200 protein-coding genes and 2 pseudogenes (2 of these 202 only partly in view) are annotated in these 230,686 nt (G+C 63.5%); 79 read left to right on the top strand and 123 right to left on the bottom strand.

All coding sequences use genetic code 11. The features are described from left to right. The 7 genes from ACP2YP_RS12765 to ACP2YP_RS12735 all read right to left on the bottom strand — a co-directional run. On the bottom strand, positions 1-792 hold the start of the coding sequence (locus ACP2YP_RS12765) for an ATP-binding protein (RefSeq protein WP_426424518.1). 1,788 nt of this gene lie to the left of the window's left edge; 792 of the gene's 2,580 nt are visible here — the first part of the coding sequence; it begins with the start codon at positions 790-792; the stop codon falls past the left edge of the window. Between the two features lie 54 nt (positions 793-846). After that, on the bottom strand, positions 847-1,830 hold the full coding sequence (locus ACP2YP_RS12760; protein ID WP_426424517.1) for an ABC transporter substrate-binding protein: 984 nt from the start codon (positions 1,828-1,830) through the stop codon (positions 847-849). A gap of 125 nt (positions 1,831-1,955) precedes the next feature. Then, complete coding sequence (locus tag ACP2YP_RS12755; protein WP_426424516.1) at positions 1,956-5,051, bottom strand: MexW/MexI family multidrug efflux RND transporter permease subunit; 3,096 nt, start codon at positions 5,049-5,051, stop codon at positions 1,956-1,958. A 79-nt stretch (positions 5,052-5,130) separates the two neighbouring features. After that, positions 5,131-6,321: an efflux RND transporter periplasmic adaptor subunit gene (locus ACP2YP_RS12750; RefSeq protein WP_426424515.1), complete on the bottom strand. Its 1,191-nt coding sequence runs from the start codon at positions 6,319-6,321 to the stop codon at positions 5,131-5,133. A gap of 1 nt (position 6,322) precedes the next feature. Continuing rightward, positions 6,323-7,024: a TetR/AcrR family transcriptional regulator gene (locus ACP2YP_RS12745; RefSeq protein ID WP_426426128.1), complete on the bottom strand. Its 702-nt coding sequence runs from the start codon at positions 7,022-7,024 to the stop codon at positions 6,323-6,325. Positions 7,025-7,168: 144 nt separating this feature from the next. Then, on the bottom strand, positions 7,169-7,759 hold the full coding sequence (locus ACP2YP_RS12740; protein WP_426424514.1) for a thiamine pyrophosphate-dependent enzyme: 591 nt from the start codon (positions 7,757-7,759) through the stop codon (positions 7,169-7,171). Continuing rightward, positions 7,756-8,298: a phosphonopyruvate decarboxylase gene (locus ACP2YP_RS12735; protein ID WP_426424513.1), complete on the bottom strand. Its 543-nt coding sequence runs from the start codon at positions 8,296-8,298 to the stop codon at positions 7,756-7,758. The genes ACP2YP_RS12740 and ACP2YP_RS12735 overlap by 4 nt, the downstream gene beginning before the upstream one ends. A gap of 106 nt (positions 8,299-8,404) precedes the next feature. On the opposite strand from ACP2YP_RS12735, the gene ACP2YP_RS12730 reads away from it, so the two are divergent. The 4 genes from ACP2YP_RS12730 (at position 8,405) to ACP2YP_RS12715 (ending at position 13,760) form a co-directional block, all read left to right on the top strand. Next, positions 8,405-9,625: a cytochrome P450 gene (locus ACP2YP_RS12730; protein ID WP_426424512.1), complete on the top strand. Its 1,221-nt coding sequence runs from the start codon at positions 8,405-8,407 to the stop codon at positions 9,623-9,625. 6 nt (positions 9,626-9,631) lie between these two features. Beyond that, positions 9,632-10,309, top strand: a complete 678-nt coding sequence (locus ACP2YP_RS12725; RefSeq protein WP_426424511.1) for an ion channel — start codon at positions 9,632-9,634, stop codon at positions 10,307-10,309. A gap of 300 nt (positions 10,310-10,609) precedes the next feature. Further along, on the top strand, positions 10,610-11,824 hold the full coding sequence (rocD, locus tag ACP2YP_RS12720) for an ornithine--oxo-acid transaminase (protein WP_426424509.1): 1,215 nt from the start codon (positions 10,610-10,612) through the stop codon (positions 11,822-11,824). A gap of 484 nt (positions 11,825-12,308) precedes the next feature. Then, positions 12,309-13,760, top strand: coding sequence for a Spy/CpxP family protein refolding chaperone (locus ACP2YP_RS12715; protein ID WP_426424508.1), 1,452 nt, complete (start codon positions 12,309-12,311; stop codon positions 13,758-13,760). A gap of 157 nt (positions 13,761-13,917) precedes the next feature. Here ACP2YP_RS12715 and ACP2YP_RS12710 read toward each other — a convergent pair whose 3' ends face one another. From ACP2YP_RS12710 to ACP2YP_RS12665, 10 genes are all read right to left on the bottom strand, one after another. Continuing rightward, complete coding sequence (locus tag ACP2YP_RS12710; RefSeq protein WP_027528848.1) at positions 13,918-14,151, bottom strand: hypothetical protein; 234 nt, start codon at positions 14,149-14,151, stop codon at positions 13,918-13,920. Positions 14,152-14,311: 160 nt separating this feature from the next. Beyond that, the gene (locus tag ACP2YP_RS12705) at positions 14,312-15,175 is read right to left on the bottom strand and encodes a sugar phosphate isomerase/epimerase family protein (RefSeq protein ID WP_426424507.1); all 864 of its coding nucleotides are present in this window, start codon (positions 15,173-15,175) and stop codon (positions 14,312-14,314) included. Then, positions 15,175-16,380: a dihydrodipicolinate synthase family protein gene (locus ACP2YP_RS12700; protein WP_426424506.1), complete on the bottom strand. Its 1,206-nt coding sequence runs from the start codon at positions 16,378-16,380 to the stop codon at positions 15,175-15,177. Before ACP2YP_RS12700 ends, ACP2YP_RS12705 begins: the two co-directional genes overlap by 1 nt. Positions 16,381-16,390: 10 nt before the next feature. Next, positions 16,391-17,542, bottom strand: coding sequence for a Gfo/Idh/MocA family protein (locus tag ACP2YP_RS12695; RefSeq protein WP_426424505.1), 1,152 nt, complete (start codon positions 17,540-17,542; stop codon positions 16,391-16,393). After that, positions 17,539-18,936, bottom strand: coding sequence for a hypothetical protein (locus tag ACP2YP_RS12690; protein WP_426424503.1), 1,398 nt, complete (start codon positions 18,934-18,936; stop codon positions 17,539-17,541). The genes ACP2YP_RS12695 and ACP2YP_RS12690 overlap by 4 nt, the downstream gene beginning before the upstream one ends. A gap of 202 nt (positions 18,937-19,138) precedes the next feature. Beyond that, a complete protein-coding gene (locus tag ACP2YP_RS12685; RefSeq protein WP_426424501.1) occupies positions 19,139-19,987 on the bottom strand; it encodes an ABC transporter ATP-binding protein in 849 nt (282 codons plus the stop codon). After that, the gene (locus ACP2YP_RS12680; protein ID WP_426424500.1) at positions 19,984-20,976 is read right to left on the bottom strand and encodes an ABC transporter substrate-binding protein; all 993 of its coding nucleotides are present in this window, start codon (positions 20,974-20,976) and stop codon (positions 19,984-19,986) included. Before ACP2YP_RS12680 ends, ACP2YP_RS12685 begins: the two co-directional genes overlap by 4 nt. A 52-nt stretch (positions 20,977-21,028) precedes the next feature. Continuing rightward, entirely contained in the window at positions 21,029-21,838 is an 810-nt protein-coding gene (locus tag ACP2YP_RS12675) for an ABC transporter permease (protein ID WP_426424499.1), read from the bottom strand. A 290-nt stretch (positions 21,839-22,128) separates the two neighbouring features. Next, entirely contained in the window at positions 22,129-22,788 is a 660-nt protein-coding gene (locus ACP2YP_RS12670; protein WP_426424498.1) for a TetR family transcriptional regulator, read from the bottom strand. Between the two features lie 204 nt (positions 22,789-22,992). Continuing rightward, complete coding sequence (locus ACP2YP_RS12665; protein ID WP_426424497.1) at positions 22,993-23,841, bottom strand: VOC family protein; 849 nt, start codon at positions 23,839-23,841, stop codon at positions 22,993-22,995. 208 nt (positions 23,842-24,049) lie between these two features. Here ACP2YP_RS12665 and ACP2YP_RS12660 point away from each other — a divergent pair, with 208 nt between their 5' ends. Both ACP2YP_RS12660 and rbsK read left to right on the top strand, forming a co-directional pair. Next, positions 24,050-24,943, top strand: a complete 894-nt coding sequence (locus ACP2YP_RS12660; protein WP_426424496.1) for a sugar kinase — start codon at positions 24,050-24,052, stop codon at positions 24,941-24,943. Positions 24,944-24,961: 18 nt separating this feature from the next. Beyond that, positions 24,962-25,879 carry a ribokinase gene (rbsK, locus tag ACP2YP_RS12655; protein ID WP_426424495.1) on the top strand — a complete coding sequence of 306 codons (918 nt, stop codon included), beginning with the start codon at positions 24,962-24,964 and terminating at the stop codon, positions 25,877-25,879. Here the strand turns inward: rbsK and ACP2YP_RS12650 are convergent, their stop codons facing one another. Further along, entirely contained in the window at positions 25,880-27,112 is a 1,233-nt protein-coding gene (locus ACP2YP_RS12650; RefSeq protein WP_426424494.1) for an NAD(P)/FAD-dependent oxidoreductase, read from the bottom strand. Between the two features lie 228 nt (positions 27,113-27,340). Here ACP2YP_RS12650 and ACP2YP_RS12645 point away from each other — a divergent pair, with 228 nt between their 5' ends. Further along, a complete protein-coding gene (locus ACP2YP_RS12645) occupies positions 27,341-28,135 on the top strand; it encodes an enoyl-CoA hydratase/isomerase family protein (protein ID WP_426424493.1) in 795 nt (264 codons plus the stop codon). Positions 28,136-28,139: 4 nt separating this feature from the next. On the opposite strand, the gene ACP2YP_RS12640 is transcribed toward ACP2YP_RS12645, so the two are convergent. From ACP2YP_RS12640 to ACP2YP_RS12625, 4 genes are all read right to left on the bottom strand, one after another. Then, positions 28,140-29,480 carry a TRAP transporter large permease gene (locus ACP2YP_RS12640; RefSeq protein ID WP_426424491.1) on the bottom strand — a complete coding sequence of 447 codons (1,341 nt, stop codon included), beginning with the start codon at positions 29,478-29,480 and terminating at the stop codon, positions 28,140-28,142. Next, on the bottom strand, positions 29,477-30,055 hold the full coding sequence (locus ACP2YP_RS12635; protein WP_426424490.1) for a TRAP transporter small permease: 579 nt from the start codon (positions 30,053-30,055) through the stop codon (positions 29,477-29,479). The genes ACP2YP_RS12640 and ACP2YP_RS12635 overlap by 4 nt, the downstream gene beginning before the upstream one ends. 219 nt (positions 30,056-30,274) lie before the next feature. Beyond that, entirely contained in the window at positions 30,275-31,282 is a 1,008-nt protein-coding gene (locus tag ACP2YP_RS12630; RefSeq protein ID WP_426424489.1) for a TRAP transporter substrate-binding protein, read from the bottom strand. A gap of 62 nt (positions 31,283-31,344) precedes the next feature. Continuing rightward, the gene (locus tag ACP2YP_RS12625) at positions 31,345-33,063 is read right to left on the bottom strand and encodes an IlvD/Edd family dehydratase (protein ID WP_426424488.1); all 1,719 of its coding nucleotides are present in this window, start codon (positions 33,061-33,063) and stop codon (positions 31,345-31,347) included. A 178-nt stretch (positions 33,064-33,241) separates the two neighbouring features. Between ACP2YP_RS12625 and ACP2YP_RS12620 the strand changes: the two genes are divergently transcribed. The 3 genes from ACP2YP_RS12620 (at position 33,242) to ACP2YP_RS12610 (ending at position 34,687) form a co-directional block, all read left to right on the top strand. Continuing rightward, entirely contained in the window at positions 33,242-33,928 is a 687-nt protein-coding gene (locus ACP2YP_RS12620; protein ID WP_426424487.1) for a GntR family transcriptional regulator, read from the top strand. Between the two features lie 334 nt (positions 33,929-34,262). Next, a complete protein-coding gene (locus tag ACP2YP_RS12615; protein ID WP_426424486.1) occupies positions 34,263-34,472 on the top strand; it encodes a hypothetical protein in 210 nt (69 codons plus the stop codon). Between the two features lie 65 nt (positions 34,473-34,537). Beyond that, on the top strand, positions 34,538-34,687 hold the full coding sequence (locus ACP2YP_RS12610) for a hypothetical protein (RefSeq protein ID WP_426424485.1): 150 nt from the start codon (positions 34,538-34,540) through the stop codon (positions 34,685-34,687). A gap of 217 nt (positions 34,688-34,904) precedes the next feature. Here the strand turns inward: ACP2YP_RS12610 and ACP2YP_RS12605 are convergent, their stop codons facing one another. Together ACP2YP_RS12605 and ACP2YP_RS12600 are read right to left on the bottom strand one after the other, a co-directional pair. Beyond that, positions 34,905-35,357 (bottom strand): DoxX family protein, encoded by a 453-nt coding sequence (locus ACP2YP_RS12605; protein ID WP_426424484.1) that lies wholly within the window; start codon positions 35,355-35,357, stop codon positions 34,905-34,907. Positions 35,358-35,530: 173 nt separating this feature from the next. Further along, positions 35,531-36,355 (bottom strand): NAD-dependent epimerase/dehydratase family protein, encoded by an 825-nt coding sequence (locus ACP2YP_RS12600; RefSeq protein ID WP_426424483.1) that lies wholly within the window; start codon positions 36,353-36,355, stop codon positions 35,531-35,533. 91 nt (positions 36,356-36,446) lie between these two features. On the opposite strand from ACP2YP_RS12600, the gene ACP2YP_RS12595 reads away from it, so the two are divergent. After that, the gene (locus ACP2YP_RS12595; protein ID WP_426424482.1) at positions 36,447-37,415 is read left to right on the top strand and encodes an SMP-30/gluconolactonase/LRE family protein; all 969 of its coding nucleotides are present in this window, start codon (positions 36,447-36,449) and stop codon (positions 37,413-37,415) included. Positions 37,416-37,614: 199 nt separating this feature from the next. Here the strand turns inward: ACP2YP_RS12595 and ACP2YP_RS12590 are convergent, their stop codons facing one another. Then, entirely contained in the window at positions 37,615-39,045 is a 1,431-nt protein-coding gene (locus tag ACP2YP_RS12590) for an aldehyde dehydrogenase family protein (protein WP_426424481.1), read from the bottom strand. 300 nt (positions 39,046-39,345) lie between these two features. Further along, a complete protein-coding gene (locus ACP2YP_RS12585; RefSeq protein WP_426424480.1) occupies positions 39,346-41,709 on the bottom strand; it encodes a transketolase in 2,364 nt (787 codons plus the stop codon). A gap of 136 nt (positions 41,710-41,845) precedes the next feature. Here ACP2YP_RS12585 and ACP2YP_RS12580 point away from each other — a divergent pair, with 136 nt between their 5' ends. The 3 genes from ACP2YP_RS12580 (at position 41,846) to ACP2YP_RS12570 (ending at position 44,810) form a co-directional block, all read left to right on the top strand. Next, on the top strand, positions 41,846-42,307 hold the full coding sequence (locus ACP2YP_RS12580) for an Lrp/AsnC family transcriptional regulator (RefSeq protein ID WP_301267550.1): 462 nt from the start codon (positions 41,846-41,848) through the stop codon (positions 42,305-42,307). 107 nt (positions 42,308-42,414) lie between these two features. Further along, a complete protein-coding gene (gene ppk2, locus ACP2YP_RS12575; protein ID WP_426424479.1) occupies positions 42,415-43,335 on the top strand; it encodes a polyphosphate kinase 2 in 921 nt (306 codons plus the stop codon). A 47-nt stretch (positions 43,336-43,382) separates the two neighbouring features. Next, the gene (locus ACP2YP_RS12570; RefSeq protein WP_426424478.1) at positions 43,383-44,810 is read left to right on the top strand and encodes a TAXI family TRAP transporter solute-binding subunit; all 1,428 of its coding nucleotides are present in this window, start codon (positions 43,383-43,385) and stop codon (positions 44,808-44,810) included. On the opposite strand, the gene ACP2YP_RS12565 is transcribed toward ACP2YP_RS12570, so the two are convergent. The 9 genes from ACP2YP_RS12565 to ACP2YP_RS12525 all read right to left on the bottom strand — a co-directional run bounded on the left by ACP2YP_RS12565 (position 44,788) and on the right by ACP2YP_RS12525 (position 56,880). Next, entirely contained in the window at positions 44,788-45,867 is a 1,080-nt protein-coding gene (locus ACP2YP_RS12565) for a zinc-binding dehydrogenase (protein ID WP_426424476.1), read from the bottom strand. The two genes, ACP2YP_RS12570 and ACP2YP_RS12565, sit on opposite strands and share 23 nt — an antisense overlap. Positions 45,868-45,927: 60 nt before the next feature. Then, positions 45,928-46,869 (bottom strand): DMT family transporter, encoded by a 942-nt coding sequence (locus ACP2YP_RS12560; protein WP_426426127.1) that lies wholly within the window; start codon positions 46,867-46,869, stop codon positions 45,928-45,930. A 189-nt stretch (positions 46,870-47,058) separates the two neighbouring features. Then, on the bottom strand, positions 47,059-47,898 hold the full coding sequence (locus ACP2YP_RS12555) for an aldo/keto reductase (protein WP_426424475.1): 840 nt from the start codon (positions 47,896-47,898) through the stop codon (positions 47,059-47,061). A 46-nt stretch (positions 47,899-47,944) separates the two neighbouring features. Continuing rightward, positions 47,945-48,847, bottom strand: coding sequence for an SMP-30/gluconolactonase/LRE family protein (locus tag ACP2YP_RS12550; RefSeq protein ID WP_426426126.1), 903 nt, complete (start codon positions 48,845-48,847; stop codon positions 47,945-47,947). Between the two features lie 101 nt (positions 48,848-48,948). Beyond that, positions 48,949-50,790 (bottom strand): heavy metal translocating P-type ATPase, encoded by a 1,842-nt coding sequence (locus ACP2YP_RS12545; RefSeq protein WP_426424474.1) that lies wholly within the window; start codon positions 50,788-50,790, stop codon positions 48,949-48,951. Between the two features lie 196 nt (positions 50,791-50,986). Next, entirely contained in the window at positions 50,987-53,692 is a 2,706-nt protein-coding gene (locus tag ACP2YP_RS12540) for a molybdopterin-dependent oxidoreductase (RefSeq protein ID WP_426424473.1), read from the bottom strand. A gap of 15 nt (positions 53,693-53,707) precedes the next feature. Further along, on the bottom strand, positions 53,708-54,925 hold the full coding sequence (locus tag ACP2YP_RS12535; protein ID WP_426424471.1) for an NAD(P)/FAD-dependent oxidoreductase: 1,218 nt from the start codon (positions 54,923-54,925) through the stop codon (positions 53,708-53,710). A gap of 10 nt (positions 54,926-54,935) precedes the next feature. After that, positions 54,936-55,364: a globin family protein gene (locus tag ACP2YP_RS12530; RefSeq protein ID WP_426424469.1), complete on the bottom strand. Its 429-nt coding sequence runs from the start codon at positions 55,362-55,364 to the stop codon at positions 54,936-54,938. A 121-nt stretch (positions 55,365-55,485) separates the two neighbouring features. Beyond that, complete coding sequence (locus ACP2YP_RS12525) at positions 55,486-56,880, bottom strand: MFS transporter (protein ID WP_426424468.1); 1,395 nt, start codon at positions 56,878-56,880, stop codon at positions 55,486-55,488. A gap of 712 nt (positions 56,881-57,592) precedes the next feature. Between ACP2YP_RS12525 and ACP2YP_RS12520 the strand changes: the two genes are divergently transcribed. Beyond that, a complete protein-coding gene (locus tag ACP2YP_RS12520; RefSeq protein ID WP_426424467.1) occupies positions 57,593-58,432 on the top strand; it encodes a formate/nitrite transporter family protein in 840 nt (279 codons plus the stop codon). Between the two features lie 67 nt (positions 58,433-58,499). Next, positions 58,500-60,233: a protein kinase domain-containing protein gene (locus ACP2YP_RS12515; RefSeq protein ID WP_426424466.1), complete on the top strand. Its 1,734-nt coding sequence runs from the start codon at positions 58,500-58,502 to the stop codon at positions 60,231-60,233. A 14-nt stretch (positions 60,234-60,247) separates the two neighbouring features. Here the strand turns inward: ACP2YP_RS12515 and ACP2YP_RS12510 are convergent, their stop codons facing one another. Then, a complete protein-coding gene (locus tag ACP2YP_RS12510) occupies positions 60,248-61,165 on the bottom strand; it encodes a dioxygenase (protein ID WP_426424464.1) in 918 nt (305 codons plus the stop codon). A gap of 172 nt (positions 61,166-61,337) precedes the next feature. On the opposite strand from ACP2YP_RS12510, the gene ACP2YP_RS12505 reads away from it, so the two are divergent. Next, positions 61,338-62,612: a serine hydrolase domain-containing protein gene (locus ACP2YP_RS12505; RefSeq protein WP_426424463.1), complete on the top strand. Its 1,275-nt coding sequence runs from the start codon at positions 61,338-61,340 to the stop codon at positions 62,610-62,612. Between the two features lie 156 nt (positions 62,613-62,768). Here ACP2YP_RS12505 and ACP2YP_RS12500 read toward each other — a convergent pair whose 3' ends face one another. Further along, positions 62,769-63,002: a hypothetical protein gene (locus ACP2YP_RS12500; protein WP_426424462.1), complete on the bottom strand. Its 234-nt coding sequence runs from the start codon at positions 63,000-63,002 to the stop codon at positions 62,769-62,771. A gap of 417 nt (positions 63,003-63,419) precedes the next feature. On the opposite strand from ACP2YP_RS12500, the gene ACP2YP_RS12495 reads away from it, so the two are divergent. After that, positions 63,420-64,877, top strand: coding sequence for a sensor histidine kinase (locus tag ACP2YP_RS12495; RefSeq protein WP_426426125.1), 1,458 nt, complete (start codon positions 63,420-63,422; stop codon positions 64,875-64,877). 177 nt (positions 64,878-65,054) lie between these two features. Further along, the gene (locus tag ACP2YP_RS12490; protein WP_426424461.1) at positions 65,055-65,318 is read left to right on the top strand and encodes a hypothetical protein; all 264 of its coding nucleotides are present in this window, start codon (positions 65,055-65,057) and stop codon (positions 65,316-65,318) included. A 103-nt stretch (positions 65,319-65,421) separates the two neighbouring features. Here ACP2YP_RS12490 and ACP2YP_RS12485 read toward each other — a convergent pair whose 3' ends face one another. Then, complete coding sequence (locus tag ACP2YP_RS12485; protein ID WP_426424460.1) at positions 65,422-66,153, bottom strand: cytochrome c biogenesis CcdA family protein; 732 nt, start codon at positions 66,151-66,153, stop codon at positions 65,422-65,424. Positions 66,154-66,361: 208 nt separating this feature from the next. Continuing rightward, complete coding sequence (locus ACP2YP_RS12480; protein WP_426424458.1) at positions 66,362-66,628, bottom strand: hypothetical protein; 267 nt, start codon at positions 66,626-66,628, stop codon at positions 66,362-66,364. Between the two features lie 498 nt (positions 66,629-67,126). Between ACP2YP_RS12480 and ACP2YP_RS12475 the strand changes: the two genes are divergently transcribed. From ACP2YP_RS12475 to ACP2YP_RS12455, 5 genes are all read left to right on the top strand, one after another. Continuing rightward, on the top strand, positions 67,127-68,176 hold the full coding sequence (locus tag ACP2YP_RS12475) for a LysR family transcriptional regulator (protein ID WP_426424457.1): 1,050 nt from the start codon (positions 67,127-67,129) through the stop codon (positions 68,174-68,176). A gap of 29 nt (positions 68,177-68,205) precedes the next feature. After that, positions 68,206-68,577 carry a helix-turn-helix domain-containing protein gene (locus ACP2YP_RS12470; RefSeq protein ID WP_028179980.1) on the top strand — a complete coding sequence of 124 codons (372 nt, stop codon included), beginning with the start codon at positions 68,206-68,208 and terminating at the stop codon, positions 68,575-68,577. A 414-nt stretch (positions 68,578-68,991) separates the two neighbouring features. Further along, positions 68,992-70,338, top strand: coding sequence for a L,D-transpeptidase family protein (locus ACP2YP_RS12465; protein WP_426424456.1), 1,347 nt, complete (start codon positions 68,992-68,994; stop codon positions 70,336-70,338). A gap of 108 nt (positions 70,339-70,446) precedes the next feature. Continuing rightward, on the top strand, positions 70,447-71,262 hold the full coding sequence (locus ACP2YP_RS12460) for an enoyl-CoA hydratase (protein ID WP_426424454.1): 816 nt from the start codon (positions 70,447-70,449) through the stop codon (positions 71,260-71,262). Between the two features lie 134 nt (positions 71,263-71,396). Next, entirely contained in the window at positions 71,397-71,684 is a 288-nt protein-coding gene (locus ACP2YP_RS12455) for a hypothetical protein (protein ID WP_426424453.1), read from the top strand. 155 nt (positions 71,685-71,839) lie between these two features. Here the strand turns inward: ACP2YP_RS12455 and ACP2YP_RS12450 are convergent, their stop codons facing one another. From ACP2YP_RS12450 to ACP2YP_RS12415, 8 genes are all read right to left on the bottom strand, one after another. Next, positions 71,840-72,919, bottom strand: coding sequence for an isocitrate/isopropylmalate dehydrogenase family protein (locus ACP2YP_RS12450; protein WP_426424452.1), 1,080 nt, complete (start codon positions 72,917-72,919; stop codon positions 71,840-71,842). Between the two features lie 135 nt (positions 72,920-73,054). Next, entirely contained in the window at positions 73,055-74,122 is a 1,068-nt protein-coding gene (locus ACP2YP_RS12445; RefSeq protein ID WP_426424451.1) for an alcohol dehydrogenase, read from the bottom strand. Positions 74,123-74,197: 75 nt separating this feature from the next. Next, positions 74,198-75,169 carry an ABC transporter ATP-binding protein gene (locus ACP2YP_RS12440; protein ID WP_426424450.1) on the bottom strand — a complete coding sequence of 324 codons (972 nt, stop codon included), beginning with the start codon at positions 75,167-75,169 and terminating at the stop codon, positions 74,198-74,200. Next, complete coding sequence (locus ACP2YP_RS12435; protein WP_426424449.1) at positions 75,166-76,158, bottom strand: ABC transporter ATP-binding protein; 993 nt, start codon at positions 76,156-76,158, stop codon at positions 75,166-75,168. Before ACP2YP_RS12435 ends, ACP2YP_RS12440 begins: the two co-directional genes overlap by 4 nt. Continuing rightward, positions 76,155-77,024, bottom strand: a complete 870-nt coding sequence (locus tag ACP2YP_RS12430; RefSeq protein ID WP_426424448.1) for an ABC transporter permease — start codon at positions 77,022-77,024, stop codon at positions 76,155-76,157. The genes ACP2YP_RS12435 and ACP2YP_RS12430 overlap by 4 nt, the downstream gene beginning before the upstream one ends. Next, positions 77,011-77,961, bottom strand: coding sequence for an ABC transporter permease (locus ACP2YP_RS12425; protein ID WP_426424447.1), 951 nt, complete (start codon positions 77,959-77,961; stop codon positions 77,011-77,013). Before ACP2YP_RS12425 ends, ACP2YP_RS12430 begins: the two co-directional genes overlap by 14 nt. A gap of 7 nt (positions 77,962-77,968) precedes the next feature. Continuing rightward, the gene (locus tag ACP2YP_RS12420; RefSeq protein ID WP_426424446.1) at positions 77,969-79,513 is read right to left on the bottom strand and encodes an ABC transporter substrate-binding protein; all 1,545 of its coding nucleotides are present in this window, start codon (positions 79,511-79,513) and stop codon (positions 77,969-77,971) included. A gap of 130 nt (positions 79,514-79,643) precedes the next feature. Continuing rightward, on the bottom strand, positions 79,644-80,840 hold the full coding sequence (locus ACP2YP_RS12415) for a CaiB/BaiF CoA transferase family protein (RefSeq protein WP_426424445.1): 1,197 nt from the start codon (positions 80,838-80,840) through the stop codon (positions 79,644-79,646). Between the two features lie 184 nt (positions 80,841-81,024). On the opposite strand from ACP2YP_RS12415, the gene glgA reads away from it, so the two are divergent. Further along, positions 81,025-82,440 (top strand): glycogen synthase GlgA, encoded by a 1,416-nt coding sequence (gene glgA, locus ACP2YP_RS12410; RefSeq protein WP_426424444.1) that lies wholly within the window; start codon positions 81,025-81,027, stop codon positions 82,438-82,440. A gap of 6 nt (positions 82,441-82,446) precedes the next feature. On the opposite strand, the gene ACP2YP_RS12405 is transcribed toward glgA, so the two are convergent. Both ACP2YP_RS12405 and ACP2YP_RS12400 read right to left on the bottom strand, forming a co-directional pair. Further along, positions 82,447-83,394 (bottom strand): oxygenase MpaB family protein, encoded by a 948-nt coding sequence (locus tag ACP2YP_RS12405; protein ID WP_426424443.1) that lies wholly within the window; start codon positions 83,392-83,394, stop codon positions 82,447-82,449. A gap of 84 nt (positions 83,395-83,478) precedes the next feature. Then, entirely contained in the window at positions 83,479-84,627 is a 1,149-nt protein-coding gene (locus ACP2YP_RS12400) for a patatin-like phospholipase family protein (RefSeq protein WP_426424442.1), read from the bottom strand. 201 nt (positions 84,628-84,828) lie between these two features. Here ACP2YP_RS12400 and ACP2YP_RS12395 point away from each other — a divergent pair, with 201 nt between their 5' ends. Further along, the gene (locus ACP2YP_RS12395; protein WP_426424441.1) at positions 84,829-85,716 is read left to right on the top strand and encodes a LysR family transcriptional regulator; all 888 of its coding nucleotides are present in this window, start codon (positions 84,829-84,831) and stop codon (positions 85,714-85,716) included. Between the two features lie 16 nt (positions 85,717-85,732). On the opposite strand, the gene ACP2YP_RS12390 is transcribed toward ACP2YP_RS12395, so the two are convergent. Beyond that, positions 85,733-86,449, bottom strand: coding sequence for a peroxiredoxin-like family protein (locus ACP2YP_RS12390; protein ID WP_426424439.1), 717 nt, complete (start codon positions 86,447-86,449; stop codon positions 85,733-85,735). 259 nt (positions 86,450-86,708) lie between these two features. On the opposite strand from ACP2YP_RS12390, the gene ACP2YP_RS12385 reads away from it, so the two are divergent. Together ACP2YP_RS12385 and ACP2YP_RS12380 are read left to right on the top strand one after the other, a co-directional pair. After that, entirely contained in the window at positions 86,709-87,191 is a 483-nt protein-coding gene (locus ACP2YP_RS12385; protein WP_426424438.1) for a cupin domain-containing protein, read from the top strand. 99 nt (positions 87,192-87,290) lie between these two features. Beyond that, positions 87,291-88,493, top strand: a complete 1,203-nt coding sequence (locus ACP2YP_RS12380; RefSeq protein ID WP_426424437.1) for an MFS transporter — start codon at positions 87,291-87,293, stop codon at positions 88,491-88,493. On the opposite strand, the gene ccoS is transcribed toward ACP2YP_RS12380, so the two are convergent. From ccoS to ACP2YP_RS12330, 10 genes are all read right to left on the bottom strand, one after another. Further along, positions 88,490-88,660 carry a cbb3-type cytochrome oxidase assembly protein CcoS gene (gene ccoS, locus ACP2YP_RS12375; protein WP_426424435.1) on the bottom strand — a complete coding sequence of 57 codons (171 nt, stop codon included), beginning with the start codon at positions 88,658-88,660 and terminating at the stop codon, positions 88,490-88,492. The two genes, ACP2YP_RS12380 and ccoS, sit on opposite strands and share 4 nt — an antisense overlap. Further along, positions 88,660-90,849, bottom strand: coding sequence for a cation-translocating P-type ATPase (locus tag ACP2YP_RS12370; RefSeq protein ID WP_426424433.1), 2,190 nt, complete (start codon positions 90,847-90,849; stop codon positions 88,660-88,662). The genes ccoS and ACP2YP_RS12370 overlap by 1 nt, the downstream gene beginning before the upstream one ends. A gap of 9 nt (positions 90,850-90,858) precedes the next feature. Then, positions 90,859-91,344, bottom strand: a complete 486-nt coding sequence (locus tag ACP2YP_RS12365; RefSeq protein ID WP_426424432.1) for a FixH family protein — start codon at positions 91,342-91,344, stop codon at positions 90,859-90,861. A 15-nt stretch (positions 91,345-91,359) separates the two neighbouring features. Continuing rightward, a complete protein-coding gene (gene ccoG, locus ACP2YP_RS12360; RefSeq protein ID WP_426424431.1) occupies positions 91,360-92,826 on the bottom strand; it encodes a cytochrome c oxidase accessory protein CcoG in 1,467 nt (488 codons plus the stop codon). 113 nt (positions 92,827-92,939) lie between these two features. After that, positions 92,940-93,818, bottom strand: coding sequence for a cytochrome-c oxidase, cbb3-type subunit III (ccoP, locus tag ACP2YP_RS12355; protein ID WP_426424430.1), 879 nt, complete (start codon positions 93,816-93,818; stop codon positions 92,940-92,942). Positions 93,819-93,824: 6 nt separating this feature from the next. Then, positions 93,825-93,989, bottom strand: coding sequence for a cbb3-type cytochrome oxidase subunit 3 (locus tag ACP2YP_RS12350; RefSeq protein ID WP_426424429.1), 165 nt, complete (start codon positions 93,987-93,989; stop codon positions 93,825-93,827). Positions 93,990-94,002: 13 nt separating this feature from the next. Further along, entirely contained in the window at positions 94,003-94,737 is a 735-nt protein-coding gene (gene ccoO, locus ACP2YP_RS12345) for a cytochrome-c oxidase, cbb3-type subunit II (protein ID WP_426424427.1), read from the bottom strand. A gap of 10 nt (positions 94,738-94,747) precedes the next feature. Beyond that, positions 94,748-96,397 carry a cytochrome-c oxidase, cbb3-type subunit I gene (ccoN, locus tag ACP2YP_RS12340; protein WP_426424425.1) on the bottom strand — a complete coding sequence of 550 codons (1,650 nt, stop codon included), beginning with the start codon at positions 96,395-96,397 and terminating at the stop codon, positions 94,748-94,750. A gap of 212 nt (positions 96,398-96,609) precedes the next feature. After that, positions 96,610-97,035 (bottom strand): CBS domain-containing protein, encoded by a 426-nt coding sequence (locus ACP2YP_RS12335; RefSeq protein ID WP_426424423.1) that lies wholly within the window; start codon positions 97,033-97,035, stop codon positions 96,610-96,612. Positions 97,036-97,069: 34 nt separating this feature from the next. Further along, entirely contained in the window at positions 97,070-97,903 is an 834-nt protein-coding gene (locus tag ACP2YP_RS12330) for a universal stress protein (protein WP_426424421.1), read from the bottom strand. 196 nt (positions 97,904-98,099) lie between these two features. Between ACP2YP_RS12330 and fixL the strand changes: the two genes are divergently transcribed. The 4 genes from fixL (at position 98,100) to ACP2YP_RS12310 (ending at position 101,506) form a co-directional block, all read left to right on the top strand. Then, positions 98,100-99,617 carry a sensor protein FixL gene (fixL, locus tag ACP2YP_RS12325; protein ID WP_426424420.1) on the top strand — a complete coding sequence of 506 codons (1,518 nt, stop codon included), beginning with the start codon at positions 98,100-98,102 and terminating at the stop codon, positions 99,615-99,617. A gap of 3 nt (positions 99,618-99,620) precedes the next feature. Continuing rightward, positions 99,621-100,238 carry a response regulator FixJ gene (fixJ, locus tag ACP2YP_RS12320; RefSeq protein WP_426424418.1) on the top strand — a complete coding sequence of 206 codons (618 nt, stop codon included), beginning with the start codon at positions 99,621-99,623 and terminating at the stop codon, positions 100,236-100,238. Between the two features lie 43 nt (positions 100,239-100,281). Continuing rightward, positions 100,282-100,704 (top strand): response regulator, encoded by a 423-nt coding sequence (locus ACP2YP_RS12315; RefSeq protein WP_426424416.1) that lies wholly within the window; start codon positions 100,282-100,284, stop codon positions 100,702-100,704. A gap of 103 nt (positions 100,705-100,807) precedes the next feature. Beyond that, on the top strand, positions 100,808-101,506 hold the full coding sequence (locus tag ACP2YP_RS12310; protein ID WP_426424414.1) for a helix-turn-helix domain-containing protein: 699 nt from the start codon (positions 100,808-100,810) through the stop codon (positions 101,504-101,506). A 41-nt stretch (positions 101,507-101,547) separates the two neighbouring features. Here ACP2YP_RS12310 and ACP2YP_RS12305 read toward each other — a convergent pair whose 3' ends face one another. From ACP2YP_RS12305 to ACP2YP_RS12290, 4 genes are read right to left on the bottom strand one after another with little or no spacing between them, the layout of a single operon-like run. After that, positions 101,548-102,858: an MFS transporter gene (locus ACP2YP_RS12305; protein WP_426424413.1), complete on the bottom strand. Its 1,311-nt coding sequence runs from the start codon at positions 102,856-102,858 to the stop codon at positions 101,548-101,550. 23 nt (positions 102,859-102,881) lie between these two features. Continuing rightward, on the bottom strand, positions 102,882-103,403 hold the full coding sequence (locus ACP2YP_RS12300; RefSeq protein ID WP_426424411.1) for a PRC-barrel domain-containing protein: 522 nt from the start codon (positions 103,401-103,403) through the stop codon (positions 102,882-102,884). 22 nt (positions 103,404-103,425) lie between these two features. Continuing rightward, positions 103,426-105,630, bottom strand: a complete 2,205-nt coding sequence (locus ACP2YP_RS12295; RefSeq protein ID WP_426424409.1) for a glycogen debranching N-terminal domain-containing protein — start codon at positions 105,628-105,630, stop codon at positions 103,426-103,428. Between the two features lie 59 nt (positions 105,631-105,689). Continuing rightward, positions 105,690-107,453 (bottom strand): ABC transporter ATP-binding protein, encoded by a 1,764-nt coding sequence (locus ACP2YP_RS12290; protein ID WP_426424407.1) that lies wholly within the window; start codon positions 107,451-107,453, stop codon positions 105,690-105,692. Positions 107,454-107,730: 277 nt separating this feature from the next. Between ACP2YP_RS12290 and ACP2YP_RS12285 the strand changes: the two genes are divergently transcribed. Further along, positions 107,731-108,801 carry a glycosyltransferase family 4 protein gene (locus ACP2YP_RS12285; protein ID WP_426424406.1) on the top strand — a complete coding sequence of 357 codons (1,071 nt, stop codon included), beginning with the start codon at positions 107,731-107,733 and terminating at the stop codon, positions 108,799-108,801. Between the two features lie 177 nt (positions 108,802-108,978). On the opposite strand, the gene ACP2YP_RS12280 is transcribed toward ACP2YP_RS12285, so the two are convergent. The 5 genes and pseudogenes from ACP2YP_RS12280 to ACP2YP_RS12260 all read right to left on the bottom strand — a co-directional run bounded on the left by ACP2YP_RS12280 (position 108,979) and on the right by ACP2YP_RS12260 (position 115,131). Beyond that, a complete protein-coding gene (locus ACP2YP_RS12280) occupies positions 108,979-110,907 on the bottom strand; it encodes an alkyl/aryl-sulfatase (RefSeq protein ID WP_426424404.1) in 1,929 nt (642 codons plus the stop codon). 94 nt (positions 110,908-111,001) lie between these two features. Beyond that, positions 111,002-112,285: a TRAP transporter large permease gene (locus tag ACP2YP_RS12275; RefSeq protein WP_426426124.1), complete on the bottom strand. Its 1,284-nt coding sequence runs from the start codon at positions 112,283-112,285 to the stop codon at positions 111,002-111,004. A 291-nt stretch (positions 112,286-112,576) separates the two neighbouring features. Continuing rightward, positions 112,577-112,795, bottom strand: a pseudogene (locus tag ACP2YP_RS12270) (TRAP transporter small permease); the annotation flags it as partial. Between the two features lie 335 nt (positions 112,796-113,130). After that, the gene (locus tag ACP2YP_RS12265; RefSeq protein WP_426424402.1) at positions 113,131-114,144 is read right to left on the bottom strand and encodes a DctP family TRAP transporter solute-binding subunit; all 1,014 of its coding nucleotides are present in this window, start codon (positions 114,142-114,144) and stop codon (positions 113,131-113,133) included. Between the two features lie 216 nt (positions 114,145-114,360). Beyond that, complete coding sequence (locus ACP2YP_RS12260; protein WP_426424401.1) at positions 114,361-115,131, bottom strand: methyltransferase domain-containing protein; 771 nt, start codon at positions 115,129-115,131, stop codon at positions 114,361-114,363. A gap of 142 nt (positions 115,132-115,273) precedes the next feature. On the opposite strand from ACP2YP_RS12260, the gene ACP2YP_RS12255 reads away from it, so the two are divergent. The 4 genes from ACP2YP_RS12255 to ACP2YP_RS12240 all read left to right on the top strand — a co-directional run bounded on the left by ACP2YP_RS12255 (position 115,274) and on the right by ACP2YP_RS12240 (position 118,658). After that, on the top strand, positions 115,274-116,017 hold the full coding sequence (locus tag ACP2YP_RS12255) for an SDR family NAD(P)-dependent oxidoreductase (RefSeq protein WP_426426123.1): 744 nt from the start codon (positions 115,274-115,276) through the stop codon (positions 116,015-116,017). 19 nt (positions 116,018-116,036) lie between these two features. Further along, positions 116,037-116,453 (top strand): NAD(+)--rifampin ADP-ribosyltransferase, encoded by a 417-nt coding sequence (gene arr / locus ACP2YP_RS12250; protein ID WP_426424400.1) that lies wholly within the window; start codon positions 116,037-116,039, stop codon positions 116,451-116,453. Between the two features lie 367 nt (positions 116,454-116,820). After that, complete coding sequence (locus ACP2YP_RS12245; RefSeq protein ID WP_426424398.1) at positions 116,821-117,822, top strand: ornithine cyclodeaminase family protein; 1,002 nt, start codon at positions 116,821-116,823, stop codon at positions 117,820-117,822. Next, a complete protein-coding gene (locus ACP2YP_RS12240; RefSeq protein WP_426424397.1) occupies positions 117,819-118,658 on the top strand; it encodes a phosphate/phosphite/phosphonate ABC transporter substrate-binding protein in 840 nt (279 codons plus the stop codon). Before ACP2YP_RS12245 ends, ACP2YP_RS12240 begins: the two co-directional genes overlap by 4 nt. A 13-nt stretch (positions 118,659-118,671) precedes the next feature. On the opposite strand, the gene ACP2YP_RS12235 is transcribed toward ACP2YP_RS12240, so the two are convergent. The 4 genes from ACP2YP_RS12235 to ACP2YP_RS12220 all read right to left on the bottom strand — a co-directional run bounded on the left by ACP2YP_RS12235 (position 118,672) and on the right by ACP2YP_RS12220 (position 122,909). Further along, the gene (locus ACP2YP_RS12235) at positions 118,672-119,712 is read right to left on the bottom strand and encodes an ABC transporter substrate-binding protein (protein WP_426424396.1); all 1,041 of its coding nucleotides are present in this window, start codon (positions 119,710-119,712) and stop codon (positions 118,672-118,674) included. A gap of 17 nt (positions 119,713-119,729) precedes the next feature. After that, on the bottom strand, positions 119,730-120,581 hold the full coding sequence (locus ACP2YP_RS12230; protein ID WP_426424395.1) for an ABC transporter permease: 852 nt from the start codon (positions 120,579-120,581) through the stop codon (positions 119,730-119,732). Continuing rightward, positions 120,578-121,369, bottom strand: a complete 792-nt coding sequence (locus ACP2YP_RS12225) for an ABC transporter ATP-binding protein (RefSeq protein ID WP_426426122.1) — start codon at positions 121,367-121,369, stop codon at positions 120,578-120,580. The genes ACP2YP_RS12230 and ACP2YP_RS12225 overlap by 4 nt, the downstream gene beginning before the upstream one ends. Positions 121,370-121,847: 478 nt before the next feature. Next, complete coding sequence (locus ACP2YP_RS12220) at positions 121,848-122,909, bottom strand: isocitrate/isopropylmalate dehydrogenase family protein (protein WP_426424393.1); 1,062 nt, start codon at positions 122,907-122,909, stop codon at positions 121,848-121,850. A gap of 170 nt (positions 122,910-123,079) precedes the next feature. Here ACP2YP_RS12220 and ACP2YP_RS12215 point away from each other — a divergent pair, with 170 nt between their 5' ends. Beyond that, positions 123,080-124,468 carry an MFS transporter gene (locus ACP2YP_RS12215; RefSeq protein WP_426424392.1) on the top strand — a complete coding sequence of 463 codons (1,389 nt, stop codon included), beginning with the start codon at positions 123,080-123,082 and terminating at the stop codon, positions 124,466-124,468. Between the two features lie 5 nt (positions 124,469-124,473). Here ACP2YP_RS12215 and ACP2YP_RS12210 read toward each other — a convergent pair whose 3' ends face one another. Continuing rightward, a complete protein-coding gene (locus tag ACP2YP_RS12210; protein ID WP_426424390.1) occupies positions 124,474-126,096 on the bottom strand; it encodes a B12-binding domain-containing radical SAM protein in 1,623 nt (540 codons plus the stop codon). A 334-nt stretch (positions 126,097-126,430) separates the two neighbouring features. On the opposite strand from ACP2YP_RS12210, the gene ACP2YP_RS12205 reads away from it, so the two are divergent. The 12 genes from ACP2YP_RS12205 (at position 126,431) to ACP2YP_RS12150 (ending at position 138,632) form a co-directional block, all read left to right on the top strand. Continuing rightward, on the top strand, positions 126,431-126,880 hold the full coding sequence (locus tag ACP2YP_RS12205) for a (2Fe-2S)-binding protein (RefSeq protein WP_426424389.1): 450 nt from the start codon (positions 126,431-126,433) through the stop codon (positions 126,878-126,880). Positions 126,881-126,891: 11 nt separating this feature from the next. Then, positions 126,892-129,078, top strand: coding sequence for a molybdopterin cofactor-binding domain-containing protein (locus ACP2YP_RS12200; RefSeq protein ID WP_426424388.1), 2,187 nt, complete (start codon positions 126,892-126,894; stop codon positions 129,076-129,078). A gap of 46 nt (positions 129,079-129,124) precedes the next feature. Then, positions 129,125-130,408 (top strand): FCSD flavin-binding domain-containing protein, encoded by a 1,284-nt coding sequence (locus tag ACP2YP_RS12195; RefSeq protein WP_426424386.1) that lies wholly within the window; start codon positions 129,125-129,127, stop codon positions 130,406-130,408. 201 nt (positions 130,409-130,609) lie between these two features. Continuing rightward, complete coding sequence (gene soxX, locus ACP2YP_RS12190) at positions 130,610-131,044, top strand: sulfur oxidation c-type cytochrome SoxX (protein WP_426426121.1); 435 nt, start codon at positions 130,610-130,612, stop codon at positions 131,042-131,044. 8 nt (positions 131,045-131,052) lie between these two features. Further along, complete coding sequence (locus ACP2YP_RS12185; protein ID WP_426424385.1) at positions 131,053-131,511, top strand: SoxY-related AACIE arm protein; 459 nt, start codon at positions 131,053-131,055, stop codon at positions 131,509-131,511. After that, entirely contained in the window at positions 131,511-131,828 is a 318-nt protein-coding gene (soxZ, locus tag ACP2YP_RS12180; RefSeq protein ID WP_426424383.1) for a thiosulfate oxidation carrier complex protein SoxZ, read from the top strand. Before ACP2YP_RS12185 ends, soxZ begins: the two co-directional genes overlap by 1 nt. Then, complete coding sequence (gene soxA / locus ACP2YP_RS12175) at positions 131,825-132,604, top strand: sulfur oxidation c-type cytochrome SoxA (protein WP_426424382.1); 780 nt, start codon at positions 131,825-131,827, stop codon at positions 132,602-132,604. Before soxZ ends, soxA begins: the two co-directional genes overlap by 4 nt. 78 nt (positions 132,605-132,682) lie before the next feature. Then, positions 132,683-134,008 carry an ABC transporter substrate-binding protein gene (locus ACP2YP_RS12170; RefSeq protein ID WP_426424380.1) on the top strand — a complete coding sequence of 442 codons (1,326 nt, stop codon included), beginning with the start codon at positions 132,683-132,685 and terminating at the stop codon, positions 134,006-134,008. Further along, a complete protein-coding gene (locus ACP2YP_RS12165; protein WP_426424379.1) occupies positions 134,005-134,943 on the top strand; it encodes a carbohydrate ABC transporter permease in 939 nt (312 codons plus the stop codon). The genes ACP2YP_RS12170 and ACP2YP_RS12165 overlap by 4 nt, the downstream gene beginning before the upstream one ends. Continuing rightward, complete coding sequence (locus ACP2YP_RS12160; protein WP_426424378.1) at positions 134,940-135,764, top strand: carbohydrate ABC transporter permease; 825 nt, start codon at positions 134,940-134,942, stop codon at positions 135,762-135,764. The genes ACP2YP_RS12165 and ACP2YP_RS12160 overlap by 4 nt, the downstream gene beginning before the upstream one ends. A gap of 607 nt (positions 135,765-136,371) precedes the next feature. Beyond that, positions 136,372-137,469 carry an acyltransferase family protein gene (locus ACP2YP_RS12155; RefSeq protein WP_426424377.1) on the top strand — a complete coding sequence of 366 codons (1,098 nt, stop codon included), beginning with the start codon at positions 136,372-136,374 and terminating at the stop codon, positions 137,467-137,469. A 41-nt stretch (positions 137,470-137,510) separates the two neighbouring features. After that, the gene (locus ACP2YP_RS12150; RefSeq protein WP_426424375.1) at positions 137,511-138,632 is read left to right on the top strand and encodes an SGNH/GDSL hydrolase family protein; all 1,122 of its coding nucleotides are present in this window, start codon (positions 137,511-137,513) and stop codon (positions 138,630-138,632) included. Positions 138,633-138,732: 100 nt separating this feature from the next. On the opposite strand, the gene ACP2YP_RS12145 is transcribed toward ACP2YP_RS12150, so the two are convergent. From ACP2YP_RS12145 to ACP2YP_RS12115, 7 genes are all read right to left on the bottom strand, one after another. Continuing rightward, positions 138,733-140,400: a regulator gene (locus tag ACP2YP_RS12145; RefSeq protein ID WP_426424374.1), complete on the bottom strand. Its 1,668-nt coding sequence runs from the start codon at positions 140,398-140,400 to the stop codon at positions 138,733-138,735. Positions 140,401-140,410: 10 nt separating this feature from the next. Further along, complete coding sequence (locus ACP2YP_RS12140; protein ID WP_426424373.1) at positions 140,411-141,109, bottom strand: cysteine hydrolase family protein; 699 nt, start codon at positions 141,107-141,109, stop codon at positions 140,411-140,413. A gap of 199 nt (positions 141,110-141,308) precedes the next feature. Continuing rightward, entirely contained in the window at positions 141,309-142,280 is a 972-nt protein-coding gene (locus ACP2YP_RS12135; protein WP_426424372.1) for a hypothetical protein, read from the bottom strand. 158 nt (positions 142,281-142,438) lie between these two features. Continuing rightward, positions 142,439-144,175, bottom strand: coding sequence for an FAD-dependent oxidoreductase (locus tag ACP2YP_RS12130; RefSeq protein ID WP_426424371.1), 1,737 nt, complete (start codon positions 144,173-144,175; stop codon positions 142,439-142,441). 59 nt (positions 144,176-144,234) lie between these two features. Then, positions 144,235-145,254, bottom strand: a complete 1,020-nt coding sequence (locus tag ACP2YP_RS12125) for a S1C family serine protease (RefSeq protein ID WP_426424370.1) — start codon at positions 145,252-145,254, stop codon at positions 144,235-144,237. A gap of 92 nt (positions 145,255-145,346) precedes the next feature. Then, positions 145,347-145,796, bottom strand: coding sequence for a hypothetical protein (locus ACP2YP_RS12120; protein ID WP_426424368.1), 450 nt, complete (start codon positions 145,794-145,796; stop codon positions 145,347-145,349). A 195-nt stretch (positions 145,797-145,991) separates the two neighbouring features. Next, positions 145,992-147,590, bottom strand: coding sequence for a GMC family oxidoreductase (locus ACP2YP_RS12115; RefSeq protein ID WP_426424366.1), 1,599 nt, complete (start codon positions 147,588-147,590; stop codon positions 145,992-145,994). A 203-nt stretch (positions 147,591-147,793) separates the two neighbouring features. On the opposite strand from ACP2YP_RS12115, the gene ACP2YP_RS12110 reads away from it, so the two are divergent. Continuing rightward, positions 147,794-148,582: a thermonuclease family protein gene (locus ACP2YP_RS12110; protein WP_426424364.1), complete on the top strand. Its 789-nt coding sequence runs from the start codon at positions 147,794-147,796 to the stop codon at positions 148,580-148,582. A 217-nt stretch (positions 148,583-148,799) separates the two neighbouring features. Here the strand turns inward: ACP2YP_RS12110 and cyoD are convergent, their stop codons facing one another. The 4 genes from cyoD to ACP2YP_RS12090 are packed head-to-tail and all read right to left on the bottom strand — an operon-like array spanning position 148,800 to position 152,650. Beyond that, positions 148,800-149,189: a cytochrome o ubiquinol oxidase subunit IV gene (gene cyoD / locus ACP2YP_RS12105; RefSeq protein WP_426424363.1), complete on the bottom strand. Its 390-nt coding sequence runs from the start codon at positions 149,187-149,189 to the stop codon at positions 148,800-148,802. Continuing rightward, a complete protein-coding gene (locus ACP2YP_RS12100; RefSeq protein WP_426424361.1) occupies positions 149,186-149,827 on the bottom strand; it encodes a cytochrome (ubi)quinol oxidase subunit III in 642 nt (213 codons plus the stop codon). The genes cyoD and ACP2YP_RS12100 overlap by 4 nt, the downstream gene beginning before the upstream one ends. After that, entirely contained in the window at positions 149,827-151,827 is a 2,001-nt protein-coding gene (gene cyoB / locus ACP2YP_RS12095) for a cytochrome o ubiquinol oxidase subunit I (RefSeq protein ID WP_426424359.1), read from the bottom strand. The genes ACP2YP_RS12100 and cyoB overlap by 1 nt, the downstream gene beginning before the upstream one ends. Beyond that, positions 151,817-152,650, bottom strand: coding sequence for a cytochrome ubiquinol oxidase subunit II (locus ACP2YP_RS12090; RefSeq protein WP_426424357.1), 834 nt, complete (start codon positions 152,648-152,650; stop codon positions 151,817-151,819). Before ACP2YP_RS12090 ends, cyoB begins: the two co-directional genes overlap by 11 nt. A 284-nt stretch (positions 152,651-152,934) precedes the next feature. On the opposite strand from ACP2YP_RS12090, the gene ACP2YP_RS12085 reads away from it, so the two are divergent. Beyond that, positions 152,935-153,735, top strand: a complete 801-nt coding sequence (locus ACP2YP_RS12085) for an SDR family NAD(P)-dependent oxidoreductase (protein ID WP_426424356.1) — start codon at positions 152,935-152,937, stop codon at positions 153,733-153,735. A gap of 246 nt (positions 153,736-153,981) precedes the next feature. On the opposite strand, the gene ACP2YP_RS12080 is transcribed toward ACP2YP_RS12085, so the two are convergent. Further along, entirely contained in the window at positions 153,982-155,289 is a 1,308-nt protein-coding gene (locus tag ACP2YP_RS12080) for a PQQ-dependent sugar dehydrogenase (RefSeq protein WP_426426120.1), read from the bottom strand. Between the two features lie 203 nt (positions 155,290-155,492). On the opposite strand from ACP2YP_RS12080, the gene ACP2YP_RS12075 reads away from it, so the two are divergent. The 4 genes from ACP2YP_RS12075 (at position 155,493) to ACP2YP_RS12060 (ending at position 159,211) form a co-directional block, all read left to right on the top strand. Beyond that, positions 155,493-156,686 (top strand): urate hydroxylase PuuD, encoded by a 1,194-nt coding sequence (locus ACP2YP_RS12075; RefSeq protein ID WP_426424355.1) that lies wholly within the window; start codon positions 155,493-155,495, stop codon positions 156,684-156,686. Between the two features lie 146 nt (positions 156,687-156,832). Further along, positions 156,833-157,690: a VOC family protein gene (locus tag ACP2YP_RS12070; RefSeq protein WP_426424354.1), complete on the top strand. Its 858-nt coding sequence runs from the start codon at positions 156,833-156,835 to the stop codon at positions 157,688-157,690. Between the two features lie 79 nt (positions 157,691-157,769). Beyond that, complete coding sequence (locus tag ACP2YP_RS12065) at positions 157,770-158,045, top strand: hypothetical protein (protein WP_426424353.1); 276 nt, start codon at positions 157,770-157,772, stop codon at positions 158,043-158,045. A 209-nt stretch (positions 158,046-158,254) separates the two neighbouring features. Continuing rightward, a complete protein-coding gene (locus tag ACP2YP_RS12060) occupies positions 158,255-159,211 on the top strand; it encodes a lytic transglycosylase domain-containing protein (RefSeq protein WP_426424352.1) in 957 nt (318 codons plus the stop codon). Between the two features lies 1 nt (position 159,212). Here ACP2YP_RS12060 and ACP2YP_RS12055 read toward each other — a convergent pair whose 3' ends face one another. Genes ACP2YP_RS12055 through ACP2YP_RS12045 form a run of 3 tightly spaced genes read right to left on the bottom strand, consistent with a single transcriptional unit; the run spans position 159,213 to position 162,168 of the window. Next, a complete protein-coding gene (locus ACP2YP_RS12055; RefSeq protein ID WP_426424350.1) occupies positions 159,213-159,596 on the bottom strand; it encodes a cupin domain-containing protein in 384 nt (127 codons plus the stop codon). Positions 159,597-159,619: 23 nt separating this feature from the next. Next, positions 159,620-160,324, bottom strand: a complete 705-nt coding sequence (locus ACP2YP_RS12050) for an SDR family oxidoreductase (protein ID WP_426424349.1) — start codon at positions 160,322-160,324, stop codon at positions 159,620-159,622. A 44-nt stretch (positions 160,325-160,368) separates the two neighbouring features. Beyond that, positions 160,369-162,168, bottom strand: coding sequence for a thiamine pyrophosphate-binding protein (locus ACP2YP_RS12045; protein WP_426424348.1), 1,800 nt, complete (start codon positions 162,166-162,168; stop codon positions 160,369-160,371). 229 nt (positions 162,169-162,397) lie between these two features. Between ACP2YP_RS12045 and ACP2YP_RS12040 the strand changes: the two genes are divergently transcribed. The 12 genes and pseudogenes from ACP2YP_RS12040 (at position 162,398) to ACP2YP_RS11985 (ending at position 175,387) form a co-directional block, all read left to right on the top strand. Next, positions 162,398-163,309 carry an IclR family transcriptional regulator gene (locus ACP2YP_RS12040; protein WP_426424347.1) on the top strand — a complete coding sequence of 304 codons (912 nt, stop codon included), beginning with the start codon at positions 162,398-162,400 and terminating at the stop codon, positions 163,307-163,309. 142 nt (positions 163,310-163,451) lie between these two features. After that, a complete protein-coding gene (locus ACP2YP_RS12035) occupies positions 163,452-164,696 on the top strand; it encodes an ABC transporter substrate-binding protein (RefSeq protein WP_426424346.1) in 1,245 nt (414 codons plus the stop codon). Between the two features lie 28 nt (positions 164,697-164,724). Then, positions 164,725-165,600: a branched-chain amino acid ABC transporter permease gene (locus ACP2YP_RS12030; RefSeq protein WP_426424344.1), complete on the top strand. Its 876-nt coding sequence runs from the start codon at positions 164,725-164,727 to the stop codon at positions 165,598-165,600. Next, positions 165,597-168,137: an ATP-binding cassette domain-containing protein gene (locus ACP2YP_RS12025; RefSeq protein WP_426424343.1), complete on the top strand. Its 2,541-nt coding sequence runs from the start codon at positions 165,597-165,599 to the stop codon at positions 168,135-168,137. Before ACP2YP_RS12030 ends, ACP2YP_RS12025 begins: the two co-directional genes overlap by 4 nt. 420 nt (positions 168,138-168,557) lie before the next feature. Continuing rightward, positions 168,558-169,160 (top strand): hypothetical protein, encoded by a 603-nt coding sequence (locus ACP2YP_RS12020; protein ID WP_426424342.1) that lies wholly within the window; start codon positions 168,558-168,560, stop codon positions 169,158-169,160. Continuing rightward, positions 169,157-169,258: pseudogene (locus tag ACP2YP_RS12015) on the top strand (HGGxSTG domain-containing protein); the annotation flags it as partial. The gene ACP2YP_RS12020 and the pseudogene ACP2YP_RS12015, both read left to right, overlap by 4 nt. A gap of 12 nt (positions 169,259-169,270) precedes the next feature. Further along, a complete protein-coding gene (locus tag ACP2YP_RS12010) occupies positions 169,271-169,519 on the top strand; it encodes a hypothetical protein (RefSeq protein ID WP_426426488.1) in 249 nt (82 codons plus the stop codon). Between the two features lie 9 nt (positions 169,520-169,528). Then, positions 169,529-169,885: a response regulator gene (locus ACP2YP_RS12005; protein ID WP_426424341.1), complete on the top strand. Its 357-nt coding sequence runs from the start codon at positions 169,529-169,531 to the stop codon at positions 169,883-169,885. Between the two features lie 353 nt (positions 169,886-170,238). Further along, the gene (locus ACP2YP_RS12000) at positions 170,239-171,486 is read left to right on the top strand and encodes an MFS transporter (RefSeq protein WP_426424340.1); all 1,248 of its coding nucleotides are present in this window, start codon (positions 170,239-170,241) and stop codon (positions 171,484-171,486) included. Positions 171,487-171,520: 34 nt separating this feature from the next. Next, on the top strand, positions 171,521-172,726 hold the full coding sequence (locus tag ACP2YP_RS11995) for a M20/M25/M40 family metallo-hydrolase (RefSeq protein WP_426424339.1): 1,206 nt from the start codon (positions 171,521-171,523) through the stop codon (positions 172,724-172,726). Positions 172,727-173,011: 285 nt separating this feature from the next. After that, on the top strand, positions 173,012-174,160 hold the full coding sequence (locus tag ACP2YP_RS11990) for an amidohydrolase (protein WP_426426118.1): 1,149 nt from the start codon (positions 173,012-173,014) through the stop codon (positions 174,158-174,160). A 69-nt stretch (positions 174,161-174,229) separates the two neighbouring features. Further along, positions 174,230-175,387 carry a caspase family protein gene (locus tag ACP2YP_RS11985; protein WP_426424338.1) on the top strand — a complete coding sequence of 386 codons (1,158 nt, stop codon included), beginning with the start codon at positions 174,230-174,232 and terminating at the stop codon, positions 175,385-175,387. Positions 175,388-175,559: 172 nt separating this feature from the next. On the opposite strand, the gene ACP2YP_RS11980 is transcribed toward ACP2YP_RS11985, so the two are convergent. Further along, on the bottom strand, positions 175,560-178,667 hold the full coding sequence (locus ACP2YP_RS11980) for a DEAD/DEAH box helicase (protein WP_426424336.1): 3,108 nt from the start codon (positions 178,665-178,667) through the stop codon (positions 175,560-175,562). Here ACP2YP_RS11980 and ACP2YP_RS11975 point away from each other — a divergent pair. After that, the gene (locus tag ACP2YP_RS11975; RefSeq protein WP_426424334.1) at positions 178,666-178,836 is read left to right on the top strand and encodes a hypothetical protein; all 171 of its coding nucleotides are present in this window, start codon (positions 178,666-178,668) and stop codon (positions 178,834-178,836) included. The two genes, ACP2YP_RS11980 and ACP2YP_RS11975, sit on opposite strands and share 2 nt — an antisense overlap. A 233-nt stretch (positions 178,837-179,069) precedes the next feature. On the opposite strand, the gene ACP2YP_RS11970 is transcribed toward ACP2YP_RS11975, so the two are convergent. Beyond that, positions 179,070-180,257, bottom strand: a complete 1,188-nt coding sequence (locus tag ACP2YP_RS11970) for a CaiB/BaiF CoA transferase family protein (protein ID WP_426424332.1) — start codon at positions 180,255-180,257, stop codon at positions 179,070-179,072. Between the two features lie 187 nt (positions 180,258-180,444). On the opposite strand from ACP2YP_RS11970, the gene ACP2YP_RS11965 reads away from it, so the two are divergent. Then, a complete protein-coding gene (locus tag ACP2YP_RS11965) occupies positions 180,445-181,329 on the top strand; it encodes a VOC family protein (RefSeq protein WP_426424331.1) in 885 nt (294 codons plus the stop codon). A gap of 19 nt (positions 181,330-181,348) precedes the next feature. Here ACP2YP_RS11965 and ACP2YP_RS11960 read toward each other — a convergent pair whose 3' ends face one another. The 3 genes from ACP2YP_RS11960 to ACP2YP_RS11950 all read right to left on the bottom strand — a co-directional run bounded on the left by ACP2YP_RS11960 (position 181,349) and on the right by ACP2YP_RS11950 (position 184,961). Then, on the bottom strand, positions 181,349-182,410 hold the full coding sequence (locus ACP2YP_RS11960) for an ABC transporter permease (RefSeq protein WP_426424329.1): 1,062 nt from the start codon (positions 182,408-182,410) through the stop codon (positions 181,349-181,351). Next, on the bottom strand, positions 182,407-183,933 hold the full coding sequence (locus tag ACP2YP_RS11955) for a sugar ABC transporter ATP-binding protein (protein ID WP_426424328.1): 1,527 nt from the start codon (positions 183,931-183,933) through the stop codon (positions 182,407-182,409). Before ACP2YP_RS11955 ends, ACP2YP_RS11960 begins: the two co-directional genes overlap by 4 nt. 62 nt (positions 183,934-183,995) lie before the next feature. Beyond that, positions 183,996-184,961, bottom strand: coding sequence for a sugar-binding protein (locus tag ACP2YP_RS11950; protein ID WP_426424326.1), 966 nt, complete (start codon positions 184,959-184,961; stop codon positions 183,996-183,998). Between the two features lie 258 nt (positions 184,962-185,219). Here ACP2YP_RS11950 and ACP2YP_RS11945 point away from each other — a divergent pair, with 258 nt between their 5' ends. After that, positions 185,220-186,488 (top strand): ROK family protein, encoded by a 1,269-nt coding sequence (locus tag ACP2YP_RS11945; RefSeq protein WP_426424325.1) that lies wholly within the window; start codon positions 185,220-185,222, stop codon positions 186,486-186,488. Between the two features lie 103 nt (positions 186,489-186,591). Further along, on the top strand, positions 186,592-187,692 hold the full coding sequence (gene dinB, locus ACP2YP_RS11940) for a DNA polymerase IV (protein ID WP_426424324.1): 1,101 nt from the start codon (positions 186,592-186,594) through the stop codon (positions 187,690-187,692). Between the two features lie 36 nt (positions 187,693-187,728). Here the strand turns inward: dinB and ACP2YP_RS11935 are convergent, their stop codons facing one another. Continuing rightward, positions 187,729-189,888 carry an exonuclease domain-containing protein gene (locus ACP2YP_RS11935; protein ID WP_426424323.1) on the bottom strand — a complete coding sequence of 720 codons (2,160 nt, stop codon included), beginning with the start codon at positions 189,886-189,888 and terminating at the stop codon, positions 187,729-187,731. A gap of 259 nt (positions 189,889-190,147) precedes the next feature. Beyond that, on the bottom strand, positions 190,148-191,434 hold the full coding sequence (locus tag ACP2YP_RS11930; protein ID WP_426424322.1) for a winged helix-turn-helix domain-containing protein: 1,287 nt from the start codon (positions 191,432-191,434) through the stop codon (positions 190,148-190,150). Positions 191,435-191,929: 495 nt separating this feature from the next. On the opposite strand from ACP2YP_RS11930, the gene ACP2YP_RS11925 reads away from it, so the two are divergent. Genes ACP2YP_RS11925 through ACP2YP_RS11915 form a run of 3 tightly spaced genes read left to right on the top strand, consistent with a single transcriptional unit; the run spans position 191,930 to position 193,246 of the window. Beyond that, positions 191,930-192,508: a GNAT family N-acetyltransferase gene (locus ACP2YP_RS11925; protein WP_426424320.1), complete on the top strand. Its 579-nt coding sequence runs from the start codon at positions 191,930-191,932 to the stop codon at positions 192,506-192,508. Positions 192,509-192,543: 35 nt separating this feature from the next. Further along, the gene (locus ACP2YP_RS11920) at positions 192,544-192,762 is read left to right on the top strand and encodes a hypothetical protein (RefSeq protein WP_426424319.1); all 219 of its coding nucleotides are present in this window, start codon (positions 192,544-192,546) and stop codon (positions 192,760-192,762) included. Positions 192,763-192,778: 16 nt separating this feature from the next. Continuing rightward, complete coding sequence (locus tag ACP2YP_RS11915; protein ID WP_426424318.1) at positions 192,779-193,246, top strand: hypothetical protein; 468 nt, start codon at positions 192,779-192,781, stop codon at positions 193,244-193,246. A 78-nt stretch (positions 193,247-193,324) separates the two neighbouring features. On the opposite strand, the gene ACP2YP_RS11910 is transcribed toward ACP2YP_RS11915, so the two are convergent. From ACP2YP_RS11910 to ACP2YP_RS11885, 6 genes are all read right to left on the bottom strand, one after another. Further along, positions 193,325-194,503: an MFS transporter gene (locus tag ACP2YP_RS11910; RefSeq protein ID WP_426424317.1), complete on the bottom strand. Its 1,179-nt coding sequence runs from the start codon at positions 194,501-194,503 to the stop codon at positions 193,325-193,327. Between the two features lie 93 nt (positions 194,504-194,596). Further along, positions 194,597-195,313 (bottom strand): LrgB family protein, encoded by a 717-nt coding sequence (locus ACP2YP_RS11905; protein WP_426424315.1) that lies wholly within the window; start codon positions 195,311-195,313, stop codon positions 194,597-194,599. Between the two features lie 33 nt (positions 195,314-195,346). Then, positions 195,347-195,796 carry a CidA/LrgA family protein gene (locus ACP2YP_RS11900; protein ID WP_426424314.1) on the bottom strand — a complete coding sequence of 150 codons (450 nt, stop codon included), beginning with the start codon at positions 195,794-195,796 and terminating at the stop codon, positions 195,347-195,349. Beyond that, positions 195,793-196,047: a hypothetical protein gene (locus ACP2YP_RS11895; RefSeq protein ID WP_426424312.1), complete on the bottom strand. Its 255-nt coding sequence runs from the start codon at positions 196,045-196,047 to the stop codon at positions 195,793-195,795. Before ACP2YP_RS11895 ends, ACP2YP_RS11900 begins: the two co-directional genes overlap by 4 nt. A 235-nt stretch (positions 196,048-196,282) precedes the next feature. After that, entirely contained in the window at positions 196,283-197,080 is a 798-nt protein-coding gene (locus ACP2YP_RS11890; protein ID WP_426424311.1) for an HlyD family efflux transporter periplasmic adaptor subunit, read from the bottom strand. Positions 197,081-197,232: 152 nt separating this feature from the next. After that, the gene (locus ACP2YP_RS11885; protein WP_426424310.1) at positions 197,233-207,210 is read right to left on the bottom strand and encodes an Ig-like domain-containing protein; all 9,978 of its coding nucleotides are present in this window, start codon (positions 207,208-207,210) and stop codon (positions 197,233-197,235) included. 348 nt (positions 207,211-207,558) lie between these two features. Here ACP2YP_RS11885 and ACP2YP_RS11880 point away from each other — a divergent pair, with 348 nt between their 5' ends. Continuing rightward, the gene (locus tag ACP2YP_RS11880) at positions 207,559-208,692 is read left to right on the top strand and encodes a helix-turn-helix transcriptional regulator (RefSeq protein WP_426424309.1); all 1,134 of its coding nucleotides are present in this window, start codon (positions 207,559-207,561) and stop codon (positions 208,690-208,692) included. A gap of 611 nt (positions 208,693-209,303) precedes the next feature. Here the strand turns inward: ACP2YP_RS11880 and ACP2YP_RS11875 are convergent. The 5 genes from ACP2YP_RS11875 to ACP2YP_RS11855 all read right to left on the bottom strand — a co-directional run bounded on the left by ACP2YP_RS11875 (position 209,304) and on the right by ACP2YP_RS11855 (position 215,624). Then, a complete protein-coding gene (locus ACP2YP_RS11875) occupies positions 209,304-209,552 on the bottom strand; it encodes a hypothetical protein (protein ID WP_426424308.1) in 249 nt (82 codons plus the stop codon). 39 nt (positions 209,553-209,591) lie between these two features. Beyond that, on the bottom strand, positions 209,592-210,152 hold the full coding sequence (locus tag ACP2YP_RS11870; RefSeq protein ID WP_426426116.1) for a carboxymuconolactone decarboxylase family protein: 561 nt from the start codon (positions 210,150-210,152) through the stop codon (positions 209,592-209,594). Positions 210,153-210,714: 562 nt separating this feature from the next. Then, entirely contained in the window at positions 210,715-211,152 is a 438-nt protein-coding gene (locus ACP2YP_RS11865; RefSeq protein WP_426424307.1) for a MarR family winged helix-turn-helix transcriptional regulator, read from the bottom strand. A gap of 77 nt (positions 211,153-211,229) precedes the next feature. Continuing rightward, the gene (locus ACP2YP_RS11860; RefSeq protein ID WP_426426115.1) at positions 211,230-214,382 is read right to left on the bottom strand and encodes an efflux RND transporter permease subunit; all 3,153 of its coding nucleotides are present in this window, start codon (positions 214,380-214,382) and stop codon (positions 211,230-211,232) included. 6 nt (positions 214,383-214,388) lie between these two features. Beyond that, positions 214,389-215,624: an efflux RND transporter periplasmic adaptor subunit gene (locus ACP2YP_RS11855; RefSeq protein WP_426426114.1), complete on the bottom strand. Its 1,236-nt coding sequence runs from the start codon at positions 215,622-215,624 to the stop codon at positions 214,389-214,391. Positions 215,625-215,762: 138 nt separating this feature from the next. Here ACP2YP_RS11855 and ACP2YP_RS11850 point away from each other — a divergent pair, with 138 nt between their 5' ends. After that, positions 215,763-216,695, top strand: coding sequence for a LysR family transcriptional regulator (locus ACP2YP_RS11850; protein ID WP_426424306.1), 933 nt, complete (start codon positions 215,763-215,765; stop codon positions 216,693-216,695). A gap of 30 nt (positions 216,696-216,725) precedes the next feature. On the opposite strand, the gene ACP2YP_RS11845 is transcribed toward ACP2YP_RS11850, so the two are convergent. From ACP2YP_RS11845 to ACP2YP_RS11800, 10 genes are all read right to left on the bottom strand, one after another. Then, positions 216,726-216,875, bottom strand: coding sequence for a hypothetical protein (locus ACP2YP_RS11845; protein ID WP_426424305.1), 150 nt, complete (start codon positions 216,873-216,875; stop codon positions 216,726-216,728). Between the two features lie 601 nt (positions 216,876-217,476). Continuing rightward, on the bottom strand, positions 217,477-218,571 hold the full coding sequence (locus ACP2YP_RS11840) for a Gfo/Idh/MocA family protein (protein WP_426424304.1): 1,095 nt from the start codon (positions 218,569-218,571) through the stop codon (positions 217,477-217,479). A gap of 3 nt (positions 218,572-218,574) precedes the next feature. Further along, positions 218,575-218,724, bottom strand: a complete 150-nt coding sequence (locus ACP2YP_RS11835; protein WP_426424302.1) for a hypothetical protein — start codon at positions 218,722-218,724, stop codon at positions 218,575-218,577. 333 nt (positions 218,725-219,057) lie between these two features. Beyond that, positions 219,058-219,246, bottom strand: coding sequence for an SDR family oxidoreductase (locus ACP2YP_RS11830; RefSeq protein ID WP_426424300.1), 189 nt, complete (start codon positions 219,244-219,246; stop codon positions 219,058-219,060). Beyond that, complete coding sequence (locus tag ACP2YP_RS11825) at positions 219,243-219,371, bottom strand: ATP-binding cassette domain-containing protein (RefSeq protein WP_426426113.1); 129 nt, start codon at positions 219,369-219,371, stop codon at positions 219,243-219,245. The genes ACP2YP_RS11830 and ACP2YP_RS11825 overlap by 4 nt, the downstream gene beginning before the upstream one ends. Before the next feature lie 546 nt (positions 219,372-219,917). Then, positions 219,918-220,622, bottom strand: a complete 705-nt coding sequence (locus ACP2YP_RS11820; RefSeq protein ID WP_426424299.1) for an ABC transporter ATP-binding protein — start codon at positions 220,620-220,622, stop codon at positions 219,918-219,920. Continuing rightward, a complete protein-coding gene (locus tag ACP2YP_RS11815; RefSeq protein WP_426424298.1) occupies positions 220,615-221,367 on the bottom strand; it encodes an ABC transporter ATP-binding protein in 753 nt (250 codons plus the stop codon). The genes ACP2YP_RS11820 and ACP2YP_RS11815 overlap by 8 nt, the downstream gene beginning before the upstream one ends. Positions 221,368-221,378: 11 nt before the next feature. Next, a complete protein-coding gene (locus tag ACP2YP_RS11810; protein ID WP_426424297.1) occupies positions 221,379-222,359 on the bottom strand; it encodes a branched-chain amino acid ABC transporter permease in 981 nt (326 codons plus the stop codon). Further along, entirely contained in the window at positions 222,356-223,225 is an 870-nt protein-coding gene (locus ACP2YP_RS11805) for a branched-chain amino acid ABC transporter permease (protein ID WP_426424296.1), read from the bottom strand. The genes ACP2YP_RS11810 and ACP2YP_RS11805 overlap by 4 nt, the downstream gene beginning before the upstream one ends. Before the next feature lie 16 nt (positions 223,226-223,241). Further along, positions 223,242-224,498, bottom strand: coding sequence for an ABC transporter substrate-binding protein (locus ACP2YP_RS11800; protein ID WP_426424295.1), 1,257 nt, complete (start codon positions 224,496-224,498; stop codon positions 223,242-223,244). Between the two features lie 237 nt (positions 224,499-224,735). On the opposite strand from ACP2YP_RS11800, the gene ACP2YP_RS11795 reads away from it, so the two are divergent. Together ACP2YP_RS11795 and ACP2YP_RS11790 are read left to right on the top strand one after the other, a co-directional pair. After that, on the top strand, positions 224,736-225,401 hold the full coding sequence (locus tag ACP2YP_RS11795; protein ID WP_426424294.1) for a GntR family transcriptional regulator: 666 nt from the start codon (positions 224,736-224,738) through the stop codon (positions 225,399-225,401). 97 nt (positions 225,402-225,498) lie between these two features. Further along, a complete protein-coding gene (locus ACP2YP_RS11790) occupies positions 225,499-225,825 on the top strand; it encodes an SMODS domain-containing nucleotidyltransferase (protein WP_426424293.1) in 327 nt (108 codons plus the stop codon). A 214-nt stretch (positions 225,826-226,039) separates the two neighbouring features. On the opposite strand, the gene ACP2YP_RS11785 is transcribed toward ACP2YP_RS11790, so the two are convergent. The 6 genes from ACP2YP_RS11785 to ACP2YP_RS11760 all read right to left on the bottom strand — a co-directional run. Then, positions 226,040-226,321 carry a hypothetical protein gene (locus ACP2YP_RS11785; protein ID WP_426424292.1) on the bottom strand — a complete coding sequence of 94 codons (282 nt, stop codon included), beginning with the start codon at positions 226,319-226,321 and terminating at the stop codon, positions 226,040-226,042. Between the two features lie 330 nt (positions 226,322-226,651). Then, positions 226,652-227,101 carry a tetratricopeptide repeat protein gene (locus ACP2YP_RS11780; RefSeq protein ID WP_426424290.1) on the bottom strand — a complete coding sequence of 150 codons (450 nt, stop codon included), beginning with the start codon at positions 227,099-227,101 and terminating at the stop codon, positions 226,652-226,654. A gap of 165 nt (positions 227,102-227,266) precedes the next feature. Then, entirely contained in the window at positions 227,267-227,665 is a 399-nt protein-coding gene (locus ACP2YP_RS11775) for a hypothetical protein (protein ID WP_426424289.1), read from the bottom strand. 12 nt (positions 227,666-227,677) lie between these two features. Beyond that, a complete protein-coding gene (locus ACP2YP_RS11770) occupies positions 227,678-229,342 on the bottom strand; it encodes a type II and III secretion system protein family protein (protein ID WP_426426112.1) in 1,665 nt (554 codons plus the stop codon). A 399-nt stretch (positions 229,343-229,741) separates the two neighbouring features. Beyond that, complete coding sequence (locus ACP2YP_RS11765; protein WP_426424288.1) at positions 229,742-230,155, bottom strand: TadE/TadG family type IV pilus assembly protein; 414 nt, start codon at positions 230,153-230,155, stop codon at positions 229,742-229,744. Then, positions 230,155-230,686, bottom strand: partial view of a pilus assembly protein TadG-related protein gene (locus ACP2YP_RS11760; protein ID WP_426424287.1) — the 3' portion only. It continues 851 nt past the right edge of the window; only the last 532 of its 1,383 coding nucleotides appear in the window; its start codon lies off the right edge, out of view; it ends in the stop codon at positions 230,155-230,157. The genes ACP2YP_RS11765 and ACP2YP_RS11760 overlap by 1 nt, the downstream gene beginning before the upstream one ends.

Raw genomic sequence — 230,686 nt, 5'->3', positions numbered from 1 at the left:
CATCGTGCCGCCGCCGGCTTGCGCGGCGCGCACCTGCGCCAATCCCGACAGGTCGGTATTGCGCAAGACCAGGCTGATATCGGGATGCGCGATCAGGCGCCCCTCCGGGCCGACCACATAGGCGTGTCCGTGCTCGCCGACCTTGATCTGGGACACGACGTCCCAGATCAGCTTGAGATTGACCTCTGCAATGCTGACGCCCGCGTCCTTGCGGGCGCCGGCCTGCGCCAACGTCATGTAGGGCTCGGAATCCCTGCGGAAATAGACCGGTCCGAAATAGACCTTGTGCGCGACCGCCTGGGTAAACTTGGGATCGTCCGACAGGTCGATGCCGCTGTCGATCGCGTCCATCGCCAGCCGCGAGACCCGCAAGCGTTCCTTACCCGTCGAATCGACCTGGGCGAGCTCGGTGATGGCAGGAACCTGACGCAGCAGCCGCAGCGCGTCGAACCGGCGCGGCTCGATCGAGCCCGCCGACCACGGCAGTTGCGTGGTCCAGCCGAGCTGGCTCTCGATCTCCCTAACGAACTGGCCGATCTTGGCGGCTGCCGCCTCGGCCTGCTCGTGCTGGACACGGATCAGCGAGGCCTTGTGCTCCCGATAGTAGAAGAAGACCTCGAACAGGCCATTGGCCAGCAGGGCGACGGCGACCACGGCCACGAACAGCGCGACATATTTGGTGAACAGCCGCGTCCTGATCCCCCGGCCCGCCTCGCCGGACACGACGCCGCCCCCGGCCGCGCGCGATAGCGGCCTGGTTTGTGGGGTGTCGGGATGGACGGAAATGCTCATTCCCCTAAGCCTAGCAAGAAGGCCGGACCTTGTCTCTCGCTGCAGCGCACAAGGTTACTCGATGACCTCGTCGGCAAGTGCCAGCATGGTCGGGGGAATTTCAAGTCCGGTCGCTTTCGCCGTCTTGAGATTGAGCACCAGGGGGTAGCGGGTCGGCAACTCGAACGGCAGGTCGCCGGGATTGGCCCCGTTGAAAATGCGGGCGACCAGCGCGGCCGCTCGCTCGAAGGATTCCGAGGAATCCGCGCCATAGGACATCAGGCCACCGTCGCGGGCGAATTCGTCGAATTCGTAGATCGCCGGCAGCTTTCGGACAGCGGCGAACTCGAACACGCGCTCGCGATTGAGAATGGTCAGCGCGTCCGCCACCATCAGGATGCCATCGGGCAAATCGTTGTTCATCGCCGAAAAGGCTTCGTCGAAATCGTCGGGCTCGCGCACGCCGAGCGCCTGCACGGTTAGTCCAAGCGCCTGGGCCGCCTTTGCGGACGCCTGATAGCGCATGGTCATGCCGAGGTCGTCCTTGTTCCAGAGCATCGCGACCTTGGTCAGTTTCGGCGATACCTCCTTGAGCAGCGACAGCCGCTTGGCGCTGAGGGTCGCTGCGACGTCCGAAATGCCGGTGATCTGGCCGCCTGGATGCGCAAGGCTCTCGATCAGCCTGGTTTCGACGGGATCACCGACGCCGCTGGCCGCGACAGTGGCAATGCCGGCCGCTTTGGCGGCCATGGCCGTCGGGTAGCCAATGATCACGATGACGTCGACGTTCTTGGCCTTTAGCTCCGCGATCAGCGCGGGCAGCATCGCGACGTCGCCAAGCGCCCCACGCGCTTCGAAGGACAGGTTGCGGCCGAGCTTGAAACCGCGCTCTTCGAGAACCTTGATCAGGATCTTGCCGCCCCGGCTCTCCGCCGTAACCGGCGCGATCGGCGTCACCGTACCCAGGCGATAGATGCGGCCTGGCGTATCGGCCGACGCCATGCCCGGGCGCGCCAATGCTGCCCCGCCAAGCACCGCCAGAAATTCGCGCCTCTTCATCCGACAACCCGCCTCAAGCGCACAATCACGCCGCTGCAGCGATCATATTACGAGATATCGCGTGACAAAAAAAAGCGGCAACAGCGAGATGGCCGTTGCCGCTTCGCACGCAAATCGAGCTTAGGTCAGGTCGGCCGTAGCGCCTTGGCGCCAAGGTCGAGATCGTTGACCTCCTTATTCCGTTCGGAGTCGGCCGCCGCGCGATGATCGGTCGCGAGCACCACGTAGACCGCGGGCAGCACGAACAGCGTGAACAGCGTGCCGATCGACATGCCGGCCACTACCACGAGGCCGATCGAGAAACGGCTGGCCGCGCCTGCGCCGGTCGCGGTCAGCAGCGGGATCAGACCGGTCACCATCGCAGCCGTCGTCATCAGAATCGGCCGCAGGCGGATGCGTGCCGACATCTCGATGGCCGAGCGGCGGTCGAGCCGCTCGTTAATCTGAAGCTCGTTGGCGAACTCCACCATCAGGATGCCGTGCTTGGTGATCAGGCCAACCAGGGTGAGCAGACCGACCTGGGTGTAGATATTCATGGTCGCCACACCGAAGAACAGCGGGATCAGCGCGCCGACGATCGCCATCGGCACCGAGATCATGATCACCAGCGGATCACGCAAGCTCTCGAACTGCGCCGCAAGCACCAGAAAGATGATGATCAGCGCGAAACCGAAGGTGATCGCGAGCTGATTGCCTTCCTGAACGTACTGCCGGCTATCGGCCAGATAGTCGTGGCTGAAGCCCTGCGGCAGCTTCTTGGCCTCACCTTCGAGGAAGTCCACAGCTGCACCGACGGTCACGCCAGGCATCGGTACCGCCGAGAACGTCGCCGAATTGAGCTGATTATAATGCGTCAGCGAATTCGGATCGGTCCTGGTCTGGATCGACACCACCGTCGACAACGGGAGCTGTTGGCCGGTGTTGGTCGACACGTAGTAGCTGCCGAGCGCTTCCGGCGAGAGCCGTTGGCTGCGCGGTACCTGCGGGATCACCTGGTAGGAGCGGCCTTCGAGATTGAAGCGGTTGATGTAATTGCCGCCCAGCAGTACCGCGAGCGCACTGCCGAGATTCTGCATGTTGACGCCGAGATCCTGGGCCTTGCTGCGATCGATCTTCACCGTCACCGTGGGCTGGTTATAGTTGAGATCACTGTCGGAGACGATGAACATGCCGCTCTTGCGCGCGGCGTCCTTCAACTTCTCCATCTGCTCATAGACAGCCTGGAAGCCTGCGGTCGAATTGATCACCATCTGCACCGGCAGGCCGCCCGGCCCACCGGGCAGCGGCGGCAGGTTGAAGGCGAAGGCCTGCACGCCCTCGATCTTGGAGAGCTCGGCCTGAACCAGCGGCTTCAGCGCGATCGACGAGCGCTTCCGTTCGTCCCACGGCTTCAGCAGCATACCGGCGATACCGCCCTGCGGCCCGTTGATGCCATTCAGCACGAAACGAAGATCGGTCTCGGGGAATTTCTGGAACTCCTTGTCGAGCTTCTCGCCGTAGAAATCGACATAGTCGATGTTGGCGTATTTCGGCGCCTTGGTCACCGCGAACACGATGCCCTGATCTTCCTCGGGCGCCAGCTCTTTCGAGGTGTGCATGTAAAGGAAGCCAACAAGCCCGAGGATCGTGATTGCGAACAGGCCGGTGATGGCCTTGTAGTCGAGCGAACGGTCGAGCCTGCGACCGTACCAGCGCGTTATTGCGCCGAACACCCTGTTCACCAGCTTTGCAAACCGGCCCTCCTCCGTGTTCTTCAGCAACACCGAGCACATCATCGGCGACAGCGTCAGCGCGATGACACCGGACACGATCACGGAGCCCGCGAGCGTGAAGGCGAATTCGCGAAACAGCGAGCCCGTCAATCCGCCGAGGAAGCCGATCGGCGCATACACGGCGGCGAGCGTGATGGTCATCGAGACGACCGGACCGACGATTTCGCGCGCGCCTTGCAGCGACGCTTGCACCGGGGTCTTGCCCTCCTCCAGATGGCGGTGGATGTTCTCCACCACCACGATGGCGTCGTCGACCACAAGGCCGATCGCGAGCACCATGGCCAGCAGCGTTAGCAGGTTGAAGCTGAAGCCCAGCATCAGCATCAGCGTGCAGACGCCGATCATCGACAGCGGAATCGTGACTACCGGAATGATGACGGAGCGGAACGACGCCAGGAACAGGAAGATCACCACGATGACGATGATGATGGCTTCGCCCAGCGTCTTCTCGACCTCGTCGATCGAGGATTGGATGAACTTGGTCGAATCATAGGCGACCTTCATCTTCATCGACGGCGGCAGATTACGCTCGAGCTCCGGGAACAGCGCGCGCACGCCCTTCACCAGCGTCAGCGGGTTGCCCTGCGGCGTCGCGTTCACGCCGATGAAGATCGCGTGCTCGCCGTTGAAGGCGACGCTCGCATCCGTGCTCTGCGCGGCAAGCTCGACGGACGCAATGTCCTCCATGCGCACGAAGCCGCCGTCCTTGGCCTTGACGATCATCTTCTTGAACTGCTCGACGTTACCGAGGTCGGTATTCGTCGAGATGTTCGAGACGATCAGATAGCCCTTGGTCTGGCCCGCGGCGGACTGGAAGTTGTTGGCGGCGATTGCCGAGGCGACGTCCGCCGGCGACACATTGCGGCCAGCCATCTTCACCGGATCGAGCCACAGCCGCATCGCAAAGTTCTGGGCGCCGAGGATGTCGGCGGACGCGACGCCATCGACGGTCGACAGCACCGGCTGCACCACGCGCGTCAGGTAGTCGGAGATCGCCGAGCCTGACAGCTCGTCAGACGAGAAGCCGAGATACATCACCGCCGTGGTCTGGCCGGTGGTCTTGGTGACGATCGGGTCGTTTGATTCCTTCGGGATCAAATATTTGACCGAGTTCGTCTTGGCCAGCACCTCGGTCAACGCCTGGTTCGGATCGAAATTCAGCTTGATGTAGACCTGGATCGTCGAGGTGCCGAGCACCGAGGACGACGTCATGTAGTCGACGCCCTCGGCGGAGGCGACCGCCTGCTCGATCGGCGTGGTGATAAAGCCCTGGATCAGGTCTGCGGACGCGCCGGGATAGACGGTCGTGATATTGATGACCGTGTTCGACAATTTTGGATATTGCCGGATCGGCAGCGTCGTCGCCGCGCGCAGGCCGATCAGCAGGATCAGCAGGCTGACGACGATCGACAGGACCGGGCGTTTGATGAAAATGTCGGTAAAGGCCATCGCGGCGATCTCGATTCGATCTCGATTTCTTGGGCTTATGAAGCATGATCCGGCCTCGCCGGATCATGCGAGCGCATTGTCAGTAGCGTGGCGGTTGCGCCGGGATGGCCGGAGCCGGATCCGTTGAAATCGACACAGCCGAGCCCGATTGCAGCTTGAGCTGGCCGACGGCGACAACCTTGTCGCCCGGCTTCAAGCCTTTGACGATTTCAGCGCGACCATCGACCCGGTTGCCGGTCTGCACGAACGTGCGCACCGCGCTCAGGCTGGTCTTGCCGTCCTCTCCCTTTTTCTCGGTGATCACGAACACGGAGTCGCCGTACAGCGTGTAGTCGACCGCTGTCTCGGGCACGGTGACCACCGCCGGCTTGTTCGGCAGCACCACGGTGGTGGTCACGAACATGCCTGGCTTCAGGATCTTCTCCGGATTGGCGACCGTCGCCTGCACCCGGATGTTGCGGGTGTCGGTCGCGATCTGCGGCTCGATCGTGGTGATCTTTGCGTCGAAGGTCCGGCCCGGATAGGCATCGACCTTCAGCCGGACCGGCTGGCCAACCTTGAGATTGCCCGAGTCCTTTTCGGTCACCGTGAAGTTCGCCCACAGCTCCGACAGATCGGTCAGCGAGACGATCGCGGTGCCTGCCGTGAGATACTGTCCGACCTCGACCTTGCGGACGCCGAGATCGCCCGAGAACGGAGCACGCACCAGCTTCTGCGAGATCAGCGCTTCGGTCTTGGCGATGCCGGCCAACGCCTGGTCATAGGCGGCTTGGGCCGAATCGACGGTCGCTTGCGGACCGAACTGGCGCGAAGCCAGTTGCTTGGCGCGATCGAGCGAAAGCTGCGCCACGGTCGCCTGCGCCTTGTAGTTGGCAAGATCGCCCTGATCCGGCGCGTCGAACAGCTGCACCAGCGGCATGTCGGCCTCGACATGCGCGCCCGGCTCGAACTTGATCTCGGTGACGCGGCCGTTGACGTCGGCGCTGACGTCGACCTGGTGTACGGCAACGAGGCTGCCGACCGCGGTCAGCAGGTTCGGCACCACCTCGGACTTCGCCTCGGCTGCGCTGACCAAGGTCGGCGGCGGCTTGTTGTTGGCGAAGAACTGCTTGATCATCTGGCCGCGGAAATAATTGAACCAGACGAGACCACCGACGAGCGCGCCCAACAGCACGCCGACGATGATGAACCAGAGCACCGGCCGGACCGGACGCTTGGGAGCCTTGTCGATCGGTTCGCCCGAAATCTTGTGTTCGGTTACGATGTTCATGTCATGCGCTTTCTGCAATCGCCGTCTTGCCCGCATTCGCGGCCTGATCGCGGCCCAAATGCGAGGCAATTGCGGCGTCGTTAAGTCCGATGCCTCTCAGGAGAAACTCACAGAGCTGCCGCTCCAGATCGTTCGCCCTGCCATAAGCGAGACAGGGCACGGACGGCAGCCTGGTCAGCGCAGCGGTCATCACCGTGTGATGCGCAAACCAGAACAGGTTGAGCGGTTCGATGCCGCACGGCCGCGCATCGCCGGCGGCGACCGCCCGTGTCAGCGAGGCGACGAAGATCGCTCCGATCAGCGTCTCGATCTTGGCATATAGCAAACGAGCGAACTCACCGTCATCCAGATGACTGGTGGCCATCAGTCGCAGGCGCTGCGCCTCCTCCTGGTCGGGGCCATCGGCGATCTCGAGGAAATGCTGGACCATGCCGCGGATCAGTTCGACCAGGGTGGCTGTCGACGGCTCCCGCTCGAGCAGCTCCATCAAGGCCGGGTCCGCCTCGCACTCGTCGCTGAGGATTTCCGCGTAGAGCGCCGCCTTGGACGGGAAATGCTTGAACAGCAGCGCCTCGGAAATGGCAGCGGCGGCCGCCACGCTCTTGGTCGTGGTGCCGGTATAACCGTGCCGGGCAAAGCAGCGTTTTGCGGCTCCGAGGATCAACTGACGCCTCAGGTCGCTCGTCATACGCAATGAGCTCATGCTAGTGAGTAAGCACTCACCCACGCCAAAGTCAAGCCAAATGGTGCGACGCAACCTAGATGGGTGACGACTCGTTGAGAATTGGCCACACATTCCCGACCACCGAGGGCCGGCGGCCGGTCAGGGCCTCGGGAACCGGCGTTGTCAGATCGGCTGGAAGCCGAGGTCGCCGCGGATCCGGTTGACGATGTAGGTCCCATCCCGGCTCGGCAATATCCGCTCAACGCTGGCGCTGTCGATCTTCACATTGGCAAAGCGCGGCCCGGCCGAGAGGTCGTGGACGGCTTTGGCGAAGGCCTCGACCTCGGCCATGGTCGAGATCGCCCGGCTGTCGGCGATGCCGCAGGCCCTGGCGACGCCGACGAGATCGGCGGCGGCGGAGGTGTGGCTGGTCTGGCCGCCGGTCTCGCCATAGGCCTCATTGTCCAGCACTGCGATCGAGAGGTTGGACGGCTTCTGCAGGCCGATGGTGGCGAGGCTGCCCATGCCCATGAGCATCTCGCCGTCGCCGGTGATCACCAGCACGGGCAGTTTTGGCTGCGCCAGCGCCAGGCCCAGTCCGATCATCGCAGCGCCGCCCATGCCGCCCCAGAGATAGAAGTTGCGGGCGTGGTCGCCGGCAGCGGTGATGTCGTTGGTCGAGGCACCGAGGCCACCGATCGCAACCACGTCCCTGCGGTTGGCAAGCAGCGCGGAGACCACTTGCCGGCGGTCGAGGAGATTGGCCTTGCTCATTTGGTGAAAACCTTGGCGCCGATCAGGCGCTGCGACAGCAGGACGGCGGTGGGCGTCAGCGCGTTGTAGGCTTGCGCCGCGGCCGCCTCCAACACGGCCGGCACCTCGGCTGCGTTCGAGGCGCGCAGCACCTTGACGCCGGACAGTTCGAACACGCCCTGCGTGGTCGAGCCCATCGGCACCTGCCACGGATTGAACTCGCCCCACTCGCCGCGCATGGTCACGAGGGTGAGGAACGGAAAGCGCAGGACCGGGATCAGCGACAGCATGTTGATGCAATTGCCGACGCCGCTCGACTGCATCAGCAAGACGCCGCGCTGGCCGCCGGTCCAGGCGCCAGCGAGCAGTGCCACGCCTTCCTCTTCCGTCGTCAGCGGAATGCCGCGCATCGTGGACGAGCCGAGCACGCGCTGGATCAGCTTCGAATGGCCGGCATCGGGCACGTAAGGCACCTGCCGCACGTCGAAGCGCTGCAAGGTCGCGAAAATATCGTCCGGCCAGTTCGGGGCCGTGTCGGAAGCGTCAGCGCGGGCGTGCATTTTCCTGTCCGGTCGGCTAGCAAGTCACGGCGAGACTGTAGACGGTGATCAGCACGGCTCGAAAGAGCGAAAACGGCATATCGGTCTCAACCGGTGAGTATGGCGCATGAACGCAGATGCGAAAGAATTGGCGGCCAATTTCAATCTGGCGAAGCTGACGAGCGAATTCTACGACGATCCCTACCCGACTTATCGTGCACTGCGGGAGAACGAACCGGTCAAACGCCTGCCGAGCGGCACCGTGTTCCTGACCCGCTACGACGACCTGGTCGCCACCTACAAGAACACAAAATCGTTCAGCTCGGACAAGAAGCGCGAGTTCGCACCGAAATATGGCGACACCCCGCTCTACGAGCACCACACCACCAGCCTCGTCTTCAACGACCCGCCGGCGCATACCCGCGTGCGGCGCCTGATCATGGGCGCGCTGTCGCCGCGCGCGATTGCGGGGATGGAGCCTGACATCGTCAAGCTGGTCGACGGCCTGCTCGACGCCATCGCCACCAAGGGCGATTGCGAGCTGATCGAGGATTTCGCCGCCTCGATCCCGATCGAGGTGATCGGCAATCTGCTCGACGTCCCCCATGACGAGCGCGCGCCGTTGCGCGACTGGTCGCTGGCGATCCTTGGCGCACTCGAGCCTGTCGTGTCGCTTGATGTCGCCGCGCGCGGCAACAAAGCGGTGACGGATTTCCTTGCCTATCTCGAGACCCTGGTCGCGCGCCGACGTCAAAAGCCCGGCACTCCCGAACGCGACGTGCTGACGCGCCTGATCCAGGGTGAAGACAACGGTGAGCGGCTGACCGAGAAGGAGCTGCTGCACAATTGCATCTTCCTGCTCAATGCCGGACACGAAACCACGACCAATCTGATCGGCAACGGTCTCGTCGCGCTGCATCGGAATCTGGACCAGAAGCAGCGGCTGATCGACAATCCAGATCTCATCAAGACCGGCGTCGAGGAGATCCTGCGCTACGAAAGCTCGAACCAGCTCGGCAACCGCATGACGACCGAACGGGTCGAGCTTGGCGGCGTCATGCTCGAAGCCGGCACGTCGGTGACGGTGTGCATCGGTGCGGCCAACCGCGACCCCGCGCAGTTTCCTAACCCTGAAAGCTTCGACGTCGCGCGCACCCCGAACCGGCACCTTGCGTTCGCCACCGGTGCGCATCAATGCGCCGGCATGGCGCTGGCGCGGCTTGAAGGCGCAATTGCGATCTCGCGTTTCCTGGCGCGCTTCCCGGGCTATGCCGTGAGCGGCCAGCCCGTGCGCGGCGGACGCGTCCGGTTCCGCGGCTTCCTGAGCGTGCCCTGTTCGATCGGCTGAGGCGTCATGAACATCGATCAATTGCGCCAACGCTGGGCCGATCCGGCCCTGACGGTGCTGACAGTGCTGCTGGTGATCATGATGTTCGTGATTTCGCCATTGCAGGCCCTGGGCCTCTTTGCCTTTCAGGTAACCGAACTGTTTCTCGCGCTGCTGCTGATCTGCGGCATCTTCGTGATTTCCGGTAGCCCGGTCGCGGTCGTCGCCATGCTGATCGCACTCGGCATGATCACGGTCGGCGCGATCCTGCGGATCGGATCGCCATCGATCCTCGACCTCAATCTGTTTGCCGGTTCGTGGTTCATCGTGGGAGCGACGATGGCATGGGCGGTGGCGCGCCAGACCTTTGCGCCGGGGCGCGTAACCTATCATCGTGTGATCGGTGCCGTGCTGCTGTATCTGACGGTCGCCGTGATCTTCGCGGCACTCTACACCTTCATCGGCTCGCTGGATCAGGACGCCTTCGTCAGCATGAAGGTGGAAGACAGTCCCCGGCTCGCAAGCGAGGTCATCTATTTCAGCTTCGCGACGATGACCACGACCGGATACGGCGACGTCGCCCCGCTGCATCCGGTTGCGCGCAGCCTGTGCAACATGGAAGCCATCTTTGGCCAGCTCTATCCGGCGACATTGCTGGCGCGCCTGGTCACGCTCGAGATCGAGCATCGCAGGCAGGACTCCTGAAATCGCGTCCGCCGACCCAAAAGTCGAAAACAACCCCATGCACAGTAGCCGGGGGCTCGGCGGGGATGCCCCCTGTGGATCCGCAGAACCGTTTTTGACAGGTCGACGCAAATCAGCGGCATCGCGCGCCTCGCAAGGTGGTCCTGACCGCGCCCATCGTAAGGCGTTGGAGCCTCCAGCTCCACCCGGGCGAATATCGCCAAGACGAAGACTTCCGAGCGGGCAGGCTGATACCCAAATCAATCTGAGCGCGGCCGGCGCAGCCGGTCGACGCCGGCGCGCAGCAATGGAGTGACGAAGATGGGCTCGTCGGTCATTGATTTCCTCGCAACGGAAAGGCGCCTTGGCACCCACAATTACGAGCCGATCGGGGTCGTCCTGTCGCGCGGCGAAGGTGTCTGGGTCTGGGATAGCGACGGCAACCGTTATCTCGATTGCCTCTCGGCCTATTCGGCGGTCAGCCAGGGCCACTGCCACCCCAAGATCCTGGCGGCGATGGTGGAGCAGGCCCACCGGCTGACGCTCACCTCGCGCGCCTTCCACAACGACCAGCTCGCCCCCTTCTACGAAGAGATCGCGGCGCTGACCGGCTCCCACAAGGTGCTGCCGATGAACAGCGGCGCCGAGGCGGTCGAAAGCGCGATCAAGTCGGTGCGCAAATGGGGCTATGAGGTGAAAGGCGTGCCGGATGGCCAGGCCGAGATCATCGTCTGCGCCGACAATTTCCACGGACGCACGCTGGGCGTCGTCGGCTTTTCTACCGACCCAGAGACCCGCAAGCACTTTGGGCCGTTCGCGCCGGGCTTCAAGATCATCCCGTTCGGCGATGCCGCTGCCCTGGAGGCGGCGATCACGCAACACACCGTCGCCTTTCTGGTCGAGCCGATCCAGGGCGAGGCCGGTGTCATCATTCCCCCGGCCGGCTATTTCACGAAGGTGCGCGAGCTCTGCACGGCCAACAACGTGATGCTGGTGCTCGACGAGATCCAGACCGGGCTCGGCCGCACCGGCAAGCTGCTGGCCGAACAGCATGAGGGAATCGAGGCGGACGTGACGCTGCTCGGCAAGGCCCTGTCCGGCGGTTTCTATCCCGTGTCGGCCGTGCTCTCGAACAACGAAGTGCTCGGCACACTGAAGCCCGGGCAGCATGGCTCAACCTTCGGTGGCAATCCGCTTGCCTGCGCGGTGGCGCGCGCTGCCATGCGCGTGCTGGTCGAGGAAGGCATGATCGAAAACGCGGCCAGGCAGGGTGCGCGCTTTCTGGAAGGCCTGAAAGACATCCGCGCCAACACGATCCGCGACGTGCGCGGGCGCGGCTTGATGCTGGCGGTCGAGCTGCATCCTGAAGCCGGCCGCGCACGGCGCTACTGCGAGGCGCTCCAGGCCAAGGGCATCCTGGCCAAGGATACCCATGAGCACACGATCCGCATCGCCCCGCCGCTGGTGATCACCAGCGACCAGGTCGACTGGGCGCTCGAGCGGTTCGCCACGACCCTGACGCAGGATTTCTCCTGAGGCTGGCTGCGGCGGAAGATCGCAATGTCGGCCGTGGCCGTCGAACGATTCCGCCACTTGCGCGTTGAACATCGTGGGCGATTACGAGCTGGGAGCTACAATCATGCTTCCGCGTGGCGTTTGCTTGACGGCTGTTTTAGCCGGTGTCTCGATGCTAGCGACGAGCCTCGTCGCGTTCGCCCAAGGACCCGGCCAGGGACACGGAAGGGGCGGACCACCCGGTCCAGCCGCAGCGCCGGCCGCCCGGCCAGCAGCACCACCGGCCATGGCCCGTCCGGCGGCACCGCCAGCCATGGCACGTCCCGCTGCACCGGCATTCCATCCCCCGGCCATGCCGCAGCGACCGGCCATGGCGCCGCACATCGCCTCTCCGCCACCGCGTCCGGCCCCACACTTCGCGGCGCCGCCACCGCGAACTGCCCCGCACGTCGCAGCGCCGCGGCCTGAATTCCATCGGGCGCCAACGGCGCCGCAGCGTCCGGCCATGGCATCGCGGCCGCCGCCACATATCGCCGCCCCCTCGCGCCAGAGCGCACCGCCGGCCGTGCTGTCGCGACGGGATCAGATCGAAGCGCGCGCGCAACAGCGCCAGCAGCAAGTCCAGCAGCGCCAGCAGATGGTGCAGCAGCGGCAGCGCGAGATGCTGTCGCGCCAGACGACAGAGCGCCAGACCCGCATCGATCGCTTGCAGCAGCGCGTGCAGCAACTCCAGTCGCAGAAACCGGAAGGCGCCCGGGCGTTGCGCCAGCAGCAACGGACGTTGCAGACGCAGAACCGCTTGCTCCAGCGTGAGCAGCATGCGCAGCAAAGCGATCTGGCGCGCCAGCAGCGGCTTGGACTACAGGCTCCGGCCGGGCGCACGCCAGCTACTGCGGCGGCTGCGCAGGCCGCCGAGCGCGGGCGATTTGCCGAGCGCTTCCGCGAGCAGGCCCCTGCGCAAGTCCAAGCGGCGCTCACCGCCCGCCAGAGCGGCTGGGCGCCCCGGCAGGCCTGGCGACACCGCCATCCCGCGGTGTTCGTGGCGTGGCTAGGGCCCGTGTTCTGGCCCTACGCCTATTCCGACATCTTCGACTACACGTTCTGGTCCTATGCTTACGAGCCCGGTTATTGGGCGTACGCGTATGACGACTTCGTCGACACCGTGTTCTGGGGGAGTGACAGCCCCTATTCGGCCTATGCCAGCATCAACCCGTATGACTATCCGCAGGCCGGCGGCGGCTCCCGCGTGCGCCAGCGCGCCAGCGTGAGCCCGCAAACGCTACAGCAATTGTGCAGCACACCGGACAAGGGCGTCACCGCCTGGCCGCTTGCCGATATCGCGCAAGCGGTGCGGCCGACGCCGGAGCAACGCGCGCTGCTCGACGAGTTGAAGGCATCGGCAGCCAGGGCTGCCGATGTGTTCAAGGACTCCTGCGCGGAGACCTATGCACTCACCCCGCCTGGCCGCTTGCGGGCCATGGCGAACCGCATCAACGCGACGCTGGAAGCGGTCAAGATCGTGCGACCGGCACTGGAGAATTTCTACAACTCGCTCAGCGACGAGCAGCAGGCCCGCTTCAACGCGCTCGGCCCCAATGTCGGCGACCGCTCGCAGCAGCAGCAAGCCGGCGCCGAAAGCTGCGGCGATCCGAAATCCGGCCTGACCCAGTTGCCGATCCAAAGGATCGAGGCTGTGCTCCACCCCGCCGGCAAGCAGAAGGAGGCGCTCGACCGCCTCAGCGAAGCAACGGCCAAGGGCGTTGAAGGCCTCCAGGCGGCTTGCCCGAACGATGTACCGCTGACGCCGGTCGGACGGCTGGAGGCGATGCAGCACCGGCTCGAGGCCATGCTGACGGCCGCCAAGCTGGTCGAGCCCGCGCTGGACGAGTTCTATGCCACGCTGAGCAGCGAACAGAAGGCACGGTTCAATACGCTGCAGCAGGTCGCAGGCCCGTAGGGGCTGCGCCGCCTTCTGTCGTTGCAATTTGCGCCGCAGCCGAACGATGCGGGGTGCGCAATCGTCCTGCTTCACGGCTCGACGACATCATCTATATCCCCGCGGCTCTCTGTGAGAGTGCAGCGGCACGGAACGCAACGACAGCTTCGTTCTGACCTCACGCGGAAATCGTCTTCCGCTCAGCATCATTGGTGTTCGTGATCGGTTGAGGCTGCTCTATCTCATTCGAGCCAGCGGCGTTGCATTGTTGGAAGTGAGAAGACAACTCAAGATCGGCCAGATGATCCCAGTATTCTGCTTCTGCGAGCAGCTTCCATTTGTTCATGCTGTTGTAGGCGGCCTGTTGGCGGCACAGCGAACCCATCGCGCGCAAGCGTTGCACTTTTTCCACTGCGAACCTCCCTTCGCGCCTGTTTGCTTACAAGCGCATTCGTGCTGTCGCAGCTTCGCAGATCGGATTGAAGACTGATAGCCCGGAGTTTGACGGTGACTAGATGATAGCGCAATCGTCTGACTTTTCACCGGATAGTCGGGCCCGACGCGTGCCTGAATTATACCACCGTCTTATGCCGCGTAATGCAGGTCTGCAGCACCTCGTCCATGGGCTTGCTCCACCAGTCGTTGGAGAAAATCTCGATCTCCGAATAGCCGGCAAAGCCCTGCGCCTCGACGGCGGCGCGTGCGGATTTGATGTCGATGACGCCGTCGCCCATCATGCCGCGGTCGTTGAGAATGTCCCTGGTCGGCACCAGCCAGTCGCAGACGTGGAAGGCCAGCAACCGATCCTTGCCGGCGCGCGCGATCTGCCCCATCAGCTCCGGATCCCACCAGATGTGATAGACGTCGAGCGCGACGCCAAGCCTGCCGGTACGATCAGGGTCGAGCCGATCGCAGATGTCGAGCGCCTGCTTCGTCGTGTTGACGCAGGCTCGGTCAGCCGCATAGGCCGGATGCAAAGGCTCGATCGCCAGCGGCAGGTTTGCCTGTTTGGTGTAATCAAGCATGTCGGCAAGCGCTTCCTCGACCTGGCCCCGCGCAGCGACGATATCCTTCGACGCCTCGCTGCCAGGCCGCGAATATTGCGGCAAGCCGCCAACGACGAGCACGATGCAAGGCGCGCCCAGCGCCTTGGCTTCGTCGACGCAGCGGCGATTGTCGTCACGCACTTCGCCCCGGCGCGATGCGTCCGAGGTGAACATGCCACCACGGCAATAGCCCGAGAGCTCAAGCCCCGCATCGCGCACGGCGCGCACCGCGCGATCGAGACCGACGGAAGCGACCTGGTCACGCCAGGGATCGATGGCACGGATGCCATGCTTCGCGCAGGCATCGATGATCTGAACGAGGTCACCCTGCTTGCGGACGGTCGCCGTGTTCAGCGACAGCCAGCGATGGTCGGACGAAAAATCGCGCATCAAGATTCGATCCCGTGCGAGGCCAGCACGGTCTTCATCCGCCGCGTCGCAAGTTCCGGATTGGCGAGCAGGCCGGCCTGATCGGCCCGCCGGAACAGCTCGGCCAGATGCAGCATCGAGCGCGCGCTCTCCTGGCCGCCAACCATGGTGAAATGATCCTGGTGGCCGTTGAGATACGCCATGAAGACGACGCCGGTCTTGTAGAAGCGTGTCGGCGCCTTGAAGATGTGTCGCGACAGCGGCACCGTCGGCCCGAGCACGTCGTGGAAACCGGCTTCATCACCGGCGGCGAGCCGCGACAGCGCATAGGAGGCCGCCGGCGCGATCGCGTCAAAAATGCCGAGCAGCGCGTGCGAAAAGCCTTGCTCGTCGCCGGCGATCAGCTCCGCATAATTAAAATCGTCGCCGGTATACATCTTGATGCGCTTGTCGAGACGACGACGCATGTCGATCTCGCGCTGCTTATCGAGTAGCGAGACCTTGACGCCATCGACCGTCGCGGCATTGCCGTTGATGATGGCGACCGCAATGTCCATCGCCTTGTCGAGATCCCTGGTGCCCCAATATCCGGTCAGAGCCGGATCGAACATGTCGCCGAGCCAGTGGATGATCACGGGCTGCGCTACCCCCGACAGCACACGATCGTAGACCTTGGCATAGTCGTCGGCATTGCGGCCGAGTTTTGCCAGCGCGCGCGACGCCATCAAAATGATGCGGCCGCCGACCTTCTCGACCGCCGAGATCTGTTCCTCGTAGGCGCGGATGACATCGTCGATGGTCTTGGCATCCTCGACCGCAAGATGATCCGTGCCGGCGCCGGAGAACACCAGCGCGTTGCGGCGCTTCGCGGCCCCGACCGAACGCGTGATCAGCTCCAGCGAGGTCGGCCAGTCCAGCCCCATGCCACGCTGCGCGGTGTCCATGGCTTCAGCGACGCCGAGGCCGAGATCCCAGACGTGCTCGCGGAAAGCGATGGTCTTGTCCCAGTCGACGGCCACCGAAAGCCAGGGATCGTTGTCGGCGAAGGGATCGACGACCGTATGCACGGCCGAGAAGGCGATGCGGTTCAGCGGTCCCTCGAGCTTTGCGGGGAAGGTGCGCGAGGCCGCGAGCCGATACGTCTCGATCGAGCGACCGGCCTTCGGCAGCTTGAGCGACAATGACGACATTGAAGGAGCAGGCTTGGGCTGGACGGGCTTGTTCATGCGTCCCTCCTCAGGCCTTGATCGGGGCGACGTCGATCCAGCGCCGCTCCTTCCAGCTCTTCAGCGCACATTCGGCGAGCTGCACGCCCTTAACGCCTTCGAGCAGCGTGAACTTGTAGGGCCCATCCTCGTAGACGTGGCGGATGAACATCTCCCACTGCTCCTTGAAACCATTATCGTAGGTGACGTTGTCGGGCAGCTTCTGCCAGTCGCCGTAGAAATCGTGCAGCCGCTTCTCGTCCGGGTTCCAGACAGGACGCGGCGTCGCCTGCCGCGCCTGGATCATGCAGTCGGTGAGGCCGGCGACCGCCGAGCCGTGGGTGCCATCGACCTGGAAGGTGACGAGGTCGTCACGATAGACACGCGTGACCCAGGACATGTTGATGTGGGCGATGACGCCGCCCTCGAGCTGGAAGGTCGCGTAGGCGGAATCATCCGCGGTCGCCTTGTACTTGTTGCCCTGCTCGTCGAAACGCTCGGGGATATCGGTGTTGCCGACGCACACGACGCTCTGGACGTTGCCGAAGAGGTTGTCGAGCACGTAGCGCCAGTGGCAGACCATGTCCAGAATGATGCCGCCGCCGTCCTCGTCGCGGTAATTCCAGGACGGCCGCTGCGCCTCCTGCCAGCCGCCCTCGAACACCCAATAGCCGAACTCGCCGCGCACCGAGAGGATACGACCGAAAAAGCCGGAGTCGCGCAGGAAGGCGATCTTCTTCAGGCCGGGCAGGAACAGCTTGTCCTGCACCGTGCCGTGCTTGACGCCCCTGGAATTGGCGAGCTTGACGACTTCGAGCGCCTCCTCAAAATTCGTCGCGATCGGCTTCTCGCAATAGACGTGCTTGCCGGCATTGATGGCCTGGGTCAGCAGGCCGGGCCGCGCCTGCGTGGTCGCGGCGTCGAAGAACATGGTGTCGTTCTTGTCGGCCAACGCCGCATCGAGATCGGTGGTCCAGCGCGCGATGTTGAAGCGTTTTGCGAGCGCCTCGACCTTCTCGGCGCTGCGGCCGACCAGAATCGGATCCGGCATCACGCGGTCGCCGTTCTTCAAGCGGACGCCGCCCTGCTCGCGGATCGCGACGATCGAGCGGACCAGATGCTGGTTGAGCCCCATGCGGCCGGTGACGCCGTTCATGATGAGGCCGAGGCGTTGGGTGGTCATGCCAGATGCTCCTGAAGTGATTTTGGCTGTTCGAGCGGACGGAGCGCCGACCAGTCCGGATGGACCGCGGTCGCAAAGCCCGTTGCGTGAAGCGATCCAGTCAGGAGATCGCCGTCGTGAATGTTGAGCCGGATGCCCTGCCCTGTATCGGCATAGAGATCGGGATGCGCGGCCGCGAAGGCCTGCGCTTCAGCGGCCGGCGTCTCGCCAAAGCCGTCGACATAGTGATGGCCGTTGCGCTCGGCGTGGGTCACACCGATGAAGGCGCCGAGCGCGAGGTCCTGCTGCACGGCGAGGCCGGCCTGGCAGGTGAGGTCCTCGCCGGTGACGAAGAACTTTTCGCCCCCCGCGCTCCATTTCGCCGCGCGCGTCGCATTGACGATGGATTTATAGAGCCCCTTGCAGGATTTCGAGGAGATACCGCGATAGCCGAGCGCCCGCGCTGCGGGGAAGGCATCGTAGGAATCGTCGGCTTCGTCGATGATGAAGCCGCGTGCGGCCAGCGAGCCGAGCGGTGATTGCCGGGTGATGTCGCGCGGCATCGGTTGCTCGATATAGAGCAAGCGCGAAGCGATCGACCGCAGCGCCGGATCGCGATCGAGCCGGTCGATCAGCGCCTGCAGCACCGCAAGGTCGGCGTATTGCTCGTTCGCATCGAGCGTCACCTTGTAGCCGCGCCCCAGCGCGTCGAGCTCCATGCCAATGCGCGCCAGCCGCGTTGCGTCGGCTTGCGGGTCGCCCGACAGCTTTAGCTTGAAGTAATTCGCACCGGCGTTCTCGCGTGCATCGGCAACGCCGCCCTCGCCCTCGACGTTATCGTCGAGGCCGACGGTGTGCCTGATGGCAACACGGGGCAGCGGCTTGCGGCCGGCGAGAAACGTCGTGAGGTCCGTTTCCTTCAGGTCTGGCGAAAGCCGTGCATCGATCCCGGCGATGTTGCCGGCCATGCCGTCGAAGAAGCTGGTCTCGGCTGCGCGCAGCAATGCGTCGAGGATCGCCTTGTCGATTTCCGCCGGGCCATAGGCCGCGGCAAGCGCCGGGATATTCTTCTTTGCACACGTCGCGACCTGCGCGCCGATACAGGAGGCATGCAGATCGAACGCCGTCAAGAATCCGGTCCGTGCGAGATAAAGGCCGCGCGCGATGTGTAGCGAGTGGCGCAAGCCGTCGACCGTCTGCGCCGGCGACAACTCCGGCCGCTTGTCGAACCATTTCGGCACCAGCAGCTCGGCACTGGCGCCGACCGCGGTCCCCTTGCCCTCGACCTCGATCTCGACCCACACGAACAGCTGCGGTGTCGCGTTGATGGTAACAGCGCCAAAGCGGAACGGCCGCGCGAAATGCACGGGACGTTCGAAGAAGGCGATATCTCGCAGCTTTAGGCGCGGCGCCATGGTGCTAGTTGGCTCCCGAGATTTGGCTCAGGCGGCGGTGCACCTCTCCCGCTTGCGGGAGAGGTCGGCGCGAAGCGCCGGGTGAGGGTTTTCTCCTCTTGGGGGTTGTCGCGAGTGGAGACACCCTCTCCCCATCCCTCCCCCGCGGGCGGGGGAGGGAGCGCACTGTGCTTGTGGTCGCGACAGCCAATCCCATCAATCCCTAGTCCAGCGAACCTTGCGAGAAGAAATGCTTGCGGATGCGTTGCACGAGCTCGGTGAAAACAGGATCGGCCATCACGTCGAGCGAGCGCGGGCGCGGCAGCGGCACGTCGTAGATCGCGGCGACCGCGCCGGGCCGCTCGGTCATCACCAGCACGCGGTCGGCGAGGAACACGGCTTCCGGAATCGAATGCGTGATCAGGAGCACCGTCTTCCTGGTCTCGCGCTGGATCCGCATCAGCTCGACATTCATGCGCTCGCGCGTCAGCGCATCGAGTGCGCCGAACGGCTCGTCCATCAGCATGATCCTGGGATCATGGACCAGCGCACGGCAGATCGAGGCGCGCTGCTGCATGCCGCCGGAAAGCTGCCAGGGCAGCTTCTTCTCGAACCCTTCCAGTCCGACCAGTTTCAGCAGCGCTTTGGCGCGCGCGAGGTATTCGGCCCGCGGCAGCCGTTTCATGTCGATCGGCAGCATCACGTTGGACAAAATGTTGCGCCAGGGCAGAAGCAACGCGTTCTGGAAGACGATGCCGACATTGCCATGCGGCTTCGTCACCTTCTCGCCCTCGACCAACACCTCGCCAGTGGTCGGCGGCAGCAATCCCGAGATCAGCTTGAGCAGCGTGGACTTGCCGCAGCCGCTTGGGCCGACCACGACGAAGAACTCGCCGTCGTTGATATGGAAGTCGAGCGGCCGCAGCGACGGCACGTCGCCGTCGCGCGTCCGATAGGTCTTCGACACGCCGGACAGCTTGATGCCAGACGTATCACCTGCAGCCCGGTCGCTCACCAGTCTCAGATGCGCGGCCGGTTGCACAGCTTCACTCACGATCGTCGCAGGTTTCACGAGCCACTCTTCGGCAAATAATCGTTGGTGTAGAAGGCCTTCGGGTTCGCCTTGGCCTTGGCGTCGAGCCCGCCATATTCGACCATCAGGTTGACCGAATCCGTCATGTTCTGGTCGGTGACCTGGAATGGCCGCTTGCTCTTGGTCTCGGCGGTCCGGTAGAGCGGAATGGTCAGCTCAAAGCCCTGCGTCAGCGTGTCGATCTTGCCGCCCTTGGGATTGGCATCGAGGATCGACTGCGCTGCCGCCTTCGGCTCCTTCTCCGCGGCTTCGACCGCCTTGGTCGTCGCCGACATGAAGCGGCGGACGAGATCGGCATTGGCCTTCACATAGTCGGAGTTGGCGATGATGCCGGAGGAAACCATGTTGATGCCGTAGTCGGCGAACTTGATCGGGTAGACGTCCTTGCCGGTGGCGTCCTTGATCTTCATCGACTGGTCCATGACGTAGCCGAGCAGGAGATCAGCCTGGCCGTTGATGACGGCGTTGAGCTTGGTCTGGCCATCGCCGGCGACGGTGGTGAAGTCGCTCTCCTTCAGGCCGGTCTTTTTCAGAAAGAGCGGCCAGATCTGGGTCATGGAATCGGCCGGCGTGATCGCCACCGTCTTGCCCTTGATGTCCTCGGGCTTCCTAATGTTCTTGTCGACAAAGCCCATGGCGGACATCGGGCTGGTCTGGAGCAGCACGCCGGTTGCCACCACAGGCGCGCCCTTGATCGCGGCACGCATCATGGTGGGAACGTCGACATAGCCGAAGTCGGCGGTCTTGGCGGCAACGGCCTGGGTCGTCGCAGCCGAACCGCGGCCTTCCTGGATCTCGAGATCGATGCCTTCGGCGGCATAAATGCCCTTGGCCTTGCCGTAATAGAACGGCGCGTGCTCGCCATAGACGTACCAGTTGAGCATCAGCACGACCTTGTCGGCCGCCTGCGCCGGTGCAACCGCAAACGCCATCAGCGCCACAGATGCAGCCCCAATCCACCGCTTCATCGTCACTCTCCCTTGTCGTTGTTGTTTCGGCCGTTGGTGGCCGTTGCTTAAGTTAAGAAGCGAAAATCACGTCTTCGCGCTGGCTGACATGCCAGGGAATGACCAGCTTCTCGATCCGGTCGACGATCCAGAACAGGATGACGCCGAGCAGTGCGAGGATGACGAGGGCTGCGAACATCGTCGGCAGGTCGAAGGTGCCGATCGAGCGCTGCATCACATAGCCGATGCCGGAGTTGGAGCCGACGAACTCGCCGACGACGGCGCCGACCACGGCGAGCGTCACCGATACTTTGAGACCGGAGAAGATTGCGGGCAGAGCATGCGGCAGATTCACCGCGAGAAAAACCCGGAACCGGCCGCCCTGCATGGCACGGGCGAGATCGACCATATCAGGATCGACCGACTTGAAACCCTGCACCGCCGAGACCACGACAGGAAAAAAGCCGAGCAGGAACGCCGAGATCACTTTCGGGACAATGCCGAAGCCGAACCAGACCACGAACAAAGGCGCGATCGCGATCTTCGGCACCGATTGGGAGAACACCAAGAGCGGATAGACGTAGCTCTCCACCGTCTTCGAGCCCGCGATCAGCATCGCGACAGGAATGCCGAACAGCGCCGACAGCAGGAAGCCGCAGACGGTCGCATAGGTCGTCGGCCAGCATTGGCGCAGCAGTTCCGGCCAGTCGGAGCGGAGCACCGCGACGACATCGGCCGGCGACGGGATCTGGTAGGCGGGAATTCTGAACAGCCGGATCGCGAGATCCCAGGCCACGACGATGAAAACCAGGAACAGAAACGGCCTGATCCAGGCCGCATTCAGCATCTTGGACACCGCACTTTGCGGCTTCAGCTCAGCCACGCCTCACTCCCGGCATTCTTTTTCATTCGGGGGAGAAATTAACCCGTTGGATAAATACTGTCCAGCGGTTTCCCCTGTGACGTTTTGTGCCGGTTCCGGGGACGTTTGGATGACAGGGCTGGACCGGGGACTTCGTGTCCCGGACGCGCTGCAGCGCCCTTGCGCTGCTGCGCAGAGCCGGGACCCAGGGGCCACGCGCCGCGCAGTGGCATGGGCCCCGGCTCTGCAGCGCATCACTTGCGCGCTGCGCTGCGTCCGGGGCACGAGACCATTGCTTTGACGCCCACGCGCTAAACCGTCTGCGCCACCGCAGCGCGCGACTTCGGCGCCTTCGCGATCTCGAACAGTGCGGCTGACTGCCCCGTCAGCGCGGCCAGCACGAGGCTGATCATGTGCGCAAGCCGCTGGTCCTTGGCATCCTTGGCGAGCAGATCGCGGCCGAAGATCACGCTCAGCGTCGCGGAGTTCGAGAGATAGAAAAAGCAGAGGCCCGCGATCGAGATGTAGAGCTGCACCGGATCGACCGCGACCTGGAAATCGCCGCTCTCGACGCCGCGCCGCACCACGGTGCGGATCATCTCGACGAAGGGCGAGTGCATCGACTTGACCTTGGTCGAACGCTTGAGGTGCTTTGCGCGCGCAAGGTTCTCGGTCTGGAGCAGCGACAGGAATTCCGGATTGCGCAGGAAGTAACCCCAGGTGAATTCGATCAGCCGCTTGATGGCCTCGGGCGGATCGAGATGCTCGAGATCGAGCCCCCGCTCCTCGCTGCGGATCTTGTCATAGGCGCCTTCGAGCACCGCAAGATAGAGGTCGTCCTTGTTGCCGACGTGGTAGTACAGCATGCGCTTGTTGGCGCCGGCGTTGGCCGCGATGCGGTCGACGCGCGCACCGGCGAGCCCGTGAGCGGAAAACTCCTGCTTGGCGGCTTCGAGAATGCGCAGCCGCATCCCCTCGGGATCGCGTTGCCATTTCAGAGTTCGCTTTGCCGCTGCTTTCGCCAAACCGGTGCTCGCTGGTGCTGTCAGGATGTCATGTAACACGTGGGCGCCGTCATTGCGAGGAGCCCTTGCGACGAAGCAATCCAGACTGTCACCGCGGAGGGATTCTGGATTGCTTCGCTACGCTCGCAATGACGAGGAGAGAGCGTCGCCTCACTCAGCCGGCTTCGGCGAGCGCTCCAACAGCACCGTCTGGATCCCGCAGGTGCCGTTGCGCACCGTCATGATCCGCGTGCCCGGCTTGCGGCCGTTGCGCACCTCGGTGACGTCGAGGCCGCTAGCGAGCAGGCGGGCGCGGGTGGCGTCGATGTCGGCGACGCGCCAGCTCAGGCCCCAGAGACGGTCATGTAGGGGATCGCCGCCCGCGACGGGGCGGCGCACCACTTCGACGATGAGATCGCCGCAGCGGAAGAACATCAGCTGGCCCCAGTCGTGGTGGGAGCGGTCGAGCGCGAGATCGAGCCCGAGCCGCGCGCCGTAGAGCGCGGCGGCGCGATCGGAATCCTCGGTGGTGATCACCACATGATCGAGCCCGTCGATCGGCGCAATGTCGGTCGCAACCGATTTAGGGCGTTCCTCGGCCAACTCGAGGAAGAACATGCGCACGCCGCGCGTCAGCTCGGTCGCGGCCCGCGTGCGCTTCCAGTGCAGCGCCGCACCGCTCACATCGTCGCTGCTCTCGACCTCGGCGACGGGATCCGGCTTCAACGCCACCCGGTCCAGCCGCCGGTGCATCTTGCCCATGTCTGCGACACGAAAGCACAGGCTGGCGAGCACGCCATCCTGGTCGCCGAGCAGCGCACGCATGCGGTCCGCCGTCGCCGTGAAGCCGCTCGGCGCCATCAATTCGATGGTCATGTTGTCGAGGGTGAACAGCACGCGTTCGGCGCCCTCGCCGGAATTCTGCCAGGCCGGCGCGCGCCCCAACAGCGTCTGATAGGCCGTCTTGGCCGCACCGATATCCTTGACCAGAGCGACGACGTGATCGAGGCCGGTGATCATGTTTCCCCCATTTGATCGACCTGGAACCTTGGGGCCGAAAAACGGCATTTGTCCGGGCTTGGCATTGGCCCGACATGGTCGTATTCCGGCCCCATGCCGACCTCAAGCGGCTCGAGGCGGTTTTGCGAATAAATTCAGCGTCCCGGGCACGGAACCGGTGTTAAAGTAAGCCGCCGGCCGGGACCACCACGCGCATCACGGACAAGCAATGCAGGCTCTCTTTATCGGACAGACCTATATCGACGTCGTCTTCATCACCGACCACATGCCGACCGGCGACGAAAAGCACGTGGCAACGGACTACGCGGTCTCCTTCGGCGGCAACGCGGTCACGGCGGCGTTCTGCTGCGCCAAGCTCGGCATCGTGCCCGACCTGATCGCCACCGCGGCCAATGACTGGCTGGGCCGCATGTTCCAGGACATGTGCGCGAAATACGCAATCTCATTGCATGGGCGGAAGGTGAACCAGTCCTCGCTGTCCTTCATCATGCCGAAGGACGGCAAGCGCGCGATCGTCCGCTGCCGCGACGACGAGCACATCCATCCCTTTCCGATGCTCAATCTCGGCGGCTGCCGCGCGCTGCATATCGACGGCCATCAGCCCGATGCGGCGATTCATTACGCAAAGGTCTGCCGCGAGGCCGGCATCCTGACCTCGCTCGACGGCGGTGGCCTGCGCACCAACACGCATGAGCTGCTGGAGTTCATCGACGTCGCGATCGTCGCCGAGCGGCTGTGCGAGCAAATGGACCTGACGCCGGAAAAGATGCTCGACTACCTCAAGGGCCGCGGCTGCAAGATCGGCGGCATCACCATGGGTGAGAAGGGCCTGCTCTGGTACAACGAAACGGGTGCGGTCGAGACCATGCCGGCGATGCCGATCCCGCGCGAGCGCGTGATCGACACCAACGGCGCCGGCGACGTCTTCCACGGCGCCTATATCTATTCCTACCTCGCCCATCCCGGCAAAAGCTGGCGCGAGCATTTTGACTTTGCCCGTGCTGCCTCGACCTTCAAGATCCAGCGCCTCGGCAACGAGGCCGGCCTGCCGACCCTTGTCGACATCGCCAAAGTCAGGCACGAGTTCGAGGTCAAGGTCTAGACTTCGAAAGGGTTGTTCATGGGGCGCGTATTCGTCGCCGGCAGCATCAACATGGATGTGGTGGCGACCGCCGATCGCCACCCCAGGGTCGGCGAGACCGTCGCGGGCAAGCAGGTGCTGTATTTTCCGGGCGGCAAGGGTGCGAACCAGGCGGTCGCGGCGTCCAGGCTTGGTGCGAGGACGATGCTGATCGGGCGGCTGGGCACGGATTCGTTCGGGGCTGAGCTGAGGACGTTCCTCGCGGCTCAGGGCATTGATCCCGGCTCGATCAAGGAGACGCCCGAGACGCACACCGGCACCGCGATCATCACGGTCGCGGCCTCCGACAACACCATCGTCGTCATTCCCGGCAGCAATGCGCTGGTCGGCCCTGATGACGTCGCGGATGCGCCGCTGGCGAAGGGCGATGTCGCCGTCAGCCAGTTCGAAATCCCGCTGCCGACCATTGCCGCGTTCTTCCAGCGCGCGCACGCGGCGGGTGCCACCACATTGCTGAATCCTGCTCCAGCGCAAAAGATGTCGCCCGAGCTGCTCGCGCTGGTCGATATCCTGGTGCTGAACGAGACCGAGCTCGGTTTCCTTGCAGGCACCGAGCTCACCGACGACGACGAGGCCGCAAAGATCATCGCCGTCGCGCGAAAACTTCAGGCCCGCCAGGACCAGACCATTTGCGTCACGCTCGGCAAGCGCGGCGTGCTCGCGCTCGCTGCCAGCGAAGAGTTCGCAGTGCCCGGCCGCGCGGTGAAGGCGGTCGACACCACGGGCGCCGGCGATTGCTTCGTCGGCGCGCTCGCGTCGCAGCTTGCCGATGGCGTGCCCTTGCGAGCCGCCCTTGCCTTCGCCAACACTGCCGCCTCGATCAGCGTGCAGCGGATGGGCGCGGGGCCGTCGATGCCGACGGCCGCGGAGGTGGCGGTGGTGCTCAGCGCTGGCTGATCACGCCAGCGCGCTCTTCAGGTCAAAACTTTCGTCGGCGGCCTGCTCCGGCGTGATCGAGCGATCCATGGCCTGCAATCTGCGACCGAACATGTGATCGCCGGCGCGGTTGATGGATTCGATGCCGAGCAGTCTGTCGCCGTGGTAGCAGAACGCGGAGAACGCCTTTTTGGCAGGATCGCCGCGCAGCACGACGCGGTCGTAACCTGTGGTGAGACCTGCGATCTGGAGCTTGTCGTCGCCCTGGTCGCTCCAGAACCAGGGATGGCTGTCATAGGGTTTCCTGTCGCCGGTCAGCCGCGCCGCCAGACAGCGGGCGTGGTCGGTGGCGTTCTGCACCGATTCCAGCCGCTGCGAGCCGCCGAAGCGCGGGCTCGCGAACAGCGCACAATCGCCGATGGCCGAGATATTGGGATCGGCCGTCGCAAGATATTCGTCCACGATGATGCCGGCGGCGACCGGCAACCCCGCCTCGGCCGCAAGCTCGATGTTCGGCAGCACGCCGACGCCGACCACGACGAGGTCGGCGGGCAAATGCCGGCCGTCGCTTAAGGAGACGCCGGTGACCTTGCCGGTATCCTTACTGCCTTGGGCTTCGATAGAAGTTGCCTGCACGCCGAGGTGAATGCGGATGCCGGCCTCGCGGTGCCGCGCCTGAAAATACTCCGAGACCTCCGCCGTCACAGCGCGCGCCATGACGCGCGGCGCGAGCTCGAGCACGTCGACCTCGAGCCCCTTGATCCGCGCCGTGGCCGCGAATTCGAGGCCGATGAAGCCGGCGCCGATCACCACGACCCGCGTCTTCGACGGCATGATCTTTCGCAGCGCCTCGCTCTCGTCGAGGATGCGCAGATACTTTACGTCAGGCAGATTGGCGTTGGGTAGGTCGAGCAGCCGGTTGCGCGCGCCGGTCGCCAGCACGAGATGGCCGTAGGGCAGTGTCTCGCCCGAGGCCAGCAATACCTTGCGCGCGGCGCGGTCGATCGACACGGCGCGGCCGGCGATCAGCTCGATTGTCTGGTCCTGGTAAAATTTCTCCGGCCGGAACATCAGGCTCTCCGGCCCGGCCGAGCCCTTGATGTAGGCCTTGGACAGCGGCGGCCGCTGATAGGGCAGATGCGCCTCGTCATTGATCAGGCAGATGCGGTCCGAAAAACCCGCCTGCCGCAAGGATGCCGCGACCTGGTAGCCACCATGGCCGGCGCCGACAATGATCACCGGACCATCCGTCATTGGACAGCCCATTTCCGCAAGACACGAGCGTCACCCATGTCGTCTCCTCTCTCGCTAATATTGGCTTGGCTAGCCTAGGAGGAGCCGGCGCTCGTGTCCGTCCCTAAACGAAGGCAGCCCCATTTGAGCCGATCGTTCCGGCTTTCGCAAGGGCCGTATATGGGGATTGTCACCCCTCGCCTTCTGCGATTTAGTTGCAGCAACGAACCTCATGCCGGGGATTTTCCGATGCCAGCTCCCGTCTCCCAACCCGATGATCCCGCGCTGCTGCGGATCGACGGCCCGATCGCGACCATCACGCTCAACCGCCCTGCCGCGTTCAACTCGATCAACCTTGCGATCGCGCAAAAGCTCGAACAGCTCGCGGCCACTATCGAAGGCGATGACACCATCAGGGTCGTGGTCCTCGAAGGCGAAGGCCGCGCCTTCTCCGCCGGCGGCGATCTGCAGACGATTGGTGCCGCGGCTGAGGCCAACGCGGTGACGCCTGTCGTCGGCGAGCTGCTCAAGCACTATCATGCCTTCATCGAGATCATCCGGCGCATGCCAAAGATCTCGCTGTCCAGTGTGCACGGCTCGGCGGCCGGCGCCGGCATGGGCCTCGCCTTTGTCACCGATCTCTGCATCGCCGCCGAGGATGCCAGGTTCACGCCCGCCTACGCCAAGATCGGCGTGTCGCCGGATGGCGGCTCGACGGTCGGGATCGTCGGCACGGTCGGCTCGCGCCGCGCCATGCAGATCTTCCTCGCCGAGGACAGTTTTACGGCGCAGCAGGCTTGTGAATGGGGCCTCGTCGCCAAGACCGTTCCCGCGACCGAGTTGAAAGCGGCGACGCGACAGCTCGCTGAGCGGCTGGCGCAGAACGCGCCCGCCGCGATCGCCGGCACCAAGTCGCTGGTCTATGCGGCCGCCACCACGCCAGTGAAACAGCAGCTCGATGCCGAGGAGCACAAGATCATCATGGCAATGACCACGGAGGAGTTTCGCGTTGCCGTGAAGAAGTTCACGAGCAAAGCGAAGTAGCCCTTCACTTCGGACAGATGTAGCCCGTCCCCGCCGGCGACTTGAAGCAGCCGACCGATTCCGGCAGCACCTGCTGCGGCAGCCACAGCACCACGCTCGGGAAATAGATCGCAAACGCAATGGTGGCGAAGAACACGACATAGATCGGCAGCGCCGCGCGTAGCGCTTTCGCAAAACTGACGCCAACGAATTTCGACGCCATCAAGAGCACGAGGCCGTAAGGCGGCGTAATCAGGCCGAAGGCGAGCGTCGCGATCAACACCACGCCCATGTGCACGCCGTTGATGTCACCGGCTTCCGTCAGCGTGTTGACCAAAGGCATGAAGATGATGATGGTCGGCACCGGCTCGATGAAATCGCCAACCACGGTGAACAGCAGCACCATCAGCAGCATGATCAGATGCGGATCGTTGCCCGCGATCGAGGTGATCATGTCGGCGATGTAGCTGGCACCGCGCAAGTACGCGAGCATCCAGCCGAAGGCGTTGGCGGCGCCGATGGTGATCAGCGGCAGCGAGAAGATCAGGCCGGCGAGGCAGAAATCATACGGGATCTTCCGGAAATGGCCGCGATTGAGCGCGGGGATCACGACCAGGATGATCCAGACCACGGCGACGACGCCGGCCTCCGTCGGCGTGAACCAGCCAGTCAGGATGCCGCCGAGCAGGATCACCGGGATCATCAGCGGCAGGGCCGCGTCGCCGGCCGCAAACACGATCTGCCGTAGCGGCGCGCGGGGCTTGCGCAGGCCCGAGGGCCCGAAGAAATAGCAATAGATCATCAGCCCGAAGCCGATCATCAGGCCGGGAACCACGCCGGCCATGAACAAGCCGGCGATCGAGACGTTGCCGACCGCGCCATAGACCACCGCGGTGATGCTCGGCGGCACCAATGCCGCGATGGTCGAGGCCGACGCAATGATTGCGGCGATGAAGGCGGGCTCGTAACCCTCGCGCTTCATCGGGCCGCCGAGTGCGCGGCTCATCACGGCGACGTCGGCCGTGGTCGAGCCCGACATCTCCGAGAAAAACATGCTGAAGACGACCACGACCTGCGACAGCCCGCCCCTGATGTGCCCGACCAGCGACACCGAGAGATTTGCTATTCGCACCACCACATTGGCCGAGCTCATGAGCTCGCCGACCAGCAGGAAGAACGGGATCGCCAGCAGCGCCTCGGAATCGACGCCGTCAAAGATTTTCTGGATGATCGCGGCGAGCGACACGTCGGACAGGATCGCGCCGATGAATACTCCGGCCATCAGCGAGAACGGCACGGGCACGCCGAGATAGCCGAACGACAGGAAGCAGATCGACATCAACGCCAGGACGACGGGTGCGCTCACGGCTGCGCCCTCATTTGCGCTTCGGTCACGACCGACGCGGCGTCCTCGTCGGGTGGCTCGGGATGGTCAAAGCCGTTGCGCAAGCCATTGACGAGCTGCTCGATGGTGAACAGGCCGACCAGGACTCCGGAGAGCGGAATAATCGCATAAAGCGAGGCGATCGGCGTGCCCGACGGCAGGCGGAAGCTGCCGAAGCCGCGCAGATAGTTCTGGTAGCCGTACCAGATCAGGCAGAAGGCGACGCCGAGCACGATGAGGCGGATGATGGTCTCGACGATGATCCTGGGCGTGCCATGCATCGCCTCGGAGATCGCGGTGAGATAGAGGTGGTCGTTGCGGCGCGTCGCCACGGCCGTCCCGATGAAGATCGCATAAATGAACAGCGTCGAGGTGACTTCCTGGAGCCACAGCCAGGGATGGCCGATGGTACGGGTGACGATGTCGGCGGTCACCGACAGAGAGAAACCGAAGCACAGCACGCCGCACAGGATCATGAGCGCCAGCTCGAGCCAGTCCAGCCAGCGCCATTTCAGATGGCGCTGGCGTTGGAGAACAAGCTTGTCGGCGATGGCCATTGTTACCCTCGTCGTCCCGGCTTAACGCAGGAGTGGGCTTTGGAACGGTGCTAGTCGATCGTTCACCTCTCCCGTAGGGAGAGGTCGGACCGCATCGCAAGATGCGGTCCGGGTGAGGGGTTACAGTCTCACTAAACGCTGCGGCCCCTCACCCGGATTGCTGCGCAATCCGACCTCTCCCCGATGGGGAGAGGTAAAGCGCGGCACGCCGCGCTTGAGCTAATTAATCGACCGGATCAAGTCCTTGATCTTCTCGGCGTGCGGGCCGAGCTCCCTGGCGAGCTTGTCGAGATAGGGATTGGCGATCGCCGCAAAGCTCTTCTTGTCGACGTTATCGACGACCTTGACGCCCATCTTCTTCAGCTTCTCGGCCGCGGCCCGCTCGAGGTCGAACGCCTTTGCCGGCTCCTTGGTGCTGATCTCGTTCGCCGCGGTCTGCACCCAGCCCTTCTGCTCGGCCGACAGGCTCTGCCAGAGCTTGTCGGAGACGAACACCAGCGCGTTGTTGGCCTCGTGCTCGGTGATGTTCAGCACCGGCGCGACCTCGTAGTGCTTGTTGACGAGGTAGACGTTGATGCTGTTCTCGGCGACGTCGACCACGCCGGTCTGCAAGCTCGTGTAGACGCTGCCAAACGGCATGTGCACGGTCTGGGCGCCGTAGGCCGGGAACATGGTGTCTTCAGTGGCGGTCGCCTGCACGCGGACCTTCAGGCCCTTGATGTCGCCGACATTGTGGATCTCCTTCTTGGAGTACATGTGGCGCACGCCCTGCGAGCCCGTGCCGATGAGGTGCAAACCCTGCGTAGTCTCATCGATCATGGTCTTGAGGGCCTCGAACACGTTGGGGTCGGCCAGCCCCTTGATCACGTGGTTCTCGTCGCGGAACAGGTAGTGCAGCGACATAACGCCGGCCTGCGGCGAGATCGTCGCGGTATTGGCTGAAGAAACGATGGAGAATTCGACGTCGCCGGCTTTGACGAGCTGGAGCACCTGCGGCTCCTGCCCGAGCTGCGCGCCCGGATACTGGTCGATGATCATGGTGCCTCTGCTCAATTCCTTGAGCTTGTCGGCAAAGAGGTCGCCGGCGATCGAGTAGCCGGTGTTACGGGGCTGGTCATAAGCGAAGCGATAATGCTTCACCTCCTGCGCCCCCGCGCCCGTGACGAACAGCATGGCGGCCGCAGCCGCCAATCCATGTAAGAACCTTGGCAAGGATCGTGCAATCATCGTCTCCCCCTGTTTTTATCGCCCGCCGCTTTTAGCGGCCTCGGCGCTCGTTCGAGTGGTTGTCAGCCCTTCTCAGTCCTTGGTCCAGTCCTCTGCATAAAGTCGAAGTCGCAGCCCTCGTCGGCCTGCATGATGGTTTCGTTGAATAGCCAGGCGTAGCCGCGCCGCACTTCATCTGGCGCGGCCGCAGGCCTCAAGGCGGCGCGCCGGCGCTCCAGCTCGGCGGCATCGACCAGCAGCTCGATGCTGCGCTTGGCCACGTCGAGACTGATCTTGTCGCCGTTCTTCACCAGCGCCAGCGGGCCGCCGACGGCGGATTCCGGCGTGATGTGCAGCACGATGGTGCCGAACGCGGTGCCGCTCATGCGCGCGTCCGAAATCCGCACCATGTCCTTGATGCCGTTGCGCGCGAGCTTTTTCGGAATCGGCAGATAGCCAGCCTCGGGCATGCCGGGCGCGCCCTTCGGGCCGGCATTGCGCAGCACCAGCACGTCGTCGGCGGTGACATCGAGATCGGGGTCGTCGACCCGCAAGGTCATGTCCTCGACGGATTCGAACACCACCGCCCGCCCGGTGTGCTGCAACAGTTTTGGGCTCGCAGCCGACTGCTTGATGACAGCGCCACGCGGCGCGAGATTGCCGTGCAGGACGGCGAGGCCGCCTTCCTTCTTGATCGGATTGTCGCGCGACCGGATCGCGTTCTGACCGGGCACGTCCTCGGCATTCGCGACGACATCGCTCAGCGTCTGGCCGCTGATTGTCTTGGCATCGAGATCGACGAGATCGCCGAGCTGCGCCAGCAGTTTCGGCACGCCGCCGGCGTGATGGAAATGCTCCATATAATGCTCGCCGGACGGCTTGAGATCGACCAGCACCGGCACCTCGCGGCCGATCTGGTCGAACACTTCGAGGTTGAGCCGGTGTGGCGAGCGATGCGCCATCGCGGTCAGATGGATCAGGCCGTTGGTCGAGCCGCCGATCGCCTGCAGCACGACTTGCGCATTCCTGAACGAGGCCGGTGTCAGCACTTCGCTCGGCTTCGGGCCCTTGGTCTTGGCCATCCCGGCGGCAACCCGGCCGCTCGCCTCTGCCAGACGGAAACGCTCGGCATGCGGCGCCGGAATGGTCGCACTCATCGGCAGCGACAGGCCCATGGCTTCGATCATGCAGGCCATGGTGGAAGCCGTGCCCATCACCATGCAAGTGCCGACGGACGGCGCGAGACGGCCGTTCACGGCTTCGATCTCGGCATCGTCGATCTCGCCCGCACGATACTTGCCCCACAGCCTGCGGCAGTCGGTGCAGGCGCCCAGCACCTCGCCCTTGTGATGACCGACGACCATCGGCCCGACGGGGATCACCACGGTCGGCAGGTCGGCGCTGATCGCAGCCATGACTTGCGCGGGAAGCGTCTTGTCGCAGCCGCCGATCACGATCACCGAATCCATCGGCTGAGCCCGGATCATCTCCTCAGTGTCCATCGCCATCAGATTGCGCAGATACATCGAGGTCGGATGCGCAAAGCTCTCGGCGATCGAGATGGTCGGAAACACGAACGGCATCGCACCCGACAGCATCACGCCGCGCTTGGCGGCCTCGATGATCTCCGGGACGTTGCCGTGGCAGGGATTGTAGTCGCTGTAGGTGTTGGTGATGCCGACGATCGGGCGCTCCAGCGCGTCGTCGGAATAGCCCATGGCCTTGATGAACGCCTTGCGCAGGAACAGCGAGAAGCCGGCATCGCCATAGCTCGTCAGACCCTTGCGCAAACCACTCGTCATCATGCCACTCCTGCGTTGCCATTGTGGTACAGCCTGCCCCCTGATTGTCAATAACACCGTGAAATATTCGGCCAGATCGGCGTCATGGCACCCCTCCCCAAGACAGATTATTGACAATCTGGACCTTCCCTGCTCCACAGAAGCGGCTGGACCTGGGCGCGGGCCGGGAGGCTGAGGCATGACCGACACTGCAAGCGCTGAACTGGCAACGCTCCGCCGCGACGATCCGGACGACGTCGTCGCGCGGCTGGAGGAGGACATCATCTTCGGCCGCCTCGCACCGGGCGCGCGCCTGACCGAGGACGCGCTGATGTCGCGTTACGGCACGTCGCGGCACTTCGTGCGCCAGGCATTGGTGGATGCGGAGCGCCGCGGCATCGTCCGCCGCGAGAAGAATGTCGGCGCCACCGTGCGATTCTATTCGGCCGAAGAGGTCCGGCAGATCTACGAAGTCAGGGAGATGCTGACGCGGCAGGCCGCGCTGATGATCCCCCTGCCCGCGCCGCGCGGCCTGATCGACGAATTGACCGCGCTGCAACGGCAGTATTGCGCAAAGGCCGACGTGCAGGATCTGCGCGGCATCCACGAGGCCAACGACGCCTTTCACCTCGCGCTGTTCTCCGCCTGCGGCAATCCCTATCTGGTCCGCTCGCTCCAGGACTACATGAACTTGACCCTGCCGATGCGCGCCAAGAACCTCGCCGACCGCGACGGGCTCGCGCAGTCGCGGCGCCAGCACGAGCTGATGATCGAGCTGTTGAAAGGCCGCGACAGCTGGGCGCTGGCCCAGCTGTGTGTGGACCACATGCAGTTCAGCAAATCGGATTATCTGGCGCGGATCGCGGACGAGGCGACGGGACGCTAGGGCGCGCACGCGATCAGCTCGATGACATCTCGGTCCGCGTTGCATCCAACGACGATCGCAGCCAGTGGTAAGTCATTTCGCGCTATAGTTGGATTTTTGATCGCAGGGCGTCTCTCTTAGGTTGTCCGACGAAGTTCTGCTGAAACAAAAGGCTGCTATCGTGGATTTTGGGTCACTAGCCCTGTGCCTTTTTTTACTCCGACAAGCCAGCCAATCGCCTCTGAGCAATTGAATGAGGGCGGCTCGTGAACGAGCTCACATTGTGCAGTCATCAATGGGGCTAAGGTCATCCGGAAATTCGTGGTGGAAATATTTCTATAGCGACAGTCAAACGATGGGGGTGATCATGCCCACCATAGTCGACCTGCTCTACGTCGAATATTGCCGCGCCCGTCTCGCTGAAATGCGGAAACAGCTGCTGATCGCGGGTGAAAATCCTGAAGTCCGCCAAGCGGACTACGATCCTGCTGAGCAGGGTCGTGCCGGCACGGCAGACGCGCAGCACGAATTCGGTCGCGGCGCGACGGATGGAAGAGGCCACTGAACAAGAGCCTCTCTTTTGCGCAGCAGACTCCTCAGATTTCAAGAGAGTGTTTTAAGGAGAGCGTGATGCCCGAGACATTGGAAAGCCTGTTGTGGTGTGCCGCGCTCGCGACGTGGCTGATGCTTTTATTCGGGCTCATAAGCGAGCGCCTGAAGCCGCTTTCAAGATTTATCAGCCGACTGATCGAGGGGGCTTTCAGGCTCAAGGCGAAGTGACGCAGTGACGGCCTTATAGGCGCGGTTGACAGCTGCGAAGCCGGCAGAGCCGCGCGTGGCGTTGATGGCGTCGAGACAAACGGACCAGCCGGGGCCCATCGTGCGGCTGAAATCTCTCGCATATCGGCGAGAGGGCCGACGACGCTCGCACTGACTCCAAGCAAGCTGTCATCGGCTGGATATCAGGCTGCGGGAGAGGCTGAATCAAACAAAGCTGCTATCCTGCCAGCTTCCGATCGAGGGAGAACCGGCCGCCTCCGGTGACAAAGATCAACATAGCGCCTCCCATGATCGATATATTCTTCAAAAAATTATTGTACTGTCCAATCTGCTGCGGACCGGGATATTCCCAGTAGCGATGGGCGATCGCAGTAGCCAGCAATACAAACAAAAAAACCAAAACCGCGCAGTAACGCGTACCAATGCCGAGTATCAAACCAGCCGACATCAGCACCTCCAGTGCGACGGTCGTCGTCGTGAACAGCTCAGGCGCCGGAACGTTCAGCGACCTGAAATAACCCACTGAGCCGCTGAAGTTGGTAATCGCTCCGTACGCGCTTCCAACGAAGATCCATGCAAGCAGGATGCGGCCGATCAGAATCAGGAGGTCGGCATTCGTGGCGGCGAACTCGTCGACCCGAGATGTAACCGAGTGAGAGCGGAATAGCATGGCCTTGCCCCAGCGTTCTTGCTGTCGGAGGGCGGCACGTGAATGTCGATGGTAATACCACGACCGGCGAACCGGATGAAGAGCGATTGCCGGGCCGAGCGCCGTTCGCCTCCCCCCGCGCGGGGCCGCTTGCGGGGAGAGGGAGCGCACCGCCATTGCGGCGATAACTCGACCTACCGCTTATTCCAGTCGATGATCCGGCTCGTGTCGCCATCGAACTCGAGGCTCGCAAACGCCCCGCCCTGATAATGGTCGCCGATCGGATCGGACTTCAGCTTGGCCTGTTCGGCCATCGCGTGTGCCACATGATCCTCGGAGCGGCCGGTGGGGCGATAGCCGAATTCGTAGGCGCGGTGGTTGTCCCACCAGGCGCGCTCGTTCAGCGACACGCCATAAAACACCTCGAAATGAATGTCGGGATGCTCGAGCCCGATCTGGCAGAGCTGCACCAGGTCCTCCGGCTTCAGCCACATCGCGATGCGGCGATGATCGAGCGGCCGCTCGTCGCAATTGCCGATGCGGATGCAGGTGACCTTCAGCCCGTGCTTGTCGGCATAGAGGGCGCCGACGGCTTCACCGAACACCTTGCTGACGCCATAGCGGCCGTCAGGGCGCACGGTGACGTCGGTGCCGATCTTGTGGTGGCGCGGGTAGAAGCCGACGACGTGGTTGGACGAGGCGAACACCACGCGCTTGACGCCCTTGCGGTACGCCGCCTCGAACAGATTGTAGCCGCCGATGATGTTGGCCTGGAGGATGTCGCCCCACGGGCCCTCGACCGAATAGCCGCCGAAATGGATGATGCCGTCGACGCCTTCGCAGATCGCCTCTACTTGCGCGAGGTCGGACAGGTCTGCCGCCTTGAACTGCTCGTTCGAGCCGAGATCGGCGGGCGGGCGGATGTCAGAGAGCAGGAGGTCCGGATAAATCGGCGGCAGCAGTTTCCGCAGGCGCGTTCCGATTCCGCCAGAAGCTCCCGTCATCAAGATGCGCGGCATGTCTTTCCTCGTATTTGGCGACCGATTTGCGGTCGTGGATCACTGATGGTAGCAGACCTGGATAGAGGGAACGCAACAACGAGACCTGCACATGAACGATGCATCGTCCCACACTCGAGGCTGGCAACCGGCGACCTATTACCCCGATCCGGCGATAAAAGCACTGGACCCCCGCTTCGAAAAATACTGGTTGAAACTTTCGGCGGTGGAACGGCTGGCGACCGGCCTGCGCTGGGCCGAGGGGCCGGTCTGGTTTGGCGACGGGCGCTATCTGCTCTGCAGCGACATCCCGAACCAGCGCATCATCAAATGGGAGGAGGAGACCGGCGCGGTGTCGGTTTTCCGAAAACCCTCGAATTTCGCCAACGGCAACACCAGGGATCGTCAGGGCCGCCTGGTCACCTGCGAGCACGGCGGCCGTCGCGTGACCCGCACCGAATATGACGGCGAGATCACGGTGCTGATGGATTCATTTGACGGCAAGCGGCTGAACTCGCCGAACGACATCGTGGTCAAGTCCGACGGCTCGATCTGGTTCACCGATCCCACCTTCGGCCTGCTCGGAAATTACGAGGGCTACAAGGCGGAGCCCGAGATCGAGCCGAACGTCTACCGGCTCGATCCGGTGAGCCGCAAGGCGACCATTGTCGCCGAGGGCGTGCTTGGGCCGAACGGGCTGTGCTTCTCGCCGGACGAGAAGATCCTCTATGTGGTGGAATCGCGCGGCGTGCCGAACCGAAAGATCCTCGCCTATGACGTCTCCGCGGATGGCACCACGATCTCCAACAAGCGCGTCCACATCGATGCAGGTCCGGGCACGCCGGACGGCATGCGCTGCGACATCGACGGCAATCTCTGGTGCGGCTGGGGCATGGGCGATCCCGAGCTCGACGGCGTCGTGGTGTTCGCGCCCGACGGCGTCATGATCGGCCGCATCGCGCTGCCCGAGCGCTGTGCCAATCTCTGCTTCGGCGGCGTCAAGCGCAACCGCCTGTTCATGGCGGCGAGCCAGTCGATCTACGCGCTGTATGTGAACACGCAAGGCGCGGTGGGGGGATAGGCGCTCCGCACCGACGGTCTCGTAGGGTGGGCAAAGCGAAAGCGTGCCCACCACGTCTTGCTCGGCTCGTGATGGTGGGCACGTCGCTTCGCTCCTTTGCCCACCCTACGGCACCTCGCCTGTCGAGACACTTCAGCAAAAAACAAAAAGCGCCGGAGCGGTTTCCCGCTCCGGCGCATGTTTGTTCAGGCGCTAAAACTTACGCCGCGTTGAAGCCGGCGACGGCCTTCACTTCGAGGAAGTCCTCGAGGCCGTACTTGCCCCACTCGCGACCGTTGCCCGACTGCTTGTAGCCGCCGAACGGCGCGGTGCGGTCGTTGGGCACGCCCTGGAGGTTGACGTTGCCGGCGCGGATCTGACGACCGACGCGCTTGGCGTTCTCGACCGTGTCGGCCGTGACGTAACCAGCGAGGCCATACGGCGTGTCGTTGGCAATGTGCACGGCCTCGGCTTCGTCCTTGGCGCCGAGAATGGTCAGCACCGGCCCGAAGATCTCTTCACGGGCGATCGTCATCTCGGGGGTGACGTCGGCGAAGATGGTCGGGCGGACGTAGAAGCCCTTGTTGACGCCTTCGGGCAGGCCGGGGCCGCCGGCGACAAGCGTTGCGCCCTCGTCAATGCCCTTCTTGATCAGCGCCTGGATCTTGTCCCACTGGCCGCGGTTGACGACAGGGCCGATGGTGGTGCCTTCGGCGCGCGGATCGCCCGCCTTGGTCTTGTCGGCGACAGCCTTCGCGATCGCGGCGACTTCCTTCATCTTCGACAGCGGCACGATCATGCGCGAGGGCGCGTTGCAGGACTGCCCGGAGTTGTTGAACATGTGCATCACGCCGCCGGTCACCGCCTTCTGCAGGTCGGCACCTTCGAGGATGACGTTCGGCGACTTGCCGCCGAGCTCCTGGCTGACGCGCTTCACGGTCGGAGCGGCGCGCTTCGCAACGTCGATGCCGGCGCGGGTCGAGCCGGTGAAGGAGATCATGTCGATGTCGGGGTGCTCGCTCATCGCGGCGCCGACCTCGGGGCCCAGGCCGTTGACGAGGTTGAACACGCCCTTCGGCACGCCGGCTTCATGGAGGATTTCCGCGAAGATCAGCGCCGAGGTCGGCGTGAACTCCGACGGCTTCAGGATCATGGTGCAGCCGGCGGCGAGCGCGGGCGCGACCTTGCAGGCGATCTGGTTGAGCGGCCAGTTCCAGGGCGTGATCATGCCGACCACACCGACCGGCTCGCGCAGCACCATGGCGGTGCCGACCGGCTCCTCGAAATGATAATTCTTGAGCACGTCGAGCGTGGTCATGAGATGGCCAAGGCCGGCACCGGCCTGGAGCTTTTCCGCCATCGGTAGCGGCGCGCCCATCTCGTCGGAGACCGCAGCGCCGATCTCCTTGAGACGGCCCTTGTAGACCTCGATGACTTTGCTGAGCAGCGCCACGCGCTCCTCACGGCTGGTCTGGGAGAATGTTGCAAAAGCGCGCTTGGCGGCAGCAACGGCCTTGTCCACGTCGGCCTTGGAGCCCAGCGCAACCTCGTACATCGCCTCTTCCGTCGCCGGATTGACGACCGCGGTGGACTTCTTGACGGCGGGATCGACCCAGGCGCCGTCGATGTAGAATTGCATGCGATTGACCATCGTTAACCTCTTCTTGGGGGCTTGGGGGGCGTTTCGGCAGGCATCCTTGCACGAAAGCGCCGGCAATTGAACCCGCCATATGCGGGGCCAGCGTTGCGGCAGACGCGCGGAATATGGGGCGTGCGTTAGGCTGAGGCAAGCGCCATGGGTCCCGGCTCAGCGTCGCGTCATTTCATGCCGCGCCGCGTCCGGGACACGAGATTGTAGCTAGTCCAAACGGCTCTCGTGCCCCGGACGCAGCGCAGCGCTACTTCAGCGGTGCGCTGCAGAGCCGGGGCCCACGCGCCCTGGTCACCCCCACTACACCGCCATCTTCCGATGCAGCACCGGCGCGCCGGTGGTGAGGCTTTCCGCCGCATCGATGATGGCGTTCGCGTCGATGCCGTAGTGGCGATAGAGGTCGGCGATGGTGCCGGTCTGGCCGAACTGCTCGACGCCGAGCGCCTCGACGCGATGGCCGTGGACACTGCCGAGCCAGCCGAGCGCGGAAGGATGGCCATCGATCACGGTCACGATGCCGCAGTCGCGGGTGAGCGGCGCCAGCAGCTTTTCGATGTGGCTGAGGTGCTGCACGCCGCGCCGGTCGCGCCGCAATTTCCGTGCGGCGGTCCAGCCTGAGTGAAGACGATCGGCTGAGGTGATCGCAAGCAGGCCGATGTCGCGGCGGCTCTCGCCGATGAAGCCGGTCGCCTCGATCGCTTCGGGCGCGACCGCGCCGGTATAGGCGATCACGAGTTCGGCATTGGGGCCCGGCTTGCGCAGCCAGTAGGCGCCCTCGGTAATGCCCTGCTGCAGTTCAGGCGTCATGATCCGCTGCGCCTGCTCGATCGAGCGCGTCGAGAGCCGCAAATAGACCGAGCCGCCCTCGCCCGGATCGCGCTGCATGTGGTCAAAGCCGAAAGCCATGATCACGGCGAGCTCGTCGACGAAGGCCGGCTCGAACGAGGCCAGCCCGTCCTGCGCCATGCCGATCAGCGGCGTCGCGATCGACTGGTGCGCGCCGCCTTCCGGCGCGAGCGTGATGCCTGATGGCGTCGCCGCCACCATGAAGCGCGCATCCTGGTAGCAGGCGTAGTTCAGCGCATCGAGGCCGCGCTCGATGAAGGGATCGTAGAGCGTGCCGACCGGCAAGAGCCGCGCGCCATTGATCTGGTGCGACAGGCCAAGCGCGGAGAGCATGATGAACAGGTTCATCTCGGCGATGCCGAGCTCGAGATGCTGGCCCTTCGGCGAGGCGTCCCAGTTGTAGGTCGAGGGAATTTTCTCGCTGCGGAATAAGTCCGCCTTCTCGGCATTGGCAAACAGGCCGCGCCGGTTCACCCACGGGCCGAGATTGGTCGAGACCGTGACATCGGGCGAGGTCGTGACGATGCGTTGTGCCAGCTCGCTGTCGCCGCGCGCGACCTCGTTCAGCACGAGGCCAAAGCCCTGTTGCGTCGACATCTGCGGCGCCGGCTTGAACGCGAGTTGCTGCGGCACCTCGATCACAGGCGCGGTCAGCCGGCGGCCGTCCTTGTTGAACGGCGCGCGCGCGAGGAACGCGTCGAGCTCGGCGGGAGCTTGCGTCAGGCCCTCATACTTGTCCCATTCGTGGCCGGGCCGGATGTTCTGGCTCTCGCGATATTTCTCCATCTGCGCGACCGTCATCAGGCCGGCGTGGTTGTCCTTGTGGCCCTGGAACGGCAGGCCGACGCCCTTGATGGTGTAGGCGATGAAGCACACCGGGCGATCGTGATCGATGGACTCGAACGCCTCGAGCATGCTCGCCATGTCGTGGCCGCCGAGGTTCGACATCAGCGCCAGCAATTCCTCGTCGCTGCGCTTGTCGATCAGCTTCGTAATCGGCCCCTGGTCGCCGATCTCGTCGTGCAAATGCTTGCGGAAGGCGGCGCCACCCTGGAAGCACAGCGCCGCGTAGAGCGCGTTCGGGCAATTGTCGATCCAGCGCTTCAGCGCCTCGCCGCCGGGTTCGGCAAAGGCCTCGCGCATCAGGCGACCGTATTTCACGATCACCACGTCCCAGCCGAAATTGCGGAACATGGTCTCGAACTTTTCCCAGAGACCTTCGCGCACGACGGCATCGAGCGACTGGCGGTTGTAGTCGACCACCCACCAGGTGTTGCGCAGGCCGTGCTTCCAGCCTTCGGCCAGCGCTTCGAAGATGTTGCCCTCGTCCATCTCGGCGTCGCCGACCAGCGCGATCATCCGCCCTTCGCGGCGATCCTTCATCCAGCCATGCGCCTTGACGTAATCCTGCACCAGCGAGGCGAACAGCGTCTGCGCAACGCCGAGGCCGACCGAGCCGGTCGAGAAATCGACGTCGTCGACATCCTTGGTGCGCGATGGATAGGACTGCGCGCCCTTGAAGCCGCGGAAATTCTCCAGCTTCTCGCGGGTCTGCCGGCCGAACAGATATTGGATGGCGTGGAACACCGGGCTCGCATGCGGCTTCACCGCGACACGGTCCTCAGGACGCAACACGCTAAAATACAGCGCCGACATGATGGTGGCGAGCGAGGCCGAGGAGGCCTGATGTCCCCCGACCTTCAGTCCATCCGTGTTCGACCGTACGTGGTTGGCATGATGGATGGTCCAAGACGACAGCCACAACGCCTTGCGGGCCAGCGCGGTCAATGTGTCGAGACGGGCGGAATCAACGGGCATGGCAAATGCTCCCGGACAACAGGTGAGGCGATGATACGCCTGCGGGCGGCACCAAACTTCTCAATTTTTCGCGCCGTACCTTCAAATATTGGGATATTTTACCAACGATACCCAGCCAAACACAGGTTCCATCCCAATGCCCGAGCTCGACGCCATCGACCGCAAAATCCTCAGCCACCTGCAGACCGACAGCCGGCTGACCATGCAGGAGCTCGCCGACAAGGTCGGATTGTCGGTCTCGCCCTGCCATCGCCGGGTCAAGCTGCTGGAGGAGCGAGGCGTCATCTCGCGCTACATCGCAACCGTGGACCAGAAGGCTCTGGGTTTGCATGTCAGCGTTTTCATCTCGATCAAGCTGGCGCGGCAGAAAGAGGAGGACCTCAACCGTTTTGCCCGCGCCATCTCGAAATGGGACGAGGTGCTGGAATGCTATCTGATGACCGGCAACCGCGACTATCTCTTGCGCGTGGTGGCGGCCGACCTCGCCTCCTACGAGACCTTCCTCAAGACCAAGCTGACCCGGCTCGACGGCATTGCCTCGATCGAGTCCAGCTTTGCGCTCAGCCAGGTCAAATATTCGATCGCGTTGCCGGTCTGACGGGCCCGCCGGGCATTTCGGAACCGGCCAGCCGCCGGTGTCACATGGACGCAATAAACCCCGCCGATGGTCACCGGCGACAGGCACCCTTGGCCCGAGAGAGACCCATGACTGCATCCGACCGCACCTCCCAGACCGCCAGGCGCGAGCGCATCATCCAGGAGATGGCCGACGATCTCGACGAGGAGCTGGAGATGGAGCTGGATGATGCCCGTCTCGACGAACTTCTGGACGAGACTGATGTCCTTAACCCGACGGTCGACCGCAGGCTCTATTTCCGCGAGCTGCTCCGGCTCCAGGGCGAGCTGGTCAAGCTGCAGGACTGGGTGCAGAGCGAGAAGAAGAAGGTCGTCGTGCTGTTCGAGGGCCGCGACTCCGCCGGCAAGGGCGGCGTCATCAAGCGCATTACCCAGCGCCTCAATCCGCGCATCTGCCGCGTTGCAGCCCTCCCGGCGCCGAGCGAGCGCGAGCGCACGCAATGGTATTTCCAGCGCTACGTCTCGCATCTGCCCGCGGGCGGCGAAATGGTGCTGTTCGACCGCAGCTGGTACAATCGCGCCGGCGTCGAGCGCGTGATGGGCTTCTGCACCGACGAGCAGTACCAGGAGTTCTTCCAGACAGTGCCTGAGTTCGAGCGGATGCTGATCCGCTCCGGCATCATTCTGGTCAAGTACTGGTTCTCGATCACCGACGACACGCAGCAGTTCCGCTTCACCATGCGCATCCGGGATCCGCTGAAGCAGTGGAAGCTAAGCCCGATGGACGTCGAGGCGCGCAGCCGCTGGGAGCAATACACCAAGGCCAAGGAGACGATGCTGGAGCACACGCATCTGCCGGACTCGCCGTGGTGGATCGTCGACGCCGTCGACAAGAAGCGCGCGCGCCTCAACTGCATCGCGCATCTGCTCAGCCAGATCCCCTACCAGGAAGTCGGCCGCGCGCCCGTCGTGCTGCCGCCGCGCGTGCGCAACCCCGACTATCACCGCGGTCCGATCCCGCCGGAGATGTACGTGCCTTCGAAGTACTGACAGCACCCGCCGCGTTGGCGCGCCAGCTTGCCGATGAGGACAGCAAGATGCCCGTGCCGAGCGATCTGAGCGTAACGAGGGGCTCCCCCTCCCGCCGCCGCAATCGCCTCGGCCCGTGGCTCGCGGTGGCGAGCCTGCTGTCGCTCCTCACGGTCGCGCTCGCACTTGCCTATTGGCTCTGGCAGCCGGCGACGCTGCGGTTCGCCGTCGGACCGGCCGGCAGCGACGACCAGACACTTGTGCTTGCCATCGCCAAGGCGATCGAGGCGAAAAGCAGCGCGGTGCGGCTGACGCCGATCGAGACCGACGGCACACTGCAAAGCCTCAATCTGCTTGGTGGCGGCAAGACCGATCTCGCGGTCGCGCGCGGCGACCTCGCCATGCCACCCGATGCCAATTCCGTTGCGATCCTGCGCCGGAATTTTGTGGTGCTGTGGGCGCCGACGGGGCGCAAGGGCGTGCCCAAGTCGAAGGTCACGGACATCGCCTCGCTCAGCGGCCGCCGCATCGGCATCGTCGGCCTCGGCGACGCCAACCCCAATCTGCTGCGCGTCATCCTGGCCGAGTCTGGCGTCAATCCGCAGAAGGTGACGACCACCCAGTTCGGCACCGACCGCATCTCGGAGATGACCCAGGACACCACGCTCGACGCCTTCATGTTGGTGGGCGCGCTAGACGACAAGGTTATCGCCGAGACGATTGCCGCCACCACGCGCCTGCGCGGCGAGCCGAAGTTCCTCTCCGTCGACGTCTCCGAGGCCATCGCCGAGCGGCATCCGCTCTACGAATCCGAGGAAATCCCGGCGAGCGCATTTGGTACGACGCCTCAGCGGCCCGACGACAAGATCGAGACCATCGCCGTCAATCATCTGATCGTGGCACCGAGCTCGCTGTCCGACGACACGGTTGGCGCCTTCACCCGCCAGCTGTTCGCGGTCCGGCCGTCGCTGGTCAAGGAGCTGCCCAGCGCCAGCCACATCCAGAAGCCCGACACCGACAAGGACGCGGCACTGCCGGCGCATCCGGGGGCTGCCGCCTATATTGACGGCAACGAACGCAGCTTCATGGACAAGTACAGCGACTACATCTGGGGCGTGGTGCTGCTGCTCTCCGGTCTCGGCTCGGTTGCCGCATGGTTGCGGCACTATTTGCGGCGCGACGAGCGCGGCGAGAACGCGTTGCATCGCGACCGCCTGCTTAACGCGATCTCCAGCGTGCGCGAGGCGACCTCGCTCGACGATCTCGCCGCCATGCAGAGCGCGGCCGACGACATTTTGCGCGAAACGCTCCTCTGTCACGAGGACGGCGCCATCGAAGACGGCGATCTCGCCGCCTTCGGCCTCGTGCTGGCGCAATTCCATCAGGCGATCGTCGATCGCCGGGCTGTGATCGCCCAGATGGGCCACGCCGATGTCACGCAAAAATCCGACGGCGCCGTGCTTCAGCCGTTCCCTATTTCCACGGCTGCACGATGATCTTGGTGTGGGCCTCGGGATTGGCGAGATCGGCGAACGCCTTTGCGACGCCATCGATGCCGACCTCGGCGGTTACCATGGCAGCAGCATCCACCTGCCCTTCCGCGATCAGGCGCAGCGACGCCGAAAACTCCTCCGGCGTGTAACCGAGCACGTACTGGACGTTGAGCTCCTTCATGATGCCGAGCATGGGCTCGCTTTTGTCGCTCTCCATGCAGACGCCGACCACGACGATCTTGGCATCGCGCGGGGCGCCTTCGAACACCTGCTGCAGCAGGCCGGGCACACCGACGCATTCGAAGATGACCGCGGGCTTCAGCGCCGGCAGCATGGCCTGGATCGGCGGCCGCGCCGCCTTCTCCGCCTCCGACATTTGTGCGTGCTCCGCCCAGGTCGCATAGGGCTGCGACACCCTGGGGTCGATAACAATGTCGGCACCGAGCTTTGCGGCGAGCGCCCGACGCGCCGGCGAATAGTCGGCGGCAACGATCGGGTGCAGGCCCTTGATCCTGAGCGCGGCGATCACCGCGAGCCCAACCGGGCCGCAGCCGATTACCAGCGGCACCTCGCCGCCGCTGATGTTGGCCTTTGCAACCGCGTGGACGCCGACCGCGAGCGGTTCGGTCAGCGCGGCATGTTCCGGCGCGAGACCGTTCGGCACTTCCAGCAGCAGCGGCTCGCTGAGCAGCATCTGCTCCGCGTAGCCTCCGACAAAGTCATTGGAATAGCCGATGCCCTTGATACCCTCCGGCGTCAGCAACGCCGGCAGCGAGCACACATGCGTACCCGGCCTAAGCTTGCGCGCGGTGCCGGGGCCATAATCGACGATCTCGCAGCAGAACTCGTGGCCAAAGACGACGTCGCGCGACAGGTCCATCGGCGTTCGCCCGGTCTTCTTCGCCATCTCCACCATTCGTGGCGCGTGCTGGCGTGCGTGCAGGTCGGACCCGCAGATGCCGCAGGCGAGCGTCTTGACCAGCACCTGGCCGGGGCCCGGCTTCGGCTCGGCCATCCGGTCTACGACAATCTCACCGTTCCTGAAAATCGCAGCGCGCATCCGGCTCCTCCCATATCGTTGGAGCCGTTGATAGCACGAAGCGGGATGCTTGGACTTGCGTCAGGGGTTCGGGGAACGCTCTTCCAGCACGAGGAGCTGGGCGCGGCGGATGCGCTCGCGATGGGCGATGTAGAGGCCGCTGGCGACGATGAAGGCCGCGCCCGTGACGGTCCAGATATCAGGCAGCTCGCCGAACAGGAAGAAGCCCAGAATGCTCACCCACAGCAGCTGCGTGTACGAGAACGGCGCCAGCACCGAGGCATCGCCGTAGCGATAGGCAAGCACGATGATCCACTGGCCGATCGTGGAGGCAAGGCCGATCACGATGCCGAGGCCAATCGCGGTCCAGGTCGGCGTGACCCAGAGGAACGGCACCATCACGCTGAGGATCGCAACACCGGTGAGCGCCGAGTACGCCATCGTGGTGAGCACGGCTTCCCGGCCGCTCATCAGGCGCGTCAAAATCAATGCGGCAGCCCAGCAGAACGCCGAGACGATCGGGAAGAAGGCGGCGACGTGGAACGCGCTCGAACCCGGCCGCAGGATGATCATCACGCCCACAAGGCCGATCGCGGTCGCGATCCAGCGGCGCATGCCGACCTTCTCGCTGAGAAAGATGATCGACAGCGCGGTGACGAACAGCGGCGAGACGAAGCCGGTGGCCGAGGCTTCCGCGATGGGGAGGAAGCGCAACCCTGTGATGAAGAACAGCGAGGAGCCGAGCAGCGCGACGCCGCGCATCAATTGCAGCCCGAGACGTTCGGTGCGCATCGCATGCAGCGGCGAGCCCGGCAGCATCACCGGCGTGAACATCAGCGCGAAGGTGACGAAGCGGATCCAGGTGATCTCGATCGACGGCAGGCTGGTCGAGAGATATTTCGCGGTGACGTCGGAGCAGCCGAGAAACACCGTCGACAGCAGCACCAGCGCAATGCCCCTGAAGGGATGATCGACGCGCGCAGGCGCACGGCGCGTCTGCTGCTTCTTCTCCGGCACGGGCATGGAAATACTGTCGAGCCTTGCGGCTGCGGCGGGCGGCGGTGTCACGGCTGGAACTCTGGGAAAACGACGATTCGGGAACGATCGTAAAAAACGACATATGCGCCGCTTTCACAACTTCCGAAAACAGGATGCCGATATGCGCTCAGGTCCGCGCGCGTCAATACTCCATTAATAACGGGCCTTTGTGCACTACAGCATGGGCAGACTGCGCCGCTTCGGACCGCGCGGAAACGCCGCATCCAACGCCGAAATCTCCTCTTTCGTCAGCACGAGATCGCCGGCGGCCGCATTTTCGCCGGCATGTTCGGCGGACGACGCTTTCGGGATCGCGAACACCGTAGTCGCACGGGTGAGAAAGCTCAGCGCGACCTGACGCGGCGTCGCGCAACGCGCTTCCGCAATGCGCGCGAGCACGGCGCCGCCTTGGCTGCGCTCATCGGGAAAATCATCGTGCCCGAACGGCGAATAGGCGACGACGGCAACGCCGTGCCTCTCACACCAGGGAATGACGGCATGCTCGATCGAGCGTTCCTTGAGATGATAGAGCACCTGATTGCAGGCGATCTTGCCTTCGCCGGATACATCGAGGATCTCGTCGAGATCGCCGGCGTCGAAATTGGAGACGCCCCAGGATTTGATCTTGCCGACTTTCACCAGCTCCTCGAATGCAGCGACAGTGTCTTCAAGGTCATACGACCCGCGCCAATGCAGCAGATAGCAATCGAGCCGATCGGTCTTCAGCCGCTTCAGCGAGCGCTCGCAGGCCGTGATGGTGCCGCGGCGCGATGCGTTGCTCGGCAGCACCTTTGAAACCAGGAACACCTCATCACGGCGGCCGGCGATCGCATCGGCAATGACGAGCTCGGCATCGCCATACATCTCGGCGGTGTCGATATGGGTCATGCCGAGATCGAGCCCGCGCTGCAGCGCGGCGATCGCGCGCTTGCGATCGCCATGGTCGAGATACCAGGTGCCCTGCCCGATCACGGAGACGTTGGCGCCGGTCTTGCCAAAGGGATGCGTGTTCATGTTGGTCTCCAGTACCGCTCTTTCGCTCAGGCAACCACCATCAAGCTCAGGAGTTCAATCCGCCGATGTCAGCAACCAGTACGCTGCCGGTCGCTGACTCCGTGATATAGAGCCGATCTCGCTTCGCGCCACCGATGGCGACATTGGTGCAGTTCGGTCCCGCACATGACTTGATCCGCGCGATCAGCTCACTATTCGGCGCGAACACGAAGACGTGGCCGAGCGAGGCGTGGCCGACGAACAGACGTCCTTTCGCATCCATGCTCATGCCGTCGGGACCTGATGTGCCGAACAGCGAGCAGAAGCGGCCAACCTTCGAGACACTGCCGTCCTTCATGAATGGCAGCCGCCACACCGCATTGTCGCGCGTCATCGCGACGAACAGCACGCTCTCGCTGGGGTCGAGCACCAGTCCGTTCGGGCTGATGCCGGTGTCGATGAGGCAATCGAGCCTGCCATTTGACGCCAGCCGATAGACGCGGCCGCTAGCGTCGTGCAGGCCGGTCTGGCCCTGGTCAGTGAAATAGATGTCGCCGTTGGAGGCGAGATGCAGATCGTTGCAACCGCGAAACGATTCCGAATTGCGCGCGGTGAGGATGGGCTTGATGCGGCCGGCCTTGGCATCGAGCTCCATGATGCCGTGCATGCAATCGGCCACCAGAATGCGGCCATCGGCGGCGATCTTCAGCCCGTTCGGCCAACCCTCATACTCGATCACCAGTGACCATTCGCCATCAGGCGCGATGCGGAAGATGCGGCCGAACGGAATGTCGACGATGTAGAGATTGCCATCTTTGTCGAAAGACGGCCCTTCAATAAAACTATCCGTCGGCACGCCCGGCCGGTTGGCATCGGCCCAATCCGTCTGCTCGCCCTTGCGGCGGAAGGTGTCGGGCATGGCGGAAAAGATTTTCGTCTCGATCAGGCGCGGTGGCGTTTCCAGATACATCATTGTTGTTTTGATAGCTGCTCTGTGGGCGGATTCCCAGCCAGCATAAACGGTAATGTTCGAACCGTCGATTGGCACACCGGTCATGCAGCAAGTGCGATCTACGCTTCCCGCAAAACCCTGAGGGCATTGAGAATCACCGCGACGTCAATGACCTCCTGCAGAATCGCACCCTCGATCGGCGTCAGATAACCGAACGCAGCGGCCAGCATGCCGAGCGTGGACAGGCCGATGCCGGTATAGACGCTTTCCAGCGCGATGAAGCGCGTGCGCCGCGCGATCTCAATCGCCGGCACGATACGGTCGAGCGTGTCGACCAGCAGCACCGCGTCGGCCGCCTCCGCCGACGCCGCCGCGCCCTTGGCGCCCATGGCGACGCCGACATCGGCGGCGGCAAGCGCCGGCGCGTCGTTGACGCCGTCGCCGACCATCATCACCGGACCCGCCTTGCGCTCGGAGAGGACGACCATGACCTTCTGGTCCGGAGTGAGATCGGCGCGCACTGCGTCAAGGCCGAGACCGGCGGTGACGGCTTCAGCCACGCTTCGGCGGTCCCCGGTGGCGAGCACGATCCGCTCGACGTCGAGATCGCGCAGTTTCGCAAGCAGCGCCGCGATGCCGGTGCGGAGCTCATCGGCCAGCACAATGCGGCCAGCGAGTTGCCCGTCGACCGAGAGCCACACTGCCACGGCGCCTGGAGGGTCGACACCCTGCGCAGGGCCGAGCTCTTTGCCCGCCGACTCCAGTTGCACGCGGACATAGCTAATGCCGCCGACCGCCGCATGACGCCCCTCGACCGTTCCACGGATGCCCTCGCCCGGCGTTTCGATCATCTCCTGCGGCACCGCCAGCGCGAGGTGCCGGCGCTGCGCTTCGGCGACCAGCGCCTGCGCGATGACATGCTGCGACGCCTGGTCGAGCGAAGCCGCGATGCGGATCACACCGTCATCGGTAAAGCCTCCAGCGGAGTGGACTGCGACCACTTTCGCCTTGCCGTTAGTCAGTGTGCCGGTCTTGTCGACCACTAGCGAGCGGATGCGCGCCATGGTCTCCAGCGCCTTGCCGCCCTTGATGAGGATGCCGTGATGTGCCGCACGCGACAGGCCGGCGACAATGGCGACGGGCACGGCGAGGATGAGCGGACAAGGCGTCGCTACCACCAGCACCGCAACCATGCGGATCGGATCCCGCGTCCACGCCCACGCGCCGCCGGCGATCGCCAACGTCGCGGCCAGGAAAACGATCGCGTAACGATCGGCGAGCCGCGCCATCGGCGCTCTGGCACGCTGCGCCGCCTCGACCAAGCGCACGATACCGGCATAGGTGCTTTGCGCCGCCGGACGGATAGCGACGAGGTCGAAGGCTTCGCCGGCATTGGTCGCGCCGCTCATGACAGCCTCGCCCGCTCTGCACTGCACCGGCAGCGACTCACCCGTCAGCGCGGACAGGTCGAGTACCGCAAGCGCGCTTGCCACTGTCCCGTCGGCCGGCACCACCTCGCCCTGGCGGATCAACAGACGATCGCCGGCGTCGATCAGCTCGACGTCGACTTCCTCGAGTCGGTGGTCGCAATGGCGCATCGCCCGGCGCGGGGCGCGCACGAGCAGCGCCGTCATCTCGCGCCGCGCACGGCCTTCGGCAAAATCCTCAAGATATTGTCCGCCGGCATACATCAGCGCGACGACTGTCGCGGCAAGCTCCTCACCGACCGCGAGCGCCGATGTCATCGAGAGCGCAGCCACGATGTCGAGCCCGACGTCGCCGCGCCTTAGACGCCGTAAGATCTCGATCAACAGCGCAAGCAGCACTGGTAGCGTCGCGATCGTCCAGGCTAGATTGACCCACGCCGGAAAGCCAGACGCGCGCAGTACGAAACCAAGCACGAGCCCCGCGGCGGGAATACCGATCAGGAAGGGCCGAATGGGAACGTCGGATGCGGACACGGAGCACGCCGGGCGGGTTGCGCGAGCGACGAGCATGGCAGGGAGGGCGACGTGGAGAGATGACCTGGATCAAGTGTTTCAGCCATCATCTCCGGTGTCATTCCCCGCGACCCCGCTCGCCAGGCCCAAAAGCGTGCGCGACCGCCGAAGCTTCAGCGTAGGCGCCAAGCCCGGCGGCGACACAGAATATGCGTCACTAGCTCGCTGCGCCCGCGAACTTCGATTCCTTGGCAGGAGTTGTTTCGGCTGTCGCGATCAGGCGCTTCAGCTCGGGGATGCAGGAACCGCAATTGGTGCCGGCCTTCAGCTTGGCACCGATCTCGGCGGCGGTGCGCGCGCCGCTCGCGATGGTGTCGCAGATGGTGCCGCGGCCAACGCCGAAGCAGGCGCAGACGATCGGACCGGTCGTCGCGGCGCCTTCGCTGGACTTGCCGGACAGCAGCGTGCGGCGCTGATCGTCGGTGACGCGATCGGCCGCGAACACGCTCTTCACCACCTCCCAGTCGCCGGCATCGTGCGCGGGGCCGACGAACAGACAGGTCTCGATGCGATCGCCGGTGAACGAGGCCGCGCGATAAACGCCGCCGCCAAAATCGCGATAATCGGCGACGTCTTCGCCGGCAAGGCCATCGAGCCAGGCCGGCCAGCGCGACAGATCCGCGTTGTCGGCGAAGAGATAACCGAAGCCGCCGGCGACAGTCGCGCGCGTCCACAGCAGGTTTTGCGGCAGATCGAGCTGTTTCCGCGAGAGTGCAAAACCGCGGAATACGTATTCATAGGGTGCGATCGCAGCCGGCGTCGCCTTCGACTCCGGCTGGCCGGAGAACGGATCCGTGAACGGCGCGACCAGCGCACCGACGCGGCCGTGCGAGGCATTCATCGCGCTCCAGTGGATCGGCACGAACAACGCACCGCGCTGCTGCCGCTCGCTGACGACCGCCTTCAAAATGCACTGGCCGTAGTCGGTGGTGATGCGGGCATATCCGTCATGGACGATGCCGTATTTGTTGGCATCATCAGGATGGATCTCGACGAACGGCTCGGGTAGATGCGCGCCGAGCCGCTTGCTCAGTCCCGTGCGCGTCATGGTGTGCCACTGGTCGCGGATGCGTCCGGTATTGAGCCGCAGAGGACGCGACGGTCCGGTCTCGCTGCGCAGCGCCGGCACCTCCGGCGCGACGAAGCGGCCCTTGCCGTCATTGGTGAAGAAGCCGCCTTGCGCAAAAAAGCGCTCGCCCGGCACCTCGCCTTCGCGTGCGGGCCATTGCACGGGCTTCAACGCGTCGAAGGCCTCGTCGGACAGTGAGGTCAGCGCACCGATGTCGAAATCCCGGTTGCCATCGTTCTCGAACGCCGACAGCGCGGCATGCTCGCGGAAAATGTCGGCGGCGGATTTGTAATTGAAGCTGTCGCCGAAACCGAGGCGTTTTGCGGTCTCGCTGAGAATCCACCAATCGGGGCGCGCCTCGCCTGGTGCGGGGAGGAACGAACGCTGGCGCGAGATGCGGCGTTCGGAATTGGTCACCGTGCCCGACTTTTCGCCCCAGGCCAGCGCAGGCAGCAGCACGTGCGGGCCGGCCTCGACCGTGTCGTTAGACAGCACGTTCTCGGAGACGACGAACAGCTCGAGCTTCTTCAGCGCCTCGCGCACGAGATCAGCGTCGGGCAACGACACCGCCGGGTTGGTGCCCATCACCCAGAGCGCCTTGACCTCGCCGCGGTTGATCGCCTCGAACAGCTGCACCGCCTTCAGTCCTTCGTGGGTGGCGATGCGCGGCGCCTTCCAGAACCGCCTGACGCGGTCGATGTCGGGCGGCGTGAAGTTCATATGCGCGGCCAGCTGGTTGGCGAGCCCGCCGACCTCGCGGCCCCCCATCGCATTGGGCTGGCCGGTGAGCGAGAACGGCGAAGCGCCGAGCTTGCCGATGCGGCCCGTGGCGAGATGGCAGTTCAGGATCGCATTGACCTTGTCGGTGCCCTGCGCCGACTGGTTCACGCCCTGCGAATAGAGCGTGACGACACGCTCGGTGTCGCGGAACATCTTGAAGAAGGTGGCGACGTCCTGCTCGGAGAGGCCGGTCGCAAGCGCGGTTGCGCTGACGCTGCCGGCGATGTTGCGCGCGCGCGCCAGCGCACCATCAAAGCCCGACGTGTTCTGCGCAATATACTCCTGATCCAGCGCGCCGCTGTCGGCGAGATGGACGAACAGGCCGGAGAACAACGCGGTATCGGTGCCGGGCTTGAGGCCGAGGAACAGATCGACATCGCTCGCGGTATCAGTGCGGCGCGGATCGATCACGATCATACGCGCGCCGCGCTCCTGCCGGTTTCTCAGCATGCGCTGGAACAGCACCGGGTGACACCAGGCCGCGTTCGAGCCGACGAAGACGAGCAGATCGGCCTGGTCGAGATCCTCGTAGCAGCCGGGCACGGTGTCGGCGCCGAAGGCACGGCGGTGGCCGGCGACCGAGGACGACATGCAGAGCCGCGAATTGGTGTCGACGTTGGCCGTGCCGACAAAGCCCTTCATCAGCTTGTTGGCGACGTAATAGTCCTCGGTGAGCAGCTGGCCCGAAAGATAGAACGCGACAGCGTCGGCACCGTCGCGCGCGACGATGTGCTGCATGCGATGCGCAACATGGTCGAGCGCATCGCTCCACGCGACGCGCTCCAGCACACCCTTGCAGCGGATCATCGGATACAGCAGCCGGCTCTCGAGCCCGACGGTCTCGCCGAGCGCAGAGCCTTTCGAGCACAGCCGGCCGAAATTGGCGGGATGATCGGGATCGCCCGCGATCGCAGCGCCACCCGCGCCGTCGGGCGTTGCGAGCACGCCGCAGCCGACGCCGCAATAAGGACAGGTCGTCTTGGTCGTGCGGAGGTTGGGGTCGATCGCCGTCATGTCAAGCCACCTCCTTCACGCCGCCTTGGACGGAAGCGCGAGCGCGCGGCCGAACATCATGTCGGCGCGAATCCCGGCGATCTTCTCGCGGCTACGGATCAGCTCGAGATACCAGAGCGCATCGGCGGTATCGCCGATCAGCACGGCGCCGGTGAGACATCCGTCGGCAATCACGAGCTTCTTGTAGGTGCCGCGCCTGCGGTCGGTGAGCAGGAGGCTCTCGCTGCCCTCCCCGCCCATGAAGTCGCCGGCGGAGAACACGCTGACGCCGGACACTTTCAGGTTGGTCGCGACCACGCTGCCCTGATAGGCGGCAGGACGGCCCCCGAGATGTCGCGCCAAAACGCACGCCTGCTCGTAGGCCGGCTCGACCAGGCCGTAACAAGTGCCGCGATGCTCCGCGCATTCACCGAGCGCGTAGATGTCGGGCGATGCGGTCTGCATCTCGTCGTTGACGACGATGCCGCGGTTGACCGCGATGCCGGCCTCCTTGGCCAGTGCAATGTTGGGCCTGATGCCGGCAGCAAAAATCACGGCGTCGGCCTCGATGCGGCTGCCGTCGGCAAACTCGACGGCTTCGACGTGGCGCTCGCCATGGATGCCGGCGGTCGAGGCATTGAGCATGATGCGGATGCCCTTGCGCTCGACCAGCGTCTTGAGCAGATCGGCGGCCGGCCCATCGAGCTGACGCTCCATCAGCCGGTCCATCAGATGCAGCAGCGTCACCGGCGCGCCGGCTTTCGCCAAGCCGTACGCCGCTTCAAGCCCGAGCAGGCCACCGCCGACCACGACGACGCGCTTCTTCGCAGCCGCCAGCGTCAGCAGCAGGTCGACATCGCGGGTGTCGCGAAAGGTGTGCACGCCTGCAAGGTCGGCGCCAGGCACGTTGAGCCGCAGCGGCGTCGAGCCGACGGCGAGCACGAGCTTGGAGTATTCCATGCTTTCTTCGCCGGCGATCTTGAGCTCGCGGCGGCCGGTGTCGATCTCGGTGACGCGATAGCCGTAGCGCACGGTGACGCCGCGATGACGCCACCAGTCCGCCGGCCGGAGCTCGATCTCGTGCGAGCCGGTCTCGCCGGCCAGCACGGAGGAGAGCAGCACGCGATTGTAAGCGAGCCGCGGCTCTTCGCCGATCACAGCGACCGCGTAGCGGCCGAGCGCGGTCTTGGCGAGCTCGTCGACCAGACGCGCGGCCGCCATACCGTTACCGACGATGACAAGCGGTTCACTCACAAGGCATCTCCTATTCGGCGGCCTGCGCCTGTGGGCCGTAGGCCTCGGAAATCATGTAGCCGGACAGCACGCCGTACGCGTCGGTCCAGGCGGTTGCGAGTTCGGGCGTCCAGGCCTCGCCAAGACCCTTCTCCAGCGTCCACAGCAAGGTCGCACCGACCACGGGATAGTGCTCGGCCTTGGCACCATAGGCGACGTGGCGCTTGGCGAGCGCGGATGCCGCGGGAAGAATTGTCTCGAGATTCGACAGGCCGCTGACGACGGCGGCGAGCATGCCCATCAGCTTCTTGCGCTGCTCGGTCATGTCTTCGGGAAACATCGCGCGCACGGACGGCGCGACCTCGAACAAGCGATCGTAGAACAGCACGGCGGCTGCTTCTGAAATCGGTGCGACCTTGGAAAAGCTCTGCTGCACGAGGGCAATCTGTTGGGGCGTCATGATGTTCTCCTGTCTGTTTCGGTCTGCCTTTGTCCGCGCCGTTGCGGAAAAAGTTCATGGGTCAAACGTCATCAGAGCGACCTCTCCCCCCGTACGGGGAGAGGCGAGATTTGGACCAAGCTCACACGCGCGCTTCGGCGAGGCTCGGCGCGCCTTCAGCCTGCAGGCTGCGACGCAGGTAGAACCACCAGGTCAGTCCGAGGCAGACGGCGTAGAACGCGAGAAAGATCGCGAGCGCGACCTGCGGTCCGCCCGTCATCGCGATCGACTTGCCGAAGCTGCTCGGGATCAGATAGCCGCCGACGGCACCGATCGCGCCGATGAAGCCGACAGCCGCACCGCTCTCGATGCTCGCGGTCTTCATCGCGAGCGCGCGCGCCGCATCGCCCTTGCCACGCACCTTGAACAGGTTCTCCTCGCGGAAGATCGAGGGGATCATGCGGTAGGTCGAGCCGTTGCCGATGCCCGTGGTCAGGAACAGGATCAGGAACATCGACAGGAAGCCGGTGAAGTCCTTCTGTCCGACGAAGTACAGCACGCCGATCGTAGCCGCGGCCATCGCGATGAAATTCCAGAAGGTGATGACGGAGCCGCCGACCTTGTCGGCGAGCCAGCCGCCGAACGGACGCGACAACGAGCCGACCAGCGGACCGAGGAACGCGATCGAGATCGTTACCGTGGGAAACTGGGTCTTGATCAGCAGCGGAAACGCAGCGGAGTAGCCGATGAAGGAGCCGAACGTTCCGATGTAGATGAAGGCCATGATCCAGGTGTGCTTGCGCTTGACGATGGCAAGCTGGTTCTTGATCGACGATTTGGCCGAGGTCAGGTTGTTCATGAAGAACACCGCGCCGAACACCGCGATCGCGATCGGCAGCACCCACATCAGGCCGGCGTTCTGGAGGTAGACGCCGCCGACCGGCGCTGCTTGGAACAGGTTGATGACGGCGAGCGTCATCAGGATCGGCGTCAGGAGCTGCACGCTGGAGACGCCGATATTGCCACCGGCTGCGTTCAGGCCGAGCGCCCAACCCTTCATGCGATCGGGGAAGAAGAAGGAGATGTTGGTCATGCTGGAGGCGAAATTGCCGCCGCCGAGACCGGCGGTCGAGGCGATGAGCAGCATCAGCCAGAACGGCGTGTCGGGCTCACCGACGAAGTAGGCGAGCGCCAGCGTCGGGATGAACAGCACGGCTGCGCTGAAGATGGTCCAGTTGCGGCCGCCGAACGTGGTGACCGCGAACGTATAGGGAAAGCGCATCAGGGCGCCGATCAGGCCCGGCACAGCCACGAGCTGAAACAGCTCATCGGTCGAGTAGTGAAAACCCGCCTGCGGCAGCTTGGTCGCGACGATGCTCCAGATCAGCCAGACGGAGAAGCCGATATGCTCGGCGACGATCGACCAGATCAGGTTACGCCGGGCGACGGCTTTGCCGCCCGCATTCCAGAACGCCTCATCTTCGGGGCGCCAGTCAGAAATCCAAGTCTGATTTCCAGTCGGATTGCCTTCCCTCATCGGAAAAATTCCCTTTCGCTAGGAAGCGGGGACACCGACTGACGCGGGGCGCACAGATGCACGCTCGGGGAAGCCCCCGTTTTCGGCGGTGTCACGATTTGAATGATTGCTCGGTGACGGCGTCGATGGCGTCGAAACTCTTAATTCAAGCTCCGTGCCAAATCCGCTGATGATATAAAGCTAAATAATTACAATAGCTTGGTATTGTTGATGAAAAAATAATCACGCCTACAATTGCATCAAAAACCGGCGCGCCGCTCATTTCTTGAATGCCGATTCGCCCGTTGATTGTGCGTCGCACAAGGCTTGAGCACGCGCCCGTTTTTTCACCATCGGAGGATCTGCCAGAGCCGACAAGACACGGTCGGAGAGGCCTATCTCCTTCCAAACAGGGAAAAATCGGGCCCCAGCCTGCCGTCGCCTGCTTGCCGGCCCGTCTGGCACATCGATTGCTTTTGTCCTGCCTAGTCAACGATGACTGACAGTGAGCCGGAGCGTTAAGCCACCGAAGGCCACTGGGAAGCCTATTCGCTGGTCCGCTAAGGCGCGGTCATCGTGACGCTATCCCTTGCGCATGTCGGTGTCCTTTTCCGCTACGCGTCCCCGTCCGCGGGGCGCGCGCACAGCTCACTGGTCTAACCTCATTGGTCTGACAGAGGCGTCGATCCGGCACGGGCCGGATCGATCGTTCACATGAGCAAAGGAGCTGTTGATGTCGTATCTCGCGCCTTCGGAATTCGTCACCAAGATGGTGGACGCAGGCGAATCCAAGATATTCATGTCCACCCGGGATACGGTGATCCGCGCCTACATGGCCGGCGCCATCCTGGCACTCGCGGCCTGGTTCGCCGTCACGATCAACGTCAACACCGGCCAGCCGATCATCGGTGCGCTGCTGTTTCCGGTCGGCTTCTCCATGCTCTATCTGCTGGGCTTCGACCTTCTGACCGGCGTCTTCGTGCTGGCGCCGCTCGCGCTGATCGACAAGCGGCCGGGCGTGACGCTCGGCGGCGTCTTGCGCAACTGGGGCCTCGTCTTCATCGGCAATTTCGCCGGCGCCCTCACCGTCGCCTTCATGATGGCGTTCGTCACGACCTTCGGCTTCACGCAGGACCCCGACAAGGTCGGCGCGGCGATCGGCAGCATCGGCGAAGGCCGGACGCTGGGCTACGCGGCGCATGGTGCCGCCGGCATGGCGACGCTGTTCATCCGCGGCATGCTCTGCAACTGGATGGTCTCGACCGGCGTCGTGGGCGCCATGATCTCCACGACCGTGCCGGGCAAGGTAATCGCGATGTGGATGCCGATCCTGGTGTTCTTCTACATGGTGTTCGAGCATTCCGTGGTGAACATGTTCCTGTTCCCGTCGGGCCTGATGCTCCACGCCAAATTCTCGATCATGGACTATTTCATCTGGAACGAGATCCCGACCGTGCTGGGTAACCTCGTCGGCGGCCTCGCCTTCACCGGCCTCACGCTCTACACGACGCATGTGCTGACGAAGCCGAAGCGTCAGCCGGCGTCGACCAACTCGACCCGCGCGGCGGCTTAATTGGATTGCACGTCCACAAGGGAGCCTTGCCTGATAAGGTGAGGCTCCCTTTGCATTGGTGGCGAGGATGGGCCGGGGCTTGCGAATTTCGATCGGGCAGCACTCCGACAAGGGGCGCAAGCCGGTCAACCAGGACTTTCACGGCGCCCTCATCCCGGCCGAGCCGTTACTGACCCTGAAGGGGATCGCCGTCGTGCTGGCCGACGGCATCTCCAGCAGCGCCGTGAGCCAGGTCGCAAGCGAGTCGGCGGTCAAGAGCTTCCTGACCGATTATTATTGCACATCAGAATCCTGGACGGTGAAGACGTCGGCGCGACGCGTACTGGAGGCGACGAACTCGTGGCTGCATGCGGAAACGCGGCGCAGCCAATACGCTTATGAGCGCGACAAGGGTTACGTCTGCACCTTCACCGCAATGATCGTCAAATCGACGATGGCCCATATCTTTCACGTCGGCGACTGCCGGATCTTCCGCGTTGCCGGCAAGGCCCTCGAACAGCTCACCGAGGACCATCGCGTCATCGTCTCGTCGGAGCAGACCTATCTCGGCCGCGCGCTCGGCATCAACCCGCAGATCGAGATCGACTACCAGGCGTTCCAGATCGAGCAAGGCGACACCTTCCTGCTCGCCACCGATGGCGCCTACGAGTTCGTCGATCATCGCTTCATCACCAGCACGCTCGATGACCATGCCGGCGATCTCGACGGCGCCGCCAAATCCGTCGTCGAGGAGGCCTATCGGCGCGGCAGCGACGACAACATCACCGTCCAGATCCTGCGCATCGACGAGGTGCCGCAGGCCGGTTCATCCGACATTTTCGGCGGCACCACAGAACTGCCTTTGCCACCGCTGCCGGAGCCGCGGGCACTGTTTGACGGCTACCGGATCGTGCGCGAAGTGCACGCCTCCAGCCGCAGCCACATCTATCTCGCCGTCGACACCGAGACCGAGGAGATGGTCGCCCTGAAGATCCCCTCGATCGATCTCCGCGACGACCCCGCTTATTTGAAGCGTTTCCTGATGGAGGAATGGATCGCGCGGCGGATCGACAGCCCGCACGTGCTGAAACCCCGCACGCGATCCAAACGACGCAACTACCTTTACGTCGCGACCGAGTTCATCGAGGGGCAGACGCTGCGGCAATGGATGCTGGACAATCCTTGCCCCGATCTCGAGACCGTGCGCGGCATCGTGGATCAGATCGCATCGGGCCTGCGCGCCTTCCACCGCATGGAAATGCTGCATCAGGATCTGAGGCCCGACAACATCCTGATCGACAGGACCGGCACCGCGAAGATCATCGACTTCGGCGCGGTCAAGGTCGCCGGAATCGTCGAGGCCGCAGCCCATCCGAACGACGCCGAGATCCTCGGCACGGTGCAATACACCGCGCCGGAATATTTTCTCGGCGAAGGCGGCTCGCCGCGCTCGGACATGTTCTCGCTGGCCGTGATTTGCTACCAGATGCTGACGGGAGATCTGCCTTACGGCGCCCAAATCGCCCGCATCCGGGGACGATCGGACGCGTGGAAGCTGAGATATCGTCCGGCCAGCCACGATGACCGCGCCGTCCCGGTCTGGATCGACGGCGCACTGCGCAAGGCGCTGCATCCCGATCCCAACAAGCGTCACGAGGACCTGTCCGAATTCACCTATGAGCTCAGAAACCCGAACCCGGCCTATCTCAGCACGCGGACCACGCCCCTGATCGAGCGCAATCCGCTTCTGTTCTGGAAACTAACCACGGTGATCCTGGCCTGCGCCGTCGTGGCGCTGCTCGCCCTGCTGCACGCACGCTAGCAGGGCCTGTCCCGTCAGGCCGGCTCCGCCGCCTTTGTCCCCAGCGGCTTCGGCGCCATGCCGCCGCCCGGCTTGAGGTGGAATTCGTAGGTCATCAGATGCCACTGCCCGTTCGCCTTGGCGCCGTCGGGCATCGTCGCATCTTTGCGCGGCTCGACCTTGGCGACGAGGTCGTCCTTGACGCCGAACACCACGTCGGAATCGAGATATTTGTCGCCGTCCATGAAGACGTGGGTGATCAGCGGCTCGTGGCCCTTCGCGTTGACCAGGAAGTGCACATGCGCCGGGCGCATCGGATGGCGCTTGGTCTGTACGATCATCTCGCCGACCGGCCCGTCGGTCGGGATCGGATAGCTGCACGGCAGAATCGTGCGGAAGAAGAAGCGGCCGTCGCTATCCGTAATGAAGCGCGCCCGCGCGGAGGCGCCGACCTCGTCATAGTTCGCCTTCTGGGAATCGTAGAAGCCGTCATCGTCGGCGTGCCAGACGTCGACGGGGACATTGGCAAGTGGCTTGCCCTGGAGATCGGTGACGCGGCTCTGCACGAACATCCGCTCGCCCGTGAGATTGTTCGGCGAGATATCGGTGCCGTGCGCCGTGACCTTGTGCTCGCCGACATAGAACGGGCCGAGCACCGTGGTCTGGGTCGCGCCATCGCGGTCGCGGTGGTTGACGGCATCGACCAGCATGGAGACGCCGAGCACGTCGGAGAGCAGGATGAACTCCTGGCGGGTGTCGGTGCATTTCTGGCCGGTGCGGGTCAGGAAATCGATGGCATATTCCCATTCCTCGAAGGTGAGACCGGTCTTGCTCACGTAATCGTGCAGCGACTTCACCAATTCCTGGAGCAGGAATTTCGCACGCGTATCAGGCGTGCTGTCGAAGCTTTTGACGACGGCTTCGGTGAGTTCGGTCTCGTTGAACTGGGTCATGGTGCGTTTGCCTGCGTTTTCTCGTTCGCCCCATTGGAATCCTCGGGGCTCCCTGGAGGCGTTCCAGACCGAAGCCTACACCAGGCGACCCGCCCGCGTTAAGCGCGACCGGCTTGGAATGGGACCCTCATTTCGGCTATCAACTTGCCGAGAAAACTGCCTGGAGGAACCGATGCTCGCCCCCACCCCCGCCTCGCCCGAATCCGTGGGCATGTCCAAAGCCGCGCTCGACCGCATCGATGCCCATCTGAAGAACCGGTACATCGATGCCGGCCGTTTCCCGGGCACGCACCTCCTCGTCTACCGCCGCGGCAAGATCGCCCACAGCTCGGTGCAGGGCCTTGCCGACGTCGAGCGTAAGGCGCCGGTCAAGGACGACACCATCTACCGCATCTATTCCATGACCAAGCCGCTCACCAGCGTCGCCTTCATGATGCTGGTCGAGGAAGGCCTGGTCGCAATCGACGAGCCCGTCGCCAAATACATTCCGGAATGGAAAAATCTCGGGGTGTTCGTCGCCGGCACCTCGCCGGCCTTCCTGACCCGGCCGCCGACCCGGCCGATGCTGATCGTCGACCTCCTGCGTCACACGTCGGGGCTCACCTACGGCTTCCAGCAGCGCTCCAATGTCGATGCCGCCTATCGCGCCGAGAAGATCGGCGAGGTGGAGAAAGCAGGTACGCTGCAGACCATGATCGAGAGCCTTGCCAAAATCCCGCTCGAGTTCTCTCCGGGCGAGGCCTGGAACTACTCAGTCGCGACCGACGTGCTCGGCTACCTCGTCGGCAAGATCTCCGGGATGCCGTTCGAGCAGTTCCTTAGAGCACGCATTCTCGATCCGCTCGGCATGACCGACACCGACTTCCACGTGCCGGCCTCGAAGGCGCACCGCTTCGCCGCCTGCTACAACGCCGATCCCAGCGGGGGATTCACCTTCCATGCCGGCCAGCGCCGCGAAGGCCTGACGCTCCAGGACGATCCGACCAAGAGCTCGTTCCTGTCGCCGCCCTCCTTCATCTCCGGCGGCGGCGGACTGTGCTCGACGATGGCCGATTATCTCACCTTCTGCCGCGCGCTCCTCAACGGCGGCGAGCTCGGCGGCGTCCGCTTGATCGGGCCGAAGACGCTGGCGCTGATGACCAGCAACCACATTCCGGGCGGACAGGCGCTGCCGGAAATGTCGCGCTCGCTGTTCTCCGAGGCAAGCTACAACGGTATCGGCTTCGGCCTCGGTTTCGCCGTGACCATGCGCCCGGCGGAGACGCTGATCGCCGGCAGCCCCGGCGAATATAATTGGGGCGGCGCGGCCACGACCTCGTTCTGGATCGACCCGGCCGAAGAGCTGATCACGATCTTCATGACGCAGGTGCTGCCGTCGAGCGCCTATCCGCTCCGCCGCGAGCTGCGCAGCATGGTCTACGCCGCGATCACCGAGAGCAATCTCTGAGCTTCCTGACATTTGTTGCGATGGGCTCCGCGAGCAATCGCGGAGCCCATCGCTTCTTCTGCTCAGTGGAAATGGCCGATCAGATAAATGCCGCCGCCGATCACCAGCACGGCCGGCACGGCCCACAAAATCAGAACTGGCATTGTGTCATCCTCCTTAGTTTGACGTGCAGACCTTGACGGTCTTCATGCCGCTCTCGGCCTCGGTGCGCGATTTGTAGATCGTGCCTGAGGGACTGACGACCGTCATGCTGGTATCCGTCGGCTTCTTGTCGACGACTGTGCACTTCTTGGTCTTGACGTCCTGCACGACGTAAAATTCGTCGGCCGCGAACGCCGGCAGGGAAAACGCAGCGACCATCAGTGCTGCGATTGCGATCCTCAGCTTCATGCTCTCCTCCTCCAATTGCCGGGCGTTCTGCGCCCGGTCGATTACGAACGGGAAAAAGCAGCAATTTGTTCCTAACCGCCGGAACGTGATCTGAGGTGAGATGTTGAAGGAGCGATCATCCGCTCGGAGTTGATCCCATGACATCGCATCGACAACCGGATCGCCGGACTCAGCCTGCCGGCCGTGTACGCCATGTGCCTGCTGCTCACCGCAATCAGCATGAGCTGAAGCGCCGGCGGCTGCGCTGCAAAAACCCGCCCTGGCCTGCCCGCCGGATATGAAAATCATAGCGCCGCGCAAATCCTGCCCGTATGGTCTGACAAAATCATAATCCGGCGCCGCAGCGCTGGAACCGGGACGCCCGCGTTGTCAAAGCTCACCTTGCCGGTCCGGCTCGCTCTCCTGGTCACGGGAACGATGTTGCCGTTGATCGTCTTCGCCGTCGGCCTCGCCTATTCCAACTATCGTCAGGACCGCAGCGACGCGACCCGCCGGGTGCTCGAGACGGTGCGAAGCATGCGCCTCGTGCTCGATTCCGAAGTGCAGCGGATGACGGGCGGCCTGCAGGTGCTCGCGCTCAGCGAATCCTTACGCAAAGGCGACTTCGACAGCTTCCGGCGCTCGGCAGCCGGGTTCATCAGCCAGTATGGTGAGGACAGCGTCCTGCTGCTGGCCGACAAGTCCGGGCACCAGCTGTTCTCCACGGTCACGACCGACACGGCGAGCCTGCCGCCGCGCAACAACCACGACATCGTCGAACGGGTCTTCACGACGAAGACGCCGCAATTCTCCGATCTGTTCACCGGGTCGACCAAGAAGCGCCCGATCGTCACGGTCGAAGTCCCCGTGCTGCGCGACGGCGAGGTGGTCTACACGCTCTCCTTCAGCCCGCCGATCGACATCTTCCAGCATCTGGTCGAGCGGCAGCGGCCGGACGAGCAATGGACCGTGTCGCTGCTGGATAGCAAAGGCGTCGTGTTCGCGCGTACCCCCAATCCGAACGAGACTTTCGGCAAGCAGGCCTCACCGTCGCTTTATGATGCGATGTTCCGCTCACCCGAGGCGGTACTGTCGAGCGTCTCGCTCGACGGCGTTGCGCTCGCCTCGGCCTATACGCGCTCGCGGCTGACCGGCTGGACTGTCGCCGCCGGCGTCACCGAGAGCTCGCTGATCGCGCCGCTCTGGCGCAACATCGCGATCACCAGCCTGATCGGCGGCGTGCTGCTGCTGGTCGGCCTGACCTTTGCAGTCAGGATGGCGACCACGATCGCGCGCGGCGATATGCTGCATAATCTCCTGATCGAGGAGCTCAACCACCGCGTCAAGAACACGCTGGCGCTGATGCAGGCGATCGCGGTGCAGACATTTCGCAGCGCCAGCCGCGACGAGCGCGCCAAGTTCGAGGGACGTCTCGGCGCGCTGGCCGAGGCGCACAATCTCCTCAGCCAGGAAAAGTGGGCAGGCTCGGAGCTGAGGGACGTGATCGCGCGCGCGCTCCAGCCGTTCCTGCTCGCAAATCCCGATCGCATCCGGATGGCCGGCCCCGCGGTGCCGCTGTCGCCGCGGCTTGCGGTCGTACTCTCGATGATCGTGCATGAGATCGCGACCAACGCCGCGAAATACGGCGCGCTGTCCAACGAGACCGGCCGGGTGACGCTGGACTGGCAGATCATGGAGGACACGCCAAAGCCACGGCTGCGGCTGATCTGGACCGAGACCGGCGGACCATTGGTGACAGCGCCGGTGCAGCGCGGCTTCGGCTCGCGCCTGATCGAGCGCAGCGCGCGCGACCAGCTCGGCGGCGAGGCAACGGTGGATTTCCTGCCGCGCGGCGTCGTTTGCACGGTCATCTGCGCGCTGGACGAAACCCGGTAACTCGGAAGGCGAGGTTGATGCTGACATGACTGCGCGTCGGCCTCGGGCCGATAGGCGACATGGCAAGTAGCCTCAATTCTCCTTGGTCCCTTCAAACTTTCCTTTATCCTGCGACGGCTAAGAAAAGTGGCCTGCCGTAGCGATTGGTGTCCATGGGAATGGCCTTGGAGAAGCAGAATGACCGCTAACAATCCTGATAATCTGACTGAAGATGAAAGGATCTATCTTGCGGCGACCAACGCCGCGGCAACCCTGGCCGAGCACTGCAACAAACTGCGCGACGGAGATTTTTTTGCAGATCGCGACCCTCTCGGTCAGGTCATCAATTTCCTTATGACCGAGCTTTGGGATCGCTCGTTCAGCCAGTCTGAAATCAGGGCAGCATTCAATGCCGCCCTAGATGATATGAACCGCTATGCGGCGGGACAAGAACGGCGTTAGCTCCGGAGAGCTGAAGCCAGCTTTGGGTCAAACGCCGACGGTGGCGACCGCACAAAGCCACTTCCGCTTAAGCGTTGAAAGCCGCCGCTACGAGCCGCGCGCTCTACCCGATCGTCTGCAACGCAGGAAACGTCTCCAGCAGCCAGATACTCACATTGGAGACCGCGCCGGTGAGGAAGCCGATGCCGGTGATGACCATCAGCACGCCCATGGCGCGCTCGACATTGACGAGGTGGCCCTTCATGCGCGCGAACAGTTTTGAGAACTGCTCGATCATCAGCGCCGCGATCAGGAAGGGAATGCCGAGGCCGGCAGAATAGACCGCGAGCAGGCCCGCCCCCTTCGTCACCGTCGCCTCGGCCGCGGCGATCGAGAGGATCGCGGCGAGGATCGGGCCGATGCACGGCGTCCAGCCGAAGGCGAAGGCGAGCCCCATCACATAGGCGCCCCAGAGCCCGACGGGTTTTGGCGCGGTCAGGCGCCCCTCGCGCATCAACAGGCCGATCCGCGTCAGCCCGAGGAAGTGCAGGCCCATGATGATGATGATGATGCCGGCGAGGATCGACAGTTCCGCCGACCAGGCGCGGATCAGCCCGCCGATCAGCGAGGCGCTGGCGCCGAGCGCCACGAACACCGTGGAGAAACCCAGCACAAACAGCAGCGCCGCCATCATGATCGCGCGCTTGGAGGCCGAGGCCGGCTCATCGCTCTCGACATGCTCGATCGTGGCGCCGGTGAGATAGATCAGATAGGGCGGAACCAGGGGCAGGACGCAAGGCGAGAGGAAGCTGACGAGACCGGCAATCAGCGCCGCCGTAATCGAAACATTTTGCATGATGCAGTCGGAGCCATCCCGGGCCCTCGAGCTAGCGCGCGGAAATGCGCACGCAACCGGAGCCCAACCGGCTCTGGTGTAGCCGATGCCGGAGAATGCGCAACAGAGGCGCGATCAAACCAGGGCTCCTCCCGATGCCGTCTGCGATCACAGATGCGACATCGGGACGCGCACAAATCTCGCCAAAAAGCGAGATTCGGCGGCGCGGCTACTTCACCACGCGGAGCAGCGGACGCCGGGGCTGGTCCTGCGTCTGCTTGGAGGGGGGCAGCGGTTCGCTGGCAGCGCTCCGCAGCAATTCGTCGCACAGCGCCTTGAGATCGGCACTGTCAATTCCTTTGAGCTTCATCCTGACATCGAGGATGACGATCGAGAGCAGCTCAGCCGACTCACGGCTGTTGCTCTCGTTGAGAACCTTGCGGCACTCCTCGAGCGTTTCGAGCACCGACTGCAACTGTTCGTCTGAATGCGACACCGGAGTTCTTTCCGTTAATTCGGGCTGCGAGACGTGCTTACGATCCCCTCGGCCCCCAAAGAGAGCCAAGGATAGCATGAGGAGTCCGTGCCCTCGAAGACGATTTCAAAGTGTTTCTGCGTCGAAACCGCAGTTCCAGACGGCATCGCCAAGCGGCGCAAGTCGGAACGGTGAAAATTCAAACGCTGAAAATTCAAACGCCGAGAATTCAAACGCTTGGGCCCGCGCGATTGATCCATCCCACGAGTGCGCGCGACATATCGCGCGCCACCCTCCGGTCCACATCGACCCGGCAATCCCGCAGCCATGGTAAGGCTCGCAACGGAACGCACGTCTACCCCTCTTCCGGGCAACAACTAGCCCGATTCCCAACCCCAAGCACACTCAAATACCACTTCGGGCGCGGTAAGTATGGCGTTCAAAACTCACCGTTCCCCAACCCGCAGTGGTTGTGGTTTGCGCTAGATTCTGCCAGTTTAGCGCCCCGAAGGGACTTGTATGCACTCCTTGGCGGAAAGGGGCGTTCCACTGGAGGAACGCCTAAAGACAAATATAAGCGGCCTCTCCGATTGGGATGCGGCCCGCATCTTCTTGGAAGTCGTTCGATGCGGCAGCTTCCGCTCGGCGGCAGAACGCTTGTCTCTGTCGATCAACGTTGTCCGCCGCCGGATCGATGATTTCGAGCGCCAGACCGGCACCACCCTGTTCACACGCGATGTCCACGGCACCCATCTCACCGACGAAGGCGCGCTGGTGGTCTCCGCCGTCGAGCGCATGGAGGCGGCGGCCTTCGACGTGCTGCGCACCAGCGATTCGACGGCCAACGCCCTCACCGGCGAGGTCCGCGTCGCCGTCACCGAGGGTCTCGGGACCTTCTGGCTCGCCCCGCGGCTGGTCGAATTCCAGCAGGCCTATCCGAATATCCTGGTCGATCTGCATTGCGCGATGCGCTCGGCCGACGTCTCCCGCCACGAGGCCGACGTCGCCATCCATCTGTCGCGGCCGTCGGCGCTCGACGTCAAGCTGGTGCGGCTCGGCCGCATGCATTTGATGTTCTGGGCCTCCAGGAGTTACGTCGAGAAATATGGCGCGCCGCGTTCGGCAGCGGAATTGATCAAGCATCGCCTGGTGCTGCAATTCGCCGATCAGATCGCCGCCAAGGAAACCTTTGAGAGCTTCTTCCCGGGCGTTCCGGAACGTGACCTCTTGGTCATGAAGACCAACGTCTCAAGCGCCAACTACTGGGCTGTCGCGAATGGAGCCGGAATCGGCGTATTCCCGAGCTATGCCATTGCGCTTGGCGGGAAGTTGATTCCACTGGAGGTCGAGTTGAACCGACCGCTGGATATCTGGTTGTCCTACCATCCTGGTAGCGGCCGGATTCCCCGCGTGCGGCACATGATTGACTGGCTGATCGAAGCTTTCAATCCAGCTCGCTTCCCGTGGTTTAAGGAAGAATTCGTGCACCCGCATGAATTCAAGGACTCGTATATGGGCGAACCCCTGACCCAGCTCTTCGGGGGATTTTCAACCGAAGAACAAAGGTGAGAACAAAAATGAAAGCAGCGGCAAAGAGAATGAAGCAGCGCAGTGCCGGCAAGCCGGACATCGAGCTTGGCAAGCGGATTCGCTTACGGCGCGTCGAGATGAAGATCTCGCAGGCTGAGCTCGGCGAAAAGCTCGGCGTGAGCTTCCAGCAGGTTCAGAAATACGAGAAGGGTGTCAATCGGGTCGGCGCGGCTCGGCTTCAGCAGATCGCCACCGCCCTCGATGTGCCCGTGACTTTCTTCTATGACGGCGACAACAAGGCCCGCGAAGTCGAAAGCCTCCTGTTCCTGGACTCGGCTTTCAGCCTCCGCCTGCTGCGCGCCTACAGCAAGATCAAGGATCAGACGGTGCAGCGTCAGCTCGTCTCACTGATGGAATCGATCGCAGCCAACGAGAGCTGAGCCGGTCGACGGCCTGGCCTTCACGGCCAATGTTCAATCCGCCGCGTCGCGGGGGCGCGGCTGGATTGGGCGAGGCCTGATTGGCAGAGGCCTGATTGGCAGAGGCCTGATTGGCAGAGGCCTGATTGGCAGAGGCCTGATTGGCAGAGTCTTGGCCTGCGCGCCTTACGCGCGCGGCCTTCGATTTTTGGGGTGGCTTGGCCGCTCCTTTTTCGGCATTTTGTCGCCATTCGTCGCGGTTTTCGCGAACCCGTCCCAACCTTGTTGCGACCTAATCGAGAGCCTCCGCGTCGGACGCACGGGGCGTCGTGCTTAATGGGACCGCAACCCTGATGCCCTAGCTTGTCGCCGATTTCGCGAATCGGCGTACGCAGCACAGCGGCCGGGAATTGCCTGATGGGGAAAACCAGACAGATGTCGAAACGCCATGCCGTGATCATTGCCATGGGCCTCCTCGCCAGCGCTTCCGCGCTTGCGCAGACCGAGACCACGGGCCAGGCCGGCCCCAAGCCGGCCGCCGCGTCCGGCACGGTGCCGACGGCCGCCAACCCGGCTCACACCGCCGCCCCCAAAACTGCCGCAGCACCGTCCTCAACCGCCGAGATCCGCTCGGCCGCAGCACTCGCGCTGACGCATGAGCCGGTCTGTGACGAGGGCACCGCACAGCGGATCAAGGACGCGGCGCTGAGCTATTCCGACCTTGCGGTGCGCGGCGGCTGGCCGACGATTCCTGCGGACGCCAAGTTCGCGCTCGGCGTCCAGGGCGCCAATGACGACCTGCTGCGCAAGCGGCTGATTCTCTCCGGCGACCTCGCCGCCGACAAGGCGAGCGGCGCTTTCGACCAGGATCTCGCGGACGGCGTGAAACGCTTCCAGGCCCGCCACGGCCTCGCGCCGACCGGCATGATGACGCCGCGCACGCTCGCGGCTATGAATGTCCCGGTGCAGAAGCGCATCAAACAGCTTGAGGCTTCGCTCGAGCGCCTCGAGAACACGAATTTCAGCTTCGGTCCGCGCTATGTCGTGGTCAACATCCCAGCTGCCTTTGCCGAGGCGGTCGAGAACGACGTCGTGGTGCGGCGCTATCGCGTGATCGTCGGCAAGACCGAAAAGCCCTCGCCGACGCTGACGGCGCAGATCACCGGCGTCGTCCTCAATCCGACCTGGACCGTGCCGTCCTCGATCGCCAAGACGGAAATCTCCGCGCACATGCGCAAGGACCCGACCTATCTGTCGCGCATGCACATGGAGGTGCTCGACGGCCACGACAATCCGATTGATCCGCATTCGGTCGACTGGTCCGGCACGCACGCGCCGAACTTCACCGTACGCCAGCAGAACGGCACCTTCAATGCGCTCGGCGCGGTGAAGATCGACATGCCGAACTCTTATTCGGTCTACATGCACGACACCAACCAGCGCAATTTGTTCAGCGACGACTACCGCTTCGATTCCCACGGCTGCTCCCGCGTCGACAATGTGCGCGATCTCGCCGCCTGGCTGCTCAAGGACCAGCCAAAATGGACGCGCGCCGCGATCGATGCGGACATCGCCACCGGGCAGCATCAGGAGGTCGCCATGGCCAGGAAGGTGCCGGTGGCCTGGATCTATCTCACGGCGTGGATGACCAAGGACCAGACCATCCAGTTCCGCAACGACGTCTATAACCAGGACGAGCAGTTGCTGGAGGCCACCGCCGAAGAAGCCGCGTTCTTCAGCAATGCCGGCAACCATCCGCTGACCGCGCATATGGCGCAGTAGGCATGCAATCGCGGCACGGACGGATGCAGAGTCCCTCGCCTCGCCGCGGTTGACCTGGGCCTTGGCCCGGTCGCACATTGCGCCTCGTCAACGACAAGCGAGCGCGCGATGCCCGATCTCTCCAATGAAACTCCCTACGCCGACGGCAAGATCATCACGCAGGTCACGGACGGCGTCGGTGTGATCACCTTCAACAATCCCGACAAGCGCAACGCGATGTCGCTGGAGATGTGGGAGGGATTTGGCGAAGCGCTGACGAGCCTGCGCGACGACGATACGGTACGCGTCGTGATCATGCGCGGTGCCGGCGGCAAGGCGTTCGTCTCCGGCGCCGACATCAGCCAGTTCGAGAAAACCCGCCACAATGCGGCGGCCTCCGAGGAATACGGCAGGCGCAGCGCCGCCCAGCGCGCCCTGCTCGCCGACTACCCGAAGCCGACGATTGCCTGCATCCAGGGTTTTTGTCTCGGCGGCGGCATGCAGGTCGCGATGCTCGCCGACATCCGGATCGCCGCGCATGACAGCCAGTTCGGCATTCCTGCCGCCAGGCTCGGCATCGCCTATGGCTATGATGGCCTGCGGCACCTGGTGTCGCTGGTCGGCCCGTCCTGGGCGCGGCTACTGATGTACACGGGCATGCGCATCGATTCCGCCGAGGCGCTGCGCATCGGCCTGGTCGAACGCGTGATCCCGGACGACCAGCTCTGGGGTGAGACCATGATGATTGCGGAGACGATCTCGCACAACGCGCCGCTCGCGATCAAAGCCGCCAAGATCACCATCGCAGAGGTGCTGAAGGACGAAAGCACACGCGACATGGGTGCGATCAAGGCGATCGGCACGGCCTGCATGGACAGCGCGGATTTTCGCGAGGGCCGGCAGGCCTTCATGGAGAAGCGCAAGCCGCAGTTTCAGGGGAAGTGACGCTGAGGCGGGTAAGCAGAGGCCCGCGAAGCTGAACCGTCATTCACCAAGATTAAATTCCTCGCAGCACCGCGCTGCGATAGCAACCAACTGATCCGCCGCAAGTTCTCCCGCCACCAACGAGGGAGATAGCAATGAAACTCAAACTTGCTGTTCTTGGTCTGGCTGCCCTGGGCGGCGCGGCGCTGGCGTCGGGACAAGCGCTGGCGGCGATGCCGAACGGCATTCCGCAGGCCAATCAGGTCGCGAGCGGCCCGGCCGCGAATGTCGACCAGGTGCGCATGGTCTGCAATGCCTGGGGCCGCTGCTGGTGGCGTCCGAACTACTACGGCGCGTACGGCTATTATGGCGGGCCGCGACGCTTCTATGGTTACGGCGGACGCCCGTGGGGCTGGGGCCATCGCCACTGGCACCGCTGGTAACGACGAAGGAGCCGCGCGGCCTCTTTTTCTTGTGAGGTGATCTGCAGTTACAACAAGTCGCCGAAGACATCGATCAGGTGAAAGCGCTCGCACATGAGCATCATGTCTTCACTGAATCGTCCGAGCCGGCCGAAACCCTGTGGCGCAGTCCACTCCTACAGCGCCGCAAGCACCGCTTTGGTAATATCGGCCGTGCCATTGCTGCCGCCGAACTCGATCGGCTTGAGGCCGCCGGCATAGACCTGATCGACCGCGCGCTCGATCTGCTCGCCGGCTTCCGCCGCGCTCTCGACGCCGTGCTTGTCGGCGAACCAGTCCAGCATCATCGCCGTCGACAGGATCATGCCGGTGGGATTGGCCTTGCCCTGCCCCATGATATCAGGGGCGGTGCCGTGGCACGGCTGGAACACGGCGTATTTGTCACCGATGTCGGCCGACGGCGCCATGCCGAGGCCGCCGATCAGGCTCGCGGTGATGTCGGACACGATGTCGCCGAACATGTTCTCCATCACCATCACGTCGAAATCCCAGGGACGCTTGACCAGCATCGCCGCGCAGGCGTCGACATAGAGGCGATCGGTTTTCACCTCGGGATGCTGCTTCGCGATCTCGTCGAAAATGCCGCGGAAGAACGCAAACGCCTTGAACACATTCGCCTTGTCGACGCAGGCGAGCGATCCCGGCTTGCCGCGCGCCTTGCGCCGTTCGGCGAGACGAAACGAGAAATCGAACAGCCGCTCGGAGGTCTTGCGCGTGATCACCATGGTCTCGCGCGCGTCGTCGTGGGTGACCACGCCCTTGCCCATCGAGGCGAACAGGCCTTCGGTAGATTCGCGGATCACGACGAGATCGATGCCGCGCTTGTCTGCGCCGACGATCGGGCTCGGCACGCCCGGAATGAGCCGCGCCGGGCGCACGCCGGCGTAGAGATCGAAGATGAAGCGCAGCTCGATCTGCGGCGCGATCTCGGTATTATCGAGGTAACGCACCGACGGCAGGCCGCAGGCCCCGAGCAGGATCGCGTCCGCCTCCTCGCACAATTTGATGGTGGAATCCGGCATCGACTTGCCGGTGGCGAGATAATTGTTGGCGCCGGCGGGCGCCTCGGTGAAGCGGAAGCGCAAGTCCGACTTCGCCTCGATCCTGCGCAGCACCTCGAGCGCGGGCGCCATGACTTCGGGACCGATGCCGTCACCGGCGAGCACGGCGATGTGGAAGGCGTTGTTTGCGGACATGGGGAGTTCCTGCGCAACGGAAGATGTGGCTCGTCATTGCGAGGAGCGAAGCGACGAAGTAATCCAGACCGTCTCCGCGGATGGATTTCTGGATTGCTTCGCTCCGCTCGCAATGACGTAAGAGAGAGCGACGAACTACGGCGTCAGCACCGTGCGCCCCACCACTGCGCCCTGCTGCAACTGCACCAGCGCGTCGTTGGCCTTGTTGAGCGGCGCCTTCGTCACCGGGATCGGCGCGACGTTCTTGGCGCGGACGAGATCGAGCAGCTCCTGCGTCTCGCGCAGGTTTCCGACATAGCTGCCCTGGATCGTCACCGCCTTGATCGGGATCAGCGGCAGCGCCCAGGTCGCGCCGCCGCCGAACAGGCCGACGATGACGAGCTTGCCGCCTTTGGTCAGGCAGTCGAAGCCGAGCTGTGTCGTCGCAGCGTTGCCGACGAGGTCGATCACGGCGCGGATCGGGCCACCGGCTTTCTTCGCCAGCTGCTCCAGCGCATCCGGCGCCTTGGGATCGACGGTGGCGAGCGCGCCGGCCTTCTCGGCGGCCTCGCGCTTCCTGGCGTCGATATCGGCCATGATCGCGCCCTTGCCGCCCATCGCCTTCAGCAGCGACAGCGCCATCAGGCCGAGCCCGCCCGCGCCGAACATCACGATCGGCGTATCAAAATGCTGCTCGACCTTCTTCAGCGCGCTGTAGGTGGTGACACCCGAACAGGCGTAGGGCGCGGCCGACGCGGGATCGAGCCCTCTCAGATTGAGCAGATAGCGCGGATGCGGCACCAGCATGTGGTCGGAATAGCCGCCGTCGCAATAGACGCCGAGCGAGCGCGGCGTCAGGCACATGTTCTCGTCACCAGCGAGGCACGTGGCGCATTTGCCGCAGCCGATCCAGGGATAGACCAGACCGACATCGCCAAGCTTGAGGCCGCCCTGGTCGGTCGGCTTCACGTCGGGTCCGAAGGCCAGGATCTCGCCGACGGTCTCGTGGCCCATGGTCAGCGGCAGATTGATGCCGCGGTCCTTCAACGACAGCGGCTTGCGGCCATGGCCGAGATCGTAGCCGCCTTCCCAGATGTGGAGATCGCTGTGGCAGACGCCGGCAGCCTTGACCCCGATCAGCACCTGCGTGCCTGATGGTTGCGGCGTGGCCTCGTCGAACTCCTGCAGCGGCGCCTTGAAATCAGCAACCTTGAAACTCTTCATCGGCGTCCTCCCGGCACACTCTTCGTCGCACCACCATGCCACGGGCAGCGGGGCGAGACAAACCACCGTCTTGGTTCAGACGAGCGGATGGTGACAAGCCGCGAACTGGCCGGGCGCGACCTCGCGCAACTCCGGCATCTCCGCGCTGCATCGCTGATCCGCCCGCGGGCAGCGGGTGCGGAAGCGGCAACCCGACGGCGGCGCAATCGGCGATGGCGGCTCGCCGGTCGCAACGCTTTCGACGGGACGCACGTCCGGATCTGGCACCGGGATCGCCTGCAACAGCAGGTCCGTGTAGGGATGCGCGGGCTTTGCGAACAATTGCTCCGATGGGGCGACCTCGCAGAGCCGGCCGAGATACATCACCGCGACGCGGTCGCTGACGGCTTTGACCACGGCAAGGTCATGCGCGATGAACAGCAGCGTCAGGCCGAACCGCGCCTTCATCTCCTCCAGCAGATTGAGGATCTGCGCGCGAATGGAGACGTCGAGCGCCGAGACCGGCTCATCGCAGACGATGAACTCGGGGTTGAGCACGAGCGATCGCGCAATGCAGATGCGCTGGCACTGGCCGCCGGAAAACTCGTGCGGCAGGCGCCCCGCCACGAGATCGGGATCGAGCCCGACCGCAGACAGCACCTCGTGAACGCGCTGTTTGCGATCGGCGGCATCCTTGACGCCGGCAATGATCAGCGGCTCGGCGACGATGTCACCGATGCGCCGGCGCGGATTGAGCGAGGCGATCGGGTCCTGGAAGATCAGCTGCACGCGGCGCCGCATCTTGCGCAGCGCCTCGCCTTCCATCGCGGTGAGATCTTTGCCGTCGAACAGCACGCGGCCGCTCTTGGCGCGGCGCAATTGCAGCACCGCTCGGCCCAGCGTCGACTTGCCGCAGCCGGACTCGCCGACCAGCCCCAGCGTCTCGCCGCGCGCGACGTGAAGGCTGACGCCCGAGACGGCGTGAACAGTCTTGTTGCCGAGACCGTACTCGACGACGAGATTGTCGACGCTCAGCAGCGGCTCATGATGCGCGGCCAACTGCATCATGCGCCAATCCCTTCCGTGATCTGGATCGGGTGGAAGCAGGCATAGAGATGCCCCGGCATCTCCGCGCTCTTCAATTCGGGCTTGGCCTCGCGACAACGGCCCGCGACGTAGCGGCAGCGCGGCGCAAAGGAGCAACCTTTGAGCGGTCGGGTCGGATCGGGCGGCCGGCCGGAGATGGCAGGCAGCGGCGTATGCGGCGCGGTGTCCAGCTTCGGGATCGCCGCCAGTAGCGCCTCGGTGTAGGGCATGTGCATGCGCTTGAACAGCGCCTGCGTCGGCGCGCGTTCCACCACCCTGCCCGCATACATCACCGCGACCTCGTCGGCGCGGCCGGCGACCACGCCGAGATCGTGGGTGATGATGATCATCGCCATGTGGCGGCGGCGCTGCTCGCGCGCCAGCAGATCGAGGATCTGCGCCTGGATGGTGACGTCGAGCGCCGTCGTGGGTTCATCCGCGATCAGCAATTTCGGCTCGCAGGACAGCGCGATCGCAATCGCGATGCGCTGGCGCATGCCGCCGGAGCATTGATGTGGATATTGCGCCAGCCGTTGCTCCGGCGCGGGAATGCCGACGGCCGCCAGCAACTCGATGCTGCGCTTCCGCGCGGCGGGCGCGTCGAGCTCGAGATGCTCCTGGATCGTCTCCATCAACTGCGTGCCGATCGTGAGCACCGGATTGAGCGAAGTCATCGGATCCTGGAACACCACCGCGAGCTCGCGCGCGCGCAGCCGTCGCAGGCTTTCAGGCGCGAGCCGGACCAGGTCCTGGCCGTCGAACATGACGCGTCCCGTGAGACTCGCCTTCTTCGGCAGCAGTTGCAGCACCGCGCGCGATAGCATGGTCTTGCCGCAGCCGGATTCGCCGACGATACCGAGCGTGCGGCCCGCCTCCAGCGACAAGTCGACATGGTCCACTGCACGCAGATTGCCGCGCGGGGTCGGCAGCTCGACCGCGACATCCTCGATGGTCAGGAGCGGCAGACTCACAGCGCCCCCTGACGAGGGTCGGTCAGCGCCCGCATGGCGTCGCCGACGAGGTTGAACGCCAGCACGGTCAGGAACAATCCGGCCGCCGGCAGGAAGGCCAGCCGCGGCGCGACGTCGAGGCTGTCGCGTCCCTCGCCGATCATGCTGCCCCAGCTCGCCATCGGCGGCGGCACGCCAAGCCCGAGAAAGGACAGCGCGCCCTCGACCACGATGGTGACGGCGACGCCGAGCAGGAAGAAGGCGAGCAGCGGCAGGATCACGTTCGGCAACAGCTCGCGCAGCAGGATGCGCGCATGACTGGCGCCGAGCGCCTCAGCGGCGATCACGAATTCGCGCCGTGCCAGTGTCAGCGTCGCCGCGCGCGCCACCCGCATGAAGGCGGGAATGCCGAGCACGCCCAGAATCACCGTGAGATTGGGAATGGACTGGCCGAGATAGGCGGTCACCGCGAGCGCAAAGATCAGCGGCGGAAAGGCCAGCAGCACATCCATGCTGCCGACCACCAGCGTTTCGAACCGTCCGCGGAAATAGCCGGCGAGCAGGCCCAGCGCACCGCCGAGTGTCAGGCCGATCATCGGCGCGATCAGCCCCACCGTCAGCGACACGCGCGCGCCAAAGATCAGCCGGGCAAACTCGTCGCGGCCGAGGCCATCGGTGCCGAGCCAATGTTCGCTCGAGAATGCGGCGCGGCGCTCCAGCATGTCCATGTCTACAGGGTTCTGCAGTGGCAAAAGCGGCGCGAGGATCGCAAGCGCCAAGATGACGGCGAGCCAGAGGCTCGCGATCCAGAACAGCAGGCCGAGCTTGCGCTTGCGTCTGACCGGCGCCGACACCTCGTCCTGCATCAAGAGCTCAAGCGTGGCCATGGCGGATCCTCGGATCGAGCACGGCGTAGAGCATGTCGACGATGAAGTTCACGATGACGAAGCCGCAAGCCACCAGCAGCACCACGCCCTGGAGGATGACGAGGTCGCGGGTATAGATCGCACCGACCAGCAACCGGCCAATGCCGGGCAGTGCGAAGATCGATTCCACGATCAGCGTGCCGCCGAGCAGGCGGCCGATATTGATGCCTGTGACCGTCACCAGCGTCAGCGACGACGGTTTCAGCGCATGCACGAACAGGATGCGCGAAGGCTTCAGGCCTTTTGCTTTCGCCAGCGCGATGTAGTCCTCCTGTAAGGTCGCGATCATGTCGGAGCGCAGCACCCGCATGATGCCCGGCCATTCCGCCAGCGCCAGCGTCAGCGCCGGCAGCACGAAGAAGCGCAAATTGGCCAGCGGCGCCTCGGTGAACGGCACATAGCCGGTCGCCGGCAGCCAGTGCAGCTCGACCGCGAAAAGATAGATCAGCAGGATCGCCACCAGAAAGGACGGCATCGACAGCATCGCAAAGGCGCTGCCGGTCATGAAGCGGTCGAACGCGCCGCCGGCGCGCGCGGCGCAGGCGATCGCGAGGGGAACGCCGATCAGGAGCCCGATGAACTCGGCCATCAGCATCAATTCAAGCGAGACCGGAATGCGCTCGCTGACCGCCTGCAGCACGGTCTGCCCGGTGCGGAACGAGCGGCCGAGATCGCCCTGCAGCACATGGCCAAGCCAGCTCAGGTAGCGCCACCAGATCGGCTGATCCAGCCCCATGTCGTGGCGAAGCGCGGCAACCTTCTCCGGCGTCGCCTGATCGCCGAGGATGACATAGGCAAGATCGCCCGGCAGCAGCGAGGCGATCAGGAAGGTCAGCAGCGAGACGGCGAGCAGGACCGGAACAACGTACAAGAAGCGGCGCGCAACGAAGGCGACCATGCGCAGGCTATTCCTTCCAGACGCGGGACACGTCGATCATCCCGCTATACATCTTGGGCAGCCCTTTGATGTTCGCGCTCGATACCGCGAGATACGTGTTCTGGAAGGTCCAGAACCAGATCGCTTCCCCGTTGATCACGTGCGTGGCCGCACAATAATCCTCTATGCGCTTGTCGACCTCTGCGGTCACGCGCGCGCGCTCGAGGAGCTTGTCCAGCTCCGGATTCGAGTAATTTGCCAGCGCGACCGGGCTGCCGGTGTGGAAGTTGGCGAACATCTGCGGATCGGGATCGGCGAGGTCGACGATGCGCCATGGGATGAGCTGGAATTGCCGCATGAAGGCACGTGGCGGAATGGTCGCCTGATCGACCTGCTCGAGCTCCATGCTGGCACCGACATTTTTCCAGAATTGCTGCAACACCTGGCCAATGATACGGCCGCGCGGCGTCGCCGTGACCACCATCTTGAACTCGACCGGCTTGCCATACTCCTTGATCAGGGCCTTGGCCTTTGCAATGTCGAGCGGCAACGCGCCGTCATCCTTGCACTTGACCCACGAGCCGTCGCCGTACGGGTTTGTCGCAGGCTTGGCGAGCCCGTTGGTGATCGCCTGTGACATCTTCTTGCGGTCGATCGCCATCACCAGCGCCTGCCGCACCCGGACGTCGTCGAACGGCGGTGTCTTCGTATTGAAGGCGTAGACCTGAGCGCCCGAGCCCGTGTAGCTGTGCACGGTCAGCTTCGGATCCTTCTGAGCCTTCTGAATGTTGTCAGGATCGTATTCGTCGTCCCAGATGAGGTCGGCTTCGCCCGACTGCAGGCTTGCAAAGCGCGACTGCGCGTCGGGCAGCGGCTTCAGGATGATGCGATCGAGATAGATCTTGTCCTTGTCCCAATAGTCGGGATTCCTCTCCAGGATCATGCGATCGCCGGCGCTCCATGACTTCAGAATATAGGGCCCGGTGCCGACGGGGTTCCGGTTGTAGTCGTCGCCTTTTGTCTTCCAGGCGGTCGGCGAATGCACCGCGGCGTTCTGGTTGGGGTAGGACACCAGCGTCGGATAATTCACGGAGGGATCGTTGAGATTATAGACGACCGTCAGCTCGTCGGGCGCCTGAACGTTATTGACGGCAGCAATGTAGAATGCGCACCGGCACTTGTTGGCGGGATCTTTCTGCCGGTCGAAATTGGCCTTATACGCCTCGGCGTTGAACGGCGTCCCATCGTGGAACTTGACGCCGGGGCGCAGTTTGAACGTCCAGGTCTTGAAGTCGTCCGAATGCGTCCAGGACAGCGCAAGCTTGGGCCGCGCCTCGCCCTTGTCGTCGAGATAGGTCAACGTGTCGAAGATGCCGGCCGCCGGGGTGAGCGCAGCCGCGTCGTACACGCCAACCTTCAGCGGATCGAAGCCGGGAACATCGAGCTCTAGGCCGACGGTGATGCTGCCGCCTGCCTTCTGGGCCTGCACTGGGGTAGCCAGCGGAAGGAGCACAAATGCCGCAACCAGGAAAATCGGCGCGCGCTTGCACGCCGCAGCAGCAATGTTCGTCATGGTTCCTCCCGGGATCCTCGTCCGATGTTTCGGATCGGTGAATGACTTGGAGGCAAGATTGGCGACAAATGCTCGCCACGGCAAGAGGAACACACGGGGTTCGATGCCGCATGCGCGCGGCGTGACGGGCTCAGCCCGTCGCTTCTGTTTTGCCTGACGGAATTGGCGCCTTGTCGCCGAGGCCGATTTCGTCGCGCAGCGCGTCCGTGTGCTCGCCGAGGACAGCGATCGTCTCGCCCGGGGTCGTGTCGGCGCCCGTCATCCGGAACGGCAGATTGAGCACCTGAAACGAGCCGCCTCCGTCTTCCACGGACGAGAGCGCCTGCCGGTGCGCGAGCTGCGGATCGGCCAGGGCCTCTTTGATGGTGCGATAGGCCGAGGCCGGCACGCCGGCTGTGCTTAAATCCACAAGGCATGCATCGGTCGTGTGCGGTTTCGACCAGGCCTCGACGCCGTCCATCATGTCGGCCCAGTTCTCGCGCCGCGGGGCGTAGGTCGAAAAGCGCGGATCGGAGATCCATTCGGGCCGGCCGATCACACCCATCAACGCCTGGAACGTCTTCTCGCTGGCCACCGTGATCATGACATAGCCGTTGGCCGTCTCGGTCGGGCCGAACATCGGGCGCGGCGGCGGCGTCACCGCGAATTGCGAGCTTTGCAGCTCGATCACCGTCAAGGTCAGCATCGACTCCAGCATGGAGACGTCGATGTGCTGGCCGAGCCCGGTCACCGTGCGCTGGTAAAGCGCAGACGCGATCGCGCCGAAGCCATATGTGCCGGTGACGACATCGGCATGATAGATGCCGCAATAGTCCGGACGGTTACGACCGGGCTGGTAGGCGAGATGCGCCATATCATAACCCGAAGCCGCGTGGATCACCGGCGCGTAGGCCGGCAGCTCGGCCGAGGGACCGGTCTGGCCATAGCCCGAGATCGAGCAATAGATCAGCTTGGGATTGACCGAGCACAGGCTGTCGTAGTCGAGCCGCAGCCGGCGCATCACGCCGGGCCGAAAATTCTCGACCAGGATGTCGGCGGTGACGACCAGCCGGCGGACCGCCTCCCTGCCGTCCTCGGATTTGAGGTCGAGCACGACGCTCTTCTTGCCGACATTGAGCTGGCCGAACACGGTGCTGCAGCCCTTGCGCAGCGGCGGCCGCGTCCGCATCGTCTCGCCGCCGTCGGTCTCGATCTTGATGACCTCGGCGCCCATGTCGGCGAGGATCCGCGCGCAATGGGGGCCGGCAATGGTGGTGGAAAAATCCAGGACGCGCAGGCCGGCGAAGGCCTTTGTCTTCGTGTCTTCGTGCTTATCTGGTAGCTGCATCCCCGGCCCGTCCTCAAGGAACTATCGTTGTTCTGTCTTGTTGGTGCGCCGACCCTAGAGGGCGGCAGCTGACTAGGAAAGTCTTTACCGAACGAACGCATCTCGTGGGCAGGCTGCGATTTCCAGGGGTAACTGGACCCGATCTTGCATAGCAGCAATCGGGATCGGAAGAGGGCAATCGTTCTTGAGGGTCTTGTTCGTTACCACAGAGATGGACGATTTTGTCCGCGTTGGCGGACTTGGCGCCGTTTCCGCCGCCCTCCCGAGAGCCCTGCGCCCCTTCGCCGATATCCGGATCATGCTGCCCGGCTATCGCGACATCATCGAGCAACTGACGCATATTCAGGTTGTTGGCCGCTGCCCGGCATTTGCGGAAATGCCGGCCTGCTCGCTCGGTCGGGCCGCGACCAAGGACGGCCTGCCGGTTTACGTGCTGTTGTGCTCACAACTCTACGACCGGCCCGGCAATCCATATGGCGATGAGTCCGGGCGCGACTGGCCCGACAACGACATCCGCTTCGCGCGCTTTGCCTCGGCGGCCGCTGAGCTTGCCATGGGCAAGCTGGACAAGAATTGGGCAGCAGACCTGGTCCATGCCAATGACTGGCCGGCTTCGCTCGTGCCGGCCTACCTCGCGTGGCGCGGCGCCAAGCTGCCGTCGATCCTGACTATCCACAACCTCGCCTATCAGGGTCTCTTCCCAAAGGAGTCGCTGCGGCGAATTGGCGTCCCCGAAAGCTCCTTCCACATCGACGGCGTCGAATTCTACGACCAGCTCTCCTTTCTCAAGGCAGGCCTCGTCTACGCCTCGCACCTCACCACCGTCAGCGGCACCTATGCGCGGGAGATCACGACGGAGGAATTCGGCTGCGGCCTCGAAGGCCTGTTGCGCGTCCGCTCGGATGCGTCCGAGCTCACCGGTATCCTCAACGGCATCGACGAGAGCTGGGACCCGCGCTCCTGCGCCCAGCTCGCGCAGCAATTCGGCGCCGGCGACTGGGTCGGCAAGAAGGCCAATGCGGATTATGTGCGCAAACAGTTTGGCCTCGCGGTCTCGCGCGGGCCGATGTTCGCGATCGTCGCGCGCCTCGTGCACCAGAAGGGCATCGACCTCGTGCTGTCGGCGGCCGACGAGATCGTCGACGCCGGCGGGCAGATCGTTGTCACCGGCTCCGGCGAGCCGGCGCTCGAGCAGGCGCTGATCGACGCCCATCGCCGCCGGCCCGACGCCATCGGCGTCACCATCGGCTTCAACGACGCCCAGGCGCGGCGCATCTTTGCCGGCAGTGACTTTACATTGATGCCGTCGCGGTTCGAGCCGTGCGGCCTCAGCCAGATGTACGCCCAGCGCTTCGGCTCGCTGCCGATCGGCCACCAGACCGGCGGGCTGGCCGAAACCATCACCGACGGCGAGACCGGCTTCCTGTTCTCAAGACCCTCGCACGAGTCTTTCCTCGGCGGCGTCCGCCGCGCCTTCTCCGCCTTCATGGCCCAGGACCAGCTCGACAGCATGCGTCGCAGCGCCATGGGCCGGTCGTTCTCCTGGAGCATCTCGGCCGGCAGCTACAGCGCGCTGTATCGGAAGCTGGCGGCTGTGTGAGCAACGCTACTTCCCGCGCATGTCCATCTGAGGCCGGCCGATCCAGGCGCGGTTGAGGCAGCGGGTCATCCAGTCAGGGTGCAGCTCCCCTCGGAGCCGCGCCTGTCCTTCCTGATAGGGGCCGACGTAACGCAGCCGGTCGGGCAGTTTCGGATAGACCCGCTTGATCCATCGCAGCGCATTCTCGGCCGACCTCTTGTCACGTGCATCAAGCTCAAACCCAAAGCCTGCGCGCAGCCGCTCCGGCAGCAGGCTTGCCGTGAGCGCGCGATACCATCGCGGCGGTCGCAGCCACGGACGCGCACCGCCAAAAATCTGCGCGGCGATCTCGCGTGCTGCCGGGCTGACGGTCAGCGTGTCCGACTGCGCCATCGCTGCAGTGTAAGCCGCGAAGCCGGACCAGTCCGCCGGCAGATCATCGCCCGTCAGACCGAACAAGGCGCCAAACGTCCGGCTCTCGGTCCAGTAGCGCTCGCGCTCCTCCACTGCGAGCGGCGGCAGAACCAGATCGTGCGCCATCAGCGCGGTCTCGACCAGCGTCGCGTGAACCCAGCGCAGCGACGGGATATCGTTGGCGCAATAGCGCGAGCCGGCCGCGAAGGGACCAACCGTCTCCGGCATCTCGCCGACGATCATGCTGTGACGCCGGTGCAGCTGCCGCGACGACAGCATGGCCCGGTCGAGCGAGCCGAACACCATGGCAAAGACGATGTCGAAAGTGCGATGGAAGCGGCCGATCGGATCGGCAAGGGTCTTGGAATGCTCGGCGATGGCGGCGGCGACCCAGGGGTGAGCCAGTTGCAGCAACAGCGCGCGGCCGGCGCCGAGAAAGATGACGGCCTCCTGGTCGAGCCGCCAGGTCACCGTGTCAGGGCCAAACACGCCGGGGACAGGTCCCGCGGCGCGAGCGCGGACCTGATCGAGGGCCAATTCCAGATCGTTGCCGGACACCACTTGCAGAGCCTTTCGACTGCGGACCGGTGCCGACGATCCGCAAGACCTGTGGCAATTCCATGAAGCGAGCGGCGGCTTGCGGCGCTATTCCGCCGCCAGCGGCATCTCGTCCATGTGCTCGTGCAGTACTACGCCGGACAACGGATCGAACTCGCCGACCCACGGCTTTCGCGCGAGCACGGACCTCGTGTGGGCGTAGCCCGCATTCCAACGCCGCGTGATCCCCGACGGGCTGAAGTCGATGTCCTTGGTATGGGTCTCGCGCTCGAGCTGCGGCGCCAACAGCCGCACCACATGCATGCGGGTCGAGCAGCCGTAGCCGATCAGCTCCCTCACCGCGGGATCATTGCGGTCGCTCTCAGGCAACCGCGCCGCAAGCTGGTTGATGACGTGGCGCAGGCGATGGGCCTGCTGCTGGCGGACGATCTGGCTGGCGATCCGGCTCGAATACTGTACGTCCTTGTGACGGTTCATCACCTCCGCCATCGTCGTCGGCTCGCCGCCGATGGGATTCCACAGATGCACGGAGAAGATCAGAGAGTCCCTGCGCGGATTGTCGTCGAACACGGCTTCCGTCGGCGTGTTCGACAGGATCCCGCCGTCCCAATAGAGGTCGCCATCGATGCGCACCGCCGGGAAGGCAGGCGGCAACGCGCCCGAAGCCATCACGTGCTTCACCGTCAGCTCGCCGTCGCGGCTGTCGAAATAGCGCATCTGGCTGGTGCCGACATGAGCCGCCCCGACCGTCAGTCGCGGCGCGCAGCGATTGGCCAGGTCGAAATCGACCAGCTCGCGCAGGGTTTCCTCCAGCGGCGCAGTTGAATAGAATCCGGCGTGATCGGCGCCGAGCGGGTAGGTCTCGCTGACATGTGCCAGCGGATTGGGCCGGAAGAAGCCGGCAACGCCGTGGGTGACGGTCGACCAATAGGCCAGCTTCTCGTTGAAGCCGGGAAAGATGCTGCCCGGACCCCAGACCGGTTTCTGCTCCATCCGTTTCCAGAATTCCCTCAAACGCGCGAGCCGGTGCTCCGGCGCGTTGCCTGCAATGAGGCTTGCATTGATGGCGCCGATCGAGGTGCCGATCACCCAGTCCGGCTCGATGCCAGCCTCGTGCAGCGCCTGGTAGACGCCGGCCTGGTACGAGCCGAGCGCGCCGCCGCCCTGAAGCACGAGGACGACTTGACCCGGAAGGTCAGCACCGTTGCCCAGCGAGTTGCCTTGCATACCGTTCATGGTTCGCTCCTGGTGAGCCCGCTCTGGTCCAATATTCGTCGAACGCGGTGGTATTGTTACGCCTGATCGTTTTACGAGATCGCGGGACCTTTTGAAATGCCGGCTGGCTTCCAAGTCCATACGTCCGAGCTATCGCGGGCGGGATGTCATTTCCGGCTCCGATCGGCTAGATTTCGGGCCAATCCTGCCGGGAGCTGATCCATGGAAATGCACCAGGTCCGCTATTTTCTCGCAGTGGCGCAGCTCTTGAATTTCACGCGCGCCGCCGAGGAATGCAATGTGACGCAGCCATCGCTGACGCGTGCTATCAAGCAGCTAGAGGCCGAACTCGGCGGCGACCTGTTCCGCCGCGAACGACCTGCTGCGCAACTGACCGAGCTCGGCCAGCGCATGCATCCGCTGCTCAAGCAGTGCTATGACGCTGCGAGCGGCGCACGCTCCCTGGCCTCCTCGTTCAGGAGCGGCGAGGTCGGTGCGCTGCGCATCGCGTTGACGCATTCGATCGACCTGTCGTTGCTCATTCCACACCTCAACGAGATCAGGCGGCAGTTCAACCGGCTCGAACTCCGCTTCCTGCGCGGGACCAGCCGCGAGGTCGGCGAATTCCTGAAGAAGGGCGAGGCCGAGCTCGGCATCGCCGCCGAGATCGACGAGGCCTGGGACCGGCTCGACACCTGGCCTCTGTTCACGGAGACGTTCGATCTCGTCGTCAGCCGACACCACCGCCTTGCCGGCCACGATACGATCGTGGCGGACGATCTGCGCGCGGAGCAATTGCTCGGCCGCAGCTATTGCGAGCATTCCCGGCGTATCTCGGCAAGCCTGCGCGAGTACGGCGTCGATCTCGAGCACGGCCACGAGATTTCGAGCGAGCGCGACCTGATCGAGCTGGTGGAAGCCGATATCGGCGTCGCCATGATGCCGCGTACCTCGCCGGTACCGGAGAGCCTGAGGCGCACTTCGGTCGCAGGCCTCGACGCGCACCGCACCGTCAGCCTCTACGGCGTGGCGGGCCGGCAACGCACAGCGGTCGCCAATGCTGTCATGCGCATGCTGCGCGGTGCGGATTGGCGAGAGATTACGGGCTGAACCCGCAGCCCACCATTCAGCGTTCCCGGCTCGCGCTCTCCAGTGCCGCGAGCAGATCGTCGATCTCCATGCGCTTGCGGAAATCAGGATCGACAAAGCGGGCCCTGACGATGCCGTCGCGGCCGACCACGAACACGGCCGGGATCGGGAGCATCCAGCCGTCATTGCCGTGAAACTTCGCCATGTCCTGATAGGACAGCAATTGCTGGATCTCGGTGCCGAGCCAAATCGCAAGGTTGAGCGACAACGCATAGCCATTGTCGAGATCGGTCAGGATCGGAAACGGCGCGTGCGACTCGGCCTTCAGGTGTTCGGTGAATTGCCGGGTTTCAGGCATGATCGCGACGACCTGCGCACCCATCGCTCTGATCTGCGCATCGGCCTGGGCCACCGCCCGCATGTTGAGGCGGCAATAGGGACACCAGTGCCCGCGGAAGAACATCACGGCGACCGGGCCCTGCTCCACTAGCGTGGGCAACGCAACGAGGCGTCCGCTTTCATCCGGCAGCATGAACGGCAGCATCGCATCGCCCGGGCGCGGCGAGGTCTCGCCGCCACCATTCCCGTTCAAGCGCGCTACCAGGCGATCGACCGCCTCGCCATAGGCTGGAAAAACCTCGCGGCTGGCGTCGGCATAGGCGTGCAGCTGCTCGTTCAGGGTCCCTTCCATGTCGCGGCAGCGCTGGAAAGCGAGCCTGAGACGTTCGGCATCGGCTGGCGAAAGTGATGTCATCTCCGGCTCCGGCATCGGGGGTCGCATTATTTTTGTGTTCCGCCCCTTGTGCAAGGGGGTGACGGCTATCCAATGCCCGCCCCTGGGCAGACGGAAATGCCGATCCCCAATCGGTTCGATAGCCGCCGCGCATCGCGCCGCCATAGCGCAGCGCTATCGCACCGAAAGCGAAACGGCATTTCAGAGCAGGCGCCGTCTCGCAGATGCTCCTGCCATAGCCCGCGACCAGCGAGGTTGTGGCCAACAGAGGAGACGTCCCATGTCCAAGCATCCCATACTGCCGCGACTGATCTGGCCGGGCCTCGCCACGATCGGCGCACTGACATTCTCGGCACAGCCGGTGTTCGCGGGCGAATGCCCGGCCGACAAGATGAAGCCGAACGCGCATCAGATGGTCGACTACAAGCCGGTTGGCGTCACCGACACGACGCTGGGCGCGATCGACCTCGGTAAGCAGCCGGCCCATATCGAGGGCCGCGAGCTGCGCTTCCGCAAGCTCACCATCGAGCCCGGCGGCATCGTACCCTGGCACAGCCATGACGACCGCCCGGCGCTGATCTTCGTGCAGCAGGGCGAAATCGTCGAATACGCCTCCAACTGCGTCGATCCGATCGTGCACAAGGCCGGCGACATCCGTCCGGAGGTGTTCGGCACCTCGCATTGGTGGAAGAACCTCGGCAAGGAGACGGTGATTCTCTATGTCGGCGACGTCCGCAAGGATCCGAACGACCACAACATGTAACGCTTGCGCTCGATCCCGGCGCAGGCGTTGCCGGGTGTGGCGCCCGGAAGCCCCATGCTGCCCGGCATGCCGGGCGCCACATTCAGGCGAGGCCATGCCATGACCGATCTCTCTGCCCCCATCAAACCGGCCGCGACGATGATGGACGCGCATTCACCCGGCCTCGCGTTTCGTTCGCTCGTGATCGGATTGACCGCGTTCCTGACCGTCGTCGACCTCTTTGCGACGCAGGCGATCCTGCCCTCGCTGTCGCGCCACTATGGCGTTACACCCGGAGCGATGGGCTTTGCCGTCAATGCCTCTACCTTCGGCATGGCGGTAGCTAGCCTCGTCGTCGGCTTCTTCAGCCCGCACATCAACCGGCGGACCGGCATCCTGATTAGTCTGATGCTTCTTGCGATCCCCACGAGCCTGCTGGCGTCGGCGCCAAACCTTACCGTCTTTACCGCCTTGCGGGTCGCGCAAGGCCTGTGCATGGCGTCCGCCTTCGCGCTCACGCTCGCCTATCTCGGCGAGCAGTGCAGCGCGATGGATGCCGGCGGCGCCTTTGCTGCCTACATCACCGGAAATGTCGCGAGCAACCTCGTCGGCCGGCTGATGTCGGCAGCGGTCGCCGACAGTCTTGGGCTGGCCTGGAACTTCTATTTCTTCGCATGCCTCAATCTGGCCGGTGCGGTGCTAGTCTATTTCACCATCCAGCGCGTGCAGCCGATGTATGCAATGATGCCCGCGGGATCGCCGCTCGCCGCAACCATCGCGCATTGGCGTAATCCGCGGCTGCGCGCCGCCTTCGGTGTCGGCTCCTGCATCCTGTTCGCCTTCATCGGCACCTTCACCTTCGTCAATTTCGTGCTGGTCCGGCCGCCGCTGTCGCTCGGCATGATGGACCTTGGTCTCGTCTATTTCGTCTTCCTGCCGTCGGTCATCACGACCCTGCTGGCGGGCAAGGTGGCGGCGCGCCTGGGAACGCGGCCGACGATCTGGGGCTCGCTAGCTGTCGCCGGACTGGGCCTGCCGTTGATGCTGGCGCCGCATCTCGGCGAAGTCCTCACCGGCATGGTTCTGGTCGGTGTCGGGACTTTTTTCGCGCAGGCCGCAGCGACGGGCTTCGTCGGACAGGCGGCCACCGACAACCGCGGTATTGCGAGCGGGACTTATCTGGCGTGCTATTTCTGCGGCGGGCTCGTCGGCACCGCCGTGCTCGGCCGCCTGTTCGACAATTTCGGCTGGCACGCCTGCGTCGCCGGTGTTGGCGCAGCCCTCGCGGTGGCCGCCGTGCTCACCTTTAGCCTGAAGCGCTAGCGTTTGGTCGGCGCGTCATGCGGCGGCGGATCATCGTCGGCGATCGCCCGCCAGGCGGCGCCGTCGAGATCGTCATATTGGCCGCTGCGGAGCGACCACAGGAAGGCGGCGAGACCGGCAAGACCGAGCATCAGCGCCAGCGGCACCAGGAAGACCAGGATCTCCATCACACAACCTCCCGCGCGCGGCTCCGGGCCCGCAGTGAATTCAGCATCACCAGGATCGAGGATCCGCTCATGGCGGCGGCCGCGATCAGCGGCGTCACGACGCCGCTGATCGCGACCGGCACGGCCAGCACATTGTAGCCGATCGCAAGCCAGAGGTTTTGCCGCATCAGATGCAGCGCCATGCGGGCGGAATCGATGGCGGCTACGACCGGGGCCAACGGCCGGCCGAGGAAGACGAGATCGGCGGTGGCCTGGCTGAGATGCGCGGCCGAGATCGGCGACATCGAGACATGGGCCGCCGCGAGCGACGGCGCATCGTTCATGCCGTCGCCGACCATCAGCACCTTTACCCCGCGCTGCTTCAACTCCTCGATCCGCGCGATCTTGTCGGTCGGCGTGACACCGGCGCGCCATTCGGCGATGCCAAGTGCGTGAGCCGCCGCGATCACCGCGGGCTCACGATCGCCGGAAAGAATCTCGATGCCGATGTTGCGCGCCTTCAGCGCCGCGATCACGGCTTGCGCGTCCGGGCGCAGGCCCTGACGTACCGACAGGATAAACTTTTCGTCGCCCTTGCTGAAGGCCACGACGGAGGCTTCCGGATCGAGGTCGGCACCGATGACCAACGCCTCGGCACCGCAGAACGACGGACGGCCGAGACGGATCTCGACGCCCTCAACCGTCGCGCGAACGCCCTGCCCGGCCTCTTCAGCAGCGCCGACGATCGGCGACTTTGCGCCAGCAGCCTGCGCGACAGCGGCGGCGACGGGATGGTGGCTCGACAGTGCCAGGCGCCCGGCAAGCTCGAAAATGCCGGCGGGGATATCGGCCGCGTTCGTCACGTCGAGATCGGGCAGCGTCAGCGTGCCCGTCTTGTCGAAGATGACGTGGTCGGCTTCGGCGAGACGCTCGATCGCATCGCCGGAATTGAGCAGCACGCCGGCCTTGAACATCGCACCCGAGGCCACCGTCTGCACCGTCGGAATCGCAAGCCCGAGCGCGCAGGGACAGGTGATAATGAGTACGGCAACGCCGGTGACGATCGCATCATGCCAGCTGGCACCCGCAATGACCCAGCCCAGAATCGTGATGAGCGCGGTCGCATGCACCACCGGTGCATAGAGCCGCGAGGCCCGGTCGGCGAGCCGCATGTAACGCGAGCGGGCCTGCAGGGCGTTGTCGAGCAGCCGTGTGATCTCGGCGAGCAGCGTTGCTTCCGACGCGGCCGAGACCCGCACCCGCAAGGTGCCGGAGATGTTCATCGAGCCCGCATAGACCGGCGTACCCTGCTCCGCCGTGACATAGAGCGTCTCACCGGTGATCAGGCTCTGGTCGATCTCCGAACGCCCCTCGATCACGGTGCCGTCCACGGCGCAGCGCTCGCCGGGCCGCAGCAGCACGATGTCGCCGGGATGGATCGCGGCGACCGGCACCTGCGAGATTTCATCAGGCCCGACGAATTTTGCTGCGGTCTCCGCCTTCAGCGCGGCGAGATTGCCAGCGACCGCGCGGGTCCGCCGCCGCATGTTCTGGTCGAGGACGCGGCCGACCAGCAGGAACGTCAGCAGCATGATCGCCGCGTCGAAATAGGCGTGGTCGGCGTGATGGATGGTCTCGACCACGGACATGCCGAGTGCGAGACACACGCCGATCGAGATCGGCACGTCCATGTTGGTGGTCTTGTTCGACAACGCCCGCCAGGCCGAGCGGAAGAACGGCTGGCCGGCATAGGCCGCCGCCGGCAGCGCGATCAGCGCCGACAGCCAGTGGAAGAAGTCGCGCTGCTCGGGCAGCATGTCCGAGACGTTGCCTGACCACACCGGGATCGACAGCATCATCACGTTCATGGTGGCAAACGCGGCGACGCCGAGGCAGCGCAGCAGGAAGCGCGATTCCGCGACCTCGGTCGCTTCCGCGCTCTCGGTCTCGTAAGGATAGGCCTTGTAGCCGAGCTCCTCGAGGCGATCGATGAATCGGCCAGGATCGAGCGTGCCTTCTTTCCATTCCAGTGCGACGCGCCGATCGGTGAGGTTCACCCGCGCCAATGTGACATCAGGGATCGCCGACAGCCCGCGCTCGATCTTGGCCATGCAGCCGGCGCAGTGGACGCCCTCGACCGCGAGATCGATATGCTGCACGCCCGCGCCCGCGGTGCGGACGTAGTGAGAGAGATCGCGCGTCACCTGCATGGCGAGACCTCAGTTCAGGATCACGCGGTTGCGCGACAGGAACACGCGCTCGCCCTTGGCGTCGCCCTCGATCACCAGATCCCACTGGCCCGGCGCGACGGACGCGGCATTGCCGCGATAGATGCCGATGCCGGCCTCCGCAAGCTCGACCGCGAGGTCGGCGCGCTTGTCGGTCGGCCGCTCCAGGCGGCCGCCGAATTTCAATCCGGTCACCGGCTGGCCCGCCGCGTCGCGCGCCTCGACCTGAAGCACGGCATTGCCGTCGGCGCGCCGCTCGATATGCGCACTGACCTGCCATTTGCGCGCGGTCTGGTCCTGCGCCGCCGAGATCTCGCGGTCATAGGCAAGGCCCGCGGCATAAGGGCTGTCGACGTCGGTACCGGGCAGCGTCGCGATCGCGAGTTTCATCATGGTGACGTTGACACCGATCACGATTCCGAAAAAGGCGACCAGTATCAGGAACACTTTGGTTCCGGTCAGCGGCTTGGTGGCCATTTCAGTCTCCTGAACTTACGGCGCGACGAAATTGTCGGTGGTGGTGGCGACCTCGCCGAGCCCGATATCGGTGACGTGGAAGCGCACGGGGATCGACTTCTCCGGATTGCTGTCGGCCGGCGCTGTGACGAGCAGGCGCAGCTCGCTGGTGCTATCGCGCGGGATCACGATCATCGGCCTATCAGGCGTCACGGAATCGACGCCGACGACATGGGTGGTCAGATTGACCGGGCCGTCCGCATCGATCGCGACGACGCGGTCGTAGCCGCTCTTGTTGAGCAGCCGCACCGTATAGGCATTGCGGATCGAACCGTCGCTGAGCTTCACGGCGACGGGATTGCGATCGTGCAGCACGTTGACGTCGAGCAGGCTGCGCGTCGCCAGCACGTAGAGCATGATGCCGCCGACGGCGGCGATGATCGCGCTGTAGGCGACGGTGCGGGCGCGGACGATGCGATAGATCGGCGCCTTGCCGTCCTGGCGGCGCTGGATGTTGATGTCGTTGTCATAGCCGATCAGCCGCTTCGGCCGGCCGATCTTGGTCATGACGTTGTCGCAGGCGTCGATGCAGAGCCCGCACTGGATGCATTCGAGCTGCGGCCCGTTGCGGATGTCGATGCCGGTCGGGCAGACCGCGACGCATTGATAGCAGTCGACGCAATCGCCGACGTGCTCGCCGAGCGCGCGCAGCTCGGCGGCCTTCTTGACCGAGGTGCGCTTCTCGCCGCGATCGTAGCGGTAGGTGACGTTGAGCGCCCATTCGTCGGTGAGCGCGGCCTGGATGCGCGGCCACGGACACATATAGGTGCAGACCTGCTCGCGCATGTAGCCGGCGAGCACATAGGTCGTCGCGGTGAGGATGCCGATCCAGATATAGGCGATCATTGGCGCCTGGAAGGTGACGAGCTCCTTCACCAGCGTCGGCGCGTCGTTGAAATAGAGCACCCAGGCGCCGCCGGTCCACCACGCGATCAAGAGCCAAATCGAATGCTTGAGCACGATCTCGGAGATGCGCTCCAGCTTCATCGGATCGGACGATTTGTCCTTCTTCATCCGCTCGCGCCGGTCACCCTCGACCAGACGCTCGACGGCATAGAACAAATCGGTCCAGACCGTCTGCGGGCAGAGATAGCCGCACCAGATCCGGCCACCGACCGAGTTCATCAGGAACAGCGCCACCGCGGCGACGATCAGCAGACCCGTGAAGTAATAGACCTCCTGCGGCCACAGCTCGATGAAAAAGAAATAGAAGCGGCTGTTGGGAAGATCGATCAGCACCGCCTGGCTGGGGGCACCAAGACCGCGATTCCAGCGCACGAACGGCAGGAAGTAGTAGACGCCGAGGCAGAACGCCATCAGGCCCCATTTGATCCGGCGGAAGGTGCCGAAGACGCTCTGGGGGTAAACCTTCTTGCGGGCTGCGTAGAGCGGCCCGTACTCGTCGTCCGATGTGAGCTCGTTCGGGTTCACGGTTTTGTTCATCGCGCTGGTTGTTCTCGAAAAGGTGCGATTAAACCTAGACCCGACGCCGTGGCGTCGATTGATCCAGCTCAAGCGGGGGCAGTTTTGTTCGCCCCCGCCTTGCTAACATTCGGCTACTTGCCACCGCCCAGCGAGTGGACGTAGACCGCCATCGCCTTGATGGTGGACGGATCGAGCCGCCCTTCCCAGGCCGGCATGACGCCGGCGCGGCCATTGCTGATGGTCTCGATCAGGACCGCCTCGTCCGAGCCATAGAGCCAGATCTTGTCGGTCAAATTGGGCGCGCCGAGCTCCTGGTTGCCCTTGCCGCCGTCGCCATGGCAGGCGACGCAATTGTCCGCAAATATCTTCTCGCCCTTGGCGGCATCATAGCCCTTGCGGGTCGAGAGGCCGGACAGCGAGCGCACATAGTTGGCGACCGTGACGATCTCGTCCGACTTCAGCACGCCGTCCTTGCCGAAGGCGAGCATCTGGCCTTCATGGGTCTTGGCGTGGCCGGAGCGTGCGCCGAACTGGATGGTCTGCATGATCTGGTCGAGCGTGCCGCCCCACAGCCAGTCATCGTCGTTCAGGTTCGGAAAGCCCTTGGCGCCGGCAGCGCCGGAGCCGTGGCACGGCGCACAATTGTCGCCGAACACGGTCTTGCCCTTGGCGCGGGCGAGCGCCAGCAAGGCCGGGTCCTTCTCGATGTCGGCGAGCGAGGCCGCGCCCAGCGCCGCCATCTTGTCACCGCGGATCTTGTCGAGATTGGCAAGCTCGACCGCGACGTCGGCACGCGAGGAGTAGCCCATCACGCCGCGGGTGTTGTTCGAGATCAGCGGCCAGGCCGGATAGACGATCCAATAGCCGATCGCCCAGACGATGGTGAGATAGAACGTAATCACCCACCAGCGCGGCAGCGGCGTGTTGAGCTCCTTGATGCCGTCCCATTCGTGTCCGGTGGTGGCCCTGCCGGTGACGGAATCGATTTCGCTTTGATGGTCGGTGGTCATGATCTCTCACTCCTCCCGCAGCGGCAGGCTGGCTGCATCGTCGAACTCAGCCTTGTTGCGGGGCCAAAATGCGTAGGCGATGATCGCGAGAAAGATCGCGACGAAGACCGGCGTCCAGATCGTGGTCACGAGATCAGATGCGAGATTGTCGAGTGTCAGGATGGCTTTCATCGGTGATGCCTTCTCAGCGAAGATTGGCTTTCTCGTTGTAGAGCTTGAAGTCGACCAGCGTGCCGAGCATCTGGAGGTACGCGATCAGCGCGTCCATCTCGGTCGGCGTTCCGGTCTTGCCGTCGAAATTGCGCACGACGGCCTTGGCATAGCGCTTGGTGAAGGCATCGGTGCCGGCATTGTCCGGATCGGCCTGGGCCTTCATGTCGGCGGCCGCGTTGGCGATCTGATCGTCGGTGTAGGGAACGCCGACGGTCCGCAGCGTGCGCATGTGGTCGCCGATCGTCTCCGGATCGACTTCCGTCCGAGCCAGGAACGGATAGCCCGGCATCACAGATTGCGGCACGATTGCGCGCGGGTTGGTCAGATGGGTGACGTGCCAGTCGTCGGAATACTTTGCGCCGACGCGGGCAAGGTCAGGACCGGTGCGCTTCGAGCCCCACTGGAACGGATGGTCGAACATGCTCTCGGCGGCGAGCGAGAAGTGGCCGTAACGCTCGACCTCGTCGCGCAAGGGCCGGATCATCTGTGAATGACAGAGATAGCAGCCTTCGCGGACATAGATGTTGCGCCCGGCGAGCTCCAGCGGCGTGTAGGGCCTGACGCCGTCGACTACTTCGATCGTGCTCTTGAGGTAGAACAGCGGCGTGATCTCGACGAGACCGCCAATCGCGATCACCAGCAAGATGCCGACGACCAGGATGATCGAGTTCTTTTCGAAGACTTGGTGGCGTGTCCAGAACGACATGGAAAACTCCTCATTCCGCCGGCTGAAGAGCGACGGGCATCTGGACTTCCTGCTCGCCGACGCGAACGGTCATCCAGAGGTTGAAGGCCATGATCAGCGCGCCGATCAGGAACAGCGCACCGCCGGCGGCGCGAATGACATAGAAGGGATGCATCGCCTCGACGGTCTCGATGAAGGAATATTCGAGGAAGCCGAGCGAGGTGTAGGCGCGCCACATCAGACCCTGGAGGATGCCGGACACCCACATCGCCGAGATGTAGAGAACGATGCCGAGGGTGGCGATCCAGAAGTGCCAGTTGACGAGCTTCAGGCTGTAGAGGCCCTTGCGATTCCAGACCCACGGCACCAGGCAGTACAGCGCGCCGAAGGAGACGAAGCCGACCCAGCCGAGCGCACCGGAATGCACGTGGCCGATGGTCCAGTCGGTGTAGTGGCTGAGCGAGTTGACCACCTTGATCGACATCATCGGCCCCTCGAAGGTCGACATGCCGTAGAAGGCGACCGAGACGACCAGCATGCGCAGCACGGGATCGGTGCGCAGCTTGTCCCAGGCGCCCGACAGCGTCATCAGGCCGTTGATCATGCCGCCCCAGGAGGGCATCCACAGCATGATCGAGAAGGTCATGCCGAGCGTCTGCGTCCAATCCGGCAGCGCTGTGTAGTGCAGATGGTGCGGCCCGGCCCAGATATAGAGGAAGATCAGCGCCCAGAAATGGATGATCGAGAGCCGGTAGGAATAGATCGGCCGCTCCGCCCGCTTCGGGATGAAGTAATACATGATGGCAAGGAAGCCGGCGGTCAGGAAGAAGCCGACCGCGTTGTGGCCGTACCACCACTGGAACATGGCATCCTGGATGCCGCCCCAGGCGATGTAGGATTTCGAGCCGAAGAACGACACCGGCAGCGCGGGGTTGTTGCCGAGATGCAGAACCGCGATCGTCACGATGAAGGCGAGATAGAACCAGTTCGCGACGAAGATGTGCGGTTCCTTGCGCTTGATGATGGTGCCGAGGAAGACCAGCAGATAGGTGACCCAGACGATGGTCAGCCAGAGGTCGGCGTACCATTCCGGCTCGGCATATTCCTTCGACTGCGTGACGCCGAGCAGATAGCCGGTGCCGGCGATGAGGATGAAATAATTGTAGCCGAGCACGACGAACCAGGGCGCGAGATCGCCGGCAAGCCGCGCGCGGCAGGACTTCTGCACGACATAGAAGGACGTCGCGATCAGAACGTTACCGCCGAAGGCGAAGATCACCGCGGAGGTATGCAGCGGCCGCAGCCGGCCGAACTGAATCCAGGGCAGATCGAAGTTCAGCGCGGGCCAGGCCAGCTGCGAGGCGATGATGAGCCCGACCAGGAAGCCCGCGATGCCCCAGAACATCGCCATGACGGCGGTGAACTTGATCGGGCCCATGTTGTAGTTGGGGCGACCATTGATCTCCGCGAGCGGCAGCGCCGCCGGGCGGTCGTAGTAGCGGTTGATGATGAAGAACACCGCGGCCAGGCTCGCCGCCGCGCTCAGCCCGGCGTGGAAGGCGAACGGCGCATCAAGCGCCTTGGCCGAGGCGATCAAGCACAGGAAGGCTGTGACCGCGAAGATGACCGCCAGGCCGCTTTCGCCTGTTGTCATGGTTTTGGAGATCGAGGGCTGGGGCATCGCGGATTCTCTCTGAAAGAACACGCTGCCAGAAACCACATTCACCCTCGCGGGGAATTGATTGAAATCAAGACAGATGGATTTCTGTTAATGTGAGGATGCCGCCGATCTGCAAGCGATATCAATCGCTCGGATGCAGTGCCAACCCCGCAAAGCGTCGCCGCCTCCGTGATATCACGGAGGCTGGAAACACAGAATTCAAGGAAGATTCGTCAGTCGCTCGCGGTCGCCTTCAACGCCGCGATGACGTCCTCGCGCGCGATGATTCCGACCAGCTTTTGCGCGCCGTCGAGCACGATGATGCTCCGGATGCGATGCTCGACCATGATCTGGAGCACGCGCGTCAGCCGCGTGTCGGGGCTGACATAGATGAACTCCGGCGTCATGACGTCGCCGACCTTGCGGCTCATCAGCTCGTGATAGCGCGGCAGCATCTGGCTCGGCGTGAAGGCAAAGCATTTCAGGATGTCGAATTTGGTGACGATGCCGACGACCTGGCCGTCGTCCTCGACTGGATAGGAGTTGAAGTCGTCCTGCTCGAACATCTCGCTGAGCGCGAGCAGATTGTGGTCGCGCTGCACCGTCCTGACGTTGCGCGTCATGTAGCCTTCGACGGTCTGCTCAAGGAACTTGTACATGGCGCGTTCTCCTCGATTCGCTTCCAGCCAGCCGTCAGTGCGACAGCAGCACGCAGCGGACGGATTGAGTGACCAGATACTCCGTGACGCCACCGAGGATCAGCTCGCGGAAGCGGGAATGACCGTAAGCGCCGGCGACAATGAGACCGGCGGCAACATCGTCGGCAATCCTTTCCAACTGCACGGCGGCGGGCTCACTGCCCGTGGCTTCCGGCACGCGCGCCGTCGCGGTGACGCCATGGCGCGCGAGCCAGGCGGCGACGTCGCTGACGCGCGCCATCACGGCCGCACGGTCGTCGCCCGCTTCCGGAATCTCGACGATGGCGACATCCTTCGCCTTGCGCAGCATCGGCAGCGCGTCGGCCACCGCGCGGCGCGCCTCGGGCGTGTCCTTCCAGGCCACCAGCACGCTGCGCAGATTGAGCCAGTTGATCCGGTCGGGCACGACCAGCAACGGTCGGCCGGCCTGCATCACCAGATCCTTGGGGCTTACCAGCGAAAAGGCATCGGAAAAGGCTGGGCTCTGCCCGCCGCTGACGACAATATCGGCGCAGCGCGCCTGTGCCAGGACGAAGCGTGCGGGAAAATCGGTGGCACTGCGCCATTCCGCGCGCCCCCCGCGGGTTCTGGTTGCGGCGCGGAATTCCGCCTCCAGATCGGCAAGGCACCTCTTGACGGAGGCCTCCTCCTGATCGATCAGGCGCTGGGCCTCGGCACCATCGGTGAAATAAAGCGGCGGGGCGAACTTCGCTGCGGCGACCCCGACGAGTGCGGCCTCGAATCGTTCGGCAAGCTCGCCCGCGACCTCAAGGCGCGCATAGTTGGGCTGATCCAGCGCGAGGCTGACCATCACGGTCGCGTATGTCATCGGAAGCCTCCAGTGCATTCTCTTTGACCAAACTGTACGCCCGCCCTCCATTCCTGGAGATGAGATAGATCAAGAGCGCGCGGGTGGCTTGCACCCCCGCCCTCCGGCCGGCGACAGAACTTGCCTCCGGGCCGGGCTTGGGCGACATTGCGGCAGCGACGTCAGGGGCCACCGCGTCAGGATTTAGGAGCATTGCTTGTCGCCGACCCGCGTAACGCATCCCCAAGATGACGGTCGCGGCGAACATTTCCGCGTCCGAATCGAAGGGTTCGGCGTCGGCACCTGGGATCTTGATCTCACGACGCGCGAGCTGGAATGGTCGGAAACCGCGCGGATGCTGCTCGGTGTCGAGCCGGGCCAGCCGGCGAGCTACGACCTCTTCCTGTTACGTCTCGAGCCCGAGGACCGCGAACGCGTCGAGACTGCGATCAAGCAGGTCGGTGAGCGTGGCGGCGGCTTCGACGTCTCTTTCAGGATCGCCGGGACGTCCGAGCGGGGCAAATGGATCAGGGCCCGCGCCGGTTTGATCAGGGATGATTCCGGCGCCGCGCGCCATCTCAGCGGAATCCTCCTTGACATCGACGAGGAGAAGCAGGTCGAGGAAGCGCTGCGCACGCGCGAGACCCACCTCCGCTCCATCCTTCACACCATTCCCGACGCCATGATCGTCATCGATGGTCGCGGCATCATGCAGCTGTTCAGCACGGCCGCCGAGCGCCTGTTCGGCTGGTCCGAGCAGGAAGCGATCGGCCAGAACGTCAGCATCCTGATGCCGGAGCCGGACCGCACCCGCCACGACAGCTACATCGCGCGCTACCGCTCGACGAACAATCCGCACATCATCGGGATCGGCCGCATCGTCACCGGCAAGCGCCGCGACGGGACCACCTTCCCGATGCATTTGTCGATCGGCGAGATGCAGTCGGGCGGAGAACCCTATTTCACCGGCTTCGTCCGCGACCTCACCGAGCACCAGCAGACCCAGGCGAGGCTGCAGGAATTGCAGTCCGAGCTCGTCCATGTCTCGCGGCTGACCGCGATGGGCGAGATGGCCTCCGCTCTCGCCCACGAGATCAACCAGCCGCTGGCGGCGATCAGCAACTACATGAAGGGGTCGCGGCGGCTGCTCGCCGGCAGCGCCGATCCGAATCTGGCGAAGATCGAAAGCGCGCTGGATCGCGCCGCGGAGCAGGCCGTGCGGGCAGGCCAGATCATTCGGCGTCTCCGCGATTTCGTGGCGCGCGGCGAATCCGAAAAGCGGGTCGAGAGCCTCTCCAAGCTGATCGAGGAGGCCGGCGCGCTCGGGCTCGCCGGTGCGCGCGAGCAAAACGTCCAGCTTCGATTCAATCTGGATCAGAACGCCGATCTGGTCCTCGCCGACCGGGTCCAGATCCAGCAGGTCCTCGTCAATCTGTTCCGCAACGCGCTCGAGGCGATGGCGCAGTCGCCACTGCGCGAGCTCGTCGTCACCAACACCCGCGTCGCCGACGACATGATCGAGATCGAGGTCTCCGACACCGGGTCCGGCTTTCAGGACGACGTCATTCCGAATCTGTTTCAGACCTTCTTCACCACCAAGGAAACCGGCATGGGCGTCGGACTGTCGATCAGCCGTTCGATCATCGAGGCTCATGGCGGACGCATGTGGGCCGAGAGCAATGCATCGGGCGGGGCGACATTCCGATTCACCCTGCCTGCAGCCGACGAGAGCTGATCCATGACGACCAAGGGAATGATCTACGTTATCGACGACGACGACGCGATGCGCGATTCGCTGAATTTTTTGCTTGATTCGTCAGGCTACAGCGTGACCCTGTTCGATGATGCGCAACGCTTCCTGGAGGCCCTCCCCGGCCTCGCGTTCGGTTGCATCGTCTCCGACGTGCGCATGCCCGGCATCGATGGGATCGAACTCCTGAAACGGATGAAAGCGCAGCACTCGCCGTTTCCGATCCTGATCATGACCGGCCACGGCGACGTGCCGCTCGCGGTCGAGGCGATGAAGCTCGGCGCCGTCGACTTCCTGGAAAAGCCGTTCGAGGACGACCGCCTCATTGCCATGATCGAGACCGCCATCCGCCAGGCGGAGCCGGCGGCCAAGAGCGAGGCCATCGCGCAGGACGTCGCCGCACGCGTCGCCTCCTTGAGCCCCAGGGAGCGCCAGGTCATGGAGGGGCTGGTCGCGGGCTTGTCCAACAAGCTGATCGCGCGCGAATACGACATCAGCCCACGCACCATCGAGGTGTACCGGGCCAATGTCATGACCAAAATGCAGGCGGGCAGCCTGTCGGAACTGGTGCGGCTGGCGATGCGCGCCGGCATGCTGAAGGATTGAGGCAGGTCAAGACCACCCCTTCCGCCTGTGCTACGCGATCAGGATGATCGAGATCGGCTCGCACCATCAGCGGCTGCAGACGGCGCCACCCGCACAGCCCGTCGTCTACGTGGTCGACGACGATGACGCCGTGCTGGGATCCCTGCGCTTCCTGCTGGAAACCGACGGCTTCGCGGTGCGGACCTTCCGGAACGCCACGGCGCTGCTCAACGCGACGAGCCCGCCCGGCGCGGACTGCTACGTCATCGATTACAAAATGCCCAACATCAACGGCATCGAGCTCGCCGGCCGCCTGCGCCAATCCGACGGCGACACCCCGGTGATCCTGATTACCGGCTATCCCGACGGGAATATCTCGGCCCGGGCGGCGGCGGCAGGCGTGAAGGACGTGATTTTGAAGCCGCTTCTCGACGAAAACCTGGTCAAACGCATCCGCCACGCCATCCAGGATCGGCCGCGGGCGTGACCTACGGGGTTGTACGTAGGTAACCCCCCTTAAGATATCTCGCGAAATTTTCGAAGCACCCGATACCGCGTAGGAAAGCGTCATCACAACGGAGATGGCGCAGATGCTGACCCAGACGATCAACACCCAGGCGATCAACACCCAAATCGGTGGCAAGATTGCCCCGGCCCATCCCGTCTCCGACCAGTTCGGCGCGATCACCGGCCATGTCGGCCTGGTCGCCACCGAGTTCTCCTACCGCAAGGACGAGGAGATCTACGGCGAGGAAGAGCCGGCCGAATATGTCTACCAGGTCGTCACCGGCGCGGTCCGCAGCTACAAGCTGCTCTCCGACGGCCGCCGCCAGATCGGCGCCTTCCACCTTGCCGGCGACGTGTTCGGCCTGGAATCCGGCGCCGCCCACCGTCTCGCCGCCGAAGCCATCATCGACACCAATGTCCGCCTGGTGAAGCGCGCCAGCCTCGAGAAGGCCGCCGGTACCGACGTGCAGGTCGCCCGCAAGCTCTGGGCCATGACGGCCGGCGAGCTGCGCCACGCCGAAGACCACATGCTGCTGCTGGGCCGCAAGACGGCGATGGAGCGGGTTGCGACCTTCCTGCTCGAAATGGATCGCCGTCTGGCCGTTGCCGGCATGATGGCGCTGCCGATGTGCCGCCGCGACATCGGCGACTATCTCGGCCTGACTCTCGAGACCGTGTCGCGTGCGCTGTCGCAGCTTCACGCTCAGGGCATTCTTGGTTTCTCCGGCGCCCGCCAGATCGTGCTGCGCAACCGCCAGCGCCTGCACAATCTCGACGCCTGATCGTTTTGCCTTCCCCACCCGGTGTGGCCGGCTGGTCTCGTTCAGCCGGCCATTTTGTTTGCCGCGATGCCCATGCGCCTGGTCTCGGGCATCACGAAGAGGACCAGCAACAGCCCGGTCGCGGCGATGCTCGCCAACCCGAAGAAGGCGGTGGCATTGCCGAACTTGTCGCTGACATAGCCGCCAAGCGCGGTGCTCAGGGACGCACCGATGCCGGTCGCGGTGCCGACGATGCCCTGCGCCAGATTGAAGTGCCCGCTGCCGAAGGCGACGTCGGCCACGATCAGCGGGATCATCACCGCGAACACCGCCGCCGTAAAGCCGTCGAATACCTGCACCAGCACCAGCAGATAGGGATCGCGCACGGTCGCAAACAGCAGGCCGCGGATCGTCAGCGCGCCGAACCCGATCAGCAGCAGCGGCCGCCGGCCCCAAAGCTGCGCCTTGCGCCCGACGGTCGGCGACAACAGCGCGACAATCGCCTGGGGCACGACGATGCAGAAGGCAACGAGCACGGTCGCCCACTGGCTCGACCGCGCCGTTACTGCGCTTGCCATCAGCGGCATCATCGCGGCGTTCGCCAGTTGCAACAACAGCACGCTTAGCGCAAAGACGATGAGCGGCCGCTGCCGGATCAGGTGCCAGACATTGGTGTCGCCGGGAACCGGCGCCTCACGCGGCATCTCACCGTGGCAGCGTGCGATATCGACCTCCTCCTCGCGAATGCGCGACAGCGCGATCAGGGTCGGGATCGCGAGCAGGAAGGTGACGAGAAACACCGAGCGGCTCGAGAGAAGATAGCCAGCCGTGCCCATCACCGCGGCGGCAACGCCGTTGCCGAGCGAGGCAAAACGCGCGTTGCGGCCGAGCCGCTCGCCGATCTTGAGTGGACCGACCAGGCCCAGGCTGATCGCCGCGATCGCCGGTCCCAGCACGCAACTCGCCGCCGCATGCAGCGTGGCCGCCGTCACCACCACCGCGAAGATCGGCATCGCCGCATAGGCGAGCGCGCAGCAGCCGATGGTCGCGATCGCAAGCGCTGCGACCAACCGCTCGGATTTCGCGGCGTCGATGATGGCCCCGCCCGGCATCTGGCCGATCAGCGCGACGATACCGCCGATCGACAGCACGAGGCCGATCTCGACCTGGGTCCATTTCTGCGTCGTCAGATAGACGGCGATGAAGGGGCCAAAGCCGGTCTGCACGTCAGCGAGGAAAAAGATGAACCAGTCGAGGCCGCGCAGGCTCCGGCGCGACGGCGCCGGAATGCCCGCAGGCAGGGGCAAGGCGACGTTGTCCTGCTCAACGCGTCCCTTGCGATCTGCATGGTTCGGCTTCCTCGACAACAGCACAGGCAGCCATCCCTCCCCGCGCCTCACTGAACCGCTTGCAGCGGTTGCAGGCTGCCGGATGCGCCGAGCACGACCATCGGCGTGTCTTCCTTGTATTCCGGCGCGGCCGCGACCTGCGCCTTGGTCAATTCCAGTGTGATGCTGTCCTTCTTGTTGGTGATCTTGCCGAACCGAAGCGCATTCCAGTCGACCACGATCTTGCGGCTGCCGACGCCGAGGAAGCCGCCGAAATCGATCACGGCGGCGCGCACATGGCCGGTGAGGTCGACGATGACATCGACGATATGACCCATGTCCTCGTCCGCCGCGCTGCGCACGTCGCGGCCGAGCACGCCGTGCGCGTCGCTGGCGCCGATGATGGTCACCGACGGCGGCGGCGCGGCATCCTTCGGCGTGACCGGCACGACCGAAGCAGGCGGCTGCACCGCCGGCGGTGCGTTCGCCTCGGTTGCGGCTGCGGGCTGCTCCTCCGCGGCACGCGATACGGCAACCGTCAATCCCGCGACGATCGCCACGCTCAGGACCAACCATCCGGCGGTACGCATGAACCCTCCTTGCGGCGCGCCGCTAGCGCGCCAGCACGATCGACACCTGGATCTGGCCGCGCGTCCGCAGCACCTCCAGCGCCACGTCATGGCCGTGGCGGCAGACGCGCAGATCGACGCTGGACTCGCCGAGCCGCAGATCGCGCAGGATGACCTCGTTCAAGAACGCCGGCAGATGCGGATTGCGCAGGCGGATCTCGCAGCGCGCGACGTCGAACTCGATGCCGAGCGCCGCCTCCAGCAGCGTGAACGGCGTCGCGCTGGCCCAGGCCTGCGGGGCGCAGGCGACCGGATAGAGCGTCGGGCCGCGCCGCTTCTCGCGGCGGAAGCCGCAGAACAATTCCGGCAGCCGGCGCAGATCCATATAGGTCGCGGCATCGAACAGGCCCTTGAACACATGCGCAACCGAGTGCTTGAGCCCGTAATGCGCGAGGCCAAGCGCGATCAGCGCGTTGTCGTGCGGCCAGATCGATCCGTCGTGATACGACATCGGATTGTAGCGCACTTCACTACGCGCGACGGTGCGGATGCCCCAGCCCGAGAAGAAATGCGGCCGCATCAGATCGGCCGCAACGAGACGGGCGCGGTCCTCACGGATCATGCCGCTGAACAAGACCTGCCCGGCATTCGAGGTGCGGACCTCGCATCGCCGCTTCTTGCCGTCGAGCGCAAGCGCGTAGGTGCCGAGCTCCTCGCACCAGAACGCCTCCTCGAAACGCTCGGCGAGCGTCTTGGCCTCCGCCTCGAGCCTGTTCGCGAGGTCAGGCTTGCCGAGCCGCAGCGCGCATCGCGCGGCGAGCTGTTTTGCGGCGTAAACATAGCCCTGGACCTCGGCAAGCGCGATATTGCCTTCCGCGAGCTTGCCGTCGGCATGGAAGATGGCGTCGTAAGAGTCCTTCCAGCCCTGGTTGGCGAGCCCTTTTTCGGTAGCGCGCTGATATTCGACAAAGCCGTCCTGATCGGGATCGCCGGGACCGTCGATCCAGGCGAGCCCCGCCTCGATCGCGGGCCACAGCTCGACCAACGTCTTCTCGTCGCCGGTGCGCTCGACATAGCGGCCGGCGAGCAGCACGAACAACGCGGTCGAATCCACGCTGCCGTAATATTGCGAGAACGGCACCTCGCGCAGCGCCGCCATCTCGCCGCCGCGCATCTCGTGCAGGATCTTTCCCGGTGCGGCGTCGGCGAGCGGATCGACCGCCTTGGCCTGGAAATGTGCGAGCCGCCGCAGCACGCCCTTGGCGACCCGCGGATCGACCCACAACATCTGCAGCGCCGTGATCAGACCGTCGCGGCCGAACGTGGTCGAATACCAGGGAATGCCGGCATAGGGATAGCGTCCTTGCGGCGTCTCCGTCATCAGCATGTTGAGGTCGGCCATGGCCTGGCACAGCACCTCATTGAAGATGTTATTGGATGTCTCGATGCTGGCCGCGCCGACCGTCGACTGCCGCATCTCGCGGCGATGCGCCAGCAGGCCCCTGAAGAAGCGCGCGGGCTTCTCCGCGATCGGACGGTTGCAGGACACGGCCACGAACAGCGATTTCGACTCATGCGGATCCAGCTCGAGCTGCCAGGTCGCGGCATTGACCGAAAGCCGCGTCGGACGCGGATCGAAATGCAGCCCGGTGGTCCGCTCGGCATCGTCAAGACCGCGATATTCGAACAGCACGTCAGTCGGCCCGAGCAGCTTGCTGGTGCCGGTCCCACGGCGCGGACGCCGCTCGCCGCGCACCTCGAACAGATCGGCAAAATCGTTGTCGTACAGCAGCGTCAGCTCGAAGCTGGCACGATGCTCGCCGTGGTTCTGCAGCCCGATGCGCTGATACGCCGTGTCGCGCCACAGGAAGATCGTGCGCACGATGTGCAGAAGGTCTTTTTGCAGGACAATGCGACCCTGGCGATAGATATCGGGATTGGTGAGATCGACCGTCAATCCCGAATTGTCGTCGCGCAGATTCGAGCCGAGCAGCAACGGCTGGAGATCGTCGAGCACGAGCTCCAGCCGCGCCAGGTAGCGCGTGTCGTAGTTGAACAGGCCATCCGGCCCGCCGGCCGACGCGCCGATATCGCCATGGCTATCCAGCACGATAAAGGTGTCGTCGTGCTTGAGGGAGCGACGGGGCCGCGCAGCGGGCCCCGTCATCGGAATGTAGAACGCCTGCTCCGCGATGGTCTCTATCGTCTGCGATACCGAAACGATCCTGGTTGCGGCTTCGGCTGCCATGAGCTGCTCCCCTGCGGCTTGTGTTTCGAACGCGACCAACGCAAACGCAACTGCTGGGTTTACGCAGCGAACTTCGCGAGCCGGCTCATTTCCTGCGTCACCAGCTCACGGTAGGGACCGTGGCCCTGCATCAGGCGGTCGGGCGCGCCGTCCTCGATGATCTTGCCATGCTTGAGCACGATCACCCGGTCGAAATTGCGCAGCGTCGCCAGGCGATGCGCGATCGCGATCACGGTGCGGCCACGCATCAGCCGCGACAGCGCCTCGCGGATCGCCTCCTCGGACTCGCTGTCGAGCGCCGCGGTCGCCTCGTCCAGCAGCAGGATCGGCGCGTCCTTGACGAAGGCGCGCGCGATCGCGATGCGCTGGCGCTGGCCGCCGGACATCTTCACACCGCGGTCGCCGACCATGGTGTCGAGACCTTCCGGCAGGCTGTCGATGAAATCGCAGCGCGCCGCGATCGCCGCGCGCAGCACCTCGTCATCGGTCGCATTGGGCCGGCCGTAGCGAATATTCTCACGAATGGAGCGGTGGAATAGCGAAATGTCCTGCGGCACCACGGAGATCGCCTCGCGCAGGCTCTGCTGCGTGACCATTGAGATGTCCTGACCGTCGACGGTCACACTGCCCTCGTCGACATCATAGAAGCGCTGCAGCAGCGTGAACAGGGTCGACTTGCCGCCGCCGGACTGGCCGACCAGGCCGACGCGCTGACCGGGCTGGAGCCGCAGGCTGAACCGCTCGAAGATCTTCTCCGCCCCCGGATAGCCGAAGGTGACGTTGTTGAAAGCGATCGCGGCGCCGCTTTTGACCAGCGGCTCAGCCTCGGGGTGATCGCGCAGCTCGTGCGGCACCAACAGCGTCGCGATCGCCTCGGTCAGGCGCGCCACGTGCTGGGTGACATCGACCAGCGCCACCGCGAGGTCGCGCGTCGCACTCAGGATCGAGATGCCGAGAGTACAGACCAGCACGACGTCGCCGGTGGTCGCCTCGCCCTGCTGCCAGAGCGTGACGGCCCAGGCCATCAGCGCGACGGTCAAAAGCACGGTCACACCGGCATGCAACAGCCGCAGCTTCTCCAGATAACGCAGGCTGCGGCTGCGCGCGGTGAGCTCCCGGTTGACGGTAGCGTCGAACCGCTCATGCTCATGGCCGATACCGCAGAAGGCGCGGACCAGCGGCATGTTGCTGATGACGTCAATCATCTCGCCGTCGACTACGGCGGCCTTGTCGGCGAAATCGTCGTGCAGCGGCTTGCCGGCCGCAGCCAGATGAAACATCACGATCACCATGCCGCCGGCGATCACGGTCAGGCCGAGTGCCATATAAGGGCTCACGGTTCCGATCAGCGCGATTGCCGCAACTGTGGCAATGCACGGCGGCAACACATTCCAGACGAACATGTTCTCGACCGTGAACACCGCATTGGATGTGGCCGTAATGCGGCTGGTCAGCATGCCCGGCATCCGGTCCGAGAAGTAACTCGGCGCATGTCCGGTCAGATGACGAAATATGTCACGACGTAAATCGCCCGTGACACGAACAAAGGTGAAGCTCGCCGTCCAGCTCGCGATCCGCCACAAGAAGTTATCGGCGGCGATCAGCGACATGAGCAGAATGAATGCCAGCCATACGCTGCCGCCATGCGAGGTTCCCGCCGACAGGCTGTCGACAAGGGATTTGACGCCATATTGCGTGCCTACCGAGCAGGCAACGGCTGCAATAACAGCGCCTAGGATCACCAGATGCGACGCCAGTCGACGCCGCAAATAGCGCAGGACAAAGGCAAATGGCCTGCGCGCGTAGCCAGAAAGTTGATCCATGAGACACTCGACCCCGTCGTAATGATTCCAATTGTTCTTGCTGGCCGATTGAACATCGACCGCTTCGCCTCGGTTCCGGGCACCCCCATCACGACATGCGGATGCGGACGATCTGAGAAGAGCTGATGGCAGCATCGCGACCGCGCTGCAGTGTGTCCAAGAAGTAACGTTCGTTGAGAGGAACTTCGCAACTGCGGGAACGTTCCCTTGGCTGGCATTGCCGGTGCCGTACGCGCTGGGGGTTTTCAACGTTCATGATCGCAGAGGAGAAGGTGAGATGCGCATCGCGCAGGTAGCTCCGTTGACGGAGGCTGTTCCACCCAAGCTGTATGGCGGCACCGAGCGGGTGGTGCATTGGTTGACGGAAGAGTTGGTTGCCCTGGGTCACGACGTCACGCTGTTCGCCAGCGGTGACTCGCAAACGTCGGCGAAACTGGATGCATTATGGCCGCGGGCGCTTCGCCTCGACGGTTCCGTGCGTGATCCCAACGCGCTGCACATGGTGCTGCTCGAGCGCGTGCGGCAGAAATGTGACGACGAGGAGTTCGACTTCCTCCACTTCCACCTCGACTATTATCCGTGGTCGCTGTTCTACCGGCAGCCGACCCCGTTCCTGACCACGCTGCACGGCCGGCTCGATTTGCCGGAGCATCAGCCGGTGTTCAACACCTTCTCCAAGATGCCTGTCATCTCGATCTCGAGCGCACAGCGGCGGCCGGTGCCGCAGGCGAACTGGGTGACGACGATCCATCACGGCCTGCCCGAGAACTTGCTGACGCCGAAGCCGGCGAAGCAGGAATATCTCGCCGTGCTCGGTCGCATCGCGCCGGAGAAAGGCGTCGATCGCGCCATCAAGATCGCGATGCATTGCGGCATCCCGCTGAAGATCGCGGCCAAGGTCGATCGCGCCGACCAGGATTATTTCGACGAGTTGATCAAGCCGATGATCGTGAACAATCCGCTGGTGGATTTCATCGGCGAGATCAGCGATCACGAGAAGTCCGATTTCCTCAGCGGTGCGCTCGGCCTGCTGTTGCCGATCGACTGGCCGGAACCGTTCGGCCTGGTGATGATCGAAGCCATGGCCTGCGGCACGCCGGTCGTCGCCTTCAACCGCGGCTCGGTGGCGGAGATCATCGACGAGGGCCTCACCGGCTTCGTGGTCGAGGACATCCTCAGCGCCGCCGGCGTCGTCAACCGCCTCGCGCAGCTCGACCGCACCGCCATCCGCAAGCAATTCGAGAAGCGCTTTACCGCGCGGCGAATGGCGCTGGACTATCTCGCCGCCTATCGCGGCCTGACCGAGGCCACTGCGCCGCGGATCAAGCTGGTGAGCAGCGCGGAGTAAGGGGCGCGCTCACGACAGGCGTCATGGCCGGGCTTGTCCCGGCCATCTACGTTTTTGTGCGTCGCTCTATCCACACGTCATTGCGAGCGCAGCGAAGCAATCCAGACTGCCGTTCCGGAAAGACTCTGGATTGCTTCGCTTCGCTCGCAATGACGGAGAACGAGGCAACGCGGGTGGCTACCTCACCACCGCTCGCTTCGGCTCCACGATCTCGAACATCCGCGGGAATTCGTCCATCAGGCCCATCAGCTCGGCAAGCCGCATCGGGTTGCCCAACAGCTTGACCTTGCCGGCGGCGACGGCCTCCGGAAAGCTCGTCAGCTTCGCGATCACTTCATCCAGCGTGGCGCGCGCCAGCGTGAAGCTGGCGTCGGCATTCTCGGCCTGCACGCCTTCGGTATAGGTGAGCGCGCAGTTTTCCAGATTGAGCACGAACGTCTCGCCGGTATCGGAAAAACGCCAGTTCAGCACGATGTGCTTTCCTTCCGCCTTCGGGCCGTTGAGGCGGATGCCGAGCACGTCCCAAAGCTGCCCGGTGCGCAGCGCCGCAAGCGTCTCGCGCGGCATCGGCGGACGCGGCGGGGTCTTCGGCATGCCCTGGCGCAATTCCTGGGCACCGAACAGATAGGCGTTGCGCCAGGTCGAGCTCTCGGCGGCATAGCCGAGCTGCTCCAGCGTATCCGCCAGCAGTGCGCGCGCCGCCGCATTATCAGGCTCGGCGAAGACGAGATGGCCGAGCGCCTGCGCCACGAAGCGGAACTCGCCCTCGTCAAAATCGGCACGCGCCCGCGTCAGGATCGCGTCGGCGCCGCCCATGTACTCGACATATTTCTTCCCCGATTCCACCGGCGGCAGCGGATCGAGATTGACCGGGTTGGCGTCGTACCAGCCGAGATACTTTTGGTAGATCGCCTTCACGTTATGGCGGATATGGCCGTAGTAACCGCGGCCGTGCCAGGCACCCTCCAGGCTCTTCGGCAATTGGATCGTCTCGGCGATCTCTGCGGCGGTGAGGCCATGGTTCATCAGGCGGATGGTCTGGTCATGCGCGAATTTGTAGAGGTCACGCTGCTCGCGCATCATGGTGTCGATGCGCTCGCGCCCCCACACCGGCCAGTGATGCTGGCCGCACATCGCCTCGGCCTTGCCGCCCCACAGATGCAGCGCTTCGTTGAGATACTTCGACCAGGCCAGCGCATCGCGCACATCGGCGCCGCGGAACGGCAGCAGATTGTGGAAATTATGCGTGCAGTTCTCGGCGAGGTTCAACAGCTTGTAGCGCGGCAGGAAGAAGTGCATCTCTGCCGGCGCTTCGCTGTTCGGCGCCATCTGGAATTCGAACTCGACACCGTCGATGACGCGCTTGTCTCCGGTCGCGATGATCAGGTCGGTCGGCCGCAGCAGCGCCACCGCGCCCGCCGCCATGCTCTTGCCGAGGCCGCAATCGACCTGCCCTCGCGCCCCCTTGGCCAGGAACGGACCGAACTGATACTGCGCCCTCCGCAGCATCGCCGGTCCCGCGATGATGTTCTCGGAGACAGCATGCTCCATGAACAGGTTTGGCGCGATGATCGGCACGCTGGCACTGGCCAGTACATCCTCCTCCAGCACGCCGCGCGCGCCGCCCCAGTGATCGGTATGGGTGTGGGTGAAGATGACGGCCGCAACCGGCTTCACACCGCGGTGCTTGAAGTAGAGATCGAGCGCAGCACGCGCCCCCTCGATCGAGGTCAGGGTGTCGACGACGATGACACCGCTGTCGCCCTCGATCAGCGTCATGTTGGCAATGTCGAGCCCGCGCACCTGGTACACGCCGGGCACGACCTCGAACAGGCCGTGCTGCATGTTGAGCCGGGATTGCCGCCACAGGCTGGGATTGACCGTCGGAGGCGCCTGTTCAGTGGACAGAAAGCCATAGGGCTCGAGGCTCCAGACCGTCCGCCCCTGCGGGTTCGCAATCTTCGCGTGCTCGATCGTGCCGAGGAAGCCGCGCGCAGCGTCGTCGAAATCCCGCGTGTCGGAAAACGGCAGCGCATTCAGCATTGCCGTCTGCTGCGCGATAACGGACGGCGTTGCGTCCTTCGGCTCGTTGCTGAGTTCGGTCATTTTGAATCCTCCCGGCCTGACGCGCGGCATCTAACCGCATCTGGCGGGCGATTGCTATCGTCGGTGGAGGCGGCGCAGGTGCCTTTCCTTCTCTTCAGTGCATCCCCAGCACCCGCGGCAGCCACAGCGTCAAATCGGGCCAATAGGTCACGATGACGAGGAAGCCGAGCATGGTCAGCAGCCACGGCATCACCGCGCCCGCCAGATCGGTGATGCGCATGCGAGCTATCATCGATGCGACGTAGAGGTTCAAGCCGACAGGCGGATGGCAGAGGCCGACCTCCATGTTGACGTCCATGACGATGCCGAAATGGACGAGGTCAATGCCGAGCTTCTTGGCCGCCGGCGCCAGGATCGGCGCCATGATCAGGATGATCGAGTTCGGCTCCATGAAGTTGCCGGCGAGCAGCAGCAGCACGTTGACGACCAGCAGGAAGCCGACCCAGCCGAGGTTCTGCGCCGCGATCCAGTCCGCAAGCACCGTCGGCAGGTTCTCGTTGGCGAGCACGAACGAGAACAACACCGCGTTGGTGACGATATAGAGCAGCATCGCGCTGGTGTTGGCGGCGCGCAGCAGCACCCGCGGCACGTCCTTCAGGCCGATCGCCTTGTAGACGAACACCGCGATGATGAAGGAGTAGACCGCGGCCATCGCGGCCGCCTCGGTTGCGGTGAACAAGCCGCTATAGATGCCGCCGATGATGATGACGACCAGCATCAATCCCCAGATGCTCTCGCGGAAGGCGTGGACGGTCTCTCCCCATGTCGCCTTCGGCATCCGCGGATAATCGCGATTGCGCGCGAGCCACCAGGTGACGATGCAGAGCATCGTCGTCAGCAGCATGCCGGGCAAGAGGCCCGCGACGAACAGCGCGCCGATCGACGTGTTGGTGGAGACCGCGTAGACGATCTTCGGGATCGACGGCAGCATCAGGATGCCGAGCGAGCCGGCAACGGTGATGATGCCGGCGCCGAAGCGCATGGGATAGCCGTGACGGACCATCTCCGGCAGCACGATGGCGCCAATCGCGGCGACGGTCGCCACGCTCGAGCCGCAGACCAGCGCGAACATCGCGCAGGCGACGATACCGGCCAAGCCCAGACCGCCGTGCCAGTGCCCGATCAGCGAGGTCGCGAAATTGATCATGCGGCGCGCGACGCCGCCATGGGTGAGGAAATTGCCGGCGAGGATGAAGAACGGGATCGCCATGATCTCGAAGCCTTCGATGCCCGTGAAGAGCTTCATCGAGACGGCTTCGATCGGCACCGTGGTCAACGTGAACAGGAACGTCATCACCGTGAGGCCGAGTGCGATCGAGACCGGGATGCCGGTCAGCATCAGCGAGATCAGGAGCGCGAACACCGTCGCAGCCCGCATCCATTGCGGCAGCGCGAATACGCCGAACTTCTCGGCAAGGCACATCGCGAAGATCAGGATCGGCGCCAGGATCAGGATCACGCCGAGCGGCGAGACTTTTCGGGCGGCGGCCTTCGTCGCGGCACCGGCAGGCTGCGGATGCAGCGCCGGCGAGATGTCAGCCTCCACGCCCTCGACATGGGTCTCGTCGTGATGCGGCAGCTCGCCGGTCCAGTAGTAGAACCAGGAGACCTGGAGGAAGCGGAAGCACATCAGCCCCGAGCCGAGCGGGATCGCCAGATAGACGAACCACATCGGCGCTTCCAGATCGTTGGACTGCTGCCCGGTCTTGAACATCTCGGAAACAAACGAGGCGCCGAAGGCGGCGATCATGCCGGTAAACAGCGCGCCGCACAGCAGCGAGAACAGGATGACGTGCTTGCGCGAATGCTCGGGCAGCCGATTGACGAGCAGATCGACGCCGACATGGATGCCGGTGCGCACGCCATAGGCCGCGCCGAACTTCGCCATCCAGATGAACATGTAGATGCAGAGTTCCTGCGCCCAGGACAGATCGAGCTCGGACAGGAAGGTGAACACCGCCATCGACAATGATGCGAGCCAGGTCAACCCGTGCGCGGCGGCCCAGCGCGACAGATTGATCGATTCGCCCGCACCGTAACGGTGCACGACGGCGATGAAGATCAGTCCGGTTGCAGCCGCAATGAGCGTCGCGATCAACCATTCTTCGAGATGATTGAGCCCCTGGTTCAGCACGCGAAGCAAATCAAAGTCCCCCTATCGATACGAAACGGTCGGGAGTGCGCACACTCCCGACCGTTGATATTACTCTCCCGGAAAACGCGTCAGTTCATCTTGACGTCGAGTTCCTTGGCGATGAGATCGAGCACTTCCTGCCCGACCCGGCCCTTGGCCCATGTATAAGTCGGCCGCATCGCTTCCTGCCACGCCTTGCGGTCGGCATCGGTCAGATAATGCAGCGTGGTCTTGCCCGTCTTCTTGATCTCGGCCAGCGCGTCCTCATTCTCCTGGCGCGCGATCGAATTGGTGTAATCGGTCGCGTCCGCCATGGCCTTCTCGAGCTGGGTGCGGATATCGGGCGGCAGGCCGGACCAGAATTTCGAGTTGACGATGACGGCATATTGCAGATGCGCGTGATAGGACACGGTGATGTCCTTCTGCACCTCGTAGAATTTCTGCGTCAGATAGTTGGACGCCGTGTTCTCGCAGCCGTCGACCACGCCGGTCTGCAGCGCCTGGTAGACTTCGGAGAATGCCATGATCTGCGGGATCGAGCCCATGAGACGGAAATACTGGTCGGCGATCTTCGAGCCGGAGATGCGGAATTTCAGACCCTTGAAATCCTCAGGCTTCATCAGCGGACGGCTCGACGACACCATGTGGAAGCCGTTGTCCCAATAGGCGAGCCCCGTGATGCCCTTGGACTCAAGCTTCTGGAACAGCCATTTGCCGACCGTGCCTTTCATCGCGCTGGAATAGGTTTCCTCGTCCTTGAACAGCCAGGGCAGATCGAGCGCCTCGAATTCCTTGATGCCGAGCGGCGCGAATTTCGCGGTCGAGGGCGCGAGCATCTGCACCGAGCCGAGCTGGAGCGCCTCGATCTCCTCCTTGTCCTTGTAGAGCGAGGAGTTCGGATAGACTTCGATCTTGACCTTGCCGTCGGTGTACTTCTCGGCAAGCTCCTTGAACTTCAGCGCGCCCTTGCCCTTCGGGGTATCGTTGGCGACGACGTGGCTGAACTTGATGATGATCGGGCTCTGCGCCTGGGCCAAGTCCGAAGACAGGACAGGCGCCAGAGTGAACGCGGCCGCTGTGATCGCAAAGAGCAGTTTGCGCATAAAAGACCTCCCCAACAACCTCGGAAACCGGGTTCTTTTTTGTTTTGCGGTTTCAGTAGTGGCAGCAATCCGTAGCCCGAACAACTAGACCTAAGCCCAACTTGCCGCAGCGAGGCTATGCCGCAGGGGAGGCTATCTTGATGGCGGTCGCATGTGCAACCCGGCGCCCGCTCCGGTCCCGGGGAGCGAGCGCTTATGTCGCATCTCCGAAGGGCATTAACCCTTGCGTTGGGCGACCATGAACAGCCGCCGGAATGGGAATAGCGTCTGGCCCGCGGCGTTCTTCGGATAGGCGTTTGCGACCCGCATCCCATAGGCCGCTTCGAACGCAGCCTTCTCGTCGCCCTCGAGCACGTCGAGGTAGCGCGTGAGCCAGGTCCCCTTGGTCCATTCCTTCACGGGATTGTCGCCTTCGAGAACCTGGAGATATTCGGTCTCCCAGATGTCGATATTCTCTGACAAGGGGGCGAGCACATCGTGATAGAAGGCCGGCCCCTCGACCGGCGGCGGCGTGACGAGGTGCTCGACCTTGGACCGCCAGGGCCCGTTCAGGGCGGTCTCGCCGATCAGCATATGCGACGGCGCCAGAAAGTTGCGCGGCATCTGCACGGCAAGCATGCCGCCGGGCGCGACCTTCTCCATCACCGACGGGAAGAGTGCCGCATGATTGGGCAGCCAGTGCAGTGCGGCATTGGAATACACGACGTCATATTGCTTGGCGGGGTGCCAATGGCCGAGGTCTTCGTGTGACCATTCCACGTCAGGCGCGGCTTTGCGCCCGGCGGCAACCATCTCGGCCGAGCCCTCGACGCCTGTCACCGCGGCAGACGGCCAGCGCTCCTTGATGAGCTTGGTGACATTGCCGGCGCCGGCGCCAAGGTCCGCGACCGCGCGCGGGCCAACATCGGGAATCCGCATCAACAGGTCGACCGCGGGCCGGAGCCGGTGACCGGAGAACTTTAGATATTGCTGCGGATCCCAGACCATAATCTGCGCCTTTTCTTTTTCGTATTTCCTTCGCTGCCGCCCTTGGTTACCACTGCTCGTCCCGGTCGGGCAAATCGCCGCACCCGGGACAGGGCTGGAAACAACATCAAGCGCAGAAAAGCGAACAAGAGAGCGTGTGACCATGGACCTCGGGCTGAAATCGAAAACCGCTGTCGTCACCGGAGCGAGCATTGGCATCGGCCGTGCCATTGCCAAGGGCCTCGCTGCCGAAGGCGTGCGCGTCGTCGGCGTGGCGCGGCGTACCGACCTGCTTGCCGAGCTGGTGAAGGAGGTCGGCGGTGGGCTGATCACGCCGTTCGAGCAGGACGTGATGGCCAAGGATGCAGCCGAGAAGATCGCAGCCTTCGCGCTGAAGGAGCTCGGCCATGTCGACATCCTCATCAACAATGCGGGCGGCAGCCGCCCCTTGCCGGTCGATGCGCCCGACAGCCAATGGGACGAGGCGATCGCGCTGAATTTCACCAGCTACCGCCGCATCGCGCATGCGCTGCTGCCACAGATGATCGAGCGCAAATGGGGCCGCATCGTCAACATCACCGGCAAGTCCGAGCCGGAAGGCCTCAACGCCGCCTTCGCGGCGAAAGCCGCCGTGCATGCCTGGGCCAAGGGCCTGTCGCGAGAGATCGGCGAGCACGGCATCACCATCAACTGCATCCCGCCCGGCCGCATCATGAGCGAGCAGATCCGCCGCAACTATGCGCCGGATTATCGCGAGCGTTTTGCCGAGGAAGAGATTCCGGTCGGCTACTGGGGCGAGCCGGAAGATCTCGCGGCGCTCGCGGTGTTCCTGGCGTCGCCGGTGGCGCGGTACATCACGGGGACGGTGATCCCGGTTGATGGCGGATTGAGGCGGTATCAGTTCTAGGGCGCGCCAGGATCGTCTGATGTCATCTGCTGCAACGATGTTCGCGCAATCGTTCTTTCACGGCACGCGCGCCGATTTGAAGCCCGGCGACCTCATTGTCGTCGGCCATCGATCCAACTTCACCGACATCAAGCCGCTGTCCTGGATCTATTTCTCGGCCACGCTGGACGCGGCGATCTGGGGCGCCGAACTGGCCGCAGGCACCGCGCGAGGGCGAATTTACGTCGTGGAGCCGACCGGGCCGATCATGGACGATCCGAACGTGACGGATAAGAAATTTCCCGGCAATCCGACGCTGTCCTATCGCTCCCGCGATCCGTTGCGCGTGATTGCCGAAGTGACGCAATGGCAAGGCCACGCGCCTGAACGACTGCAGCAGATGAAAGACAATGTCGCCCGCTTGAAGGCGGAGGGTGGCCACAACATTATCGACTAGGTTTTCGAGCGAAGCGGATACCGGTCGCGAAGAAAGCAATGCAGATCACCTCTCGCAGCTTGCTGCTCCCAGCGCATCGCGCCGCCATGCACCCGGGCTAATGCCGGCTATCTCGGAAAAGACCCGACGACGGCGGACGCCGCCGCTCATTTCTTTTTGCCTTTGCCAAGCTCGCCCCGAGATCAGGAGGTTGTCATCGGGCGGGAACACAGATCACCCCGCCGCTAGTTGCGACGGCGGCTTCCGTTACGACCAGCGAAGCACGCCGGTCCGCCAGCCCGATCGGATATGGGAGGTGCATGTCAGGCGGATTGACAGCGTCGGTGAGCCCCTTAATGTCTATACATATTCTCGGAGAGCCTCCGCCATGCCGCCGATCTACATCGCCTATCTGAACCGCCTCGATATCGACGAACTCAAGATCACGGACGAGGAGATCCTGACGGCGATCGAGACGAGCCTGGCGGCGCAGGGTCGTGGCAACACGGTCATCGAGCCGCGCGTACATCTCGAGCCCGGCGTGGCCAACGGTCATTTCAACGTGTTGCGCGGGGCGATCAAGGCGCCGATCGACAGGGCCGGTATCAAAGTCGTCGGTGACTTCGTCGACAACTATAAACTCGGTCTCCATTCGGAATTGGGAATTCTGGCCCTGTTCGATCCCTCCAACGGAACGCCAAAAGCGATCATGGACGCCAGCGGGATCACGGACATGCGAACGGGCGCGGTCACCGCGATTGGCGCCAAATATCTTGCCCGAAAGAACTCGAAGATACTCGGCCATATCGGTGCGCGAGGCACGGCCTATTGGAATGTGCGGTTGCTCGACCATCTCTTCAACTTCGACGAGATCAGGGTTCATTCGCGGCGGGAGGAAAGCCGTAGTGGTTTTGCAGAACGGCTTTCCCGGGATCTCGGAAAGAAGGTCGTTGCAACCGAGGACTGGCAGTCATGCCTTGAAGGTGCGGATATTGTTGTCGAGGCGTCTCGTCTCGACAAGCCCACGCCGATGCTCAAGACAGATTGGATCAAGAAGGGCGCCTTCGTGGTCCCTTATGGCACGATGAGTGCAATCGAGCTCTCGCTGACCGACGTCATGACCAAGCTCGTTGTCGACGATTGGGCGCAATGCAAGGGCGGCAAGTTCGGCAGCCTCCGCGCCCACGTCGAGGCCGGCAAGCTGTCCGAGCGGACGCTGCATGCCGAGCTCGGTCAGATCGTTGCCGGATTGAAGCCCGGTCGCGAAAGCGATCAAGAGACCAACCTTCTTTGGCACCGGGGGCTTTCGCTCTCCGACATCGCGTTGGGGCACGCGATGCTGGAAAAGGCTGAGCGGCTTGGCATTGGCCAGCGCTTGCGGTTCGCGTGACCGGCAGCGAAGAACGTCCAGCATTGCGGTACGTCGCGAACGCACGAATGTATTCGGTATTGCCCGCGGCGACGGCCGCGTGGAAAGAGCTGTTTCACTGGCTGGCTTGCGAGAGCGGTGTCGCCCTGGACGCGATCGATCATGCATTCCCGTTGCCGCTGTCCGATCTGTGGGCGCGCAAAGACCTCGGCGCGGCCTTCATGTGCGGATTTCCGTTCATGCTTGCGCCCCATCGTCCTCGGCCGGTCGCGGCGCCGGTTCCAACGGGCGCCCTCTACGGAGGCAAGCCAGTCTATGCGACACGGCTTGTGGTCCGCGCGGACTCTCGCTTTCGTTCTCTCGAAGACACGTTCGGCGGCCGCCTTGGCTATACCGTTCCGGACTCGCATTCCGGATACAACGCATTACGCCACCACGTGTTGCCGTACTATCGGCGCCACGAGGCGAACCTTTATCGCGAAAGTATCGGGCCTCTGACAACGCCACGCCGGGTCATCGAGGCGCTTCTTGCAGGCGAAATTGACGTCGGCCCGCTCGACAGCTACGCGCTGGATCTGATGATGCGGCACGACGCATCACTGGCTTCTCAGATCCTCGTCGTCGCGACCACCGATCTCGCGCCGATACCATTCCTGGTCGCGGCCGCAGAATGCCCTGACGACGTGATCGCCAGATTGCAGGCAGCGCTTGCGAGATTTGCCACAGCGCCCGACTGCGCCCCGCTGCGCGACAGGCTCTGCCTCGACGCCTTCGCGCCCGTCGATCTTGCCGCCTATGATCTCATGCTGCGTTGGGACAGCGAGGCGCGCGCCGCCGGTTATGCGGAGCCTCGCTGACCGCCGGCCGGTTCTACTTCGCTTTCGCCGCGTCCACGAAACTGTTGGTCCACAGCTCGTCCTTGGTTGCCGCGGCGTCGAATTCCTTCCCGAAATTGTTGCCGACCTGCTTATTGAAGGTCAGCGCATTCGTCACACCCGCGACGTCCATCCCGCCCAAATCGGCTACGCCGTTGCTCATGCTCTTGACCGCGGAGGCGATCGCCTGCGGATCGGCCTTGGCGAAGAACTGCTTCTGGATAGCGTCGGCAGTCTCTGCGGGTTTCTCGAGCACAGCGGTGCTTGCCGTCTGCATTGCCTTGACCGTTTTCTGGATGAGTTCGGATGTTGCCGGGCTGATCGGCTTCTTCGCCACCAGGACGAGATAGGGCTGCTTTGCAAGCAGAGGGAATTCGTCTCCCATCGACACGAGAACGACTCCGGTTCCAGCTTTCTCCGCGAGAAATCCTTCAGGCGGTGAGAGCACGAAGGCGTCGATACGTTTGGCCTCCAGGGCAGCCTGGATGGCAATTGGGCTGCCGATCTGCGCGACCTTGATGTCGTTCCTCGGATCCAAACCGCCCTGCCCGGCGAGCCAGCGCGCCGCAATCTCCTGGGCACCGGCAAGTGCGGTCGCGCCGAAGGTCGCGCCCTTGAGAGCGGCCAGCTTCTTCGGCAGCGGATCTGTCGGCTTCACACCGGTACGTTCGAGGAAGTCCTTCGAGACGACAAGCTGGAGCGTCACCTTGGACATCAACGAATAGACGATCTCGAACGGCTGACCTTTGGCGACAGCGCGCAACATCGAGTCCGGGCCGACGGCGGCGAGGTCGATGTCGCCAGCGTCGAGTGCCGCTAGTGCGGACGCATCTCCGCCCGGCAATGCCGCGACCGTGGCGGTAAGGCCCAGCGGCTTGAAAGTATCCAGCGCACGCCCGGACCAGATCGGCAGGAAGCTGAGTGTCGGAGCTCCCAATCCGATGCGAACCGCTTGCTGGGCTTCGGCCAGGTTGGGCAGCAACGCCATGACCGCAGCTATCGTGGCGGCCTTCGCCCGGTTCATCGTGACCCGCATTGCTACATCCCCTTGGTTTAAGCGTCGATCGGGCCTGAACCCGACAATGTTCGCCAGCGCAGGAGGCGACGCTCGATCGCACCGGCGATGATGTTTGCTGTCGTGACGAAACCGAGCAGGATCACGATCCCGGCGAAAACGCCCGCAGGATCGTAAGTCGACGACGCCTCATGAATGAAAAGTCCGAGCCCCTGGATCGATGATGTGAACTCGCCAACGATCACGCCGATAACGCTGTAAGGAATCGCCAGTCGCATGCCCAGCATGACGAACGGCGCCGCGGCAGGCAGGAATACGTGATAGGTCAACTGGCGCTGGTTGGCGCCCATCACCAGCGTCAGATTCACGAGTTCGCGGTCGACACTGCGGACGCCGGCGAAAACGTTGTAGAAAACCAGGAAAAAGACCATGATCGAAGCGAGTGCAACCTTCGATCCGATCCCGATGCCGAACCAGATGATAAACAACGGTGCGAGCGCGATCTTCGGGATGCCGTAGAAAGCCATCACGTAGGGTTCGAATATCCGGGCAAGCCGCGGCGAGCGACCGAGAGCGTAACCACCGAAGACACCTCCCGCGACGCCGATGACATAACCGAGCACAAGCTCCTGCCCGGTGACCCACAAGTGAGGATAGATTTCTCCGGAGACAAACAACTCGTAGAGGCGTTCGACCACGGCCGTCGGCTTGCTGACGTAGATTTCCTTGATCAAGCGCCCCGACGCCCACTGCCAAAAGATCAGCAGCACGGCACCTGGCAGCAGCTTCACCAGCCATTGCCGCACTTTCGAGGCGATCACAGCCAATCCACCATTCGCACCTGTCGAAGACCGATAGGCAACGTCACTCATCGCCTTCTGCTCGTTCAATGCATTTGCCCCGTTTGAATCTGAGAGCGGAACTTGGCCCAGACGGCGTCGTAGGCGGCATCGAATCCGGGGTTCTTGAAAGGTTCGAACATATTGCGCGGTCGCGGAAGGTCGATCGCAATATTCGCCAGCAGCCGTGATGGCCGCTGGCTGAGCACGATGACATTGTCTGCGAGCAACACGGCTTCGGTAATGTCATGCGTGACGAATACGACGGTGGCGCCTGCATCCATCGACAAAATCTGCAAGTCGCTTTGCATCACCATGCGCGTCTGGGCGTCGAGAGCGCCGAATGGTTCGTCCATCAGGATAACATCGGGACGATAGACGAGTGTCCGCGCAATCGATCCGCGCTTTTGCATGCCGCCTGAGAGTTGGCTTGGAAAATGCTGCTCGAAACCGGTCAAACCAACCGATTGAAGGGCGTCAGCGACCCGTTTCTGCCGCTCAGGCGCGGAAACGCCGCGCAGAATCAGCGGCAATTCGACGTTCTCCGCGAGGGTCTTCCAGGGAAGCAGTTGAGCCTGTTGCGGCACGAAGCCGACCTGCGTGTTGATCGACGTCACCCTGCGGCCATGGTGATGGACCGAACCTCGCGTTGGAAGCAGAAGGCCGGCGGCCATCTGGAGCAGAGTGCTTTTTCCGCAACCACTCGGTCCGATCACCGCGATGAACCTGCCGCGATCAGCCTCGAAGCTGATCTCGTCCAGCACCCGGACGTGAGTGCGCTGCCCCGGCGACGGAAAGTCCTGTCCAATTCCATCGAACACAAGCACGCGATCGTCCATGCCGGCCAACCCTCGATCTGACATGTCTATACATATTGCAAGCCGCCCGAACGAGCAAGCCGATGCCCATGGCGAGATTTTGGGCTCTGCGGGCCGAAGAAAAGGCATCTCGTTGACGGCAAGCCTTGGCGACGTGTCGCCTAGCGTGGATCGCCTGCGTCGCCAGAGTTTGCATGTCTTGGCGCGACACGCATGGATAGAGGGATGTCCGTTAGCGGAAAGACGAATTGTCGGCATCGCTCACGTGGAGCTGCCCACCTATGGAGGCAGAGATCGCCGATCATCAGCACGCGGGGCAAATCTCTTCTGAGGTCGCCGCCATGATGACATCGTGCCGGTGTTTTGCCCGACGTGTCAACCTGACCTGTGCATTGCACGATCGCGGCGGCCCCCTTTAAAAACTCCTTGTCTCTCAAAGGGCCTTCTACTGTGCATGGGGTTGTTTTCGACGTTCTGTCCTCAGCCCCACAAAAAAATCTCACTCCGCCTGCAGGATCTCCGCGATCGCCGCCCCCGCCGCGATCGTTCCGAGCTTGCCGCCGACGTCGCGCGTCGCCTTGCCCGCGCCGATCGCTTTTGCCACCGCCGCTTCGATCGCACGCGCCGCTTCTTCGTAACGGACCGCGCCGCTTGTCTCGCCGTGCCAGCCGAGCAGCAGCGCGGTCGAGAGGATCAGCGAGACCGGGTTGGCGACGTCCTGGCCCGCGATGTCGGGCGCCGAGCCGTGCGCGGCTTGCGCCATGGCGTAGCGGTCGCCGACATTGAGCGAGCCGCCGAGGCCAAGGCTGCCGGAGAGCTCCGCGGTGAGATCGGACAGGATGTCGCCGAACATATTGGTGGCAACGATGACGTCGAACCGATCGGGGTTGCGCACCACATGCGCCATCATCGCGTCGACCAGGACGTCGTCGACGGCGAGGCCCGAGTACGCCTTCGCCGCCTCGCGGCAGATGTCGAGAAACATGCCGTCGCCGATCTTGAGCACATTGGCCTTGTGCACGATGGTGAGATGCTTGCGCCGCTTCACGGCCAGACGACAGGCGGCGTGCGCGATGCGCTCGCAGCACGCCCGCGTGATCCGGCGCAGCGAGATCGCGACATCTGATGTGACCAGCAGCTCGCCACTGCCCTGCTCCATGTTGCGGTCGGCGTAAAACCCTTCGGTGTTCTCGCGGACCACGACGAGATCGAAATCGCCGAGGCGACCGGGCCGCCCGGCATAGGTGCGCGCGGGCCTGATGTTGGCGTAGAGATCGAGGTTCTTGCGGAAGTGGCGCGACGGATTGATCTCGCCATGCGCCTCGTCCTTGAAGTCGAAGGTTGCGGTCGGGCCCAGGACCAGGCCGTCGGCGGCGCGGACAATGTCGAGCAGCTCGGGGCGCACCGTCGTGCCGAACTGCTTGAGGCTCGCATGGCCAACCGCATGCTCCTCCAGCCGCAGATTGAGCTGAAAGCGCTCGGACGCCGCGCGCAGCACGCCTGATGTCGCGGCCGTGATCTCCGGTCCGATGCCGTCCCCCGGCAGAACGACGATTTGCATGGTGATCCCCCGTGAGAGCGGCTGCCGGCGCGATCATACGGCCAGCGCCCGGGGTCATCGCCTGACCTTCGCGCATACAATGCATGCAAGCATGTGCCTGTGGAAGCGACCTTCGGCGTAGTACATGCCGGAAAGACTTTTGGACCCGCTGTCGGAGAACGCGCAAGGCAATGACAATCACGTTACCTGCCGCTGCGCGCGAGCCCGATCATTCCGTTGCCGATGGCCTGCCGGCCGAGCAGCGCCGCTGGGCGATCGCCGCGATCTTCACGGCGCTGGCGATGGCCTCGCTCGACACCGCGATCGCCAACATCGCGCTGCCCGCCATTGCCGCGGATCTGCATGTCAGCCCGGAGCAGTCGGTCTGGGTGGTCAACGTCTACCAGATCGCGCTGGTGGCGACGCTGCTGCCGCTCGGTGCACTCGGCGAGATCGTCGGGCACCAGCGCATCTATCTCGGCGGCCTCGTGCTGTTCACCATCGCCTCGCTGTTCTGCGCCGTCGCATGGTCGCTGGACAGTTTGCTGGTCGCGCGTACGCTGCAAGGCCTGGGCGCGAGCGGCATCATGAGCGTCAATACCGCGCTGGTGCGCTTCGTCTATCCCGGCCGGATGCAGGGCCGCGGCTTCGGCCACAACGCGCTGGTGGTCGCCACCGCCTTCACCTTCGGGCCCTCGATTGCGTCTGCGATCCTCGCGGTCGGTCCGTGGCCGTGGCTGTTCGCCGTCAACATCCCGTTCGGCCTCGTCGCGACCGGCATCGGCTTCGCGATGCTGCCGAAGACGCCGCGCGCCGATCACGGCTTTGATTTCCTCGGCGCGCTTCTCGCCGCGATCTGCCTCGGCCTGTTCATCACCGGCATCGGCAGCGCCGCGCATAATCTGTCGCCTGTTATCGTGGGCATCGAGCTGGTCACGGCGCTCGCGCTCGGCTTCATCCTAACACGCCGCCATGCCGACCATCCCGCGCCGATGCTGCCGATCGACCTGTTCAGCCGGCCGATGTTCGCGCTGTCGGCAGCGACCGCGGTCTGCTCCTTTGCCGTGCAGGGCCTCGCCTTCGTCTCGCTGCCGTTCTATTTCGAGGACGTGCTCGGCCGCTCGCAGGTCGAGACCGGCTTCTTCATGACGCCGTGGCCGCTGGTGGTCGGCATCATGGCGCCGATCGCCGGACGCCTCTCCGATCGCCATCCGGTCGGCCTGTTGGGCGGCATCGGCCTGATCCTGCTCGGCCTCGGCATGGCGCTGCTCGCGCTGCTTCCGGCGAGCCCAAGCATTCCCGATATCGTCTGGCGGATCATGATCTGCGGCATGGGCTTCGGCTTCTTCCAGGCGCCAAACATGAAGGCGATCATGTCAAGCGCGCCGCCGCACCGCGGCGGCAGCGCCTCGGGCATCGTCGCCACCGCGCGCCTGACGGGGCAAACCACCGGCGCGGCGCTTGCCGCGGCGTGCTTTGCGCTCGCCGGTCACAGCGGCGCGACCGTCGCGCTGGCGTTGGGTGCGGGCTTTGCCGCACTCGGCAGCGTGATGAGCTTTTTACGGCTGGCGGTGAAATAAGGCCCTCAGGCCAGGTGCCGGGCCGCCGTCACGTCGATCGTCGCCGCAGCCGGAATGACCGCCTCTTCATCCAGCGCAGCCAGGCGCGCGTCGATGGCGTCGATGACCTTGCGCGAGAACGGTCCGAGATGGGCATAGGCCGCGATCATCTGCACGGCGATCCGCGCCGACGAGGTGTCGCGCTTGGCGCAGTTCATGAAGGTCTGCCACAGCGGTCCGCGTGCCTCCGGGATTGCGGTGACCACGCGGTGCACGGTCTCCATCGCCCCGATCCGCGAGCGGATGTCGCCCTCGGCCAGTTCGTGACGTTGCCTCGATCGGTCGAGCAGCGTCATCAACTTGTCGACCCGGCCCGCATAGGCGGCCGGGCTGTAAACCCGCTCCAGCACAGTCTTGTAGTCCAACAGGATGTCGCGCAGCGGCCGCACCGGATCGAAATTGATGCCACCGGTGCACTGGTCGCCGCCCGTCGTCGATGCCAGATCGTGGTCCGCGTGCAACCGGCCTTCCTTCGCCAGGCGGCGCGTGAGCTGCGTGTTCGGCAACGCATAGAGCAGGCCGACCATGGCGACGGGAATCGCGGCCTCCTCGATGAAATCGATCATGGCCTCGGCCATCGAAACCTTCTCGGTGTCGAAGCCGACGATGAAGCCGGCCGTGACGAGCATGCCGGCGCCGTAGATCTTGTGGATGCTCTCGGCGATGTTGCGCCGCGTGTTCTGCTTCTTCCGCATCGCGACCAGCGTTGCGGGATCCGGACTTTCGATGCCGACGAAGATACCGAAGAAATTCGCCGCGCCCATCAGCTCCAGCAATTCAGGATCGTCGGCGAGATTGACCGAGGCCTCAGTCGACAGCTCGAAGGGATAGCCGTGCGCGCGCTGCCATTCGGCAAGCCGGGGCAGGAACTGGCGCAGCGACTTCTTGTTGCCGATGAAATTGTCGTCGACGAAGTCGAGATGGCCGCGATAGCCCATCTGGTAGAGCCGCTCGAGCTCGACGAACATCTGCTCGGTCGTCTTGGTCCGCGGCACGCGGCCGTAGAGCTCGATGATGTCGCAGAACTCGCAGGTGAACGGGCAACCGCGCGAATACTGCACGCCGAGATAAAGATAGTCCTCGAACTTGAGCAGGTCGAAGCGCGGCACCGGCGTCCTGGTGACGTCGGCCTGGAATTTCGGCGCAGTGAACACGCCGGTACGCGCGCCACTGTCCCAAGCGGCAATGAATTCGTCGATGACGCTCTCGGCCTCCCCGAGCACCTGAAAGTCTGCACTGGCATAGATGTGAGGGCTCGACGTCGGGTCGGGCCCGCCGACCACCACCGGCTTGCCTGCCGCACGGCACGTGTCGATCAGCCGCAGCGTATCGGCCTGCTGCGGTAGCATTCCGCCGGTGAAGACCACGTCGGCCCAGGTGAGATCGTCGTCACCGAAAGCTTGCGTGTTGCAGTCGATGAGCCGGACTGTCCAGCTTTCCGGCAACATCGCCGCAACGGTGATCAGGCCGAGGGGAGCGGCAGGACGCCGGACACCCATCAGCTTGCAGGACTCGCCAAAACTCCAGAAAGATTCTGCGGTGAACAGCGGATAGAGCATGAGCACGTTGCAGGGCTGCGGCACGTTCATGGAACTCCCAAGGAACTCTCGAGGAACTCTGGCTTTGACTCAGTGTAGCAAAGCTGCGTGATCTTGCACCCCGTCAAAAGGGACAAGCTGTCGCGCGCCCATTGAGCCTCACCGTCGCCTCAGGCCATACCATTGGCGTTCAGGGAGATGGTGCGATCGGAGCGCCGGCATGACCTTCTCAAAACGCGCACAACACCGTTTGGTCCATAATCTTCCCGCAGCCGCGAAAATCTTCGATAGCTGCCCCTCAGACTCTTGATTTGAACAGTACCAGTTTGCCGGACACATTGCGCCCCTGAGTCCATCGGTGGATGGGCCAATCAGGGGACTTGCGATGGCAAACCTAACAATCAACGGAAAAACCCTCACGCTCGACGTCGAGCCGGACACACCCCTGCTCTGGGCGATCCGCGAAAATGCCGGGTTGACCGGTACCAAATACGGCTGTGGCATTGCACAATGCGGTGCCTGCACCGTTCACATGGACGGTGTCGCCACCCGCTCCTGCGGGATCTCGGTCGCCGAGGCCGAGGGCAAGACAATCACCACGATCGAGGGGCTCGCCTCGGGCGGCACGCTGCACAAGGTGCAGCAGGCCTGGATCGCCAAGGATGTCCCGCAATGCGGCTATTGCCAGAGCGGCATGATCATGGCCGTGGCGGCACTTCTGAACGAGAAGCCGAAGCCGACCGACGCCGACATCGACGAGGCCATCACCAATATCTGCCGCTGCGGCACCTTCCAGCAGGTGCGCGAAGCGATCCACACGATCGCAAGCGCCTGAGGAGCCGGCCCATGAACAAGCATGTTTCTCCCAAGATGAACCGCCGCGCCTTTGTCATCGGCACCGCCGCTGTCGGCGCAGGCCTCGCCATCGGCCTCGACCTGCCCTTCGGCGGCCCTGCTGTGGTCCGCGCGGCCGACGGCTCGCCCGAGATCAATGCCTGGGTCGTGATCCGGCCCGACGACACCGTGGTGATCCGCATCGCCCGCTCCGAGATGGGCCAGGGCTCGCTCACCGGCCTTGCCCAGCTCGTCGCCGAGGAGCTCGAATGCGACTGGTCGAAGGTCACGACCGAATATCCGAGCCCCGGCCAGAGCGTCGCCCGCAAGCGCGTCTGGGGCGATTTCTCGACCGGCGGCAGCCGCGGCATCCGCTCCTCACAGGACTATGTCCGCAAGGGCGGCGCCACTGCGCGCGTGATGCTGATCCAGGCCGCCGCCGACGAATGGAAGGTGCCGGCTTCCGAATGCACAGCCGCGAGCAGCGTCATCACCCATACGCCGTCGGGCAGGACCACGACCTACGGCAAAGTCGCCGAGACTGCGGCGAAGCTGACGCCGCCGGCCGACGTCAAGTTGAAGGATTCGAAGGACTGGAAGCTGATCGGCAAGGGCTTGCTGCGGCTCGACACCGCCGACAAGACCACCGGCACGATGGTCTACGGCATCGACATCATGCTGCCGGGCATGCTGAACGCTGCGATCAAGGATTGCCCGGTGTTCGGCGGCAAGGTGAAGAGCTTTGACGAAGCCAAGGTCACCGGCATGAAGGGCGTCAAGAAGGTCGTCAAAGTCAGCGATTCCGCGGTCGCGGTTGTTGCCGACACCTGGTGGCACGCCAAGACCGCGCTGGAAGCGCTGCCGATCGTCTGGGACGAGGGCGACAACGCAAAAGTCTCGAGCGAGTCGATCGCGAAATGGCTGGCCGAAGGCCTCGACGACGGGCAGCCGGCCTTTGTCGGCAACAAGAACGGCGACGTCAAAGCGGCGATTGCCGGCGCGGCCAAGAAGGTCGAAGCTGTCTACAATTATCCTTACCAGAACCACGCCACGATGGAGCCGATGAACGCCACGGCGATCTACACGGCGGACAAGTGCGAGGTCTGGTGCGGCACGCAGAATGGCGAGGCAGCCTTCGCGGCGGTGCTCGAGGCCTCCGGCCTGCCCGCGGAGAAGTGCGACGTGCACAAGGTGATGCTAGGTGGCGGCTTCGGCCGGCGCGGCCAGACCGACTATGTCCGCCAGGCCGTCATGATCGCCAAGGAGATGCCGGGCACGCCGATCAAGCTGTTGTGGTCACGCGAAGAGGACATGGCGCACGGCCGGTATCACCCGATCACCCAGTGCAAGATGACCGGTGCGTTCGATGCCAACAACAATCTGGTCGCGCTGCACTACCGCCTGTCCGGGCAGTCCATCCTGTTCTCGCTCCGCCCCGAAGCACTGCAGAACGGCATGGATCCTGCGGCATTCCAGGGCGTCGCCCAATCCGGCGAGGCCGCGTTCGGCTATTCCGTGCCAAACCTGTTGATCGAGCATGCCATGCGCAACCCGCACGTTCCGCCCGGCTTCTGGCGCGGCGTGAACGTCAATCACAATGCGATCTATGTGGAATGCTTCATGGACGAGCTGGCCCATGCCGCAGGCGAGGACCCGCTCGAATTCCGCCGCAAGCTGATGGGCAATCACCCCAAGCATCTGGCGGTGCTCAATGCCGTGGCCGAGAAGATCGGCTGGACCACGCCGGCGCCGCAAGGCGTCTATCGCGGCATCGCGCAGGTGATGGGCTATGGCAGCTATGTCGCCGGCGCCGCCGAAATCTCGGTGACCGACGGCAGCAAGATCAAGGTGCATCGCATCGTCGCCTCCACCGATCCCGGCTACATCGTCAATCCGGCGCAGGTGGAGCGGCAGATCGCGGGCTCCTTCGTCTATGGCCTCTCGGCGCTGTTCTACGGCGGCTGCACCGTCAAGGACGGCCGCATCGAGCAAACCAACTTCGACACCTACAACTCGATGCGCATCAACGAGATGCCGAAGGTGGAGGCGGTGATGGTGCCGAGCGGCGGGTTCTGGGGCGGTGTCGGGGAGCCGACCATCGGTGTTGCGGCGCCTGCGGTTCTCAACGCCTATTTCGCTGCGACGGGCAAGCGCATCCGCTCGGTGCCGCTGCGCGACCAGAACATCACCTTCGCTTAAAGAAACGCCGCGGCGGCCATGACGGCCGCCGCGGCATTTTGCCTGGATGATCCTGATGACCACGCGACCGATGACACGGCGAACTGCCGTGCTCGGCATCACCGCCGCGACCGCGACTTTGGCGCGGCCATCGGTTTCGCGCGCGCAATCGACAAGCCGCGTCGTCGTGGTCGGTGGCGGCTTCGGCGGAGCGGCCTGCGCCCGCGCACTCAAGCGCGCGCAAGGGGACTTGCAAGTCATCCTGATCGAACCCAATGCGATCTTCACCTCCTGCCCCTTCAGCAACGAGGTGATCGCGGGCCTGCGCGACATCGAGGCGCAGCAGTTTGGTCATGACAAGCTCGCCAACGAAGGCGTCACCGTGATCAACCAGGCCGTGACCACCATTGAGCTGCAACAGCGCAGCGTCATGACCGCCGACGGCGTCGCGCTGCCCTTCGATCGTCTCGTGCTTTCGCCTGGCATCGACTTCCACTTCGAAGCCCTGCCCGGCTACGACGACGCGGCATCGGAAAAGATGCCGCACGCCTGGAAGGCCGGCGCTCAGACGCTGCTGTTGCGCAGGCAGCTGGAGGCGATGGACGATGGCGGCACGGTCGCCATCGCGATCCCCGCCAATCCCTCGCGCTGTCCGCCCGCGCCCTACGAGCGCGCCAGCCTGATCGCGCATTATTTGAAGACCAGGAAGCCACGCTCGAAAGTGCTGATCCTCGATGCCAAGGACAATTTCTCGCAGCAGCGGCTGTTCGAGAAGGCATGGAAGGAGCTCTACGGCGACATGATCGAGCGCATCGGCCTGTCGCAAGGCGGCCGCGTCACCTCCATCGATCCCGCGACCAAAACCATCGTCACCGAGTTCGGCAACTACACCCCTGATGTCGCCAACGTCATCCCGCCGCAGCGCGCCGGGCACATTGCCGAGATTGCTGGCGCCGCGGATGCGACTGGCTGGTGTCCGATCGACCCCGTCACCTTCGAGTCAAAGCTCGTCAAAAACGTCCACGTCATCGGCGACGCCTGCCTCGGCGGCGGCATTCCCAAATCGGCATCGGCCGCGAACGCGCAGGGCAAGGCCTGCGCTGCCGCCATCGTCAATTTGCTCGCCGGACGCGCGCCGGAGGCGCCGCGGCTGACCGGCGTCTGCTACAATACCGTCGCGCCTGGCTACGGCTTCTCGCTCGCCGGCAATTACCAGCCCAAGGGTGACATCTTTGCCGAGGTCGAGGGCGGCGCGACAAGCCCGGTCGATGCACCGCGCGAGCTGCGCGCCCGCGAGGCAGCCGAGGCCGAGCGCTGGTTTCAAACGATCACGGCGGACACCTTTGGCTAGGACATGATGAAACCCAGCCACCGCCTGGACCACGGTGCGCTCCCTCCCCCGCTCGCGGCGGAGGGTTGGGGAGAGGGTGTCTCCACTCGCGAGAACCCCCAAGAGGAAAGAGCCCTCACCCGGCGCTACGCGCCGGCCTCTCCCGCAAGCGGGAGAGGTCAGAGGAGTCCGCGGCTCGATCCGTCGTCTCACATTCAATCGATTGTCGCTGCGGCGATCACCATCAGCGTTGCACTTGCCACCGGAACGCGCGCAGAAGGGCTCGCGCCCTATGAGATCAGCGGTGACGGCATCGCGGATTCGCTCACGGGCACGCCCGGCGATGCCACGCGCGGACGCGCGCTGGTGTTGGCACGCACGACGACCTGTATCCTTTGCCATTCCGGCCCCTTCCCGGAAACGCGGTTCCAGGGCGACCTCGCGCCTGACCTCACCGGCGCGGGGAACCGCTGGACGGTGAACCAGTTGCGGCTTCGGATGGTTGACGCCTCGCGCTTCAACCCGGACACCATCATGCCTTCCTATTATCGTGCGGACGGCCTCGTCCGCGTCGGACGCAATTTCGCCGGCAAACCGATACTGTCGGCCGCGGAGATCGAGGACATCGTGGCCTATCTTGCAACACTTCGGGACTAGGACTGGTCATGCCAACGACGCGACGACAATTTTTGAGCCTGGCTGGCAGCGTCACGGTCATTCCGATCGTTACACTGCGGCCGGTCGAAGCAACGCCGGCGATGCTCAACACCGCGATCCGCAACATCGTTGGCGAAGCACCAATTCGCACCGGCAAGGTCAAGCTCGACATTCCGCCGCTGGTCGAGAACGGCAACACGGTGCCAATGACCGTGAGTGTCGCCAGCCCGATGACGGCGGAGGACTATGTCAAGAGCATCCACGTCTTCAACGAGAAGAACCCGCAGCCGAACATCGGTCATTTCTATCTGAACCCTTCGTCCGGCCGCGCCCAGATCTCGACGCGGATCCGGCTCGCCGACACCCAGAAGGTGGTCGCGATCGCACGTCTCTCCGACGACAGCTTCTGGCAGGTCGCGGCGGATATTGTCGTGACGCTGGCCGCCTGCACCGAGGAGCTGAACTGATGGCCGCCCTCATCAACGTTCCCGCGAAGGCCAAACGCGGCGACGTCATCGAGATCCGCACGCTGACCTCGCACATCATGGAAACCGGCTTCCGCCACACCATGGACGGCGCGCTGGTGCCGCGCGACATCATCACCAGCTTCACCTGCCGCTACAACGGCACCGAGATCTTCCGCGCCGATCTGTTTCCGGCCATCGCCGCCAATCCTTATTTGTCCTTCTTCACGGTCGCCAGGGAGAGCGGCAAGTTCGAATTCGAATGGATCGGCGACAACGGCTATTCGTCCACCGCATCGGCATCGATCACGGTCGAATGAATTTTTGGCGCGCGATAGTGCTGGCGGCGCTTGTCGCCACGGCCCCTGCCCTGCCCGCCGGTGAAATCCCGCCCGATGTGCGCCGCTCCGGCTATTCCTTCATGGGCCCTGACACCCGCGCCATGCAGGATGACGACACCTCCAATCCGGGCATGCTGTTCGTGCTCGACGGCGAGGCGCTGTGGACGAGGAAGGCGGGCAGCGCGGACAAGGCGTGCGCGGACTGCCATGGCGATGCGCGAAGCAGCATGAAGGGCGTCGCGGCGGGCTATCCCGCCTTCGACAAGGCGCTGGCGCGCCCCATCACGCTCGACCAGCGCATCAACCTGTGCCGTGCCAATCATCAGCAGGCGGCATCGCTGCCCTACGAGAGCCGCGACATCCTGGCGCTGTCTGCCTTCGTTGCCCACCAATCGCGCGGCGTCGCAATCACCGCAGGCGACGATCCACAACTCAAACCTTTCGTCGAACAAGGCCGCAATCTCTTCATGCAGCGCGAAGGTCAACTCAACCTTGCCTGCACCAATTGCCACGACGACAACTTTGACAAGCGCCTCGCGGGCTCGGCGATCACGCAAGCGCAGCCGACCGGCTATCCGCTCTATCGGCTGGAATGGCAGACGCTGGGATCGCTGGAGCGGCGCTTGCGCAGCTGCATGACCGGTGTCCGCGCCCAGGCCTATGATTACGGCGCGCCCGAGCTGGTCGCGCTCGAGCTCTATCTGATGGCGCGGGCACGCGGAATGCCGATGGAAACGCCGGCAGTGCGACCGTAACGCCCAAATTAGGGCTAGGCAGGCGTGGAACGGCCGCTAGTATCCCCCCAAAGAATTGAATCATAGGGAGGGACTAAAGTGGCTGACCATAAGATCTCGCGCCGCACGCTGTTGACGGGGACCGCCGCGGCTGGCGCGCTCAGCCTGACCGGGCTTCCGGCGCGCGCCGAGGTGAACTGGAAGAAATACGCAGGCACCAAGCTGGAGGTGATCCTTGCCAAAGGCCCGCGCGGCGATAATCTGCAAAAATACGTCAAGGAATTCACCGAACTCACCGGCATTCAGGTCGAATCCGAGCAGATTCCAGAGCAGCAGCAACGCCAGAAATGCGTCATCGAGCTGACCTCGGGCCGGCCGAGCTTCGACGTCGTCCATCTCAGCTATCACGTGCAAAAGCGACAGTTCGAGAAGGCCGGTTGGCTCGCCGACATGACGCCCTACATGAAGGACCCGACGCTGACCGCGCCCGACCTCGTCGAGAGCGATTTCTCGGCCGCCGGCCTGCAATACGCCAAGAACGACAAGGGCCAGATGTTGTCGCTACCCTGGTCGGTCGACTATTTCATCCTCTACTACAACAAGGAGCTGTTCCAGAAGAAGGGCGTCGCAGTCCCGAAGACGCTCGACGAAATGGTCACCGCTGCCGAAAAGCTCACCGATCCCAAGGAAGGCATCTACGGCTTCGTCGGACGCGGCCTGCGCAACGCCAACATGACGTTGTGGACCAATTTCTTCCTCGACTATGGTGGCGAATTCCTCGACGCAAAGGGCAACATCCTGACCGACGGTCCTGAAGCAATCGCAGCGACCAAGCTCTATCAGACGCTGCTGACGAAAGTCGCCCCGCCCGGAGTCGCCGGCTTCAACTGGATGGAGTCGATGGCCTCGTTCACGCAAGGACGTTCAGCGATGTGGATCGACGGTGTCGGCTGGGCGCCGCCGCTGGAAGACCCGGCCGCCTCGCGCGTCGTCGGCAAGGTCGGCTACACCGTCGTGCCGGCCGGACCGAAGGGGCAATATTCGGCCACTTACGGCGACGGCATCGGTATTGCCGCGGCGAGCAAGAACAAGGAAGCGGCCTATCTGCTCTGCCAGTGGATCGTCTCGAAGAAGCAGGGCGCAAGGCTGTTGCAGGCTGGCGGCGGCGTGCCGTTCCGTAACTCGATCCTCGGCGATCCCGAGGTGCAGCAGGGCGTGAAGATGCCCAAGGAGTGGCTGCAGTCGGTGGTCGATTCCGGCAAGATCAGCAAGCTTGGCCTTCCCGTCGTGATCCCGGTCGCCGAATTCCGTGACATCGTCGGCGCGGCGATCACCGCGACACTATCAGGCGCCGATCCCGCGACTGAGCTGAAGAAGGCCAACGACCAGTACCGGCCAATCCTGGAGCGTAGCGAAAAGGCGTGAGTGCGTTGACACAATCGACTCCGGCCGCGGCACGCTCTGATGCCGCGCCGGAGAAGGAACTGCGGCCGCCGTCCTACTGGCCGTTCGTGGTGCCGGCGCTGGTCGTCGTGCTCGCGATCATCATCTTCCCGTGGGTGTTCACCATCTGGATGAGCCTGAACGAGTGGAAGGTCGGCTCGCCGACCACCTTCGTCGGCTTCTCCAACTATTTCCGGCTGACCAGCGACCCCCGCTTCATCGAGGCGATCGGGCATACGCTGGTCTACACCGTGCTCTCAGTGGTGCTGCCGCTCGTGTTCGGCACGTTTGCGGCCGTGGTGTTTCACCAGAAATTCGCTGGCCGTGGCTTCCTGCGCGGCATCTTCATCATGCCGATGATGGCGACACCCGTCGCGATCGCGCTGGTCTGGACCATGATGTTCCACCCGCAGCTCGGCGTGCTGAACTATCTGCTGTCGCTGGTCGGGATTCCCGCGCAGCTCTGGGTGTTTCATCCGGCAACGGTCATTCCCTCGCTGGTGCTGGTCGAGACCTGGCAATGGACGCCGCTGGTGATGCTGATCGTCCTCGGCGGCCTGGCGGCGATACCGACCGAGCCCTACGAAAGCGCGCAGATCGACGGCGCCAGCCTGTGGCAGGTGTTCCGCTTCATCACTCTGCCGCTGATCATGCCGTTCCTGTTCATCGCCGGCATGATCCGCATGATCGACGCGGTGAAGAGCTTTGACATCATCTTCGCGATCACGCAGGGCGGACCGGGCTCGGCGTCGGAGACGATCAACATCTATCTCTACAGCGTTGCCTTCGTTTACTACGACCTCGGCTACGGCTCGGCGATCGCCGTCGTGTTCTCCCTGCTAATCGTGGCACTTGCCGCCGTCATGCTTTATGCCCGCCAACGCATGGTATGGACTGAGATCGCGAGCGACACATGAGCATGCGGCAGATCACCGGCAGAATCGGACTGTGGCTTTCGGTATTCGTCATCGTGTCCCCGGCGATCCTGTTCTTCCTCTGGATGGCGTCGCTGTCCCTGAAGTTCGAGATCGACAACGCCTCTTACCCGCCGGTGTTCATCCCAGAGCATTTCGCTTGGAAGAACTATGCCGACGTGCTCGCTTCCAATCGCTTCGTGACTTATTTCATCAACAGCCTGATCGTGACCGGCGGCGCGACGGCGCTCGCACTGATTGTCGGCGTGCCCGCCGGCTACGGCATCGCGCGCATGGCCGCGCATAAATCCGCAATCGTGATCCTGATCGCCCGCATCACGCCGGGCCTGTCCTACCTGATCCCGTTGTTCCTGCTGTTCCAGTGGCTGGGACTGCTCGGCACGCTGGTGCCGCAGATCATCATTCATCTCGTGGTGACGGTACCGATCGTGATCTGGATCATGATCGGCTATTTCGAAACGACTCCGCTGGAGCTGGAGGAAGCCGCGCTCATCGACGGCGCCACGCGCTGGCAGGTGTTTCGACACGTTGCCTTGCCGATCGCCCGACCGGGGATCGCCGTCGCCTTCATTCTCGCCGTGATCTTCTCCTGGAACAATTTTGTGTTCGGCATCGTGCTGGCGGGCCGCGAAACACGTACGCTTCCCGTCGCCGTCTACAACATGATCTCGTTCGACCAGCTGAGCTGGGGCCCGCTTGCCGCCGCAGCGCTGATCGTCACGCTTCCGGTGCTGCTGCTGACAGTGTTCGCCCAGCGGCAGATCGTGGCCGGGCTGACGGCGGGCGCGGTCAAGGGCGGGTAGTCTTGCCAGTCTCGGTCTTCCAAGGAAGCCGCTCTTGCGGCGGGAAGGCCCGTGACGCGCACCATGGGCCGGCCGATCAACTGGCAGAGTTGGAGCCGGGATGGCCACTCCATGATGTTCTCAACGACGAGAACGGGGATGAGAATCTGCGCCTGTTCGTCGTCGATCCCCGCACGCTAGAGCTCCGGGATCTCACGCCATTCGCGAGCGTACGGCGATGCCGACGCACGGGTCGCACATCGTCCCCGACAAGATCGCGGTCAAACTCAACGATCGCGATCCCCGTTGGCACGATGTCCTATTGGGCAGGCTTCGCGGAATTCATGTATCGAAGCTACGGCGATCCTCGCAGCGAAGAAGGCTGCGCCGAACGCCGCAGCCCGGCCTGTTTTTTTTGCGCTAGCGTGTTGTAGGTGAGTCGCCGATCAACGAGACACGCGCTCCGCTCCGGTATCACATGGTTAACGGCCCGGCGGATTGCTGCCATTATGCTTAAACGTGGGCTAACGCTTTTGGCTTAGACCGCTCATCTTCGTAGCCGGATTCCTTGGCTCGCGGCTTGCACACTTCGTCGCATCATTGTTCTTGGGGAAGAGAGTGGCCTGAAATGACACAGTTGATCTCCCGCTTCGAGACAGGCGGGGCGGCGTCCGACCGAGCGCAGCTTGTTTCCATCCAATATCTGCGGGCGCTGGCCGCGCTGATGGTCCTCGTCACCCACGCGCTGTACTGGCCGCTCGAGACCCGCAATGAGGCCATGCTCATCACCGGCCGGCTGGGCGTGGAGATCTTCTTCGTGCTCAGCGGCTTCATCATCACAGTGATTGGAGGAGAGGCGTACTTCGAGCCGGTCGCCTTCGCCCGCAACCGGATCATGCGCATCGTGCCGATGTACTGGCTTGCGACCTTCCTGATCGTCGGTCTCGCGACCGCCAGTCCGAGCAGCTTTCGCACCACGGTGCCGACGATCGAAGGCATTATCAAGTCGCTGCTGTTCATTCCATCCGATGTGCCGAAGGCACCCCTCTTGGGTCTCGGCTGGACGCTGGATTACGAGGCCTTCTTCTATTTGGTATTCGGGAGCCTGTTCTTCGTGAGAGCAGCGAGCCGTACCGCGCTGCTTGCCGTCCTTTTTGTCGGTCTGATGGTCATTGGGCGGATCATCGACCACCCGTCCCACACCCAGAGTTTCTATACGAGCCTCAGCCTGCTCGGCTTTCTCGTCGGCACTGGCGTCGGTCGGCTGTACCAACTCGGCTCGCTGCAGCGACTTGGCCGTATCCATGTCCTCGGTCTGCTCGCCGCCGGCACGCTGTCCCTTGTCATCCTCTACCGGACCGATCCGGAAGCGCACCTTCCGTTGTTCCATATGTCGATGTCGTTTGGCGCCATGACCATCGTCGCCGCGATGATCTGGGCCGAGGAAGCTGGGCGCCTGCCAGTCATTCCGGCTTGCCGCTTCCTTGGCGATGCATCCTACTCGCTGTATCTCTTCCATTTCTTCGCCATGGCCGCGGCCTGGGCGATCGGACGCAAGCTGTTCGGCCCGGTCAGCGCATTGAACTATGCGCCGTTGGCCATTGCGGCGATCACCGCCGGCCTCGCCATCGGATGCCTTGCCTACTGGTATCTGGAGCGCCCGATCCTAAACTGGACGCGGCAGCGACGCCGCCCGACGACCGTGACGCAAGGAAGCGCGCCGTGATCGTCCGTCGGCGCGATCTGCTGCTCGGCGCTGGCATCGCCATGAGCACCGCGCTGTTGCCAGCCCCCCTTCTCGCCCTCGCTGCACCGAATGCCGAAATGGTCGCGCGCAGCGTCGTCTCGCCCGGCAACACCACGCGCCTGAAGCGGGCATTTGCCAAGGCGGCGCGAGGTGAACCGGTCACGCTCGGTTTCATCGGTGGCTCGATCACCCAGGGTCCACCGCGAAACTATGCATCGCAGATTGCGGCATGGTGGAGCGAGCGCTTTCCAAATGCCTCCCTCTCCGTAGTCAATGCCGGACTTGCGGGCACGGGCTCGCTGCTCGGCGCGTTTCGCGTCGGCGCCGATCTGTTGTCTAAAGACCCGGATCTCGTGATCGTCGAATTCAGTGTCAACGATGCCTCTGCCGATGCGGATGCCTACGAGGGACTGTTGCGGCATATTCTTGACCACCGCACTGCGCCGGCCGTGCTGCTGCTGTTTATGATGTGGGAAAAGGGCGGCAACTTGCAATCGATGCAGGCGCCGATCGGCCGGCACTACGACCTGCCGATGATCAGCTTCCGCGACGCGCTGTGGCCGGAGATAGAGGCCGGACGGCTCGCCTGGCGCGACGTGATCGTGGACGTGGTTCACCCCAATGATCTCGGCCATCGCTATGCCGCCAGCTTCTGCACGAATTTCTTCGAGAAAGTGTTGCGGCAGCGGTCGGCGACGCACGGCGCATTCACCCTCGATCCGTTGCCGGCGCCGCTTGGATCCTCGCTCTATGAGCATGTCGGGTTGATGCCGGGGACCGACTTCGCTCCCATCGATCGCGACGGGTGGGAATTGACCCCTTCGCAGATCTGGGGGCAGATCTGGGCCATCACGCAAAGCTCTGCTCGCTTCGAGCTCGACTGCAAGGCGTGTGGTATCGCGCTCATCGTCAGCGGCCGCGCCTCTACGCTGCTCGAGAGATCAAAAATCACGATCGACGGCGTTGCGGTTCGGCCAATGGAGGCGCCCAATTTCCTCGATCGGGACACCATCGTCCTCGCGACCGGACTGCCGAACAGCCATCACAGCTTGCGGCTGGAGACGGCGGATTTCCCCTCATCCGCACTCGGCAGCAGCGGTCTGCGCGCACTCGGTCTGTTTGACGACCCCGGGGCGGACTGAACGACCTACAGGAACAGCGAAGTCTCTTGCCAATCGTGAGCCTTCAACACCATGACGAAGCGGCCGGGTGTCACCGGCCGCAATTGCAGATCTTGGCAGTCTATTCCGCCGGTGCGGCATGCATCTCCGGATGCGCGGAATAGTGCTCGGTGCTGCCTAGCTTGCTGGCCGCGAACAGGCCCGCTGCCATCACGGCGTAGGCGAACGCCACGGCGGGCGTGACGCCAAAGCCACCACCGATGCCCACGGCTTCGCCGTGCATGAAGCCGAAATAGGTCAGCACTGCACCGACAAGCGCGAAGGCCGACGCCTTTTCAAAATCGCGCTCGATGATGAATACGCCGATGGCACCGAGGATCAGGCCGCCGAGGATTGAGCCGCCGCCCATGACTTCCAGTCCGTGATAGAATACGCCCTGTTGGGGCAGTGCCGCGATCGCGGCGACCTTGACCGCGTCGGCCTTGTCGGCGGCCATGCCGCCGACCGTTGCCGCCGCATTCATGGTCGAGCCCAGCATGGTGTCGATCTGGAGCTTGGCCCAGGCGGCGAGATGCGGCGTGAAGGCCAGCGCGACGGCGGGCGCGTGTTTCGACGGCGTGGTCTGGAAGGCCTGCGCAGTCATGAGCATGCCGATATAGAGCAGGATCGGCGAGATCGCGACGACGGGCACCAGGGCCAGCAGCACCGAGATGACGCCGAACCAGGACAGGACCACCACCATGATGCCGGTCGCTGCCGAATAGCCGATCCGGCCGCCCATCGCCTTCCAGCCGGGATGCCCGATATAGACCGCGTTGATGAAGGGATTGCCCATCAGGCAGCCGATCAGGCTGACGACGCCGTCGGCGGTCAGCACCCGCGTGGTCGGATATTCGTCGCCGGCGGCTTCCGCGCTCTCGACATTGTCCATGGCCTCGACGAGGTCATAGATGCCGAAAGGAATCGCGGTCACCAGGATGACGCCGAGATATTCGAAGCCGGAGAAGACATAATTCGCCGCAGGGATCGGGACCGAGAAGCCGAAATTGGCGAAGGCATCACCGACGCCCTTGACGCTCAATCCGCCGAGGCCGAGACCGAACAGGTTCGAGCCCCAGGCGATGACCATGCCGACCACGATCGCGACCAGACCGGCCGGAATGCTCTTCGGATATTTCACGCCGCCGAACCAGCTCACCAGAATGATGGCGAAGCAGACCAGACCGATCTGCGGGGTCATGTACATCTCGAGCGCCGGACGCATCGCGATGAAGGTCAGCGAGACGCCCGCAAGCGTGCCTAACAGCGCCGCGCGCGGGGTGATCTTACGGATAAAAGGCGCGATGAAGCCGCCGATCATCAGAATGAAGCTCTGGAAGAACACCCAGACCAGGCCGGCCGACCAACCTTTCAAGGGATCGCCGGTCTTGAGCGTGATCGGCAGCATGATCACGAAGGTGACGATGAACATGTGCGGCACGCTGACGCCCGAGGGCAGCGCGCAGACATCGCTGCGGCCGGTCTTCTGCGCGAGGCGATAGGCGAGGAAGGCATAGTAGAAGGTGGAAAGGCACATCATCAGCCCCAGCGCGGGCAGGATGCGGCCGAACACGAGACTGTCCGGCATCTTCAGCACGAAGCGCAAGAGGCCCGTGAGCACCAGCATGTTGACGAGGATGTTGGTGCCGAAGCCGAAAAACGCGTTCCAGTCGCCCGATGTCCATAGCGCCGGCGTGAACTCGGACTTGTTCGTCTCAGATTTGCCGGCCGTCCCCATCAATGTGCTCATGACATTACCCCTATGTGGTCGAAGTCTTCATTGCCTCCAAAACAGCGGCTGAGTCCGCGACCCAGCCGAAGATGCCGCCCTGGGCCTTGATCATCTTCAGGCCCATCTCGTGAAACTCGGGGAAGTAGGATGCGCAGCCATCCGAGATGACGACGCAGCGGTAGCCGCGGTCATTGGCCTCGCGCACGGTGGTGTTGACGCACACTTCGGTGGTGACGCCGCACACCAGCAAATTTTCGACGCCGTATTTCTCCAGCACGTCGGTCAGCTCGGTGGCGTAGAACGCGCCCTTGCCGGGCTTGTCGATAACGACCTCGCTGTCGAGCGGATAAAGCTCCGGAATGATGTCGTGGCCGGCTTCACCGCGAATGAGAATACGCCCCATCGGGCCGGGATCGCCGATGCGCAAAGACGGTGCGCCGCGCTCGACTTTCGCCGGCGGCGCATCGGAAAGGTCAGGCAGATGGCCTTCGCGGGTGTGGATCACCAGCATTCCGGTGTCGCGCGCTGCCTTGAGCAGCGAACCGATCGGCTTCACCGCACGCGCAAGCTGGCTGACGTCATTGCCGAGCGTCTCACCGAAGCCACCGGGCTCCATGAAGTCGCGCTGCATGTCGATGATCAGAAGCGCCGTGCTCGACCAATCGAGCTGGATCGGCTCGGGCTCGGCGCTGATGACGCCCCGTGTCGGCTTGGCTGAGTTCAACATGACGCCCTCGCGAGAGCTCTCTTGCCAGGAGTTCTGCAAGCGCCGTGCCATTGTGTACAATGGCGGAGGAGCGCGCAGCGTAGAGAAATTCGCTGCGCTATCAGAATGTTATCGGAAGAGGCCGCGTCTGCTTATTCGCTGTGCGACGGCTTTGCGACGTGCATTTGCCTAGAGGATGAGCGGCCGTGAAGCGCGCTTGTTAGCTGCGGCCAGTATCTCCATACAGCTGCCGATGCTCCTCCTCATACGGCGCATAGGAATCCTTCAGCGTCGCCATGTTGAGCAACATGGTCGCGACCATCGCACCCGCCTTGTCGAACACACCCGTCTTGATCCAGGCGCTTTCGGTGCGGCGGCTGCCGGACAGTGCAACCACCTCGCGCTCGACGTCGTACTCCTGGTCGACGAACAGTGGACCCTTCACCAGCCGGATCTCCTGGTCGGCGAACAGACCGACGGCCGGCCCCTTGGCCGGCAGCGGATCGTCCTTGGAGCGGTACTGAAACAGCACGCTCAGCATCTCCATCGGGATGATCGCCTTGCCCCAAGGATTCGAAGAAGCATTGTCGCCGCTCGAATAGTACGGCGAGTTCTCGGTGATGACTGCGAGCTTCTGCCGCAGCGAGAATGGATAGAGGTCGCCCATGTTCTGGTCGAACGCCATCCGCACTGCCTGCCGCTTGCTCGTCTGCGCCACCTTCACGTCGCGCAGGATCACGGGATCGGCCAGCGGCTTGAGCTCGGACAGGCGCGTCTCCAGCGCGGTCGCAGCGTGGGTATCGCCGATCGAAGCCGATCCACGCAGCACCTCGGTGCCGTCGCGCTTGACCATCTGGATCTGGCACTGGCTCGTTCCAGGCAAAGGTTTTGACAGGATCGCCTGGACGTCCTCACCTTCGAAGCAGGCGTTGCGATAATGCGCGGAGAGGCAGCCGCTCTCGAACCACGCCTGTCCCCACAGGTGCGCACCCAACGGCGCGAACTGGCTGAAATGCGTCGGTCCCTCGATGGTCCCGCCCTTGAAGCCGAGCTTCTGCGCGGTGGCATCGTCGTGGATCGAGGCGTGCGTGTCGTAGACCTGCGCATGCAGCATCTGGCGCGGCTGGCGCCACGGCCCGATCAAGGCGTCGGCGGTTTCAGTGATCTCGGTGTCGAATGCGTTTGCAGCCATGGTGTCCTCCGGTCGAAGCCATGACTAGCAGGAGCGCCACGGATGCGGCTAGCCGTATTGACTTCGACCGCCCATGCTCTTGACTGTCACAATTCGCGTCGCGCAGCCGCAATCCCTCCCAAGCCCGGCTTGACCGGGGCATGACAGCGGTGGGATGGCTAGACTGGAGGCTCTGCGGCAGCGGTAACGCTCGCAGCTGTCGTCACACTCCCCTCCGCCAGATGCCGTCCCGCAATATACCCGAACGTCAGCGCCGGCCCGAGAGTGATCCCCGGCCCGGGATAATTGCCGTTCATGATCGAGCCCATGTCGTTGCCGCAGGCGTAGAGGCCCGCGATCGGCGTGCCGTCCTCGCGGAGCACACGGGCCTGCGCATCGACCTTCATGCCGATGGCCGTGCCGAGATCGGCCGGGTAGATCCGCATCGCGAAGTACGGCGCGCGAATGATCGGCGCCACGCAAGGGTTGGGCCTGTGGCTGATATCGCCGAGGTGCCGCTGGTAGATCGTGCTGCCGCGGCCGAATTCGGGATCGCGGCCCTCTTTCGCATCAAAATTGTAGCTCGCGAGCGTGGCCGTGAGCACGGACGGCTTGATGCCGATCTTCGCCGCGAGTTGCGCGATATCCGGCGCCTCGATCAACTCGCCGCTCGCCACGTAGCGCCGGACGCTCCGCGTAAACGGCTTGATGCGGCCGAGGCCATAGCTCCAGAGAAACTGACGGTCGCAGATCAAATAGAACGGCCGATCGGGTTCGCCATTGCCGTCACGCAGCATCGCGAGGACGAACTCATGGTAGGACAGCGCCTCGTTGACGAAACGCCGGCCCGCCGCATTCACCGCGATCACGCCCGGCTTGGCGCGGTCGGTCACGGTATGGGGGAACACACCGCGGCTGCCGTCGGCGCGCCGGAACAGCGAGGCCGGCACCCAATAGGCCGGGCTGGTCGCATCCGTGTTGAGCGCGGCGCCGCTTGCGGTCGCTAGGCGAAGCCCATCGCCCGTGGCTGCTGTGTTGGTGGCCGAGACGAAGCCGGCCGCCGGGGGAAAGAAGCGTTTGCGCAAAGTCGCATCGTGCGAGAAGCCGCCGGTCGCGAGCACCACGCCGCGGCGCGCGGCAATCGAACGGTCGCGTGAGCCGTGACGGATCACCACGCCGCTGACGCGATCGCCCTGCATCGAAAAGTCCTCGACATCGGCGCTGAAGAGGATCTCGACCTGCCGCGCCAGCAGCGACGCATAGAGCCGCGCCGCAAGCGCATTGCCGAGATGCAACGTTGTCCCACGCGGGCTGCGCAGCCGCTGCAGCGCATACTCCGAGACCAGTCGCGCCGCGCGCAGGGTCGAGCGCAGCGACTTTCCGATCCGGCGCAGATGAGGGATGTCGAGACGATTGACCATCATCCCGCCGAACAGCGTGAACTCGGGCAGCGGCGCACGCAGCCGCGCAAAATACGCACCCAGCCGGGTGCCATCGAAAGCGACCGGTTCCAGCACGCGCCCGCCCGGCGTCGCCCCCAGCCGCTCCGGATAATAGTCCGGATAGGCTTTCACCGGCTGCAGGCGAACGTCCGTATTGGCTTCGAGATAGGCGACCGCCTCCGGCCCACGAGCAAGGAAGGCGGCGCGCAAGCCCGCATTGGCCGGCTCCGGCACCGTGCTCGACAGATACCGGACCGCATCCGTGATGCTGTCGGAGAGCCCAGCCTCCTTCATCCTGGCATTGGCGGGGATCCAGACCATGCCGCCGGACCACGCGGTCGTGCCGCCGACAAAGGCGGTCTTCTCGATCATCAGCACCCGCAGGCCTTCGGCGGCAGCAACCGCCGCAGCCGTCATGCCGCCGGCACCTGCGCCGATGACAATGACGTCGTATGTCTCGTGCGCCGGCATCATGCGGCAAGGGTCCGGAGGCAAGGCATGAAATTGTCATACCCCGCCTCGCCGGTCCCGCGCTAGCGCTGCGGCTTCCGCTCAGTCGGATCGATATCGAACGCCCGCAGGCGGCCGAGCCGCAGCACGTCCATGGCGAGCCGCCGGCCGATCCGGTCGCGATCGAGCACGCGGATCAGATCGTCGACGCCGTTGATCTCGACGCCGTCGAGCCTGATCACGACGTCGCCGGGCAACAGGCCCGCCCTCGCCGCAGGTCCATCCGGCTCAATCTGCGCGAGTAGCGCGCCCATCTTGTTGTCGACGCCGGCCAGCACCGCGTGCCGCCGCGGCACCGGCGCGGTCTGCCCGGCGACCCCGATAAAGGCGCGGCGGACGTAACCGTGGCGGATGATCTCCGACAGCACGAATTGCGCGGTGTTGCTGGCGACCGCGAAGCAGATGCCTTGTGCGCCATTGATGATGGCGGTGTTGATGCCGATCACCTCGGCATTCGACGATACCAGCGGTCCACCGGAATTGCCGGGATTGAGCGCTGCATCGGTCTGGATCACGTCCTCGATGGTGCGCCCGCTGACAGAACGGATCGAGCGCCCGAGCGCCGAGACCACGCCGGCGGTGACGGTCGATTCAAAGCCGAGCGGATTGCCGATCGCGATCACGAGCTGGCCGCGCCGCAGGCTTTTGGAGTTGCCAAGCGCGGCATAGGGCAAGTCACGCACACCATTGGCGCGCAACAGCGCCAGATCGGTGTCGGGATCGACGCCGAGCACCCGGGCGTCGCCGACATGGCCCTCGACATCCCGCAACCGGATCTCCTTGGAAGCGCCGACCACGTGACTGTTGGTGAGGACGAGACCGTCCGGCGAGATCACGATGCCGGAGCCGAGCCCGCCGCGCTCGCGGCCGTTCGGCACTTTTGGCCCGGTCTCGACACGCACGACCGCGGGACCGACGCGGTCGGTCACGTCGATCACGGCATTGGAATAGGCGTCCAGCAAGGCGCGGTCATCGACCGGAGCAGAGACTGTCGTTCGCGATGACGCGGCGTCATCGACGATGTCTGAAGTGAAATCCAGCATGGCAAAAGTCCTTGAGGCTCACACACATGGTGGCCTGTTCCGTCAGGCGCAAGTGGCTCGCCCCGGGGCGCAAGGATGGACTGCCCAGGTGGCTAGGGCGCTCGCCGCAGCGTGCCGGATCTTGCCTTGACGGGGTCGAGCAGCGACCAGTCTCCGTCCGGGAGCACATAGCCCTTGGGGAACGGCGCGCGCAGCTCGAGCCCGAGCGAACGGAGCACGCGGTCGTCGCGGTAGTAGCATTGCAGCACGACGCGGACGAGCGTTGCCGCGGCCGCGCCACCATGCCTGCGAAACTCCTGCGCCACTGCATCGCGCCTGGTGCCATCGAGCTCCGCAAGCGGCTGGCCGGCGAGCCGCGCCAGATGGTCCAGCGCCGCGGTCACCAATTTGGTGTCGCGGCCGAGCGTCGCAAGGATGTCGGCCTGGATCGCGGGGTCGTCGGCGCCAGGCACCTTGTACTCGTCGCTGGCGGGAATGATCATCGCAGCGATGGTGCGAAGGTCATCGCGCTGCCGCGGCGTGAGGGAGAGTTGATCAGGCATTGTGTTCTCTTCTTGCGCTCGCGCGGCGATGAAAGTGCACTCCCTCCCCCGCTTGCGGGGGAGGGTCGGGGAGAGGGTGGGTCCATAAAGGGATTCCCGCAGAGGAGAGAACCCTCACCCGGCGCGTTGCGCCGACCTCTCCCGCAAGCGGGAGAGGTGCAGCGAGGTCGCGGCTCGCTTCGGTCCACATCATGATCAGTCGAACAAGTTTGCGAGGCGCTGCTTCATCTGGTCGGCGATGTAGAGCGCGAGGGCCTGGATAGTGGACGTCGGGTTCACGCCGCCCGAGGTGACGAAGATGCTGCCGTCGACGATGAACAGGTTTTTGACGTCGTGCGTGCGGCCCCATTCGTTGACGACGGAGCGCTTGGGATCAGTGCCCATCCGCGCGGTGCCGAGCAGATGCCAGCCGCCCCACGGGATCGGCGAATTGATGCAGATGTCGGTCGCCCCGGCCATGTCCAGAATCTCGCGACCGCGGGCGAGCGCATGGTCCATCATCTTCTGGCTGTTCTCGCTAATCGTGTAGTTGATTTTCGGCGCGGGAATGCCGTGGCTGTCCTTCAGCACGGGATCGAGCGTGACCTGGTTGTGCTCCTCCGGCAGGTCCTCGCAGATCGCGGAGAATCCGAGCCGATGGCCGTTGAGCTTGCGGAAGACGCGGTGATGATCCGCGCCCCACGGCAGAATGCCCTTCTGCTCGCTGACGACGGCCTCGAACACCGGCCCCGCGCCGCGCACGAACTGGACGCCGTAGCCGCGCACGAAGCCGCGCGACAGGTCCGTGTCGTACCACTGCTTGCTCCACAGGCAGGTCGGCGGTGCGCGGTTAGCGTCGGTCGGCTCCTTCACATAGCCATAGATCTGCGCATAGGGATGGAACATCAAATTCTTGCCGACGAGGCCCGACGAGTTGGCAAGACCGTCCGGGAAGCGATTGGATTTCGAGTTCAGCAGCAGCCGCGGCGTGCCGACGCCGTTGCAGGCGATGATCACGACATGCGCCGGCTGAAACTGCTCGACGCCGTCCTTGTCATAATAGACCACGCCCGTGGCCATGCCGTTCTCGTCGGTCGTGATCTCGCGCACCCGGCAATGGGTGCGCAGCTCGACGCCGGCACGGACGGCATGCGGCCAATATGTGATGTCGGTTGAGGATTTTGCGCCTTGCGCGCAGGCCGGCGTGCAATGGCCAAGATTGATACAGCGTGCCCGCCCCTCATAGTCCATCGTCGCAACCGTCGTGTCCGACGGCCACCAGTGCCAGCCGAGCTTGTTCATGGCCTTGCCGATGATCGCGCCTGACAATCCAAGCGGCTGTTGCGGCATCGGCGGATGCGTCAGCGGCGACAGCGGGTCACCCGACAGGCCGGACGTGCCCATCATCCGGTCGTTCTCTTCGAAGAACGGCGTCAGCGCGTCGTAATCGACCGGCCAGTCGTCGGCGACGCCGTCCAGCGTCTTGACCTTGAAATCGGAGGGATGCAGCCGCGGCCAATGCGCGGTGTACATCACCGTCGAGCCGCCGACCGCGTTGTAATTGACGACCTTGATCGGCGAATTGTCGTCGTTGATCGGATAGTCCTCGGGCCGGCCGCGGACATTGGGGCTCGACGACCACTCGCCGTAGAACTTGGCCTCCCAGTCGCGACCAGTGCTGGGATATTCCGCCGGGTTCATCCAGCCACCCTGCTCCAGGCAGAGAATGTGCATCTTGGTCTCGGCCAGCGACCACGCCACTGCGGCTCCCGAAGCGCCGGCGCCGATGATCAGGACGTCCACAGCATCGTTCATTGCAAGAATTCCTCCCGCCCTCGCCGCTTCCCGGGCGATTCGGCCTTCGCAGCCTGCTGGCTGCACCAAACGATAGGATCAGAGGGGGCGGCGAGTAAAGCCGCGGTAAGCGAATGTCGTACTTCGCAGGCCGCAGGACCATTGGTGTTGCCCTGTCCGGATGCTAGGAACGGGGCGAACGCGCCGATCAACAGCGAGACCGTATGTCCTTCCAAAATTCCTTTGCCGCCGCCCGCGCCTTCGCGCTTGTCTTGTTTCTCGCTCTGTCCGGATTTCTGGGGACCACCAGCCCCGCCGCCGCGCTGACCGCGGCTGCCACGGTCCGGGACGCCAATTCAGTCCAGCTCGGCGACGTCACCTACCGGCTCGACGGCGTCGACGCGCCCGAGCTGGACCAGGTTTGCATCGACGACCACGCCGATCCCTGGACCTGCGGCATCGAGGCCCGCGACCAGCTCACCAAGCTGATCGGTGGAAAGCCCGTGCGTTGCGACGATGTCGGTCCCGAGAAGAATTTTGGCAAGCGCCACCGCGCGATCTGCACGGTCGAGGGCGACAAGGTCTCGTTGAACGAGCAGCTGCTCAAACTGGGCTATGCGATCGCGCGCGAGCCCATCAAGGCCAATGTCAAGGCGGCGGCCGCCGAGGCCAAGACGGCGTCAGCCGGCATCTGGAAGGGCTGCTTTGTTGCACCGCAAGAATTCCGCACCGGCAAGAAGGACGGCGTCCTGCTCGGCGCCGCCTGCCGCGCCGATCGCGACAAGGAGATTCGCGCGGTGCTGTTTCCGGAGGAGCTGACGGCGCCGCCGAGCTGCGCCATCAAGGGCAAGCTCGCGGTGCGCGCGCGCGTCACCGGCAATATCGGCATCTATCATCTGCGGGGCTGCCCAAGCTACGCCGCGACCACCAAGCCGGACCGCTGGTTCTGCTCGGAGGACGACGCGCAAGCCTCGGGCTTCCGCAAAGCCTACAACTGCCGCCGGCCAAAGTGAACAAACGGTTCACGCAGCCGTGAGTAGTAGCCGGAGACAGTATTGATCCGGAATTGAACTCAAAGGGGAGTTGCTGCACCTATATGTGTACGCAAGCGCTTTGCGCGAGCGTTTCCTTGGCGGCAATCCGGCTTCGGTCCGATTGCTTTGCTCGGGCGTTTCCTCCCTAGACTTGGGCCGCTTGTCACAACAAGCGGCTCTTCTTTTTTGCGCAGCGCTAGCTGTGCATCCGAATGAACTGCTCCATCGGCGGCATGTTCTGATTCAAATGCCCCATGATCCAGACGGTGCCGCCGACCACCAGGAAGACAACCAGCAGGCCGAAGGCCAGCGCCAGCACGTTGTTGGTGTTGTCCGGGCCCGTGGTGATGTGCAGGAAGAACACGAGATGCACGCCCATCTGCGCAATCGCGAGCACGATCAGCGCAACGGGGATCGAAGGCTGCCAGACCAGATCGGTACCGGCGATGAAGAACGAGGTCGCGGTGAGCAGCAGCGCGAGACCTAGGCCGACGACATAGCCGACGATACGCTCGCCGACGCTGTGTTGCTCTTCATCGCCAGGGGCGATGTCGTGCTCGACATGCATGTGCGCCTGATCGCTCATACGCCACCCCCAAGCAGATAAACGACGGAAAACACGCCGACCCAGATGATGTCGAGCGCGTGCCAGAACAGCGCAAAGCACATCATGCGGCGCAGGACGTCGGCGCGAAAGCCCTTTGCGAAGACCTGGGCCATCATGGTGAGGAGCCAGAGCACGCCGGCCGAGACGTGCAGGCCGTGACATCCAACCAGCGAGAAGAACGCGGTCAGGAAGGCACTGCGTGACGGGCCATAGCCGCGTGCAACGAGGTCGGCGAATTCCCTGAACTCGATGGCCAGGAAGATCAGCCCAAGGACGCAGGTCACGGCCATGCCGAGATAGAACCAGAACCGGTTGCGGACGTCGGCCGCGATGCTGGCCATGCCGCATGTAAAACTCGAGAGCAGCAGGCAGACGGTCTCGATCGCGACGTTCCGCTGCTCAAAAATCTCCGAACCCTTGGGGCCACCGGCGGTCTGGCTGACCAGCACCGCGTAGGCCGCAAAGAAGCAGGAGAACATCACGATGTCGGAGAGCAGGAACACCCAGAAGCCGTAGGCGGTCACGGTTCGCTTCGGCGCGGGCCCGGGATGCTCGACGACGAGACCGATGTGATGGGGATCGGCATGCGCGTGGCCGAGGGTCGCGGTCATCGCCATCAGATCGCTCCCGCCATGCTGACGAGGCTGCGCCGTTCCTCGAGATTGACGCGATCGATCGCGGCGACCTCCGCGGCCGGAATGACGTATTCGTCATGGTCGCGCCAGGCGAAAACGACGAAGGTCGCGAACGCGCCGATGCCGCCCAGGATCACCATCCACCAGATATGCCAGATCAGCGCAAATCCCATGATGGTGGCGAAGAACGCGCAGACGAAGCCGGTCGGCGAGTTTCTGGGCATCTCGATGTCTTGATACTCAGGCACTTCGTGTTCGAACGATTGCTGCTGGGCAGCGACCTTCATGTCCCAATAGGCATCCTCGCCGCGAACGTCGGGATGAAAGGCGAAATTGAACACCGGCGGCGGCGATGAGGTCGCCCATTCCAGCGACCGGCCGTCCCAGGGATCTCCGGTGCGATCCCTCAGCGCCTCACGATTGCGGATGCTGACCACGAGCTGCATGATCTGACAAATGACGCCGATCGACAGCACGGCCATCCCGATCGCCGCCACGATCATCCATGGCCGCCACTCCGCGACCTCATAGTGCTGCAAGCGCCGCGTCATGCCGAGCATGCCGGCGACATAGAGCGGCACGAAGGTGACGTAGAAGCCTGTGAAGGTAAACCAGAACGCCAGCTTCCCCCAGCGCTCGTCGAGGCGGAAGCCAAATGCCTTTGGAAACCAGTATTCGAAGCCGGCAAAGGCGCCGAACAGCACGCCGCCGATGATGACGTTGTGGAAATGCGCCACCAGGAACATGCTGTTGTGGAGCATGAAATCCGCGGGCGGCACCGCGACCAGCACGCCGGTCAAGCCGCCGATGATGAAGGTGACCATGAAACCGACCGCCCAGAGCATCGGCGTCGTAAAGCGGATGCGGCCGCCATACATCGTGAACAGCCAATTGTAGATCTTCACGCCCGTCGGCACGGCGATGATCATGCTGGCGATGCCGAAGATAGCGTTGACGTCGGGGCCTGCGCCCATCGTGAAGAAATGGTGCAGCCAGACCATGAAGGAGATGACGCAGATCGCCATGGTCGCGAGCACCATGGAGCGATAGCCGAACAGCGCCTTGCCTGAAAAGGTCGAGACCACCTCGGAGAAAATGCCAAACGCCGGCAGCACCAGGATATAGACCTCCGGGTGGCCCCAGGCCCAGATCAAATTCATGAACATCATGACGTTGCCGCCGGCTTCATTGGTGAAGAAATGAAAGCCGAGATAGCGGTCGAGCAGCAGCATCGCGAGGGTGGCGGTGAGGATCGGGAACGCGGCGACAATCAGGAGGTTCGAGGCCAGCGTGGTCCAGCAGAACATCGGCATGCGCAGATAGTTCATGCCCCTGGTGCGCAGCTTCAGCACCGTCGTGACGAGGTTGATGCCGGCCACCAGCGTACCGACGCCGGAAATCTGGAGCGACCAGGCGTAGTAATCGACGCCGACGCCGGGCGAATAGGACAGTTCCGATAATGGTGGAAAGGCGAGCCAGCCGGTGCGCGCGAACTCGCCGATCACGAGCGACAGATTGACCAGCAGCGCGCCGGTCGCGGTCAGCCAGAAGCCGACGGAATTGAGCGTCGGGAATGCGACGTCGCGCACACCGAGCTGAAGCGGCACGACCAGGTTCATCAGCCCGATCACGAACGGCATCGCCACGAAGAAGATCATGATCGTGCCGTGCGCTGAAAAAATCTGATTATAGTGCTCGGGCGGGAGATAGCCCTGCGACTGGTAGGCGATCGCCTGCTGGATCCGCATCATGATGGCGTCGCTGCCGCCGCGCAGCAGCATCACCGAAGCCAGCAGGATGTACATGACGCCAATCCGCTTGTGATCGACGCTGGTGATCCATTCGCTCCAGAGATAGGGCAAATGGCCCTTCACCACGACCCAGATCAGCACAGCGAGGATGCCGACCAGCACTACGCCGCCAGCAATGAGCGGAATGGGCTGATCGAACGGGATCGCCGACCAGTCGAGCTTACCGAGCATCGTGGCCTCCACTGTGGGGACGGCCGGCGTTGGAGACGAGCTCCGGTCCTGGCCCTGGCGGAATGTGCTGTGTCGAGATCAGGTCGAACAGGCGCGGGTCCTCGAGCCGATAGGTCGGCCTGCCTCTCTCGATGCCCTGCTGCATCAGCTTCTTGTAGCTGTCCTCGTTCAGCACGGCGTCCGACTTCGCCGTCGCCGCCACCCAATCGGGAAAGGCGAGCGGCGAGATCACGTTGACGTCGAACATCATATCCGGAAAGCCGTCGCCGGAGAAATGCGCCCCCAAGCCCTGCAGTTTGCCTTCGTTGTCGGCGCGCAGGTTGAGCTTCGTCACCATGCCGTTCATGGTGTAGATCATGCTGCCGAGCTGCGGGATGAAGAACACGTTCATCACGCTCGACGACGTCAGCTGAAAATTCAGCTCCGCGCCGGCCGGCACCGTCAGCGTGTTGACCGTGGCGATGCGCTGGTCCGGATAGATGAACAGCCATTTCCAGTCGAGTGAGACGGCCTGGATGCGCACCGGGCTGCCTGTGCCCGGCACCGGCGCTGCGGGATCGAGCTGGTGCGAGCCGATCCAGGCGACGCCGCCGAGCAGGATCACTGTGAGTGCGGGAATCGCCCACACCACCATCTCGACGCGGCCGGAATAGACAAAGTCGGGCTGAAAATGGGCCTTGGTATTGGACGCGCGAAACCAGAACGCAAAGGCGAGGATCGCGATGATGGTCGGCACCACAATCGCAAGCATGATGAAGACGGAATCGACCAGGATGGTGCTGTTGGCGGTAGCCACCGGCCCTTGTGGATCGAGCAGATTCATCGGCAAGCCAATGGCGAATGGAAAACCCCAAGGGCAAGCCTAGCGCGAAAATGCCCCTGCCACAAACGCAGTTGCGTGAAGTTGGTTCCGCAACAGCTTGTTCGCGCCCGGGCCGGACCGCGCGGCGGCATGCAATTCCATGCGATGTCAATGACATCCGCGCGGCACAGCCGGCCTTCCCAGCTCCGCGCTCCATTGCTAGTTTGCACGAAAATATCGGGATGAGACGGCATGCAGGGCCCTGAGGACGATACCGGCCTCCCCGCGGTAAGGAGTGAACTGACATGCGCTTGAAGGACAAGGTTGCGATCGTCGTCGGCGCCGGTCAGAGCCCCGGCGAGGGCATGGGCAACGGCCGCGCCACCGCGCTGACCTTCGCGCGCGAGGGCGCGATGGTACTGTGCGTCGACCATCACCTGGAATCGGCGCAGGAGACCGTCGATCTGATCGCGGCGAAGCAAGGCACCGCCGCAGCCTTCAAGGCCGATGTGACCAAGTCTGCCGACATCAAGGCGATGGTCGCCGACGCCAAATCGCGCTGGGGCCGGATCGACGTGCTGCACAACAATGTCGGCGTCAGCCTGTCCGGAGGCGATGCCGAGCTGCTTCAGATCACAGAAGAAGCGTTCGACCGCGTCGTCGCGATCAATCTGAAGAGCTGCATTCTCGCGGCCAAGGAAGTCATCCCGATCATGCGCGCGCAGCAGAGCGGCGCCATCATCAACATCTCCTCGATGGCGGCGATCACCACCTATCCTTACGTCGCGTACAAGGCCACGAAGTCGGCGATGATCGCCTTCACCGAGCAGCTCGCCTACCAGAACGCCGAATACGGCATCCGCGCCAACGTCATCCTGCCCGGCCTGATGAACAGGCCGATGGCGGTCGACACCCGCGCTCGCGAATGGCACAAGACCCGCGCCGAGGTCGAAGCCGAGCGCGACAGCAAAGTGCCGCTGCGCAAGAAGATGGGCACAGGTTGGGACGTCGCAAACGCCGCGCTGTTCCTGGCCTCGGACGAGGCGAATTTCATCACGGGCGTAACGTTGCCGGTGGATGGCGGGGCGAGCGTGAGGCGAGGGTAAGTCCGAGGGAAACTCGGTGCCCCTTTCCTTCTCCCCTTGTGGGAGAAGGTTGCATAGGCGGCCTACGGCCGCCGTACCGATAAAAGACGCCGACGCGTAGCGTCGGCTACGGCGCCGGATGAGGGGTTATATCGGCAAACTCGTGGCGAGATGCACTCGCGGAGAGAGACCCCTCACCCGGCTTCGCTATCGCGAAGCCACCCTCTCCCACAAGGGGCGAGGGTGCACCTTCACCGCCGCGCGAAGCTAATGCGTCACCCGCCAGATCGTGCCACCCGTGTCCTCCGAGATCAGCAGTGCGCCATCCTGCGCCACCGCGATTCCGACCGGCCGTCCCCACACCTGGCTGTCGTTGACGACAAAGCCCGTGACGAAATCCTCGTACTCCCCGGTCGGCTTGCCGTCCTTCATCCTGATGCGGATCACCTTGTAGCCGGTGCGCTTCGATCGGTTCCAGGAGCCGTGCTCGGCGGCGAAGGCGTCGCCCTGGTATTCGGATGGAAACTGCGTGCCCTGATAGAACGTCATGCCGAGCGAGGCCGAATGCGCCTGCACCAGCACATCAGGCACCGTCACCTTGTCCTTGAGGTCCGGCCGCGCACCGGCGTGGCGCGGGTCTTCATTGTTGCCGATGTAGAACCACGGCCAGCCGTAGAAGCCGCCCTCCTTCACGCTGGTGACATAGTCGGGCACGAGATCGTCGCCGAGGCCGTCGCGCTCATTGGTCGAGCACCAGGGCAGGCCGGTCTGCGGCTGGATCGCGAGACCGACACAGTTGCGGATGCCGGTGGCGTAAAGCTTGCGGTCCTTGCCTTCAGGGTCGAAGGACAGCACCGCCGCGCGCTCGGCCTCATAGCCCCAGGAGGCGCCGACGGCTTGCGTGCGCGACCAGGCCTCGAGCCCGCCGGGCGGGCTCCCCATGCCCTCGGCGACATTGCTGGCGGAGCCGACCGACACCACCATGCGCTTGCCGTCAGGCGTGAACACGATATCGCGGGTAGAATGCCCCGAGCCTTGCGCCAGGTTCGCCACCACGACGTCGGGCTTGCCCGACGCCTTCAGGTCGCCGGCGTGATAGGGAAAGCGGACGACGTTGCCGGCATTGGCGACATACACCCATTGCGGATTGTCACCGTTCGGGAAGAAGGCGATGCCGAAAGGACGGGCGAGCCCGCTGGCAAACACCTCGTTGCTCGCAACCTTGGCACCGCCCTCGCCAAGACGCAGCACGCGAATGCGCCCGGGCCTGGTCTCGGCAACGAAAATGTCGCCATTCGGCGCGACCCGCAGCACGCGTGCGTCGGACAGGCCGTCAGCCAACAGCTCGATCTTGAATCCCTCCGGCACGAGCGGCGTGGCGCCACCGCGCGCCGTCACGCGCGTGGGGTTGGAGACCGACGGCGAGGCGCCGGGTTTGGCCAGATCCTGCGGGCGGATCAGCCTGACGGTGCCGGGCTTGTCGGCCTGCCAGCTGCCATAGGCATCCTTGCCTTTCAGCACGGACTCGGCTTGGGCGCCGGCGCAGGCAACCAACAGCCAAGCGGGCACGATCATGTGCGAAACACGAATTGTCACGTCGCCTTCCTCCCGGACTTTTTCTGCCAAATCCCGCGTCAGCTCATGCCCGCACGATGTGCATTTGGTATGACCCATCGTACTGGAAAACGGCGCGGATCGGTGCAACAGATTGTAAGAGCACGGCCGCCGGTTGCGGTCATCAAAGCCGCGGCATCGACGTCGCGATTGATGGGGTGATCATGTGGGGATCGATCGTATCGGAATGGGCGAGCCTGCTGCTGCGCTGGCTGCACGTGGTGGCTGCGATCGCCTGGATCGGCAGCTCGTTCTATTTCATTGCCCTCGACCTCAGCCTCAAGACCAAGAGCGACCTGCCTGATGGCGTGCAGGGCGAGGCTTGGCAGGTCCATGGCGGTGGCTTCTACCGGATCATGAAATATCTGGTGGCGCCGACCCAGATGCCCGACGAGCTCACCTGGTTCAAATGGGAGGCCTACACCACGTGGCTGTCCGGCTTCGCGCTGATGGTGGTGGTGTATTATCTCGACGCCGATCTGTTCCTGGTCGACAAGTCGATCCTCGACCTCACGCCATTCCAGGCAGGACTGTTCAGCTTCTGTAGTCTCGCGCTGGCGTGGTTGCTCTACGAGGCCGCCTGTCGCACCGGGCTGGCGCAGCGCGAGCTGCCCTTTGCCATCGGCGGCTATCTGTTCCTGGTCGCATTGACCTACGCCTTCACCCATGTGCTGAGCGGGCGTGGCGCCTTCAACCAAATCGGGGCGATCATCGGCACCATCATGGTCGCCAACGTGTTTGCGGTGATCATTCCGAACCAGAAGAAGATCGTCGCCAGCCTGATCGCGGGCCAGGCGCCCGACCCGAAACTCGGCAAGACCAGCAAGGAACGCTCGGTCCACAACAACTATCTGACATTGCCGGTCGTCGTGCTGATGATCAGCAATCACTATCCGCTGCTCTATGCCACGCGCTTCAACTGGATCATCGTCGCAATCGTGCTGGCGCTGGGGCCGGTGGTCCGTCATTTCTTCAACGAGCGGCATGCCGGCCACAAATCGCCATGGTGGGTGTGGGTCGTGGCCGCGGCCGGCGCGATCGCGATCCTCTTCCTCTCCGCGGCCGGCCCGCGCGAGGTCAAGACGGGCGCGCTGTCGGCGCAGCCGACACTCGCCAATGTCGAGGAGATCGTGATGTCCCGCTGCAGCATGTGCCACGCGGCCGAGCCGGTCTGGGCCGGCATCGTGACCGCACCGAAGGGCATCTTGCTCGACGCGCCCGAACACATCCACCGCAACATCCGCCTGATCGGGCGCGTCGCAGCATGGTCGAATGCGATGCCGCCGGGCAACATCACCGAGATGACCAGCGAGGAGCGCGCCATTCTCGCTGCCTATATCAGCGAGCGGGATCGCTGACGGCATAACGCGTCGATGCCGCAATTCGCGGAATGAAATTCCGGATCTCCCGCCGATTTGAAAATGACTTGATCGCCCATTCAGCGTAGACAGGGACAGCGGCCATTCAAGCCGTACAAAGTCAGTTTGCATTCGGGGAAATCACAGTGGCCCTCAAGAACGTCATCGGTATCGACCACGCCGTGGTCATGGTGCAGGACCTCGACAAGGCCGCCGAAAACTACCGGCAGCTCGGTTTCACCCTCTCGCCGCGTGGCACCCACAGCGCGCACATGGGCACCGGCAACTACACCATCATGTTCGACCCGGACTATATGGAGCTGCTCGGCGTGCTGGTGCCGACCGAACACAACGCGCCGGCGCGGGCCTTTGTCGAGCGGCACGGTGAAGGCATCGAGCGTATCGCCTTCACCGCGGTGGATTCCTCAGCCGGCGCGGAGGAGATCCGCGCACGTGGCTTCACGCCGATCGGTCCGACCGATTTCGAGCGGCCGGTGACGCTGCCGAACGGCACGGTCTCGGCCGCCAAGTTTCGCACTTTCATGTGGCCGACCGCGGAGGCGCCCGGCGGGGTGCGCATCTTCGCCTGCCAGCACAAGACCCGCGAGACGGTGTGGATCCCCGAACTGATGACGCACGCCAATGCCGCGAAGCGGATCAGCCAGGTGCTGATCGCAACGCCCGAGCCCGCGCAGGAAGCGGCGCATCTGGCACGGCTGATCGATCGCGAACCGAAGGCAGAGACCGACGGCGCGGTGACGGTGACATCAGGCGGTGACCGCGCCGACTTCATCTATCTGACACTCGACCAGCTCGGCAAACGCTATCCCGGCGTCGCGCTCGCTGGCCTCTCCGCACGCGGCGGCGCCGCGCTGGTGCTTGTCAGCGGCGATCTCGCAGCGACCGAGAAAGCGCTGGGTTCGGCGGGTATCCGCAGCGGAGCCGCGGTCGTCGTGCCTCCGGCCAAGGCCAACGGCACCCTGCTCGCCTTCATTGCCGGCTGATTTGAACTAGTTCTTTAACGTGTGTTTACCGGGCGGCTCTAGGATTTTCCGATAGTCCAAGCCGCCCGGGGCCACGCGCATGTTCAAAGAGGGATCGCCGATCGCTTACGATGCGCCGGCCGAGTTGAAGAAGTGGCCGTCGCTGAAGGGCGAGAGGCAAAAGGATCGTGGTCCGCCCTATCTCGTCTACAACGGCACGCTGGCCGATTGCGTCCGCGAGCTCATGGACAAGCCGATCAAGGGCATCTCGCTCTATGACATCATGACGAGGCCGCAGCCGTCCTTCGAGCAGACCGTGCTGTCGCCCGGCGATGCCGCCGAGATCGCGATGCGCAAGGATTTTCCCAAGATATAAGCACCGCCGACCCGCAATCCCGTTTGCAGTCCTGGAGTTTGCTGCGCTTCCCGTAGAGCCGCGGGAGCAGCGTCGCGTTCCTGCGATGGGAACACCGTACTAACACCAGCCATATCGCGGAATCGCAGCTTCGCCGCAATTACGGTTAAGAAGTCCTTGTCACCGGCGCACCGCTGGTCGTTCCCCACAGTTCGAGGACTTTTATCGAGATGCGATTTCTCGTCGCGGCTTGCGCTGCGTTCCTGATTCTGATGTGCGACGTCAGCACGCCGCCGGCCTGGCAAGCTTCCCACTTCGACAATGCAACGCCCAAGGCCGATCGCGCGCCCTCGCTGGTTCCCCTGGCCGAGCTGTTTCTTGCAAGCGTGCAGGCCATCGAGCTCGCCAATGCGCGCGCATCGTACGAGGAGACGATCGAGCCGCCGCCTGCGGTCGAAACGTCGGTGCAGGCTCCGGCGTCACCGACTGAACAATTCTGCCGCGCGCTCACGGAAGCGGCCGAGGAGAGCGGCATTCCTGTGCCGTTCTTCGCCCGTCTGCTCTGGCAAGAGAGCCGCTTCAAGTCCAACGAGGTCAGCCAGGCCGGTGCCCTGGGCGTTGCGCAATTCATGCCGGAGACCGCCGCCGAGGTCGGGCTCGATGATCCCTTCGATCCCATGAAGGCGCTGCCGGCATCGGCAAAATTCCTGCGCAAGCTCCGCGACGATTTCGGCAATCTCGGCCTTGCCGCAGCCGCTTACAATGCGGGCCCAGGCCGCATCCAGAAATGGCTCGCCAGGGAGAGCGAGCTGCCGCGCGAGACACGCGACTATGTCCGCATCATCACCGGCACCAAGGCGGAAGACTGGATCGAGCGCTCGGAGGCGCTCGCGATCCGGATCGATCTCCCACGCGAGGCGCCTTGCGAAGGCGTCGGCAGCCTGTCCAAAAGCAGAGATGTTGCCTGGGTGCCCGTGAACCTCGCGCCTGCGACCGCCACCATCATCCGCAAGGCCGAGCAATTGGCGGCGCGGCTTTCGGCGAACCGCGCCCGCAAGCGCCTCGTTGCCCTGCTCCACAAGCACGGCGCAGCCCGCGGCAAGGCGCGCAGCATGATCGCGGCCCGCGCGAAGGGTGTGAAGGCTCGCGCCATCCGCGTCGCGGCGCGCGAGCGTTCCGCGGGCTAGCTCAGACCGGCTTCTCGTCGTCGGAGACCGGCGACGTGACCACGAGGAACACGAGATCGGTCAGGCCCGAATTCGAGATCGCGTGCTCGACACCGGGCGGCAGGAAGATCACGTCGTGCTTGCGCACGACATGGTTCTTGCCGGCGATCTCCATCAATCCTTCGCCGTCGAGCACGTGATAGACCTGCTCCTGCACCTTGTGATGATGCCGCGCGACATGGGCTATCGGCTGGTACATCGAGATGCGATAGTCGATGTGGCGCGAGCCCGCCGTCTCCGGCATCACCAGTGGTTTCGATAGCGCACCACCAAAATGGTTGGGGAATTCGCGCCAGGGCACTTCCGCAATGTTGCGGATGAAGGCGCCGTTGCTCGCGTCAGCCATGACAAATCTCCATATCGCGTGGATCAGTTCACCAGCGCGCCGCCGTCGATATAGACGATCGATCCCGTGGCAAAGCCGTTGGCCATGAAGGCCACGATCTGCTGCGCGATATCCTCGGCCATACCGACGCGGCCGACCGGCAGCGAGGCGGCGGTCTTCGCCAACATGTCGCGCCGCGCGGCTTCCGGCATCGCCGCACGGATCGGCGTGTCGATCACGCCGGGCGAGACTGCGTTGACGCGCACCGGCGCCAGCTCGAGCGCCAGCGCACGGGCCAGCGATTCCAGCGCGCCATTGGCCGCGCTGATGATCGCTGAGTTCGGACGCGGCCGGACGCTAAGGAAACCGGTGACCAGCGTCAGCGAGCCGCCGGGCCGGATCTCGGCTTCACGCGCGACGCGCCAGGCACCCCAGAATTTTCCTTCCATCGTGGCCCGCACATCCTCCATCGCGACCGTCTTGAACGGCCCGGTGCGAAGCTGCGCAGCCGTCAGCACGACATGATCGACAACGCCGGTGCGCTTGAACAGCTCGGCCACGCTCTGATCGTTGGTGACGTCGGTCGGGATCGCCGTCACCTTCAGCCGTTCGGCGACCGGATCGAGCCTTGCGGCACTGCGCGAGGCGATGACGACATCCGCGCCGTGTGATTTTGCAAGCTCAGCCGTGGCGAGGCCGATGCCTGAGGAGCCGCCGATCACGACGACCTTCTTGCCTGCGAGCGTCATTCCCATCTCCCGATATTTTTGTTGATTGCTTCTGCGAACCGCGATCAGCCCGGCTGGAAGCGCGTGCCGATGCCGGCCTTGCTCTGGCCGAGGCCCGGCAATTCCCAGACGCCGGCGCCGGCAGGATTGATGTCGGCGGCGATGTCGACGTCGATCAGGTAAGGCCTGTTGGCGGCGATTCCCTTGCGGATGGCTTCGCCAAGATCGCCGGCACGATCGACCCGCACGCCTTCGACGCCGCAGGCGCGCGCCATCGCCGCGAAGTCGGGATTATAACGCTCGCCCGTCTCCGGGTGCTTGAAGTCGGTCGCAAGCTCACGCCCGCCGAGATAGCCGCGCTGAAGCCCGCGGATCGAGGCATAGGCATAATTGTTCCAGACCACCCAGACCACTGGCAAATCATACTCGACCGCCGTGCCCAGCACGTTGGCGTGCATGAAGAAGGCGCCATCGCCGCACACGGATACACAAGGGCGATCGGGTGCCGCAAATTTCGCGCCCATCACGCCGGCGACGCCAAAGCCCATCGGACCAAAACCCATCGAGCCGATCAGCGAATCCGGCCGCTTCGGCTTGCAGAAGCCGAGCAGCCAGTTGTGGTGCACGCCGATGTCAGAAACGAGGATCGCATCCTCCGGTAGTGCCTTGTCGATCTCGGTGGCCGCGCGCTGCGGATTGATCGGCGTGGTATCGTCGGAAAAGCCGGGCGCGACGAACTTGTCCCACTCCTTGCGATAGCCATCGATCTGCGCCAGCCACTTTTTGCGCGCATCGGACTTCTCGAAAAGGTTGTCGCGTCGGTCGAGCTCGGCATGCACCTGGCGCAGGAAGGTGCGGACGTCGGCCATCAATCCGAGTGCAACGGGATAGTTGCGGCCGATCTCTTCAGGGTCGATGTCGACGTGGATCAATCTCGTCGGCGGGATCGTGAAGGAATAGCCGGGAATCCACGAGCTCGAGGTGCGATCGTCGAAACGCACGCCGAGCGCGAGCAGCACGTCGGCCTGACGCGCCGCGTGATTGGCCTGATAGTGCCCGGCGCGCGCGACGAGGCCGAGTGCCAGCGGATGATTGACATCGAGCGCACCGAGACCGCTTGCGGATGCCGCGACGGGAATCTGCAGCCGCTCGGCGAGCTTGCGCAACTCCTCCGCCGCACCGCCATAGCGCACGCCCTGCCCGACCAGCATCACCGGCCGCTCGGCCGCAAGCAGCATGTCAACGGCCTTCTCGACACCTTCCGGATCGGCGCCGCAGCGGCTGGAGATGTTGGCGCTCCACTCGGCAGCCTTCGGCGCCTCCTCGGCGGCCGCTTCCATGAAGACGTCGAAGGGCACGTCGATCACCACGGGTCCCGGCCGTCCCGTGACCATGGTCTTCCAGGCCTGCCGCACCGCGAGCGGCACCATCTCGCCGCGCGTCGGCTGGAACACCTTCTTGCACATCGTGCGCACGGTGGAGGGAAAGTCGGCCTGATAGTGCCGGTACATTTCCTGGAACGCGCCGCGGTTGAACTGGCTGGTCGGCACGTTGCCGGTGATCGCCATGAACGGCACGGAATCGAGGAAGGCGTTGGCAAGAGAGATCGGTAGATTCGCCGAGCCGGGTCCGCAGGAGGTGAATGTCGCAGTCGGCCGGCCGGAGACGCGGTAGTAGACGTCGGCCATGAAGCCGGCGACGCTCTCGTGATGCACGGAGATCGTCTTGATCTCTTGGGAACGCTCGTACAGCGCGTCGATGAACTGGATGTTGCCGTGACCGCAGAGCCCGAACACCTGCGGCACCTTCTCCTGGATCAGATAATCGACAATGACCTGAGCGCCATTGAGCATGTTTCGCGACATCAACCGGTCTCCCTCTCGGCCCGTCGACTTCTTGTGTACCGATGCGGAGAACGCGGCCGGTCATCATGGGGCCGTGGACAGCCTATTTCTCATAATGCTGTACGTCAATTTATATTGTGATAGGCTTTGGCCCTAAGGAAACGCGAAGCTCCGCGCCGACGGCTGCGCCGGTTGCGTGCTACTGTCGCAGATGCGGAGCCATGTCGATTCACCAGAGGGAGCCCAGTCCTTGAGATCGCGTACCAAGCCGACCACCGGCGAGAAGCCTGCAAGCCCGCGCAAGGCCGCGATTGCCAAACTGGTCCCCGCCCCCAAAGCGGATGGCGACGACGAGGTCGAGGACAAGCAACGCGGCGGCGGCGTGCAATCGCTCGGGCGCGCCTTCTCGATCCTCGAAGAGGTGGCGCGCCATCGCGAGGGTATCGGACTTGCAGAGCTCAGCAAGCTGGTCGGCCTGCACAACTCGACGACGTTTCATCTGGCCAAGACGCTGGTCTCGCTCGGCTACCTCCGCCAGGAGAAGGACAACAAGCGTTACCGCATCGGTCGGCCGCTATTTGCGCTGGCGGCGAGCGCGCTCGACGAGATCGAGATGGTCAGTGTCGCAACGCCCGTGCTGGAGGAACTGTCACGCCAGACCGGTGAAAGCGGGCATTTTGCCGTGCGGATGGGCGATGCGGTGGTTGTCATCGCCCGCACCAGTGGCCCCGGCGCGTTCCAGCTCACCGATCGGGTCGGCGTGGTGCGGCCGGCCCATTGCACCGCGCTTGGCAAGATCATTCTGGCTTCGCTCCGCCCCGAGCAGCTCAAGCGCTTCATCGATCGCGTCGAACTGAAGCCGTCGACGCCAAAATCCATCAGCGATGTCGGCGCGCTGATGCGCGAGATCGCCGAGGTGCAGCGCACCGGTGTCGCCTTCGACGACGGTGAGTTCAATCCGGAAGTGCGCTGCGTCGCGGTGCCCGTCACCGATTTCACCGGGCAGGTGATCGGCGCGCTCGGCATTTCCGGCCCGATCTGGCGCCTCTCCAACCAGGCGCTGCACGCCGGCGCGCAGGTTGTGCAGGCCGCGGCCGACCGCCTCTCGGTCGAGTTCGGCGCCAAGGACCGGGCGCACAAGGCGTTCACGCAGAAAGTCTGAGCCGCAACCCAAGCGGCGATTTTGCCGGTTGACACCGGCAACGGTGTTCGGGATTATCCTCCAGCATTAGAAAAAGCTCTCTCACAATACCGGATACCCGGTTTTGAAGGGAGGCACGCGATGCACCTGGGAGGAGACAGAGATGATCCGCTACCCACGACGGACGTTGTTACGGGCGGGCGCAGCTTTTGCTGGCGCAGCCGCGCTCGGGTTTCCCGCGATCGTCAGGGCCCAGGCCGAGAAGATCCGGATCGGGCACCTCACCCCGCTCACCGGCTTTCTCGGCGTGATCGGCAGCTACGCGCAGCTGGGCGTGAAGCTCGCGGCCGAGGAGATCAACGCGTCCGGCGGCATTTTGGGCAAGCAGATCGACCTGCTCTCGGAAGACTCGATCAATCCGGCCACCGCCGCGACCAAGGCGCAGCGCATGCTGGAGCAGGACGGCGCGGTGGTGCTGCTCGGCGAAATCTCGTCGGCGTCCTCGCTCACCATCATGCAGGTGGCCGAGCGCAACAAGAAGGTGTTCTTCTCGACCGGCGCGCGCTCGGACGCGCTGCGCGGCAAGAGCTGCAACAAATACTCGTTCCACTGCGACATCCCGAACACCGTGATGGTCAACGCGGTCGGCACCGCGCTGTCGCAGAAGGGCATGGTGAAGGGCAAGAAGTTCTTCACGCTGACGGCCGACTACATCTTCGGTCATGACCTGCTGAAGGCCGCCAAGATCTTCTTCGGCGCGCATGACGCCAATTTGATCGGCGACGAGCTGATCGCAACTGATGTCACCGACTTCAGCCCGTATCTGCTGAAGGTGCGGCAGGCCAAGCCCGACGTGGTTTGCTGCAACCTCGCCGGCAACCAGGTCACGAACCTCGTCAAGCAATATGCCGAGTTCGGCTTCCCCTATCCGCTGGTCGGCTTCAATCTCAACACCGGCGATGCCTGGGCTGCGGGCGCCGGCAATCTCAGCGGCACCTGGCCGACGGTTTGGTATCACACGCTGGACAACCCGGCATCAAAGGCCTTCGTCGCCGCTTTCAGCAAGAAATACGGCAAACCGCCGGAGAACCACGCCTGGATCGACTACGTCACGCTGAAGCTCTTGGCGGAAGCGATCAGCTCGACGAAATCGACCGACAGCGGCGAGCTGATCGCCTATTTCGAGAAGCAGGCGCAATTCGACATCGGCAAGGCGCGCAGGGCCTACTTCCGCTCCTGGGATCACCAGCTGGTGCAGGAAGCCTATCCGTTCACCGTCAGGCCAAAGGACAAGATGAAGGACCAATGGGACATGCTGGTGCTGGGCGATGCGGTGCCGGCGGCGAACGATCCGCTGGAAACGATCTACCCGACCAGAGAGCAGAACCCCTGCGAGATGAAGGCCTGACGACAGCACCCGGCAAGGCGCACGCAACATGCAGTTCGAGTTCTTGCTGGAACAGGTGGTGAATGGCCTCGTGCTCGGAGGCTATTACCTGCTCATCGCGCTCGGGCTGTCGCTAATCTTCTCGGTCGGCGGCATCGTCAATCTCGCGCATGGCGCCTTCTATGCGCTCGGCGCTTACATCTGCGTCGAGCTGACCAGCCGCCTCGGCTTCGGCCCGTCGGTGGTGATCTCGCCGCTCGCCGTTGCGCTGCTCGGCATCCTGTTCGAGCGCTTCATCCTGCGCCGCTTCTACACGGCCGATCCGATCCTCAGCCTGCTTGTGACCTTTGGGCTCGCGATGGTCGCAGAGCAGGCGATCCGCATGATCTGGGGAGCGGCACCCGTCTCGACCGAGATCCCGCAGAGTTTTCGCGGCTCGGTCATCGTCGGGGACTTCCTGTTCTCGCGCTATCGCCTGCTGATCCTCGCTGTGGTCGCAGCGTTACTGCTCGGCGTCTGGCTGTTGCTGCACAAAACCTCGTTCGGACGTGTGGTGCGCGCCGGCATCCAGCGGCCGGACATGGTCGCGGCGCTGGGCATTCGCCTCCAGCCCTACATGACCGCGACCGTCATGCTCGGCGTCGGCCTCGCCGCGCTCGGCGGCGCGTTTTTCGCGCCGATCACGACGGTGCATCCGGCCATGGGCGCCGAGATCATGACCATCGCCTTCGTCGTGGTCGTGATCGGCGGGCTCGGCAGCTTCTGGGGTGTGATCATCGCCGCGCTCCTCGTCGGCGTCGTGCGTGGCATCGCCATCCATTTCGAGCCCGCGGCAGGCGAAGCCTCGATCTACATCCTGATGTTCGTGGTGCTGCTGGTGCGCCCGCGCGGCCTGCTCGGCGAACGCATCGAGAAGTTCGAATGAGAAATGCGTCGACCATCGACCGGCTGAGGCCGCTGCTGATCGCAGCCGTCGCGGCCATCGCACTTCCCTTCCTGCTGCGCGCGCTCGGCCTGTCGCTCAACACCGGCACCTGGATGCTTGGGCTGGCGATCGCGGCGATGGGGCTCAATCTCTGCATCGGCTACACCGGCCTCGTCTCCTTCGGCCACAGCGCCTGGTTCGGCATCGGCGCCTATGCCGCCGGCCTGATCCAGCTGCGGTTGTTCCCCGGCGAGATCTGGCTACCGCTATTGGGGTCGATGGTTGTCGTCACGATCGCATCGGTCGTGATCGGCACTCTGATCCTGCGCCGGCGCGGCGTCTATTTCTCGCTGCTGACGCTGGCGCTGGCGGCCCTCGTCTACACCACCGCCTTCCGCTGGACGAGTCTCACCGGCGGCGAGGACGGCCTTGGCGGGCTGAAGCGCGGCGGCATCGGCTCGATCGGCTTCGACAATGCGCTCAACTATTACATCGTGGTCGCAGCGATCGGGCTCGTCGTGCTCTATGTGCTGATGCGCCTGGTGCGCTCGCCGTTCGGGCACGTGCTGGTGGCGGTCCGCGAAAACCAGTTGCGCGCGAGTTTTCAAGGCTATCCGGTCGAGCGCTACAAGCTCGCGGTGTTCGTGATCTCGGCCGTCGTCACCGGCCTTGCCGGCGCGATGATCGCGTTCCTCAATTATCTCGTCTCTGCCGAAGCCGTCTCGGTGCCGTTCGCCGGCGAGCTGCTGGCGATGGTCGTGATCGGCGGCATGCGCAGCCTGCTCGGCCCCGCGCTCGGCGCGGTGTTCTTCATCCTGTTCCGCGAGCTATTCTCGATCTGGACGTCGGACTGGCTGTTCTGGTTCGGCCTCACCTTCGTGGCCTTCGTGATGTATTCGCCGGGCGGCCTCGTCGGCATCGGCTCGCTGATCATGCGGCGCCTTCGTCCTCCGGCAGAAGAGACGGCGGCGATGAGCCGGCGCAAGATCTATGACGGCCTGCCGCTGCCGGATTTCCTGCGGCCGGAGGCGCTGAAGGGCACGGTGCTCGAGGTCAGCGGCGTCTCCCGAAAGTTCGGCGGCATTCGCGCGGTGGAGAATGCGAGCCTCAAAGTCGCCGCCGGCGAGATCCACGCGTTGATCGGGCCGAACGGCGCCGGCAAGACCACGCTGTTCAACCTGGTCTCCGGCCTCTATGTGCCGGACCAAGGCACGATCCGCCTGCAAGGACGCGACATCTCCGGCGTGCCGGCGGACCTGATCTGCCACCAGGGGCTGGCGCGCTCGTTCCAGATTACCAACCTGTTCCGCGGGCTCTCGATCTACGAGAACCTGCGCCTGTCATTGCAGGCGCGGCGCACGATGCGCTTCAACATCTGGAACGACGTCGACACTTATCAGGAGATCCACGCCGAGACCGCCGCGCTGGTCAAATTCCTTGGGCTCGAAGGCATCGAGGAGATTGAAGGCGGCGAGCTCTCCTATGGCGGACAGCGGCTGGTCGATCTCGGCATCGCGCTCGGCTCGAAACCGCAGGTGCTGTTGCTCGACGAGCCGCTCGCCGGCCTTGCCGCCGCCGAGCGCGAGCGCGTCTCCAACCTGGTCAAGAACATCGCATCCAACATTCCCGTGCTGATCGTCGAGCACGACATCGACCGCGTGCTCGGCTTCTCGCAGGTCGTCACCGTAATGAACCAGGGCGAGGTGCTGATGTCCGATTGCCCCGGCGCCGTGCGGGCCGATTTGCGGGTGCAGGAGATCTACACCGGCAAGGGCATTCCCGCCGTCGAGCACCGGCGCAGCGACGAGGCATCCGGCGCGCAAGAGACCGTGCTGCGGCTCGATCGCGTCAACACGTTCTACGGCAAGAGCCACATCCTCAACGACGCCGCGCTCGACGTGCGCGAGGGAGAGATCGTCGCGCTGCTCGGGCGCAACGGCGCGGGCAAGTCGACGCTGCTGAAAACCATCGCGGGGCTCGTGCCGGCGGCCTCCGGCAGCATCGCCTATCGCGGCGATGATATTGCGAGCCTTGCGGCACCCGACATCGCCCGCCGCGGCATCGGCTATGTGCCGCAGGGCCGCGGCCTGTTCGCCGGCATGACCGTGCGCGAGAATCTCGCGCTCGGGCGCCTCGCGCGCAAGACCGACGGCAGCGACGGCGTGGTCTGGAACGAGGAGCAGATTCTCCAGTATTTTCCTCGCTTGAAGGAGCGGATGAACATCGCGGCCGACTATCTCTCCGGCGGCGAGCAGCAGATGGTGGCGGTCGCCCGTGCCATGTCCGGCAATGTGCGCCTGCTGCTGCTCGACGAACCGTTCGAGGGGCTGGCGCCGGCGGTGACGCTGGAGCTGTTCAGGGTGTTCGATGCACTCCGCCGCCACATGTCGATCGTGATCGTCGAGCACAATCTTGATCTCGTGCTGGCGCTCGCCGACCGCGTCTTCGCACTGGAGCGCGGCGCCGTATTCCACCAGGGACCCGCGGCGCCGCTCTTGAACGATCTCGGCTATCGCAAGCAGATCCTCTGGCTGTGACGGAAACAGGTGCGCTCCCTCTCCGCGATGGGACAATCCCCCAGAGGAGAAAACCCTCACCCGGCGCTATGCGCCGACCTCTCCCGCAAGCGGGAGAGGTTAAGGGGAGACCGCCGGTATCCCAACAAAAGCGCGAAAACAACCCCATGCACAGTAGCTGACGCCAGCCGGAACAACGACTTATGCGAAGGTGGCTTCGCATATCCCGAAAATCAGTTTGACACGTCGGGCAAAACAGGAGCAGGATGGCATCATCGCGACAATCGCCGGTGTCCACGCCGCCCCGCCTGGGGTGGTCGACCCGGCTGTGCGCGTAAACCTCTTATCGATATCTGAAAATCTCAAGCGCCGCTCAGCAGATGCATCATCGGCTTCGCTCGCAGCGAGGCCTCGTGCCTGCGCCGGCAAAGGACACATCGCATGACGACATCCCTGACCAGTCCTGAGACGATGCCCATTGCGGCGACCGATCGTGCCGCGATCATCGCAAGCCCGAAAGTCAAACTCCGCCGCCGGCGCATCGTGATCGACCATCCCGATCCGCACGCCGGCGAAAGGCTGCTGGCCGATGCGCTCGGCGCCGTCGACCGCGAGGCGCTGCATGGCCTGTTGAGCCAGCTGGTGAAAGCCAGCGCGGCTGCGCGCCGGCCCGACCAGGGCAATCTCTCCTTCATGGTCTCGATGCTGAAGGGCATCGCGCCGAAGGATTCGCTCGAGGCGATGCTGGCGGCGCAGATGGTCAGCATCCACGTCGCGTCAATGCGCTGCGCCTGTCGCCTCGCCTGCACCGACGACGTGCCGCAGCAGGAAAGCCTCTCGCGCGCACTGACCCGGCTGGCCCGCACCTACGCAGCCCAGATGGAGGCTTTGAACCGTCATCGCAGCAACGGCGCGTGCGCGATCACGGTGCAGAATTTGTCGGTGCAGGATGGCGGCAAGGCCGTGGTCGGCCATTTCACGCAGCACGCAAGCCTGATCGCGGCGCAGCCGGGCCTGGCCGACGCGACAGCCGTCACCGCATGAGCCACGCCCGCAACACCAGCCCGATACGAACGAGCCAGCGCTGCGGCGCGCAAACACGCAACGGTGACACTTGTCGCGCGCCTGCGTTGCGCGGCAGGACGCGCTGCCGCATGCACGGCGGCGCGGCGGGATCCGGGGCACCATTTGGAAACGGCAATGCCGTCAAGCACGGCTTCTTCACCAAAGAGGCGGTCGACGAACGAAAGTTCGTTCGCACCGTGCTGCTGGAAGCGGAGAATTTGCTGCGCACATTGCCCGCGCGGTCGGAAGCAGACCGCAACCGATGCGAGATCGGAACGCAACTCACCATACCGGGAACAGAGTCGAACCCTCCGCACTTAACAAATGATAGCAAGTGAGGTGACGCAATGGGCCAGTCGAAACCGCACCGCCCCACCGCAATCGTCGTCGAGGACGACGACATTCAGCGTGAAATGCTCGCAATGCTGCTCGAAGACAACAATTTCGAGGTGTTGCAGTGCGAGGACGCAGAGACCGCGGCTCTGGCACTCAAAGCGAAGCACCCATCCCTGATCGTCACCGACATCAAGCTGGTCGGGAAGATGGACGGCGTGGATCTGGCTCACTTCGCCCAGCAGCAGAATGCCGATGTGCGGATCATCGTGATCTCGGGCCGTCCGCTGCCCCGGCCCCTACCGCACGGTGCAAAGTTCCTCATCAAGCCGGTCTACCCGACCGCGCTGCTCGCGGAAGCGGCGCAATAGAAGCGCCGGGCAATTTCCGTGGATGTCTGCGATGGCAGCAAATTTCATCTCGCCCTCCCCGTTCGGGACGGCCGACGACATTCCTAATGCGGGACGATGCAGACGTGAGGCTTCGCTTTAGCTGCATTTGGAGAAGCGCCCGCAAGCTGAGTGTCAAATCGGCGCCGTTCCGAAACGGAACCACCGCTTCGATAGCGCGAGCAAGTGACGGCATTGGCAGGGCGCCGAAGGCTGACGCGAGGCGCTGTGCCGCCACGTCTGGCGGGCCATGCGCCAAGCCGCCCCCTCCCGCCATTGGCACGCCTCCCGCAATCATGTAACCCGGCCAAAACCCTTGCCGGGACGGGACGCTGATGACTGCGGTTGCCAATGATGAAGCGGGACATGGCACCCGCGCGCTGATCTTTGCGCTGGTCGCGCTTGCCTGCGGGCACATGTTGTCGACCTTGCTGCGCACGATCCCGGCGCTCAGCCTCGATCTGATGGCGGCGGATTTCCACGTGCAGCCGCAGGCGCTGGCGAGCCTCACCTCGGTCTATCATTTCGCCTTTGCGGCGTCGCAGATCCCGGTCGGCGCTGCGATGGACCGCTTTGGCGTGCGGCCGGTGTCGCTCAGCCTGCTTGCGGGCACCATCATCGGCGCGATCGCATCGGGCTTTGCGACCGGGCCTTCGAGCTTCGCCTTCGGGCAGCTGCTGCTGGGGATCGCGACCTCGGGCATGCTGATGTGCCCGATGACATTGGCGGCCAAGCAATTGTCGGCGGCGCGGTTCGGGCTGTGGTCGGGCGCGATCCTGTCGATCGGCAATATCGGCATGCTGCTGTCGTCGAGCCCGCTCGCCTTCGTGGTCGATCATTACGGCTGGCGCGCCGGATTCTGGATCGCAGCAGCCGGCGGCGTCGTGGTGGCGCTCGCCGTGTTCGCGCAGGTGCCGAACCAGCCGGCCGAACACAAGGACGAGTCCTCACCGCTGTCGCAGATGATCGAGGTGCTCAGGCTCGGCCTGTCGTATCAGCTGCGCGGGCTGATTGCGCTGGCCATGGTGTCGCTGGCGACCTCGCTGGTGCTGCGCGGATTGTGGGGCGGGCCGTGGCTGATGGAGGTCAAGGGCCTATCGCGGGTCGAGGCCGGCAATCAGCTCGGCGCGTATACGCTGGCGATGATCGCAGGTCCGCTGTGCATCGGCATGATCGACCGGAGAATCGGCCGTCGCCGGGAGCTTGTGGCCGGCACGCACACGATCGCGGCGCTGCTGGTCGCGCTGATGGCACTCGGCGCGCCGCATTATGCCGTTGCATGGCTGTTCGGCGTGCCGGTCATGCCCCCGCAATACGATCTCGTGCTGTTCGTGCTGATCGGGCTTGCGACCTCGGCCCAGCCGCTGCTGTTCGGCATGTGCCGGCAGCTGGTCGATGCGCAGACCGCAGGCAAGGCGCTGGCGGCGGTGAACCTCGCCTTCTTCCTCGGCACCGCGCTGATGCAATCGATCACCGGCGCGGTGGCAGCGTTCGCGGGGCTGCCTGCGGTGCTGCTGTTCATGGCGGCAGCCCTGCTCGTGGGGGTGATGATCTTTTTGACTTACACCTCGCCGCGTTCGTAGGATGGGCGGTTCGAGCATCAAGGGAATCAACTCCATGCCTGTCGACACCAAAGCCGCCACCGACCGCCTCATGCGCTTCCTCGCCATCGAGGGCGTCACCGGACAGGAGGCGGCGATCGGGCGTGAGCTCACCGCCGCGCTGAAGGAGAGCGGCGTGCCGGCCAAGGCGATCCGGCTCGACGACGCCAACACCCGCATTCCGGTGCCGACCGAGACCGGCAACCTCATCGTCGACCTGCCCGGCCGCGGCGCGCTGCACAACCAGCCGCGCATCATGTTCATGACCCACATGGACACCGTGCCGCTCTGCGCCGGCGCCAAGCCGAAGAAAGCCGGCCGCAAGATCGTCAACGACGCCAAGACCGCGCTCGGCGGCGACAATCGCTGCGGCTGCGGCGTGCTGGTGACGCTGGCGGCCGAGCTCGAAAAGCAGCAGCTCGACCATCCGCCGATCACGCTTTTGTTCTGCGTGCGCGAGGAGAGCGGGCTCTACGGCGCGCGCCACGTCAAGCTGGACGAGCTTGGCTCGCCGGTGATGGCCTTCAACTATGACGGCGGCTCGGCCTCCAACGTCGTGATCGGCGCGGTCGGCGCCGATCGCTGGACCGTCGAGATTTTTGGCCGCGCCTCGCATGCCGGCGTCGCGCCCGAGCGCGGCATCTCCTCGACCATGATCATGTCGCTGGCGCTTGCCGACGTGAAGGCCGGCGGCTGGTTCGGCAAGGTCGTGAAGGGCAAGCGGCAAGACAGAAGGGAAGGCACCAGCAATGTCGGCCCCGTCACCGGCGGCGAAGGCCGCCCCGCCGGCGATGCCACCAATGTCGTCACCGACTATGTGCATGTGCGCGGCGAGAGCCGCAGCCATGACGGCAAATTCTTCAAGGAGATCACCAAGGCCTACAAGGCCGCGTTCGAGAAGGCCGCCAAGAAAGTGACGAATGCGCAGGGCAAGTCCGGCAAGGTCAAGTTCAAGGCCGAGACCGACTATTATCCGTTCCGCATGAAAGACAGCCAGCCCGTCATCAAACGTGCGATCGAGGCGGTGTCCGCGGTCGGCGGCACGCCGAACGTCCGCGCCGCCAATGGCGGCCTCGATGCCAACTGGATGGTCCGCCACGGCGTTCCCACCGTGACCTTCGGCGCCGGCCAGAACGAGGCGCACACGATCGACGAATGGATCAATCTCGACGAATACGACCGGGCCTGTGCGTTGGCGCTGCAGCTCGCGACGATGCGGTGAGATAGGTTCGTAGGGTGGGTTAGCGGCTGAAGGTGCGCCCCCTCTCCCGCTTGCGGGAGAGAGTTGGGGAGAGGGTATCTCCGCAGTGAGACCCCCAATGACGATCGAGCCCTCTCCCGGCCTCTCCCGCAAGCGGGAGAGGTGAAGTGGTGCGTGCGGCGCGGTCGGTCTACCCCGCAATCACCGAACTCGTTGATGCACGCGAGGCATTCCGAGGCACTTGATGCGGCGGCCAGATAATCCGCTATGCTGCCGTCAGCCGTCATCATCCGAGAGAGCCGCACCTTGACCCCCGAGCTGCACCAGAAACTGACCGCGTGGCGCCAGCATCTGCATGCCCACCCCGAGCTGTCCTTGCAGGAGAAGGCAACCGCCGCCTTCGTGCAGGAGCGGCTCACCGAGCTCGGCATTCCCTTCGAGCCAGGCATCGGCGGCCACGGAATCGTCGCGACGCTGACGCGCGGGTCGGCGCAAGCACGCGTCGGCTTGCGCGCCGACATGGACGCGCTGCCGATCACCGAGGATACCGGGCTTGCCTATGCCTCGAGGACGCCCGGCGTGATGCACGCCTGCGGGCATGACGGACACACCGCCTCGCTGCTGGGCGCGGCAGCGCTGCTCGCCGTGGACACCGACTGGAGCGGCACCGTCGACTTCATCTTCCAGCCGGCGGAAGAGGGTTATGGCGGCTCGCGCGCGATGGTCGGAGCCGGCCTGTTCGAGCGCTTCCCGATGGAACGGGTATTCGGCTTTCACAACTGGCCCGGCCTCGAGGCCGGCACCATCGCGGTCCATGACGGCGTGGTGATGGCCTCCGGCGGACGCGTCACCATCACCATCGAGGGCCATGCGGGACATGCCGGCATGCCGCATCTGACCCGCGACCCCGTTGTGGCGGCCGGCCATCTGATCGTGGCGCTGCAATCGATCGTGGCGCGCAGCGTCGATCCGCTCGACACCGCCGTGCTCTCGTTGTGCACGATCGAGGGCGGCACCGCGCCCAACCAAATCGCAGGCAAGGTCGTGATCCGCGGCACGCTGCGGCATCACCGCAATGACGTGAAGGACATTCTTCTCGTGCGCATCGCAGACATCTGCGCCGGCATCGCCACGAGCTTTGACGTCAAGGTCACGCCCGACATCGTCATGGGCGTCGGCGTGACGATCAACACGCCGGAGGAAGCCGGCTTCGCGCGCATGGCCGCGGACAAGGTGCGGGCGCCGGTGCGGCGCGATCTTGCACCGAGCATGGCCGGCGAGGATTTCGCCTTCTACCTCCAGAAGCGTCCCGGCGCGTTCGTCTGGATCGGCAACGGGCCTTTGCGCGACGGCGCCGAGCTGCACGGCCCGCGCTACGATTTCAACGACGCGATCCTCCCCGTGGCATCGAGCTGGATGGCCGAAGTCGCCAAGACGGCGCTGTCGGCGAACTAGGGGCGGCCCGGTGGCTCCCGCGGATCGGTTGCGCTAGGATCAAAACTCCTTTGAGCCAGCGAGATCCGGATGAACCGGCGCGAATTTGTTTCGGGGTTGACGACGGCAACCGCGTTTGCGGGCGTGGCGTCGACGGCCGCAGCAGCCGAAGGCAGGCGGGTCGCGCTCGTCATCGGCAACGGTGCCTACAGGAACGTCCCCGCGCTGCTCAATCCGCCGAACGACGCGAATGACATCGCCGCGGCGCTGAAGCGGCTTGGTTTCACCGTCTCCGTGGCGACGAACGCCGGCTTCGACGACATGCGCCGCGGCCTGATCGCATTCGGGCGCAACGCTGCCGGCGCCGACATGGCGGCGGTGTATTTCGCCGGCCATGGCATGGAGATCAATGGCGAGAACTGGCTGATTCCGATCGACGCAGAGCTGAAGCGGGACACCGACGCGGCGAATGAAGCCATCAACCTGCAAAGCGTGATGTTGCAGGTGTCCAACACCACCAGCCTTGGTCTTGTCATCCTGGACGCCTGTCGCAACAATCCGTTTGCCGCCAAGATGAAGCGCTCGATCGCCACGCGGGCGGCCACCATGAACGGCCTCGGCCGCATCGAGCCCGTCGGTAACGTTCTGGTCGCCTATGCCGCGCGCGACGGCACCACGGCGCTTGACGGCGACGCGCGCAACAGCCCGTTTGCAGCGGCACTCCTGCGCAACATCGAGACGCCCGGCGTCGAGGTGACCTTCATGTTCCGCAATGTCCGCGACGACGTGATGGAGGCGACCCGCAACGAGCAGCAGCCGTTCGTCTACGGTTCGCTGTCGCGCAAGGCGATCTACCTTGCCGGCCGGCCAGCGGCAGGTAGCGAGCAAGCGGCGCCGCCCAGCCCGCTTCCGGCTGTCGTCTCCCCTGCTCCACCGCGCACGACGACGTCGCCAACGATCGATCCCGCGCTGGTCGGCACCTGGGAGATTATGGTGCCGAGCGGCCGCGGGCCGTCGCGCTGGATCTGGCAGATCATGGGCGACGGCACCTACAGATTCCACGCCGAGCCGCAACGTTCGGCGCGTCCGCACGAAGGCACGATCATGGCCGCAAATGGCCACTGGACCCTGCACGCAACAAGGGGCCTGTCCGGCTACAGCGACGGCGGCGCCTACGAGATCCACGATGCGCTGGCGGTGATTACAGGCAAGCTCGGCACCGGCGCCTGGAAGCGCAGTGCCGAGTAGATGCGCATACGCGCGATCATGCCGCCCCGAAGGGCCGCGTCATAGTTCTCCATCCCGCTCTCTGGAACCCGGATTTTCCCGATGCCTTCGACGCGTGCGTGGCGTTCCTGCTCTCGCCGGATGCTGCGGCCATCACCGGCCAGCAGCTCGCTCTGAAGTCGCGGCTCTGCCGTCACGCTTCGTCGAGAAGCTCGAACATTTCCTCGACCATGTCGAACGGACTATCGCGCAGCTGGCTATGGTAGACGACGCGATCGCCGTCGCGTTGCAACGTCTTCCCCTTGGACTTCCGCAGCCGTCCCGGCAGGAACGTCGCGGCCACCGCGCTTTGCCCGACGTCGAGGCGGACGATGCCTCTGCGCTTGCAATCCATCCTCAGTCGCGCAGCCGCAAAGAAGTCGCGGGCGGCCTGCGGCAAGGGTCCGAAGCGGCGCGAGGTTTCCTCCTCGAGATCGTCGAGCTCGTCCTCGCTGGCGCAGCGCGCGGCGCGGGCATAGAGCTCCAGCCGTACGGGAGCGGATTGCACGTAGCTTTCGGGGAGCATGTCCGCGACCGGCAGGTTGAGGTCGGGCACCCACACCAGGGACCTGCTGTCATCGACCTTTTCCGACGCCATCTTCAAAAGGTGGCTGTAGAGCACGGGGCCGAACACCTGGACGTGGCCGGATTGCTGCTCCGAGAACAGATCGCCCGCCCCTCTCAGATCCAGATCGCGCTCGCTGATCGCAAAGCCTGCGCCTGGCCGGCTGAACTCCTCCAGCACGGCCAGCCGCTTCTCGGACTGCCCCGAAGCCGACTCGGTCAGCAGAAATGCGAAGGCGCGGATGCCGCCGCGACCGACGCGTCCGCGCAGCTGGTGCAGCTGGGCGAGACCGAAATTTTCGGGCCAGCACACCACGATGGTGTTGGCGCGCGGGATATCGAGGCCGCTCTCCACGATGTTGGTGGCGAGCAGGACGTCGGCGTTGCCCTCGACGAAGGTCATCATCCGGTCGTCGATCTCGTCGGCCGGCAATTTGCCGTGCAGGCAGACGATCCTAAGATCGGGCGCTACAGCCTGCACGCGCGCCAGCATCGGCTCCAGATCCTGGATCCGAGGGCAGATCAGAAAGCTTTGCCCGTGCCGCCGCTGCTCGCGCAGCAGGGCCGAAGCGATGGCGGCATCGGAGAGCGGCGCGATCTTGGTCGCGACCGGAAGCCGGTGAACCGGGGGCGACGCAATGACGCTCAGATCCCTGAAGCCGGCAAGACCGGCGGCGAGCGTGCGCGGGATCGGCGTGGCGCTCATCCAGAGGGTATGGACATTTTTGGCCAGCCCCGAGAGCTTTGCCTTCTCGGCGGCGCCAAAATGCTGCTCCTCGTCGATGATGACGAGACCGAGATCACTAAATTTCACGTCCTTCGAGGTGAGCGCCTGCGTTCCGACCACGACCTTCACCCGGCCGCTGCGCAAGCCCTCCTTGGTCTCCCGCGTCTCGGCACCGGACGTGGCGCGCGACAGGCTGCCTACCTCGATGTCAACAGGCGCAAACCGCTTGCGGAAGGTCGCGACATGCTGCCGGGCCAATACGGTCGTCGGCACCGCGATTGCGACCTGCTTTCCGGACAGCACCACGGCGGCCGCCGCCCGCAGCGCCACCTCGGTCTTGCCGAAGCCGACGTCGCCGCAAATGACCCGGTCCATGGGATGGCCGGACGCGAGATCATCCAGCACGTCGTGGATAGCCTTGGCCTGGTCGATCGTCGTGAAATAGGGAAAGCGCGCGACGAATTTCTCGTAGGCCGATCCCGGCGGGACCAGCTTGGCGGCGCGCCGCCGCTTGCGCTGACTGATGTGCTTGGCGAGCGCCTTGCCGGCGAGCTGGATCTCCCGTTCGGCCTCGGTGCGGCGGGCCCACCATGTGCTGCCATCCGCTTTGTCGAGCGCGAGCTTGCCGCGCTCCGTCGAGTAAGGCCACATCTGCGCCAGATCGGGCGGTGGCACCAGAACCGCGTTATCGCCCCCAAACGAAAGCCTGACCATCTCGCGCAATGCGCCGCCACCCGTGTTCACGGTCTGCAGGCCATCGAGCACGGCAAGGCCACGCTGAAGATGCACGACCACCGTGCCCTGCTCCGGCACGTCGGCATGATCGAAGGCCGCGATCCAGCTTCGCGCCATCGGCTGCGGATGATGCGCACGGCTGCCGAGCACGTCACTCGCCGTCAGGACGACGGTGGGCTTCTTGCCGGGAATGACGAAGCCGCCATCGAGATCGGCCAGCAGCGCCACGTCGCGATGGCGCGCGCTCTCGGCCTCGTCCCAATCCGCGACGCGTTCGGTCCGCACGCCGCTCATGCGCTCTATCGCGCGCAGATCTTCCTCCTGCGCCGCGACGAAGATCAGGCGCGAACCGGCGCGCCTGACATCCTCGACGAAGGCGCGGAGCGCCTTCCTGGTGGATGACAGCTTGGAGAATTCCGGCGTCGGCTGGAACGGCGCGGTGCGCGGCAGCACCTTCATGCCGCGGGTCGCCTGCTTCCAGTCAGGGCGTCCCAGATATTCGCGCTCCCTGTCCGCGCGGCCCGCGGCCTCCTCGATCGTGCTCAGCCAGGCATCGGCATGCACCGACACGCCGGCATCCGCGATCCATTTGGCCTTGCCGCAATAGTCGAACAGCGTCGCGCGCTTGGCCCGCGCACCAGCGATGGCGAGCCGCTCCGACATGGGATCGACGAGAAGCTCCTTGGTCTCGAAGATGATGTCGTGCTCTTTCGGATCGAACGCTACGATCCGACGGATGGTGCGCCCGGAATGCTCCACCCGGAACGGACCCAGCGCGCCGGCCGGAAATATCTCAAAAGTCTGGCCGTGAAACAGCGCACCGCCCGGATAATCCGGCTCGTCGTCGAGATCATAGCCCAGCGCTTCGAGACGAACGCGAAGCTCACTCTCGGAAAACGTGCCGCCGACCTTCAAGCCCGTATTGAGGCGCAACAGGCTCGCCGGCGGCGGCAAGCGCTCCATCACGGCTTCCGCCGTCGCGACGAGAAAGATCGGCTTCTTGGTTTTCGCAAGCCGCCGCAGCACCGAGGCGCGACGGCCGGCGATCTCGCGCGATGGCTCCAATTGGTCGAACGGCAGGGTGTTCAGCCGCGGAAACACCAGCACTTCGCAGGACGGATCGAGCGCATGAATGACGCTGCCGAGCCGCTCCGCCCTGTTCTCGCTCTCGGCGAGGAACACGAGGCCGCTGCGGCCAGAGTCTTTCCACTGCGCCAGCAGATGCAGCGCCATCATGCCAAGCGGCGACGACGACGCGATCGTGGCGCGCTGCGAACCCTTGCTCGGCTTTGAAGAATTCTTGCTCGGCGAACGCCTGCTTGTCGAGCTCTTCGCCGGCGAGCGCTTCTTTGGCGAACTCTTGACTGGCGAGTTCTTGGCTGCCGGCCGCACTTTCCTGGAATGATGCACGTGAATCCGTTTCTCGTCGTAGGCAGTCGTCAATGGCACGCGCAGCCGAGCTCATCCCGATTCGGTCGCGGATGGTCATGCATATGGGACGAGACGCGCGAACGCACGCCTCCCCCAAAATCCTCATACGACGCAAAGGTCGCCGGCAAACGCAAAAAGCGCGAGGACAAGCCGCCAGTCGTCTAGCAGACGCGCCGGTCGATTACCACTCTGGTCTCGACGTCGCGGCTAAATGATGCCGCTCTGCCGAAGCGCTGCAATCGCAGCCTCGTCGTAGCCGAGTTCCGCCAGCACAGAATCAGTATGTTCGCCGAGCGTCGGCGGACGCGTCGCGATCTCGCCCGGTGTTTCCGACAGCCGGACGGCGGCGCGGGCAACCGGTGCCTGTTTCGGCAGGCCGGGATAGTCGACGTCCTGCAAAAAGCCGGCGGCGCGGATGTGCGGATGATCCAGCGCCTGCTGCGGGCTCAAAACAGGCCCGGTCGGAATCATCGCCTTGCCGAGGGTGTCGACCGCCTCCTGCGTGGTGCGCTCGGCGCACCAGCGCGCCATCCGCTCGCTAATGACGGGGCCATTGTTGCCGCGGCTGATGTCGTCGGCAAAGCGCGGGTCGTTCAGCCACTGCTCCTCCTCGCCCATCAGCCTGGCCCAGCGCTTGAACAGCGGATGGCCGGTGACCTGGCACAGCACCCAGCCGTCCTTGGTGCGGTAGATATCCGCGGGTGCGGCGGTCTGGCCGAGATTGCCGGTCGGGACGCGATTGACGTTGATGACGGCCTGCTCGATCAGCGTCGCATTGGTGAAGGACAGCGCGGTTGCAAGCAATGCGCCCTCGACGATCTGCCCGCGCCCGGATTTGCCGCGCTCGATCAGTGCGGCCAGCGTCCCGAACGCGCAATGCAGCGCGGTGCCGAAATCGACCCAGTTCACCGCCGCGCGGTAAGGCGGATTGCCGGCGCCGGTCATGTAGACCGAGCCCGACATGACCTGGCCTACGCCATCAAATCCGACGCGGTCGGACCACGGGCCCGGTCCGCCGAACGCAGTAGCCGTCGTGAGGATGATGTCCGGCTTGATCGCCTTCAGCGAGTCATAATCGAGCTTCATCGCGCGCAAGGTCTGCGGCGGCAGATTGGCGACGACCACGTCTGCCGTCTTAACCAGCCGGCGTATCACCTCCTGCCCCTCCGGCGTCATCGGATCGAGCGTGATGCACTTCTTGTTGCGGTTGACCTGGAGGAACAGCGCGCCCTCGCCGCCTTCGCCGACCGGTGCCACGAAGCGATCCTCGCTGCCGTCGCGCTTTTCGACGCGAATGACCTCGGCGCCGAACTCGGCCAGCAATGTCGCGCAATACGGCCCCGCGATATAGCGCCCGAAATCGAGGACGCGCACGCCTTCCAGAACTCCCCCCATCGACCTCTTCTTTCCCTCACCATTTCCGGTGAGATTACAGGGAACGGGTGCCACGGCAAGGTGCAGCGCACGCGATGCCTTGTCCTCAAGATGCTGCTCTCAAGATGTGATCAGCCAACCGTTTCGGCTGGCGGAAATTCTGCTCTAGTATGGAGCTAGCAGTCCCACCAGCGAGAAGCGCACATCCATGCCGCAACAATTCGATCGATCCGCAGAAGATCTCGGCAATGCCATTCACTTCGAGCACGTCAACATCCAGGTTCCGGACCAGCGGCTCGCCACGCTGTTCTACGTCACCGGCCTCGGGCTGACCCGCGATCCCTATCTGATGGTGTCCGACACCAACATGTGGATCAATGTTGGAAGGAGCCAGTTTCATTTGCCTGATGGCAAGGCGCAGGTGCTGCGCGGCCATACCGGGCTGGTCATCGAGGGCCGCGAGGCCCTGCTGGCGCGCCTGGCCTCGGTCGCCGGGAAGCTCGAAGGCACCGCCTTCGCGTACGCCGAACATAACGATTATGTCGAAGCGACCTGCCCCTGGGGCAACCGCATCCGCGTCCATGAGCCGGACGCGGCGCGCTTCGGGCGCATCACGCTCGGCATTCCCTATGTCGAGTTCGACGTGCCGGCCGGCTCGGCGCAGGCAATCTGCGCCTTCTATCCGGAGATCATGGGCATGCCCGCCAGCTTGCGCAATGGCGACGGCAAGGTCGCGGCGGTAAAGACCGGCCGCGACCAGCATCTGCTGTTCCGCGAGACCGATCGGCCACAGCCCGGCTATGACGGCCACCATGTGCAGATGTACATCACCGATTTCTCCGGCCCTTACCGCAAGCTGCTGGCGCGCGACCTGATCTCTCGCGAGGACAACCAGTATCAGTACCGTTTCTGCGACATCGTCGAGCTCGACAGCGGCAAGCATCTGTTCACGGTCGAGCACGAGGTGCGCAGCGCGACGCATCCGATGTTCATGCGGCCGATGGTCAATCGCAACCCTGTGGTCAACAACCGCAACTACGCCTACGGCCACGATCAGGCATCGTGGGCGATGGGGCCGGATCAATACGACTGATAGGCAATTTTCGCATTCGTCAAGCCTGGTCGCCCGTTCTCACCGGCACCGCGTCCACGCCGCGCGATGATGCGTCCTGTTGTCCTTGCACGAGCGTCGATCTCGGCGCCGTGCGGGCGAGGCCGGCCAGCGCCTGCTTGCGCCGGCGTCGGGCCTGCAATTGTTGATCAGCCAACACGCCGATCAGAATCACCGTTCCCATCACCGCGAAGTTCAGGGAATTGGGGATGCCAAGGATATTCACGAGGTTCTGCAGCACCTGCAGCAGCGCAGTCCCCAGCACGATACCGAGGATAGAACCCTCGCCGCCGCGCAGGCTGCAGCCGCCCAGCACGGCAGCCGCGATCGCGTAGAGCTCGTAGAAATTGCCGAAGGAGCTCGGAGACACCGAGTTCGTGTAGAACACGAACAAGACCGTCGCAACTCCGGCGAGCCCACCACTGATGATATAGGCAGTTGCGATCACCAGATTCGTGTTGATGCCGGAGAAGCGCGCCGCCTCCTCGTTCTTGCCGACGGCATAAAGCCAGCGCCCATAGACCGAGCGGTGCAGCAGCACGCCGAGGACGAGCGCGAGGATGATCAGGAGGATGAAGGTGTTCGGGATGCCCGCCACATGGCCGGAGGCAATGTTGCTCAGGGTCCCGGCCTCGTCGCCATAGCCGAAGCCGCGTGTCGAGTCGGTCGTATAGTAGCGGGCGGCGCCGCGATAGATCAGCAACCCGCACAGCGTCACGATGAAGGGCTGCATTTTGAGCCGGGTGATCAGGACCCCCTGAATGGCCCCCAGCGCCAGGCCGCCCAGCAGCACAGCCAGCAGCGCCAAGGGCCAGGGAACCTGGTAGGTCGTCAGAAGATCGACGAATACGACGCCGAGCAGCGCGAACATCGAGCCGAGCGAAAGGTCGATGCCGCCGGTGATGATCACGAGCCCTTCGCCAAGCGCAAACACGCCGAACAGGCCGATCAGATTGGCCATGTTCAGCAGGTTCACCACCGACAGGAAGGCCGGATTGATCATGCCCGTGATGACGGAAATCACCACGAGCAGCAGGCCAAGGCCGAGTTCTTTCTTGTTCATGGCGCAGCGGCTTCCACGGTTTCCAGCGCCTGGCCCATTGCAAGCCGCAGCACGTTGTATTCACTGAATTGCGGGCGTTCCAGCACGCCGCTGACGCTGCCTTCATGCATCACCGCGACCCGGTCGGAGACGCCGATGACCTCCTCCATGTCCGAGGAGATCATCACGATCGCGACGCCCTGGTCGGCGAGTTCGCGCATCAGCGCGTAGATCTCGCTCTTGGCACCGACATCGATGCCACGGGTCGGCTCGTCGAAGAACATCACGCGCGGCTGCATGGAAAGCCACTTGCCCAGCACGACTTTCTGCTGGTTGCCGCCGGAGAGCGTCACGGCCTCCATGTCGATGCTCGGCACCTTGATGGAGAGCCGCCTGACCTGCTCCTTGGCGACATTGCGCTCGGATGCGCCGCTGACCAGCCACATCCGGGCATAGTTCAGCAGGTTCGCCAGCGTCACGTTCTCGCGGATCGGCAGCTCCAGCACGAGCCCGGATTTCTTGCGGTCCTCCGGCACCAGATAGATGCCTTGCCTGATCGCGTCCCGGGGCGATGCGATTTCGACCGGCGCGTTGTCGATCCTGATCTCGCCACCCAGCAGCGGGTCGACGCCGAAGGCCGCGCGGGCAAGCGAGGTGCGACCAGCGCCCACCAGCCCCGCCAGTCCGAGGATCTCGCCATGCCGCACGGAAAGATCGATCTGCCGGTCGGGGAAGGCTGTCGTCACGAGGCCGACGATGTCGCAGCCGCCCGGCTGCGGCGGCCGTTTCGGCGGTGTATGCAGCGCTTTCAGGTCGCGGCCGATCATCAGCCGGATCATTGTGGCATGGCTGAGCTTGTCTCGCGCGAGCTCTCCCACCGTGCGCCCGTCGCGCAGCACCACGACGCGGTCGGCGCAAGTCATGATCTCGCCGAGCCGGTGGGAGATATAGATCACTGCGATGCCGTGTGCCTTCAGATCGGCAATCACCTCCAGCAGCCGCTCGGTCTCCGAAATCGTCAGGCTCGAGGTCGGCTCGTCCATGATGATCACGCGGGCGTCGATCGAGAGCGCCTTGGCGATCTCCACCATCTGACGTTCGGCGATCGACAAATTGTCGACCAGCGTGTCAGGGGTGAAATCGGCGCCCAGCCGCTCCAGCAGCGGCGTCACGCGGGCGTGCATCTCCGCACTGTCCACCAGCTTCAGCGGGCCGCCGACGAGCTTCTCGCGTCCGATGAAGACGTTCGCGGCGACGTCGAGATTCTCGAACAGGTTCAGTTCCTGATGCACGAAGGCGATGCCGGCCTGCGTCGCCTCGTTCACGGTCAATTCGGCATGGTCAGTGCCGCCGATGCGGATCACGCCCGCGCTTGGCGCGATCACGCCGCCCAACACGCGCATCAACGTCGACTTGCCGGCGCCGTTCTCGCCGATCAGGCCCAACACCTCGCCGTGGTGCACGCGCAGGCTGACATCGTTGAGAGCCATGACGCCGGGATAGGACTTGCTGATCCCGGCGAGCTCGAACAGGATTTCCGCCATTCACTTCCTCCCAACCGACGCCCGGCGGGCCATGCCCGCCGGGCGTCGAAAGGTACTGAGGGTCACTTCTTCAGCAGATCCTTCATATGAGCGGTGAACTCCGCGACGTTGGTCTTGCTGATCACCTGGGTCGGCACGATTAGCTTGCTGTCAGCCGGAATCCAGGACTTGTCACCGTTCAGCGTCTTGATGATATTGGTGGCGGAGAGATAGCCGAATTCGAAAGGCTGCTGCACGACCGTCGATTCGATCGTGCCGTCGGAAATTCCCCGCAGCGTGCGCTGATCCTCGTCGAAGCCGACGATCTTCACCTTGCCAGCCTTGCCCGCCGCCTTGACCGCGTCATAGATCAACGGTGTCTCGTAGCTCCAGAGGCCCGACAGCAGCGCGATGTCGGGATATTTGACGAGCACGTTCTCCATGTTCGCCTTGGCCTTGGCGGAGTCCACCTGGTCGGTGAACACGTCGACCAGCTCGATCTTGGTGCCGGCGATTGCTTCCTTGATACCCTGCACCCGCTCGCGGGCGTTGTCCGCGTCCATCGTGCCGACAAACAGCGCGATCTTGCCGCCATTCGGCAACGCCTTCTTGAACTCCTCGCCTGCTTGCCGCCCGGCTGCGACATTGTCGGTGCCGATATAGGCGAGACGCTTGCTCTGAGGCGCGTCGCTATCCGTCGTGATCAACACGGTCTGGGACGCGACCTTGTTGAGCTCTTCGGTTGCGTGCGGCGCATCGTCGACCGAGATGGAGATGCCGGCGACGCCGCGCACCAGCAGGTCGTCCAGCTCGCGCCGCTGACCCGCCGCGGTCGCATCGTTGGTGACGATCAACTGGATATCGTATTCCGGGTGCTCCTTCTGAGCCTTCTCGAGGCCGCGGCCAGCGATAACCCAGAAATCAGCCGCGGCGTTGGTCACCAGCGCGATGGTCTTTTTTTGCTGGGCCTGCGCCGCACCCGTGGCGATCGCGAACGCAGCGGCGGTCGCGAGCAACGGCACTAGCAATGTCTTCAACGATCCGTTCATGTGTACCTCCCTTTGGTCACCCCGGATGCGGGGCTTCACAGCGCTTTTTTGCGCCCTATTTTATTCACGCAGCGAAGAAATGTTGCAGAGCAGAACGTCAAAATCAAGATGTCCTGGCCGTTTCTTCAAGCGGAAATAGTACATGAGGCGTGGTACTAGTAAATATGGCTCGCCACGACGCACTCCGCGCTGTGCTTTTCCAATCACATGCCGCAATACGCGCTTATTAAATTCATGCTCTGAATTAAATAGGACAGCATGACTGACCAGACCGAGGCACCGAGACGAATTTCAAGCATGGCCCGTGGCTCGAACCGGGGCCGCCTGGTGGAAGTCCTGCGACGCCACGGGCCATTGCCGCGTGTCGAGCTGGCCCGGAGCACGGGACTGAGCTTCCCCGCCGTTTCCGGCCTCACGTCCCGGCTGATCGCGGAAGAGTTGCTGTGCGAGACCGAGACGGCGGCTCCCTCATGGGCCGACGACCCGGATGAAGAGGATCCGGATGGGCTGAATGGCCGCCGCCGTGGCCGGCCAGCCGTGCTGCTGACCCTGAACCCGGAGTTCGGCCGCATCATCTCGGTCTCGCTGCGCATGAATCTGATTGAGACACTGATTGCGGATTTCAGCGGCTTCAGCCTGGCACAATCACGCCTCGAAATCGCGACCCGGTCTCTCGACGCGGGCGCGTTGTGCGACCTCGTCATCACGCAAATCAATGCGATGCTGGAGGCGACGGCCACACCCCGCCATCGGCTGCTGGGAATTGGGATTGCGCTCCAGGGTATCGTGGACGCGGACACTGGCCGGCATCTGTGGAGCCCGGTGCTGTCCGTCACCGACATCGATCTGGCGAAGCCGGTACGTCAGGCATTCGGCACCGAAGTCGTGATGGCGAATGATGCTGTCGCGGTTGCGCTCGCTCTCGCCGCCGCGGAGCCGTCACTGGCGCAGGGCCTGATGGCCCTGATCCTGATCGGCCACGGCGTCGGCATGGGCATCGTGGTCGACGGTGAGGCGCGTTTGGGCGCCGGCGCCGGCAGCGAGATCGGCCATACCAAGCTGGGATCGAACGGGCCGCAATGCCGCTGCGGCCAGCGCGGCTGCATCGAGGCCCATCTCGCCGACTATGCGCTCTACCGCGACGCCCGCACCTTTCTCGACTTGCCGCCAGCGGCGTCGCAGCAGCCGTCCGAGGCGCAGATGGCCCTTCTGCACGAGCGAGCACGGAGCGGGGATCCCCGTCTCGCGCACGTCTTCCAGCAGGCAGGTCGCGCGCTTGCCGAGGCGGTCGCGGCAACGATATCCGTGCTGCGCCCACACCATGTCGTCCTGGCAGGGCCCGGCCTGCAGGCATTCGACATGATGCGCCCCGCCTATGAGGAGCGGCTCGAGCAAGCGGTGTTGCCATGGCTGCTCAAGTCCACGACGATCCATCTGCGTCCGAGCGAGTCGGCGGCCATTGTCGATGGCATGATGCGACGGACGCTGCGGGTCGTGGACCGAAACCACATGGAGACAACCGAATAAGCGACGGTCCCAGCAACCGATTCCAACCACGGCGACGACGAAGAACGACAGCCGAAGCATCCGCCACCTCGCGATTTTCTCGGCGCAATTGTATCATCCGCGCATGAGAGAATCCGGCACCGTGGACAGCGACGCAACACGCGTTCGCAAGATCATCCATATCGACATGGATGCCTTCTACGCGTCGGTGGAACAGCGCGATAATCCGGAGCTGCGCGGCAAGCCCGTCGCCGTCGGTGGTTCGGCCGAGCGCGGCGTGGTCGCTGCGGCGAGCTATGAAGCGCGCAAATTCGGTGTTCGGTCCGCAATGCCGTCGGTGACCGCGAAGCGCCAATGTCCCGACCTGATCTTCGTGAAGCCGCGCTTCGAGGTCTACAAGGCGATCAGCCGGCAGATCCGCGAGATTTTTGCCGAGCACACGGAGATCATCGAGCCCTTGTCCCTCGATGAGGCCTATCTCGACGTGACGGAAAACCTGCAAGGCATCCCGCTCGCGCGCGACATCGCGCTGCGGATCCGCGAGAAGATCAAGGCCGAGACCGGCCTCAACGCGTCGGCGGGGATTTCCTACAACAAGTTCCTGGCCAAGCTCGCCTCCGATCACCGCAAGCCCAACGGCCAGTTCGTGATCTCCCCCGAGATGGGACCCGCCTTCGTGGAGACGCTGCCCGTCGGCAAGTTCCACGGGATCGGCCCGGCAACGGGTGCGAAGATGAACGCACTCGGCTTGTTTACCGGTCTCGACATCCGCAACCAGACGCTCGAGTTCATGAACGCGAACTTCGGCAAGTCGGGCGCCTATTACTACTGGATCTCGCGCGGCGTCGACGACAGGCCGGTGCGGGCCAACCGGATCCGCAAGTCCATCGGTGCGGAAACCACATTCTCGACCGATCTCGCCGATTTCGACGCGCTGGTCACCGAGCTTCGGCCCCTTGTCGACAAGGTCTGGCGCCATTGCGAGACGACCGGCAACCGGGGCCGCACCGTCACCTTGAAGATCAAGTTTGCCGACTTCGAGATCATCACACGCAGCAGGTCCCTGCTCGCGCCGGTCGCAGGCCGGGACGAGCTGGAGCGCCTCGCCTGCGGCCTGCTCGAAGTCGAGATGCCGCTGCCCAAACGGATCAGGCTGCTGGGTGTCTCGCTGTCGTCCCTCCAGCTCGGAGACGATGCGGAGCCGCAACTGACCTTCAAAATTTAATCCGAACCCCTGCGGTCAATCTCTCAGCGACCGGGATCAGGCCGCAATCTCTTCGGCGCCGCTCCCGCCCTCATCGCGCTTTGCATTGATGAGGTTGAGAAGATGCGCGGCGGCGCGGGCGTCGCATAGGGCGCGGTGGTGGTCTTTCAGCTCGATATTGTAGGCGCGGGTGAGCTTGCCGAGCCCGTAAGACTTGTGACCGGGGTAGTGCCGGCGCATGCCCGCGCAGGTGCAGAGTTTTGGAAAACGGAAACGGCGCTCGAGGCGCTCGTATTCCGCGGCGATGAATCCATAATCGAAATTGACGTTGTGGGCGACGAAAACGCCGTCGCCCATGAACTGCATGAAGCCGTCCGCGACCTCTGCGAATAACGGCGCGTTTCGCACCATCTCGTTGGTGATGCCCGTCAAGGCGACGATCTTGGCCGGGATCGACCGCTGGGGGTTGAGCAGCGAATGCCACTCCGCGACAACCTCATGATTGCGGATCTTGACGGCGCCGATCTCGGTGATGCGATCCCCGCCGGTCCAGCCGCCGGTCGTCTCGATGTCGACGACGACATAGTCCTGGTCCGGATCGAAACGGAAATCGGCGCGACCGATTTCTGCGGGAATCCCGGCGTTGCCGAGCTGACGAAGCCGCGTCAGCTGGTTGCGCCTGATGACGTCGCCCTCGGCCTTCACTTCCATGAACGAGACGCTGCCGTTGGTCACGAGCATGAGATCGGGGAAGCCATCGCGCATCGCCCGATAGTCCCCGCACATCAGGCGAAGGATGGTGGCGAGGCCAGTCGCACTCGCGCCTGCCAGCAGCGCGCGGAGTGCATCGATATCGACATGGTCCCAGGCGAACACGCCGTTCGGCTTCCCCCACTTTGCGGCGACGATCCGCAGAACTTGAGGGAGTGCCGCTTGCGAAGCGACGGCTGCAAGCTTGGCCTCGATTTGACTGGCAAAGAGCTGGGCGAAGGTTCTGTCCTTTAGGCAGTGCGGCATCCAATCGAAACCGCTGTGCAGCTGTCCGGATTCGAACAGCTCGTCCCAGAACAGCAATCCGAACAGGCAGTGCCAGAGCGTGTTTTCGGCGTAGAAAACCTCAAGGCCCTGCCGGCGCAAGACACCCGCAATTCCTGCTTCCGGGTTGCCGCGCCACGTATCGTCGACCCGGAGCGTTCGCCCCGTCCGCAGCAGCTCGGTGCATAGTCCCGTCCGGCGTCCATCGAACTTCCGGGCATAGAAATCGCTCGCGAAGACGAATTCGTCGTCACTGGCGGGATCGTCGATCATCCGACGCAGCAGTTCCTCGGCGGCGTCCTTGTCGCCTTCCGCGTAAAGCAGACGGGCGAGGCGCTCGTGACATTCGGCCGAGGAGCCGGCGCGGTAGAGCTGGATCGCCAGCCGGGCCTCTCCCTTCTTCTCAAAGTGCAGACCCGCCTTGTGCGTCGCGCGGCTCCGCAGATCGATCGCATAGTCCGTCGGGCAGACAGGACCGCCGAGAACGTCGTCGACGGAGTTGCGATACACCTCGTCAGATTTGGTCTCGAGCTGGCGCAGCAGGCGGGCATAGTGAAAGCAGGCTCGCGCCTCATCCGCGTCGGCAAACCGGGCGCTGTAATCGGCCTGGTCGTTCGTGCGCAAGATGCCGAGGTCGCGCAACGCGAATTTCTTGAGGGTGTTCTCGGTCTTGCCGAAATAGAGATAGAGCAAAAACTCCAGCGGCTCGGTATCACCGAGCGCGATGAAGGCCTCGCCGCCGCAGTGCTGGAACGCAGTGCCGAACGGCAAATTGGCGAGACAATACTCCGTCAGCTTGCCCTTCGGCCATGAGGCCCGGACATCGCTCATGCCGGCGGCCTTTGCGCCGTCGAACAGCACCGGCTTTGCAAGGCATGCCGAGAACGCTGCGTAGTCCTGCTCGATCAGGCCTCGGACGTAACCGGCGGCAGCAAGCTCTCCCAGCGCGCCGAAAAGGTCGGCGATCTCGGCGTACTTGAACGTGGCGGGATTGAAGACCGTGCCGTTCCGGTTGACCATCCGGATGAACAGGCACTGGGCGTCTTTGGACAGCGACGAAAAGCGAGCGACAAACGCGTGATGCCCTTCGGTCAGCACCGGACCGTAGGTCTCGCAAACGAAGCTCAGCATCTCCGTGAAATGGTCGTGGTAATAGTAGACCGGCAGGACAGGCAGCGTCATCCGTGCTTCGCCCTCGGCACGGCGCAGCGGACTCCCACTCTGGTCAGATTTGCGCAGGCGGCGGAGACACCGCCCGCCCTCGGGTGTTGGGCGATCATGTTCGACTTCTGTTCTTTTCGTCCGGCAGTGTCAAGCGTCGAACGAAGAGAGCTCGTCGGTCATGCGAACAAGCAAGGAGGCTCCTCCCTCTTCCAGATCGAAGATTCGCGCATCACGAGCGGAACGTTTCGGACGCCTTGGCCTGCGAGACCCAGACGTACTATTCCGGTAACCTCCCATCCCGCGCCACCATCGTCGGAATGCCGCAACCCGACCCGCTCCAACTGGCGGCGGGACCGATAAAGCGATAGCCACGACGCGGCAGCGTTTCGATCCAGCGCGCATCTCCGCCTTGTGCCAGGGCACGGCGCAGCGCTGCGATCTGAACCGTCAGGTTGCTCTCTTCAACCGCGCGGCCGGACCAGGCTCTCTCGACAAGGACATCTTTGGACATTGGGATGCCCCGATGTTTTACCAAGATGCCCAGCAGGGTCACGGCGCGCGGCCCAAGCGCGACCAGTTCGTTGTCCCGAAGCAGGGTCTGAGTTTCCTCATCGAGGCGGAACGGGCCGAATGTGCAATGCGAGCCGGATAGCGACGTTAGGCCTGGCAGATGGTCTGCGATTGCCTGGAGATCGTCTCGCCGCCCGATGCCAGGACGCACCGCAGTCGGTGGATCGACCGGGGAGTCGCGCGTTACCGCCGCCCGACCGCCCTCGTTGTCATCGTCGACAAAGAGCATCGCGCCAGATTGCTGCGGGAGGGCGCCGCGTTTCTTGCTGGGGGGCGCGACCGTCGGAGACAGCCAACGTCGCGTTGATGGACGTGACATACTCCACCGGCCAGCGCGCATCGATACAGGCTCGCCACCCGGCGCGGCAAGCGTCAACGCCACGAGCTCGCAAATATGCGAGGACATGGATCGCAGCAACTCAGGTTCCGATAGATCGCCACGCGCGCGGATGAGATCGACATAATTGACGAGCATGCGCAGCGCTGGAACGTCGCGAGGAATGCGCCGCATCACCGCGTCGTCGACATTCGGCACCAAGGCCGATATATCTGCACGCGCAATGTGCAGACCCAGGAAATGACCGGGCGATTGCAAGGCAACGACCTCCTCCGCGCAGGAGACCAGTGCCGCCTCGCCTTCACCCAACACCACCTCACGGCCGCGCTGCGTCATTTGCTCGCGGCCGGTCAGCCGGATCTCCAGACGGAAGTCGGTGTTGCCATCGGCGATCAGTTCACGGGTTCGCGCGATCCGATGGTCGGAAATGTCGCCATGCATCATGGCAAGCCCTGGCAAGACATGAACCGACACGTTGCTGCGTAACGGACTTCCGGAGAGCGGCTCGAGATCGAGGCGAACGACGTCTCGTCCGATCACCTCACGCCAGACTGCGGCCCGTTCTCGTTCCGGCAAATCCTCAGTTGAGAACCTGAGCGGAACGGTGCCGTTATGCGCCGACAGGTGCGACTTTTCGAATCCCACGCTGGCCCTCATGAACTTGCTCGTCCCAGTATCACATGCGAATTTCATTCCGATATGAAGGAGGTCACAGATCTGACGACAAAAGAACGCAGCGACAATGGCTTAGACCGAGCACACTTCACCCCAGACATATTTATCGGTGCGCGCGCCAGATAATTCCTGAGCAGCGACAATTATTTTTCGCACCAACCGACCGCCCCAATCTGAGGCGATCATGCACAAGTCGCTGTGGCCGAAAACATCAAGCGACCACCGCACCCGCGCCCCTTCGATCCAGTTTGTCCCGTTATCTGCGGAGCGCACGGAAATTGTGCAAGCTGCTCGCTACGAGCTACGCTGCTGGCCTGACAGTTGAGCGATCTGCACGCTGCGTGGGCGTCGCGCGCTGCGAGATTCGGACTTTTTTCGGAAGCCTTTCGCGACTTCATGGATCGAACCATCCACACTGTTGAGGGTGAGGACCGAGCGCAAAGGGGGCGCGCGTCGGTCGTATCGATGGAGCTTGATGTGGCATCGCTCAACCCCAACGTCCTTGGCCAGGTTTCCGGAGAGACCGCACCTCTGTTGCGGGCGGATTTTCCGCTATATCCCTACCAATTGAGGGAACTCGGCGCGGCGGATCAGATCGCCTTGCGCGACCTTCTGCTCGGTCTTGACGAGGCCTCTCGCATCAGCCGGTTCTCCGGTGTTCTCGGCGATCACGTCATCGTCCAGCATGCGCAGTACGCCGTGACCGAGGCCGCGTGGATTGCCGGCGCTTTCGTCGGCAACGAACTTTGCGGCACCGTCGAGCTCTATGAGGCGCGCGATCCACTGGAGATCGAGGCCGCTTTCGCGGTGGCCGGAGCCTGGCGTCGGCAGGGTATCGGCACCGCGCTGTTGCTGGCGGCGCTTCAGTGGGCACAACGGTCCCGCCGCGCCAGGCTGCAGATGGTCTTTTCGCGACGCAATTGGGCGATGCGGCGGCTCGTCGGCAAGGCCGGTGCATCGCTCGACCTCGCTCTCGACGAGTTCGTCGCCAGCGTCGCCGTCTGCGATTGGCGTCCGTTCTCGGCTGCGCCGGGAGCGGACGAGCCCCTCCAATGATGTGACAGCTTTCCTAGCTTACATAGAGGCACACCATGCAAAGGCTCAACGACCACAGGCTTTCATGCGAGGATCGGGCGGTGATCTCCAGTTCCATCTTCAGCATTTTTGCGTTCTGCGTTGCCCTCGTATTCATCTCCGGGATTCTTTCGTTCCTGAGCCCGCGTTCCCAGCCCGACGAGCCGATACAAATAGCCGGATCGATCAGCAACAATGTCATCGATCCATTCGCTCAAGGCATGCCATTGCCATGATGCTCCCGGATCCAAGATGACATCGACGATCGGATGCTACAATATTTTCGGCGTACCGAGCGCAGGATTGCAGCCGCATCAAATCGAGTGCGACGGGCATCTGTTAAAGGAACTTGTCTTGCGTGCGCGGATCGAGCATTTCGTGGCGAAGTGTTGCGCGGACGATCTGCCGATGAGCTTTGAATATATGGCTCGGCGCTTCGAGCTATCGCTCACCTGCGATGAAACTAATCCACCCGTGATGTTATCCGACCTGCTCCGCGAAATCCGAAGCCGCGCCAACGCCGGATCATCCCTCGCGAAGAGATTCGTAAACGAATACGAGGCGGCGCTTCAAGCGTACCCCTGCGCTGATGCGGCGATCGAAACCATTGTGCATGGACTGATGGTTGGACGACGGCCAATACAAGTATCTGACTTCGTGAGGGGATTCTGTAGCAATCACAAGATCGTCTTCCCGCCATCCGACGGTGTCGCTCGGTGACGCCGCAGAGTATCAAGCGCTCCAGCCACCCGAGAATCCGAGACCTCTTCCCGTCGACCGATAGCAGCCAGATGCATTCTAACCTTGCTCCGATGTCTCAGCGCCAGCCGGGCGGCGCGGCATAGCTGCTTCCCGCCAGGCAATGAACGGGATAAGCGCCATCAGCACGAAAGCGATCCCCGTTACGGCCACGCAGCCCGGCCACGCCCACCTGTCATAAATCAGGCCGATCAGCAATGCACCGCAAATTCCGCCACTGTAATAGCAGGCGAGATAGAGGCCGCTGGCCGCTGCCTTGGCTTTCCCGCCCACTTTGCCGACGAAGCCGGTTGCTACCGCCTGGCAGAAGAAGGTGCCAACACCGACAAGCGCAAGCCCGGCCATGACGGTCGATACCGTCGTGCAGAGGGTGAGCAGCACTCCACCGAGCGACACCGCGGCTCCCAGCAATATCGATGCCGCTGAGCCGAGGCTGCGCACCGCCGGGCCCGCGGCTGGGGTTGCAAGCAGTGAGGCTAGGAATACGCTGTAGAGTGCGCCGATAGCTGCCGGCGCGAGGCTGAATGGCGGCCGCGCCAGCAGGAAGTTCACGTACGTAAAGATGCCAATGAAGCTGAACAGGATAAGGAAGCCGATTCCGTAGGCGCCGCGCAGGCGAGGATTGCGGAGATGCCGTCGGAGCGATACGACGATTCGTCCATCGTGCCGCTTGCGGTGAAATCGTTCGCTGCGCGGCAAGACGATCCAGAGTAGGATTCCGCCCGCAAGGTTCATCGCCGCGAGCAGGACGAACGCGCCTCTCCAGCCGGCATATTGCGCAACGCTGCCGGTTAGGACCCTGCCCAGCAGATTGCTGCCGACATTTCCAGTCACGTAGGCCGCCATCACCAGCGGCGCGCCGCCGCTCGGTCCCCATTCTTCCGCGACGTAGGCAATCGCGACGGTGAAGGATGCGCACATCAATAGCCCCTGAAGGATGCGCAGCGCGGCGAAAATCATGAGGTCAGGTGCCCGGCCAAGCAGGAAGGTTGGAATGCTGAGAAGCAACAATGCCACGATCATCGCCGGCTTGCGCTCGATCCGGTCGGCAATGCAAGCGGTGAAGAAGCCGCTGATCGCCATGCCGACTGTGGCGGCGTTGATCACGATGCCCATGTAAGCAGGCGTGGTACGGAACGCCGTCGTAAGAGCCGGCGCGATCGCCTGCGGACCGAATAGATCGATCAATGTGAGCAATGCCGTCAAACCGACGATCACCAGCGTTCGCAGCGCAACGCGACCTGGCGCGGAATCATCGCTCATATCGTTGCGTCCAGGTCAAGGAATCGGCGTGAGATCGACGAACACACTTCAGGGAAGCGTCGCGACCAGTGACGGCATGATCAGCGCGGTGAGGATGGCATTGAGACACAGCGCGATGCCGGCGAATGTCCCCGCAACGGGGTCGATCTGGAAGGCCCGAGCCGTTCCGACCGAATGAGCACCGAGGCCGACAGCCAAGCCGATCGCTGCAGGATCCTTCACCCGCAACCATCGCGCGAGCGATGCGATCGTCATCGCGCCGATGATCGAGGTCGTCACCGTGAACGCAGCCGTCATGGTGGCCTCGCCACCAAGGTGCTGACTGATCGCCATGGCCACGCCGGCAGTGGACGATTTCGGTGCGAGCGAAATGGTAATGACTCGAGGCAGGCCGAATGCGGTGCCCAACACCAGGACTGACATGATCGCGGTGAAGCAGCCGGCGATCAGCGCGATCAAGATTGGGACTACGTTTTGCCTAACGGTCGACCAGTTCCTGAATAGCGGTATCGCGATCGCAACGATGGCCGGACCAATCAGGAACTGGATGAACTGTACGCCGGCGAGATAGGTTGGATACGGCGTTCCGGTGATTTCGAGCAGCAGCACGATCGCGACGACGCTGATCAGGACCGGGTTCGCAGCCGGGGACCGGCCGAGCGATACCGATACGCGATCAGCACACCACCAAACCCAAAGCGTCACGACCAACCAGATGAGCGGGGAGGTCGAGAGAAAGGTGATCAGCGAACTCTCGTCTCTCATATCAACTGCCTCGCGGTTCGGGTCCGACGACCTTCACCCCGATCGTCGCGGGTTGGGCGGACCGAATTGGACAGAACTCGCCCGGCTGCGGCCCGGCAGCCGCCGCACGAGAGATTGCGCGGCAACGAAAACGAGCGCCGTCACTGTCATTGTCGTCAGCGTCGAGACCATCACGACGATCACGACTGCGGCGCCATGCCGGACGAACAAGTCCGCGTATTGCAGCACGCCGACGCCCGAGGGGACGAACAGGATCGCCAAGTTGCGCAGCATCGGATCAGTGACCCGCGCGACTGCCGTCGCTTCAATCGCATCGGGCGCTGCGAGGTCGAAAGCGATCCGCGCCCTCAGGAATAGAAAAAGCAGCGAGAGACCGATGATCGGGCCTGGAATCGGCACTTGCAGGAGGCGGACGAGCAGTTCGCCGGCGAGCTGAAATCCAAGCAAGGTGCCGAGGCCCTGGATCAACGGAGACTGGATCATGGCAGCGGCATTTCGATGGAGAAGGAATCTGACGGCGATGTCGCGCGGCTGGCGGAGTTGGCGGATCGAGGATCGGTTTGACTGATCGATACCGTTGCCTGTCGTTCGCCGTCGAGAGCGACACGTGGGCCAGCCAGCGCAAGCCCGATGATAAGAATGACGACGCAATAAAATGCGAAGATTCGGGACAGCCACGTGGAGAGCGTCGCGCGGTCGCTGGCTGTCAGCGTGTACTCATAGGGCTTCTGCATGGTTCACCTCATGACGAAATTGCTCAGGCGAGACGGGTCGTCGAGACCGAGTGGCAGGTCGTGAAATGCGCTGGCGCTCAGGTCCAAGCGCACGGAAGGCGCTTTTGATCGGAAGCGAATCCGTTCGCGACGTGCTGGCGAGCGAGGGCTGGCCGGAAAATATCGGCCCCATGGTCCGGGCGTCGAACGATCGCACATCGACCTCCATTGAGGCAGCCGACGCGCGTCGTCCCCTTCACTGTCGGTGCTTCGGCAGCACAGGTTGCGTCACCGGCCGCGATAAGTCGCGAAGCAGCTCCGAAAAACTTCCGAAATAGCGCCGAAAGCTGGTGCCGAACAAATGAGCAGGGGTGCACGAGTTCGGAGCGAGGTCGCCCGTGCGGAACAATTCTAATAGCAGGGCGAGGTCGCGGGTGATGGCGTCCTGGGACACGTTAATGACTTCCCCATGCAGGAGACCATAGCGGGTGAAACTGAAGGTATCGACTTTGACCTCGGCTTGCTGGCCGGGATGCACGAAGCCGATGTCGCGGTTCGACACCATTGCCTCGATTTCCAGACGGCTGTCGCGCGGCACAACTGCGAGCAGCGCCTGCGCCGGGGTCACCACGCCCCCGACTGTGTGCACGGCCAGCTGCTGCACCACGCCGTCGACCGGTGCTGTGAGCGCCAGGAGCCTGGTTCGTTGCTCGGCCTTGATCACGTCCTGGGCAAGGCCGCCGGCCTTCTGCTCGGCCTTCGCTAACTCATCAAACCGCGCACGGCGATATTCCGCAATCGTCTGGAGCCGGGTCTCGGATAGCGCCGTAACCGCCGATTCAGATTCGTGGATGTGGTTCTTCTGGACCAACAGTTCCTGCTGAAGGCCGACCAGATCCTGCATCTCGGTGAGATACTGGAGTTTCGAGCCATATTCCTTGTCAGCGAGGTATTTGCGAACGTCGACGCGCTGCTTGAGTAGCGGTATCGTTGCCTCGATCTTGGCAATCGTGGCAGCAGTAGTAGCGCGCTCGGCCTCTTTCTGCGACAGCAATTTTAGAGCATGCTAGCACTCAAAGATCCCCGGACGACCTGCTCTCCTTGGTCCGCTCCAAGCGAACGCCCGCGTCGAACTGTCGAAGTGCTCCCGGGGATCACTCCGCCGGTCACTTTACTCCTTGGCTTGTTGCCCGTGTCTAAACACAACTAAACCACGTGGTAGTCATGTGCGGACAACAGCTTGTTGTCAGCAAAAGCGGCATCCGGGATCAAACCTGAGGGCGTTGCCATTGCATCGACATGCATGTTGAGAATCTGACCAATGGAGGCGCCGATGTTGTTGTGCGTATCACCCGCTTCTCCGATCCAGACACTGGGGGCACCCCCAATTGCGGCAAACTTGAAGCCGTCTCCTTCAACCACGGGAGGCGTGCTCGTCGATGCACTCGTCGTGCTCCCCGGGACAGGAGGATCATAGACGATCGTCCCGTTCTGTCCGTCGCTCATAAACCTAAAGTTCAGCTCCTGGTACGTTCCAATGAAATGAATTGCAGCGGAGTTCGTCCCGTCGGAGATATTGAGCACGTTGTTGACGGCATCGTAGCTTTCCGAGAGCGTACTGTAGTTGATGTCCTTCAGATCGATCTGATCGGAACTGCTTAGCACACCGGTGCCGGTGAAACCTGAGATGAAGGCCTGCAGGCTCGATGCGTGGTCGACGACCAGCGAAGCAGTCGACCCATACGGTCCAGTGAACATGATGGTCTGCGAGGAGGCGGCACCATTCGACAGGTCGAGGGTGGCGCCGGCGTTGATGTACGCAGATCCAGTGCCGGTCAGTTGCTGATCGATCTGAAGCGCGCCGCCGGTCGCCGTGATGCTACCATCGTTGACCATGGCCGATGTGATCTCGCCGGTGCCGACCAGAGATCCATCGCCGCCGATATGGATGGTATTCGCGATCGTCGTTGCGCTCGATCCGACGTCGATGCCACCGCCATTGCTGAGCGTCAGCACGGCCGATGGCCCGCCGATCGAGACGTAGTCGGCGGTAACCACGGAGCCAGCGCCATCAACGGTGAGACTGCCGGTGCTTCCTGAAAATTCCGCCAGGATCAGCGAGCCGGCGGTCAGGCTGCCTCCATTGTCCACAAGGGCGGTGGCTGCGCCGCTGTTGCCGATCGTCAAGGTCCCACCGACATGCAGGCTGGCATCGTCCACAGTCAGCGAGTCGGTCACACCCGCGTCGTGGTTGACCGCGAGCGTCATGTTGGTGGTCGTGACGATCGCATGGTCAGAGATCGTCATGGTGGCGGTGCCGTCGCTACCGACCTGAATGTTCTGATAGGTGCCCGAGGTGGTGTCGAGGCTGGTGCCCGCGCCCGAGATGGTCAGGGTGCCCGAGCTTCCCGCAAGCGAGGCGATGTTCACGTAATCAGCCGTGATCGTTGCGCCGTCCGACAGCGTCAGATGACCGGCGCCGCCGTAACCCACGTTGATGCCGTCCGTGTCACCCTGGATTGCCAGATGGGAGCCGACACCATCAATAGTGAGGCTGCCGTCTCCGCCGGCCTGTCCGCCGAGGCCGAGATAGCCCGCATTGATCGTGCCGCCGTTTTCCACCGTGGCATGTGCCGTTCCAGCGTCACCGATCGTGATGCCCTGACCGAGAGTGAGCGTGGCATTGTTGATATCGAGCGTGTCGATAATGCCAGCGGCATAATTGACAGCAACGTCCATGTTTCCGGTCACGACGGTTGCATGGTCAGCGACGATCAGCGCAGCCGAGCCCGCAACTCCGAGCTGAATATTCTGGTACTGACCTGAGTTGGCGTTCAGGCTCGTGCCCGCCCCGGTCACAGTGACCGTTCCCTGACTGCCCAGCTGACTTCCAACAGCGAGCGCATCGATCGCAAGTGCCGCCCCGGCCGACAGGTTCAAGCTGCCATGACCCGAATAGCCAACGGTCGCACCGGTGGAGGTGATCGTCGAGCCAGCCCCCGAAGCATTGATCGTGCCCTCGTCGTCCATGTAGCCGGTCTGCCAGACGCCGCCGGCGTTGTTGTTAAACGTGGAGGTAGCGCCGATGTTGCCGCCCGCGGTGTTGATGCCACCAAAGATGGTACCGCTGTTGTTGATGGTGATCTGGCTGCCGCCGGTCTCAAATATTGCGCCTGCCGAAGCCGACGAGCCGATGGTCCCGGAGTTGTTGAGCGTAACGGTGCCGGTGGCGTTTTCGCTAACGGCGATTGCGGAGCCTGTGCCCAGCGTTGTCACGGTACCGGTGTTGGTAATCGTCGTCGATCCCGTCGAACCACTGGCCGTCTGGTTCACGTTGATGCCGACAAAGTTGGTGCCGGTGACCGCGCCATTGTTGGTAATCGAGATGTTGCCGACGTGATTTCCGCCGGCGAAGATGCCGGTGCCCGAACTGATCGCAGCGTTGTTGGTGATGGCAACCGTGCCGCCTGTCGTGCCGATGCCCAGATTCGCATTTGCAGAGATGCCGGATGCTGCGGCGTTGATCGAGCCGCCATTGGTGATGCTGACATTGCCGCCGTTCTGGGAGCCGGCCTGGATACCGTTGCCGGGTGCCGTGATCGCGGACGCCGAGCCGGTCGACACTGTCACATTGCCCTTGCCCCAGTTATAGGCGTTGATGCCAACACCCTTGTCAGCCGTGATTTGCGCGTTGCTCTGCACCGTGACATTGCCGAGCACAGAGTTCGTTGCCGTGCTCGATCCGTTCGGCGCGTAGCCAACCGAGACCGCGCCCGGAGTTGTTCCGCCGTTCCCGGTGATATGTGTGCCGGAGTGGATCGTGTCGTTGCCGAGCACCACCGTGACGTTCCCGGTGGCAGGCTCGGACGTCGCCTGGCTCTGGGCGTTGACGCCGATACTGCCGCCGTAGATCGTATCACCGTCGCCGGCCTGGATGGTGATATCGCCGACGCCGGTGGTCGACGCCTGAATGCCTATGAAGGTGTTGGCGTGGACTGCGACATTTGCGCCGACATTAATCGCGACGCTGCCGCTCCCCTTGCTGTTGGCAAAAGTCGCGAGTCCATATTGATCGGCGGTCACCGAAGTGTTGGCGACCTCATTCACCGTCACATTGCCGTTGCCGTAATTGTAGCCGTCAACGCCATAGCCGGCTGCGGCGGTGATGTTGGCATTGTTGTTGATAATGACTGTGCCGTTGATGTTGGTGTTGGCCGTGCCGTTGGCGCCGTAGTAGCCGGCGGCGATACCCTGCGGCACGGAGCCGCTGGGATTGAGGGTCGTGCCGGAATGGATGACGGCATTGTTGGTGACCGTCACCATGCTGTTGGCGGACAAAGCCAGCGTCGCATCCTGATTGAGGGCACTAATACCTGCGCCACCCGAGTTGATCGTGCTGCCGGCGTCAGTGAGAACAGACACACTGCCGGTTCCGTATTCGTCGGCACGAATGCCGAACTGCACCGTCGAATTGATCGGTCCCCCAGCTTCGACCGACACGTTGCCGTTGCCGTCATTGATCGCAATGATGGCATGCTGATTGCCGCTGACGCCTCCGGTCGCCGTGACCGAGACATTGCCACCATTGGCCGCATTGAGGTTCTGCGCCTGGATGCCGAACAATGCGCTGCCCGTACCGGTGACGCTGCCCGTCGACACCACCTGGATATTGCCGACCCCGCTCCCGATGTCCTGGGCCAGGATGCCCGTGCCCGCCTGGCCGACGATTGGACCTGACGTGGAGACGAAGATGTCCCCGGTCCCATTCTGGGTCACCACAATGCCGTTGGCAGCGCCAGTGATGGCGCCGCCAGGCGCGACCGAGATCTCGGCCATGTTGCCGGCGGTCCCGCCTGATGCCGTGAAGTCGATGCCGTCGCCAGCTGTAGAGGTAACAGCGCCCCAACCATTGATCGCGAAGTTTCCGCCGTTGGAAGAGACCGCCGCGATGGTGCCGCTGATCGCGGTGCCGCCTACCCCAAAATTGAGGCCGAGCGTGCCGCCGTTGCCGGTGAAGGTGACCGTCTGCGCCGTCGCCCCGTCAAGGACTAGCGCGGCACCGGCATCGACCAGAACAGACCCGGTCCCGCTCAGGCCACCACCAATCTCGAGGGAGCCGGAGGCGACCTCGAGCGTGCCCGTGTTGTTCACGGACCCGTTGATCATGTTGGTTCCGGAGAGGGTGTCGATGTGGCCGCTGCTGTTCACGACGAGGCCGTTGGCGCCGTTGATATTGGCGCCGGACAGGTTGATGGTGCCCGCGTTGTTGATCGTGTTGCTTTCAACGACGCCCGTGGTCGATGCCGTGCCGAATCCACTCCACGTGCCGACCGCCCAGACGCCGCCGACCTGGTTGTTGAACGTGCCGTTGCCGACGTTGATGTTGCCGGCGATCGTGCCGCTGTTGGTCAGCGTGATGTCGCCGCCGCCCTCGTACAGAGCCTGACCGGAGGCGTTCGAACCGATGATGCCAGTGTTGTTGATAGTGACGGTTCCGACATTGTTCTCGTTGATACCAATCGCGGGGCTGTTGCTGACGAGGCTCGCCACCGTGCCTGAGTTGGCGATGCTGACCGAGCCGGTTGCACCAGCCGCTGTCAGATTGGCACCGATGCCCGAAAAGGTCGTGCCGGTCGCAGTCCCCTGGTTGGTGATCGAGACATTTGCAGAGCCGCTGGTCGAGGCGAAGATGCCGTTCGATCCCGTCGTCGCGCCAGTGTTGGTGATCGTGACATTGCCGTTCACGGCACTGCTGCCGATGCCGGCAAACTGGGTGGCCGTGATCGTGCCGTTGTTAGTGATCGAGATGGCGCCGACATGATTGCCGCCAACGCCAATGCCGGTGGTGCCGGCAGTGATCGTACCGTTGTTGACGACGGTCACCGTTCCGCCGGTGGTGCCGAGGCCCATGTTCGAATTGGCGGAGACGCCCGTCGCGCCGGAATTGATCGAGCCGCCATTGGTGACGCTGACATTGCCGCCGTTCAAGGCATTCGCCTGGATGCCGTTGCCCGCGGCATGGATCGTGGAATCGGGGCCAGTCGACACCGTGACGTTGCCCTTGCCCCAATTATACGCGTTGATGCCGGACGCCTTGTCGGCCGTGACTTGGGCGTCGCTCTGCACAGTGACATTGCCGAGAACGGTATTCGAGGCCGCTTGAGTTGAGTTCGGCAGATAGCCGACCGAGACGGCTCCCGGCGTGGCGCTACCATTGCCGGTATTGTTCGTGCCAGAATGGATGGTGTCGTTACCAAGCACCACCGTGACATTCCCGGTGGCAGGCTCTGATGTGGCCTGGCTCTGGGCGTTGACGCCAATGCTGCCGCCGTAGATCGTATCACCATCGCCCGTCGTGACGTTGACGTCACCGACGCCGCTGGTCGAAGCCTGGACACCAATGAAGGTGGTCGCGGTAACCGCAACATTTGCGCCGACATTAACCGCGACGCTACCCGAGCCCTTGCTCAGGGCATAAGCGGCAAGGCCGTACTGGGCGCCCGACACTGCGGTGTTGGCCGCTTCGTTCAGCGTGACGTCACCGTTGCCCCAGTTATAAGCGTTGACGCCGTAGCCAGCCGCGGCAGTGATGTTGGCGTTGTTATTGACGAGAACCGTGCCGTTGATTGCGGTGTTCGAGGTGCCGTTCGCGCCATAGAAGCCAGCGGCGATGCCCTGAGGCACCGATCCGCTGGGATTAACCGTCGTGCCGGAGTTGATGACGGCATTGTTGGTGACCGTCACCATGCTGTTCGCACCTGCAGCAAGCACCGTGTCGAAATTGATGGCGCTGATGCCTGCGCCTCCCGAATTGATCGTGCTGCCGGCATCGGTGAGGACGGAAACGCCGCCTGCGCCGTAAGCCGCGGCACGGATTCCGAACTGCACGGTCGAGGCAATCGCCCCACCCGCTTCGACCGACACATTGCCGCTCCCCGCCGTCGAAGCAACGATGGCATGCTGGTTGCCGGTGACGCCGCCGGTCGCGGTCACCGACACATTGCCGCTATTGGACGCATCAAGGTTTTGTGCTTCGAGACCGACCGATCCGCTGCCCGTGCCGGTCACGCTCGCCGCCGTATTGACGACGATGTTGCCGACGCCGTTTGCGGCTTCCTGGGCCAGCAGGCCGATGCCCGATTGATTGGTAATGGCGACCGCCGAGACGACGCCGATGTCACCGGTGGCGTTCTGAACGACGCTGATGCCGCTCGAGGGCGGCGTGCTGAATCCGGTCAGTGTCACCGCGCTGGAACTTGCGACCGGAGTGAAGGAGTGGCCCGCCGCATTGGTATTGACGGCAAGCTGGGATGAGATCGGCCCGTCGCTCAACGCGCTGAGGTTCGCAGTATAGGTGCTCTGTCCGCCGTTCACGTTGACGGAGACCGAGTTCTGACCGTCGGTGAAGGTGACAATACCCGTATCAGTCGGCTGAAGTCCGCTGATCGTAAAATTCAGCAGCGCCGAACCTGCGGCATTGACTTGCGTGTTCGTGACGGCCAACGCCAGCGCGGCCTGCTCACCGCTGGAATGATCGATCGAATAGCTTTTAGCTGTGTGCAGGCTCTGGTCCTGCAGCGCCGCGCCGCTCAAATCCTGGACGGTGGTGCCGGCGAAACTGAGCGACAGCGTGCCGTTGCCGGAACCCGGATTGATCTCGACCAGATATTGCGCGCCGGCGCTCCCCGCCACGGCCGTGACGCTCGTGATGCTCGCGCCGGTGAGCCCGGTCGTGGCGAGCGAGAAGTCGCTTGCGGTCACGCCCTGGACCGAGTTGGAGAAGGTCAGCAGGTAATGGACCGCGCTCGAGGCGGTCGGCGAAGCGTCGGTCGGCGACAAGCTGACGAAGTTGGGCGCCGCAGGAGCGAGACTTGCGGTCGATACCTGACTGGCAGCGCTCTGGACGGCGGTTGAGAGCGCCGTGCTCGTGTTGTTGGCGACAGCGGTCGAGAGGTCGCCGCTGTGCGCACCGGCTTGCAGGTCGGCTGACGCGCTGCCCTGCGCCACGATCGAGGTCGCGCTGACACTGGCCAGGAGGTCCGCAGTCGTGCTGCCCTGTGTCGCCTGAGCGGCCTGAACAGCTTGATCGGTCGCCGTGTTCACGGAAGTGACGACGTTCGCGATCTCGCTCGTCTGAGTGCCGGTCAGCGAGGCACCGGCGCTGCTCAGCGTGCTCGCGACCACGGCATTGACAACGCTCGAACTGGTGAGGTCGAGACCACCGGTCGACACGATCTGGGCGGCGAGCGCCGAAAACGCGCCTGTTGCCGCCGAGGTAAAATTCGACGCACCGGTACCCGCGACGGCCGATGCCACCATCGAAACGGTGTTGAGCACTTTGGCGGCCGCCACAAAGGGCTGGGCATCGCCGGTGTAGGCGTTCGTCAAGATGTCGGTCTTGGTCAGGTCGATGGACGGATCGATGCCAAGGGCCGCCGCAACGGCCTGCGAAGCGGCCGTGACGTCACCGCCATTGGCGACCGCGACCGACTGAACGAGCGTCGTGAGCGCGGTGACCTGGGTCGATCCCGTGGGCGCGGTCAGCACGCCCGTGAACTGCTGCCCGGTCGCGGTGTCGGTGCCGCCGATCAGGACCAGAGGCCCTGACGTCGTGCCCGCCCCGAGGACGAAATGACCGCCCGCGTCCGTGATGCCGGACGCCTCCCCGGCATCGAGCTTGCCGTTGCCGTTGGTGTCGGCAAAAACCGTCGCACCCGAGATGTAACCGTCGGTGGCGAGGCCAGCGACCTGGGTGATGCTCACGACACCATGGCTGGCAATATCCGCGCTGTTGCCGGCGGTATCGGTCGCCGTTGCGTGCAGCTGGTCGTACGATCCCACATTCAGGACCGTATGGAGAGACCACGTGCCGTTCGCAACGCTCGCCGTACCGAGCAGCGTCGAGCCGTTGAACACCTGAACCTGGGCGACGGCGATATTGTCCGAGACCGTGCCCGACAGCGTCGCACCGCCGTCGTTCGACATCGTCCCAGTCGAATCCGGATTGTCAAGCTTGACCTGGCCGAAGCTGATGACCGGAGGTGTGTTATCGACCGTAACCGTGGCGAGGTCGGAAGTCGTGGTGTGATTGCCGGCGTTGTCAGTGACGATCGCATAGAAATTGTGCGTACCGCCTGCGAGATTTGACGCCGTGTAGGCCCAGGCGCCGTCGCCGCCCAGGGTTGCGTCACCGACCTTCTGGTTCGTCGCATGGTCGTAGATCGCCACCGAAGCGACCCCGTTCAGATCGCTCGCATTGACCTTGATGACGTCGGTTGTGAGCTGTGTCGGACCGGAGACGGATTCCGATTCTGAAGTCACCGTCGGAGCGGTCGTGTCGACCGTCACGGTGGTGAGATCGGCCGTTTTGGTCTGATTGCCTGCGTTGTCGGTGACGATCGCATAGTATTTGTAGGTGCCGTCGGCAAGACCCGAGGCCGTGTACGTCCAGACGCCGTTGCTGAGCGTCGCGTCGCCGACCTTCTGGTGCGCTGCGTCGTCGTAAATCGCAACGGACTGGATGCCGTGGGCATCGCTGGCATTGACGTTGATGACCTCCACGGTGGATTGAGTCAGCCCGGGACTCGACTCCGACTGTGAGGCGACTGTCGGCGCCAACGTGTCGATCTGCACGTATTGGCTGGTGCTGGCGCTCGCTTTGGTGCCCGCGATATCGGTCGCGGTGGCGGAGAGCTGGTTGTAATTGCCATCCGCAAGCGTGGCGGTGAGCGTCCAGGTATGGTCGGGGTTGATCGTTGCCGACCCGATCAGCGTACCAGCGTTGAAGACGTCAACCTTCGACACGGTGATCGCGTCGGTCACCGTTCCCGACAGCGTCACGGAGCTGTTATCAGTCAGGTGATCGCCTTGAACGCCGGTGTCGGTGAAGATCACCTTGTCGAAGGTGACGGAGAGCGGCGATGCGATCGTCAGCTGGATGTGCGCAGCCGGTGAGGACGCGGTCTGGCCCAGCGTATTGGTTGCCGTCACGGAGAGACTGACGGTGGTCGCAGCGCCGCCCTTAAGCGTCAGGTTCGTCAATTGTGCCGGCGTGAGCGTCCAGCTGCCGTCCGCATTCTTCGTGCCCGCCGAAAGCGTGGCGTCAGTGGGCACGCCGCTGATGGTGATGGACACCGTGTCCCGCGGGTCGAACGGCGTCTCGGTGATGCCCAGCGCGACCGTACCGCCTGTCGCAACGCTCAGCGTCGCCGGCGTATGAAGCGTCGGCGCGACCGGATTGACGGACAGCGCAACGACCTTGGAGACCGAATTGCCGGTCGTCGGATCGGTTGCAGTCACGACGAGATTTGCCGCGGTCACCTCGCCCGCCTTCAGCGTCAAGCCGGCAAGCTGGGTCTGGGTCAAGGTCACAGTACCGTTGACGACCTGGATCGCCCCGGCCGTGTCCGTCAGCGTGGCGTCCACGGGAATCCCGGAGATCGTGTAAACGAGGGCCGGAGCGGCCGTGAAGGTAAAGTCCTTGGCAGTGAGACTCGACAGCTTGACGTTGTTCAGAACGATGCTGTCGCTGGCATCAGCGGTGATGACGGTATTGCTGCCGACCTGCTTGGCGGCGGCCATGACGGCCGTGAAATTGGCAAACTGGGCGCTGCTGAGCTGAATCTTGTCATTCGATGCGTTGAAGCCGAAGATATTCTCCTGGCCCCATCCAAAGCCTGACGTGACGGCCGCGATCGTCAGCGCAATCGTGCCGTCCTCACTCACCGAAAGGCTTTGCGGAGCCGATAGCATCACCTGCCCGTAGCCGGGCAACACGAACGTATCCTTGCCGCTGCCGACGGTAACGATGTCGCTCGTGCCGAGATTGATCGTGTCGTTACCGTTGCCGGCGATAACAATGCTGTTTGCGCCGGCGGTCAGCGTGTCATTGCCGTTGCCGACGGTGATCGCGCTATTGGCGCCGACTGCGACCGTGTCGTTGCCGTTCCCCGCAATGACGAGGCTGCTGGATCCTGCGGTCAGCGTGTCGTTGCCGTTGCCGGCGGCGATGGCGCTGTTGGCGCCGACTGTGATGGTGTCGTTGCCGTTGCCCGCCACAATGATGCTGGTGGATCCGGCGGCCAGGGTGTCATTGCCATTGCCTGCGACAATGAGGCTGTTGTTGCCGTCGACGACCGTGGTATTGGTGTTAGCAATAATCGAAATCATGCCGTCGTTAGACATATTGGCCTCCCCCTGAAATTAATAATGGCCGCGGGTAACCGCCGGGCGGCGGCATCGCGGCTTCTCATTGAGCCAAACGGCCCGGATCAAAATAGATTCGCGAGAAGCTATCGCTGAATTTGGCGGCAACGCTCCACCCAAACGGGTCAGTCTTGCAAAGATTTCCCGGGTAATTCTAACCGGTAAGGTTTCCGGCAATCTCCTTGGGCCGCGGGTTGACATGCTGCGGAGCAACCAATCCCGAACTTTTTTTGAAATCCCCTCCTTTGGAGGGGTTGCCTCGTCCCCGCGATCCTGCTCAATTTTCCCGATTGATATTGCACTCGTTGATTTGGGAGGGGGCTGGCAATGAGCGCGGTGCGCACCGCGGAATTTGCCTCGGTTGTCGATCGGTTCCTCGAAGCGGCGCTTCTGCCCGAGCTGTTGCCGCACGCCCTCCACAAGCTGTCAGAGGCGTGCGGCGCAGGGGGCGCTGCACTGCATCTTTCAGAAGGCCTTCTGACTCTGGGCACAGTCGGCTCGGAAGGCATCGATGAGTTGCACGATGGCTTCAGGCGGAAATGGCAGGCACCGGAGCTCAACTCGCACCGTGCCCGCGGAATGGACCTGATATTCCGAGGCTGGAAGGGCGTACTGACCGAACAAGACTGCTTTACGCCGGAAGAACTCAGGCGGGATCTTTTTCATCAGGATTTTTTCATGCGCACAGGCTTTTCATCGTTCGCGGGCGTCATCCTCGCAAAGGAAGGCGTGTCCAAGCTATCGACCTCCATCATCCGCCGCGCCGACCAGGAGCCCTATAGTCGCGAGGAAATCGAGAACATCAATGCGCTCGCCGGCCAGCTTCAGAACATCGGCCATCACATGGTTCGGGTGGGGCTGGTGTCCTCGCAAAGGCTGGCGGATGCGTTCGCCCTGAGCGGGCAACCGATCGCCCTCCTTGGCTATGACGGCACCGTCCTGCATGCGAGCCCAAGCTTCGAGCAGACCGTCCGAGGCGCGCTCGCCGTCAAAGAGCGCCGCATGGCCTCCTGGCATCCGGACGCCAACCAAAAGCTCGGACAAGCGGTCCGATCTGCGATCAGGCGGAATACGGGTCTCGCAGAGCCCTGCAAGCCGATTGTACTGCCAAGGCGATATTCGGCCCGCCCCCTGATCGCGACCATCATCCCCGTCGTCGGCAACGCGCGGGACGTGTTCCACATGGTCGCCGCGGTGATCTCGGTCGTGGATCTCAATGCGGAAGCGCCCCGCCCGAGCGTCATCGCCTTGCAACAGGCTTTCGGTTTCAGCCCCGCTGAAGCCAAGCTCGCCGCTGACATTGCCTTGGGCAAAACATTGCTGGAGATCGCGGCCCAGAGCGGCGTCTCGAAAGAAACACTGCGCAGCCGGCTCAAATCCATCTTCGGCAAGACCGCGACATCAAGGCAGTCCGAACTCGCATTGCTACTGTCTCGGATACCGATGGGGAATTCAAGGTAGGAAGGGCGCGGAATAAGAGGCGGTGCGCCGCGGCAGCGTCGGCGAGGCTAACCTTGCGAAACGTAGCTTGCGACCGTAGCTTCGATAAGACGCCCCATTAATTCTTTCGAGAAGCACCGAAATTTCAAGCGCGTAGCGTTGTGGCGTGGAGGAGCGGTGATCCGCCAATCAGTCGGGACCCGTATTTTCCACTTTGCGCTAGACAGCCGCAGTACTGCTAAGCTTTCGGCAATTTCCTTATCAGTCCGCCAACTGACTCCATTTCGTATGAAACCTTATCAGTCCGCCAACTGACTCCGTTTGTAAAACTCTTATCAGTCGCAGAACTGGGGCGGATAGCTTAGCAGTCGCAAGATGAGCGATTTGTAGAGACCCGCTTAGAGATCTTCTCCGCCAGGGAATGCAACGTCCTGCGAACCATTAGTGAATTACTCTCATCGGCTACGCGCTCTAGTCGTAGAGATCATTTATCGAAACAACCGAACGAGGTCGTTGTTGGCCCTGGCGGATCTGATGTGAGTTGGGACGTGCTTAGCTCCGAGCTCTGTTTCGTGGACGTTCATGGCTGCTCCATGCTGTTCGGGCACGACTCTCGGGTGAGATTCATCAGACTAGAGCGCCCAAAGCTCCTCCTGACGGTGCCACTCGCCTTCGTTCAGCCGCTGCACCAGGTCGTCCGCCATGGCAGGGGTCGGAAGAGTGGCGATCAATTTTCCGCCCCTACCGACGATGACATTGCCCACCGCGACTACAGGAAATTCGTCGCTTAAAAACGATTCACGATCGAGGGCCTGCCTCTCGCCCGCACCATGTAAGAACCGTTTCACCTGCTCGATCAGGGGACGAAAATGCGGAATCATGACGACGCCCTCCGCGGGCAAGCACTGCTCGGACCCTGGTCAATCTGGTACTGGCACGTCGAAGGTATTCAGGGTGATTGAAACCATGCAGTACAGGCCGACGAGGTACGACAGTTCTGCAGTGCCGTTGGCACCGAACTCCTTTACCGCGGCTCTGTAAGTCAGCTCCGGAAGGACCCCACCGTTGACCAGCGCCGAAGCAAAATAGTATACTACCCCTTCGGGTCCGGTGAGGTCTGTCGGCCGTTGTCCCGCAATGATGGTTGAAAGCTTTTCGTCTGAAAGCCGCCGCTGTTCAGCTATCAGAACGTGCGCGTAAAGTTCATAGGCGGAACGGAAATGCGCACCCGTTACCAAGATGGCGACCTCCCGGACGGGGGACGCCAGAGACGGATTTGCAACGATCGTCTTTACCAACTCCCAAATTGGCTTGCCGAACTTTGGTTCGTGCAGCCAAGGATTCCAGGGGCCGAGTAGCGCTCCGTCGGAGCGCACACTCTCGAACCCTCCGAAATGCGATTTGATGCCTTTCCGCATGTCTTCGTAGAGTAGCTTCTGCTCGTCTCTGAGAGCCGTGGGAGAGAGGACCGGAAGACGCATCGAAATCTCCAACTCTTTCTGATCGATAATTTTGAACTCGTCGATGACTGTCACAGCGCTGACGCGGACTTAGGACATTTATCAATTCACCGAGAAAGAGGTAGCGTCGTTTTGTTGATGCGGCATTGAGCGAAATTCAACAATTGCGATGCCGCGCGGTCAGCCCGGTGCCGGCGGGCACAGGAATTCTCAGCTGTTGGCTAACCGGAACACCAGCGGCGCGGCGGAGAGACTGGCAATGGCTCGGACTGCTTCGATCCTGCTCGCCTAGCCTCGCTCGAAAAACACCTTCTTTGCGGGCGTCCAGAATTCGCTCTTCGAGTCCGCCGGTACGCTCTAGAGAAAGCCTACCGCCCCCGTTACGTCCTTGGCGGAAGACAATCATGTGATCGTTCGTGCCCTAAATGGAGTCACGACGCCCAGATGTTGATTGGCCGCTTTGACGGCCGTGTTCAAAGGTCGGCTACTCCTGTGCTTTGCTTCTGATGGAATGAGGTGTGGCAACAGAGTCCGTCTGTCTCCAGGACGGTTGGGAAACTCGTTTGGGTCCATTCGTTTGGATTTAGCCATAGCTCGCCTCTCTTTGCTCGACCACAGGCGATTCGCGCGTATTCAGGTTCGCTTTTACGGTTTGGAGCGCCTGGACGAGCTGCTCGATCTCTGCTGGCGCTAGTCCCGCCAGTGCTTCGCTGCGGGCGACATCGTCCAATTCGCGGACGTGCGCCACCTTAGCTCGCGCAGCCGGCGTCAAGGTGAGCAGCCAAACCCTCCGATCGGATGGGGCGGGATGTCGCTCGATCAGTCCCATGCCTTGCAGCCTGTCGATCAGCCGCACAAGGGTGATCGGCTTTACACCGAGTAGCTGCGCCAGGAGGGTTTGATTGATGCCCTCGTTCCGGTTGAGGCATAGGAGCGCCTGACACTGAGTTCTGGTCAGGTGCAATCCGCGTGCTTTCGACTCAAAGCGCTGGTGCAGCAGGCGCGCGACGTCGTAGAGCAAGAATTGCAGCCTACTGGAATCCTCTGGCATGAGCTTTCGCGTTGTTTGTCGGGAGTGCGGCGACGCCATTATGTTTCTCATGCTCGATGCCTCGGCGCGTTGCGCGCCGCTGACTGGCGGCCAAATCGTTCCTTGATATGCTCGCGGAGGCGCTGAAATGTCGAATAGAGCATCGGCACGATGAAGATGCCGATCGAGCTCGCAGCGATCATACCGCCGAATACGGCGGTCCCGACCGCGCGGCGGCTGATCTGCGCGGCGCCGGTTGCCACGACCAGCGGTACCAGACCAAGAATGAAGGCGGCCGACGTCATCATCACGGCCCGAAAGCGCATCTGAGCGCCCAAGACGGCTGCCTTTTCGATGTCCACTCCGGATTCCCGTTGCTCCTTGGCAAACTCGACGATCAGAATGCCATTCTTGGCTGCGAGCGCGATCAGAACGACCAAGCCGATCTGACCATAGAGATCGAGGCTGAGCCCGGCCATCTTGATGGCGATGAGCGAGCCGAACACACCGACGACAACGGAAAGAAGAACAGGAATCGGAATTGTCCAGCTCTCGTAGAGCGCCACCAGGAACAGGTACGCGAACAGGACCGCCAGTGAAAGGATCATACCCGTCTGGCCGGACGCGGCCTTCTCCTGATAAGCGGTGCCGGTCCATTCGAAGTTATAGCCCGCCGGCAAGGTGCTATCGGACACCTGCTGCATGGCCTGCAGAGCGGTGCCCGACGAAACACCCGATGCAGGCCCGCCGTTGATCGTGATGGCACGGTAGTTGTTGTACCGCGTGATGACCTGCGGCCCGCGCTCGAAGCGTATATTGGCGATTGACTGCAGCGGTACCATCTCCTTCCGGTCGTTGCGGACGTAGATCTGCCAGAGATCGGGGATATCGTTGCGATTTGCCGCCTCGCCCTGGACGTTGACCTGCCAGGTTCGGCCGAGCATGTTGAAATTGTTGACATAGATGCCGCCGAACGCGGCCTGCAACGCCGTGAAAACGTCGTTCATGTTGAGGCCGAGCGCCTGCGCCTTGCCGCGATCGATATCGAGATAAATCGAGGGTGTCGTGGCTGTGAAGGTCGAGAACACCCGCGCCAGCAGGGGATCCCGATTGGCTGCGCCAATGAGGCCGCCCATGACGCTATTGATTGACGCTGGCTCCTGCCCCTCCAGGGCCTCGAGTACGTATTCAAAGCCGCCGCCGACGGAAAGGCCGATGATAGGCGGAAAGTTGAATGCCACGACATTGGCCTCGCGAACCTTCGCTCCTTCTGCGAACGTCTTGCGAATCAGTGCTTGCGCTGATGCCGCTGTGGCAGTCCGATCCTCAAATGGCTTTAGTCGCACAACCAAAAACGCGTTGTTCGGAAGGTTACCGCCGTCAAGGAGCGAGTAGCCAATGATCGACATCGTATGCTCGATCGCCGGCAAACCTTTCAAGATGTCCTCGACGTGTTTGGTCACCTCGCCTGTGCGCGCGACTGATGCTCCATCGGGCAACTGGACCATCACAAAAAAGGCACCCTGGTCCTCCTCCGGCAGGAACCCGGTAGGCACGATTCGCGAGACACCGTAGATACCGCCGGCGAAAACAGCGACAGCGACCAATGAGAGAATGGACATTCGCAACAACCGGCGCACGCCGCCGGCATAACGATCTCGGGTCCAATCGATCCCGGTGAGGATCTTGGCCATGACGCCGCGACGCGGCCCCGTGTGCCGCAGGAACACCCCGCAGAGGGCCGGCGATAAGGTCAGTGCATTAACCGCTGAGATCAGCATCGCCGCGCTGATGGTGACCGCGAACTGACGAAATAGCGTACCTGAAATTCCCGGAATGAACGCGATCGGCACGAAGACCGACAGCAGCACCAGCGTAATCGCAATGATGGGCGCGGTGATCTGCGCCATCGCTCTCTTGGTTGCTTCCGCCGGCGAGAGGTCCGGCTCTTCTTCAAGGACACGCTCGACGTTTTCGACCACGACGATCGCATCATCCACCACGATGCCGATCGCCAGCACCATTGCAAGCAGCGACACCGTGTTCGCTGAGTAACCAATGACCCGCAGAACGGCGAAGGTTCCGATCAGACTGACGGGAACAGCGACGGTTGGGATGATGGTCGCACGCAGGTTGCCAAGAAACAGGAAGACCACGACGACAACCAAAACGAACGCCTCGGCTAGGGTTCGCAGCACCTCCTTGATGGTGTCGGTCACGAAGGTGGTGGTGTCAAATTGGACAAGATAGTTGAGGCCGGCCGGAAAACGGGCCGAGGCCGCCTTTAGCGTTCGTTGGACAGCGGCGGCGGTCGCCACCGCGTTGGCGCCCGGGGCGAGATAGATGCCGATGCCGACACCGGGCCGGCCATCGATACGCGATTCGCTGTCGAGATTTTGTGCGCCGATCTCAACGCGGGCGACGTCACTCACACGCAGCAACGAGCCGTCCTGGTTTGCACGCAAGACGATCTTGCCGAATTCCTCCGGCGTCGCCAGTCGTCCCTGCGTCTGGAGATTCAATTGGAATTGCTGGTTGTCGTCGGTCGGACGGGCGCCGATCCGTCCGATAGGAGCCTGCACGCTCTGGGCACGAATCGCATTGACGACGTCCGATGGCGCGAGATTGAGGCTGGTCAGCCGCTGCGTATCAAACCAGATCCTCATCGAATAGTTCATCTTCGCAAATAGCGTCGCCTGACCAACCCCGGGGGTGCGCGAAATCGCGTCCAGAATATTGACTATGGCATAGTTGGTGATGAACACCGGATCCTGCGTGCCCGTGTCACTGTAGAGGACGATGAACTGAAGAATTGCTGACGATTTTTTTTGAACGGTGACACCCTGAAGCTGAACCTCCGGCGGCAATTGCGCCAGCGCCGCCTGCACGCGGTTGTTGACGTTCACCGTATTGATGTCGGGATTGGTATCGAGCGCAAAGCTCGTGGTCAGGGTGTAGGACCCGTCGTCCCCGCTCGTCGACTTCATGTAAAGCATCTTGTCGACGCCAATCACCTGCGCCTCAAGCGGCTGCGCCACGCTCCCTTCTACCACCGAGGCGGAGGCACCGGGGTATGTGGCGGTGACGGTCACCTGGGGCGGCACAATGTCTGGGAATTGCGCGACCGGAATCTGGGTCAGCGCCAGGAGGCCCGCGATCGTCATGACGAATGCGATCACGATCGCCAGCCGAGGTCGATCGACGAAAACCGAAGATATCATGATCAATCACCCGCCATTCGGCGTCGCGGCGCGCTGTGCCGTACTCGTGTTGCCAATCTGCGATGCGCCCTGTGCCGGGCCGTCCCTCTCCGCTCGATTCATGGCGGCCTCGATTCCAGCACTGGCCGGACCCGGCGTAACGACTTGTCCCGGCCCCGTCCGCTGAATCCCCTCGACAATCACTTTGTCGCCAATCGACAAGCCGGACACGACTGATGCAACGGTTGTTGTGGATTGACCAATCCGGATCCGGCGCTGTTCGACCTTGTTCTCGGCGCCGACGAGGAGGACGTAATTGCCCTGCTGGTCCGACAGCACAGCCGCACGAGGGATCGCTGGAACTTCTATCGGCTGCGCGCCCTCCAGCACGACGGTCACCAGTTCGCCATCCGTAAGTTCGCGGACCGGGCTGGAGCCCGAGTAAAGCAGGGGATTGGGAATTGTGCCACGCAACAGCAGGGTGTCAGTGCCCTGACTGATGGAGTTACTCTCGAAGTCGAGATGCCCGGCTTGGCCGTAGATCCGGCCGTCCGGAAGTCTTAGAACAACGACGACAGCGTCGCGAACGCCTTTAGCACCATATCGCTCACGCAACACCAGTGCCTGTCTCACCGAGATTGGAAACGTCACATACATCGGATCCTGGCTGACGATGGTCGTCAGCGATCCCGTGTTGGGACTCACGACGTTGCCCTCAGTGACCGCAGTGCGTCCGACCTTTCCATCGATCGGCGAACGGATATCGGTATAATCGAGGTTGATCCGGGAGAGGTTGACCTGGGCCTCCGCCGCTTTTACCTGGGCTTCCAGGCTCTTCTGATTTGAGATCGCTGTGTCATAGTTCGCCTGCACCCCGGCGGGGCCGCTGAGCAGAATGCGCTGACGCTCCGCCATCAGTTTTGCATTGGCAAGGGTAGCCTCAAGTTGCGCTACTTGTGCCCTCTTCGCGTCAAGGTCAGCCTGGAACGGTCCGCGCTCGAGCAGATAGAGTTGGTCGTTGGCCGAAACCTCGGAGCCTTCCGTAAAGAGCCGCTTCTCCATGAAGGCCGTCACACGGGCAAAGATGTTGACGCGATTGATCGCCTCGATGCGGCCGAGGAACTCGGTCTTCTCGGTAATCGACCGCTTGGCCACCTCGACCACGCCGACCGCTGGCGAACCCGGCGCACCCTGAGCCGACGCAGCGTGCGGCGCCAAAACCGCCAGCCCCAACCTAAGGAGAGCAGCGATTATTCTAGACATGCGTCGTGCCCTTGCGCTGAACAAGCTCATTCCCGAAATGACCTCCGGCTCGCGACAAAGCTTCCACGCAACCATTGACTTGCGGCAGTCAAATGAAAATCTCATATCAGTCCACACGACGCTGAGAGGAATTCACCAATGAATCGCGGCGACCTCGCAGACCTGAACACCTTCCTCACTATCGCCGATCATCTCAGCTTTCGCGCAGCGGCCGCCCAGCTTGGGGTGACCTCATCGGCCCTCAGCCATTCGGTACGGCAGTTGGAGGAGCGTCTCGGAGTGAGGCTTTTGCACCGAACGACTCGCAGTGTGTCGCTCACCGATACCGGCCTTCAGCTGCTGGAACGCCTACGGCCCGGGATGGATCAAATCTCTGACGCGCTGGAGGAATTGAAGGAGGTGCGTCATCGTCCTTCCGGTCGCCTGCGCATCTACACTCAACACTGGGCCGCGACGGCGGTAATCGCACCGGTCTGGCAACGATTCCTATCGACCTATCCCGATGTGCATCTTGAGCTTTGTGTCGAATCCGGACCGATGATCGATATCGTTGCAGGCGGGTTCGACGCGGGTCTCGCGGTACGCGAGCGCGTGCCGCCGGAAATGATCGCGGTCCGCGTGACCGGACGGATGAAAGCGGCTGTCGTTGCGAGTCCCGGCTATTTCGCGAAACAGCCCGTGCCCCGCACGCCAGACGATTTAGCTGCCCACCAATGCGTTCTGTATCGCTTTGGACGAGATGGCGAGATCTTTCGCTGGAGATTCGAACGGAACGGCAACAAGAAGGTCGTTTCCGTTCGCGGGAGCGTGACGGTCAACAACCCTGAAACCGCGATCCGCGCCGCGCTCGACGGGTTGGGGATCGTCTATGTCGTAGACGCCTTGGCCGAACCTCTCCTGCGCAGCGGCCAACTAGTGCGTGTTCTCGAAAGCTGGTCGCCGTGCGTTGAGGGTGTTTATCTCTATTATCACAGCCGAAGGCAGCCGGCCGCCGCGCTGCGCGCGTTTATCGAAATGGTCCGCGCGCCCAAGGAAACGTCAAACGGGCGCTCGCGGAAAAACCCATTCTGACGGTCCAGAAGTTTGATTTTGCTTCAATAGCTACACGCCCCACATGCCGACCGCGATGATCGCGACGACAGCGATACCGATCACCCAATATGGCCAGATCGCATCACGCTCATCACACGCGCCGCCGTTCCAATAGTCGTTCATCTCATCCCGGCGCCGGCCGAACTTGCGGTGGATCATCACTAATGCTCCAAGATGAACAAGACTAAGAAGGCCCAAGCGCCGAAACTCACCATAAGCAGCATGGGAATTGCTACTAGCAAGGACCTCATGACACTTCGCCGGCGGCTACCGTCCGATAGCTCCTTTGGACGGGGAATTCATGCGCATCACCCTTACGTAAACCCGCCTAAATGAGAATTTCATATCCGTACGTCCTTTACTGAAGACAATTCATCAATCCACCTACAGACATCTCGTATCTCAACACCTTTGGATGCGCCGCTTTCGGCCGCTGATCCATGGATGGCGGTCAGCCAGAATTTCTCCGGTACTTCAGCAGCTCTGCTCCTTCCGGAGCATGGTACGCCCCGCACCAAGCTACCCCAGCTCTGGAATTCCTCGAGCAGGCGCTCGTGCTCGACATTGAGATCAAAGGCCTTCGCTGTCGCATGAAGATTGGAGCCATCGATGAGGAGCGCGAGCCTGTCGGGCCAGCATAACATTTGGCAACAATTCCTGTGAGGGAGAACGAACGCGCAATAGCCGCACATGGCTGGACGAATGGCTGGAAGGTAATTGCAACGGCAGGAGCACACGCCTGTTGAGAGGTCAGTGCAAGTCACTCGGCAGCCGCAACTCGATCAACCTTCTGACGCACTCCTCGTTCGGCGGAATGCATTACAGTCTCGATAAGCCGGGCGTTGTGAAGTGCCTGTTGAAATCCCGGAGTCCTGTAGGTCCCTTCATGCAAATCGCGGGCGAGAAGGGCGTAGACCTCGCCCACATTGATTGCCGTTTCCACGGCCCCGGAGACCGCGGCCAGGTCGGGTTCAACAAATGCGACATTTGACGTCAACTTGAGATTTCCGGCCTGGAAGCTGTAGGGGTGATTACTGGTCAGGCGGAGCCATCCCTCTGAACCCTTGACTTCGAAGCTGGAGCGAATGTCCTCCGGCTGTACTCCTGCTTCGACGTCGGCCGTGAATGTAGCGCCGGAACGCGTCTTTCCTACAATGAAGGCGAGATCGGCTGTTTCACGTACGCTCTTTGCTCCAGTTTCTTTGAGCTTGACGATGGGCCATCGAATCTGAGTTCGAGCCTCCACTTCGATGATCGGACCCAGAACCGCTTCCACCAGATCTAGCGTATGACCTCCGTTGATGGTTAGCAGGTTTGCGCCGGAGGACCGCTTATTAAAAAAATCGTGCCCGACGGGCATTTCCGGTCCGAATCCAACGGTTTGAAAGACAATTCTGACACTTAGCGGACGCCCGATCCTTCCCGCGGAGACCAACTCGGCAGCACGTCGCACGGCTGGATTGTGCCGGCCCTGCAACCCGATTGCGGTATGGGAAGAGCGCACCGCCCGCACCATCTCTTCCGTTTCAGGCACACTGCATCCGAGAGGCGCCTCGCAATAGACCGCTTTGCCAGCATCCAGCGCCGCCAGAACGAGTATCCGGTGCGCCGGCACGTTGACAGCAACCGTTACGATATCAATCCGCTCATCGCGGATCATCGCGAGGGGATCGGAATACCAGCGATCAGCACCGAAAGCTTGAGCCGCCTCTCGTGCACTCTGCTCTTTGCGCGTTGCCACAGCCGCGAGCTTCACGCCGGGAAGACCATTGATCGCCGGAACGTGCGACACCTTCGCCCAGCTCGCCTTGGTGTCCGCGCCCACGATCCCGATACAAATTTCTTTATTTGTCATAGTTCAATCTCGCCATATCGCAGGATGATCGTGAAACTCTAAATCCCAATCCTTCAGACGGATCGCCGCATCGAGGCTACGCGCCACAGTGTCTATCGATCGGTTTCTAACCCAAATCGGGCGGCGCGCACCGAGCGTTTCAGTGATGACCATCCATCTTCTCCCGTCGTAACTTGGTTGGAGACCCAAAGATGATAGTCCTCAGCTCGAGGCCTGTGCGATGAATTATTTTCAATAGAATGCTGAGAGCTATCCAATAGTCTCGAAGGATCGTCGCTCGTGTTTTCCTGGATGACTAGCGGCTCCCAGGAGCATGTCCGGCGTGGCTCATGAAGGCCGTCTCATCCGATCTCGCACCCAGAAATGACTTCGTCCGTTTTTGTCGATTACCCTTCCGCCGTCTGTAGGCTGTACCTCGCGACTTTTCGCACCTCCCTGCATCGTCACGAACCGGAAGGCGAGTCCGCATCTAGAGTCGGCCGAACCTTAGGAAGACGATAGCACCGAAGTCAGGCCGCCATCGACGGCAAGGATCTGTCCAATAATGTGTTTGCCGGCGTCGCTGGCGAAGAGAACTGCCGCGCCTTTTAGATCATCCTCGTCGCCGATGCGGCGCAACGGCGCCCCGGCGGCGAGCTTTTCGACACCGACAGCCTCAATTGTGCCCTTCGTCATCTGTGAACCGCCGCCCCACTCACACGGCCGACCGACTGTGGTATCAACCCCATGATCGACATCGAGCTGACGCTCTTGCCCGAACCGGACGCGCCGACGACAGCGACGGTTTCGCGCTCTTTCACATCGAAAGAGACGTTCCGCACAACCGAGCGCCACCGCCCCTCGCGCAAAAACGAAACCTCGAGCTCCCGAACGTCGAGAATAGGCTTGCTCTGCGAGAGCCGATTTCATGTTCGTCATGGTCGCAAGCTCTTGTGAAAGTGAATGAGACGCTCTCGCTCGGGAAATGAGATTCTTGCCGCATTCCGCCGGCGAGCATCGGCGCCTGATCAACAAGACGAATTCGCCGGTAACGGTTCTTCTGGCGATGCCACTTTCGGCCAATGAACGTCAGCGTACCTATGATGTTACATAGTTCAGTTCAACACTTGTATAGGCGCGGTTCGCCCTTGAGGTCGAATTCTCGACAGCCTTCGCTTATCGGCTTTCGCAAGCCTGACGGTTAAGAGCGCCGCTGTACTCTGCGGGAAGGTAAGGTGTGGTCTCCGCGGCGCCTCCCCGCGCGTTGGAACTGCGAGCGTGCACCAGGAATTGGACACGTTCATCAGGCGCTTCTTCAATTCGGCGATCAAGTGGCGCCCGGATTTTTCCAAAGGAGCAAGCGCGAACTAAATCCCCAAATACGCCGCCTGCACCTGCTTGTTGTTGGCGAGCTCGGTGCTGCTGCCGTGCAGGATCACGTTGCCGCTTTCCAGCACATAGGCCCGCTGGACCAGAGACAACGCACGGCTGACATTCTGCTCGACCAGAAGGATCGCCGTGCCCATTTTGTGGATCTCGCCGATCTTTTCGAAGGTCACATCGGTCATCACGGGCGCCAGGCCCAGCGAGGGCTCGTCAAGCATCAGCAGCCGTGGCTTGAGCATCAAGCCGCGGCCGACCGCCAGCATCTGCTGCTCGCCGCCGCTCATGGTCCCGGCGAGCTGCTTCTTGCGATCGGCCAATCGCGGAAAAATGCCGTAGACCAGATCGAGCGTGCGGGCACGTTCGGCTTTTGCCTTCGGTACGTAAGCGCCGATTTCCAGATTCTCCTGTACTGTCATTTCTGGAAAGACCTGTCGCCCCTCCGGGACATGGGCAATTCCCAATTCCGGAATGCGGTGCGGCGGCAGCGACGTGAGATCGATTCCGTCAAAACTGACATTGCCGGCGGATAGCTTCACCAAGCCCGAGACAGCGCGCAGTGTCGTGCTCTTGCCGGCGCCGTTGGCGCCCAACAGGCCGACGGCTTCACCTTCACTGATTGCAAGGCTGATATTGTTGATCGCCGGCACCGAGCCGTAGCTGGCGCTGACGCCTGAGAGGTCAAGCATGCGCGCCTCCTGCGGCCGGTGCGTGCACATAGCTAGAGCCGAGATAAGCGCGGATCACCTCTGGATTCTCCACGATCTCTTTCGGTGATCCCTCGGCGATCTTCTTGCCGTGGTCGAGTACGACGATATGACGGGCGACCGCCATGATGGCGCGCATCACGTGCTCGACGATCACGATGGTCAGGCCGCGCTGCGACAGCTTTCTGACCAGGGCTACCGCCTGATCGATCTCGGCCGGATTGAGCCCGGCCATCACCTCGTCCAGCAGCAAAATCCGCGGCTCGGTCGCCAACGCGCGCGCCATCTCCAGCCGGCGCTGGTCGATGGTGGTCAGGTCCTTGGCCGCGGTCTGTTCCCTCGCCGCGAGACCAACGAACTCGATCGCCTCGAGCGCCTTCTCGCGGGCCACAGCGACATGCCGGTCGCGCAGGAACGCGCCGGTCATGACGTTCGCCAGCACCGTCATCGCGCCAAACGGCTTTGCGACCTGAAACGTGCGGGCGAGGCCGAGCGCGCAGATGTCATGCGGCCTCAGACCCACGACCTCCTTCCCGAAAGCCAGCACCGAACCGGTGTCGGGCCGATGGAAACCCGTGATGAGATGAAAGCTCGTGGTCTTGCCGGCGCCGTTTGGCCCGATCAGCGCGACGGTCTCGTTCTCCTGCACCGAAAAGTTGACGTCCTGCACCGCGCGCAAGCCGCCGAACCGCTTGCAGAGACCTTTGATAACCAGCGCTTCTGCCATCGGGTGCGTCCCTACGCCTGCGCCGGCTTGCGGCGCACATAGCGCTGGTACGCTTCGGTCGCGACCCCGATCAGCCCGTTCGGCCGCCAAAGGATGACCGCCATCAGGATCAGGCTGTAGACGGTGAGCTGCACGCCGCCGATCGAATTGCCAAGCCAGCTTTGCAGCAGGGTCGACGTCGTTTCCAGCAGGATGGTGCCGATCACGGGCCCCCACAGCGTTCCGATGCCGCCGACGATCGACACCAATGCCGCCTCGATCGAGATGCTGAAGCTGAACGCGGTCGCGGGATCGATGAAGTAGATGTACTGGGTGTAGAACGTGCCGGCGAGCGCGGTGAGGAACGCGCTGATCAGATAGATGTCGCGCTTGATCTTTGGCGCATTGACGCCGATCGCCTCAGCCGCGTCTTCGTCCTCGCCGATGGCGACGAGGTAGTATCCCATCCAGGATCTCTCGATCAGAGAGGTGATCGCAAGCCCGAGCACGAGCAGGCCGAGTACCACGTAGTAGTACGAGGCTTTGGTCTCGAACTGCATCATCAGCGGCGATGAGCCAAGGTTCGGAATCGTGGTGCCCTCGGCGCCCCAGGCGAAATCGCGGAACTTCAGGAAGATGAGCATCAGCGCCTGCGCCGTTGCGATCGTCGCGATGGTGAAATAGGGGCCGCGCAGCCGAAAGCACAGCCACCCGATCGGCAGGCTTGCCAGCATCGCCACGATGCCGCCAGCAACCATGCCGATCCAGGGCGAGATGCCGAAATCGATCTGCAGGATGGTCGACGTGTAGGCGCCGAGTCCGAAATAAGCAGCATGCCCGAGCGAAAGCTGCTTTGCGTATCCGCCCATCAGGTTCCAGGCGACGCCGATGAACGAAAACAGCAGGATGCGGATGAAGATATCGACCGCAAACGAACTCTTGACGACTTGCGGCAATGCAATGAGAACCGCGGCGACCAGCGCCAGCCAAACCAGATTTCGGGGGCGTGTCATCGCGCTCTCCCGCCGCCAAGGCCGGTCGGCTTTAGGGCCAGCGTAAGAAGCAGCATTGCGAACACTACGATCAAGCCGGAGTCCGCGCCGACGAACTGAATCCCGAGCGACTCTGCGACCCCCATCATAAGACTTGCGACCAATGCGCCGATCACATTTCCCAAGCCTCCCAGCACGACGGCGACGAAGGCCATGAGCGTAAAGACCTGTCCGACAAACGGATAGGCCGAGTAGAACGGCATCAGCAGCGAGCCGGCGGCGCCCGCCAATGCAAGGGCAATGCCGAGGGCGACGCAAAAGACCCGGTTGGGATTGATGCCCATCAGCATCGCCACGTCTGGTTTTTGCGACGCCGCCCGCATCGCCTTGCCGAGATCAGTGGTGTGCAGAAAGACCCAGAGCGCGCCGCTTAAGCCCATCGCCACCAGAAAGGCGATGAGTTTAGCAATGGGAATATAAAGCCCACCGATATGGAACGCTTCGTCCGAATAGGAGGTGTGAACGGTGCGATAGTTCGCAGAAAACAGCATCAGCGCAAGATTCAGCAGTAGCAGCGACAGTGCAAAAGTCAGGAAGATCTGCGGCACGTCATTTGGCCCCAGCACCCTGCGGATCAGGAAGTGCTGGATCAGGACGCCGATCACGAACAGCACCGGCATCGACACGATCAGCGATACGAGAGGATCGATGCCGAACTGGTTGGCGAGAAAGAACGAGATGTACATTCCGATCATCACGAATTCGCCTTGGGCGAAATTGACGATCTTGACCACGCCGAAGATCAGCGTGACGCCGATGCTGACGAGCGCGTAGATGCCGCCGATGAGCAGGCCGTTGATGACGGCCTGAGCCAGTGTCTCCCACATCGAAATTTACCGGCGTTTAGGTTTTCACCAGCGCCGCGCGCTTGTCTTCGTCGGGGAAGACGCTCGCGAGATCGCCGTTCTGCCACTGGACGCCTACCGGATGACCGAAAACATTCTTTCCGTCGGGGCCGAACTTGACCTTTCCGCCGGGTGCCATTGCGGCAAAACCCTTGGAAACATCGAGCGTCGACAGGGCTTCGCGAACCTTTTGCGGATCGGGGGAGCCCGCGCGCTCCAGCGCGTCGACCAGCATGAATGTCTGCGCCACGAGGCCGCCGGCATATTCGAATAGGAATTCGCCTGTGCGCTTCTTGTATTCGGCGTTCACTTTCTGTGCGTCGTCGCTCATGTCGTGGTTCCAGTGTGCCACTCCTTGCAGGCCCTCCGCGAGCGTGCCGACATTTTTGTAGAAATCCGGAATGACGAAGCCGCCCGAGCCACCGTTGATCGCGACGTTGAGGCCGACCTGTTTGACGGTCCGAACGATCAGGATGAGATCGTTCAGGTACGAGACCGAGAACAACGCATTGGCGCCGGACGCCTTGACCTTGTTGATAAGCGGCGAGGCATCGGTGAACCCGGCCGAGTAGGGCTCGAACATCACGATCTCGACACCCTCGCCCGGCGCCAGTTCCTTCAGGCCGTTTGAAGTCGAGGTGCCGAAAGCGGTATTCTCGAAGATCACCGCGACCTTCGGCTTGTCGCCGACGAGTTTCGACATTTGCAATTGTGCTTTGGCGAATTGCGAGGCTCGGGCAAACGGCGTGAACGTATAGCTGCGGCTCTTGTTGAGCTGGTCGGAGCTCGAGCCGGTGATGATCGGAACTTTCGCGCGCTCGCACACTTCACTCGCGATCAGGGTCAGCGCGCTGGCAAAGCAGCCGTGGATCGCCGACAGCTTGTTGCCGGTGATCAGCCGGTCCGTCTCCGTGCGCGTCACCGTCGTATCGCTCTGCAAGTCGGAAATGATGAGGTTGAGCTTGGCGCCGCCGAGCGACTTGATGCCGCCGGCCTCGTTGATCATCTCGACTGCGAGTTTGGCGGCGGCGATGCAGCCGACGCCGATCTGCGCCATGCTGCCGGTGGTTGGATAGAGCGCGCCGATGTTGACGGGGTCGGCGGCCCAGCCGCGCAGCGGCACCGCGCCGAAGGCGCCGGCTGCCAGCACGCCGCCGGTCTTGAGGAGAAACTGGCGGCGGTTTTGCCGCTTCGAAAGGCGCTGACTTCGGGCAGCCTTGGTCTTGAGGGCAGAATCCTTGCGGTCTCTTTCCATGCCGTTCCTCCCCGCGCGATCGCAGTGCAGGTTGCTGCCTGTTCGCTTTGTTTTGCCGCTGGATCATAACTCGGCTAAAAATTGTTTACAATACTGTTTTCAATATTATCATCGTAATTGCAAACGAAGGTTCTGGGACCTCCTCGAAGCGGGATTGTAATGGCCGGAAAACCACGCAAACGGGCAAGAGCCCGAACGGCGAAATCACCTCCGATTTCACTTGCGCCAGCGCGCGACGTGGCGCCAGCTGTCATCATCGCCAAGCGTATCGAGGAGGATATCGTCTTGGGGCGGCGGCAGCCGCGGGAGCGCCTGGTCGAGCAGGATCTGTGCGACCTGTTCAGGACCCACCGTGGTGACGTGAGATTGGCGCTGTTCGAGCTCGAGAAAAAGGGCCTTATCGAGCGCATCCCAAATCGCGGCGCGATGGTTCGCGGGCTCACCCCGCTCGAAGTCAAGGAAATTTATGCGGTTCGCGAGGAACTGGAGGTGATGGCGGTCCGCATCATTCCGTTTCCGGTCGCGCGAGAGGACATCGAGCGGCTGGAGGAACTACAGCGGCGGCATACCGCGGCCGTTGCCGCGGGCGACCTGCTCACGGTCTTCTACAGCAACCTCAGTTTTCACCAGGTCCTGTTCGGTCTCTGCGGCAACGCCTGTCTGATCGAGACCATCGATCTCCTGGCCCAGAAAGTCTACGGCATCAGGTCGTTTGCCAACGCGTTTCCGGAATCGCTCGATCGCGCCCGCCGCGATCATCTCGATATGATTAAGGCGCTTCGCGGCTCGCGTCGGGATGAACTGGTGGCGCTGACCCGCCGTCATTTGGAGCCCTCGCCGGAAGCCTATATCAGGGACTATGAACGGCGTTTTGGCAAAGCCGAGGCGATGGCCGCGTATTAGACCGCGATGGTACTAAGAGTCGAGTGCGGTATAGCTTCGGCCTGAGCTTCCATCGTTGCGCCGTGTATGCTTCCTCACTTTCCAATTGGTCATCCCGATGCCGTTTACGATCAGCGAGTCCTTTGAGCGCTTCCGCTCAAAATTGGAGATCACCGAGGACCAGACATCCATCGTCTCGACCCGCCAACAGGCCGTCAGGTGCGCGATGGAGCGAGGCTTTAAGGTAGTGGATGCTTTTTTCCTCACAGGGTCGTACCGCCGGCACACAATGATCTCACCTTGGAGAGAGGCGGACGTTGACGTGTTCGTCTGCCTGGGTCGCCCGTGCCGGTCGCGACGTTCCGGGCGCCGCCCGCGCGCGGGCCGGTGGTCCGTGAGCTCAAAACCGCAGATTTACCTCTTACCTTATCAGTCGGCCAACTGACTCCATTTGCGACCAAACCTTATCAGTTGGAGCACTGACTCCATTTGCTAGTACTCGATCTGCCAAAGGGACCTTCGGTACAGTAGTCGTTAGCGGGTAATGTTCTCAATGGCCGCGCCGCAGCATCAAGCTTCGGCTCAGCCAGCGTGTCCCGGTATCTAGAGCGTTGCGTCCGATCTGGTCACCTGTGAAAAACGGCGAAGATGGAAGCATTTCAGATATCGATGTATGACAATTGAGCCGCCTGCGCCGACACCGTCTCCAGCGAGACAAATAACACGGAGCGCTCTTGGTCACCTGTCTGGAAGTTGAGCTCGTCTCCCGGCGATCCCTGTGACAGAGCCTGCCCAAGCGGAGAAGAGAGCAGCAGATAGCCGTTCATGGGATCGTCGGCTATGTCACTCATAATAAGAAACTCCGGTCGCGATGGCTCCGCGTCAAGATACCGGATGACAACGCGGTCGCCGATGGTCGACACCATGGCATGCCGGTCCATCTCGCTCTCACGCCCAGTGAGGCGCATGACACTGTGTTCGGTTCTCCAGCGCCGCGCTTCCACAAACGATATTGCTCGGGCATCGTGGATACGATGCGGACTGGATCAAGTTGCCGCCAGCAAGGCGCGTGGGAAACATCCGCCCGAAAAATCGCAAAGACCGACGTGTCTCAGAATTTATCTTATCGCGCACGCAACTTGATCGAACGATTCTTCAACAAGATAGAGCAATGTCGCTTATTGCAACCCGACACGACAAACATATCTGGCGTTCGTCAAGCCTGCATCAATCCACATTTGGTTGCGTGCTAATGTACAAGTACTGACACGCTATGGCTGATTATTCGGCGGCCTTTCAATGAACCGCCGGCTGCCATTGAGAAGCTCAAGGTTGTTGGCGATCACCGGGTTGCCCGGATCGAGCGAATAAGCCTTCTCAAACTTTCGCCGCGCCGCACTCAGATTGCCGCGCAGCATGTACGAATATCCCTGATCATTGAGGATTTGAACGGTTTCGCCTCCGAGCCGGATCGCTTGGGCGTAAGCTTGGTCCGCAAGATCGAACCGACGGATTCGATCATAGCTCGCAGCGAGCCCAATCCAGGCCGTCAGGTCCTTCGGCGATTTCTCGACGGCGTCCTTGAAATAGCGCTGAGCGAGCCCGTAGCTTCCACGGTTGAAGTGCTCAAGCCCAACTCTCACCGGCTCGTCGGACGGGTAGTACTTGACGTCGGTCGGCTCCTGCACGGGGTCGCCGCCCGGGGGATCGACGGGGGCCACGATTGCGGCCTCCCTCGTTGTGTAGTCACACGCCGCAAGGCCCGTTCCTAACCAGCAACAGGTCAGCATTAAGATGATGCGCCGCATAACCCTTGTCCCCGCCCGCTCAGCGGGCTCGTTGAAATATCATCGTTGAATTTCCCAAAGCTAAGGCCCGTTGGCTCCCTACCTGTTCGGTGCTGCGCCGACCGGCACGGATACTCCAGCGTTCGCTCCAGGCGGCAATCCTTCTATGTTGATATTCTGGGTGACGGGAGGCCGCTGGCCCATCGCTTCCGTCGCCGGTCCGATATCGGGAAGCTGATCCACGGGCCGTTTCGTCTCGCCATAACGTGTCACGGCGGCGCCCACCCGCCGAGCGTCGTACGCGATCCTTCGGTCAGCGACGTAGCGCGGCCAGGGATGGATGGTGTGTGTGACGGCGTTGACCTCTTTGGCATCGCCAGCGCTCATCGTGATGGTGTCGGAACGCTGGAAGTAGCGGTCCACCTCGTCATGACCGGCGACGCCATAGCATCCGCCGAGCAGCAAGGGTGCGAACAGAGCCAGATATCTGATGGTCATCTCTCGCTTCCTCTAGTTGAGGGTTTTCACGACCGGCTGGTCGACAGCAGCGGCCGGGGCCACAACGGGCGCCCTGACTTCAGGAGCGATGATGTGGCCGTAGGGACCCTTCACGTCGCCACCCGAATTGACATAATCGTCGTAACGCTTGCGGACTTCCATCTGACCATTGAGGAAGAAATCGACGTCGTTGGCCGGCAGGCGAGAGTCCAGCGGCGACGCCAGTCGCTGGCCGGGTGCCGCCGGCGCGACCAGGCGCGGCGTCACGATGATGACGAGATCGGTTTCCTGCTGCTGGTACGACTTGCTGCTGAACAAGGTTCCGATCACTGGCACCGAGCCAATCCATGGCAATTGCGAAACGTCCTGCCGGTTGCGGGTCTGGAGCAGCCCGGCGATCGCAAAGCTCTGTCCGTCGCGCAGCTCGACCGTGGTCCGCGCGTCGCGGCGGGTCAGCGCCGGAATGACCGTCCCCGCAATCTGCACCGCATTGGCGAAATCGAGCTCGCTGACCGACGGCTCGACCCGCAGGTTGATCACGCCGCGCGAGAGAACGGTGGGCACGAAAGCCAGCTCAACGCCGAACTTCTTGAATTCGATAGTCACTGTCGGTACGAGACCAGCGGTACCGGCCGTGGACGCTACAGGCACTGGAAATTCACCGCCGGCCAGAAAGCGAGCGGCATCGCCGGAAAGCGTGGTCAAGTTTGGCTCCGCTAAGCGGCGGGCCAATCCTTTGGTTTCCAATGCAGAGATCAGCAGGTCGACCGAGCCGCCGTTGGCGGTCCTTACAATACTGGTCAACAAGCTTCCGTACGGGATCGGGGACACACCGCCCGCAGTACCGGCGAGCGTTCCCAAAGTTCCGAGTAACGGAAGGCTGCCCGTCGGGGGAGAACCGACAGCGCCACCGCCAGCGCCGAGGGGACCGTTGTTCGTGTTAATACCACCAATCGGTGATCGACCGGCCGCGGTCACACCGCCCAGTCCCGTATGACCGACGTTAGTGCCGTTGGCATTCGCCGCATAAAGGTTGACGCCCAGGTCGCGACCGGCGTCCCGATTCACCTCGAGAAAGCGCACCTCCAGCATCACCTGTTGCGGCGCCGCGACGCTCATCGCGTTGACGACGGTTCCGCCTTTCGCAACGCTGCTGGTAGCGATCGCCATGGCCCGCTCAGCCGCAACCGCGTCGGCGGCGGTTCCGCTGAGCACCACCTGCCCCTCGGAGGCCGAGACGCGAATACCTTGCATGCCGGTGCCGGTCCGGATGTTCTGCTGGAGATTGCCGGTATCGATCACGACCTCGACGTCGAGGATCCCGATCTGCTTCATCGAACTGTCAAACAGGATGACGTTGGTGGTGCCGGTCTGCTTGCCCTGGACGTAGATCAGGTGATCGCTCAGCGACTTCACGTCGACGATATCAGGCGACCCGGCGACAATGGTCGAAAAAGCCGTATCGACCTTGAAGGTGCGTGACTTGTTGACGACCACCTTGACCCGTTGGACGTCGTTCATATCGCTGACGAAGACGCCGCCGCCGGAGGAGCCCCGCCGGTCCGCAGCCTCCGCGCGGTCAACGAACCCAAACAAGGCAAGCGCAGCACCAAGAGCGATTACGCTCGAGGTGCGAAGCCCCCCTACCGTCTTACCTGAAACGCGACCGCCACCCATCATTCGAGTCCCCCACTGCGATCCGCGGCTGTCCCCGCAAATCTACGTGCTCGATGTCCCCAAGAGTTCCCCTACGCGCATCACGTCGCAGAGCTTACAAGTCATCCCATTACAAATCGTTATTTCGTATTTCCCAGATCATCATCCCTCCTGCCGCCTCGTTGCAAGAAGAGAGGCTTACCGCAACGCGGCAAGACCAGAGAAAACCTGCGAATGTTGCCAGCGAGCATCACTTTCTCTGTCGGCTTGGAACTATCCTGCATGGCCGCCGTGGAGGGGTTCCCCCCGGCTTGGCAAGCCCTATCGATTTTCGGAAAACCTTTTCAGACAACCGGGACGATCTGCCCTCTATCGCGCACCGCAATCCAACCGCATTCCAGGATGACGCCTGGGACCTTGCTAGAAAGGAATTGTGGTGGACGTGGTCGGCGCATTAAGTGCTGTGCCCCATACCGGCATCAGCATTTTGAAGCTCGGCTGAGACGCCGTAATCGTCAGTGCGGAGGCTCCCGCAGCCGAGCTCAGTGTAGGCGAGAGACCGCCCGCGAACAGGAACGGCGCAACGGCCTTTTTGGACTCCGCGGCAGGTATGGGATCACCGGTGCAGCCAGTAGGGGCTGTTTTTTGGATCGAGGCAGTCGTGTAGCAGTTGATCATGATTGTCCGCGCGCCAGCGTTGGCGAGTGACCGCAATGACTGCATGGTGAGCGCGTAACGCCCCAGGTCGAAGATGGCGAACATCAAGGTGAAAAGCGGTACGGCGACGAGGCAGAATTCGAACGCCGCCATGCCGCGCTGATCGAGCTTTCTCATCACTGCACCAACTGGACATACTGGCTTTTAGGCAGCTTCGTTTGCGTCGGGCACCCTGTGGTGTCAAAGGTGGCATTACCGTTGAACGCGATCGAAGCGGCGATCAACTGGCCACAACCGCCTGCACCGCCTACGGCGATCGTCGGATTGCCCTGAAACGTCACTGATGCGTTCGGCGCGTAGATGTTTCCTGTGAGGGTGATGTTGCTATCTCCACCGAATTTCACCGCCGTCGCTGAAGCATCGTACATGGACATGTACTGGAACAAGCTCGCATAGGACTGAAGGGCCGCGGGAAGCGACGAGGTGCTCGGGGCAGTTGCCGGCCCCTGGAGGGTGAGCGTGCCGCCCCCCTTCGTGTCAATGTTCGCCCCTGGCAGCAGAATGAAGGTCACTCCTGTGCATGGACTGTTACAGGTGATCGAGGAGCCGCCTTTGAGGGTCAGTGTACCGGATATGAAGTACACAGATACCCCGCTAGCCAAGTTCAAAGCGGTGTTGCCCGTCGTCGAGATACCGTCATTCGTGCAT

This window comes from Bradyrhizobium genosp. A, assembly GCF_049949275.1.
GTDB lineage: Bacteria > Pseudomonadota > Alphaproteobacteria > Rhizobiales > Xanthobacteraceae > Bradyrhizobium.
This window is presented reverse-complemented; position numbering and strand designations above follow the sequence as displayed.

Bases quoted from the DNA above. Each gene is read 5' to 3' on its own strand.
- ACP2YP_RS12760 (WP_426424517.1), bottom strand. From the start codon at position 1,830: ATGAAGAGGCGCGAATTTCTGGCGGTGCTTGGCGGGGCAGCATTGGCG.
- ACP2YP_RS12755 (WP_426424516.1), bottom strand. From the start codon at position 5,051: ATGGCCTTTACCGACATTTTCATCAAACGCCCGGTCCTGTCGATCGTC.
- ACP2YP_RS12750 (WP_426424515.1), bottom strand. From the start codon at position 6,321: ATGAACATCGTAACCGAACACAAGATTTCGGGCGAACCGATCGACAAG.
- ACP2YP_RS12745 (WP_426426128.1), bottom strand. From the start codon at position 7,024: ATGAGCTCATTGCGTATGACGAGCGACCTGAGGCGTCAGTTGATCCTC.
- ACP2YP_RS12740 (WP_426424514.1), bottom strand. From the start codon at position 7,759: ATGAGCAAGGCCAATCTCCTCGACCGCCGGCAAGTGGTCTCCGCGCTG.
- ACP2YP_RS12735 (WP_426424513.1), bottom strand. From the start codon at position 8,298: ATGCACGCCCGCGCTGACGCTTCCGACACGGCCCCGAACTGGCCGGAC.
- ACP2YP_RS12730 (WP_426424512.1), top strand. From the start codon at position 8,405: ATGAACGCAGATGCGAAAGAATTGGCGGCCAATTTCAATCTGGCGAAG.
- ACP2YP_RS12725 (WP_426424511.1), top strand. From the start codon at position 9,632: ATGAACATCGATCAATTGCGCCAACGCTGGGCCGATCCGGCCCTGACG.
- rocD (WP_426424509.1), top strand. From the start codon at position 10,610: ATGGGCTCGTCGGTCATTGATTTCCTCGCAACGGAAAGGCGCCTTGGC.
- ACP2YP_RS12715 (WP_426424508.1), top strand. From the start codon at position 12,309: ATGGCATCGCGGCCGCCGCCACATATCGCCGCCCCCTCGCGCCAGAGC.
- ACP2YP_RS12705 (WP_426424507.1), bottom strand. From the start codon at position 15,175: ATGCGCGATTTTTCGTCCGACCATCGCTGGCTGTCGCTGAACACGGCG.
- ACP2YP_RS12700 (WP_426424506.1), bottom strand. From the start codon at position 16,380: ATGAACAAGCCCGTCCAGCCCAAGCCTGCTCCTTCAATGTCGTCATTG.
- ACP2YP_RS12695 (WP_426424505.1), bottom strand. From the start codon at position 17,542: ATGACCACCCAACGCCTCGGCCTCATCATGAACGGCGTCACCGGCCGC.
- ACP2YP_RS12690 (WP_426424503.1), bottom strand. From the start codon at position 18,936: ATGGCGCCGCGCCTAAAGCTGCGAGATATCGCCTTCTTCGAACGTCCC.
- ACP2YP_RS12680 (WP_426424500.1), bottom strand. From the start codon at position 20,976: ATGAAGCGGTGGATTGGGGCTGCATCTGTGGCGCTGATGGCGTTTGCG.
- ACP2YP_RS12670 (WP_426424498.1), bottom strand. From the start codon at position 22,788: ATGCGGCTGCGCATTCTCGAAGCCGCCAAGCAGGAGTTTTCCGCTCAC.
- ACP2YP_RS12665 (WP_426424497.1), bottom strand. From the start codon at position 23,841: ATGATCACCGGCCTCGATCACGTCGTCGCTCTGGTCAAGGATATCGGT.
- ACP2YP_RS12660 (WP_426424496.1), top strand. From the start codon at position 24,050: ATGCAGGCTCTCTTTATCGGACAGACCTATATCGACGTCGTCTTCATC.
- rbsK (WP_426424495.1), top strand. From the start codon at position 24,962: ATGGGGCGCGTATTCGTCGCCGGCAGCATCAACATGGATGTGGTGGCG.
- ACP2YP_RS12650 (WP_426424494.1), bottom strand. From the start codon at position 27,112: ATGACGGATGGTCCGGTGATCATTGTCGGCGCCGGCCATGGTGGCTAC.
- ACP2YP_RS12645 (WP_426424493.1), top strand. From the start codon at position 27,341: ATGCCAGCTCCCGTCTCCCAACCCGATGATCCCGCGCTGCTGCGGATC.
- ACP2YP_RS12635 (WP_426424490.1), bottom strand. From the start codon at position 30,055: ATGGCCATCGCCGACAAGCTTGTTCTCCAACGCCAGCGCCATCTGAAA.
- ACP2YP_RS12630 (WP_426424489.1), bottom strand. From the start codon at position 31,282: ATGATTGCACGATCCTTGCCAAGGTTCTTACATGGATTGGCGGCTGCG.
- ACP2YP_RS12625 (WP_426424488.1), bottom strand. From the start codon at position 33,063: ATGACGAGTGGTTTGCGCAAGGGTCTGACGAGCTATGGCGATGCCGGC.
- ACP2YP_RS12620 (WP_426424487.1), top strand. From the start codon at position 33,242: ATGACCGACACTGCAAGCGCTGAACTGGCAACGCTCCGCCGCGACGAT.
- ACP2YP_RS12615 (WP_426424486.1), top strand. From the start codon at position 34,263: ATGGGGGTGATCATGCCCACCATAGTCGACCTGCTCTACGTCGAATAT.
- ACP2YP_RS12610 (WP_426424485.1), top strand. From the start codon at position 34,538: ATGCCCGAGACATTGGAAAGCCTGTTGTGGTGTGCCGCGCTCGCGACG.
- ACP2YP_RS12605 (WP_426424484.1), bottom strand. From the start codon at position 35,357: ATGCTATTCCGCTCTCACTCGGTTACATCTCGGGTCGACGAGTTCGCC.
- ACP2YP_RS12600 (WP_426424483.1), bottom strand. From the start codon at position 36,355: ATGCCGCGCATCTTGATGACGGGAGCTTCTGGCGGAATCGGAACGCGC.
- ACP2YP_RS12595 (WP_426424482.1), top strand. From the start codon at position 36,447: ATGAACGATGCATCGTCCCACACTCGAGGCTGGCAACCGGCGACCTAT.
- ACP2YP_RS12590 (WP_426424481.1), bottom strand. From the start codon at position 39,045: ATGGTCAATCGCATGCAATTCTACATCGACGGCGCCTGGGTCGATCCC.
- ACP2YP_RS12585 (WP_426424480.1), bottom strand. From the start codon at position 41,709: ATGCCCGTTGATTCCGCCCGTCTCGACACATTGACCGCGCTGGCCCGC.
- ACP2YP_RS12580 (WP_301267550.1), top strand. From the start codon at position 41,846: ATGCCCGAGCTCGACGCCATCGACCGCAAAATCCTCAGCCACCTGCAG.
- ppk2 (WP_426424479.1), top strand. From the start codon at position 42,415: ATGACTGCATCCGACCGCACCTCCCAGACCGCCAGGCGCGAGCGCATC.
- ACP2YP_RS12570 (WP_426424478.1), top strand. From the start codon at position 43,383: ATGCCCGTGCCGAGCGATCTGAGCGTAACGAGGGGCTCCCCCTCCCGC.
- ACP2YP_RS12565 (WP_426424476.1), bottom strand. From the start codon at position 45,867: ATGCGCGCTGCGATTTTCAGGAACGGTGAGATTGTCGTAGACCGGATG.
- ACP2YP_RS12560 (WP_426426127.1), bottom strand. From the start codon at position 46,869: ATGCCCGTGCCGGAGAAGAAGCAGCAGACGCGCCGTGCGCCTGCGCGC.
- ACP2YP_RS12555 (WP_426424475.1), bottom strand. From the start codon at position 47,898: ATGAACACGCATCCCTTTGGCAAGACCGGCGCCAACGTCTCCGTGATC.
- ACP2YP_RS12550 (WP_426426126.1), bottom strand. From the start codon at position 48,847: ATGTATCTGGAAACGCCACCGCGCCTGATCGAGACGAAAATCTTTTCC.
- ACP2YP_RS12540 (WP_426424473.1), bottom strand. From the start codon at position 53,692: ATGACGGCGATCGACCCCAACCTCCGCACGACCAAGACGACCTGTCCT.
- ACP2YP_RS12530 (WP_426424469.1), bottom strand. From the start codon at position 55,364: ATGACGCCCCAACAGATTGCCCTCGTGCAGCAGAGCTTTTCCAAGGTC.
- ACP2YP_RS12525 (WP_426424468.1), bottom strand. From the start codon at position 56,880: ATGAGGGAAGGCAATCCGACTGGAAATCAGACTTGGATTTCTGACTGG.
- ACP2YP_RS12520 (WP_426424467.1), top strand. From the start codon at position 57,593: ATGTCGTATCTCGCGCCTTCGGAATTCGTCACCAAGATGGTGGACGCA.
- ACP2YP_RS12515 (WP_426424466.1), top strand. From the start codon at position 58,500: ATGGGCCGGGGCTTGCGAATTTCGATCGGGCAGCACTCCGACAAGGGG.
- ACP2YP_RS12510 (WP_426424464.1), bottom strand. From the start codon at position 61,165: ATGACCCAGTTCAACGAGACCGAACTCACCGAAGCCGTCGTCAAAAGC.
- ACP2YP_RS12505 (WP_426424463.1), top strand. From the start codon at position 61,338: ATGCTCGCCCCCACCCCCGCCTCGCCCGAATCCGTGGGCATGTCCAAA.
- ACP2YP_RS12500 (WP_426424462.1), bottom strand. From the start codon at position 63,002: ATGAAGCTGAGGATCGCAATCGCAGCACTGATGGTCGCTGCGTTTTCC.
- ACP2YP_RS12495 (WP_426426125.1), top strand. From the start codon at position 63,420: ATGTTGCCGTTGATCGTCTTCGCCGTCGGCCTCGCCTATTCCAACTAT.
- ACP2YP_RS12490 (WP_426424461.1), top strand. From the start codon at position 65,055: ATGACCGCTAACAATCCTGATAATCTGACTGAAGATGAAAGGATCTAT.
- ACP2YP_RS12485 (WP_426424460.1), bottom strand. From the start codon at position 66,153: ATGCAAAATGTTTCGATTACGGCGGCGCTGATTGCCGGTCTCGTCAGC.
- ACP2YP_RS12475 (WP_426424457.1), top strand. From the start codon at position 67,127: ATGCACTCCTTGGCGGAAAGGGGCGTTCCACTGGAGGAACGCCTAAAG.
- ACP2YP_RS12470 (WP_028179980.1), top strand. From the start codon at position 68,206: ATGAAGCAGCGCAGTGCCGGCAAGCCGGACATCGAGCTTGGCAAGCGG.
- ACP2YP_RS12465 (WP_426424456.1), top strand. From the start codon at position 68,992: ATGTCGAAACGCCATGCCGTGATCATTGCCATGGGCCTCCTCGCCAGC.
- ACP2YP_RS12460 (WP_426424454.1), top strand. From the start codon at position 70,447: ATGCCCGATCTCTCCAATGAAACTCCCTACGCCGACGGCAAGATCATC.
- ACP2YP_RS12455 (WP_426424453.1), top strand. From the start codon at position 71,397: ATGAAACTCAAACTTGCTGTTCTTGGTCTGGCTGCCCTGGGCGGCGCG.
- ACP2YP_RS12450 (WP_426424452.1), bottom strand. From the start codon at position 72,919: ATGTCCGCAAACAACGCCTTCCACATCGCCGTGCTCGCCGGTGACGGC.
- ACP2YP_RS12445 (WP_426424451.1), bottom strand. From the start codon at position 74,122: ATGAAGAGTTTCAAGGTTGCTGATTTCAAGGCGCCGCTGCAGGAGTTC.
- ACP2YP_RS12440 (WP_426424450.1), bottom strand. From the start codon at position 75,169: ATGATGCAGTTGGCCGCGCATCATGAGCCGCTGCTGAGCGTCGACAAT.
- ACP2YP_RS12430 (WP_426424448.1), bottom strand. From the start codon at position 77,024: ATGGCCACGCTTGAGCTCTTGATGCAGGACGAGGTGTCGGCGCCGGTC.
- ACP2YP_RS12425 (WP_426424447.1), bottom strand. From the start codon at position 77,961: ATGGTCGCCTTCGTTGCGCGCCGCTTCTTGTACGTTGTTCCGGTCCTG.
- ACP2YP_RS12420 (WP_426424446.1), bottom strand. From the start codon at position 79,513: ATGACGAACATTGCTGCTGCGGCGTGCAAGCGCGCGCCGATTTTCCTG.
- ACP2YP_RS12415 (WP_426424445.1), bottom strand. From the start codon at position 80,840: ATGCAGCTACCAGATAAGCACGAAGACACGAAGACAAAGGCCTTCGCC.
- ACP2YP_RS12400 (WP_426424442.1), bottom strand. From the start codon at position 84,627: ATGAACGGTATGCAAGGCAACTCGCTGGGCAACGGTGCTGACCTTCCG.
- ACP2YP_RS12395 (WP_426424441.1), top strand. From the start codon at position 84,829: ATGGAAATGCACCAGGTCCGCTATTTTCTCGCAGTGGCGCAGCTCTTG.
- ACP2YP_RS12390 (WP_426424439.1), bottom strand. From the start codon at position 86,449: ATGACATCACTTTCGCCAGCCGATGCCGAACGTCTCAGGCTCGCTTTC.
- ACP2YP_RS12385 (WP_426424438.1), top strand. From the start codon at position 86,709: ATGTCCAAGCATCCCATACTGCCGCGACTGATCTGGCCGGGCCTCGCC.
- ACP2YP_RS12380 (WP_426424437.1), top strand. From the start codon at position 87,291: ATGACCGATCTCTCTGCCCCCATCAAACCGGCCGCGACGATGATGGAC.
- ccoS (WP_426424435.1), bottom strand. From the start codon at position 88,660: ATGGAGATCCTGGTCTTCCTGGTGCCGCTGGCGCTGATGCTCGGTCTT.
- ACP2YP_RS12370 (WP_426424433.1), bottom strand. From the start codon at position 90,849: ATGCAGGTGACGCGCGATCTCTCTCACTACGTCCGCACCGCGGGCGCG.
- ACP2YP_RS12365 (WP_426424432.1), bottom strand. From the start codon at position 91,344: ATGGCCACCAAGCCGCTGACCGGAACCAAAGTGTTCCTGATACTGGTC.
- ccoG (WP_426424431.1), bottom strand. From the start codon at position 92,826: ATGAACAAAACCGTGAACCCGAACGAGCTCACATCGGACGACGAGTAC.
- ccoP (WP_426424430.1), bottom strand. From the start codon at position 93,818: ATGACCACCGACCATCAAAGCGAAATCGATTCCGTCACCGGCAGGGCC.
- ACP2YP_RS12350 (WP_426424429.1), bottom strand. From the start codon at position 93,989: ATGAAAGCCATCCTGACACTCGACAATCTCGCATCTGATCTCGTGACC.
- ccoO (WP_426424427.1), bottom strand. From the start codon at position 94,737: ATGTCGTTCTGGACACGCCACCAAGTCTTCGAAAAGAACTCGATCATC.
- ccoN (WP_426424425.1), bottom strand. From the start codon at position 96,397: ATGCCCCAGCCCTCGATCTCCAAAACCATGACAACAGGCGAAAGCGGC.
- ACP2YP_RS12335 (WP_426424423.1), bottom strand. From the start codon at position 97,035: ATGTACAAGTTCCTTGAGCAGACCGTCGAAGGCTACATGACGCGCAAC.
- ACP2YP_RS12330 (WP_426424421.1), bottom strand. From the start codon at position 97,903: ATGACATACGCGACCGTGATGGTCAGCCTCGCGCTGGATCAGCCCAAC.
- fixJ (WP_426424418.1), top strand. From the start codon at position 99,621: ATGACGACCAAGGGAATGATCTACGTTATCGACGACGACGACGCGATG.
- ACP2YP_RS12315 (WP_426424416.1), top strand. From the start codon at position 100,282: ATGATCGAGATCGGCTCGCACCATCAGCGGCTGCAGACGGCGCCACCC.
- ACP2YP_RS12310 (WP_426424414.1), top strand. From the start codon at position 100,808: ATGCTGACCCAGACGATCAACACCCAGGCGATCAACACCCAAATCGGT.
- ACP2YP_RS12300 (WP_426424411.1), bottom strand. From the start codon at position 103,403: ATGCGTACCGCCGGATGGTTGGTCCTGAGCGTGGCGATCGTCGCGGGA.
- ACP2YP_RS12295 (WP_426424409.1), bottom strand. From the start codon at position 105,630: ATGGCAGCCGAAGCCGCAACCAGGATCGTTTCGGTATCGCAGACGATA.
- ACP2YP_RS12290 (WP_426424407.1), bottom strand. From the start codon at position 107,453: ATGGATCAACTTTCTGGCTACGCGCGCAGGCCATTTGCCTTTGTCCTG.
- ACP2YP_RS12285 (WP_426424406.1), top strand. From the start codon at position 107,731: ATGCGCATCGCGCAGGTAGCTCCGTTGACGGAGGCTGTTCCACCCAAG.
- ACP2YP_RS12280 (WP_426424404.1), bottom strand. From the start codon at position 110,907: ATGACCGAACTCAGCAACGAGCCGAAGGACGCAACGCCGTCCGTTATC.
- ACP2YP_RS12275 (WP_426426124.1), bottom strand. From the start codon at position 112,285: ATGCGGGCTGCGACGGTGTTCGCGCTCCTGATCTCGCTGATGCTGACC.
- ACP2YP_RS12265 (WP_426424402.1), bottom strand. From the start codon at position 114,144: ATGCGCAAACTGCTCTTTGCGATCACAGCGGCCGCGTTCACTCTGGCG.
- ACP2YP_RS12260 (WP_426424401.1), bottom strand. From the start codon at position 115,131: ATGGTCTGGGATCCGCAGCAATATCTAAAGTTCTCCGGTCACCGGCTC.
- ACP2YP_RS12255 (WP_426426123.1), top strand. From the start codon at position 115,274: ATGGACCTCGGGCTGAAATCGAAAACCGCTGTCGTCACCGGAGCGAGC.
- arr (WP_426424400.1), top strand. From the start codon at position 116,037: ATGTCATCTGCTGCAACGATGTTCGCGCAATCGTTCTTTCACGGCACG.
- ACP2YP_RS12245 (WP_426424398.1), top strand. From the start codon at position 116,821: ATGCCGCCGATCTACATCGCCTATCTGAACCGCCTCGATATCGACGAA.
- ACP2YP_RS12235 (WP_426424396.1), bottom strand. From the start codon at position 119,712: ATGCGGGTCACGATGAACCGGGCGAAGGCCGCCACGATAGCTGCGGTC.
- ACP2YP_RS12225 (WP_426426122.1), bottom strand. From the start codon at position 121,369: ATGGACGATCGCGTGCTTGTGTTCGATGGAATTGGACAGGACTTTCCG.
- ACP2YP_RS12220 (WP_426424393.1), bottom strand. From the start codon at position 122,909: ATGCAAATCGTCGTTCTGCCGGGGGACGGCATCGGACCGGAGATCACG.
- ACP2YP_RS12215 (WP_426424392.1), top strand. From the start codon at position 123,080: ATGACAATCACGTTACCTGCCGCTGCGCGCGAGCCCGATCATTCCGTT.
- ACP2YP_RS12210 (WP_426424390.1), bottom strand. From the start codon at position 126,096: ATGAACGTGCCGCAGCCCTGCAACGTGCTCATGCTCTATCCGCTGTTC.
- ACP2YP_RS12205 (WP_426424389.1), top strand. From the start codon at position 126,431: ATGGCAAACCTAACAATCAACGGAAAAACCCTCACGCTCGACGTCGAG.
- ACP2YP_RS12200 (WP_426424388.1), top strand. From the start codon at position 126,892: ATGAACAAGCATGTTTCTCCCAAGATGAACCGCCGCGCCTTTGTCATC.
- ACP2YP_RS12195 (WP_426424386.1), top strand. From the start codon at position 129,125: ATGATCCTGATGACCACGCGACCGATGACACGGCGAACTGCCGTGCTC.
- ACP2YP_RS12185 (WP_426424385.1), top strand. From the start codon at position 131,053: ATGCCAACGACGCGACGACAATTTTTGAGCCTGGCTGGCAGCGTCACG.
- soxZ (WP_426424383.1), top strand. From the start codon at position 131,511: ATGGCCGCCCTCATCAACGTTCCCGCGAAGGCCAAACGCGGCGACGTC.
- soxA (WP_426424382.1), top strand. From the start codon at position 131,825: ATGAATTTTTGGCGCGCGATAGTGCTGGCGGCGCTTGTCGCCACGGCC.
- ACP2YP_RS12160 (WP_426424378.1), top strand. From the start codon at position 134,940: ATGAGCATGCGGCAGATCACCGGCAGAATCGGACTGTGGCTTTCGGTA.
- ACP2YP_RS12155 (WP_426424377.1), top strand. From the start codon at position 136,372: ATGACACAGTTGATCTCCCGCTTCGAGACAGGCGGGGCGGCGTCCGAC.
- ACP2YP_RS12150 (WP_426424375.1), top strand. From the start codon at position 137,511: ATGAGCACCGCGCTGTTGCCAGCCCCCCTTCTCGCCCTCGCTGCACCG.
- ACP2YP_RS12145 (WP_426424374.1), bottom strand. From the start codon at position 140,400: ATGAGCACATTGATGGGGACGGCCGGCAAATCTGAGACGAACAAGTCC.
- ACP2YP_RS12140 (WP_426424373.1), bottom strand. From the start codon at position 141,109: ATGTTGAACTCAGCCAAGCCGACACGGGGCGTCATCAGCGCCGAGCCC.
- ACP2YP_RS12135 (WP_426424372.1), bottom strand. From the start codon at position 142,280: ATGGCTGCAAACGCATTCGACACCGAGATCACTGAAACCGCCGACGCC.
- ACP2YP_RS12130 (WP_426424371.1), bottom strand. From the start codon at position 144,175: ATGATGCCGGCGCACGAGACATACGACGTCATTGTCATCGGCGCAGGT.
- ACP2YP_RS12125 (WP_426424370.1), bottom strand. From the start codon at position 145,254: ATGCTGGATTTCACTTCAGACATCGTCGATGACGCCGCGTCATCGCGA.
- ACP2YP_RS12120 (WP_426424368.1), bottom strand. From the start codon at position 145,796: ATGCCTGATCAACTCTCCCTCACGCCGCGGCAGCGCGATGACCTTCGC.
- ACP2YP_RS12115 (WP_426424366.1), bottom strand. From the start codon at position 147,590: ATGAACGATGCTGTGGACGTCCTGATCATCGGCGCCGGCGCTTCGGGA.
- ACP2YP_RS12110 (WP_426424364.1), top strand. From the start codon at position 147,794: ATGTCCTTCCAAAATTCCTTTGCCGCCGCCCGCGCCTTCGCGCTTGTC.
- cyoD (WP_426424363.1), bottom strand. From the start codon at position 149,189: ATGAGCGATCAGGCGCACATGCATGTCGAGCACGACATCGCCCCTGGC.
- ACP2YP_RS12100 (WP_426424361.1), bottom strand. From the start codon at position 149,827: ATGGCGATGACCGCGACCCTCGGCCACGCGCATGCCGATCCCCATCAC.
- cyoB (WP_426424359.1), bottom strand. From the start codon at position 151,827: ATGCTCGGTAAGCTCGACTGGTCGGCGATCCCGTTCGATCAGCCCATT.
- ACP2YP_RS12090 (WP_426424357.1), bottom strand. From the start codon at position 152,650: ATGAATCTGCTCGATCCACAAGGGCCGGTGGCTACCGCCAACAGCACC.
- ACP2YP_RS12085 (WP_426424356.1), top strand. From the start codon at position 152,935: ATGCGCTTGAAGGACAAGGTTGCGATCGTCGTCGGCGCCGGTCAGAGC.
- ACP2YP_RS12080 (WP_426426120.1), bottom strand. From the start codon at position 155,289: ATGATCGTGCCCGCTTGGCTGTTGGTTGCCTGCGCCGGCGCCCAAGCC.
- ACP2YP_RS12075 (WP_426424355.1), top strand. From the start codon at position 155,493: ATGTGGGGATCGATCGTATCGGAATGGGCGAGCCTGCTGCTGCGCTGG.
- ACP2YP_RS12065 (WP_426424353.1), top strand. From the start codon at position 157,770: ATGTTCAAAGAGGGATCGCCGATCGCTTACGATGCGCCGGCCGAGTTG.
- ACP2YP_RS12060 (WP_426424352.1), top strand. From the start codon at position 158,255: ATGCGATTTCTCGTCGCGGCTTGCGCTGCGTTCCTGATTCTGATGTGC.
- ACP2YP_RS12055 (WP_426424350.1), bottom strand. From the start codon at position 159,596: ATGGCTGACGCGAGCAACGGCGCCTTCATCCGCAACATTGCGGAAGTG.
- ACP2YP_RS12050 (WP_426424349.1), bottom strand. From the start codon at position 160,324: ATGACGCTCGCAGGCAAGAAGGTCGTCGTGATCGGCGGCTCCTCAGGC.
- ACP2YP_RS12045 (WP_426424348.1), bottom strand. From the start codon at position 162,168: ATGTCGCGAAACATGCTCAATGGCGCTCAGGTCATTGTCGATTATCTG.
- ACP2YP_RS12035 (WP_426424346.1), top strand. From the start codon at position 163,452: ATGATCCGCTACCCACGACGGACGTTGTTACGGGCGGGCGCAGCTTTT.
- ACP2YP_RS12030 (WP_426424344.1), top strand. From the start codon at position 164,725: ATGCAGTTCGAGTTCTTGCTGGAACAGGTGGTGAATGGCCTCGTGCTC.
- ACP2YP_RS12025 (WP_426424343.1), top strand. From the start codon at position 165,597: ATGAGAAATGCGTCGACCATCGACCGGCTGAGGCCGCTGCTGATCGCA.
- ACP2YP_RS12020 (WP_426424342.1), top strand. From the start codon at position 168,558: ATGACGACATCCCTGACCAGTCCTGAGACGATGCCCATTGCGGCGACC.
- ACP2YP_RS12010 (WP_426426488.1), top strand. From the start codon at position 169,271: ATGCACGGCGGCGCGGCGGGATCCGGGGCACCATTTGGAAACGGCAAT.
- ACP2YP_RS12005 (WP_426424341.1), top strand. From the start codon at position 169,529: ATGGGCCAGTCGAAACCGCACCGCCCCACCGCAATCGTCGTCGAGGAC.
- ACP2YP_RS12000 (WP_426424340.1), top strand. From the start codon at position 170,239: ATGACTGCGGTTGCCAATGATGAAGCGGGACATGGCACCCGCGCGCTG.
- ACP2YP_RS11995 (WP_426424339.1), top strand. From the start codon at position 171,521: ATGCCTGTCGACACCAAAGCCGCCACCGACCGCCTCATGCGCTTCCTC.
- ACP2YP_RS11985 (WP_426424338.1), top strand. From the start codon at position 174,230: ATGAACCGGCGCGAATTTGTTTCGGGGTTGACGACGGCAACCGCGTTT.
- ACP2YP_RS11975 (WP_426424334.1), top strand. From the start codon at position 178,666: ATGCCAAGCGGCGACGACGACGCGATCGTGGCGCGCTGCGAACCCTTG.
- ACP2YP_RS11980 (WP_426424336.1), bottom strand. From the start codon at position 178,667: ATGATGGCGCTGCATCTGCTGGCGCAGTGGAAAGACTCTGGCCGCAGC.
- ACP2YP_RS11970 (WP_426424332.1), bottom strand. From the start codon at position 180,257: ATGGGGGGAGTTCTGGAAGGCGTGCGCGTCCTCGATTTCGGGCGCTAT.
- ACP2YP_RS11965 (WP_426424331.1), top strand. From the start codon at position 180,445: ATGCCGCAACAATTCGATCGATCCGCAGAAGATCTCGGCAATGCCATT.
- ACP2YP_RS11960 (WP_426424329.1), bottom strand. From the start codon at position 182,410: ATGAACAAGAAAGAACTCGGCCTTGGCCTGCTGCTCGTGGTGATTTCC.
- ACP2YP_RS11955 (WP_426424328.1), bottom strand. From the start codon at position 183,933: ATGGCGGAAATCCTGTTCGAGCTCGCCGGGATCAGCAAGTCCTATCCC.
- ACP2YP_RS11950 (WP_426424326.1), bottom strand. From the start codon at position 184,961: ATGAACGGATCGTTGAAGACATTGCTAGTGCCGTTGCTCGCGACCGCC.
- ACP2YP_RS11945 (WP_426424325.1), top strand. From the start codon at position 185,220: ATGACTGACCAGACCGAGGCACCGAGACGAATTTCAAGCATGGCCCGT.
- dinB (WP_426424324.1), top strand. From the start codon at position 186,592: ATGAGAGAATCCGGCACCGTGGACAGCGACGCAACACGCGTTCGCAAG.
- ACP2YP_RS11935 (WP_426424323.1), bottom strand. From the start codon at position 189,888: ATGACGCTGCCTGTCCTGCCGGTCTACTATTACCACGACCATTTCACG.
- ACP2YP_RS11930 (WP_426424322.1), bottom strand. From the start codon at position 191,434: ATGAGGGCCAGCGTGGGATTCGAAAAGTCGCACCTGTCGGCGCATAAC.
- ACP2YP_RS11920 (WP_426424319.1), top strand. From the start codon at position 192,544: ATGCAAAGGCTCAACGACCACAGGCTTTCATGCGAGGATCGGGCGGTG.
- ACP2YP_RS11915 (WP_426424318.1), top strand. From the start codon at position 192,779: ATGACATCGACGATCGGATGCTACAATATTTTCGGCGTACCGAGCGCA.
- ACP2YP_RS11905 (WP_426424315.1), bottom strand. From the start codon at position 195,313: ATGAGAGACGAGAGTTCGCTGATCACCTTTCTCTCGACCTCCCCGCTC.
- ACP2YP_RS11900 (WP_426424314.1), bottom strand. From the start codon at position 195,796: ATGATCCAGTCTCCGTTGATCCAGGGCCTCGGCACCTTGCTTGGATTT.
- ACP2YP_RS11895 (WP_426424312.1), bottom strand. From the start codon at position 196,047: ATGCAGAAGCCCTATGAGTACACGCTGACAGCCAGCGACCGCGCGACG.
- ACP2YP_RS11885 (WP_426424310.1), bottom strand. From the start codon at position 207,210: ATGTCTAACGACGGCATGATTTCGATTATTGCTAACACCAATACCACG.
- ACP2YP_RS11880 (WP_426424309.1), top strand. From the start codon at position 207,559: ATGAGCGCGGTGCGCACCGCGGAATTTGCCTCGGTTGTCGATCGGTTC.
- ACP2YP_RS11875 (WP_426424308.1), bottom strand. From the start codon at position 209,552: ATGATTCCGCATTTTCGTCCCCTGATCGAGCAGGTGAAACGGTTCTTA.
- ACP2YP_RS11870 (WP_426426116.1), bottom strand. From the start codon at position 210,152: ATGCGTCTTCCGGTCCTCTCTCCCACGGCTCTCAGAGACGAGCAGAAG.
- ACP2YP_RS11860 (WP_426426115.1), bottom strand. From the start codon at position 214,382: ATGATATCTTCGGTTTTCGTCGATCGACCTCGGCTGGCGATCGTGATC.
- ACP2YP_RS11855 (WP_426426114.1), bottom strand. From the start codon at position 215,624: ATGTCTAGAATAATCGCTGCTCTCCTTAGGTTGGGGCTGGCGGTTTTG.
- ACP2YP_RS11850 (WP_426424306.1), top strand. From the start codon at position 215,763: ATGAATCGCGGCGACCTCGCAGACCTGAACACCTTCCTCACTATCGCC.
- ACP2YP_RS11845 (WP_426424305.1), bottom strand. From the start codon at position 216,875: ATGATCCACCGCAAGTTCGGCCGGCGCCGGGATGAGATGAACGACTAT.
- ACP2YP_RS11840 (WP_426424304.1), bottom strand. From the start codon at position 218,571: ATGACAAATAAAGAAATTTGTATCGGGATCGTGGGCGCGGACACCAAG.
- ACP2YP_RS11835 (WP_426424302.1), bottom strand. From the start codon at position 218,724: ATGGTCATCACTGAAACGCTCGGTGCGCGCCGCCCGATTTGGGTTAGA.
- ACP2YP_RS11830 (WP_426424300.1), bottom strand. From the start codon at position 219,246: ATGACGAAGGGCACAATTGAGGCTGTCGGTGTCGAAAAGCTCGCCGCC.
- ACP2YP_RS11820 (WP_426424299.1), bottom strand. From the start codon at position 220,622: ATGCTTGACCTCTCAGGCGTCAGCGCCAGCTACGGCTCGGTGCCGGCG.
- ACP2YP_RS11815 (WP_426424298.1), bottom strand. From the start codon at position 221,367: ATGGCAGAAGCGCTGGTTATCAAAGGTCTCTGCAAGCGGTTCGGCGGC.
- ACP2YP_RS11810 (WP_426424297.1), bottom strand. From the start codon at position 222,359: ATGACACGCCCCCGAAATCTGGTTTGGCTGGCGCTGGTCGCCGCGGTT.
- ACP2YP_RS11805 (WP_426424296.1), bottom strand. From the start codon at position 223,225: ATGTGGGAGACACTGGCTCAGGCCGTCATCAACGGCCTGCTCATCGGC.
- ACP2YP_RS11800 (WP_426424295.1), bottom strand. From the start codon at position 224,498: ATGGAAAGAGACCGCAAGGATTCTGCCCTCAAGACCAAGGCTGCCCGA.
- ACP2YP_RS11790 (WP_426424293.1), top strand. From the start codon at position 225,499: ATGCCGTTTACGATCAGCGAGTCCTTTGAGCGCTTCCGCTCAAAATTG.
- ACP2YP_RS11785 (WP_426424292.1), bottom strand. From the start codon at position 226,321: ATGGACCGGCATGCCATGGTGTCGACCATCGGCGACCGCGTTGTCATC.
- ACP2YP_RS11775 (WP_426424289.1), bottom strand. From the start codon at position 227,665: ATGACCATCAGATATCTGGCTCTGTTCGCACCCTTGCTGCTCGGCGGA.
- ACP2YP_RS11770 (WP_426426112.1), bottom strand. From the start codon at position 229,342: ATGGGTGGCGGTCGCGTTTCAGGTAAGACGGTAGGGGGGCTTCGCACC.
- ACP2YP_RS11765 (WP_426424288.1), bottom strand. From the start codon at position 230,155: ATGAGAAAGCTCGATCAGCGCGGCATGGCGGCGTTCGAATTCTGCCTC.